General features: G+C 30.9%; 225 protein-coding genes and 2 pseudogenes (3 of these 227 only partly in view). 41 read left to right on the top strand and 186 right to left on the bottom strand.

The genetic code is table 11. The annotated features are described in order from the left end of the window. On the bottom strand, positions 1-15 hold the 5' end (the start) of the coding sequence (gene dptH, locus CLJU_RS07120; RefSeq protein ID WP_013238116.1) for a DNA phosphorothioation-dependent restriction protein DptH. It extends 5,271 nt beyond the left edge of the window; only the first 15 of its 5,286 coding nucleotides appear in the window; the start codon lies at positions 13-15; the stop codon falls past the left edge of the window. Further along, a protein-coding gene (dptG, locus tag CLJU_RS07115; protein ID WP_013238115.1) for a DNA phosphorothioation-dependent restriction protein DptG crosses the window boundary here: on the bottom strand, positions 1-1,393 show its 5' portion. The gene continues 5 nt to the left of window position 1, outside the view; only the first 1,393 of its 1,398 coding nucleotides appear in the window; it begins with the start codon at positions 1,391-1,393; its stop codon lies off the left edge, out of view. Before dptG ends, dptH begins: the two co-directional genes overlap by 20 nt. A gap of 4 nt (positions 1,394-1,397) precedes the next feature. Continuing rightward, entirely contained in the window at positions 1,398-3,794 is a 2,397-nt protein-coding gene (gene dptF, locus CLJU_RS07110; RefSeq protein ID WP_013238114.1) for a DNA phosphorothioation-dependent restriction protein DptF, read from the bottom strand. Between the two features lie 166 nt (positions 3,795-3,960). Continuing rightward, positions 3,961-4,353, bottom strand: coding sequence for an HIRAN domain-containing protein (locus CLJU_RS07105; RefSeq protein WP_013238113.1), 393 nt, complete (start codon positions 4,351-4,353; stop codon positions 3,961-3,963). A 19-nt stretch (positions 4,354-4,372) separates the two neighbouring features. Continuing rightward, on the bottom strand, positions 4,373-5,170 hold the full coding sequence (locus tag CLJU_RS07100; RefSeq protein ID WP_013238112.1) for a J domain-containing protein: 798 nt from the start codon (positions 5,168-5,170) through the stop codon (positions 4,373-4,375). A gap of 250 nt (positions 5,171-5,420) precedes the next feature. Continuing rightward, positions 5,421-6,677, bottom strand: coding sequence for a UV DNA damage repair endonuclease UvsE (gene uvsE / locus CLJU_RS07095; protein ID WP_013238111.1), 1,257 nt, complete (start codon positions 6,675-6,677; stop codon positions 5,421-5,423). An 869-nt stretch (positions 6,678-7,546) separates the two neighbouring features. Then, positions 7,547-8,617: a DUF429 domain-containing protein gene (locus tag CLJU_RS07090; protein ID WP_013238110.1), complete on the bottom strand. Its 1,071-nt coding sequence runs from the start codon at positions 8,615-8,617 to the stop codon at positions 7,547-7,549. A 140-nt stretch (positions 8,618-8,757) separates the two neighbouring features. Next, positions 8,758-9,129, bottom strand: a complete 372-nt coding sequence (locus CLJU_RS07085; RefSeq protein WP_013238109.1) for a DUF3783 domain-containing protein — start codon at positions 9,127-9,129, stop codon at positions 8,758-8,760. A gap of 253 nt (positions 9,130-9,382) precedes the next feature. Next, positions 9,383-11,269: an FtsX-like permease family protein gene (locus tag CLJU_RS07080; RefSeq protein WP_041705069.1), complete on the bottom strand. Its 1,887-nt coding sequence runs from the start codon at positions 11,267-11,269 to the stop codon at positions 9,383-9,385. After that, positions 11,256-12,020 carry an ABC transporter ATP-binding protein gene (locus CLJU_RS07075; protein WP_013238107.1) on the bottom strand — a complete coding sequence of 255 codons (765 nt, stop codon included), beginning with the start codon at positions 12,018-12,020 and terminating at the stop codon, positions 11,256-11,258. Before CLJU_RS07075 ends, CLJU_RS07080 begins: the two co-directional genes overlap by 14 nt. A gap of 1 nt (position 12,021) precedes the next feature. Continuing rightward, entirely contained in the window at positions 12,022-13,287 is a 1,266-nt protein-coding gene (locus tag CLJU_RS07070; protein ID WP_013238106.1) for a S41 family peptidase, read from the bottom strand. A 174-nt stretch (positions 13,288-13,461) separates the two neighbouring features. Continuing rightward, positions 13,462-14,490: a sensor histidine kinase gene (locus tag CLJU_RS07065; RefSeq protein ID WP_013238105.1), complete on the bottom strand. Its 1,029-nt coding sequence runs from the start codon at positions 14,488-14,490 to the stop codon at positions 13,462-13,464. Beyond that, entirely contained in the window at positions 14,487-15,161 is a 675-nt protein-coding gene (locus CLJU_RS07060) for a response regulator transcription factor (RefSeq protein ID WP_013238104.1), read from the bottom strand. Before CLJU_RS07060 ends, CLJU_RS07065 begins: the two co-directional genes overlap by 4 nt. A 495-nt stretch (positions 15,162-15,656) precedes the next feature. Between CLJU_RS07060 and vanR the strand changes: the two genes are divergently transcribed. From vanR to CLJU_RS07040, 4 genes are all read left to right on the top strand, one after another. Further along, positions 15,657-16,355, top strand: a complete 699-nt coding sequence (vanR, locus tag CLJU_RS07055) for a VanR-ABDEGLN family response regulator transcription factor (protein ID WP_013238103.1) — start codon at positions 15,657-15,659, stop codon at positions 16,353-16,355. Further along, positions 16,333-17,475, top strand: a complete 1,143-nt coding sequence (gene vanS, locus CLJU_RS07050; RefSeq protein WP_406540988.1) for a vancomycin resistance histidine kinase VanS — start codon at positions 16,333-16,335, stop codon at positions 17,473-17,475. The genes vanR and vanS overlap by 23 nt, the downstream gene beginning before the upstream one ends. A gap of 93 nt (positions 17,476-17,568) precedes the next feature. Next, positions 17,569-18,546: a D-alanyl-D-alanine carboxypeptidase family protein gene (locus CLJU_RS07045; protein ID WP_013238101.1), complete on the top strand. Its 978-nt coding sequence runs from the start codon at positions 17,569-17,571 to the stop codon at positions 18,544-18,546. A gap of 29 nt (positions 18,547-18,575) precedes the next feature. Next, complete coding sequence (locus CLJU_RS07040) at positions 18,576-19,100, top strand: VanZ family protein (RefSeq protein WP_013238100.1); 525 nt, start codon at positions 18,576-18,578, stop codon at positions 19,098-19,100. 81 nt (positions 19,101-19,181) lie between these two features. Here the strand turns inward: CLJU_RS07040 and CLJU_RS07035 are convergent, their stop codons facing one another. Together CLJU_RS07035 and CLJU_RS07030 are read right to left on the bottom strand one after the other, a co-directional pair. Beyond that, positions 19,182-21,851, bottom strand: a complete 2,670-nt coding sequence (locus tag CLJU_RS07035; protein ID WP_013238099.1) for a PEP/pyruvate-binding domain-containing protein — start codon at positions 21,849-21,851, stop codon at positions 19,182-19,184. After that, positions 21,848-22,513 (bottom strand): TetR/AcrR family transcriptional regulator, encoded by a 666-nt coding sequence (locus CLJU_RS07030; protein WP_013238098.1) that lies wholly within the window; start codon positions 22,511-22,513, stop codon positions 21,848-21,850. The genes CLJU_RS07035 and CLJU_RS07030 overlap by 4 nt, the downstream gene beginning before the upstream one ends. Positions 22,514-22,905: 392 nt before the next feature. Between CLJU_RS07030 and CLJU_RS07025 the strand changes: the two genes are divergently transcribed. The 4 genes from CLJU_RS07025 (at position 22,906) to CLJU_RS07010 (ending at position 29,111) form a co-directional block, all read left to right on the top strand. Then, positions 22,906-23,304 carry a (deoxy)nucleoside triphosphate pyrophosphohydrolase gene (locus CLJU_RS07025; protein WP_013238097.1) on the top strand — a complete coding sequence of 133 codons (399 nt, stop codon included), beginning with the start codon at positions 22,906-22,908 and terminating at the stop codon, positions 23,302-23,304. A 560-nt stretch (positions 23,305-23,864) separates the two neighbouring features. Continuing rightward, positions 23,865-26,099: an RNA polymerase recycling motor HelD gene (helD, locus tag CLJU_RS07020; protein WP_013238096.1), complete on the top strand. Its 2,235-nt coding sequence runs from the start codon at positions 23,865-23,867 to the stop codon at positions 26,097-26,099. Between the two features lie 70 nt (positions 26,100-26,169). After that, complete coding sequence (locus CLJU_RS07015; protein ID WP_013238095.1) at positions 26,170-26,868, top strand: ABC transporter ATP-binding protein; 699 nt, start codon at positions 26,170-26,172, stop codon at positions 26,866-26,868. After that, entirely contained in the window at positions 26,868-29,111 is a 2,244-nt protein-coding gene (locus tag CLJU_RS07010) for an ABC transporter permease (RefSeq protein WP_013238094.1), read from the top strand. The genes CLJU_RS07015 and CLJU_RS07010 overlap by 1 nt, the downstream gene beginning before the upstream one ends. Positions 29,112-29,223: 112 nt before the next feature. Here the strand turns inward: CLJU_RS07010 and CLJU_RS07005 are convergent, their stop codons facing one another. Next, the gene (locus CLJU_RS07005) at positions 29,224-30,438 is read right to left on the bottom strand and encodes an LL-diaminopimelate aminotransferase (protein WP_013238093.1); all 1,215 of its coding nucleotides are present in this window, start codon (positions 30,436-30,438) and stop codon (positions 29,224-29,226) included. A gap of 537 nt (positions 30,439-30,975) precedes the next feature. Between CLJU_RS07005 and CLJU_RS07000 the strand changes: the two genes are divergently transcribed. Next, complete coding sequence (locus CLJU_RS07000; protein ID WP_013238092.1) at positions 30,976-32,184, top strand: MFS transporter; 1,209 nt, start codon at positions 30,976-30,978, stop codon at positions 32,182-32,184. A 111-nt stretch (positions 32,185-32,295) separates the two neighbouring features. Beyond that, complete coding sequence (locus CLJU_RS06995; protein ID WP_013238091.1) at positions 32,296-33,498, top strand: MFS transporter; 1,203 nt, start codon at positions 32,296-32,298, stop codon at positions 33,496-33,498. 60 nt (positions 33,499-33,558) lie between these two features. On the opposite strand, the gene CLJU_RS06990 is transcribed toward CLJU_RS06995, so the two are convergent. The 4 genes from CLJU_RS06990 to CLJU_RS06975 all read right to left on the bottom strand — a co-directional run bounded on the left by CLJU_RS06990 (position 33,559) and on the right by CLJU_RS06975 (position 37,964). Beyond that, entirely contained in the window at positions 33,559-35,502 is a 1,944-nt protein-coding gene (locus tag CLJU_RS06990; RefSeq protein ID WP_013238090.1) for an ABC transporter permease, read from the bottom strand. Beyond that, positions 35,495-36,262, bottom strand: a complete 768-nt coding sequence (locus CLJU_RS06985; RefSeq protein WP_013238089.1) for an ABC transporter ATP-binding protein — start codon at positions 36,260-36,262, stop codon at positions 35,495-35,497. Before CLJU_RS06985 ends, CLJU_RS06990 begins: the two co-directional genes overlap by 8 nt. A gap of 138 nt (positions 36,263-36,400) precedes the next feature. Beyond that, positions 36,401-37,366, bottom strand: a complete 966-nt coding sequence (locus CLJU_RS06980; protein ID WP_013238088.1) for a metallophosphoesterase family protein — start codon at positions 37,364-37,366, stop codon at positions 36,401-36,403. A gap of 85 nt (positions 37,367-37,451) precedes the next feature. Continuing rightward, positions 37,452-37,964 (bottom strand): flavodoxin, encoded by a 513-nt coding sequence (locus CLJU_RS06975; RefSeq protein ID WP_013238087.1) that lies wholly within the window; start codon positions 37,962-37,964, stop codon positions 37,452-37,454. A gap of 136 nt (positions 37,965-38,100) precedes the next feature. Between CLJU_RS06975 and CLJU_RS06970 the strand changes: the two genes are divergently transcribed. After that, complete coding sequence (locus CLJU_RS06970) at positions 38,101-38,532, top strand: MerR family transcriptional regulator (RefSeq protein ID WP_013238086.1); 432 nt, start codon at positions 38,101-38,103, stop codon at positions 38,530-38,532. A gap of 25 nt (positions 38,533-38,557) precedes the next feature. On the opposite strand, the gene CLJU_RS06965 is transcribed toward CLJU_RS06970, so the two are convergent. From CLJU_RS06965 to CLJU_RS06930, 8 genes are all read right to left on the bottom strand, one after another. After that, positions 38,558-38,902, bottom strand: coding sequence for a cupin domain-containing protein (locus tag CLJU_RS06965; RefSeq protein WP_013238085.1), 345 nt, complete (start codon positions 38,900-38,902; stop codon positions 38,558-38,560). Between the two features lie 40 nt (positions 38,903-38,942). Next, the gene (locus tag CLJU_RS06960) at positions 38,943-40,322 is read right to left on the bottom strand and encodes an MATE family efflux transporter (protein WP_013238084.1); all 1,380 of its coding nucleotides are present in this window, start codon (positions 40,320-40,322) and stop codon (positions 38,943-38,945) included. 158 nt (positions 40,323-40,480) lie between these two features. Further along, entirely contained in the window at positions 40,481-41,494 is a 1,014-nt protein-coding gene (locus CLJU_RS06955) for a sensor histidine kinase (RefSeq protein WP_013238083.1), read from the bottom strand. A gap of 1 nt (position 41,495) precedes the next feature. After that, on the bottom strand, positions 41,496-42,167 hold the full coding sequence (locus CLJU_RS06950) for a response regulator transcription factor (RefSeq protein WP_013238082.1): 672 nt from the start codon (positions 42,165-42,167) through the stop codon (positions 41,496-41,498). Positions 42,168-42,299: 132 nt separating this feature from the next. Further along, complete coding sequence (locus CLJU_RS06945; RefSeq protein ID WP_013238081.1) at positions 42,300-43,100, bottom strand: SDR family oxidoreductase; 801 nt, start codon at positions 43,098-43,100, stop codon at positions 42,300-42,302. A gap of 64 nt (positions 43,101-43,164) precedes the next feature. Next, positions 43,165-43,764, bottom strand: a complete 600-nt coding sequence (locus CLJU_RS06940) for a Crp/Fnr family transcriptional regulator (RefSeq protein WP_013238080.1) — start codon at positions 43,762-43,764, stop codon at positions 43,165-43,167. A gap of 132 nt (positions 43,765-43,896) precedes the next feature. After that, positions 43,897-45,132, bottom strand: a complete 1,236-nt coding sequence (locus tag CLJU_RS06935; RefSeq protein ID WP_013238079.1) for an MFS transporter — start codon at positions 45,130-45,132, stop codon at positions 43,897-43,899. A gap of 164 nt (positions 45,133-45,296) precedes the next feature. Next, positions 45,297-45,788 (bottom strand): MarR family transcriptional regulator, encoded by a 492-nt coding sequence (locus tag CLJU_RS06930; RefSeq protein WP_013238078.1) that lies wholly within the window; start codon positions 45,786-45,788, stop codon positions 45,297-45,299. Positions 45,789-45,894: 106 nt separating this feature from the next. Here CLJU_RS06930 and CLJU_RS23325 point away from each other — a divergent pair, with 106 nt between their 5' ends. Both CLJU_RS23325 and CLJU_RS06925 read left to right on the top strand, forming a co-directional pair. After that, positions 45,895-46,041, top strand: coding sequence for a TetR/AcrR family transcriptional regulator (locus CLJU_RS23325; protein ID WP_081442043.1), 147 nt, complete (start codon positions 45,895-45,897; stop codon positions 46,039-46,041). 98 nt (positions 46,042-46,139) lie between these two features. After that, positions 46,140-47,300 carry a MerR family transcriptional regulator gene (locus tag CLJU_RS06925; RefSeq protein WP_013238077.1) on the top strand — a complete coding sequence of 387 codons (1,161 nt, stop codon included), beginning with the start codon at positions 46,140-46,142 and terminating at the stop codon, positions 47,298-47,300. A 237-nt stretch (positions 47,301-47,537) separates the two neighbouring features. Here CLJU_RS06925 and CLJU_RS06920 read toward each other — a convergent pair whose 3' ends face one another. Then, positions 47,538-49,322: a methyl-accepting chemotaxis protein gene (locus CLJU_RS06920; protein WP_013238076.1), complete on the bottom strand. Its 1,785-nt coding sequence runs from the start codon at positions 49,320-49,322 to the stop codon at positions 47,538-47,540. 305 nt (positions 49,323-49,627) lie between these two features. Between CLJU_RS06920 and CLJU_RS06915 the strand changes: the two genes are divergently transcribed. Beyond that, the gene (locus CLJU_RS06915; RefSeq protein ID WP_013238075.1) at positions 49,628-50,239 is read left to right on the top strand and encodes a TetR/AcrR family transcriptional regulator; all 612 of its coding nucleotides are present in this window, start codon (positions 49,628-49,630) and stop codon (positions 50,237-50,239) included. 16 nt (positions 50,240-50,255) lie between these two features. Beyond that, a complete protein-coding gene (locus tag CLJU_RS06910; protein WP_013238074.1) occupies positions 50,256-51,473 on the top strand; it encodes a nucleotide disphospho-sugar-binding domain-containing protein in 1,218 nt (405 codons plus the stop codon). A 159-nt stretch (positions 51,474-51,632) separates the two neighbouring features. Here CLJU_RS06910 and CLJU_RS06905 read toward each other — a convergent pair. The 4 genes and pseudogenes from CLJU_RS06905 to CLJU_RS06890 all read right to left on the bottom strand — a co-directional run. Then, positions 51,633-52,055 (bottom strand): annotated as a pseudogene (locus CLJU_RS06905) (ATP-binding cassette domain-containing protein); the annotation flags it as partial. Positions 52,056-52,084: 29 nt separating this feature from the next. Continuing rightward, a complete protein-coding gene (locus CLJU_RS06900; RefSeq protein ID WP_013238072.1) occupies positions 52,085-53,431 on the bottom strand; it encodes a B12-binding domain-containing radical SAM protein in 1,347 nt (448 codons plus the stop codon). Between the two features lie 67 nt (positions 53,432-53,498). Next, complete coding sequence (locus tag CLJU_RS06895; RefSeq protein ID WP_013238071.1) at positions 53,499-53,708, bottom strand: helix-turn-helix domain-containing protein; 210 nt, start codon at positions 53,706-53,708, stop codon at positions 53,499-53,501. Between the two features lie 8 nt (positions 53,709-53,716). After that, positions 53,717-54,169: a DUF2975 domain-containing protein gene (locus CLJU_RS06890; RefSeq protein ID WP_013238070.1), complete on the bottom strand. Its 453-nt coding sequence runs from the start codon at positions 54,167-54,169 to the stop codon at positions 53,717-53,719. Positions 54,170-54,998: 829 nt separating this feature from the next. Between CLJU_RS06890 and CLJU_RS06885 the strand changes: the two genes are divergently transcribed. Further along, positions 54,999-55,244: a hypothetical protein gene (locus tag CLJU_RS06885; RefSeq protein WP_013238067.1), complete on the top strand. Its 246-nt coding sequence runs from the start codon at positions 54,999-55,001 to the stop codon at positions 55,242-55,244. Between the two features lie 98 nt (positions 55,245-55,342). Here CLJU_RS06885 and CLJU_RS22870 read toward each other — a convergent pair whose 3' ends face one another. The 9 genes from CLJU_RS22870 to CLJU_RS06845 form a co-directional block, all read right to left on the bottom strand. Beyond that, positions 55,343-55,684, bottom strand: coding sequence for a DUF3793 family protein (locus CLJU_RS22870; protein WP_013238066.1), 342 nt, complete (start codon positions 55,682-55,684; stop codon positions 55,343-55,345). A gap of 23 nt (positions 55,685-55,707) precedes the next feature. Next, complete coding sequence (locus tag CLJU_RS22865; protein ID WP_023163174.1) at positions 55,708-55,950, bottom strand: Protein of unknown function DUF3793; 243 nt, start codon at positions 55,948-55,950, stop codon at positions 55,708-55,710. 28 nt (positions 55,951-55,978) lie between these two features. Further along, complete coding sequence (locus tag CLJU_RS06875) at positions 55,979-56,407, bottom strand: flavodoxin (RefSeq protein WP_013238065.1); 429 nt, start codon at positions 56,405-56,407, stop codon at positions 55,979-55,981. Positions 56,408-56,470: 63 nt separating this feature from the next. Continuing rightward, positions 56,471-56,749, bottom strand: coding sequence for a winged helix-turn-helix transcriptional regulator (locus CLJU_RS06870; RefSeq protein ID WP_013238064.1), 279 nt, complete (start codon positions 56,747-56,749; stop codon positions 56,471-56,473). A 63-nt stretch (positions 56,750-56,812) separates the two neighbouring features. Then, positions 56,813-58,858, bottom strand: coding sequence for a ferrous iron transport protein B (gene feoB / locus CLJU_RS06865; RefSeq protein WP_013238063.1), 2,046 nt, complete (start codon positions 58,856-58,858; stop codon positions 56,813-56,815). A 21-nt stretch (positions 58,859-58,879) separates the two neighbouring features. After that, positions 58,880-59,113 (bottom strand): FeoA family protein, encoded by a 234-nt coding sequence (locus tag CLJU_RS06860; protein WP_013238062.1) that lies wholly within the window; start codon positions 59,111-59,113, stop codon positions 58,880-58,882. A 24-nt stretch (positions 59,114-59,137) separates the two neighbouring features. Continuing rightward, the gene (locus CLJU_RS06855; RefSeq protein ID WP_013238061.1) at positions 59,138-59,374 is read right to left on the bottom strand and encodes a FeoA family protein; all 237 of its coding nucleotides are present in this window, start codon (positions 59,372-59,374) and stop codon (positions 59,138-59,140) included. 201 nt (positions 59,375-59,575) lie between these two features. Continuing rightward, on the bottom strand, positions 59,576-59,926 hold the full coding sequence (locus CLJU_RS06850) for a PqqD family protein (protein ID WP_013238060.1): 351 nt from the start codon (positions 59,924-59,926) through the stop codon (positions 59,576-59,578). After that, positions 59,916-61,838, bottom strand: a complete 1,923-nt coding sequence (locus CLJU_RS06845; protein WP_013238059.1) for an OPT family oligopeptide transporter — start codon at positions 61,836-61,838, stop codon at positions 59,916-59,918. The genes CLJU_RS06850 and CLJU_RS06845 overlap by 11 nt, the downstream gene beginning before the upstream one ends. A gap of 275 nt (positions 61,839-62,113) precedes the next feature. On the opposite strand from CLJU_RS06845, the gene CLJU_RS06840 reads away from it, so the two are divergent. The 3 genes from CLJU_RS06840 (at position 62,114) to CLJU_RS06830 (ending at position 64,151) form a co-directional block, all read left to right on the top strand. Further along, complete coding sequence (locus CLJU_RS06840) at positions 62,114-62,680, top strand: DUF6143 family protein (protein ID WP_013238058.1); 567 nt, start codon at positions 62,114-62,116, stop codon at positions 62,678-62,680. A gap of 22 nt (positions 62,681-62,702) precedes the next feature. Next, positions 62,703-63,272 carry a DUF6143 family protein gene (locus CLJU_RS06835; protein WP_013238057.1) on the top strand — a complete coding sequence of 190 codons (570 nt, stop codon included), beginning with the start codon at positions 62,703-62,705 and terminating at the stop codon, positions 63,270-63,272. A 177-nt stretch (positions 63,273-63,449) separates the two neighbouring features. Continuing rightward, positions 63,450-64,151 carry a FadR/GntR family transcriptional regulator gene (locus CLJU_RS06830; protein ID WP_013238056.1) on the top strand — a complete coding sequence of 234 codons (702 nt, stop codon included), beginning with the start codon at positions 63,450-63,452 and terminating at the stop codon, positions 64,149-64,151. 173 nt (positions 64,152-64,324) lie between these two features. On the opposite strand, the gene CLJU_RS06825 is transcribed toward CLJU_RS06830, so the two are convergent. Genes CLJU_RS06825 through CLJU_RS06815 form a run of 3 tightly spaced genes read right to left on the bottom strand, consistent with a single transcriptional unit; the run spans position 64,325 to position 67,511 of the window. Continuing rightward, on the bottom strand, positions 64,325-65,710 hold the full coding sequence (locus tag CLJU_RS06825; RefSeq protein ID WP_013238055.1) for an FAD-binding oxidoreductase: 1,386 nt from the start codon (positions 65,708-65,710) through the stop codon (positions 64,325-64,327). A 13-nt stretch (positions 65,711-65,723) separates the two neighbouring features. After that, on the bottom strand, positions 65,724-66,701 hold the full coding sequence (locus tag CLJU_RS06820) for an electron transfer flavoprotein subunit alpha/FixB family protein (RefSeq protein ID WP_013238054.1): 978 nt from the start codon (positions 66,699-66,701) through the stop codon (positions 65,724-65,726). Between the two features lie 12 nt (positions 66,702-66,713). Further along, positions 66,714-67,511 (bottom strand): electron transfer flavoprotein subunit beta/FixA family protein, encoded by a 798-nt coding sequence (locus CLJU_RS06815; protein ID WP_013238053.1) that lies wholly within the window; start codon positions 67,509-67,511, stop codon positions 66,714-66,716. A gap of 344 nt (positions 67,512-67,855) precedes the next feature. On the opposite strand from CLJU_RS06815, the gene CLJU_RS06810 reads away from it, so the two are divergent. Then, positions 67,856-69,265 carry a sodium:solute symporter family protein gene (locus CLJU_RS06810; protein ID WP_013238052.1) on the top strand — a complete coding sequence of 470 codons (1,410 nt, stop codon included), beginning with the start codon at positions 67,856-67,858 and terminating at the stop codon, positions 69,263-69,265. Between the two features lie 100 nt (positions 69,266-69,365). On the opposite strand, the gene CLJU_RS06805 is transcribed toward CLJU_RS06810, so the two are convergent. Further along, positions 69,366-70,757 (bottom strand): methyl-accepting chemotaxis protein, encoded by a 1,392-nt coding sequence (locus CLJU_RS06805; protein WP_013238051.1) that lies wholly within the window; start codon positions 70,755-70,757, stop codon positions 69,366-69,368. A gap of 277 nt (positions 70,758-71,034) precedes the next feature. Here CLJU_RS06805 and CLJU_RS06800 point away from each other — a divergent pair, with 277 nt between their 5' ends. Continuing rightward, the gene (locus tag CLJU_RS06800; protein ID WP_013238050.1) at positions 71,035-71,430 is read left to right on the top strand and encodes a pyridoxamine 5'-phosphate oxidase family protein; all 396 of its coding nucleotides are present in this window, start codon (positions 71,035-71,037) and stop codon (positions 71,428-71,430) included. Between the two features lie 42 nt (positions 71,431-71,472). Here the strand turns inward: CLJU_RS06800 and CLJU_RS06795 are convergent, their stop codons facing one another. Both CLJU_RS06795 and CLJU_RS06790 read right to left on the bottom strand, forming a co-directional pair. After that, entirely contained in the window at positions 71,473-72,207 is a 735-nt protein-coding gene (locus tag CLJU_RS06795; protein ID WP_013238049.1) for a hypothetical protein, read from the bottom strand. 64 nt (positions 72,208-72,271) lie between these two features. Next, positions 72,272-74,260, bottom strand: coding sequence for a methyl-accepting chemotaxis protein (locus CLJU_RS06790; protein WP_013238048.1), 1,989 nt, complete (start codon positions 74,258-74,260; stop codon positions 72,272-72,274). A 215-nt stretch (positions 74,261-74,475) separates the two neighbouring features. On the opposite strand from CLJU_RS06790, the gene CLJU_RS06785 reads away from it, so the two are divergent. Continuing rightward, entirely contained in the window at positions 74,476-75,216 is a 741-nt protein-coding gene (locus CLJU_RS06785; protein ID WP_013238047.1) for a LytR/AlgR family response regulator transcription factor, read from the top strand. A 242-nt stretch (positions 75,217-75,458) separates the two neighbouring features. Here the strand turns inward: CLJU_RS06785 and CLJU_RS06780 are convergent, their stop codons facing one another. Genes CLJU_RS06780 through CLJU_RS06770 form a run of 3 tightly spaced genes read right to left on the bottom strand, consistent with a single transcriptional unit; the run spans position 75,459 to position 77,871 of the window. Then, the gene (locus tag CLJU_RS06780; protein WP_013238046.1) at positions 75,459-76,190 is read right to left on the bottom strand and encodes an ABC transporter permease; all 732 of its coding nucleotides are present in this window, start codon (positions 76,188-76,190) and stop codon (positions 75,459-75,461) included. Positions 76,191-76,201: 11 nt separating this feature from the next. Next, entirely contained in the window at positions 76,202-76,963 is a 762-nt protein-coding gene (locus tag CLJU_RS06775; protein WP_013238045.1) for an ABC transporter permease, read from the bottom strand. Continuing rightward, the gene (locus CLJU_RS06770; protein WP_013238044.1) at positions 76,960-77,871 is read right to left on the bottom strand and encodes an ABC transporter ATP-binding protein; all 912 of its coding nucleotides are present in this window, start codon (positions 77,869-77,871) and stop codon (positions 76,960-76,962) included. The genes CLJU_RS06775 and CLJU_RS06770 overlap by 4 nt, the downstream gene beginning before the upstream one ends. A gap of 162 nt (positions 77,872-78,033) precedes the next feature. Here CLJU_RS06770 and CLJU_RS06765 point away from each other — a divergent pair, with 162 nt between their 5' ends. Both CLJU_RS06765 and CLJU_RS06760 read left to right on the top strand, forming a co-directional pair. Continuing rightward, complete coding sequence (locus CLJU_RS06765; protein ID WP_013238043.1) at positions 78,034-78,750, top strand: response regulator transcription factor; 717 nt, start codon at positions 78,034-78,036, stop codon at positions 78,748-78,750. A gap of 51 nt (positions 78,751-78,801) precedes the next feature. Then, entirely contained in the window at positions 78,802-80,214 is a 1,413-nt protein-coding gene (locus CLJU_RS06760; RefSeq protein ID WP_013238042.1) for a sensor histidine kinase, read from the top strand. 48 nt (positions 80,215-80,262) lie between these two features. Here CLJU_RS06760 and CLJU_RS06755 read toward each other — a convergent pair whose 3' ends face one another. From CLJU_RS06755 to CLJU_RS06715, 9 genes are all read right to left on the bottom strand, one after another. Continuing rightward, positions 80,263-82,296 (bottom strand): methyl-accepting chemotaxis protein, encoded by a 2,034-nt coding sequence (locus tag CLJU_RS06755; RefSeq protein ID WP_013238041.1) that lies wholly within the window; start codon positions 82,294-82,296, stop codon positions 80,263-80,265. Positions 82,297-82,503: 207 nt separating this feature from the next. Next, complete coding sequence (locus CLJU_RS06750; protein ID WP_023163166.1) at positions 82,504-82,689, bottom strand: hypothetical protein; 186 nt, start codon at positions 82,687-82,689, stop codon at positions 82,504-82,506. 151 nt (positions 82,690-82,840) lie between these two features. Next, on the bottom strand, positions 82,841-84,007 hold the full coding sequence (locus CLJU_RS06745) for an AI-2E family transporter (RefSeq protein ID WP_013238040.1): 1,167 nt from the start codon (positions 84,005-84,007) through the stop codon (positions 82,841-82,843). Positions 84,008-84,011: 4 nt separating this feature from the next. Further along, complete coding sequence (locus tag CLJU_RS06740) at positions 84,012-84,350, bottom strand: arsenate reductase family protein (protein WP_013238039.1); 339 nt, start codon at positions 84,348-84,350, stop codon at positions 84,012-84,014. A gap of 87 nt (positions 84,351-84,437) precedes the next feature. Beyond that, complete coding sequence (locus CLJU_RS06735) at positions 84,438-84,782, bottom strand: phenylpyruvate tautomerase MIF-related protein (protein WP_013238038.1); 345 nt, start codon at positions 84,780-84,782, stop codon at positions 84,438-84,440. A 150-nt stretch (positions 84,783-84,932) separates the two neighbouring features. Next, a complete protein-coding gene (locus CLJU_RS06730) occupies positions 84,933-85,190 on the bottom strand; it encodes a DUF2442 domain-containing protein (protein WP_013238037.1) in 258 nt (85 codons plus the stop codon). A 177-nt stretch (positions 85,191-85,367) separates the two neighbouring features. Then, positions 85,368-86,465, bottom strand: a complete 1,098-nt coding sequence (locus tag CLJU_RS06725) for a helix-turn-helix domain-containing protein (RefSeq protein WP_013238036.1) — start codon at positions 86,463-86,465, stop codon at positions 85,368-85,370. A 122-nt stretch (positions 86,466-86,587) separates the two neighbouring features. After that, on the bottom strand, positions 86,588-86,896 hold the full coding sequence (locus CLJU_RS06720) for an AzlD domain-containing protein (RefSeq protein WP_242825716.1): 309 nt from the start codon (positions 86,894-86,896) through the stop codon (positions 86,588-86,590). A gap of 10 nt (positions 86,897-86,906) precedes the next feature. Continuing rightward, complete coding sequence (locus tag CLJU_RS06715; RefSeq protein WP_013238034.1) at positions 86,907-87,608, bottom strand: AzlC family ABC transporter permease; 702 nt, start codon at positions 87,606-87,608, stop codon at positions 86,907-86,909. A 125-nt stretch (positions 87,609-87,733) separates the two neighbouring features. Here CLJU_RS06715 and CLJU_RS06710 point away from each other — a divergent pair, with 125 nt between their 5' ends. Next, a complete protein-coding gene (locus CLJU_RS06710) occupies positions 87,734-88,306 on the top strand; it encodes a helix-turn-helix domain-containing protein (RefSeq protein WP_013238033.1) in 573 nt (190 codons plus the stop codon). 41 nt (positions 88,307-88,347) lie between these two features. On the opposite strand, the gene amrS is transcribed toward CLJU_RS06710, so the two are convergent. Both amrS and amrA read right to left on the bottom strand, forming a co-directional pair. After that, positions 88,348-89,334, bottom strand: a complete 987-nt coding sequence (gene amrS / locus CLJU_RS06705; RefSeq protein ID WP_013238032.1) for an AmmeMemoRadiSam system radical SAM enzyme — start codon at positions 89,332-89,334, stop codon at positions 88,348-88,350. Positions 89,335-89,363: 29 nt separating this feature from the next. Continuing rightward, complete coding sequence (gene amrA, locus CLJU_RS06700) at positions 89,364-90,764, bottom strand: AmmeMemoRadiSam system protein A (protein WP_013238031.1); 1,401 nt, start codon at positions 90,762-90,764, stop codon at positions 89,364-89,366. Between the two features lie 235 nt (positions 90,765-90,999). Here amrA and CLJU_RS22560 point away from each other — a divergent pair, with 235 nt between their 5' ends. Continuing rightward, the gene (locus CLJU_RS22560; RefSeq protein ID WP_013238030.1) at positions 91,000-91,173 is read left to right on the top strand and encodes a hypothetical protein; all 174 of its coding nucleotides are present in this window, start codon (positions 91,000-91,002) and stop codon (positions 91,171-91,173) included. Positions 91,174-91,353: 180 nt separating this feature from the next. Here CLJU_RS22560 and def (CLJU_RS06695) read toward each other — a convergent pair whose 3' ends face one another. The 10 genes from def (CLJU_RS06695) to CLJU_RS06650 form a co-directional block, all read right to left on the bottom strand. Next, complete coding sequence (gene def, locus CLJU_RS06695; RefSeq protein WP_013238029.1) at positions 91,354-91,806, bottom strand: peptide deformylase; 453 nt, start codon at positions 91,804-91,806, stop codon at positions 91,354-91,356. A 225-nt stretch (positions 91,807-92,031) separates the two neighbouring features. Continuing rightward, positions 92,032-92,607 carry a P-loop nucleotide/nucleoside kinase family protein gene (locus CLJU_RS06690; RefSeq protein ID WP_013238028.1) on the bottom strand — a complete coding sequence of 192 codons (576 nt, stop codon included), beginning with the start codon at positions 92,605-92,607 and terminating at the stop codon, positions 92,032-92,034. Beyond that, positions 92,607-93,905, bottom strand: coding sequence for an MFS transporter (locus CLJU_RS06685; protein ID WP_013238027.1), 1,299 nt, complete (start codon positions 93,903-93,905; stop codon positions 92,607-92,609). The genes CLJU_RS06690 and CLJU_RS06685 overlap by 1 nt, the downstream gene beginning before the upstream one ends. A 159-nt stretch (positions 93,906-94,064) precedes the next feature. After that, positions 94,065-94,709: a bifunctional 2-keto-4-hydroxyglutarate aldolase/2-keto-3-deoxy-6-phosphogluconate aldolase gene (locus CLJU_RS06680; RefSeq protein ID WP_013238026.1), complete on the bottom strand. Its 645-nt coding sequence runs from the start codon at positions 94,707-94,709 to the stop codon at positions 94,065-94,067. A gap of 77 nt (positions 94,710-94,786) precedes the next feature. Beyond that, entirely contained in the window at positions 94,787-95,578 is a 792-nt protein-coding gene (locus tag CLJU_RS06675; RefSeq protein ID WP_013238025.1) for an IclR family transcriptional regulator, read from the bottom strand. 417 nt (positions 95,579-95,995) lie between these two features. Further along, on the bottom strand, positions 95,996-97,459 hold the full coding sequence (locus CLJU_RS06670; RefSeq protein ID WP_406541103.1) for a DUF4179 domain-containing protein: 1,464 nt from the start codon (positions 97,457-97,459) through the stop codon (positions 95,996-95,998). Then, positions 97,453-98,016 carry a sigma-70 family RNA polymerase sigma factor gene (locus CLJU_RS06665; RefSeq protein ID WP_013238022.1) on the bottom strand — a complete coding sequence of 188 codons (564 nt, stop codon included), beginning with the start codon at positions 98,014-98,016 and terminating at the stop codon, positions 97,453-97,455. The genes CLJU_RS06670 and CLJU_RS06665 overlap by 7 nt, the downstream gene beginning before the upstream one ends. Positions 98,017-98,168: 152 nt before the next feature. Next, positions 98,169-99,320 carry a S8 family serine peptidase gene (locus tag CLJU_RS06660; RefSeq protein ID WP_013238021.1) on the bottom strand — a complete coding sequence of 384 codons (1,152 nt, stop codon included), beginning with the start codon at positions 99,318-99,320 and terminating at the stop codon, positions 98,169-98,171. 172 nt (positions 99,321-99,492) lie between these two features. Next, entirely contained in the window at positions 99,493-99,720 is a 228-nt protein-coding gene (locus tag CLJU_RS06655) for a BlaI/MecI/CopY family transcriptional regulator (protein ID WP_013238020.1), read from the bottom strand. Between the two features lie 120 nt (positions 99,721-99,840). Next, entirely contained in the window at positions 99,841-100,827 is a 987-nt protein-coding gene (locus CLJU_RS06650; RefSeq protein ID WP_013238019.1) for an AraC family transcriptional regulator, read from the bottom strand. Between the two features lie 133 nt (positions 100,828-100,960). Between CLJU_RS06650 and CLJU_RS06645 the strand changes: the two genes are divergently transcribed. The 3 genes from CLJU_RS06645 to CLJU_RS06635 all read left to right on the top strand — a co-directional run bounded on the left by CLJU_RS06645 (position 100,961) and on the right by CLJU_RS06635 (position 104,666). Next, a complete protein-coding gene (locus tag CLJU_RS06645; RefSeq protein ID WP_013238018.1) occupies positions 100,961-102,352 on the top strand; it encodes a glycoside-pentoside-hexuronide (GPH):cation symporter in 1,392 nt (463 codons plus the stop codon). A 22-nt stretch (positions 102,353-102,374) separates the two neighbouring features. After that, positions 102,375-104,351: a glycoside hydrolase family 127 protein gene (locus CLJU_RS06640; protein WP_013238017.1), complete on the top strand. Its 1,977-nt coding sequence runs from the start codon at positions 102,375-102,377 to the stop codon at positions 104,349-104,351. A gap of 114 nt (positions 104,352-104,465) precedes the next feature. Then, complete coding sequence (locus CLJU_RS06635; protein WP_041705063.1) at positions 104,466-104,666, top strand: hypothetical protein; 201 nt, start codon at positions 104,466-104,468, stop codon at positions 104,664-104,666. Between the two features lie 115 nt (positions 104,667-104,781). Here the strand turns inward: CLJU_RS06635 and CLJU_RS06630 are convergent. From CLJU_RS06630 to CLJU_RS06615, 4 genes and pseudogenes are all read right to left on the bottom strand, one after another. Further along, positions 104,782-105,048 (bottom strand): annotated as a pseudogene (locus CLJU_RS06630) (type 1 glutamine amidotransferase family protein); the annotation flags it as partial. 210 nt (positions 105,049-105,258) lie between these two features. Then, positions 105,259-106,404, bottom strand: coding sequence for a S8 family peptidase (locus tag CLJU_RS21270; protein WP_013238014.1), 1,146 nt, complete (start codon positions 106,402-106,404; stop codon positions 105,259-105,261). 290 nt (positions 106,405-106,694) lie between these two features. After that, the gene (locus CLJU_RS06620; protein WP_013238013.1) at positions 106,695-108,182 is read right to left on the bottom strand and encodes a M56 family metallopeptidase; all 1,488 of its coding nucleotides are present in this window, start codon (positions 108,180-108,182) and stop codon (positions 106,695-106,697) included. Between the two features lie 6 nt (positions 108,183-108,188). Then, on the bottom strand, positions 108,189-108,560 hold the full coding sequence (locus CLJU_RS06615) for a BlaI/MecI/CopY family transcriptional regulator (RefSeq protein WP_013238012.1): 372 nt from the start codon (positions 108,558-108,560) through the stop codon (positions 108,189-108,191). A gap of 270 nt (positions 108,561-108,830) precedes the next feature. On the opposite strand from CLJU_RS06615, the gene CLJU_RS06610 reads away from it, so the two are divergent. Beyond that, on the top strand, positions 108,831-110,831 hold the full coding sequence (locus CLJU_RS06610; protein WP_013238011.1) for a methyl-accepting chemotaxis protein: 2,001 nt from the start codon (positions 108,831-108,833) through the stop codon (positions 110,829-110,831). Positions 110,832-110,955: 124 nt separating this feature from the next. Here the strand turns inward: CLJU_RS06610 and CLJU_RS06605 are convergent, their stop codons facing one another. Then, the gene (locus CLJU_RS06605; protein WP_013238010.1) at positions 110,956-111,333 is read right to left on the bottom strand and encodes a response regulator; all 378 of its coding nucleotides are present in this window, start codon (positions 111,331-111,333) and stop codon (positions 110,956-110,958) included. Between the two features lie 456 nt (positions 111,334-111,789). Here CLJU_RS06605 and CLJU_RS06600 point away from each other — a divergent pair, with 456 nt between their 5' ends. Both CLJU_RS06600 and CLJU_RS06595 read left to right on the top strand, forming a co-directional pair. Beyond that, a complete protein-coding gene (locus CLJU_RS06600) occupies positions 111,790-112,392 on the top strand; it encodes a thiamine phosphate synthase (protein WP_013238009.1) in 603 nt (200 codons plus the stop codon). A gap of 166 nt (positions 112,393-112,558) precedes the next feature. Then, a complete protein-coding gene (locus tag CLJU_RS06595; protein WP_013238008.1) occupies positions 112,559-114,040 on the top strand; it encodes a nicotinate phosphoribosyltransferase in 1,482 nt (493 codons plus the stop codon). Positions 114,041-114,160: 120 nt separating this feature from the next. Here the strand turns inward: CLJU_RS06595 and CLJU_RS06590 are convergent, their stop codons facing one another. After that, entirely contained in the window at positions 114,161-114,769 is a 609-nt protein-coding gene (locus CLJU_RS06590; protein ID WP_013238007.1) for an NUDIX hydrolase, read from the bottom strand. 195 nt (positions 114,770-114,964) lie between these two features. On the opposite strand from CLJU_RS06590, the gene CLJU_RS06585 reads away from it, so the two are divergent. Further along, entirely contained in the window at positions 114,965-116,206 is a 1,242-nt protein-coding gene (locus CLJU_RS06585; RefSeq protein WP_013238006.1) for a D-alanyl-D-alanine carboxypeptidase family protein, read from the top strand. A gap of 115 nt (positions 116,207-116,321) precedes the next feature. On the opposite strand, the gene gap is transcribed toward CLJU_RS06585, so the two are convergent. After that, positions 116,322-117,377, bottom strand: a complete 1,056-nt coding sequence (gene gap / locus CLJU_RS06580; RefSeq protein ID WP_013238005.1) for a type I glyceraldehyde-3-phosphate dehydrogenase — start codon at positions 117,375-117,377, stop codon at positions 116,322-116,324. A gap of 360 nt (positions 117,378-117,737) precedes the next feature. On the opposite strand from gap, the gene gltX reads away from it, so the two are divergent. Beyond that, entirely contained in the window at positions 117,738-119,180 is a 1,443-nt protein-coding gene (gltX, locus tag CLJU_RS06575; protein ID WP_013238004.1) for a glutamate--tRNA ligase, read from the top strand. A gap of 11 nt (positions 119,181-119,191) precedes the next feature. Here gltX and CLJU_RS06570 read toward each other — a convergent pair whose 3' ends face one another. Further along, a complete protein-coding gene (locus CLJU_RS06570) occupies positions 119,192-120,124 on the bottom strand; it encodes a hypothetical protein (protein WP_013238003.1) in 933 nt (310 codons plus the stop codon). Between the two features lie 135 nt (positions 120,125-120,259). Beyond that, positions 120,260-121,690, bottom strand: coding sequence for an adenylosuccinate lyase (gene purB, locus CLJU_RS06565; protein WP_013238002.1), 1,431 nt, complete (start codon positions 121,688-121,690; stop codon positions 120,260-120,262). Positions 121,691-121,937: 247 nt separating this feature from the next. Here purB and CLJU_RS06560 point away from each other — a divergent pair, with 247 nt between their 5' ends. After that, positions 121,938-122,153, top strand: a complete 216-nt coding sequence (locus tag CLJU_RS06560; protein WP_013238001.1) for a DUF378 domain-containing protein — start codon at positions 121,938-121,940, stop codon at positions 122,151-122,153. A 42-nt stretch (positions 122,154-122,195) separates the two neighbouring features. Here the strand turns inward: CLJU_RS06560 and CLJU_RS06555 are convergent, their stop codons facing one another. The 37 genes from CLJU_RS06555 to dprA all read right to left on the bottom strand — a co-directional run bounded on the left by CLJU_RS06555 (position 122,196) and on the right by dprA (position 160,674). After that, on the bottom strand, positions 122,196-122,456 hold the full coding sequence (locus CLJU_RS06555) for an HPr family phosphocarrier protein (protein ID WP_013238000.1): 261 nt from the start codon (positions 122,454-122,456) through the stop codon (positions 122,196-122,198). 124 nt (positions 122,457-122,580) lie between these two features. After that, on the bottom strand, positions 122,581-123,774 hold the full coding sequence (locus CLJU_RS06550; protein ID WP_013237999.1) for a pyridoxal phosphate-dependent aminotransferase: 1,194 nt from the start codon (positions 123,772-123,774) through the stop codon (positions 122,581-122,583). Positions 123,775-123,845: 71 nt separating this feature from the next. Continuing rightward, positions 123,846-124,202, bottom strand: a complete 357-nt coding sequence (locus tag CLJU_RS06545; protein ID WP_013237998.1) for an EamA family transporter — start codon at positions 124,200-124,202, stop codon at positions 123,846-123,848. Next, positions 124,199-125,500 carry a hypothetical protein gene (locus CLJU_RS06540; RefSeq protein ID WP_013237997.1) on the bottom strand — a complete coding sequence of 434 codons (1,302 nt, stop codon included), beginning with the start codon at positions 125,498-125,500 and terminating at the stop codon, positions 124,199-124,201. Before CLJU_RS06540 ends, CLJU_RS06545 begins: the two co-directional genes overlap by 4 nt. Before the next feature lie 18 nt (positions 125,501-125,518). Then, positions 125,519-126,379 carry a decaprenyl-phosphate phosphoribosyltransferase gene (locus tag CLJU_RS06535; RefSeq protein ID WP_013237996.1) on the bottom strand — a complete coding sequence of 287 codons (861 nt, stop codon included), beginning with the start codon at positions 126,377-126,379 and terminating at the stop codon, positions 125,519-125,521. Between the two features lie 157 nt (positions 126,380-126,536). Then, positions 126,537-126,785, bottom strand: coding sequence for a stage V sporulation protein S (locus CLJU_RS06530; RefSeq protein ID WP_013237995.1), 249 nt, complete (start codon positions 126,783-126,785; stop codon positions 126,537-126,539). Positions 126,786-126,935: 150 nt separating this feature from the next. After that, positions 126,936-128,480 carry a ribonuclease Y gene (rny, locus tag CLJU_RS06525; protein ID WP_013237994.1) on the bottom strand — a complete coding sequence of 515 codons (1,545 nt, stop codon included), beginning with the start codon at positions 128,478-128,480 and terminating at the stop codon, positions 126,936-126,938. A gap of 235 nt (positions 128,481-128,715) precedes the next feature. Further along, positions 128,716-129,804, bottom strand: coding sequence for a recombinase RecA (recA, locus tag CLJU_RS06520; protein WP_013237993.1), 1,089 nt, complete (start codon positions 129,802-129,804; stop codon positions 128,716-128,718). A gap of 145 nt (positions 129,805-129,949) precedes the next feature. After that, complete coding sequence (pgsA, locus tag CLJU_RS06515) at positions 129,950-130,537, bottom strand: CDP-diacylglycerol--glycerol-3-phosphate 3-phosphatidyltransferase (RefSeq protein ID WP_013237992.1); 588 nt, start codon at positions 130,535-130,537, stop codon at positions 129,950-129,952. Between the two features lies 1 nt (position 130,538). Next, positions 130,539-131,861 carry a 30S ribosomal protein S12 methylthiotransferase RimO gene (gene rimO / locus CLJU_RS06510; RefSeq protein WP_013237991.1) on the bottom strand — a complete coding sequence of 441 codons (1,323 nt, stop codon included), beginning with the start codon at positions 131,859-131,861 and terminating at the stop codon, positions 130,539-130,541. Positions 131,862-131,920: 59 nt separating this feature from the next. Beyond that, positions 131,921-134,179, bottom strand: coding sequence for an FtsK/SpoIIIE family DNA translocase (locus CLJU_RS06505; protein ID WP_013237990.1), 2,259 nt, complete (start codon positions 134,177-134,179; stop codon positions 131,921-131,923). A 183-nt stretch (positions 134,180-134,362) separates the two neighbouring features. Beyond that, positions 134,363-135,028, bottom strand: coding sequence for a ClpP family protease (locus tag CLJU_RS06500; RefSeq protein WP_013237989.1), 666 nt, complete (start codon positions 135,026-135,028; stop codon positions 134,363-134,365). Positions 135,029-135,134: 106 nt separating this feature from the next. Then, complete coding sequence (locus tag CLJU_RS06495; protein ID WP_013237988.1) at positions 135,135-135,407, bottom strand: YlmC/YmxH family sporulation protein; 273 nt, start codon at positions 135,405-135,407, stop codon at positions 135,135-135,137. A gap of 86 nt (positions 135,408-135,493) precedes the next feature. Then, complete coding sequence (locus CLJU_RS06490; protein ID WP_013237987.1) at positions 135,494-136,792, bottom strand: M16 family metallopeptidase; 1,299 nt, start codon at positions 136,790-136,792, stop codon at positions 135,494-135,496. A gap of 107 nt (positions 136,793-136,899) precedes the next feature. Next, on the bottom strand, positions 136,900-139,044 hold the full coding sequence (locus CLJU_RS06485; protein ID WP_041705060.1) for a polyribonucleotide nucleotidyltransferase: 2,145 nt from the start codon (positions 139,042-139,044) through the stop codon (positions 136,900-136,902). 71 nt (positions 139,045-139,115) lie between these two features. Then, entirely contained in the window at positions 139,116-139,379 is a 264-nt protein-coding gene (rpsO, locus tag CLJU_RS06480; protein WP_013237985.1) for a 30S ribosomal protein S15, read from the bottom strand. 115 nt (positions 139,380-139,494) lie between these two features. Then, positions 139,495-140,433, bottom strand: coding sequence for a bifunctional riboflavin kinase/FAD synthetase (locus CLJU_RS06475; protein ID WP_013237984.1), 939 nt, complete (start codon positions 140,431-140,433; stop codon positions 139,495-139,497). A gap of 2 nt (positions 140,434-140,435) precedes the next feature. Next, entirely contained in the window at positions 140,436-141,314 is an 879-nt protein-coding gene (gene truB, locus CLJU_RS06470) for a tRNA pseudouridine(55) synthase TruB (RefSeq protein WP_029170050.1), read from the bottom strand. Beyond that, on the bottom strand, positions 141,314-142,276 hold the full coding sequence (locus CLJU_RS06465; RefSeq protein WP_041705058.1) for a DHH family phosphoesterase: 963 nt from the start codon (positions 142,274-142,276) through the stop codon (positions 141,314-141,316). Before CLJU_RS06465 ends, truB begins: the two co-directional genes overlap by 1 nt. Continuing rightward, positions 142,263-142,628 carry a 30S ribosome-binding factor RbfA gene (gene rbfA, locus CLJU_RS06460; protein WP_013237981.1) on the bottom strand — a complete coding sequence of 122 codons (366 nt, stop codon included), beginning with the start codon at positions 142,626-142,628 and terminating at the stop codon, positions 142,263-142,265. Before rbfA ends, CLJU_RS06465 begins: the two co-directional genes overlap by 14 nt. An 18-nt stretch (positions 142,629-142,646) precedes the next feature. Continuing rightward, positions 142,647-144,749 (bottom strand): translation initiation factor IF-2, encoded by a 2,103-nt coding sequence (gene infB / locus CLJU_RS06455; RefSeq protein WP_013237980.1) that lies wholly within the window; start codon positions 144,747-144,749, stop codon positions 142,647-142,649. A gap of 17 nt (positions 144,750-144,766) precedes the next feature. Continuing rightward, the gene (locus CLJU_RS06450; protein ID WP_013237979.1) at positions 144,767-145,084 is read right to left on the bottom strand and encodes a 50S ribosomal protein L7ae-like protein; all 318 of its coding nucleotides are present in this window, start codon (positions 145,082-145,084) and stop codon (positions 144,767-144,769) included. Then, on the bottom strand, positions 145,074-145,343 hold the full coding sequence (gene rnpM / locus CLJU_RS06445; protein WP_013237978.1) for an RNase P modulator RnpM: 270 nt from the start codon (positions 145,341-145,343) through the stop codon (positions 145,074-145,076). The genes CLJU_RS06450 and rnpM overlap by 11 nt, the downstream gene beginning before the upstream one ends. Before the next feature lie 17 nt (positions 145,344-145,360). After that, the gene (gene nusA, locus CLJU_RS06440) at positions 145,361-146,425 is read right to left on the bottom strand and encodes a transcription termination factor NusA (RefSeq protein ID WP_013237977.1); all 1,065 of its coding nucleotides are present in this window, start codon (positions 146,423-146,425) and stop codon (positions 145,361-145,363) included. Between the two features lie 17 nt (positions 146,426-146,442). Further along, entirely contained in the window at positions 146,443-146,907 is a 465-nt protein-coding gene (gene rimP / locus CLJU_RS06435) for a ribosome maturation factor RimP (protein WP_013237976.1), read from the bottom strand. 264 nt (positions 146,908-147,171) lie between these two features. Continuing rightward, positions 147,172-148,221, bottom strand: coding sequence for a flavodoxin-dependent (E)-4-hydroxy-3-methylbut-2-enyl-diphosphate synthase (ispG, locus tag CLJU_RS06430; RefSeq protein WP_013237975.1), 1,050 nt, complete (start codon positions 148,219-148,221; stop codon positions 147,172-147,174). A gap of 41 nt (positions 148,222-148,262) precedes the next feature. Continuing rightward, positions 148,263-149,273: an RIP metalloprotease RseP gene (gene rseP / locus CLJU_RS06425; protein WP_013237974.1), complete on the bottom strand. Its 1,011-nt coding sequence runs from the start codon at positions 149,271-149,273 to the stop codon at positions 148,263-148,265. A 19-nt stretch (positions 149,274-149,292) separates the two neighbouring features. Then, a complete protein-coding gene (locus tag CLJU_RS06420; RefSeq protein WP_013237973.1) occupies positions 149,293-150,450 on the bottom strand; it encodes a 1-deoxy-D-xylulose-5-phosphate reductoisomerase in 1,158 nt (385 codons plus the stop codon). Between the two features lie 399 nt (positions 150,451-150,849). Beyond that, positions 150,850-151,647, bottom strand: a complete 798-nt coding sequence (locus tag CLJU_RS06415) for a phosphatidate cytidylyltransferase (RefSeq protein ID WP_013237972.1) — start codon at positions 151,645-151,647, stop codon at positions 150,850-150,852. A gap of 73 nt (positions 151,648-151,720) precedes the next feature. Beyond that, positions 151,721-152,488 carry an isoprenyl transferase gene (locus tag CLJU_RS06410; protein WP_013237971.1) on the bottom strand — a complete coding sequence of 256 codons (768 nt, stop codon included), beginning with the start codon at positions 152,486-152,488 and terminating at the stop codon, positions 151,721-151,723. 160 nt (positions 152,489-152,648) lie between these two features. Next, on the bottom strand, positions 152,649-153,206 hold the full coding sequence (gene frr, locus CLJU_RS06405) for a ribosome recycling factor (RefSeq protein WP_013237970.1): 558 nt from the start codon (positions 153,204-153,206) through the stop codon (positions 152,649-152,651). 20 nt (positions 153,207-153,226) lie between these two features. Continuing rightward, positions 153,227-153,940: a UMP kinase gene (gene pyrH / locus CLJU_RS06400; protein ID WP_013237969.1), complete on the bottom strand. Its 714-nt coding sequence runs from the start codon at positions 153,938-153,940 to the stop codon at positions 153,227-153,229. 96 nt (positions 153,941-154,036) lie between these two features. Further along, positions 154,037-154,957, bottom strand: a complete 921-nt coding sequence (tsf, locus tag CLJU_RS06395) for a translation elongation factor Ts (protein WP_013237968.1) — start codon at positions 154,955-154,957, stop codon at positions 154,037-154,039. Positions 154,958-155,207: 250 nt separating this feature from the next. After that, positions 155,208-155,915 carry a 30S ribosomal protein S2 gene (gene rpsB, locus CLJU_RS06390; RefSeq protein ID WP_013237967.1) on the bottom strand — a complete coding sequence of 236 codons (708 nt, stop codon included), beginning with the start codon at positions 155,913-155,915 and terminating at the stop codon, positions 155,208-155,210. Positions 155,916-156,259: 344 nt separating this feature from the next. Continuing rightward, positions 156,260-157,036: a GTP-sensing pleiotropic transcriptional regulator CodY gene (codY, locus tag CLJU_RS06385; protein WP_013237966.1), complete on the bottom strand. Its 777-nt coding sequence runs from the start codon at positions 157,034-157,036 to the stop codon at positions 156,260-156,262. Between the two features lie 316 nt (positions 157,037-157,352). Continuing rightward, entirely contained in the window at positions 157,353-159,461 is a 2,109-nt protein-coding gene (gene topA, locus CLJU_RS06380) for a type I DNA topoisomerase (RefSeq protein ID WP_013237965.1), read from the bottom strand. A 112-nt stretch (positions 159,462-159,573) separates the two neighbouring features. Then, entirely contained in the window at positions 159,574-160,674 is a 1,101-nt protein-coding gene (gene dprA, locus CLJU_RS06375; protein ID WP_013237964.1) for a DNA-processing protein DprA, read from the bottom strand. A 170-nt stretch (positions 160,675-160,844) separates the two neighbouring features. Between dprA and CLJU_RS06370 the strand changes: the two genes are divergently transcribed. From CLJU_RS06370 to CLJU_RS06360, 3 genes are all read left to right on the top strand, one after another. After that, positions 160,845-162,362, top strand: coding sequence for a YifB family Mg chelatase-like AAA ATPase (locus tag CLJU_RS06370; RefSeq protein ID WP_013237963.1), 1,518 nt, complete (start codon positions 160,845-160,847; stop codon positions 162,360-162,362). 103 nt (positions 162,363-162,465) lie between these two features. Beyond that, positions 162,466-162,666 carry a hypothetical protein gene (locus CLJU_RS06365; protein WP_023163122.1) on the top strand — a complete coding sequence of 67 codons (201 nt, stop codon included), beginning with the start codon at positions 162,466-162,468 and terminating at the stop codon, positions 162,664-162,666. 35 nt (positions 162,667-162,701) lie between these two features. Beyond that, complete coding sequence (locus tag CLJU_RS06360; protein ID WP_013237962.1) at positions 162,702-163,070, top strand: YraN family protein; 369 nt, start codon at positions 162,702-162,704, stop codon at positions 163,068-163,070. Positions 163,071-163,076: 6 nt separating this feature from the next. Here the strand turns inward: CLJU_RS06360 and CLJU_RS06355 are convergent, their stop codons facing one another. From CLJU_RS06355 to pta, 21 genes are all read right to left on the bottom strand, one after another. Next, positions 163,077-163,934, bottom strand: a complete 858-nt coding sequence (locus tag CLJU_RS06355; RefSeq protein ID WP_013237961.1) for a ribonuclease HII — start codon at positions 163,932-163,934, stop codon at positions 163,077-163,079. A 30-nt stretch (positions 163,935-163,964) separates the two neighbouring features. Further along, the gene (ylqF, locus tag CLJU_RS06350; RefSeq protein ID WP_013237960.1) at positions 163,965-164,819 is read right to left on the bottom strand and encodes a ribosome biogenesis GTPase YlqF; all 855 of its coding nucleotides are present in this window, start codon (positions 164,817-164,819) and stop codon (positions 163,965-163,967) included. 15 nt (positions 164,820-164,834) lie between these two features. Continuing rightward, positions 164,835-165,359, bottom strand: coding sequence for a signal peptidase I (lepB, locus tag CLJU_RS06345; protein ID WP_013237959.1), 525 nt, complete (start codon positions 165,357-165,359; stop codon positions 164,835-164,837). Between the two features lie 55 nt (positions 165,360-165,414). Then, positions 165,415-165,762, bottom strand: coding sequence for a 50S ribosomal protein L19 (gene rplS, locus CLJU_RS06340; protein WP_013237958.1), 348 nt, complete (start codon positions 165,760-165,762; stop codon positions 165,415-165,417). A gap of 132 nt (positions 165,763-165,894) precedes the next feature. Further along, entirely contained in the window at positions 165,895-166,623 is a 729-nt protein-coding gene (gene trmD, locus CLJU_RS06335) for a tRNA (guanosine(37)-N1)-methyltransferase TrmD (RefSeq protein ID WP_023163118.1), read from the bottom strand. Further along, on the bottom strand, positions 166,614-167,102 hold the full coding sequence (gene rimM / locus CLJU_RS06330) for a ribosome maturation factor RimM (protein ID WP_013237956.1): 489 nt from the start codon (positions 167,100-167,102) through the stop codon (positions 166,614-166,616). Before rimM ends, trmD begins: the two co-directional genes overlap by 10 nt. Positions 167,103-167,226: 124 nt before the next feature. Continuing rightward, a complete protein-coding gene (locus CLJU_RS06325; RefSeq protein WP_013237955.1) occupies positions 167,227-167,454 on the bottom strand; it encodes a KH domain-containing protein in 228 nt (75 codons plus the stop codon). Positions 167,455-167,472: 18 nt separating this feature from the next. Then, positions 167,473-167,730, bottom strand: a complete 258-nt coding sequence (rpsP, locus tag CLJU_RS06320; protein WP_013237954.1) for a 30S ribosomal protein S16 — start codon at positions 167,728-167,730, stop codon at positions 167,473-167,475. A 59-nt stretch (positions 167,731-167,789) separates the two neighbouring features. Then, on the bottom strand, positions 167,790-169,139 hold the full coding sequence (gene ffh / locus CLJU_RS06315) for a signal recognition particle protein (protein ID WP_013237953.1): 1,350 nt from the start codon (positions 169,137-169,139) through the stop codon (positions 167,790-167,792). Positions 169,140-169,155: 16 nt separating this feature from the next. Further along, positions 169,156-169,491 (bottom strand): putative DNA-binding protein, encoded by a 336-nt coding sequence (locus tag CLJU_RS06310; RefSeq protein WP_013237952.1) that lies wholly within the window; start codon positions 169,489-169,491, stop codon positions 169,156-169,158. Positions 169,492-169,615: 124 nt separating this feature from the next. Then, a complete protein-coding gene (ftsY, locus tag CLJU_RS06305; protein ID WP_013237951.1) occupies positions 169,616-170,527 on the bottom strand; it encodes a signal recognition particle-docking protein FtsY in 912 nt (303 codons plus the stop codon). 34 nt (positions 170,528-170,561) lie between these two features. Continuing rightward, positions 170,562-174,125, bottom strand: coding sequence for a chromosome segregation protein SMC (smc, locus tag CLJU_RS06300; protein ID WP_013237950.1), 3,564 nt, complete (start codon positions 174,123-174,125; stop codon positions 170,562-170,564). Positions 174,126-174,139: 14 nt separating this feature from the next. Beyond that, on the bottom strand, positions 174,140-174,235 hold the full coding sequence (locus tag CLJU_RS22000) for a hypothetical protein (RefSeq protein ID WP_023163115.1): 96 nt from the start codon (positions 174,233-174,235) through the stop codon (positions 174,140-174,142). 25 nt (positions 174,236-174,260) lie between these two features. Next, on the bottom strand, positions 174,261-175,328 hold the full coding sequence (locus tag CLJU_RS06295; RefSeq protein WP_013237949.1) for an elongator complex protein 3: 1,068 nt from the start codon (positions 175,326-175,328) through the stop codon (positions 174,261-174,263). Positions 175,329-175,346: 18 nt separating this feature from the next. Then, positions 175,347-176,054, bottom strand: coding sequence for a ribonuclease III (gene rnc / locus CLJU_RS06290; protein ID WP_013237948.1), 708 nt, complete (start codon positions 176,052-176,054; stop codon positions 175,347-175,349). Between the two features lie 274 nt (positions 176,055-176,328). After that, positions 176,329-176,562: an acyl carrier protein gene (acpP, locus tag CLJU_RS06285; protein ID WP_013237947.1), complete on the bottom strand. Its 234-nt coding sequence runs from the start codon at positions 176,560-176,562 to the stop codon at positions 176,329-176,331. Between the two features lie 118 nt (positions 176,563-176,680). Then, positions 176,681-177,694, bottom strand: a complete 1,014-nt coding sequence (gene plsX, locus CLJU_RS06280) for a phosphate acyltransferase PlsX (RefSeq protein WP_013237946.1) — start codon at positions 177,692-177,694, stop codon at positions 176,681-176,683. A gap of 112 nt (positions 177,695-177,806) precedes the next feature. Beyond that, complete coding sequence (gene rpmF, locus CLJU_RS06275) at positions 177,807-177,992, bottom strand: 50S ribosomal protein L32 (protein WP_013237945.1); 186 nt, start codon at positions 177,990-177,992, stop codon at positions 177,807-177,809. Positions 177,993-178,005: 13 nt separating this feature from the next. Beyond that, positions 178,006-178,509 (bottom strand): YceD family protein, encoded by a 504-nt coding sequence (locus CLJU_RS06270; RefSeq protein WP_013237944.1) that lies wholly within the window; start codon positions 178,507-178,509, stop codon positions 178,006-178,008. A 63-nt stretch (positions 178,510-178,572) separates the two neighbouring features. Then, positions 178,573-179,769, bottom strand: coding sequence for an acetate kinase (locus tag CLJU_RS06265; protein ID WP_013237943.1), 1,197 nt, complete (start codon positions 179,767-179,769; stop codon positions 178,573-178,575). A gap of 44 nt (positions 179,770-179,813) precedes the next feature. Continuing rightward, entirely contained in the window at positions 179,814-180,815 is a 1,002-nt protein-coding gene (gene pta, locus CLJU_RS06260) for a phosphate acetyltransferase (RefSeq protein ID WP_013237942.1), read from the bottom strand. Positions 180,816-181,225: 410 nt separating this feature from the next. Between pta and CLJU_RS06255 the strand changes: the two genes are divergently transcribed. Both CLJU_RS06255 and ylbJ read left to right on the top strand, forming a co-directional pair. Further along, complete coding sequence (locus CLJU_RS06255) at positions 181,226-182,455, top strand: nucleotidyltransferase (RefSeq protein ID WP_013237940.1); 1,230 nt, start codon at positions 181,226-181,228, stop codon at positions 182,453-182,455. Positions 182,456-182,535: 80 nt separating this feature from the next. Further along, entirely contained in the window at positions 182,536-183,702 is a 1,167-nt protein-coding gene (ylbJ, locus tag CLJU_RS06250) for a sporulation integral membrane protein YlbJ (protein WP_013237939.1), read from the top strand. Here the strand turns inward: ylbJ and CLJU_RS06245 are convergent. The 6 genes from CLJU_RS06245 to CLJU_RS06220 all read right to left on the bottom strand — a co-directional run bounded on the left by CLJU_RS06245 (position 183,685) and on the right by CLJU_RS06220 (position 189,807). After that, positions 183,685-184,209: a hypothetical protein gene (locus tag CLJU_RS06245; RefSeq protein WP_013237938.1), complete on the bottom strand. Its 525-nt coding sequence runs from the start codon at positions 184,207-184,209 to the stop codon at positions 183,685-183,687. The two genes, ylbJ and CLJU_RS06245, sit on opposite strands and share 18 nt — an antisense overlap. A gap of 21 nt (positions 184,210-184,230) precedes the next feature. Then, the gene (gene coaD, locus CLJU_RS06240; RefSeq protein ID WP_013237937.1) at positions 184,231-184,725 is read right to left on the bottom strand and encodes a pantetheine-phosphate adenylyltransferase; all 495 of its coding nucleotides are present in this window, start codon (positions 184,723-184,725) and stop codon (positions 184,231-184,233) included. 5 nt (positions 184,726-184,730) lie between these two features. Next, positions 184,731-185,291, bottom strand: a complete 561-nt coding sequence (gene rsmD, locus CLJU_RS06235) for a 16S rRNA (guanine(966)-N(2))-methyltransferase RsmD (RefSeq protein WP_013237936.1) — start codon at positions 185,289-185,291, stop codon at positions 184,731-184,733. A gap of 386 nt (positions 185,292-185,677) precedes the next feature. Beyond that, complete coding sequence (gene recG / locus CLJU_RS06230; protein WP_013237935.1) at positions 185,678-187,717, bottom strand: ATP-dependent DNA helicase RecG; 2,040 nt, start codon at positions 187,715-187,717, stop codon at positions 185,678-185,680. A gap of 57 nt (positions 187,718-187,774) precedes the next feature. Beyond that, entirely contained in the window at positions 187,775-189,439 is a 1,665-nt protein-coding gene (locus CLJU_RS06225; RefSeq protein ID WP_013237934.1) for a DAK2 domain-containing protein, read from the bottom strand. 17 nt (positions 189,440-189,456) lie between these two features. Next, entirely contained in the window at positions 189,457-189,807 is a 351-nt protein-coding gene (locus CLJU_RS06220; protein ID WP_013237933.1) for an Asp23/Gls24 family envelope stress response protein, read from the bottom strand. Between the two features lie 202 nt (positions 189,808-190,009). Here CLJU_RS06220 and rpmB point away from each other — a divergent pair, with 202 nt between their 5' ends. Next, complete coding sequence (gene rpmB, locus CLJU_RS06215) at positions 190,010-190,201, top strand: 50S ribosomal protein L28 (protein ID WP_013237932.1); 192 nt, start codon at positions 190,010-190,012, stop codon at positions 190,199-190,201. Between the two features lie 135 nt (positions 190,202-190,336). On the opposite strand, the gene CLJU_RS22555 is transcribed toward rpmB, so the two are convergent. The 41 genes from CLJU_RS22555 to sigK form a co-directional block, all read right to left on the bottom strand. Further along, the gene (locus tag CLJU_RS22555; protein ID WP_013237931.1) at positions 190,337-190,510 is read right to left on the bottom strand and encodes a hypothetical protein; all 174 of its coding nucleotides are present in this window, start codon (positions 190,508-190,510) and stop codon (positions 190,337-190,339) included. A 122-nt stretch (positions 190,511-190,632) separates the two neighbouring features. Next, positions 190,633-191,268, bottom strand: a complete 636-nt coding sequence (locus CLJU_RS06210) for a thiamine diphosphokinase (RefSeq protein ID WP_013237930.1) — start codon at positions 191,266-191,268, stop codon at positions 190,633-190,635. Position 191,269: 1 nt separating this feature from the next. Beyond that, the gene (gene rpe / locus CLJU_RS06205) at positions 191,270-191,920 is read right to left on the bottom strand and encodes a ribulose-phosphate 3-epimerase (protein ID WP_013237929.1); all 651 of its coding nucleotides are present in this window, start codon (positions 191,918-191,920) and stop codon (positions 191,270-191,272) included. 40 nt (positions 191,921-191,960) lie between these two features. Beyond that, complete coding sequence (gene rsgA, locus CLJU_RS06200; protein ID WP_013237928.1) at positions 191,961-192,824, bottom strand: ribosome small subunit-dependent GTPase A; 864 nt, start codon at positions 192,822-192,824, stop codon at positions 191,961-191,963. Positions 192,825-192,833: 9 nt separating this feature from the next. Further along, a complete protein-coding gene (gene pknB, locus CLJU_RS06195) occupies positions 192,834-194,741 on the bottom strand; it encodes a Stk1 family PASTA domain-containing Ser/Thr kinase (protein WP_013237927.1) in 1,908 nt (635 codons plus the stop codon). Next, positions 194,738-195,457, bottom strand: a complete 720-nt coding sequence (locus CLJU_RS06190) for a Stp1/IreP family PP2C-type Ser/Thr phosphatase (protein ID WP_013237926.1) — start codon at positions 195,455-195,457, stop codon at positions 194,738-194,740. Before CLJU_RS06190 ends, pknB begins: the two co-directional genes overlap by 4 nt. A 14-nt stretch (positions 195,458-195,471) precedes the next feature. After that, positions 195,472-196,509, bottom strand: coding sequence for a dual-specificity RNA methyltransferase RlmN (gene rlmN / locus CLJU_RS06185; protein WP_013237925.1), 1,038 nt, complete (start codon positions 196,507-196,509; stop codon positions 195,472-195,474). 9 nt (positions 196,510-196,518) lie between these two features. Further along, positions 196,519-197,850, bottom strand: a complete 1,332-nt coding sequence (gene rsmB / locus CLJU_RS06180) for a 16S rRNA (cytosine(967)-C(5))-methyltransferase RsmB (RefSeq protein ID WP_013237924.1) — start codon at positions 197,848-197,850, stop codon at positions 196,519-196,521. Positions 197,851-197,938: 88 nt separating this feature from the next. After that, positions 197,939-198,619, bottom strand: coding sequence for a zinc metallopeptidase (locus CLJU_RS06175; RefSeq protein ID WP_013237923.1), 681 nt, complete (start codon positions 198,617-198,619; stop codon positions 197,939-197,941). Between the two features lie 20 nt (positions 198,620-198,639). Continuing rightward, on the bottom strand, positions 198,640-199,572 hold the full coding sequence (fmt, locus tag CLJU_RS06170; protein WP_013237922.1) for a methionyl-tRNA formyltransferase: 933 nt from the start codon (positions 199,570-199,572) through the stop codon (positions 198,640-198,642). Further along, entirely contained in the window at positions 199,572-200,030 is a 459-nt protein-coding gene (gene def, locus CLJU_RS06165) for a peptide deformylase (RefSeq protein WP_013237921.1), read from the bottom strand. Before def (CLJU_RS06165) ends, fmt begins: the two co-directional genes overlap by 1 nt. Before the next feature lie 105 nt (positions 200,031-200,135). After that, positions 200,136-202,337, bottom strand: a complete 2,202-nt coding sequence (priA, locus tag CLJU_RS06160; protein WP_013237920.1) for a primosomal protein N' — start codon at positions 202,335-202,337, stop codon at positions 200,136-200,138. A gap of 92 nt (positions 202,338-202,429) precedes the next feature. Continuing rightward, positions 202,430-203,620 carry a bifunctional phosphopantothenoylcysteine decarboxylase/phosphopantothenate--cysteine ligase CoaBC gene (gene coaBC, locus CLJU_RS06155; RefSeq protein WP_013237919.1) on the bottom strand — a complete coding sequence of 397 codons (1,191 nt, stop codon included), beginning with the start codon at positions 203,618-203,620 and terminating at the stop codon, positions 202,430-202,432. After that, complete coding sequence (rpoZ, locus tag CLJU_RS06150) at positions 203,620-203,838, bottom strand: DNA-directed RNA polymerase subunit omega (RefSeq protein ID WP_013237918.1); 219 nt, start codon at positions 203,836-203,838, stop codon at positions 203,620-203,622. Before rpoZ ends, coaBC begins: the two co-directional genes overlap by 1 nt. Beyond that, positions 203,831-204,448, bottom strand: a complete 618-nt coding sequence (gene gmk / locus CLJU_RS06145; protein WP_013237917.1) for a guanylate kinase — start codon at positions 204,446-204,448, stop codon at positions 203,831-203,833. The genes rpoZ and gmk overlap by 8 nt, the downstream gene beginning before the upstream one ends. Next, entirely contained in the window at positions 204,448-204,723 is a 276-nt protein-coding gene (gene remA / locus CLJU_RS06140) for an extracellular matrix/biofilm regulator RemA (RefSeq protein WP_013237916.1), read from the bottom strand. Before remA ends, gmk begins: the two co-directional genes overlap by 1 nt. A gap of 15 nt (positions 204,724-204,738) precedes the next feature. Then, positions 204,739-205,617: a YicC/YloC family endoribonuclease gene (locus tag CLJU_RS06135; protein WP_013237915.1), complete on the bottom strand. Its 879-nt coding sequence runs from the start codon at positions 205,615-205,617 to the stop codon at positions 204,739-204,741. Between the two features lie 354 nt (positions 205,618-205,971). Then, positions 205,972-207,450 carry a stage IV sporulation protein A gene (gene spoIVA, locus CLJU_RS06130; protein WP_013237914.1) on the bottom strand — a complete coding sequence of 493 codons (1,479 nt, stop codon included), beginning with the start codon at positions 207,448-207,450 and terminating at the stop codon, positions 205,972-205,974. A 77-nt stretch (positions 207,451-207,527) separates the two neighbouring features. After that, positions 207,528-208,526, bottom strand: coding sequence for an NAD(P)H-dependent glycerol-3-phosphate dehydrogenase (locus CLJU_RS06125; protein WP_013237913.1), 999 nt, complete (start codon positions 208,524-208,526; stop codon positions 207,528-207,530). A gap of 2 nt (positions 208,527-208,528) precedes the next feature. Further along, positions 208,529-209,845, bottom strand: coding sequence for a ribosome biogenesis GTPase Der (der, locus tag CLJU_RS06120; RefSeq protein WP_013237912.1), 1,317 nt, complete (start codon positions 209,843-209,845; stop codon positions 208,529-208,531). A 3-nt stretch (positions 209,846-209,848) separates the two neighbouring features. Next, positions 209,849-211,183: a radical SAM protein gene (locus CLJU_RS06115; protein WP_013237911.1), complete on the bottom strand. Its 1,335-nt coding sequence runs from the start codon at positions 211,181-211,183 to the stop codon at positions 209,849-209,851. A gap of 176 nt (positions 211,184-211,359) precedes the next feature. After that, entirely contained in the window at positions 211,360-212,355 is a 996-nt protein-coding gene (locus CLJU_RS06110; RefSeq protein ID WP_013237910.1) for an inorganic phosphate transporter, read from the bottom strand. Further along, on the bottom strand, positions 212,348-212,971 hold the full coding sequence (locus CLJU_RS06105) for a DUF47 domain-containing protein (protein WP_013237909.1): 624 nt from the start codon (positions 212,969-212,971) through the stop codon (positions 212,348-212,350). Before CLJU_RS06105 ends, CLJU_RS06110 begins: the two co-directional genes overlap by 8 nt. 285 nt (positions 212,972-213,256) lie before the next feature. After that, positions 213,257-213,913: a phosphate signaling complex protein PhoU gene (phoU, locus tag CLJU_RS06100; protein ID WP_013237908.1), complete on the bottom strand. Its 657-nt coding sequence runs from the start codon at positions 213,911-213,913 to the stop codon at positions 213,257-213,259. A gap of 50 nt (positions 213,914-213,963) precedes the next feature. After that, a complete protein-coding gene (gene pstB / locus CLJU_RS06095; protein WP_013237907.1) occupies positions 213,964-214,713 on the bottom strand; it encodes a phosphate ABC transporter ATP-binding protein PstB in 750 nt (249 codons plus the stop codon). A 12-nt stretch (positions 214,714-214,725) separates the two neighbouring features. Continuing rightward, positions 214,726-215,613, bottom strand: coding sequence for a phosphate ABC transporter permease PstA (gene pstA, locus CLJU_RS06090; protein ID WP_013237906.1), 888 nt, complete (start codon positions 215,611-215,613; stop codon positions 214,726-214,728). Further along, the gene (pstC, locus tag CLJU_RS06085) at positions 215,613-216,506 is read right to left on the bottom strand and encodes a phosphate ABC transporter permease subunit PstC (protein ID WP_041705337.1); all 894 of its coding nucleotides are present in this window, start codon (positions 216,504-216,506) and stop codon (positions 215,613-215,615) included. The genes pstA and pstC overlap by 1 nt, the downstream gene beginning before the upstream one ends. A gap of 70 nt (positions 216,507-216,576) precedes the next feature. Beyond that, positions 216,577-217,479 (bottom strand): phosphate ABC transporter substrate-binding protein, encoded by a 903-nt coding sequence (locus tag CLJU_RS06080; protein WP_013237904.1) that lies wholly within the window; start codon positions 217,477-217,479, stop codon positions 216,577-216,579. 169 nt (positions 217,480-217,648) lie between these two features. Continuing rightward, complete coding sequence (gene pnpS / locus CLJU_RS06075) at positions 217,649-219,373, bottom strand: two-component system histidine kinase PnpS (protein WP_013237903.1); 1,725 nt, start codon at positions 219,371-219,373, stop codon at positions 217,649-217,651. Between the two features lie 12 nt (positions 219,374-219,385). Continuing rightward, positions 219,386-220,081, bottom strand: a complete 696-nt coding sequence (locus CLJU_RS06070; RefSeq protein ID WP_013237902.1) for a response regulator transcription factor — start codon at positions 220,079-220,081, stop codon at positions 219,386-219,388. Positions 220,082-220,096: 15 nt separating this feature from the next. After that, positions 220,097-220,807, bottom strand: a complete 711-nt coding sequence (gene pgeF / locus CLJU_RS06065; RefSeq protein WP_013237901.1) for a peptidoglycan editing factor PgeF — start codon at positions 220,805-220,807, stop codon at positions 220,097-220,099. Between the two features lie 153 nt (positions 220,808-220,960). Then, the gene (gene nrdR, locus CLJU_RS06060) at positions 220,961-221,416 is read right to left on the bottom strand and encodes a transcriptional regulator NrdR (RefSeq protein ID WP_013237900.1); all 456 of its coding nucleotides are present in this window, start codon (positions 221,414-221,416) and stop codon (positions 220,961-220,963) included. Between the two features lie 67 nt (positions 221,417-221,483). Next, a complete protein-coding gene (locus CLJU_RS06055; protein ID WP_013237899.1) occupies positions 221,484-221,750 on the bottom strand; it encodes a YlmC/YmxH family sporulation protein in 267 nt (88 codons plus the stop codon). A gap of 276 nt (positions 221,751-222,026) precedes the next feature. Further along, positions 222,027-222,800 carry an RNA polymerase sporulation sigma factor SigG gene (sigG, locus tag CLJU_RS06050; protein WP_013237898.1) on the bottom strand — a complete coding sequence of 258 codons (774 nt, stop codon included), beginning with the start codon at positions 222,798-222,800 and terminating at the stop codon, positions 222,027-222,029. A 73-nt stretch (positions 222,801-222,873) separates the two neighbouring features. Next, the gene (sigE, locus tag CLJU_RS06045; protein WP_023163094.1) at positions 222,874-223,581 is read right to left on the bottom strand and encodes an RNA polymerase sporulation sigma factor SigE; all 708 of its coding nucleotides are present in this window, start codon (positions 223,579-223,581) and stop codon (positions 222,874-222,876) included. A 195-nt stretch (positions 223,582-223,776) separates the two neighbouring features. Next, complete coding sequence (spoIIGA, locus tag CLJU_RS06040; RefSeq protein ID WP_013237896.1) at positions 223,777-224,574, bottom strand: sigma-E processing peptidase SpoIIGA; 798 nt, start codon at positions 224,572-224,574, stop codon at positions 223,777-223,779. A gap of 212 nt (positions 224,575-224,786) precedes the next feature. Beyond that, positions 224,787-225,896: a cell division protein FtsZ gene (gene ftsZ, locus CLJU_RS06035; protein WP_013237895.1), complete on the bottom strand. Its 1,110-nt coding sequence runs from the start codon at positions 225,894-225,896 to the stop codon at positions 224,787-224,789. Between the two features lie 18 nt (positions 225,897-225,914). Beyond that, complete coding sequence (gene ftsA, locus CLJU_RS06030; RefSeq protein ID WP_029170054.1) at positions 225,915-227,186, bottom strand: cell division protein FtsA; 1,272 nt, start codon at positions 227,184-227,186, stop codon at positions 225,915-225,917. Positions 227,187-227,572: 386 nt separating this feature from the next. Then, entirely contained in the window at positions 227,573-228,847 is a 1,275-nt protein-coding gene (locus CLJU_RS06025; RefSeq protein ID WP_013237893.1) for a glycosyltransferase family 2 protein, read from the bottom strand. Positions 228,848-228,982: 135 nt separating this feature from the next. Beyond that, complete coding sequence (locus tag CLJU_RS06020) at positions 228,983-230,038, bottom strand: type IV pilus twitching motility protein PilT (RefSeq protein WP_013237892.1); 1,056 nt, start codon at positions 230,036-230,038, stop codon at positions 228,983-228,985. A 273-nt stretch (positions 230,039-230,311) separates the two neighbouring features. Then, positions 230,312-230,686: the 3' portion of an RNA polymerase sporulation sigma factor SigK gene (gene sigK / locus CLJU_RS06015; RefSeq protein ID WP_013237891.1), read on the bottom strand. It continues 327 nt past the right edge of the window; the window shows 375 of its 702 coding nt (coding positions 328-702); the start codon falls outside the window, past its right edge; its stop codon occupies positions 230,312-230,314.

The raw sequence follows: 230,686 nt of genomic DNA, 5'->3' as shown, positions 1-230,686 counted from the left end.
AAATTGATCTGACATATTGCGCATCCCCACTATCTGATTTCTTTTCTAATAAGTTTAGTTTTTCATATAATTGTATTATCTTAATTTGAGAATCTCTATCAAAGGAAATGCCTCTTTTCTCAAATTCATCAAACAATACACTTAACTTCAATTTTTTATTATCATTAATACATATTTTTGTTAATAAAATTATATCTTCCTCATTTAAGTTTAAGCTGTATCCAAGAGAGCCTCTTCTCTTTCCAAAATTTTCTTGCGTAAATTTTATAAACCAATTATTATATGCAGCATTAGCTCTACTTCTAGTTGATGTCTTTCCTTGAAATTGATATTCTACAACTTCAAATAATTTATACACTTTATCAAATGCTTTATTTCCACTATTACATATTTTAATTTTAAATTCATTCCACGCTATTCCATCTTGTCTTCTTTCTATATATTGATTGCACAATTCCTCTATCTGTTTTTCAATTTCTTCTTCTCCAGATTTATTAAATATATCAAATAATTCTTTATATCCTAACTGCTCATCTAAATTATTATGATTTAAAAATTCTAGCGTTATAGCATGAGAAAATAAAGAACCAGCATAAATTTTAAGTTTTTCTAATCCATAAATATAGGCTGTCCTATTTTTAGATATACTTTCCCATCCAAGTGAAAAATATAATTTATCAGGCTTTCCTAAGTCTGCTTTTTCAAATTCCCCCAATTTCATAGATAATTGAGATACATAAAATATATAATAATATTCTAAAAACCTCTTGATAGAATTTTTATATAACTCCTCATCTTTTAAAAGAAACTTAAAGTCTTTTATAAATAATTCCTTTACAAATGGTAAATAACATTTATATTCATCTACCAAAATATTTTTTTTCTTCAATTCTGGAAGTGCTTTTAAAACTAATTTATATAAAATATTATCAACATCTCTATCATAATGTTCTTTAACTTTCTCTTTTAGATCTTCACTAAAAAATACTGAATACAAAAATTTTGCTACTTTCTCATCTGCGTTTGTTGACGATATATAATTGATTGTTTCTATATTGAAATTAACTAACTTATTATCTTTATCAATAAACATGGTCCTAACAATATCTTTAAAAGATTCCTTGCTTGCAGTTCCTTCAAATTCTCCAACAAATTCAGCAACGTTTTCAATAAACTCTGCAGCATTAAATTCACCTTTTAATTCCTTACTACAAATAATTCTTGAAAATGCCCCTATAACACCATTAAAATTTGAAACCAACGTTTTTTCATTTGCTGCATATGGCAGTAACTTAAATTCATTACATTGACTATGTATCAAGCTGTTATCCTTAAATTTAAAATCATTTGCTATTTTTTCCAAATCTAATTTATAAACTATATTTTCATCCATAATCTTATATCTCCACAAATCTATAAGTTTCAAATTCTTCATCATACTCTAATTTAAATTGCTTATTATTTTCCTTATTCTTTTCAGTAAATAACAACTCTTCATCTTGTGACCCTGTTTCTTCAAATTTATTTATAAACTCAATAAACTTAATAAAGCGATTTTTATCTTTCTTATTAGGTCTATATCCATTATTTACTTGTGTTAATAATTTATAAAGATTATAATCTACATCTACTTCGTATGATGTTTTTGAATTTTCGCTCTTATATTTTAATTTAAGAGTTTCAATGAACTTTTTAAGATCATCTTCATCATTTTTAGTCAAATTACTTGCATCAACTTTTAACTCAATTTTTTCACTTATTTTATATTTAATTTGATTTTTCCCCATAAATATATTTATATGATCTTTATCAGCTTCTCCATTCCAATTTATAATGCCATCCCTTACATTATTATAAACATTTTTAAGCCTTGCTTTATCGCCTCTATTCCAGTAAAACACTGCATTCATATAATCATCATAAACACGATCCCTTAATGAAAACAAATCTTCTTTTTTACAAATATAATAACTTCTAATAAATAACTTTAACAATTCAAACCTTACTGCATTTTTGGATTCGCTTTCATTGAAATCAATTTCATTTATTTTACCCAGGTATCCTTTTGGGAAGTCTATATATTCTTTAAAGTAATCCAATAAATTTACAGCATTATTAAAATCAATAATAAAATCATCAACTTTCTCATCTCTTACGTTTAATGGATCAATATCATTTAATGCTTCAAATATAAATGATAATTCCTTATGATCAAAAATAATATTGGGCATTAGTGATTTTATGTAATCTTTAATATTAAGCTTTGATATTTTATTTTTAAAAGTAGGCGAATTAACATCAATATATGACCTAGGCACTATTAATTCATACATAAAATTTAGAAGAGCCCTTGTTGAAATTATTATTCTATTTTTAACAATACATTGAACTAATAACTCAACGATAGAATCCTGTACATTCTCTTTTGATAGTAATTCATAATTAGCCTTAATAGGACAACAATCCTTATTTTCACATTGGCTGCAATTTTTCTTATATGAAGCATAAAAGATATTTTTTTCTTGAAAATCTATTTCTAATGAACGCGTTATTTTTTGTATTAAAGATTTAACATAATCAGAATGAACTTTTCCATCTTTTAAAGTAAATATATGATAATCACTGAAATTCACAAATTGAAAAGAATTTTTCTCATCAAAACCGCTATCTTCAATGCTAGTTTCTAATATTTTTTTATCCTGAACAAATTTTTTTAATTTTGTAAATCTTTCACCATACTTAGAATCAATAAAATTATTTAATGTTCCTAAGTTAATAGCTAATATAAATTTTTGATTACTTATATCAATTTTCTCATCACTAAATTCATCTAAAACATCATTAAGTGTATCCATTGATGTTTTTTGGGGTTCTAAACTTTCTGTAGCATCATTATGAAGAGTAAATTTCTTCATAATATCTTGATATTTATTATTGAAATATGATATTATATGCGATTTACCATCACCTACACTGCCACAAACTAAAATCAATTGGGCTTTCTTCGATTCATTAGCTTTAAAGATTAATTCTTCTAAACTGTTCTGTGCATCTCTTACTATATGCATATACTTCTTAAATGGAGTAAATTCACTTAATCCTTCTACTGCTTCTTTAGATGATTCCTTTAATTTAGTTAATTGTTGGACTAAGCATTTTTTATCTGGTTCATCATTTAAAATATCTTCAATAAGTAACCCTGTATAAGCATCATCAATATCCTTTTTATTTTCTACCAAAGTTGATGATATTTCAGAACTACTATGTTCAAGTTCATTGGAACTATTCTCATTCTGTTTGTCCATTAAATCATCCATAGTCCCTTTTACTATTTTAGTTATTGTTTCCAAATCTATTGAGGAACATTTTTCAGTAGATGGCATTGGACTTTTATATGGTAAGGCTTCAAATTTTTGATATATATAAGTTTTAACGAACCAGCATGTAATTTTGTATATATTTCTATGCATATTTAAAGCAACTTCAAGCTCTCCTTCAACATCCGAATGTGCTGCTTTATTCCCTTGTAATCTAACTGCATGAAATAATTTTTCAATATTATCGCTAAAAACGCCTTCAAATTCTAACTTTTTTAATCGTTCAACTTGGGTCATATGATTTAGTAATCCATATCCTTCTAACTTAGCTATTTCTTGAGTTAAATTTTCTACAAAAGTTCTTCCTTTAATTATTGCTGTAGTTGGTGCTACAAATAACGATTCATTTATAGCTCTTATATAATTATTTAAATATCTATATTTTTTATCTAGATAAGCAAAAACGTCTTCTTCCAATACTATCTCATCCTCTCTCGCACTTTGCTTTCTATTTAAATTTTATACTAAATTTTACAAATTACTCTTTTTACATAAAATTTCAAATTATACTGTTATTTTATAACATATTCCTCACTTTAGTAAACTTTTTTTTATAAATTATTAGCAATTTCACTTCTATTATTTAAAAATCACTCATAAAAATATCTGCACTTATCTCCAAATATTCATATTTAATTTCAGTAATTATACCATACAAGAGCTTTCCGCCATCCATAAGCCTTGATATAACCTCATTTTTCGCTCTTGGCACATACCCTAACTTTCTATTTTTAGCATCATATATTTCTATAGCCAAATTATCATATTGATTTTTGGGCTCCCTTTTTAACAACAGCTTGTCTCCTACATTTAGTTCACCCTCTATGTTATGTCCTTCATAATAGTTCAAACCCGCAATCCATATATTTAACAAAAATATCTCATTGGCATAAGGCATGGGTAAATTTCCTGCAGAAAAGGAATTTATGAGGCTTGTCCTTGAAGTATTAAATTTAGTTAAAGCCTTGTTATCCATACTTTACATCCCCTAAAGCTTATTTAAATTCGCTAAGTACAACCTTTAATTTATCTCTATATGTTTTTAATAACTGATTATTTATCTGAATTTCATCAATTTTGTCTTTCACCCACTGGTCATTTGAAATCTCTTTTTCAATTGTGAATGGGAACACTTTCTTTATTTTGTCTATCTTATCCAGGCATTTAAAGATTAAATTCTTTAATTTTTCAACTTTATCTTCTATACTTCCATCTTGTTTATATAATAAATCATCCATATTTTTGTTTTCTACTAAATACATTAAGTTCTCTAATTCTTCTAAATCTCCATTCTTATAAGCTTCACAAACCCTTTGCCACAAAAGTTTGTCCCTTTCATCACATTTATGTATATCCGGATGCAAAAGCTTTATAAGTTTTCTATATAAGCTTTTAAATCTTTTGCTTTCTTCATCAGAAAGCTTTGGTAATTTCATAAATATTTCTGCATCTTTTATCTGCTTGGAAAAAGCATTTACCTTTTCATTCCAAACTCTCAATTCTTCTTTCATAACTTGTTCGATATGTTCTTCTGAAACAACTTCTCCCCTATTTAATGCTGATTGTCTAAGGGATATTTCTTTTTTCAAAGCTCTTATTTCAAAATTTAAGTTCATTCTCTCCATTTCATACTTTCCAATAGAACACATATATTTTGTTTCTATATTTACCTTTTTCACATTTAAAAAAAAATCTTTTTCCTCTATAAGTTTAGAAAGTTGCTCTATCAATGATTTAAGAAGTTTCTTTTTTCTTTCATATTCTATATTAAAGCCTACACTATTCTCTTCCATTTCATCTACTCCTTAAGATAATAATAAAAACAACTCACTAAAATTTTTCTATAAATTATTCTTCATTGATTACTCTTTTTACATAAAATTTCAAATTATACTATTATTTTATAACATATTAATTATTTTTTACAGTAAAAAAATGGAGATAAATACATCTACTATCCCTCCTTACTTCAAAGGTTCTATTTTAAATGGCAGCCACTGTCCAGTACATACGTATAATTATTCTATAAAATTATCACTAGCTTTAAAATATAAAATAATACGAATCCTTAAGATACCTTTCATCATATTTAACTGCCATCTTCCACAACTTATTTTTAACTACATTAATAGAAACTTCCCCTTTCTTATACCTATCAATGCTCCTAAGAAAACTTTCCTTTTCTCTACTATCCACTATATTTTTAAAATATCCCCATACATGCAGTGCAGCATTTATTGAATTACCCGGTATAACTTCCTCTTTCATAGCTTCATCTATATAATTATAAAATTGAACAACAGGGTAATTCTTTTTATCCTTAAGCAAATTTCTTATTTCTAAATAAATTTTAGGTGAACTTTCTAAAACAGTATACTTATACTTGCTCCATTCATTTTCAAGCTTGCTAATTCTTTTATCCCTGGTTATGGAATTTATACATTTTACTGCTGAAAGGTTCTTATCTTTCACTTCAAGCATTATATCTATATCTTCTCTTTCCAAGCTTCCATAAAAATCAACAAATCTATCTACTGCTATAGTATTTGAATGTGAGCCCGTTTTCTTTGAAATATCCTGCTGTGAATAATGGATTTTCTGATATCCATCTTTATCCTTCCATGTATTTTTACATTCATTTATCCAGTACAATTCACTTTTATCATCATTAGATGGATTGATTTCATTATGCAAATTGTCAAAAATAACTGGTATACCTAGCTTTGTTCCTATTTCAATCGCATCATTTATATTATAGGATTTATCATCATTTTCAATAACAAGTCTTCTCTTCACCCTATCATCCAAATTTACATAATTGCTTATAAATCTATTTATTGCTTGCTTCTTGTCATTATAAACTCCACCAATATGAAGCACTATTTTATTCTCTACATTAACTCCGAGGCTATCTAAAACTTTAGAATGATAATTCAAATCTTCCACTGCTCTGCTTACTACATCTTTATTTGGAGAATTAAGCACAGTATATTGTCCAGGATGCATTGAAACCCTAATATTGTTCTCTCTGATCTTCCTACCAATTTTAGAAAATTCATTAGAGAATATATCCCACCAATGCAGCTTATTTAAAGGACTTGATCCAAAAGATATTAAATCAGAACTAATTCTAAAGAGATGTATACTATTTTTTATGTTATACGCAATCATATTTTCAAGAGATTTCAAATTATGTTCTATTACATCTAATAACTTCTCATCACATACATTTTTAGCATTACAGCTTTTTAAATTAGTATTTAAAACTCCTATAGTTAAACATGCATACCCTATACTCATCCTATCCACATCCCTCTCTCATTGAAACTATAGTACTTTATTTGTCATTTTTTCACCTACTTGCAAGATATATTTAGTTTAGTCATATTAATTACTTATATACCATAGAGTTTCAAATTATACTGCTATTTTGTGAACCCTATGACGGAGACAATGTATTTAAAATAGAAGTTATCCAGAAGTTACCACTGCAAGTGAAGAAGTTGGAAAGTTTATGTTTCCTCCTGGGGGATGATTTTTAATTTTCTTGTCAAATCCTGAAACGCCTACTCAGTCTGCCAAAGCAACTGTTGGTTACGCATGGTGGAAAGAAAAGATAATGTGTTAATAAATATAATAATATAGATGAATTATCTAGTGGCATAGCTACTGTTATGCACAGCATAAGAACTCTAAATTGCTTAAGCTCAAGAGTTCTTATATCTCCCACTTTGATAGAAAAGCAGATATCCCAAATCTTTGATTTGGTGATAGTCGCTTTCACAGAGTGCGTGGGAGTGTTACAGTAGCTGACTTACGGACAATAAATTGGATTAAGGATGACTATATTAGTTGTTCACATAGCCATCCTTATTGTAGACATCGGATAAATAGCAGCAAATCTTGTTCGTTTCACTTTCAATTTTTGAAAAGCGGCAGTTACTTTATATTTCAACTAATCAATATTTATATACTTTGCAAAATTATAAGATATCAATATTCTTTCCATAATTGCTTTTTTATCTTTAAAAAATAAGTTATCTGTATACCATAATAGTTTCATTTTCATCTCCTTTTACAGTAAAAAAATGGAGATAAACAGTAACTCTTCTACAAAAGCTTATAAAACTTCTGAAAGTTAAAACTTATCTCCATTATTATATATTCCTTTAAAATATTATTTTTATTATGTATTCTCTTCCATCTCCACTACTTCCCCAAAAATCTTTAAGTATTTTCTTATATTCATTTGAAACTTTTAAGCCATCACTTCTATTTTTCATACTTACCAAGGTGACATTTACAATTTCATTATTTTCATCTGCTATAGTTACATTAATATCTTCATTCTGCTTGGTTTTTAATAATTCTAAAACATCTGGTGCTCCGTTAATTGGTTTAAAATGCTTTAACCATAATACACTATCACAATGTTTTACTTTATACTCATATATCTTATTGAATTGAATTATTATAGAATCTTCTTTTTTATTTATATTAGACTCTGGATCTGCTGCTCTTTTATATGAATCTTTAATTTTATCTACTGGTAAGGCAATCTGTCCTTCTACAATATCACCAACAAATGTTCCGTTGCCATTATATATTTTATATACAGTATAAGCTGCAATTAATGCATCTAGGAAATCATCCTTATACTTCTTATTTATATTTTGAAGATAATCTCTAATTCCAGTAAAGCCTTGTCCCTCAACAACATTTATTCTCTCATTTATTCCTTTTTCAGTGCTTTTATTGGATAGAAGTTTTCCTGAAAGAACTGTAAAACAAGCATGAGGAAATACTTCAACCATTCCTCTATCTTTCTTTTCATTTAAATTGCTTTCATTTAGTAATTCAAGTCCTTTTTCTTTTAGAATATTGTACGCTTTAAATCCTGTTTCCATCCAAGATAAATAGTTTTTACTTCTTACTATTTCCATAGACGATGGAGTAGAAAATGGATTTATACCTCTTCTCGATAACTCGTACTCTGAAACTTTTTTATTATAATGTCCATTAATTTTTCTACCTAGCTTATTTCTATATACTTCATCATTCATCAAACCTTGATTTAGATTATATGGTGCATCTACTCCTATTAAAGTTATAGGAGTACTCATTATATATTCTTTTAATTCATTTAAAGTCATATTTTTTAATAAATTTATATTGAAATTTTCGTCTATTTCTGCAATTGATAGAATTCTTAAATGTACATCTATTCCACAAAATTTCATTTTCTCTCCTTAAAATTCTCCTATTTGCCATTTCATTTCGAACTACCTCTTAGCAACAGAGATTGTTCATTTCATTACCAATCTCTGTAAGGTGTCTGTTACCTTTCAAAAATTGGAAGCAGAGAGGACAATTTTTGTTATTATTTATTCAATGCTTCATGTTCTTTTATTAATTCTTCATATAACTGTATTGGATTCCATTTTTCATTATTTTGAGTTAAAACAGCTTTAAGCTTGATCCTTACAGATGATTTTTTCAGAGAGAGCAGTAATTGATTTAATTTCATATCTGTAAGATCTGAAATCAAAAGCATTTCATCAGCAAGTTCAGGTCCTTCATACTTTTCCACAGCAGGATCAATATCTTTCTTACCAGCTAAGTAACCAATTGGCTGAAGGTAATCCTCCCTGTCTACTTTTTTAATTTTAATCTTAAGCGGCAATATAGCCTTTATAACACTGTTATATCGAGTTTTATCTGTAAAATTAAACAATAAAATTGTTGGTTTCATATTCTCATCCCTTCTATAAAACTTTTATTGTATATATTCCATTTTTGATATAAAATCTTATCCTTATTTATAATATCATTCATGTGTAATCATCACCAAATTTACTTCTTCAGAATTCCTAAATTAATACCTAAAATAGTATCCTACATATAAAAATTGTATAGCAGTTTCACATAAATTACTATACAATTTTTACTATTTACAATTTAAATATACTTATTCACCCCGTCCACCATATGAATATTCAGCTAACTTAAATAACTTTTCTAAACTTACCTAATGTAAAAATATAAAACATCCCATAAATTACAATGAAAGTTACAACACTTATAGCTGTAGTCAATAGTAAATTGCAATCCATTAACCTGCTTAATATCACTATACCAAATGAACTGTGAATTACACCTACAAGCAAAGGCAAGATGAAATATACTGCTGTTTGTTTTGAAATGGTGCTTTTCAGTTCTCTTTCTGTCATTCCAATTTTTAATAAAATCTTATATTTTTCCTTGTCCATATAAGCTTCACTTAAAATTTTAAAGTGAATAATACTTCCTGTAGCTACTACAAAAACCAATGCTAAAAAACATCCCATAAAGAAAATAACTCCATAAGCTTCATACCCAGATCTATATTTTTGAGCATAAGAATATAAATTATTGTCTAAAACTCTTATAGTTCTTAACTTTGCAGACAAATCTAATGTATTTTTCTGATCATTTACTATAATTCCGTAAAATTTGCTTTCCTTAAAATTCCCCTTCATAGCTTCATAATCTTTATCATTTACTACTAAACAAGGATCATTTATTATTCCACCAAATAAGGGTGTTTTTAAATCCATTTTCACATTATATTTTAAATTGTTAATCTCAATGTTTTTTATTTTACTTGCTTGTACAAGGGTTTTAGGTCTTTGTACATAAATTACCTCACCGCTTTTAAGTTCTGATTTTTGTAAAATTCCTTCTGCATCTTTAACCTTTAAATCTTTTGTTATCTTTTTAAAGTCAGAAGCTTTAACTACCATAAATTCATCTTCTGAAAAATTCTCATCAGTTTTGGACTTATTTACAAAAATAAAATTTACTTTTTCCTTTAATAAAATATTGTGATTTGCTGAAGTAATATACTTATTAACTTTAGGTTCAATTTCATCTCCTGTGTTGCCATCTAATATATAAGTAAAAGAATAAGGAAGATCTAATTCTATATTGGTATTATATTTAATTGAAGCTGCTGTCCCTAAGGCTGTAATTGCTGATGCAATCAAAATAGCAATAGTTGCAAGGGTCTTGTAATTTTCTTTAATTCTAAAAACAATATTGGATATGCTTACAATGTTTGTACCATTATATAAAATTTGTTTTTTATCTAAAATATATCTCATTATCATTGAAAAAAAAGAACCAAAAAGCCAGTAAGTTGCAAAAATAATCATTATAGTTATAATAGGAACGCTGCCAATTACCGCTAATTTGGGCAAGCTTATGCACATACCATATGCTATTAAAATTATTATGATTGAAGCTGCTGCTTTAAATTTACTTAACTTAGGAAGCCCTTCCTGCTTTCTTGAAGCATTAAATAAATCTATTAATTTACTTCTTACTATATTAAAATAACCTAAAACTGAAATTATAAAAAATATAATTAAAAATGTAATAATTGTTTCAATCAACGCATGTACTGATATAAAAAAGTTTATTTTCACATCTAAAAAAGCAACTTTGCATAAAATCATTATAAATAGTTTTGAAAATAATATTCCAACAAAACTGCCAATGACTATAGATAGAAGTCCTTGCAAAAATCCTTCTAAGGCATAAATTAATCCTATTTTATAATTATCAATGCCCATAAAAGCATAAATTCCTATTTCCTTTTTCTTTTGCTTTAGAAAAAAGGAATTTGAATACCAAATGAAAAATACTAAAAATACAAGAAGTAACACTGCTGTTGAAGTTGATGCAGATCTAACAATATTCATAATTTCATTAATTTGAACAATTTGTGGATTATCATTTAAAGCTATAAAATTATAATAAACTGCCACAGAAAAAATCATTGCCATAAGGTTTAAGGCATAAGTTTTTATATTATGTTTAAAATTATTGTAGGCTATACTAAAGGAGTTCATTAACTGCACCTCCCAAAGCGGCCAGCATTTCAATTATTCTTTGGAAAAATTCCTTTCTTGATTCATTTTTATCAATTCTGGCATGAATTTTTCCATCTTTTATAAATAATATTCTCTTGCAGTAACTTGCTGCAAAAGCATCATGAGTTACCATTATCACTGTTTTATTTAATTTTTCATTCATACTGCTCAAGCATTGAAGCAGTTCTGCAGAAGATTTGGAGTCTAAAGCTCCTGTAGGCTCATCTGCAAATATTACGGAAGGCTCTGTTATCAAAGCCCTTGCTGCTGCTGTTCTCTGCTTTTGTCCTCCTGAAAGCTCATATGGATAATTTTTCAAGTGTGTATCAATTCCAAAAAACTCACTTAATTGTTTCACCTTATTTTGTATTTTCTTATGATTTACCTTGGATAATGCTAAAGGCAGTGCTATATTGTCTTCTACAGTCATAGTGTCCAGCAAATTAAAATCTTGAAAAATAAAACCTATCTTATCCCGTCTAAATAATGACAGTTCTTTATTTTTTAATTGGGTTATATCCTTACCATTAAATATAATATTTCCCGTGGTTGGCACATCTATAGTTGAAAGCAAATTTAACAAAGTAGTTTTACCTGCTCCAGAAGGGCCCATAATCCCTAAGAATTCACCTTCCTCTACCTTAAGATTAATACCATGAAGTGCTGTAAAAGCCACTGCTTTTGAACCATATATTTTTCCTAAATCCTTAGTTTCTATTACTGTACTCATTTTATCTACCCCCTTTAATTATATAATCCATTACAGGATCAACATTATTTATATAATCCTTTATAGATGCTGTTATTTCTTTATCTGGAATAAATTCAGAATCGTCATTATCATAATTATTAAAGTGCTTTGTTGAATACTTTATAGTTAATCCCGAATTTGGAAGCTTAAATTTTTTAACTTCACCATAATGGTTAGGTTTTCCTGATGTAGGTTCACCAACAAAAATTGCTTTAGTATTTTTCTTTAAATCTATAACATTTAATACTGCAGATGAAAAAGTCTTTCTACCTATAATGACATAAATCTTTCCATTTTGATTCATCTTGCTTTTTGATATTTTCTTAATGAAATCATTTAATATTGTTGAAACCCCTCCTCCATTATTTCTCAAATCTATAACAAGCTTTTGCACATCTTCTTTATTAATTACATCCATAAGTTCTTTAGAAAATTGTTTAAAGCTTTTTTGCTGCATCTCAGAGCATTGATTATAACTAAAATAAATTACTTTACTGTCTTTTAAATATTCATACCAATAAGCTTTATCTTGATTTTTCATGTACAAAGGAGTCTTCTCTCCTTCTTTTCCTTTACCAATTACAGCATTAAATACTGTATCCCCACTTAATGGTTTTAAATTCACATCTGATGCTTTCCCGTTACTGTCTTCAAAAGTAAATTTACAGCTGTCCATATTTTCTATGATATTAAGTCCATGAAGTACTGAGGGCATTGCAATATAATAACCTATCTGGCTTTTTATACCCTGTTCGTTATCATGAGAAATTACTTGTGAAACACTTTTAATTACCTCTTCTATAGGTTTATCATTAATTTTTACCAGCTTATTGTACTTGATTTGACTGTACTCATCTGTTGTATTAATAACATAAAGCCCACCATCATTAAACCAATACAAATCCAAAGGGAACATTTTTTCTGAACTTATGTTAGTACCCGTATGACCATCACCAATAGAAGTCATTATTTTGTTTATACCCATTTGAATTTGATCGTCATTCATTTTATTTAGAGACTTCTTTAAACCTTCAATTTCACTGTTGAACTGCTCCTTACTTAATTTAAAGAATAAATTCTTATGTTTTTTAGGAAGCTCCTCTTTAAGATAATCCAAATCCTTCTGCCAGGCTTCTACCCTATCACCACTTTTACAAACATACTTGCTGCTGTTATCACATCCTGAAAAAGCAAACATTATACTTATCATTAATACAGCTGCTATTTTTCTTTTTATTTTAAGCATAAGCTTATTTTCCTCCTTGTAATATACTTTAAGGGGCCTCCTTAATCCTATATATTAATTTTAATCTTTTTATTTTTTCTTCTCCATCACATTACATGACATTTTAAAGTGTTATGTGACATTTTCGTAACCTTAAGTATTTTTAAGCAAGAAAAAAAAGCATGAGCATTAAGCTCATACCTTAAAATAATCAGATAATTTATAAAAAGTTATAATAAATTCTGTATAGTTTCCAGCTTGTGAAACAGCTTTTATATCATGATTTAGCTTTTCAGCCATTTTTTTAGAAAAGTATAATCCCATTCCTGTTGATTTTCCATTTTTTCTTCCGTTACTTCCTGTATAGCCTTTATCAAATACCCTGGATATGTCTTTAGGCAATATTCCTATTCCATTATCTCTTACACATAATCTTATAGTTTTTTCATCTTCTTCACAATAAATTTCCACTATTCCATTTTCACCCACATATTTGCAAGCATTATTTAAAACTTGCTCTAATATATAAGAAAGCCACTTTTTATCTGTTAACACGTTAAATTCTAATTTCTTTAATCTTAAATCTATCTTTTTGGAAATGAAAAAAAATGCATTCTTTTTAACAGCCTCATTTACTACTTGCTTTATATTTACTTCATTTATTAGAAGATCCTGTGAGTAACTAGATGCTCTGCCTGCATAAAGTACCTGCTCAACTAAAAACTTTATTCTTGCAAGTTCACCTCTTAAACTTTCAGGAATATCACTATTTGTATCAACAGTATCTTCTAGCTTGTCCAATATTAATTCACATACTGAAATAGGGATTTTTATTTCATGAACCCATTTTGTTATATATTCATTTAACTCATCAAGTTCTTCTTTTAACTCATTTACATTTTCATAAAGTTCCTTGTTTTTTAATTTTATTGTATCTTTAATAAGCTTTGCTTCAAAAACATCATCTTTAGCAATTAATAAGTCTACACTTTTCCCCTGCATCAACCCTTCATAAAAATCTTTATAGCGTTCTTTCCACTTTTTATATCTAAATATTAAAAAGAATATAGAAACACAAAAAACTAAAATATTCATGTATATAACATCATACATAATCTTTGAAAATTCTGTGGTTCCTATTAATACTAAATTAACTATTGTGATTATAATAATGAAATGTATAATTGCCCATATAGACTTTTTCAAATATACTTTTAAACTCATAATATTACATATCCTTGTCCTTTTTTAGTTTCTATAAAATCCTTAATGCCTATGTCTTCAAGCCTTTTTCTAAGCCTATTTACATTTACAGTTAATGTATTATCATTAATAAAAGTATCATCATCCCACAAAATTCTCATAATCCTATCTCTTGATATTATCTTTCCTATATTTTTCATCAAAAGAAGCAGTATTTTTAATTCATTTTTTGTCAATTCTATTTTGTTTTCATTATAAGATAAGGTACTGTCATTTATATTTAAAATAACCCCCCTACACTCAAGTACATCTCCTAAATTTTCTCCATAAGAATATGTTCGCCTAAGCATGGCGTGAAGCTTAGTCACCAATATATCTATAGAAAATGGTTTTGTAACAAAATCATCTCCACCCATTTGTACTGCCATTATTATATCCATATTTGTGTTTCTTGAGGATAAAAATATGATTGGTACCTTTGATATTTCTCTTATTTTTTGACACCAGTAAAATCCATCAAAGCAAGGTAAGTTTATATCCATAATGACTAGTTCAGGTTTATTTTGTACAAATTCATTAAGTATATCTTCAAAGTTTTTAACTTTAACAGGATTAAAGCCCCACTTTAAAAGAGCTTCTTGTATTTCTTTGCAAAGTTTTAAATCATCCTCTACTGTCATTATTTTATACATGCTTTCACCTCAATGTTATAAATATTGTATTTTCCATTTCCTACGCCTCAGAAATCATTACTTCCTTCTTTACAAAGATGCTTTAAAACATAAAAAACAATTTCTTACTTTATTATATCCTACAACTCAGCCTATTTAAACAAATACTCACATAAAAAGAACTATAAATAGAGCACATAATAATCTAAGTTACACATTACTGCCTGATTAATAATGGAATAAGCATTGAGCCAGAAACATCAAAAGCACACAAGAGAATTTTTTCAGATGAAACCATTACAAGTTGTGATGTAGAGTAAAAGAAGTTTTAGTTCATCAGATATTTTTAACTAGTTATATGGTATAATTCTGCTATAGCGCAATTTGAATCCATATTTATGTTCAGACTAATTGTTAAAATAACTATATTTTCATAATAAAATTATTATAATATAAATTTTTCTTTTGCAGTGCTATAATACTGCTTGGCTTAATCAGAAAGAAGGGATAGAATTTATGAGTATCAATATTTTGGTTGTAGACGATGAGCAGTCCATAGCTGACCTAATTGAAGTTTATTTAAAAAATGAGGGTTTTACAATATACAAATTTTATAACGGTCAAGACGCGCTTCGGTGTGTTGAGTCGGAACAGTTAGAGCTTGCGATACTTGATGTCATGCTGCCAGATATTGATGGCTTTACTATCTGCCAGAAAATTAGGGAAAAACATAATTTTCCGGTTATCATGCTGACAGCTAAAGAAGAAGAAATTGATAAGATTACCGGACTAACATTAGGTGCGGACGACTATATCACTAAACCATTTCGCCCTTTGGAACTTGTTGCCCGTGTAAAGGCACAGCTCCGGAGATTTACCAAATATAATTCTGGAGAACCGAACCAAGAAGAACAGTTGATTGCCTTTTCCGGCTTGGTATTGGACATGAATACCCATGAATGTACTTTGAATGAGAAAAAGCTATCTCTCACTCCTACAGAGTTTTCAATTCTTTGGGTTCTTTGTTCCAATCGCGGACGAGTTATAAGCTCAGAAGAATTGTTCCATGAGGTATGGGGAGACAAGTATTTCACCAATAGCAATAATACGGTAATGGTTCATATTCGGCATTTAAGGGAAAAATTGCACGACAGTGCGGAACATCCTAAATATATAAAAACGGTATGGGGGATTGGCTATAAAATTGAAAATTAAAAGAGATAAAATAAGGAATGATTATACAAAATTAAAAAGCAAAGTATTTTTTCAAATGTTTTTGATTACAGTTGCCGCTGCTGTGGCTGTTTATCTATTGCGCCATATACTGCGTGGACATATTGGAGATCGTATCGTTGGATATTTAGTCAAAGCCTTTCAGTTTAAAAATTCGGACGCACAAGAAATCTATCAGTTGGTGATTCGCAATAATATAGAAATGATCCTTTTTGTTGTAATCCTAATATTTTTATTAGTTATCCTCTTTAGATTTTCTGTTTTTTGGTTCACAAAATATTTTGATGAAATCAGCGCTGGAATGGATAAACTTACTGAGGAATCTAATGCGAAAATTACATTATCACCGGAATTGGATTTTATGGAAAATAAGATAAATCAGATAAAAAACAACTTGGAAAAACAAAAGAAAGCTGCACTTAATGCTGAGCAGCGAAAAAATGATTTGGTAGTTTACTTAGCTCATGATATAAAGACACCTTTGACTTCCGTTATAGGGTACTTAAGTCTTCTAGATGAAGCTCCTGATATGCCTCTTAAACAGAAGGCAAAATATGTGGGTGTCACTTTGGAAAAAGCTTATCGATTAGAACAGCTTATAAATGAGTTTTTTGAGATCACAAGATTTAATCTTCAAACTATTGTTCTAAACAAAGAAAAAATCAATTTACTTTTCATGCTCCAGCAGATGGCAGATGAATTTTATCCAATGCTGACTCCACAGGAAAAGCAGGTGTCCGTCAATGTGCCTGACGATCTCACTCTGTGTGGAGATGCAGACAAACTGGCTCGTGTGTTCAACAACATTCTAAAAAATGCGATAGCCTATAGCTATGAAAACAGCATCATTAATATTTCTGCTAAACAGCAAGACAAAAATACTATAATAACTTTTACTAACCAGGGGAATCCTATTCCGAAGGAAAAACTTGAAACTATTTTTGAAAAGTTTTATAGATTAGATTCTGCACGTTCCACAAACACTGGTGGAGCAGGGCTAGGTTTGGCAATAGCACAAGAAATTGTTACAGCTCATAATGGAACAATCTCTGTGGAAAGCAACTCAGAAAATACTACATTTACAGTAAAGCTTCCGTCTTAATAAAATCTTAAGACGTTCATAAGATAAATTTCCAATATAGCTCCTTATTCTGTGTTTAAATAATATTATTACAGAATAAGGAGCTATTTTATTATGGTACGAAAAGTAAAAAAGGAAAAATCAAAAACACACATATTTGTAATACTTTTGTTGATAGCGAGCATTGTTACTTTGGGTTGCAACTACATCATTACTCCAAGAAACCAACATATATTACAAAAACAATATCATGATATAATCTCGTTATATTCTTCTGAAGATAAAACAACATCGGTTCCCTCTTTTTCTAAATCTTTTGGTAAGCTTAAAAGCCATAATGCCATTCTGATCCGTTTAAAAGATCAAACCACTTTAATGCAAAAAAATAGCGAAGAAAAAATCTATCCTGCTTCTTTGACTAAAATGATGACAGCCATTGTTGCCATAGAAAATTTGCCTAATCTCAATGAAGAAGTCAAACTGACTAATTCTGCGTTTCATGAGCTGCACGGAGAAGATGCATCAATGGCAGGTTTTCAACCGAATGAACAGGTAACGGCATTGGATCTATTATATGGGATACTGCTGCCAAGCGGTGCGGAATGCTGTATTGGCCTTGCTGAGCAAATTGCGGGGTCAGAACAGAATTTTGTAAAAATGATGAATCAAAAGGCAGCTGAGCTAGGTATGAGAAACACCCATTTTGAAAATACCACTGGACTTCAGAATGAAAACCATTATACAACAGTTAAAGATCTAGCCATCCTTTTAAGCTATGCTTTGCAAAATGATACTTTCAGGGAAATTTTTACTTCGTCCCGTCATTCAACACAACCTACAAATAAACACCCTGGCGGTATAACCTTTTACAGTACAATGTTTAAAGGACTAAACAATCAAAACATTATTGGCGGGGAAATTTTAGGAGGAAAAACTGGATATACCAATGAGGCTGGTCTATGTCTTGCGAGTCTTGCCAAAGTTGGTAAACAAGATTACATTCTAATTTCAGCTGGTGCCAAAGGTGATCACAATTCGGAACAGTATAATATTACCGATGCATTAGCTGTATACAACAGTATAGGAAAATAAGCAGAGATGAAATGAAAAATGGAGGTATTATGAATAAACGAGAAAGAATTAAAACAATCTTTTTATATGGTGTTTTCATTTGTTACATACTTTTGTTAATTAAAATATTGTTCTTATCAAGAGTTTCGCATTTGGAGCATAGGTCAATCAATCTCATTCCTTTTTATAGTATAATGGAATATATATCTAGCAGATCTGCAAATATAAAAGCATTTGCTTTTGGTAATGTGGTTGGCAATATAGTTATTTTTATTCCTCTTGGTACATATTTGTTATTATTCAAAAATAATAAAAGAGTACTAACCAATTTGCTGTTTATATTTACAGTAAGTTTATTTGTGGAAGTCATTCAGGGGCTTTTAAGTATTGGAGCATCAGACATTGATGATATAATTCTAAATTGTTTGGGTGGATTGATTGGTATTTTAGGTTATAAGTTTTTATTGTTTATATTACGAGATCAGAAAAAAGTATATACTGCAGTGACAATAATATCTGCTATCGGGTTACCTCGTATATTATATTATTTATTTGTGGTGAGAATGAAATTCTAAATATATTTATTACATATTAGGAATTTAAAGCCAATGCTTAGTTTTTAGCATTGGCTTTTATTTATTGAATAATGTTAACTTCTACTCAATACCTTCATCCACAAGAAATATTTTACCCTTGTCTCCATCCACTACTATTTTCTGTCCGTCTTTAAGCATACCCATTACTCCTGGTACATTCACCACTGCTGGAATTCCATATTCTCTGGCTACAATGGCTCCATGGGATAAAAAACCTCCTGTTTCCATAACAACAGCTCCTGCTTTTAAAAACAATGGTGTCCACCCTGGGTCAGTGGATGGTGCTACCATGACCTCTCCTGGCTGAAGTCGTCCTCCATCATTTGGATTGATTATCCTCCTAACTAATCCAGCAGCTTTTCCAGCAGCAACTGGTATTCCAGTGAGGTAATTGTTAGAACTCTCTATAACTGGTTCTGTAAACTTTGGAGTTTCTCCGTAAATTACATCTGGTGGAGCAAGCAATTCCATTTTTTTCTTCCATTCTTTCCTCGCAGCAATGAGAAACTGGAGCCCTCTGCCATCCCATTCACCGCTCAATACTGAAAAAAGTTCTGGCCATGTACAAAAAAACACATCATCTGGTTCTTTAATTATACTCCTTTCATAAAAGCGATGTCCTAATTCTCTGGCAATTATTCGGTATGCATCCATAATCAATGCCAGCACAGATTTATTCTTCTCCCTAACTGCCGCTCCATCCTGGCATTCTTTAACAAGCTTTCTTATTTCAGAATGCTTAATAGTAGGCACTTTTTCTTTGATTTCACCCCAGACTTGTTCCAATTTTTCTTTTTGTTCCTTCTTAAGCCTCCCAATGTCAGCAGTATTTATAGTACTACGTATAATTCCAAGCAAATAAGATGGATCTTCTCTCCACCTAGGATTTATAATATCCAGCTCATAAACTGCCCGATGACCATATTCTTGTATAAACTCATGAAAGGCTTTCTTAAAGAGAGAGCTTTCAGGCAGCTTTACTTCCCATTTCATAGGATCAAAGTTAGCATCATTAAAATATTTAACAGCATAAGAATCCTTACGAGCCAGTTCAGCCATTTCAACCAACCTATAGCCTTGATCAGCACTGGTTATATCTGCTGTTCCTCCAACCATTAATGCATTTATCACCACTAGAGCTTTATCTGAAAAATACTCAGTGAGGATGTTTAATAAATACATAACTGGCATGCTGCCTGCTGCACTTAAAAACATGAACTCTTTAGCCATACCTTTGACGATGCTGCCTAATTCATTATACTTGTTAATAAAATCTTGATCTGTCCACTTACTAAGTTTTTCACTGGTTATTGACTTTACTGAAGCCGTGATCTTGCTCCAAATTCGGGCAGAGTTTTCCTTGCCTTGTTTAACCAAATCCATGTTCTTAGCTACACGTTCTTTCCTCTTTAATCCAATTACTCCACCATAGGGATCAGGGTCATCTATTTTCATATCCTTCTGGTGACCACCCCAAAAGACGCCAAAACCTTGAGGCAAGGCCCCCATTGCATCATAATTCCCCCACTGCTGAACTGATATATTGCAATAAAGCCTTCCATTGAAAAACCTAGAAAATTGCAATCCTTCAGGAAAATCATAATCTACCCCAGTAAAAAATCCCTGATGCATAGTATCAATGATATTTTTCATTAAGCGCCGATTTAAAGGTGACTGAACCATGGGTACAGCATCTCTATAATTGCCATTAGACCAAATATCCGGTTGGTTCTTCAAAGCAGGAAATGTTTTTCGTGGAATAGTGGTTATTGGCCGTGCTTGAACCAAAACAAAATCATGTCCATCATAAACCCACTCCACATCCTGATGCTGATCGCCATTACCTAAGGCGTCAAATACTCTCAGCAAAAGCCTGCCAAGCTTTTCAATTTCCTTATCCTGCAGTACCTGCTGTAAAGACATTTCCTCTGACTTAATAAATTGAGTTCCACCATTTTCACTTCTGACAACCATCCCTTGCTTGTGTCCAATTTTTCTCGATATTAAATGTGGACTTGCATTTACAGCTTCAGCTTCTAAATAATATGTATCTGGCTCTACTGTACCAGATACCACTGACTCACCCAACCCAAAATTAGCGTTAATCACTATAACATCCTGGCGTCCTGATAAAAGATCACAAGTAAAACCTACTCCAGCAGCTTTAGCTTCCACCATCTCCATGATCACTACTGCTGCTTTTACATCATCATCACTTATATTCATCTTTTTGCGATATGACACAGCTCTAGGAGACCACAGGGAAGCATAACATCCTTTCACTGCTGACAGTATGTCCTCTAAACTGCAAACATTCAAAAATGAATCATGTATGCCAGCAAAAGATGCCTTTTCAGAATCTTCCGCAACCGCAGAGGATCTCACAGCCCAGAATTTTTTTAGTTTCCCACAGCTGTTAATATATGTAGATAACTCCTGAATAATAGCTGGTGGTATTGAGCCACTTATTATTTTTTTGTTTAACTGATTCAATTTATCTTTAACATGAACTTCATCTAAATTGTCCAGAGTAGTGGCTGAAACAACTTCATCAATTATTTTTTGTAATTCATTGTACTTGATGTACTCATTATAAGCCTTGGCAGTCAATACTCCTCCTTGAGGAATATTGAAACCATATTGATCTAACCTTCCTAAATTCCAACCTTTACCTCCAACCATTGATACACCTGACTCAAAAGCTTCCTTCCAATTCAAAAGATACTTCATCTTAAGCAGCCTCCCTTACTTATATCAGATTTTTTAGAACTATCTACCTTGCTGGCCGCACCATATAGAAATAAATCTACCAATTTGGATATTTCTTCATGGAGTTCAAACTTTGAGGGATCATTAAGCCATTCAAAAGTCATTGTACTTCTAAGAAGATCTATATGTCTTACCAATAGTTCAATTGAGACATCAGGCTTTATTTCACCTTCCTCTTGTCCCAATTTTATAACTTTTTTCAATATACTCTGAGTTCCTGTTTCAGCACTTTGAAATCCTGGTTCCTTACCCATGCTTCCTAGACGGTAATTAATGCATATTGCTGTAATTTCAGGATTTTTTTCAACCCAATCATAAGAATGATTAAGAGCAGCCAGCAGACGAGATTTGGTATCTGCAAGATCTTGTATAGTTTTAAAATTTTCTTTAGCTAACTCCTGTGAAACCCCTCTTACATATTCATCAACTATAGCCTCTTTTACTGGAAAGTAGTTATATAAAGTTTTTCTAGCAATATCTGTTTTTTCTGCTATCTGCTCCATTGTTGTATTGTCAAACCCCTGACTGTGGAATAAATCCATAGCAATCTTGACAATTTTCTGCCTGGTCTCCCTTTTCTTTCTCTCTATTCTGCTTTCAGCCATCATTTCTCTGGTATCCATTTTATACCTCCTTGTATACATTCTATATCAACATATATTTATTATTTTATACATAGTATAACTTTACACAATGTGTAAAAGTTGTTTTAATTGTATTCCTCATAGTTTCCTTTGTCAAGATCCAAAATAATATAAATAAGAATGGAAATTGTTTTTGTATGATAAATAGTTTTATGATATAATTACCTATTGTCGTTAAACAATGTATAAATAGAAAATGTAAGTAATAGACTTAATGCTTGGTTAAAAGAACTTAATATTGAACACAGTTGGATTAATAATGAAAAAACTGATTGGAATAAATTGATTATAACTGGATTTAGATTATATAAGCAGAATCAAATTTAAGCGTCCATATGTGCTAAACTTGTCTAGAGAAAGGTGTGACTAAAATGAAGAAAACATTAAAAGTAGTTGGGGCTGTTATAGAAAATGAAAATAATGAAATACTATGTGCCCTTCGTTCTCCAAAAATGTCCCTGCCAAACAAATGGGAATTTCCAGGTGGGAAAGTTGAGAAAGGTGAAAATTTCAAACAAGCTATAGAAAGAGAAATAAAAGAGGAGTTAAAATGCACTGTAGAATACTTGGATGTATTTAATGACAATACTCATGAATATGATGCTTTTATAGTAAATCTGATTACTATAAAGTGCAAATTAGTATCAGGTACCCCTACAGCCAATGAACATTCTAAACTGATATGGTTAAAAAGAGACAACCTCTCTTCTTTAAAATGGGCTCCAGCAGATATTCCTACAGCTAAAAAGTTAATATCAGAAAGGGTATAGTAAAAAACGCTATACCTTTTTTATAAACTCCGTATATAAATTTACTGAAATTTCTTTTACGCTATATTTTAAATTATAATATTCTATAAGCTCTTTCATTTCCTCTTCTATAAATCCAAATTTGTCGTTAAATCTAAAACTCAATGATGTTTTAAAACATAAAAAACAATTTCTTACTTTATTATATCCTACAATTCTGCCTGTTTAAACAAATATTCACATAAAAAGAACTATAAACAGATTTGTTGCAAATCCACTTATAGTTGTTCTATGAATAGAGCACATAATAATCAACGAAAGAAATACTTAATAAATTACATTGCCATTGTGTTGGAAATGAAAGTCATAATTGTTAATATGTAGATACTTAAAGTCAATAAAAAAAGGCGCATAATCATTGACACCCCAAAACAAAAATGATAATATGAATTTACTGATGTCACATATCTATGTATAATATACTTTCTCTATTATATTATACTATTTTCTTAAAGCAATGTCAATGTTTTTTTATGGTAACCTTACTGAATTATTTGTTATTGAGGAAAGGATGGGATTAATTGAACAACTTTGAATGGAAACTGGAAAATCAATGGCTGCAGGAAGTGCTCAAAGAAGCTCGAAAACAATTTAATGAAAAACATGCTTTTAAAGAAAAATTTAGAAAGGATTCTATTGAAACACAAAAGCAGCTTTGGGAGGATGTAGGGCCTTTATCCATAGCTAATGGATTGGAGCAGGTTGTAGACTTTATGGAATTCATCACAACTATGAAGATACAGAAAAAAAGACATGAATTTGTGAGAAAACTTGAAGAAAAATATAAAAAAATACTTTTATCCCCCTACTTTGGGAGGATGGATTTTCTTGAAAGAGGAGATGAGAAAACTCAAAAGTGTTATATTGGAAGCTTTAATCTTATCAATGACAATTTTGATTTTCTAGTATATGATTGGAGAGCACCCATTTCCAGCATGTACTATGATTATGAAATCGGGAAAGCTAATTATATATGCCCTGAAGGAAAAATTCATGGTGAAATTGCTTTAAAAAGACAGTACAAAATCAATAATGGCAAAATTGAGTATATGTTTGACAGCAATCTAAATATTGACGATGAAATACTTCAAGGTATCTTGAGCAAAAGCACTGATAGTAAGATGAAGAATATAGTGACAACTATTCAAAGAGAGCAAAATAAAATAATTCGTAATGAGGATTATAAAAATTTGATTGTTCAGGGGCCTGCTGGAAGTGGAAAAACTTCCATTGCTCTTCATAGAATTGCATACATCCTATATAAGCATAGAGATAAAATAGCATCAAAAAATATAATAATATTTTCTCCAAATGAAATTTTTAATGAGTATATTTCCAATGTATTACCTCAGCTTGGCGAAGACAATATATGTCAAACTACATTTAAAGAATATATGCAAAAGGTCTTAGAATCTGCTTTTAAAAAGGAAGATTACAGTGAAATGATGGAAACTATTCTTGCAGCTAAGGAAGATCCAATGTATCCAAAAAGAATAATGAGTATAAAATATAAATCTTCCATGCAATTTATAGATATATTAAAAAAATATGTAGATTATACTGAAAAAGAAGATAGAAATTTTAAAGATATTATTATAAGAGACAAGTTAATAATCTCCTCTAAGGATTTGCAGGAGCTGTTTTTTAAAGATTATATACAGCTTCCACTAAAAAGGAGACTTCAAAAGATAAGAGAAAGAATATTATTTCTTATGGAACCTTATGAAAAAGATTGGGTTAAAAAAGCAGCCAGTGAACTTAAGGAGTCAGATTCTTATATAGATAAAATAGAAATTAGGAATCGTAGTATAGCTATTGTAAAAAATGAAATGAAGGATATATATTCTAAAATCAATAAAATGACAGAGTTTGATTTAATAGATATTTATAAAAAGCTTTTTATGAAATTGGAATGTTTTTCTGCAAATTGTAATACTGGATACAGCGAGAAAGAAATTGCTGAAATAAAAAGCTATACTTTGGAAAATTTAAAGGCTGGGAAGCTTAATTATGAGGATCAACCTCCTCTTCTATATCTTAAAGGAGCACTAGAAGGAATTCCTAAAACCTCAGAAATCAAATATGTTATTATTGACGAAGCACAAGATTATACACCATTGCAATATGAAATTTTTTATCAACTTTTTAAGCATGCTAATATGACTATACTAGGCGACCTTAATCAATCCATCAATCCATTTATGAATGTAGGAGATTATAACAACATCTCTCATATATTTCCTAAAGATAATACTTGCATAATAAATTTAACCAAAAGTTACAGGTCAACCATGGAAATTACTAAGTTCTCCAGAAGGCTACTTGGCAAGGAGATTACTGATGGATGTGTAGAAAGAAGTGGAGCTGAACCTTTAATCCTTGGTTTTTCAGATGAAAAAGCTATAAAAGAAAAATTTCTTGAGGATATAAAAGTCCATAAGGAGAAAGGTTATAAATCCATTGGTATTATAACAAGGACTGTAAAAGAAGCAAATGAAATATACAATTTTTTAAAAGAAAAGGTTCATGTCAAAGCTATCTTGAAGGATGATGACGAATATGTAAGTGATACCTTGGTAATCCCAGCATATCTTGCTAAAGGGTTAGAATTTGATGTAGTGCTTATATATAATGCAGGAGATGAAAATTATTGCTGTGAGGAGGAAAGGCTTCTGCTTTATACTGCTTGTACCAGAGCTCTTCATGTTTTGCGCATATATTATTCAGGCAACTGTACTCCATTATTGCATGATTAATAAATGTAGAATAAAACTCCCTCCTATGCCCAAACTAATAACAATAAAAATAGTGAAAGGAATAAAATAGATGTTCTTAATAGTAAAAAATTTAAAGAAAAGCTATAAAACAACTGATATAACTACCACTGTTTTAAATGGTATACAAATGGATTTAGATAAGGGTGAAATTGGAGTTATACTTGGTCCTTCTGGTTCTGGCAAATCAACTCTCATCAATATTATAGGTGGAATTGATAAATGTGACTTTGGTACTGTTTTAGTAGATAACCTTGAAATTACTAAACTAAATGATACTGAACTTACTGACTATAGAAGAAAAAATATAGGTTTTATATTTCAATTTTACAACTTAATACCTAACCTAACTGCTGGGGAAAATATTGAGGTTGTTTCAAACATAAGTAGTTCTCCTCTTAATACTGATGAGGTTTTAAAAGCTGTAGGTATGCTTGATAAAAAATATAGATTTCCAAGGGAATTAAGCGGTGGTGAGCAGCAAAGAATCTCCATTGCAAGAGCAATAGTTAAAAATCCAAAGCTTTTATTATGCGATGAACCAACTGGTGCACTTGATTTTTCAACCTCCAGGGAGATATTAAAACTTCTTCAGAGAATTAACAAGGACTTTGGTTCAACCATACTTATGATAACACATAATAATGCAATCAGTTCTATGGCAAACAGGGTCTATAGGGTACGAAGTGGAGAAATTGTAGATAGTGAAGTCAATAAAGAGATTATTCCTGCAGAAAGGATTGAGTGGTAATGATTATAAATAAAAAAATTAAGAGAACCATGCTGGAAAGTAAATCTCAATACCTTGGTTCCTTGCTGCTTATTATTTTTAGCTGTCTGCTTTTTACAATGTTTAATTTGGTTTCTATAAATTTATCAAGATTATTATCTTCTTTTGAAAGAGACTATAAGCAGGAAGATGCAACCTTTATGACAAGTAAAAAACTAAATAATCCAGAGTCCTTAGAAGCAAAATTTAATATGAGCTTGGAGGAAACAAAATCCTTTGATTATTCTATATCAGGAAATAAAACTTTAAGGATCTTTAGGGAAAATACCAAGGTTAACATACCTGCAATAATTGAAGGTAAAAATTTGAGCAATGGCGATATCCTTATTGACCCCTCTTATGCAAAAGCTAATAAGTTAAATATTGGTGACAGTATAAAACTATATAATCAGAATTTTACCATTTCCGGTTTTATGTCTATGCCAAATTATATATATCCTCTAAAATCAGAATCAGATATTATAAACGATCCAAACGACTTTGGCATTGCAGTAATTAATAAAAATGATTTTAATAATATAAACAGAGGAAATAGCTTTTATGCCGTAAGATTTAATGGCGATAGAAACAATTTAGGTGAAAGAATATCCGAACTCAAGGGTTATTTAAGAAGCAAAAATATTATTATTTTGAGCTGGATGAATGTAACTGATAATCCAAGAGTAACTTATATGACTGCAAAGCTTTCTGGAATTGATAAGATGAGTTCCTCTATGCCCATGAGTATCCTAATCCTTACCTGCATTCTAACTGGTATAGTAATGCTGAGAATGTTAAGAAGAGAAGCTGCTGTTATAGGGACTCTTTATGCACTAGGTTATAGAAAAAGAGAAATTATGAAACATTATCTCATGTATCCTTTAGCTGTTTCATTATTAGGCGGTATTCTTGGAACTACGCTTGGGATAATAACCTTAAAACCTATGATTTCCTATTATGTATCCTACTTTAATATACCTGTAAGCTCTTTAAGCTTTAATATAAATTATTTGATAATGAGCATTCTGCTTCCTATAGTCTTTTTGATTGTCTGCAGCTATTTTATTGTAAATAAATCACTTAAAGCTTCACCTGTTGAACTTATGAGAGGTGGAAGGCAAAATAATAAGGTTGGCTTTATAGAAAAAAATATAAAACTTGATAAATTAAATTTTAATACTAAGTTTCAAATAAGAGAATTACTTAGAAGCATACCTAGAAGTGTATTTCTTATGCTTGGAGTTATTATGGCAACTATGCTGCTTTTAATGGGTTTTTCAGCAAAAAGTTCTTTGGATTATCTTATGAAGGATTCTTTTAGTGAAGCCTTTAAATACAACTATCAGTATGTGTTTAATTCCGTCCAAAATGGCAAACCAGAAAAAGGTGAAGCCTTCTCTGAAATACCCTTTTCACTTAAATCAGATAATAATCTAACTTTTACAGTGTATGGAGTAAGTCCTGATTCTAAGTATATTTCATTTAAAAACAAAGCAGGAAATCTGCTAAAATCAGATAAAATTATTATAACAAGACCTCTAGCTGATAAGCTTAATATAAATCCAAGTGATACTATTAAAGCTGTTAATAAGCTTGATTCAAAAGAATACAGTATAACTGTTGGGGATATTGCTGAAACCTATGTTGGCAGCTATATTTATATACCTCTTAATAAACTTAATGCCATGCTTAAGTTTCCTCCTTACAGCTACACTGGACTTTGGAGTACAGAAAGATTGTCCATTCCAGAGAGCAAACTGCTAGCTTTTGTAACAGTTGATGATATGAGAAATGCCTTTAACACAATTACAAAGCCACTTCAGGCTATTGTAGGTGGTATAGCTTTTATGTCCTTTATAATTGGACTTATAGTAATATATGTTGTTACCGCTCTTACAATAGAAGAAAATAAAGAAAATATATCTCTTATGAAAGTTCTAGGCTACAGAAATAAGGAGGTTTATTCTCTAATTTTAAACAGCTCCTCCTTTATAGTTGTGCTGGGATATATTCTTGGAGTCCCTTTGCTTCTTGCCTCCATGCGTGCTCTATTTAAGTCAATGACTAAAGACATGAATGTATCCTTTCCAGTAACTATAAATTACATTTATGTTATAGTCGGTTTTATTATCATATACTTGACCTATGAATTTTCAAAGCTATTAAGCAGGAAAAAAATAAATAAAATTTCTATGTCCGAAGCTCTAAAATCCCGAATAGAATAAGCAAAGCCTCTTAATATCAAAAACAACTTCTTATAGGCAAAACTTTTATTCCACCTATAAGAAGTTTTACTAGTTTCATTACTTATTATTACAACAGCTATCATTTAATTTATTAGATTTTCTTAATTCTCTCAACAGCCTCTAATGTATTTTGGTAAGTTCCAAAGGCTGTAAGCCTAAAATACCCTTCTCCCATCGGTCCAAAGCCACTTCCAGGCGTACCTACAATATTTGCTCTTTCTAATAAGTAATAAAAGAAATCCCATGAAGTCATATTGTTCGGTGTCTTTAGCCATACATATGGTGCATTCACTCCTCCATACACAGAGTAGCCTGCTGATTTTAATCCTTCCAAAATGATTTTGGCATTATTTTTATAATAGTCAATTTGCTTTTTTATCTGCTCTTTTCCAGTCTCAGAATAAACAGCTTCTCCTGCCCTCTGAACTATATATGGTGTACCATTGTATTTGGTTCCATAACGTCTTGCCCAAAGTCTATTCAAAGAAACTCCAGAACATTTTAGTTCCTTCGGAACAATTGTATATCCAAGCCTTAATCCTGTAAATCCAGCCTTCTTTGAAAAACTTTTAAGCTCAACAGCACAATTTTTTGCACCATCACATTCATAAATTGTATGACATACATTATCTTCTGAAATGTATGCTTCATAAGCACCATCATATACAATAACAGCTTCCACTTTATTTGCATAATCAACCAAAAGTTGAAGCTGATCTTTTGTAACCGTTGTCCCTGTTGGATTATTTGGAAAACATAGATATATAATATCTGGGTTTTCTTCTGGAATATCCGGCACAAAATTATTATCCGGAGTACAGGACATATATATAACTTCACTCCACCTTTGTGCATCCTTATCATATGTTCCTGTCCTTCCAGCCATTACATTTGAATCTACATATACAGGATATACAGGGTCACAAACTGCAATCTTATTATCTACACTAAATAGTTCTTGAATATTACCAGCATCAGCATTTATTCCATCATTTATAAACACTTCATCTATTGAAATGTCCACACCACGGGAGTTATAATCACCTTTTATAATTGCATTTTTTAAAAATTCATAACCAAATTCCGGTGCATATCCTTTAAAAGTATCCTTATGTCCCATTTCATCAACTGAACTATGCAGTGCCTCTATAATAACTGGTGCTAATGGCTGAGTTACATCACCAATACCAAGTGAAATAATTTTCTTATGCGGATTACTTTTTTTAAAATTAGTTACCTTTTTTGCTATACTTGCAAACAAATATCTTCCTTGCAATTTTAAATAATTATCATTTAATTTACACATAATATCCTCCTTGCTGTCTTTTTCTTCTCGTTCTAAAGAAATGACTTAGGGATTTGAAAGAAAATAACAAGTCAAAGATGCGACGTATATTTTTTATCCGATGACTAACCCGCTCTAATACTCACACTTTCCCAAGTGTGAGTAAAGAGCGGCTATGTCCCTGGATAACAATTTCTAAGCATCAGATGCCAAGAACTTTGTTTATCAGACAAGGAGGTAGGTTCCGCAGATAGTGAATCCTATCTAAGGGTTCTACCGACGCAGTATGATAAAAAATAGGCTAGCATACTGACTGGTTATTTCTTTGAAAATCCCTTAAATGTCTATTGTCTATAGGATTATTATACTCAGCTCCTCCATACTTTGGCACTTCATTTCTGCATCTAAAGCTTCTATTTTCACTTTTTAATTATTTCCCCTATTTTTACATAATTCATCCTTGTACTTTGCAATTTATAGTATAATAAAAGTTAGGCCGTATTCGTACGATGCTTCATCTACAACTATATTATTAAAATAACCTTGGGGGATGATTTTATGGAACAATCAAAAATAGAAAATCTATGGAACTTTTCATTTATTCTAATGCTAATAATAAATGCTCTCGTCTTTATTGGTTTCACTATGATGACACCAATACTACCTAAGTATACAATTAGTTTAGGTGCAACAATGTCCATAGCAGGTTTAGTTGCTGGTATTTTTGCAATTACATCTATTATTATTCGTCCGTTTGCTGGATTTTCAACTGACAGATTTAACAAGAAACATTTATTAGTTGTTTCAACCATATTTCTGGCGGTTTCCGCATTAGGTTTAAAAATTTCGTACAATATATATACTCTTTTTTTCTTTAGAATTGTTCAGGGCATATCATTTTCAGTAAGTGTTACAGTAATTAATGCTCTGTCTACAACATATATGCCTAAAGAAAGAATAGGTGAGGGAATAGGTTTCATGGGCCTTGGGTATATTTTGGCAACTGCAATAAGTCCAAATCTTGGACTGGAGATTTCATCACAATTTGGATTTAAATATGTATTTTATCTATCTTGTATTATTGTTATGATTGCTGCAGCTCTTATGACCATGATTCCATATAATCCAGTAAATAGAGAAAATTTAAATGTAAGTAAGCTTCATATTAAAATTAGTGATTTTTTTGCCAAGGAACTGATTGTTTTTGCTGTTCTTGCTTGTTTATTTACGTTTATGAATGGAGTTATCGGAAGCTTTTTAGCTTTGCTAGGCGATGAGAGACATATATCAAATATCGGTTATTATTTTACGGTAAATGCCATTGTAATTCTTATTATCAGGCCACTTTCAGGTAAACTTCTTGATAATAAAGGTTTGTCAATTATAGCATTTCCTGCTTTTATCATGGCTATGATGGCATCATTATTATTAGTAATTTCTTCATCTCTTTGGATGATATTAGCAGTGGCAGTTCTCTACGGAATAGGACAAAGTTCACTTTCACCAGCACTGCAAGCTACTTGTGTTAAAAAGCTAGGTCCTAGTAAAGTAGGTATTGCCACAAGTACTTATTTTATTGGATATGATGCCGGACAAGGACTGGGGCCAATTATAGGAGGAACCATAGCCGGTAAATTTGGTTTAACTTCTGTTTTTTATATTTGTGCTGCACTATTGTTTTCTGGAATAGTTATATACTATTTGCATACATTAAATGCAAAAAAAGCAAAATCCAAAATTGTTAGTGAAAATTTAAATAATAATTAAAAACTTATCCTTAGTTGACATGGGTTTTAGTAAGGTATAATATAAATGTTAGAAACCAAATTGTTAGATTTCTAACATATTTAATTATATTAGAGGTGAAAGAATTTATATATGACAGAAACAAAATCAAATTTAGAAACAAAAAAAGATATGAAACTGTGGAATTTCAATTTTATTTCCCTATTAGCGATTAATACCCTTACCTTCATGGCATTTTATCTTGTTTTTCCACTTTTAGCAAAGTACACTTCCAATTTAGGTGCCTCTCTAAGCACTGCAGGCATAATTGTAGGTTTATTTTCATTTACAGCATTGCTTATTGGACCATTTGGTGGAATACTCACAGATAGAACTAGCAAAAAATATGTAATGATAATTGGTACTTTTATAAATGGAATTGCAACACTAGGTTATGGCTTGTCACCTAATATTACATTTATAATTTTTTTCCGAATAATACATGGTGCTAGTTTCAGTATAACTAGTGCAACAAGTATCGCTTGGGCAACGGATTTCATACCAAAAAATAAAATGGGAGAAGGTATAGGTTATCTTGGAATCAGTCAAATTATTGCAACTGCCTTTGGTCCCGAAATAGGAATAGAAGCTTCTAATCGATTCGGAATGTCCAAAACCTTTATAGTATCAGCAGTACTAATTATAATAGCTGCAGTGTGTATGAATTTTTTGCCAAACAAAAATCAGATATCTATAAAAAATACAGTAGACAAAAAACATGCCATTCATTTAAAAGATATTATTGCATTTAAAATATTGCCACTATCTTTAATTGGCGGCTTATTTTTTATGGGAAATGGACTTGCCACTTCATTTTTAGTTTTACTGGGTGAAGAACGTAAGATAAATGGAATTGGAATGTATTTCACAGTAAATGCATTGTTTCTTATTTTCACAAGACCAATGTCTGGAAAACTGTATGATAAAAAGGGACTTTCAACTGTTATGTATCCGGCATTATTGTTCAGCATCACAGAAGCACTGCTAATAGCTCATGCAAGTGCACTTTGGATGATACTTCTGGCAGCTATTTTTAAAGCATTTGGACAGGGAACTGCACAACCTGCTCTACAAGCAGAGTGTTTTCATAAATTGGGAAGTCAAAAAAAGGGACTAGCTTCAAGTACTTTTTTTATTGGTGCTAACCTGGGTCAGGGCCTAGGCCCTTTGCTAGGAGGAACTATAGCTTCCTCATTGGGCTATGTATGGTTGTTTAATTTTAGTGCCTTAGCATTACTGTGTGGAATTTTTGCTTATGCAATATACAATAAAAAGACTTGCTCTTCGTATTTCTAAAGTAAAATAAAAAGCCACCAGCTGGCTCAATATATTGCCAATTGGTGGTCACACTTCATATTATTCAACAATTTTGTAATATACCCTGGCTGTCAAAGAAAATACAATTGTATAAATTGCTGCAAAAACAACTATCGTTCCTGCGGTTGAAAGTATAAATAAATTTACATTTTTTAGTCCTAAAACAGCAAGCATCTTTGTGATCATTGGAAATGCAAAGGCAATATGGATTACTGTGAAAACAAGAGGCAAGAAAAATACCATTAATACCTGACTTCTTATAGTTTTCTTTATTTCTTTTTTATCCATTCCCACTTTCTGCATGATTTCAAAACGTTCCTTATCCTCATATCCCTCTGATATCTGCTTATAGTAAATAATAAGTACCGTTGCCATTAAGAATAATATACCTAAAAATATTCCTAAGAAGAACAAACCGCCATATAAAGAAAGAAATTGTTCCCTGCCACTTGCAGCACTTTCGGCATTAGCTTTAATTTTATTCTCTGTAAATTTTTTATTTAACTTATCGGATATTGATAGTATTTCTTTATTTGTACCATTAATATTAAAGGCAGTTGTATATTCCTTAAAGCCATTTTTTCCTACAGAGTCTATATTATTTACAAGTATTATATAAGTATCTACCAAATCTATCATGGAATTATTTAAACCACCTACAGGTTTATCCAATCTTTGTTTAATTTTAAAGCTCTTATTATCAATATTAATTGTGTCATCAGTATAATTCTTTACTTTCGAGAAAAAAATTGCTTCATTATCATGAAGAGTAATATTTTTTCCTTCCAATCTATTATAATCTGAAATAGGAATAGCCTCTATTATAGAAATATTTGCCCTGCCAGGATCTTTTTTGATAGATAAAAATTTGCCATCTTTTTTTACAACTTCCAAGCTATTGTCAAAATAGTAAAGCTTACCTTTCATATCTATTTTACCGTTTTTTAATTCTGAATTTAAAGTTTCATCCAGCTTTTGTATTTGACTTTTATTAGTTTCTTTAGCAGTTACAACTATATCTCTTGGGTAACGAAGCTTTAGAATATCTTCCATACCTGCATATAAAGAAATAGTAGTTGAGAGCATCACAAGTACAGCAGTACTCAATATACAAATATTTGCAAGTCCAACTGCATTTTGTTTCATTCTGTACATCATACCAGAAACAGATATAAAATGACCTGTCTTATAGTAAAAGTTCTTCTGTTTCCTGAGAAACTTTAATACTGCAATACTTCCTGCTGTAAAGAGTGCATAAGTTCCTATCATAACTAGAATAACTGCGCCAAAGAATAGGTTAAGTGCAGCAAGAGGTGATTTGACATTTAAAGCTATTCCATATCCGCCGCAAAGAGCTGCCAATCCTATAATAGTCATAATCCATTTTGTTTTTGGCTCTTTTTCCCCCTGCTCTGACCCTTTTAAAAGTTCAATAGGCTTTAATATTTTAATCTGAAATAAATTTGATAATAATGTTACAAAAAAAATGCTGCAAAAAACAATTAAGGTTTTTATGATAGACGGCACCGAAATAGAAAATCCAAAGGATACTTTAAAATTGAGCATCTTTATGAGCAAAAGAAACATAAGCTTATTTAAAATAATTCCACCAATAAGTCCAGCCGTTAAACTGATAACGGAAGTAAAAATGCACTCAAAAAATAATATTTTTGCAATATGCTTTTTTTCAAGACCCAGCACATTATACAGTCCAATTTCTTTTTTTCGTCTTTTAATAAGAAAACTATTTGTATAAAAAAGAAATATAGCTGAAAAAATTCCTATTACTATTGTTCCCAAAAAAAGAAGCGTTTTTAGGCTCTCAGATCCACTTGCTCCATCCAATCCTTTGTTTATTGAAATTGCATGCATTATGTAAAACATCATAATTGTACATATACAAGTGAGTATAAATGGAAAATATGTTTTACTATTCTTTTTAATGTTTATTACTGCAAGTCTCGGATAAAACAGCTTATTCATTTCCCGCACCTCCAGTAGTAATCACCGTAAGTGTATTGGAGATTTTTTCAAACATCTCTTCTTTTGACATGGAACCCCTATAAAGCTGATGAAACACTTCTCCATCTTTTATAAAAAGTACCCTTCCTGCATGACTTGCTGCCTTGGTACTGTGGGTAACCATAACAATTGTCTGCCCTTCATTATTAATCTCTGAAAATAATTTTAAAAGCTGATCTGTTGATTTTGAATCAAGAGCTCCTGTGGGCTCATCTGCTAAAATAAGCTGTGGATCTGTAATTAAAGCCCTGGCAACAGCCGCTCTCTGCTTTTGACCTCCTGATACCTCATAAGGGAATTTCTCCAGTATTTGCTCTATTCCCAATTTTTCTGCAATAGGCCTCAATTTTTTTGCCATTTCTCCATAGGATTTTCTTGATAAAACAAGTGGCAAAAAAATATTATCTTTTAAAGAAAAGGTATCAAGTAAGTTAAAATCCTGAAATACAAAGCCTAAATTTTCTCTACGAAATGCAGTGATTTCACTTTCTTTAATTGCTACAATATTCTTACCCTGCAGTAAAATCTCACCGCTAGTTGGCTTATCTAAAGATGCTAGTATGTTAAGTAATGTGGTTTTTCCTGAACCTGACTCTCCCATAATTGCTACATATTCTCCTTTTTCCACTGAAAAGGTTACGTCACTTAACGCTTGAACCTGGTTTCCTCCAAATCTTGATGAATATATTTTCTTTAAATTATTTACTTCTAATAACTTCATTTTCTTCCTCCCCTGTTCACTTTGACTATACTATAATTATAAAAAAAAGAGAAATGCAGAGCCATAACTTTGGCTTACATTTCTCCTTCTAACCTTACATGTTTGTAAGATACTTTTTTACTGTATTTTTTAATATTTTCAATAGTGTACAACTTCTTTTGAAAATACCCATTCTTTTTTTACAAAATCTCTTCCTTTAATTAAGACTTTATTCCCATTTACTTGTACATATAAACCTTGACTTTCATTATAAAACCTTTTTATACCATCCTTTTCTGGCTTTATAGCATATCGAACTGCCCCTGTATGTGCTGTAGTAAAGGGTAAGTTTGTTTTTACATTATCTATATTTAATAGGATATGAGTATGGGAAGTAAACAAAATAACTTCTGGATATGATGACAGAATATCTCTAAGTTCTTTTTCTTGATCTTCTTTTAATCCTTTCCATCCTATACTACTATCCAAATTTTGATGTAAAAATACAAAAATAGGTCTATTTTTTTTATATTTTTGACCTAACTTTTCTTTGAGCCAACTAAATTGATTTTGTGATAAAAAAGCATCCACCGATCCTAACTTTTTCGTATTTCCAGTTTCTGAACCCAGAGATATAAAATGGTATCCTTTAATCCAGGTATCATGATATACAGACTTTTCACCTGCAAAATCTAAATACATTTTTATAAAATGTTGAACATCTTTTGGCTTATTTGTACCTTTAGAATAATCAAAATAATCATGGTTACCAATATTTTTAATTATTTTTTTAGGAATAATATTCTTATTTTTCCACAGCGTAAGTTCTAATGCATAGTACTGCATCTTTACTCCTTGATCCACATTATCACCATTTAATATTAAAGTATCCATATTTCCATCTATACTATGTACGTCATTAATAGCATTTTGTAATTTTTTAATATCCCCATGTACATCACCTAAAACAGCAAATTTTAAAGTATTATTCTCTGTTTTTTTCTTATCCATAGACTCTTCTTGTTTAACCCTATAATTTCCTATTAAAACCCTTCTAACATATATTATTGATAAGGAAATTGATACTAATAATATTATTAACACTATTAATTTTAATTTTTTCATATACTTTAAATCACCTACCTTTAATAACTGATAAATTTGCATACTAAAAAATTACATTTCCATACATTTGATTTTAAACAAACTCTTACAAACTAGCAATCCATTTCTCAAGATTGGATTCAGACATTACCATTTTGTCTGTGTTAAATCCAATATCAATCACATTTGTAACAGCGGCATTTTTACAAACCTTTTTAATATCCTTTAATGTATGCCCAATCCATCCTCCATTCGTTACAAATGGAATTATCGTCTTGCCTGACAAATCGTATTCAGATAAGAAAGTTGCAACTGCTGAGGCATAGGTATACCACCACACAAGAGTGCCTATAATAATCGTATCATAGTCTTCCAGATTTACTAGAAGAGGTTTTATTTCCGGTTTAAATCCACGGTCTACTTTCCGTTTTCCTTGTTCAACTACTGAATTATAATCACCTGTATAAGACTTTACTGGTTCAAATGTAACATTGCATATAACCACTTCTTTAGTATTTAAAACACTTAAATAGCTTTTTCCAGTAAAATACTTTACATAAGTAGTATTTTCTTCCCCTAATGTAAAATCAGATACCTTTTCCAATTCTTTTACATCCATATTTTTTCCCCTTCTTCTTTGATTAAAATATATTCTAGTCTTGCATAAGCTTCATTTATATCTTATGATAGGTATATAATAATACCTAAATCTAACTTTAGGTCAATACTTAATTTAATTTTATTGGAGGAAATTTATGAATTATTCAATTGGTGATATTTCAAAAATGCTAGACATATCCATATCAACTCTACGCTACTATGACAAAGAAGGACTTCTCCCACTTGTCAATAGAACTTCTGGTAATATAAGAATATTTAATGATACAGATGTTGAATGCTTGAAAATGATATCATGTTTAAAGAATACAGGGATGCCACTTAAGGACATCAAACAGTTTTTTGAATGGTGTGAAGAAGGCGATTCTACCATTGAGCAGCGATATGAGCTATTCCTTCATCAGAAGAAAAAAACGGAAAAGCAAATTGCACTCTTACAAAATGCGCTTCACCGTATCAATTATAAATGCGAATTCTACAGAATATCAAAGAAAAGGGGAACTACTGAAGTTCCCGGTTTACAGGAAGAACTGGCTATGAAATTTCTGAATAAAGATACAGAAAAGTGAGGCTATATAAGTCTCACTTTTTTACTTATTTTTTTAAAATTAGTGCAACAAACTCTATATCTTCAGTTCCTGTGTTTTTAACTCCATGACCACTGCCATCTTCACAAAAAGTAACATCTCCTGCCTTAACAGGAATTTCATCTTTATTATCCTGATACATTCCCTTTCCTGACAAAAAGTAATATGTTTCAGTCTCATCATGATGCTCATGATATCCAATTTCGCAGTCTGGTTTCAAAGTAATCTTTGAAAATAATTTACAGTGTTCTCCCAAGTATTCAAGAGTCAATAAACTTTCTTTTAAAATATATCCATTTCCTCCATTGACATTGTCTTGTCTAATAATTTCTCTTTTTTCATTATTAATCATTTTTTCATCCTCCATAAATTTTTTAGTATTAAAATATTTCTTAAGAATTTGCTTTTTTAAAATCGGTATCTTGAGGCATACAATTTTCATTTATATGTTTCATTTCTAAGAATATAAAAATTCCAGTTATAAGGGCAGATAAAATATCTGCAATAGGCGGAGTCATCCATACACCTTCAGTCCCCCAAAAGCGCGGCAATACTAGTAATAGAGGAATCAATACCAGCAGTTGTCTTGATAGTCCAAGGATTGTAGATTGAATTGGCTTTCCAACTGCTTGAAAATATTGAGAAGCAACAATTTGAAAACCCGCTACAGGAAACATAAGGAAAAACATTGACATTGCATGGGCAGTTAGTTTATTCAATTTTACATTATTGTTAGAAAACATACCAGCAATTTGAGTTGGCCATAAGTGTACCACTGCAGTACTGAATGTGGCAATTACTATACCTACAATTATGGCTTTCTTCAAAGTTTCTTTTACTCTATCAAATTGCTGGGCACCATAATTAAAACCGATAATAGGTTGAGCTCCCTGACTAACACCAAGTATGGGCATAAACATTAAAGTAGCTATACTACCAACAATGCCCATAGCTGATAGTGCTATGTCTCCACCATAAGTCATTAATGATTTATTTAAAATAACGTTTTGAAGACTGTTAGCCAATTGCATTGAAAAAGGTGCAAAACCAATACACATAATACTAATGACCAAGTTTTTCTGCAATTTGAGATTTTTTATTCGTATTTTGAGGAAACTAGCTTTCGATTGAAAATAACTTAAGACCCAAATGGCTGAGAATGTTTGGCCACAAACTGTTGCCAGTGCAGATCCTTTAATTCCAATGCCTAGCCTCATAACAAAAATATAATTAAGGACTATATTAATTGCTGTTCCAATTACTTGTGTATACATGGACATTCTAGGATTACCTTCAGCTCTAATAAAATTAACCATTCCCATACTCAGAGAACCCACCCATGATGCTAACATTATAATATGTGTAAATTCTTTGGCATAAGGCAAAACCTCGGCACTAGCTCCAAAAAAAGTCAAAATAGAATTACTAAAAAGAAAATAAATAATGCTAATACACAGAGGCAGTAAGATCAACAAAAATATAGCATTCCCCATAATCTTTTCAGCTTCCTCTGGCTTCTTTTCCCCCAAACGAATAGATATAAGTGAGGTAGCACCAACACCAATTAGTACAGATACTGCCATAAGAATAAGCATAATCGGAAAAGCTACAGTTGTAGCTGCAATTGCAATTGAACCAACTCCTCGTCCTACAAATATTCGGTCAATAATATTATACAGAGAATTTATCAGCATGGCGATTACTGCTGGCCATGAGAATTTCCACAACAAATTATTAATTTTTCCGTTTCTAAGTTCATTTATATTGTCCATTTCTAATTCACCTTCCTAATTTTTTTACATAAACAGGGTTCTTGGCATCAGATGGAGTTTTGACTCCACCTGATGCTTAGACCGCGTTATCCAGGGACGTAGCTGCTCTTTGCTCCCACTTGGAGAAGGAGCATTAGAGCAGGTAGTCATCGGATAGATTATTCAATTATAGTTTTCACAGAAGAAAGATTTATCTTTACCGTTGTTCCAACACCAACCTTCGAGGTAATGGTTATTGTGTGTGAAAGTTTATCTAATATCTTTTTACAAAGATAAAGCCCTATTCCCGTTGCCTTTTTATCAGCACGTCCATTATATCCAGTAAAACCTTTTTCAAATACCCTTGGCAAATCTTCCTCTGCAATGCCTACTCCTGTATCTTCAATTACAAGCACCTTTCTAGAAGCTTCCTCCATATATATTGATATTTTACCGCTGCTTGTATATTTTAATGCATTCCATAGTATTTGTTCAATTACAAATACCAGCCACTTTTCATCTGTCAGCACAGTACAATCCATTTCTTTTAAATCAAGGGCTATATTTTTCTTAACAAATACATGTGCATACTTTCTTATAACTTGTTTTATAATCTGAAGTAAACTATAGTTTTTAAGCACCAGATCTGATGAGGCACTATCAATCTTTAAGTATCCCAGCACCATTTCAACATACTGCTCAATTTTAAAGGCCTGCCCTAGTAATTCCTTGTTTTGTTCACTATATTCGCTTTGCAGTATTAATCTCATTGCTGCAATAGGTGTTTTAATTTGATGTGCCCATAGGGTATAATAATCTATCATTTCCGACTGCTTAATATCTGTTTTTGAAATTAGTTCCGTACTTTGTCTATAAAGTGTCTGCAAAACATTCTGATAGTCAGCTTCAATTAAATTATTAGCTGCCGGCAACTTATCTAACCCTATATTTATCTTTTTCTCAATAATACAAAGTTCATTATGCTTTTTATAGCACTTAATAAAATCGTAAATAATAAAAAGGAAAGCTACAATTGATGATAAAAAGAAGGCATACAAAACTGGCTCAAGCTGCAGTGAATATAATGAAAATACTACAGCAAAGATTCCAATAAAAATGCCGTACATTATTATTGCTTTTTTATGACCTTTAACATAACATAATAAAAGCTGTAAAAAAGATTTTTCTTTCATATTATTCCACCATATATCCAATTCCTTTTTTTGTCTTAATAAAGTCACAAATACCAGCATCTGAAAGTTTTTTTCTAAGACGGGTTATATTAACAGTTAAAGTATTATCATCTATATAGCTGTCACTTTCCCAAAGCCTTGTCATAATAACATCTCTTGGAACTACTTTTTCAACATTCTCAAGCAAAATTTGAAGTATCTTAAATTCATTTTTTGTAAGTTCAATTTTTTTATTTTCATATTCGATAGCAGCACTGCTTAAATTTAGCACTACACCATTATGCTCAATTATATCCATCTTTCCGCCAAAAGAATATGTTCTTCTTAACAATGCCTGCACCTTTGCCACAAGAATATTTAAATCAAAAGGTTTGGGAATAAAATCATCACCACCCATATTTACGGCCATAATGATATTCATATTATCGGACATAGAAGAGATAAAAATAATAGGTACCCTTGATATCCTGCGAATTTCACTGCACCAATGATATCCATTGAAGAATGGTAGGGATATATCCAAAAGTACAAGATGTGGCTCAAACTTAATGAATTCTGCAGTAATGTCTTTGAAATCAGTTATAAATTCAGTTTCATAATTCCATCCACTGAGATAATTTTTCATTGACTTTGCAATTGCCATATCGTCTTCAACAATTAAAATTTTATACATATCCTACTCCCTGTACTTTTATAAATTTCCTTTTTTATTATACAATAAATCTCTATTATTTTCATATTATTTCATCTGATTTAAATATCATATTATGAGACAATGAATATAAATAGTAAAATAATACTTTATTTATCTCTTTTTCATAAAATATTCTCTTAGGAAATCAGGAAAATATGTAACCATACTATATATGAAGGGAACAGTAACTTTATAACGAGCATTAATTCGTTTTTTCAAAATTATATTACTAATAGCTTGTGCTGCTTCTTTAGGATCAGCTTGTTTTTGCTTTTTTCTATATTTATCATCTGATTTATAAAAATGTGAATAACAAGATTGGGAATTTCCCATAAGATCCCCTGAATTATCCACTAATGTATTAAAAAAATGGGTTTTCATGGGACCTGGCTCAATGACAGTGGTCTGAATATTATAGCTGTGTAATTCTAAACGCAGTGTGTCACTTAATGCCTCAACTGCAAATTTTGATGCACAATAAACCCCATTGATGGATTGAACAAATTTTCCTGAAATGGAACCAATATTTATAATCTTACCAGATTGCTTTTTACGCATTTCTGGAATAACCTCCTGAACCATGTTAATTATACCAAATACATTTACATCAAACATACTTTTAGAACTATTTACATCAATTTCTTCTAAAGCTCCTCTAAGTGAATAACCTGCGTTATTTATAAGAATATCAATTTTATGAAATTTTGATATAACTTGATTTATTGTGCTGTGAATAGATTCTTTTTTGGTAACATCTAGCGGTAATTTTAAGAATGCAGATAAATCCTTTAAGGCTTCCACATTTCTTGCTGTTGCAACAACCGTACATCCTTTATGAGATAATATATTACAAAGCTCTCTCCCAATTCCTGTAGAGCATCCAGTAATTAAAACAACTATTTCATTTTTCATAACAATTAACCTCCAGTAATAAAACTTAGGTACATAATAAATCATCTGGAGATTTATTGCATTATCATTTGTTAATATTTAATTTTCTTCTTATTCTGCTAAGAGATACAGGAGTTATTCCTAAATAGTATGCAATATGACACTGCTTAACACGTTCTTCCAAACTAGGGTATGTATCAAGAAATTGTTTATAACGTTTTACACTGTCTAATAATTTAAAACTAATTGCATGCTCTTCTTTTATAACAAGTACCTTATCAATCATTTTCTTGTAGAATAAAAGTAATTGATAATTTCCTTCTACTATTTTTTCAAAATCAGAAATCTTGACTACAAGAATTTCACTATCTTCTAGTGCTTGTATACAGTACATAGATTCTTTTTGAGATAGATATGCTGCATAAGAAAATAATATATCCCCTTCTGAATAAAAATATTTTGTTACATCATTGCCTGATTTATCAATATAATAAGAACGAAAGACACCTTTAATAATAAAACCTATTTCAGTAGATTTTTCACCTTCCTGTAAAAAGAACATATCCTTTTTTAATGCCTTAATCCTAGAAATATTCCTCAGTAAAGCAATATTTTTCTCATCAAGAAAAATACCATTACTTTTTAAAAGATTCATCCATAAAATATCATTTACACTTTTATTCATGTGAAAAGCTCTCCTCTTTTAAATATTCATTTACTTAAAGCATAGCATAAATTATAAAATTTACATAGAATCTATAAAGCATTAAATTTCTTGAATATCTAAAATCATAATTATATAATAAAAACTTTATATTTACTTATTTACATGGATACCTTCATATAAAACTAGTATCGCTGCTGCCGTAAGCAGCATACCCATAAGAGCAGGCGCAGCATGTCCAAGTGCTACATATATTTGACCGCCAATGATAGGTCCAATCATTCTTGCTAAAGCTTGAATAGATTGGCTGCCTCCTTGAATCCTTCCTTGTTCACTAGAAGCAACAGATTTTGAAAGCATCCCATTGAACGAAGGACCAAATATGGAATCACCGAAACCAAATATAAACATTCCAGCAATAAAAATAGGATAAAATGAGAACAAAGCTGATGCTGCAATAAAACCGTAGCCTATAATCTCTGAAGCCATTCCAAGAACTGCTATCTGTTTATCACTGAGTTTTATCAAAAGCTTTGGCATTATTAAGCTTTGTGAAATGATATCTTGAAATCCCATAATTGAAAACATAAGTCCAATTATTGCAGGTTTCCAATTGAAGGTATCCATTGTAAATTGTGAAAAAACTGCCTGTAAAGACCCGTTAGGTATCCAAAGTAAAAATGCTGATACAAGCAGTCTTTTTAAGTTTTTTATAGAAAGTATGTTTACGAGCTGTGTAAATGGGTTAAGTCTTACAAAGGTAATCTCTTTCAGCCTATTATTCTTATCAAGACTCTCAGGCATAAAAAAGAATCCATAAACAACATTCAATATAGTTATTATTGCTCCAAAATACATTGGGACAGAATAACCAAACTTAGCAAGTAATCCACCTAAAGTTGGTCCAATAACAGTACCTACGCCTACAACTGCACTGGCCCATCCAAAGTATTTGGTTCTCTGATCTGGAGGAATGATATCTGCAAAGTATGCTAAAATAGTGCTTATGTCCCCACCTGTTACCCCATCTATTATACGTCCAGCAAATAGTATCCATAACGCTCCTCCTATACCAAAAACTAAGTACCCCACTGATGAACCCAAAAGGCATATTAAGAGCACTGGGCGGCGACCATATTTGTCACTGAAAGCTCCAAGTACTGGAGCTGCAAAAAATACGCAAATTGCATAAACAGAGGTAAGCAGCGTAACAACTATAGCTTGATCTCCAGGATTGCTTATATAAGGCTTAACTAAGAATGGAATCACAGGTGCTGCGATAGTGAAGCCTAACCCGCAAAGAAACATAGATATAATACCGAATATTAAAGCCTTTTTATCTATGGTCTGTTCTGTGTTCAATTCTTTGTATGATCTAAATATTGACATTTAAATTCTCCCTCCAAAAATTATATTTTTTGTTTCCTTGGCAACATAATCATTCTATCATTTTATTGTTTCCCTGTCAACAATAAAATAAAGCTATATGAAATCGCTGATATTCCAGCATTTTCATACAGCTCTGCTTTAAATTATTTTTTGATACAATCACACTATTGAAAATCATTTTGATCTTTTATGTCTAGACCTTGTTTCTTTATTTCTGCATCCAAGTGCCTACTATACTTTTCCATGAAGTTAAGCATCATATCTAATTGTTCCTCAGTTACCTGCTCAAATACAGATTTATCTCGCTCTTGAAACTCTTTGTGCAATTCCTCATGGACTTTATAAGTTTCCTGCCCCTGTTTAGTAAGCCTAAAATAAATTTCCTTCTTATTATCTGGCCTCTGATAGCTTTCAATTGCCCCTTTTTTTATGAGCTTCTTGGTTATTTTACTTATAGCACCCCTAGTCATATAAAAGGCTTCAGCAAGTTTTGTCACGTTAGAATCTTCATTTTCTCCAATATATTCGATACAATGCACTTCAGAAGACGTATATTCTTTAAGACTAGCTTCCATCTTAAACTTATTAAGTGAAACCATTTTATTATATACATCACTAAAACCCTTTATGATATGTTCCGCTTTATTCCTGTTCATGGTTTGTCCTCCCATCTGTTGACACATTAACAATATTATATTAAACTTTTGTTTCTATTTCAACAATATTCAAATCCATCTATTTTTAAGCAATTTACCATTTTAACTGTTAAAATTAGTTGCTCACGCAGATTTGGGGAAAAAAACTTTTTATCATAACTTTACTTCAAAAGAAGATGTGCTAGAATCCTATCTCAAAAATTTATTGCTTCACAATATTTTTAAAAGTATTGACCCTAACATTATGTCATAGTGTAATATATAATCAAGGGTTAAAAATACTAATAAAATTCATGCCGGCAGAGTATTAGGCAGTATTAAAGCTCTAAAATCAAAGTTTGAGGTGAAGTTATGAGAACAGTAAAACAGGTTTCTAATTTAACAGGAATAAGTGTGCGTATGCTGCACCACTACGATAAAATTGGATTATTAAAACCAACTAAATTGACAGAAGCAGGTTATAGGCTTTATGACGATGAAGCTCTTGAAACTCTGCAGCAGATTTTATTTTTTAAGGAACTTGATTTACCACTAAAGGAAATTAGAGAAATCATAACAAGTCCTCACTTCGATAAGATGGAAGCTCTAAAAAATCATAAGAAACTAATCATTTTAAAACGAGATAGATTAAATGGTTTGATAGAGCTTATAAATAAAACCTTAAAAGGAGCGAATACAATGAGTTTTAAAGAATTTGATATGAGTGAATATTATAATGTATTAGAAGAATTCAAGAAAGAAAATAAAGATAGAGTAATTAAAAACTGGGGTAGTATAGATAAATTTGATGAAATGATTGAAACAATGAAAGCTAATGAAGCTGAAATTGCTAAAAGCGCTATAAAGCAATATGGAAGTATTGAAAGATATGTTGAGGCTGCAAAGAAAAATCTCAACAATAGTGTTATGCAGAATATAGCAGAACAATATGATAAATTTAAAAAAGACTGCTTGGAAAAGAAGCACCCAAAATTAGAAGAACTATATAAAAAGCTTGTATCTGACCTAAGCAAAGCTCCTTCTTCAAAGGAAATCCAGCAAATTGCTGAAGAAATAACAAATACAGCTAAGAAAGATTATGAAATTTTTAAAGGTGATAAGGGAAACGATCGGTGGTACTATATGTCAAAGAGTTATTTACTAAATCCTGAGTGGATAGAAGACTTCGATAAAAAATATGGCAGTGGTGCGTGCAAATTCATTGGAGAAGCTCTAAAATTTTATTTAAAAGATTATCAACCTAAACTGGAGAAACTATATGAAAAGCTTGCATCTGATTTAAGCAAAGATCCTTCTTCAAACGAGATTCAAAAAATTGTTTCTGAAATTGCAGATACATACAAAAAACAGCATAAAGCTTTAAACGTAGATGTGGGAGATAACTTTTTGGGAACTATGGCTGATCTTTATTCAAAGCCTGCATATATCAAAGTCTTTGATGAGAAACACAAAAGTGGTTCCTCTAAATTTATTGGAGAGGCCCTAAAATTTTATTGTGAAAATAGTAAGTAGTGAATTTATCAAATGGGTATGGGATATACAGAAATATCCTATGCCCATTATTTTAGCCCTTTAAACAAGGTTTCATTCTAATTACACTTATTTCCATAGTTCAAAGATTATGCAGCAAGAGATGGTGAATTTACACCATCGCCAACCATTATAACTTTATTTCTATAATCTTATTTATCCTGCTTTCAGAGTTTAGCTTTTTAACTTAAAATATAATTGAACCTTTAAACAATTCAATTATATTTTAAACTTTAATATAAGATTGTTTAAATGCCCAACACTCTCTTCTAAATTATCCATTTCGTTTTTCACATTATTGGCGTTATTTTCTATTTTTGATATCTTATCTACAACTTCACTTGTTACTACTGCACCTTCATTAGTTATTTCTGCTATTTCATTTATTGACTCTGATACAGTTTTCATTGATGTTAAAAGTTGCTTTGAAGTTGAACTTAGATCTGATACTAGATTGTTAACATATACTGCATCCTTATCATAATTTTCTCCAACTATAACTGTGTCATCATAACTACTTAAGACCTTTGTCTCAATATATATCAATGTTTTTGTAGAAATATTCACAAGATTATTTACAGCTTCAGATGTTCTATCAATCGCATTCTGTATCTCATTTACAGTCATTTTTGAATTTTCTGCTAGTTTTCTTATTTCTTCAGCTACAACAGCAAAACCTTTTCCTGCTTCTCCTGCCCTTGCAGATTCTATACTCGCATTTAAAGCCAACAAATTAGTTTGAGAAGATATATCTGAAATTACACCAGTTAATGTTTTAATTTTTTCAGTCTCTTTTATTTTCTCCAATGCTTCACTCATCATGTTTCTAATTTTTAAGCATGTTTCATTTGCTTCATTTTTAAGCTTAATAGAATTTTCTTTCAAAGTAACTGCTTTAGTACTTATCTTGCCAGCTGACACAGCTCCATCCTCTGCTTTATCAGCTATATTTTCTACTGATCTTTCTATTTCTCCTGAAACAATATTTATTTCTTCCGTTGATGATGCTGTTTCTTCAACATCTGCAGATAACTCCCCAATTATTTTAGATATTTCTTGTATTTTTAAATTCAAAGAATATAAATCTTCATTTACAGCATCAGTACTACCATGAACCTTCTTAGCTTCTAAAACAACTCCTCTCACAAAACTTTTAACTTGTGACGACATTTCATTTAACGTATCCGCCAACAAACCAATTTCATCCCTGGAATTCAATTTAATTTCCTGCATATTAATTTGTCCATTTTTATCTTTTTTAAAAGCTTTTACCAATTTAACAATAGGATCAGATATTTTTTTGCTTAGAACTACGGAAATTAAGAAAACCATAAGTAATGAAACAACGATAAAAGCTACTGCAGTATTAATATTCCTATATAAATTATTTCTAAGTTCTTCATTTTTTGAATCAATAACTGAATTAATATCATCAACATAATTTCCAGTGCTTATAATCCAATTCCAAGGCTTAAACAATTTGGAATATACTCTTTTAGGAACCAATTTATTAGTTCCAGTTTTCTGCGGCTTATTCCACATAAAATTTGTATATCCGGAATTTTTATCATCTCTTGCTGCACTTATAATTTCTTTCATCAATTCAGTACCATTTGAATCTTTAACATTAATTCGATTTGTTCCTTCTTCTTTGGGCTGCATAGGATGTGCCACAAGTATTCCATTTGTATCATCAATCCAAAAATATCCATTTTTATTGTATCTCAAATTCTTAATAGCTTTTTTTGCTTCTTCTTGTGCTTCTTCTTGACTTAATTTTCCTTCTTTATATAAATCATAATATGTATTCAAAACACTCTCAGCTGTTTCTACTTCATTTTTTATCATTTTATTATAGTCATCAAACAATGTGGTGCGTAGAGTTGATATTTCACTTTTATCCACTTGGATAAGATTATTTATATTATATACTCCAGCAAGTATAATAAATAATGAAGAAGTAATCAAAAATGTTAGTAAAATTTTATGTCTTATTTTTTTCATGTCAACACCTCTTTCACATATAAATTGATATAATAACGTTATACTGATAATGAATATCATTATCAGTATAACGTTATTATATACCTCTTTTTATAATATTTCAATGATTCTTAACCAAAATTTTCTTTTACTATATGCAGTCAATATATTCTTTATATCAATTCATTTTTAAGTTCACCGCTTCATTTAATATAATAAAATCAACAAGTCAATATAACTCCCCTTACTTGACAATAAAAAATAGCTGCTCTATACTTAGTAAGTACTTACTAAGTAATAAACATTTAGATTACAGGAGGATAAAATTGAAAAGTAATTCAAAATCAAGGATGAGCCGTGAAGAAAGAGCAGAACAAATTGTAAGCATTGGAAAAGAACTTATGTTAAAAAAGGGCTATAGTTTTACCGCCAAAGATATTGCAAATGCTATTGGAATTAGTGAAACTATGATATACTGCATTTTCCCTAATAAGAAGAAAATAATTGAAGCTATATATTCTAAAATTTTCACTTCAGTAGAAATTTTAGGAATTCCCAAAGAAGCAAGTGAAAATTATCGAAATGAACTCATAGATTATTTTATATTCTTCTATAAAAATGTTACCGAAAGAAACATGTTAGAGTTTCATTATCTCTATGCTATGGATAAATCCGGAAACAGACCAGATCTTTCTCTACTTGAAAAATCAGCTCCAAATTTAAATGGTCCTCTAGAAAACTATATAATTTCAGGTATAAATAAAGGTTACTTCAGAAAAGTTAATACAGAATCTGCAGCAGAATTCATATATAGTGCTTTTTTCAATTTTGTTTTTTTTCATGAACTCTTTTTAAGAGAAAAACTTTCTGATGAGGAACTAAAGTGTAAAATTAGTACGTTTATAGACCTTTTCATAAATGGAATAAATAAAATTTAATTAGGAGATGTTTAATTTGAAAAAAATATTGTTTACACCAGGAATAGCCTCTATTGAAGCTTTGGGTAGTATAACCAGATTAATTGCTATAGCAGACGAAATTAAAAAAAAGCAGCAAGACTGCAGCATACTATTTAGAGCTGCAGGAAGAGAAGCGGACTATGCCGCAGCCTGCGGATATAAGGTTATACAAGGATATAAGCCACCTATACCAAAATTATGGCAGCAAAAAAATTATAATACTGTTAAAGAAAGTTCACACGCACATAAATTTTCTATTAGCAGCTTATGTGATGTAATAAGATTTAAAGGCCTTATTTCCAAGGAATATGTACAAAATACCTTTAAAGAAGAAATGACACTAGTGCAAAATTTTAAGCCAGATCTAATATTCGGAGAATTTGAAACTGTGATGCCTATAGTTGCAAAGAAAATGGACATACCATATTTTTGTACTGGCGGTACTCCAGGTAAAACAGATTTCTGTTATTTTGGATTTTCTAATAAAGCTGATGAAATATATGCTGAATATTATAATGAGCTTCTAAAAACTTTAAATTTAAAAACTATCAAAAATATATGTGAGCTTAATCAAGATTATAATTCCAATAAAATTTTTGTTCCAAGCATACCTGAGCTTGAGGATTTAAAAGACAGTTCAAAATATATATTTTTAGGCTCAATAATACCTAAAAATTTTATAAAATCCAACTTCAATTTTGAAAAAAAGCGTCCATTAATATATGTGTATTTAAGTGCAGGAGCAATAACTCCAGATATGTACCAAAAAATAATTTTAGATACTTTCCTAGGTTCAGAATTCGATGTTATAGTTACAGCAGGAGGAAACCCTAGATTTAAGGATAGTATAAACTCTAATACTGGAAATGTACACTTTATGAATATGGTTCCATCAGACAAAGTCCTAAAAATAGCAAATATTGCTATTCATCATGGTGGTCAAAATACAACAGTACAATGCATTGAAAATGAAGTACCTGCAATTATTTTTCCTGGGAAACATTTTGAACGCTACTTTAATGCTGAGAAGGCTTCTGAAATAGGTTGTGCATTAAATCCTGGTATATATAATTTCAATAAAGAATTTCTTTTAAAAATGTGTACAAAAATTATTAAAGATAATACATTTAAACAAAATCTTAAAATATATTCAGATAAAATAAAAAGCTTGGGAGGTGCAGCTAAAGCTGCAGATTTTATATTAAATTATTAAATTCATATTATCAAACGAGGCTGCTTTTTCAAAAATCACATCTTATAAGACGTATAATTGCGCTGCAATTTTGCTATAAAAATCATTTTTTCAGCAGCCTTCATAAAACTGAGTCAAAACATCACATAAATTTTAAAATTGCCAGGAAGCAGATCTTAATTACACTTCAGCCATATGCTTATATATCTTACCTTTTTTAACTAATTTACTAGGTTTCCCCTGTTCAGCAACAATGCCATCCTTCAATACTACAATTTTGTGGGCACCTGCTACTGTTCTCATTCTATGTGCAATAATAAGTACTGTCTTATTTTGAATAAGCCTTGACAGTGCTTCCTGTATCATAGTTTCATTTTCAACATCCAGTGAAGCTGTTGCTTCATCTAACAATATAATTGGTGCATCCTTTAGAAATGCTCTAGCAATAAATATCCTTTGTCGTTCACCACCAGAAAGTTCAGAACCATTTTCACCAATCATTGTATTCCAGCCTTCTGTCAGCTTTCCTACGAATTCATCACAATGTGCAAATTTTGCAGCCTGTATAACTTCTTCATCTGTTGCATTTTTTCGTCCAATGCGATAGCCAATTGGAGAAAAACAATTATCACCTACTTTGTACAATAAGCCACCCATCTGAAAAATTCTCCTATATTTTTAAAAGAAACTATATTACACAATAATTCTGTCAGCTTACCAAACTTCCTATAAAACAAATTAAATGCTAGAAATGGAATCCACTGCTTTTTAGACTTTGGTAATCTTTTCACTATATTTTTAAACGTATACACCTCTTTATATATCCATAAATAGCCCTTGTATAATTCTTCTGCTGTCATATTCTTAGGTTTATATACCACATGTGCAGTATTATAATTTGACAAATTAAAATCTACAATTCTATTTTCCTCCATTAATGATGAATATAACTTTGTACCAGGATATGGGGTAAGTATATGTGAAGTCACAGTTTCTATCTTATTTTTAACTATCCATTCCAATGTATTCTTAAATACAGAAACATCATCTTCATCTAATCCGAAAACAAAACTTGCATTTATCATTATTCCCCTTTTATGGATTTCCTCTACGAGCTTCTCATATCGCTTTACACTATTTTGTACCTTGTGAACACTATCTATTGACTTACTATTTATGCTTTCAAAACCTATAAATAGACTTTGACAACCAGCTGCCTTCATTTCATCTAATAATTCAGTCATGTCTACTATATTGGAAGTAACCGCTGCGTTCCACTTTAGCTTAAGTGGTTTTATTTCCTTCAATAATTTTTTTGTCCATTTAGGATTTCCAATAAAATTATCATCAATAAACATTATATGCCTTGTTTTTAATGCATTTATATCTCTAATTACATCATCTATAGGTCTATTAATATAAGTTTTAAGTACACTTTTGCAACTATTATAGCAGAAATCACATTCAAAAGGACATCCTCTGCTTGTACTAATTATATTAGTATATAAATACTTTTTATTATCAATACTGGAATAGTCAGGTGATACTATTTCTTTCCCAGCAATGTTTTCCATATCATAATATATCTTCTTAAGTGAATTATTTTCTTTATCTTCAAGGATTTTTACCCAAACTCTCTCAGCCATTCCTACAGATATTGCATCAAAACTATTAATAACACTCTCTGGATCTGCTGTAATATGTATGCCACCTGCAATTACTGTAACATTGCGATTTTGAAACTTCTTTGAAATTTCCACTGCCCTATTCATAACATCTACAGTAACAGTTATTGCTACTAAATCTACAGGTTCATCAAAATCTATCTTTTCAACATTTTCATTCTCAATAATAACTTCATGCTCTTTTGGAGTGAGATTTGCTATTGTAAGTAATGCTAATGAAGGAGCCATCCTAGTTTTTAACTTTGTATCCATAGGCCTTGGCAGCATTTTCGGTTGAATTAATTTAATCTTCATACATTATCTCCTTAAACAAATTTTATTCAATATTTAACTAATCTACTTGCAGTACAGAGCATTCCATTTATCCATCATTTCTGTATTCTAAAATATCACCTGGTTGGCATCCCAAAGCTTTACATATTCCTTCTAAAGTTGAAAATCGAATAGCTTTTGCCTTTCCATTCTTTAGTATAGAGAGATTTGCCATAGTTATTCCAACTTTCTCTGAAAGTTCAGTTACGCTCATTTTTCTTTTAGCTAACATCACATCTACATTAATTATAATGGCCATATATCACCTCAAACTGTTAAGTCATTTTCTGATTTTATATTTATAGCTTCTTTTAAAAGCTTTTGAAGAACGGCAGCAAAAACTGCAATCACAATGGATGCAAAAGTAAAAATAATTGGAAATGCTACAAGACCTGGTGCATCATCTGCATCTGCTATGGGAAATAAGAGTGGTATTAGTGCTGCATACAAAATACTAATTGTAATTGCACAATATTTTATATACTTTAAAGCATTTACAGATAACTCTGAGAAAGCTTTGTTCTTGTCAATATAGCTTAAAAGTTTTAATGCCTGATACAGAGCAAAGAAAAACGATATTGCTGTGGTATACACACCTGCTAAAATGGGATAAGACAAATAATTTACAAATCCAGGTAACCAAAATATGCACAAAGCAAGAACTGGACTTCCAATAAAAATAACAGCTATCTTTAAAAAAATTGTTGATTCTAGTTTCATAAAAAGCACCTCACTTTTAATTCTTGTGTATAAGATAACATGCTTTTTATTGTTTTTCAATAAAAACTTATTGATTTCCGCTATGTATTTATTGTTGTATTTGAGATAACTAAACTACACATCAATTATTTTACAGTAAATAGGAGCAGTTCTGATTTATACAAAAATGTTTTATATAAATTTAGATTTAGAGGTACAATTCCTACATTCTATTTTACTTCTGAAACTACAATTAAATTCATAAAGACCATGTTTAAAACTATAGGAAAAATTTCTATACCACAAAATGCAAAATATATTTTTAAAATTTGGACTTTCAATTGTAAAGACTCCATTTGTGCAAAGGTATATTCCCGAAAAGATAAAAAATATGTAAATGCAGATATGCTTAAAAATCTTTCAAGTTGCATTGATATTTTAAATGAGTACAAAGATTTAAAGATTGTAGGCGTTCAGTCAAAGGACGTCAATCATATTAGTAACCGATACAGGCATGGCAATTTTAATAATTTGTTTAGGGATTTTAGCCTTATCTAACAATTTAAATATATATATACTATTCCTTCTTCAAATATTTATTTCTATTATGGACAGCATTTTCCTAGCATCATCTACAGCAATCCTTCCAGAACTGGCGGGTGAAGAAAAACTTATGAGAGCCTACATCCATCAGAGGTGGAAGTGATACAATTTCAATGATTATAGGACCTTCTATCGGAGGTATAATATGCCGAACTCTTTGGAATTCAAACAGTATTTTATTTAAATGGACTGTCACTTATAATATCTGCAATTTGTTCATTTCTCATAACTTATAAGAATATAACCTATGAATGTCAACCTTCAAAGGATGGTTCCAATTGAAATGAGGACACGGTTCTTTTCCATAATAGGGGTTTTCTGCCTGGGAGCTGTTCCATTTGGATCATTAATTTGCAGATTTGTTTTAAGCAAATTTGCTTACCAATATGTACTTTTTATTGTAGTTACAATATTTTTGATTGCAACTTTAATTTTTATGGCAAGAGCAGTGCCCAAAGTATATGAACCAAATGCATTAAAAGTTCAAATATAGGGTTTCTAGAGGAATGGGTATAGATTTGTGAAAGAACCAAATCTATACCCATTATTTTTCTATAACATATTTTGCAATCATCATCTTAGACAATAAATTTATACATTTAGTATCAATTGAGTAGGTTTATATCCTTTAAGAATTAGCCGCCTTATTTTTTTCTTTATTAAATCATATCTATTAAAAATCACTTTAGCATTTTCTACATCATGGTAAACCTTCCAATAGCCTATCATTTTACATTTTATACTAGGACAATCTACAAACGTTATTACATCTTCTATAGGATATCCTAGAAATACGCCTATCTCGTGTGGACATATTTTCTGAAACCTTTTACTTAAATGGCATAAACATTGGTTAAGATCCATTTCATTTGTATATCCAAATCTATTTAGAAAATCTATATTTTTTTGACACTTTATACTTGTCTCCAACATTTTATCGTTATAGAATAATACTGTTATATTTTTTTATTCCTTCTCAATTCAAAAAAACTAATCCTTAAATTTTCTTTTATTCTATCCTTATATTTTTCCCATATTAAATTTAGCTTTCTTCCATTATCACTAAATATAATAAGGGAGGCTATTTTTTGTCTTTTTAAAGTTGGAGCACAATGGCATATTATCACATACAATAAGTATTCAAAATCATTATACTCATTAATTATATTAAAAAATTTATTTACCTGTTCTCTACTCATAAATAACCTCCCCTATATTTAAAAATTTTTATTTTTCTGCTAATGCCTCGCCTAGTTTTTCACATTTTTCTAGTCCATCATCATCCGGTTCTTCATTTATTATAAGGCTTTCTTCTACGAGATTTGCTCCGTACTCCTTCATCTGATCTTCCCAGTTAGTCATCCAATCTCCGCTACCCCAACCATATGAACCAAATAGAACAATATCTTTATCTTTAATATCATGTAAAATAGATTTTATAAATGGTTCCATTTCATTTTCTTCAAGCTGTTCATCACCCATTGCAGGGCATCCAAAGGCAACAATATCTGCACCTGACACATCTTCTACACTTGCTTCGCCTACACCAACAAGTTTAACATCTACATTTTCACTTTTGGCTCCTTCTCGTATTGCTTTTGCCATAGTCTCAGTATTTCCTGTACCACTCCAATAAATAATTGATATTTTTTTCATAACTTAATCCTCCTTATAATCAGTTTTATTTGTTGACTATCATTATCAATATAAAAGCAATTTTTATCCAGCAACTACTGCTTTTCCCTTCTCCGTAAGCTTCCACAAATCTATGCTTATATTGTCTTTACCACTGCAGCAACTTTTTTTCTTTTTTGAATCGCAGCATCCACAATCACAACCTGATGAAGCATTCATATTATCTCGCTTTATATATCCAAGTCTTTCAAGCTGCGATATCATTTGCTCAACCAGGCCTTCATCTATTCCAAGTTCTTTAGCCATAATTTTATTTGAATACAGTCCTCCTTTTGAAAGTCTCTTCAAAATTTTCATAATCATAAAAATCATCCTTTCGTATTTCTTTTTAATGATATTAATATTCATTCTCATTAAAAGTGTAATTTAAACAAATCCCATCAATCTTCCTACCTGGTATACTATTACTGCACATATCCATCCAATTGCACAAGTATACCCTACTGCTGCCCATGTCCATTTACTTGAATTTGTTTCACTTTTTACTGCTCCTATAGTTGCAACACATGGTACATATAAAAGGCACATTACCATAAATGACATTGCTGTAAGCGGTGTAAAAGTATTTTGTATTGCATGGAAGAGATGTACTCCTTCCTCTACTCCATAAATTGTTCCAAAAGTACCAACAACGGCTTCTTTAGCTGCAAATCCTGTAATAAGTGCAACTCCTGCCTGCCATGTTCCAAAACCTGCCGGTTTAAATATAGGAGCTATTAATGATCCTAATCTTGCTAATATAGTTTTGTCTTGTGGTGCACCTGCTGGTAAATTAGTAAGAATCCAAACAACTATACATACAACTAAAATAACGGTTCCTGCCTTCTTTAAAAAGTGACTTGATTTTTCCCACATATGAATTAAAATTCCTTTAAGAGTTGGTATACGATATGGAGGTAATTCCATAACAAAATATGAATTTTCACCTTTAAATACTTTTGAACTAAAAAATTTCCCCATCAATATTGCAACTGCAATACCTAAAGCATAGAGTATAAATACAATAAGTCCGCCTTCACTAAATATACCTACTGTTTTGTTTGCAAAGAATGCTCCAATAAATAATCCATAAATTTCAAGCCTTGCCGGACATGAAATGAAAGGACTTATTAAAATAGCTATCATTCTATCCTTCTTGTTTTCAAGAGTTCTTGCCGACATTATTCCTGCAACATTACAACCTGATCCAATTATAAGTGATACTGCTGTTTTACCATGGAGCCCAACTGCATGCATGAGCCTGTCCATTACATAAGCAGCTCTTGCCATATATCCGCTGTCTTCCAGAAGGGATATTAAGAAAAACATTATCAAAATCATAGGCATAAATCCAAGTACTGAACCAACACCACCAAAAATACCATCTCTAACAAAATCGCCCAAAAGTCCAGGTGCCCCTATATGTTGAAGTCCAAAATCCACGCTAGCTCCAAGCTTACCTATCCAGTCATTTACTAAATCAGCAAGTGGGCCATTACCAAGACCTATTGAAATCTGATAAACACCAAACATTATAAGTGCAAATATAGGTATTCCAAGCCATTTATTGGTAATTACTTTATCTATTTTATCCGAAACAGTTTCTTTAACAACTGTATTTTTCTTTACACTATCTTTAACAACACTGCTTATCTTTTCATACCTTTTGTCAATTATAAAAGCATCCGGCTCATAGCCAATAGACTTAGTAATTTTTTCTATACTATTTTGAACCTGTTTCTTTATTGCATTTGTTTTTACTTTCTCACCCACATATTTATTTATATATTCATCATTTTCTATAAGCTTTAATGCCGTCCAGAAAGATGGATATTCAAGAGCTGCAGCTGCTTCTGAAAAAGCAAGTTCTATTTTTCCTGTTTCTCTTTCTACTTCAGCACCATAATCAATTTTATATAAATTATACTCTTTTAAATCTCCAAGCTTAACAGCTTCACTTATTAACCCATTTATTCCCTGACCTTTAGTTGCTACTGTTGGAACTGCTGGTATTCCAATAGCACTGGATAATTTTTTCGCATCGATTTTTATATCTTTATTTTTAGCTTCATCCATCATATTAAGTGCTAAAACTACTTTAGCTCCAGTTTCAAGAATCTGCATCGTAAGATATAAATTTCTTTCAAGATTACAGGAATCTACTACATTAATAACCACATCAGGTTTTTCTTTAAGTATAAAATCACGAGCTACAACTTCATCCTCTGAATATGCCCCTAAACTATACGTTCCTGGCAAATCAACTACTGTTATATCTCTACCTTGAAATTTTAATTTTCCCTCTTTTTTCTCAACTGTAACACCCGGCCAATTCCCTACATGCTGTCTTGAGCCTGTAAGTTCATTAAATAAACTAGTTTTACCGCAGTTAGGATTGCCCGCTAAAGCAATAACCAAATTTTTATTCATCATCAAGCCTCCAATATATTAACTTTAAACTTCTCTAACCATAACTTTTTGTGCCATTGAACGCCCAAGTACAAGCCTGGTTTCACCAAGTTTTACTACCAAATGTCCTATGTCATTATTCATTATTTTAATTATAGTTCCTTTACTAAGTCCCATTTCCATAAGCTTCTTGCACATAATTTCACTGCCAACTACATCTTTTATTTCGGCGCTTCTCCCCATTGAAACAGCATTTAACGGCATATTGCTTTCAATCATATGAATCACCTCCTAACAAATTTTTTATACTAGCTCTACTAAAATATCTTTTGCTTCATTTTTTCTTAAACTTAAGCTGTATCCTCTAACCTGAAGTTCTATTGGATCACCCATGGGTGCTTTTCCTGCTACAACAATTTCAGTCCCTCTTACAATACCCATGTCCATAATTTTTTTTCTTACTTTACTTTCAGGTAATATTTGAACTACCTTAACTCTTGATTTAATTTTGACTTCATTAAGTCCTATACTATTGGCCATAATATCACTCTCCTAAAAATAGTACAATTTTTATGTACAATATTTGCAATTGATATTGATAATCATAATCAATTATATTATATATATTAGTACTTACTTCTAAATATGTCAATAGCATATTTGCTTTATATATTCTATTTGAAGTTTGTAAAAATTCATAAAAATAAAGATGGCAGCTACCACATAGCGCCATCTTTATTTTTATGAATTTGTTTTTTCTATATAGTGACAATTAACATCTATATGGTTTAAGAATAACAACAATCTTTCATAAAGCGGATTAACTTTATCACCATACTTTGCTTCTAAATTTTCTCCAATAGCTTTTACAGTTTTCTTTCCATCTATCTGTAAAAACACATAACTTGAATATTCGTCCAGAGTAATTTTTTTGTATTCTGGAATTCTAAATTTAATTTTTCTAAAGAACTTTTGAATCTTATGATCTTGTTTTTCAAGTATAGTCACAATGCTGTCTTCATCTACCTCATATTCTAAATTATCAGAGATTTTAAATATTATATTTAATACCTCTTCGTTGTTATTCGGCATTTTTTTCCTTACTCTTCATTATAGGTATTATGGAAGCTATTATTAACGCTGCTAATACTACATATCCCATTCCATTAGAAGCAGCAAATCCACTCGGTTCACCTACTTTTACAACTTTTAATACATTTATAAGTATTATGCCTACAAGTCCTATTATGGAACCACCAGCAACGAGTCCAGAAGATAAACTTATACCATTAGAAACTCTGGCTTCTTTTTGTTTTTCACTTTTAGAAGTCTTTTCTACAAATAGACGAACAAATGCGCCTATTAATATTATGGCATTTGTAGATATTGGCAAATAGAATCCTATTGCAATTGTCATTACAGGAAGTTTTAATAAGAATAAAGTAACTCCCATAACAATACCAACAATTATCATAACCCAAGGCAAACTACCTGACATTATACCACCCGTTAATGTTGACATTAGATTAGCTTGAGGTAATGCAAATGGTACGTTATCACCAGTCATTGCAAGTTGACTTGAAAGTAATAGTATAACACCAGTAACTACTGCAGCACCAACTATACCAGCTATAGTAAAGTATTTTTGCATTTCATTTTTGTCACCACCAATTAGGAAAGTAACTTTTTGTGATTGACAGTAACCACCAGCTGCAGATATAGCGGTAACTATAAATGTACCAAATAAAAGTAAAGATCTGTTATTTACAGAACTTTTCCATCCCATTGTAACAAATAATAATGTTACAATAACTATAGAAGCTATAGTCATACCGGATACAGGAAGATTTGAAGTTCCTATAGTACCAGTTAAACGACCAGAAACTATAACAAATAGCATTGACAACAACAGTGATAAAATAGAAGCTATTATTGCCATTAGTATATTACCACCAGATATCATGAAGCCACCTACGAATCCTATTATTATACCACCAAATAATATTAAATTTTCAGCAGATGAACTACCAGAACCCTTTGAAGACTTGGCACCAAGAGTTTCCTTTACAGAAGATACTATAGTTGGTATAAGTTTTATAGCACCTATAAAACCGCCAGAAAGCATCATACCTGCTCCGATATATTTTACATAACTGCCTGTTATATCCTTAACTTGCATGGCACTTAAAGCAACATGTGAATTATTCCATACAGTTGCACCGCCTTTTCCAAGAGAAACGAAATAACCTATTAAAGGTGTAACAGCAAAGTTAGATAATATAGAACCAGCAAACATAGTTAAGGAAACATCTATGCCAACTATAAATCCTATACCTAATAATAGAGGGTTAGCTTCAACTTCAAATTTCCACTTATAAAAAGACTCGTTTACATAGCTTATAACATCATTAGCTACATTTAAGAATGAACTAGTAAAAACAGTTATAATACCACCTATTCCAAAGCCTATTCCCATATACTTTACTGATTCTTTAGCACCTTCTGAAGCAACAAGTGTTTCAGATATGGCCATTGACTCAGGGTACATTAATTTACCATGTTCTTCAATTATTAAATAATTGTAAACAAGAGAAGCTATTCCTATTCCAAATAAAACTCCTCCTACACCAACAACAAAGCCTTCCAAGAAAGAAAATTTTGAACCTATTAAAATTATTGCAGGTAAAACAAATATCATACCACTAGCAATTGATTCTCCACCACTTGACATACCTTGGACCAAATTTTTGCCAAGGATACCTTTCTTTTTAGCAAATATAGCTATAAATACAGATCCTATTATAGATCCAGGTATACCAGCAGCAACTGTAAGCCCTGATTTCATACCTGAATAGGCAGTAGATGCTGCAAATAGTACAGCTAGAATAATACCGATTGTTAATACAGCAACATTTCCACCAGATTTAGAGCCATCGGATATGTAAGGAACATAGTCTTTACCAGCTACGCCGCCATATGCATCTTTAGATAACTTTTTATTCATTATATGTACCTCCTTTTATATTTTACAATCATAATTATAGCATAATTGATGTCAAAAATGCACTTTTAAATTTTTATAAATAAAAAGATTTGTTTATTAAATAAATTAAAATGGCTTTTAACTTGCAATAGTGATGCTATTTATGATCAACGATAACAAATTATTTATAATGTTTTTATTGGACGTGCTCTCACAAAACTTATATAGTACAAATATTATATGACTAAGAAGTGTATTTTTCATAAGAAAATACCTTAATAGGAGACGTGATAAAAGTGGAAAATTATAAAAATTCAATTCTTTTGCCCAATCCAATAACTCAAGTGGCTGATATGCCTTATGCCTTATATTTATCACTTCAAGGAAAGTACTTTGTAGGATATGCAGATGATATGAAATTTCAAGATAAAAATATAGCCTGGGCAGGATTAGTAAATCCAGTTAATTCTAGAGTAAATCTTCATATATATGTTTGGACTGTTACAAATGTGGGAAAGTCGCCATTAACAGCGCGGATATGGTTTAATGCAGAACCATCTGGTGAGCCTGTTAAATCAGAATTGGTGACACCTTCCAACACTGCTTTTAAGACATTACCAATACCAAGAGTAAATTTACTTCAAGCAAATAATGCACTTAATGAGCCCTATGATGGAGACAATGTATTTACAAGGAAAGTTACTCCGGAAGTTACAATTGCAAGTGAAGAAGTTGGTAAATTTATATTTCCACCAGGAGGATCATTTATTATTTCCTTGTCAAATTTAGAAGAATCAAATGAAATTGGAGAAGGTCGAGTCGCTTTTGGATGGTCGGAAGAAAAAATTCAAGAAATCAAATAGAGAATAGGAGGCATTATCTCAAATGGGAAGCTGCAATAACAACAAAAAATCAGTTCTTTTAGCAAATCCAATAACTCAAGTAGCCAGTATGCCATATGCTTTGTATCTATCACTTCAAGGAAAATATTTTGTTGGGGCTACAGATGAACTAGAATTTGGGAATGGTAAAAGTGCATGGGCAGGTTTATTCAATCCTAATAATTCAGGTGTTAACTTACATGTTTATTCTTGGCAGGTTTCAAATACAGGAAAATCAGCAATAAGAGCCCAAATATGGTTTAATAGTCAGCCATCAGGAAATGCAATAAGAGTTACAACAGTAATTCCTGGCAATACAGCTCTTTGTCCACCGCCTAAACCCAAAATAGGATTATTTGAGGCAATTAATGTAATTAATGAGCCCCTTGGAGGTAAAAAAGCTTTCGTTAGAAGAGCTCTTCCAGACGTTACAGTTGGTGATGAGGAAGTGGGAAAGTTTATATTTCCTCCTGGAGGATCATTTCTAATTTTCTTATCAAACCCTGAAACTCCTAATCAGTCTGCTGCAGCAACTGTAGATTATACATGGTGGGAAGAAAAAATAATATGTTAGTAAACATCAGGCGGAGTTTTAAACTCCACCTGATGTTTATTAACAGGATTCTTATTCAATTTCATTTGAAATTGCCCTAACTTTAAACTTCTCATCACATACATCTTCAGCATACACTTCAATTTCTGACCCAGTTATGATAACATTATATAGACTTAAATATGCAAAGGAGTTACTATGTCTGAAAGCACTGAAAATAAAAATGTAGTTCAATCTATTATTGAAAAAATACAAAATATGATATTACATGATGAATTGAAAATTGGCGATAAATTACCGCCTGAAAGACAACTAACAGAAATATGGAAGGTTGGACGTCCAGCTTTAAGAGAAGCTTTAAAAGCTCTCGAGATAATTGGCTTAATCGAAAGGAAGCATGGTCAGGGAAACTTTATATCTAACAATATTAATGACAGTTACTATAAGCCGCTGTCCATATCCTTTAAATTGAGCAATGGGAGTATTCAAGACTTATTTGATCTTAGAGAAGTCCTGGAATCTTCCTCTGTAAAAGCTACTGCCAAAAATGCCTCAAAACAAGACATAAAAAAATTGTATAAAATATATAAAAACATGATAAATGAAAATGATGAAAGTAAAAAAGCAGAATTTGATAAAGAATTCCACTATGAAATCATTAAATTGTCAGGTAATGAATTATTTATCACTACATGGAACAGTCTTTCCTACTTAATGGATATTTTTATTGACAAAACCGTGAATATTTCAATATACGAAGAAAAATCTATACATAATATATACGAAGAACACTTATGCATCCTTAAAGCTATAGAAAGCCACAACCCCAATGGTGCCGAAGAGGCTTTAAAGAATCATCTTAAAAAAATAGATATGGAATTGCTTAAGAAAATGAATTAAGAATTAATAGTTATGAATTAATAGTTAATATAGATTTTTTGCGACGGCTAAAAATCATCCTTCACTATTAATTTTTCATTATTAATTCTTAACTTAAACATAATTTTCAATTACTAATAATCTATTAATGTATATAAATCTAACTTTAAATTAGAAACTCTATAATTTTACAGTTACATTTCCAGCACTGTACCTGGATTGAGAATATTATTCGGGTCAAATACCCTTTTTATGCTTTTCATAAGCTCAATTTCTGCTTTCGACTTCTGAAAAGTTAAATCCCTTATTCTTAACTTTCCTATGCCGTGCTCGCCGGTTAAAGTACCGCCATATTTAAAGCAGAGTTTGTACATTTTCATTTTAAGTTCTTCTAGATATTCAGGATTTTTACCATCCACCATATAAATATCATTATGTACATTTCCATCAGCCAAATGTGCTGTTATATAAGACTTTGTACCGTAGGAATCCACAAGCTTCCACAAATCATTTAAAAAATCAGGCATATATCCTGCCGGAACTGCCATATCAAAGGAATAGGCAATATTCTCCTTTATTACTTCATAACTGCCGCTTCTTATGGCAAGCATTTCAGCCTGCTCCTTTTTAGTACCTGCAAATACAGCTTTACTTGCATTATATTTCTTGCATACATTATTAATTATTTGGCAGGAAGCGTATAGTGCTTCCTCACTTTTCTCTGATAAAATAATAAGAAGATCAGCCATGCCCTTATCAAGAGGCCAGTGAAGTCCAAGTATTTCGGCAGATTTTACATTTAAATATCTGTCCTGATATTCTACTGCAAGTGGAGCAACTCCATTTTTCATAATTTCGAGAACTGCATTTGAGGCATCACTTATATTTTCGAAAGCTAGCACTATGGAAGCCGTGAACTTATCTTCAGGATACAATCTAAAAGTAATCTTTGTTATAATGGCAAGAGTTCCTTCACTTCCCATAATCAATTGTAAAAGGTTATATCCTGTATTATCCTTAAGTAATTTCCCTCCAAGGTTTAGTATTTCACCATTTGGGAGAACTACTTCAATACCTTTTATATGATTTCTCATAATACCGTGCTTTACAGCTCTTGCTCCGCCTGCATTGGTTGCAACCATACCTCCCATTTGTGCTCCCTCGTCTCCAGGGTGCACAGGAAAACATATTCCGCTGTGCTTTTCCAATTCTTCAATCAGCTGAGCCAGTGTAACACCTGCTTCAACTACTGCCATCATATTTTTCTCATCTATTTCAACGATTTTATTCATTCTTTCCATTGAAATTACAATACTTTCTTTTATTGGACTAGCACCTCCACAGAGTCCTGTCCCACCACCGTGTACTACAATAGGAATTTTGTTTTCACCTGCATATTTTACAATTTCAGATATTTCCTTTGAATTAAGCGGCTTTACAACTATCGAGTCCATATTTACCTTAGGTCTTACATTATGTTCTATTTCATCATACATATAAGATAACTTTTGCTCAGGATTTGTTATTACAAAGTCGCTGCCAACAGTATTTATTAAATAATCAATTGTTCCTTGTTCCATCACCAAGCCTCCTTTATTTACTTGAGTTTATTTTTTCAATCATTTTCGGAATAACTTCATATAAATCTCCTACATATCCGTAGTCTGCAATATTAAATATGGGTGCAGAAGGATCACTGTTAATGGCAACAATAACTTCTGATTCCTTCATACCTGCTATATGCTGTGGAGCACCGGATATACCACAGGCTATGTAAAGCTTTGGTTTTACCCTGTTTCCACTGTAACCTATTTGATGGGTACTTCCAATCATTCCTGTATCTACAAGAGCCCTTGATGCTCCAATTTCGCCGCCAAGTAATGAAGCAAGTTTATGAAGCATATGTAAATCTTCTGCTTTTTTAATTCCCCTGCCAGCAGCAACTACAACTTCTGCTTCTGTAATATCAAAATTTTCTTCCTTAAACTTCTGTATCCAGCTTACTTTGTCATATGACCTAACATAAGGTTCTATTACTGAAACATTTATGTCCTTTTTTTCATTTCTCTCTGCCTCATTAAATTCTTTGTACCTCACTGTAGCCATTTGGGGAAAACCTTTGGATTTTATATGAGCAAAGATATTATTACTAAAGGCTGGCCTAACTTGTATAACTTTTCCATCTTCATCCATTTTTAAATCCGTACAATCTGCCGTAAGCCCTATTTTCAAAGCTGCTGCAATTCTAGGTGCAAGAGAACGTCCAAAATTAGTAGCGCCTATTAATATTGTTTCTGGTTTGTATTCTTTCACAAATTTAACTATGTTCTCCTTAAACAGATATTCTTCCGGATTTTCAAAACATCCATCTTTCATGTAAAATACTTTATCTGCTCCGCAGTAATTCAGCTCTTTAACATCTATGCCTTCATCTCCAAGAACCAGACAGTATAGAGGTGAATTACTCTGTTTGCAGAGTTCCTTTGCTTTATTAATGAGTTCGTAACTTACTTTGTGTATAATGCCTTCATTTTGTTCCACATAAATGAGAATACCCTTATAATCTTTCATGTTGTCACCACCTCATATTATATTTTTGTCTTTCATCATATGAATTACATCTTTCATATAACAATTTAAATTGCCTTTATAAATTTTACTTTCGCGCTTTACTTCCTTTGGTACCGCTATTTTAACAACTTTAGTCTTAGAACCGTTAAAACCTGCTTCTTCCTCTTTTATATAACCATAAAGGTTTTCTAAAGAACATTTTTCTATTTCAATTTTTAATGATTCAAGTTTCCTTTCTAATAAAGGTAACTCAGGATAATTGATATTCTTAGTTACACTTATTAGTGCTGGTATTTTCATTTTTCTATTTTGTTTTTTTCCACAAATATTTTCAATGGTTACTTCAATTTCACTTCTTGAAACAGCATTAACTTTTTCAACATAATAAGCATGGGGTATATTTAAAAATTCAGCTACTTCTGCCCCAACTTGAGCTGTATCCCCATCAACAGATTTCTCACCGCAAATAATAAGATCATAATCTTTTATTTTTCTAATTTCAGCGGCAATGGTATTGGCTGTTGCCCATGTATCAGCTCCACCAAATTTTCTATCCGTTAAAAGAATTCCCCTGTCTGCACCTCTAGCATAGGCATCTCTTAGTGATTTTTCTGATCTTGGAAGCCCCATAGTAATAACAGTTATCTCTCCTCCAAATTTGTTTTTTAAATTAACTGCCTCCTGCAGGGCATTTAGATCAAAGGGGTTGATTTCAGCTTCAGCAGACGACCTGTCCACAACACCTTTTTCACTGTCAAATCTTACTTTTTCCATATCTGGAACTTCTTTTATAAGTACAATTATCTTCATAAATACTCCTCCTAGTGGTCTTACCACGTAGATTATCATTAAGAGATCACTAAGTCAATATTAAGTATGAATTATTATGCAAAAAAAATAATAAAAATTTGTATATTTATATTGATTTTAATTTTATAAGTGATAATATTATATCAAGAAACGTCGTTTCAAATAATGTTATTTTATATTTCAAATAGCGACATATTCTCAAGATCACTAAATTTGATATTAATATTAAATGATTATGTACATGAAAAATTTAATACTAACAGATTATAAACTTTTTTAATAAATATTCAAAAATTATATTTAAAAATCTGTTAAGTATAGATAAACTTAAAGGAGGTTATTAAATGTTAACTACATTTGATTACGGTATTATTATTTTATACTTTATTGTAATGATAAGTATTGGTATCATTTCAACAAAATTTACAAAAACAAAGGAAGATTATCTAGTAGCTGGTAGAAGACTAGGATTTCCAATGTTTTTTGGATGCATGGCTGCCCTTGCAATAGGCGGTGCAGCAACAGTAGGAGGTGCAAAATTAGGATATACGTTTGGTGTATCTGGTATTTGGTTAGCAGGAAGTTTAGGCTTAGGCTTAATAGCCCTTGGATTTTTAGTTTCCTCCAAGCTTTCAAAAATGAAAGCACTTAGTATTAATGAAGTTATAGAAAATAACTATGGTAAATCTGCAAGAATATTTAGTTCATTACTTACATTCGTATATACAATGATGATGAGTGTTGTACAAGTTGTATCTGTTGGAGCAATAATAAGCGGTATAATGGGCTGGAATACACAAATTTCTATGCTAGTTGGCGGTGGAATTGTAATATTTTATACCTTTATAGGAGGAATGTGGTCTGTTTCCATGACAGATATCATCCAATTTGTCATAAAAACTCTTGGTATTGTTATATTAATCCCTATATTTGCTATAGTAAAAATGGGCGGTATTCACCACATCTTAACATCAGTGCCTCAATCACACCTTAGTATAACAGGTATAGGATATGATAGTATTGTAATGTATCTTCTAATGTATATCCCTGGTTTAATAATTGGACAGGATATATGGCAGCGTATTTTTACAGCAAGAAATGGAAAAATTGCTAAAAGAGGAACTATTTTAGCTGGATTTTACAGTATGATATATGGAGCTGCTGCTATTTTACTAGGTATGTGTGTATACATAGCTTTACCATCATTAAAAGATCCTCAAAACGCCTTTGTTTCAGGAGTTTCTTTATTCCTGCCAATTGGACTTAAAGGTTTTGTTATAGCTGCTGCTATGGCTGCTACAATGTCAGTTGCCAGTGGTTCTATCCTTGCATCTTCTACTATACTTTACAATGATGTGTATACTCGTTTTATTAATAAAAATCCTGATGAAAAGAAATCAATTGTAATTAATAGACTTTTTGCTTGTTTAATTGGAATTGGAGTTATGATAATAGCATTTTTGATTCAAGATGTACTTACAGCACTGGATATGGCCTATGCTTATCTGTCAGGATGTGTATTCGTACCTGTACTTGCTGCATTTGTGCTTAAAAAGTTCAGTCCAAAAGCAGGCCTTGTATCATTATTTTTAAGTACTATAGTAGTTTCTGGAACCTTTTTTAAATATGGAGTTGACTCTAATTATCCAATAATCTTTGGTATAATTGTAGGATTACTTGCATATATAATTGTTAATTCAATAGATAAAAATAAAGTTGAATCTGCTATCGACAAAGAAGAAAACATTGCTTAATAAATATTGATTTTTTATCTATAGTGATTCTAAACGAAAAATCAACTTATACTCCGTATAAGTTGATTTTTTAGTTAGAAACCCTATAAATGTAATGTCACTAGTTTAGTTTGATGTTTTTTATCTCATCCATTAGAGCAAATACCTTTTTTGAACACATATCCATTCTTTCAAGACATTCTTCTGCCATCTTTATATCATTTCTCTCATATGCAATAGCAGCTTCTTTTGCAACTTCATGTAATTCTATATGTGATTTTTCCAACTCTACAAAGGCCTTGCTATTTTTAAACTTATCACTATCTATATTATAATACCATTTTCCAAGTCTGCATCCCTTATAATCCCCTACCTCATTAGTATTTACTTTTTCGTTACCAAGAAGCATATTATATATTCTCCATCTCCAAATTAAATGGTCAGTTTTATATATTTCGATCATATCACAATCTGTGAGACATGATTTATTTTTAAGCATATCAATTCTCATAGAGTCTATTCTTTTACTTAAATCATATATAAATTTTCCAATACCTTTACAATTACTGTCTATATGATCAGCATGCTGCGATAGCTCCATAATACTACTAGCAAAAGACTGGGTTGCTGCAGTTTGTTCCTCTGTATCTGCTGCAACTTGATTAATCGTCTCGTTAACACTGTCTATTGAATTACCAATTATATTGATTGAATCCATCGAACTGTTAACTAGATCTTTACCTGACTCTAATTGCTTAGCTGTCTGGTTGATTTTATCAACTGATGAGTCAATATCTTTTTGCAAATTCGAAACATTTTTTTGTATGTCTAAAACTGAACTTGTAGTATTTTCAGCAAGTTTTCTTACTTCATCTGCAACAACAGCAAATCCTTTACCTTGTTCCCCTGCTCTTGCTGCCTCAATTGAAGCATTTAATGACAGTAAACTTGTTTGATCTGCAATACCTTTTACAATATCAACTATTTCATTTATCTTATGAGTTTTTTCCTTAACACCTTTCATCTGCTTATCTATTATGTCAATATCATCAAATGATTTTTTTACAAATTCAACTGAATCATACACATTTTTTATTCCTGTTTCAGATACTTTTTTTGCATCACTTGAACTCTTTGACATTTTTTGCGATATATTAGAAACATCCTCAATAGATGCCTCTAGCTCTTCACTATTTTGAGACATTGAATGTAAATGTTCTGTTTGTGTATCCACACTTTTGATAATATTTCTAATTGAATCCATTTTAATTACCATTTGCAATACATCATTTGTTTCAAGAATTCTTTTTTTTCTGGATTCACACATCACGTCTATAACTTCATTCCATTTTTCTACCACATCACTGCACTTTACATCTCTTAAACTTAGTTTTGTCATTTTACCTTGTGCTACATCAGAAAAAAGTTTTACAAGTACGTCCTTATGTATATAATCTGAACTTACATATTGATCTTCTCTTGTATCTGCTTTTTTTAATAACCTATCAAACAAAATGATTCCCCCTAATTATCATATACTAATTATTTCAATTGAATGATTTTATTCATTTGTTCCATGGCAATTATAACATTGTGGTCTAATTAATGCCACATATTTATCATAATTCTTCATAAAAAAACATGTTTTGCAAATAAAATTTTTGATTTTTTAAATAGATTTCAACCATCTATAGAAAAGTTGACCATACAATTTATCTATTCTAATTTTTGTGTTAAAATGTAATTAGTTACATTTTAAAAATATTTTATAGTAAAAGGAGATACTAATTATGGATGAAGTTTTAAAGTTCTTAACTGACAACAAAGTTTTCTATCTTGCTACTGTAAATGGAGATGCACCTGCATTACGTCCTTTTGGATTTGCAATGAAATACGACAACAAGTTATATTTTTGCACTGCCAATACCAAAAATGTATATAAGCAATTAAAAGCTAATCCTAAAATGCAAATCAGTGCAACTTCTCCAGAAGGAAAATGGCTTAGGTTAAATGGAAAGGCAGTTTTTAATACCTCTAAAGAGTCACAAGAAGCTGTTTTGAATACTATGCCTATGCTTAAAAATATGTATAAAGTAGGCGATCCTACTTTCGAGACATTTTACATAGACCAGGCTGATGCAACCTTCTATGATATGCAGGGTAATTCTCACAACGTTAAATTTTAAAAACTATAAAAGCTAAAGTAGATACACTTTAGCTTTTATAATTTACATTGATACTACCAGCCTAACTGCTATAGTCATAAACTTATCTTTGTCCCATCTTAAAATAGATTCTACATATCCCAAAGTATCTGAATTATAAAGTCCTATTATTCTCTGACCTGCTAAAAGGTCAAAAATTCCAAACCCATTTATACTTAAGGGTGAAAGATTGGAAAGGGACAGCACTCCTGCTGCCTCAGGTTCTTTAAGGGTTCCATCTTTATTGTAAATCTTTGATAAGTATTCTTTATCTCTTATAGATTTGAGGTCTATTACACCCTTCAAATTTTTATTTTGTGATTTTACACCTACCTTATAGAAATTTTCATATTCAACATCATACACATTTTCATCATTAAATTTATCATAATCAAAAACAAGGTTTGTCACATTGTTTTTAAAAGAATAAATATAATCAAAATAATATCTACCACTGCCACCTGAATCTATAGATAAAAATACAAAAGGTATACTGCTCTTTTCATCAAATTTTCCTATAAATAACTTAGGATCATAACCTGAATTTTCTTTTGGTTTTACTTTTATATTTAACCCTGTCTTTTTATTTCTTACAACAAGAGCCATGTTCTCTATAAAACCATTTTCTCCATAAGGTTTCTTCCCCGTAATCATTAAAGTTTCAACACGTCCGTCCCCATTTACGTCTGCGAATTTTTTGTCTATAATGTATACCTTATCTTCATTTTTCATAGACTCATCAGGAAATCTAAAAAACATATATATCCTCTCCCAATTATTAATATATTATCATTTTATTAATAATTGAAAGAAGTGCTCTTTCCTAATTTACCTTAAATTTAAAAATCTCCCCTGATAATGCTGCTGAAAGTTCATCCAAATGTTCTGATGCCCCTTTAAGATTTAAAAATATATCTTCCTGCTTACTTACCATATCTTGAAAAGACAATGCACTTGCAACTGCTTCTTCACTCATTGCAGATGTATTTGAAACTGACTCAAGTATTTTTCTATTATTCTGTAATACTATTTTTGCTATTTCAGATACATTGAAACTCATAGTCTTAATTCTATCGATTTCCTTTTCAATCTCTGAGAATATAACTAATATATTATCTGTAGATTTAATACCTAGTCCTACATAATTAATGCTTTCATCCATTGATACTACAGCATTTGTTATTTTACCTTGAATTTCTTGTATTTCCTTTGAAATTTCTTGTGCAGCCACTTCAGACTGTTCAGCTAACTTTCTAACTTCTTCTGCAACAACCTCAAATCCTTTACCCTGATCCCCTGCTCTAGCTGCTTCAATACTAGCATTCAAAGCTAATAGATTTGTCTGTTCAGCTATATCCGTTATAGTAGTTGTTACATTTGCTATAGTCTTGGACTTTTCTGAAAGTTCTGTTACAACATCTGATGAAATATTTACTTTTTGTTCCATTTTGTTTAATAATTCTACTGTCGTATGTAAATTTTTAGAACCGTCTGAAGTTTTATCTTTTGCTTCAGCTATCATTTCATCAATTTTAGCACTTATTTCTGCAAGTTTCCTGGATTTATCTTCAACATCATTTACCGATACAGTAATGTTTTGTATTTCCTCTGCTATATTTTTTGATCCTGAAGTTAAATTATCTATTGATTGCTTAATGTTTTTTCCTTCTTGTACCACTTCTAAACTAACCTCTTTGTAACTATTTGAAGATTCAGCAACAACTTCTGAAACATTTCTTATTTTGATTATTATATTCTTTAAGTTATTTATCATCTTATTAAAAGTGGTATTAATTCTACCAAGTTCATCTGAAGATTCCGGCAAAGAATTCATTAAATTTCCTTCTGCTACCTCATCTGCAATCAAAGATATCTTTAAAAGTCTATCAAAAAACTTTTTCAGTAAAATAATCAATATTACTATTAAAAATATTATTGCAAGAACACTAACTGCTAATATTAAATACAATAATGAATTTAAACTAGAAGTATACTCTTTTGTAGGGACCTGAAGAAGCATATACCAATCTGTTCCGTCTACACGAGCAGAAAACAGCATCTTTGTTCCATCCTTGTCTTTAAACTGTCCTAAAAAACTATCTTTAGAGAGTGCCTCTTTAACTAACCCATTAAGCTCGCTATTAGAGCTCTTCAATAAATTAGTTTCATTAAGTGGATCATTACTTTGCTTATATAAAACATCACCTTTATTACTTAGTATATACACTTTATCAGTTTGTCCTATATGAAAATTGGTATTTTCCTTGAAAACTGTAGAAACAAGACAAGCACCACTCACAAGTCCAATTGCTTTTCCACTTTTTATATCTTTTACAGGACATTCCATAGAGATTATTAAATTTGAAGGATTTTGCTTATCTTTAAATGGATCTGATATAATTTCTTTTCCTTGAATAACCTTTGGAAATGTATCTTCGGAGCTTATATCAATCGTAACATCATTTTGCATAATCAACTTTCCAGATGTATCAGATATTCCAATAGTATTAAAAACTCCGTTATAATTTTTTTGTTCTCTTTTAAAATAAGGTATTATTTCACTATAATTCATACTCGATACCAATTGAGTATTTGCAATTACCTCCACCTGTGATAACCTAGCTTTAATCCATGAAGATAAATTTTGAGCATGAATTGTAACCGTTTGCTTTCCAGATTTCTCCATAGAAGATAGTATCAACTTTTTTGAATTCATGTACTCTATAGATGTGACTAAACTAATAAGTGCAATAAAAATAACTGAAATTCCAACAACAGCTATAACTTGTAATGATTTTCCCTTCTTCAACACAATCCCCCCTATAATGACACACTTCTATTTTTATATATATATTATATATAAATCCTTATAGGAAATCAAGCAGCATTTCGCAAAATAGCATTTTATTTCGTAAGTTCTTCCTAAAATCAAAATTTGATGATAAAATTATATTTGAGAATTTAGTGTTTTTCATTGGAATCAATAAATTTTATTCATAACATTATATAAATTGGGGGAATTAAGTTTTGAATATTGCAATATGTGATAGCTTAGAATCTGATATGCAAGTACTAATTGATATGATTAAAAAATATTGTAATAATTACAGTTTTGAAATTGAAATTTTCACTTATAAAAATGGAGATAAATTACTCTCAGATTTTACACTAGTAAATTTTCAACTGATATTTTTAGATATTTATATAGATGATAAAATTTACTCTAATGGTATTGAAATTGCAAAACAAATTAGAATTCATGATGAAAAGTGCATAATAGTTTTTGTTACCAGCAGTAAAAATCACGCTCTTGATGCCTTCGAGGTAGACGCAATGCAATATCTTATAAAACCAGTTAGTTACGATAAGATTAAACGTTTACTGGACAAATGTCAAAATGAGTTTTCAAATAGCATGCGATTTATTGAAGTTTATAGTAAAGGTATTTCTATGAAAATCCTCCTAAAGGATATATATTATATCGAAGTATATGATAAAACTTGTCTTATTCACACAAGTACTCACATTACAAAAACCTGTTCTTCTTTAAAAAAATTATGGGATCTCCTAAGTGGGTCATCCTTTTTAAGATGTCATAGAAGCTATATCATAAATATGTTTTATATAGCTTCTATGCTAAAAATTGACTTTCTTTTGAAAAATGGTGATAAAGTTCCTATTCGTAAGGACAAAGCTAGTATTATTAAACAAATTTATTCTGATTATTGCTTTGAACAAATAAAAATCGGGAAAGTTGATGTTGATTAACTTTCGCAGTTTAAAAAAATTGCGTCGCAATATTTTTAAAGAACAAAGTGCAAAGTTCAAATATCAAATAAGGATAATTTTCTTCCTAACGTCAGAAAATATTAAAATTATAGATTTCCTGAGGTACGAGGGAAATCCTCTTTATCTGTTCTTTGTTATTTGAACTTTATTATTTTCAAAAGTTTTGCTTCGCATTATTTTTATATCAAGTCAAAATTTTATATATGCAAAAGTTGAGTAAGTTAGATATCTCTATTGTTAAATTCATTCACTCCAACTAATGTAACTACTATAAATAAAATAGCAGATACTACATACATATATGGTGGAAAATTAAAACTTACATTTGAACCACCTAGTAATACCCTTCCTGGATAATCCCAGGGAAAGAGCATCCAATACTTAGTGTTGTCAATGAGAACTGAGGGAAAAGAAAAGACTAGTCCTACTCCTAGTGGTACTGCAATATTTTTAAATTTCATGCTCAGATAATATTGAACTGCTATAACAGGCAGTGAAGCTATAATTGCAAGCAGCGGAGCATATATCATTTCTCTTGGCATACTTTGACTATGTGGTGCTATAACTGCACCTGCTAAGATCGTAAGAAGCATAAATAATATAAGATTTAAAAATACTATACCGCAGCCTATAACAAGCTTTGCTATATATAATTCACTTCTTTTTACAGGCAGCGTCAGAATCCTTTTAAAATTATCTTCACTATTTTCTATTCTAACCAAAACAGCAATTGCAATTGTGATAAACAACCCTATAATAAATAATCCATAAAATATTGAACTCTGAGTATATACCTGGCTCCATACGTTTTGACCTTTCTCTGTAAAAAGCTTTCTATATCTTAAGAAATTTGTAAAACCAAGTATTACAAAAAACAGTGGAAGAAACATCACTATGTTAAGTATTCTTGAATGTCTTAACTTTAGTAATTCTACTTTATATATATTTTTCACGCTATTCACCCCTACTTAATATCCCTTTTATTAAATTCTATAATTCCAACTGCAAGCCATAAAATACCAGACACTATTCCAAAGAAAGCTGCAGTATATGCATCTTTACTGTCTCCTGAAGGTAAGGCTAGTAGAACATTAGCATATGGAACTACATATGAAAGTAATTTGCTCTGTGCAAACATATATGCTCCTATACTTCCTGCAAATCCTACGGCTGCTGATGCTAGAGAATTTTTCATATAACAACTTATAAATTGCTGAAAACTCACTACCCCTAATGTAGTACACAATTCCATTCCAATGTATTTAAAAATCACTGCACAGCCGCCATCTATATGAAACAAACTTTTTATAATTATTAAAAATACTCCATTTAATATCACTAATATAACTGCAGCTATAAGTACTACAATCCACTTGGATAAATAAACCTTTTTTCTTTCAACAGGCCTTGCTATTATTTGCTTCCAGGTATTTTCGCTGTATTCCATATAATTTACAATAACTGCTACCACGACAATGGACAAATTTAAAAGTATGCACCATAACGTAGCAAGATGATTTTCATAGAGCAGAGCACCTATCTTACCGTAAATTCCAATTTGAGCTAAATACTTTATATGATTATCTGCCATTAAAAAATTGCATCTAAAATGTAAATCCATAAATAAAAGTATAAATGAGAGAACAGGAATAAAAAATACACCTTTCCACAGTACTGACCTTTTATATTTCATTAGTTCAGATTTTAAAATTGACATAAAGCTCATATATTTTCTCCTCCCTCAGTAAGGTCAAGAAATATTTCTTCAAGAGATTTTTGTACTTCTACAAATTTAAATATTCTATTGCCGTTTAATATGAGTTGTTTTAAAATCTCATCAAGTTCTCTCCCCTCAGGTTCTAAGAAAATATCCTTATCCCTTACTTTATACTTATATCCACTATTATTTAGCGTACCTTCTAGCTTCTTTAAATCCTTAGATTCTATACAAATTTGTCCTTTACTCTTTGAATGAAGTTCTTCAAGTGTTCCTTGAAACAACATCTTTCCTCTATTTATAATTCCAATATCATCTGCTATGAGTTCAATTTCACTCAAATTATGACTTGATATAATAACTGTCATGTTATAGAGTTTGGGAAGTTCTTTGATAAGTCCTCTTATTTCATGAATTCCAGATGGATCAAGTCCATTAGTAGGTTCATCCAGTATTAAAAGTTCTGGTTTCGATATAAGTGCCTGGGCAATACCAAGTCTTTGTTTCATACCAAGTGAAAACTTACTGGCCTGTCTATCTTTCCATTCAGTGAGTTTTACAACTTTCAAAACTTCATCAATATACTTATGGTCAAGTTCTAGGAGTTCTGCTGTTACCTGTAAATTTTCATATGCTGTTAAATTTCCATAATAAGATGGTGCTTCAACCATAGATCCTATTTTTTTTAAAATGCTCATTCTATTTTTTCTTAAGTCTTTACCAAATATTTTAACTTCCCCCTTCGTTGGCTTTATAAGTCCCAAGAGCATTCTTATAGTTGTGGATTTCCCTGCACCGTTGGGACCTAAAAATCCATATACCCTACCCTTTTTTATTGATAAATCTATTCCTTTTACTGCCTTAAAGTCCTTAAAATTTTTTGTTAAATTTTTTGTTTGTAAAATTTCTTGTGACATATAATTTCCTCCCTCAATTAACTTATGACCCTATAATAAAGGTGCAAACTTAAATTTCATTTACCTAAACCTTAACGGAACCTTAAAATTCTTCTACCTAATTAAACAATATATAAATAATGTTATAATAAAATTGACAATTGATAGTTAAAGGAGATAACCATGTACGATAACATTCTAGATAGGAAAATACTTTTAATAGACGATGAAGTGGAGCTATTAAAGCTTCTAGAAACAGTGCTAAAAAAAGAAGGCTTTAGGCGAATATTTAAGGCTAAAAATGGCACAGAGGGTATAAAATTATGCAAAACCGAAAAACCTGATATAGTAGTTTTGGACATAATGATGCCAGATATGGATGGCTTTGAGGTATGCAAAAATATAAGAAACTTTTCTTTTGTTCCAGTCATATTCTTATCTGCAAAATCTGATGATGTAGATAAAATACTTGCCCTTGGGCTAGGTGCAGATGACTATGTAACTAAGCCCTTTAGCCCTAAAGAAGTTGCCTTTAGAATTAAAGCTCATTTGAGAAGAAACATATATATTAAAAATGAAATATCCATGAAAAAGGAAAAGATAAGTTTCGGAGATATAATAATTGACCTGGAAAAAGGTGAAGTATCAAAATCCGATAAAAATGTAGTGCTTACTCCAAAGGAATACCACCTTTTATGTTACATGGCTCAAAACGCCAATCAAATACTAACCAAGCAGATGATATGTGATGAAGTTTGGAATGACAACTATGAGGGATATGACAACACAATAATGGTTCATATTAGAAAGCTAAGACAAAAATTAGAAGATAACCCTTCGAGTCCAAAATACATAGTCACTGCTAAGGGACTGGGATATAAATTAAAAATTTCTAAATAACAAATACTTGTTATTTAGACTTTTATAATCTTAATTTTGAGGTAACTACAAATGAAATTTATAAGTAAAATTAAAACTAACTGGACCCTGACTACAAAATTTCTAGTAACACTAATATTTATAGTCATAATTGAATTATTCATAAATTTAATTGTTTGGAATGAGGTAATTGTATATACTCATGAAAATTTAACTAGTTTATCCCCCGAAAGGATTACCTTAAACTTTTCTGAATACATAGACTTTAAAAATGGAGTGCCATTTGTAAAAGAAGATGGTAAAAACAAAATTTTAAAAAATAACGCGTGGATTCAAATAATAGATGAAAATTTTAAGGAAGTGTATTCTTTTAATAAACCAAAATCAGTCCCTACTAAATACACACCAATAGAATATACCCATATTTACAAATATGACATAGCAAACTCCTCTGTGTTTGTAAGCGAAAAAAAATACAATAACAAAAGTTTTGCCTATATAGTAGGTTTTCCACTTAATCGTGTGGCAAAACATACTCTTACATTTAATCCTTCTGCCTTAAAAAGTTTCTTTTGGAATGGTGTTATTTTATTACTGTGCATAAATATACTAGCAGCTATAATTATAGCTTATTTTCTATTTGGAAAGAGAATGGCTAAACCGCTTCAAAACATAATAAGTGGCATAAATAATCTTGCAAAAGGCAATTACGAAATAAATTATCCAGAAAAAGGTGTTTATAAAAGTGTCTTTTCTAACTTAAATAATTTAAGCAAAACACTTAAGGAAAATAAGACAAAAAGAGATGAACTTGAAAAAATGAGAAACACCTGGATTTCATCCATATCCCATGATGTTAAGACGCCCCTATCTTCTATAAAAGGATATGCTGAAATAATGAAGGACCCGGATTATACTTTTTCTGAAAATGAAATTCACGAGTATTCAGAAATAATCTACAATAAATCCTCCTATATTCAATCATTAGTAGAAGATTTAAATTTGACCTACAAGTTAAAAAATAAAGCTGTTCCTCTAAAAAAGGAAGAGGTAAATATAACCTCTCTTTTGCAAAATATAATTGTAGGAATTTTAAATCATCCGATGTATTCAAATAGGAATGTAAAATTTTATCCCGAAAATGAAAAAATAAAAGCCCTTATTGATAAAAAATTTTTTAAAAGAGCCCTGAGTAATTTAATTTTTAATGCTATAACTCACAATAATGAGGACGTCCAAGTTGATATTTCAATTTATGAAAAGGATAAGATCTACATTATAATAAATGATAACGGAAAAGGCATACCTAAAAAAGATTTAAACTACATTTTCGAGAGATATTATAGGGGGACAAATACCAGTGTTTCAACAGAAGGTTCAGGCCTTGGTATGGCAATATCCAAGCAGATAATAGATGCCCACGGAGGAAGTATACATATAGAAAGCACTTTAGGGGAAGGTACAATCATAACCATAATCTTTTAGTTTAATATCAAAAAAGCTGAACTTTTAAGTCCAGCTTTTTTGACAAATTCAAAATTTAAATTGAGATATAATTTCTTGTAGTTTATCAGCACTTTGTTTATTGTTTTCAGTAGTTGTTTTTACAGTGCCTAACTTTTCATCTATATTAGTCATTTTGCTAGCAATTTCAGTAACACCTTTTGCACCGTCAGTCACGGTATTTGCCACTTCACCCATAGCATTGTTTATTTCACTAATTGATGAACTTAATTTTTCTGCTAAACTGCTAAAATCGTTCATAAAATTATTCACCGTTTCAGCATCTTGACTATACTCTTTACCTGTCTCAACTAACTTATTGTAGTCTTTTAAAACAATTTGATTTATAAACTCAAGAAGCTTTGCTGAATTACTTGATAAATTCTTTACTGTTTCTGTAACCTCATTGACTACATTTTGAATATTGCCAGCTGTCTTTGCAGATTCCTCTGACAATTGTCTGACTTCATCAGCTACAACAGAAAATCCTTTTCCTGCTTCACCAGCTCTAGCTGCTTCTATTGAAGCATTGAGAGCAAGCAAACCTGTTTGATCAGTAATAGAAATTATATCTGTAGACAACAACTTTATTTTTTCAATAGCCTTAGAATCTTCAATAGCTTTTTCAAGGTTATCTTTCACAGAGGAATATATTTCATTGGCCTTTTCATTTGACTCAACTGCATCTCTTTTTAATTCTTCTGCTCTCTTTTCAATGTCGTTAGCTTTATTTAGACCTTCTACAGATTTTTGGGTCATGGAATTTACAGCATTTCCAATTTCATCAGATGAAGCTGAAACTTCTTCTACTGAAGCTGCATTTTGTTCCATACCAGCTGAAAGATTTTGACTTTCTGCTGATGCACCTTCTAAATTGACCTTTAACTCACCAGTTAACTTTTCCACTAACACAGCATTTGAATTTATTGTATCAGAAGACATCTTCATGTCTTTAACCATTGTTTTTAATGCTTTTCTCATATTTTCTATAGAATTAGCCATTGTCCCTATTTCATCATTATATCCACACAGTTTGTCAAAGTCTTTTACATGGTTTAAATCTAAATTTGCTGTTTTATTTATAAGATTAACTATTTTAGTAATAGGATTAGTAATCCTTGTTGAAAACATATATCCTGCTGCTATAGCCAAAATTGATGCTATTATTGCTATAAGTATTATAGTATTTCTCATAGATTTAACATCTTTTAGCACTTCTAATTTATCAGAAGTTACTACTATAATCCAATTTGTTTCAGGGATAACCTTATATCCTGCTATTTTATCTACATTTTTAAAATTATATTTAAGAATATCCTCTTTTACATTTCCAACCTTATTTAATTTATCAGCTACATCTTTTATTTGAGGAGTTTCAACAGGTTTACCTATTTTGCTCTTAATTGGATGGTAAATAGTATTGCCTTTATAATCTAATAAAAATCCGTAACTAGATGAAAAATTACTTACTTTAGAACCAGCTAGATACTTTGAAAAGCTGCTCCCATATACTGCTGTACCCACATATCCTAAAATTTCACCATTTCCTACTACAGGATTCGTAAACACTATTATTGGATTTTTAGTTACTTTCGACATCATAACTTCACTTACTGAAGCTTTACCTTCCAAACTAGATTTATTATAGGATCTATCATTTACGTTTTTGCCAAGAGAGTTCTTATCACTGTCTGCAATTATATTTCCATTTGTGTCAACCAAAAATATGTGCTCAAGATTTTTGTTCTCTTTAACATAGTTTTGTAAAGTTAAATTCATATCTTGTTTTTGCTTATTTAAATCCTCAATATTACTAGAATCCTTATTTGTCTTAAGTAAATTTACAACTACATTTTTTTCTGAAAATATTCTAGCCCCCAACTTTTCTTTTTCAATTATTGCACTTATAGTTTGAGCTGAATGATTACATATTTCTTCTATTTCCTTTTCCGTCTTAGTTTCTATTAAGTTGCTAGACCTATTATCAATAAATATAGTAGTTACAGTCATTAAAATGGTAATAATTATTGCTATTAAAAGTGGAATTTTTCTTTTTATTGACATATAAGCATCTCCTCCATATATTTCATAAAGTACATTCTTTTGGTTAACTTTATTTTCGTATACTCTGTCAAAATATTTAATAAAATATTAACTTACAAAATATTTTGTTATCTTTAAGCACATCTACATCCCATCATTTTCTGCCTTTCTAACTAAATAGGATTCATTGATGCTTTTACAATCAATCGTGGTTTTAAAATATATAAATTATTGCCAATTAAATTCCACCTCATAATAATATTTTTTTATAAATGACATTTTATTCTTATGTTTAGCATATTTTAATGCCCCATCATATGCTTTACCTTTAGACTCTTTATCAAACTCAAATGACTTTATTGTACTAATGTACATACCAGTTTTAGTTTGTCTTTTTACTACCTCCCATTTCATTTATATACCTCCGCTTTAACTTTTTTACACATGAAGAATTGTATCAACTAAAAAAATTCTCCATACAACTATAATTGTATAGAGAAAAACTTTTTTTAAAATACTCCATATGGAGTATTTTTTATGAACTTTTAAAAAATAATACTATTTTTTAAGATGCAGACTTCTCCATGTGAGAAGCATACCATTTACCCAATAGTACTTTTAGTGAAGCAGCAGTAGGTACAGCTACAAGCATTCCTATAAGCCCCCCCAAATTTCCACCTATAAGTATTGCAATCATAGTAAATACGGGATGCAATCCTACGCTATTTCCTACAATTTTAGGTGCCAATAAGCTATCATCAACCTGCCGAACTGCTAGCATTCCAATAATTGCCCATACTGCTGTAATAGGTTGTCCACCTAACAGTGCCATAATTACTGCCAAAACAGTTCCAACAACAGCTCCTATATATGGTATCATATTACAAATACCTGCAATAATTCCTATAACCAAAGCATAATCTATTCCAATAAAATACAGTACAATAGCTGATAGAACTCCCACTATAGATGCCTCTAGCAATTGTCCTCTTATATATTTATAAAATGTAACATCCATAACATGTAATACTTCTTTTAATTTGCTCCCTGTTTTACTTTTTCCAAATGCAAGGTTAAATATTTTATTCCATAACCCTACAAAATACTCAGAATCTTGTATTAAATAAATACTTAATATTATTGCTATAAAAAATAGAGCTATATTGCTTACTATAGCTACAATAGAATTTGTCATTGCTCCTATACTTGCTGAAAAGTAAGATTGTACATAACTTACTATTTGGGCAATCTTGTCATTTAAACTTGTAGGTATTGAAATATTTAAACTTTTTAATTTTTCACTAACAGAACTAACTGACAATGTTGGGTTATTTAAATATTCATTTAAATACGATGCCATATTTGCTATACTTGTATTGTGAGAGAGTTTTCCACCAATCATAATATATATTCCACTTACAACGGCTGCAAAAATAGCTGCTACTAATGTATACACCCCTATAATTCCTATTACTCTTCTGTGGGATGCTTTTTTTAGTATCTTTTTCTTTTCTAAGAACTTTTCAATATTTTCTACCCCTGGTTTCAATAAGTACACAATTATTAGTGCCATAACAAAAGGTTTTGCAAGGTTAATGATTTTTTTTAACAGATTCCACAGTAGAGCAAATATATTACCTATATTATTTAAAAATGCTATACCAATATAAATTAGAATCACTGTTGCTCCTGCATATATACAATATTTTAGTAATTTTTTATCTATTTCCATTGGATCACTCCCATTTACTCCAAATTGAAGGCTCATATCCAACTGTAGCCTGTTTCCCATTTCTAACAATTGGAGTTTTATAAAGCTTTGGGTTCTTTAAAAGTATCTCTTCTTTTATATCACCGCTCCTTATTAATCCAATATTTAATTTATCATATTCTTTTACCCTATTATTTATCAAATTATCAATACCTACTGCTGCCTTTAAGCTCTGTAATTCCCTTTTACTTATTTCTTTAATATTTAAATCTATAAATTGATATTTAATTCTTCTTTCCTTAAAGTAGCGTTCAGCTTTCTTTGTATCAAAACACTTTTTCACTCCAAATATTTGAATATTCATTTCTAACTCTCCTTAAAATTATTGCTTAATATACACAGATTTCTTGTAAAAAATAGACCTGCCTGGCGCAAGCCCATAATTGAATGTCTAGAATAAGTTTCCATTGAATCCCCAATCGCTAATTTCACTAAAGATTACATATATACTATCCTTTGGTATATCGAACTCTGATTGATAAAAAGAACATATTAAATCAGTAACCTTATTTTTGTAAGTCCTTTCAGTAGTTCCACATATTTTTACTTCAACAAGGGCAGCCTTTTCCATTTTATTTCCTCTAAAATAAATTGTTTTATCATCATCAAAACTTACCATAAGCCATTCTTCGGATTTTCCAGGAATCTCTGAAATTATTTTTCCCATTTCATCCTTTATACGCTTTTTTTGCTCATATGAAAGTTTTACTGTTAATCTTGAATTTATGTATGGCATAAACATTCTTCCTTTCTTTTGTTTACAATGGATTAATATTATTATACAGTAACTTTTTATTTTTTCATAATACTTTATCATCAGATTTTTTACCAAAATCTTTTTATGTCTTCCAACATTATTCACAACTAGACACAACAAATTAACATATTAGTCTCTCAGCATAAGCAAAATATTGTCAAGTGTAATAGCTAACGGCAGCATTTGAGGTTTTAAATTATCAAAATCATCCCAGGAAATTACTTTGTCCTTAATTCTTACATTTTTGAAACGCTCAATATCAGTTAAACTTAAGTAACGCATTGTCTTTATTAGCCTTTTCATATTAAATAAAATTTTACTGCCATCTTCAAATTCTATTAGAAGTGTATAATCATCGTTTGGTATAACATTTATTATCTTACTCATTTAGCTTATCTCCTTTTATCTTATTTTGGATCTAAATGTACTATAATTGAAAACAAAAAAATTTCTCCATACAACTACAATTGTATAGAGAAAAAAATTTTTTAATATACTCCATATGGCGTATTTTTTTATACAGTTTTAAAAAACAATATTTACAATTATGGAACTAAGCGTAATCTATCTGAGTTTTCTAATTTCCTTCAAATCTTTTAAAATAGCCTTAAAATCATTACTTTTCCTAATAGGATCAAATACTGGATCTTCTAACACCTTCATCATATTTTCATACAAATCCAAAGTAAAGGCACGTTCTCCTTCTGAAAGTTCATTGAAACACCAGGTAGATGAAAAATCTTTAGGTGCATTTATATCATTATTTTTAATGCATTGTATCCACTTATACAACATTTCTATTGCCTTTTTATTTTCGTCAAGCCTAAGATAAATTTGTGCAAAATTCATATATTCTACATGCATACCAATAACTTTATCACATTCTGGAGAAAATAACTTTTTAACACTTACAGCCAAATTGCAATATTTATCTATAACATCTGAGTTTTTATCTTTAATATAAGATTTAGCCAATGCTAAACAGGTAAAACTAATTCCAAATATATTTTTCCACAGCTGACTTTGAAGTATCTTTCTCGCTTCTTTCATCTCATTTTTACTTAAATATATATTTGCAAGCATAAAATCAACATTAAATTGATTTTTATGAATTTTATTTAAAGCTTCTATTCCCTTATCATTTTCTCCAATGGAAGAATAAATACCACCAAGCTGAAATAGTGCTTGTTCAACTAATTTTGTATCATTACAATTTTCCACTACATTTTCAAGCAATTCAACAGAATTTTTAAGCATTATATTTTCTATCTTTTCTTCTCCCTTTTTCCATGAATACATGTTAAACAGGCCTCCAATCATATATTTCAAATAATAACTTGATTTATATTTTGATATGTATTCCATGGATTTATCAATTCCTTCATCAACTTTATCACTACTAAACAATACTTCACATTTTTTAAATATCTCCATAACTTCTTTTTCAGAGAGTTCAATTTTATAATTCAAAAGTTTATCTATAGAAACATTAAAATATGATGCAAGTACAGGAAGAAGAGTTATATCTGGATAGGAATTACCACTTTCCCACTTTGACACTGCTGCTGTAGACACTCCAATAAATCCTCCTAATTGATCCTGTGTAATTCCTTTCTCTTTTCTAAGTTTAAATATTATTTCACCTATCTGCAACTTATCCATATCATATTCACTCCATAATTTGATTATAAGGCCTTACAACACTTAGTATACCTTATCAGAGCTCTTATACCAATGGACACATAGTTGAATTTATATAAAAAACTTAACCGCCAGTTAAAAAATCAAAATATCATTCTTAACACTGCTATGGATATTACCCCTACTATTACAGTTAAAAGCAAATTATTCTTTTTAACAGCTACTACTGCAGTTATAATTGATGCAAGTACAGTAGCTATATCTATAGAAAATTTATTATTTAAAATAAACAGTGATGACACTACAAGGGCTGTCAAAATAGAAATGGGAATATATTTTAAAAATTCCGCTGTTCTATCATTTATATTAATTCTTGAAATCAACATTACAGGAAGTATCCTAGGAATTATTGTTACTATACAGCCGCCTATAATTATGTACCAGATATACATATTCACTTTCTTATTCCCCCCCTATAATTACTCCAAGTATGGCTGCAATCATAATTCCCGTATTTGCAGATAAAAATTTAATAGAAATAATCAATATTACAGCAGAGGAAATTATAATTACACAGGATCTTCTTAAATTAGAATTTTCCTTCACACTTGAAATCAATAAACCTATGAACATAGCTGGAAGTGCAAAATCAAGTCCAAACTTTTTATAGTCATATATCAAGCTGCTAAAGCATGCCCCGATAAAAGTTGCAAAGATCCAATTTATATAGGCTGTCAGGTTTATTCCCATCATCCACTTGTAGTCTATTTTGTCTTCACTATTTGCCTTTGATGAAGCAAGTGCAAAAGTTTCATCTGTTAAAAGTGCCCCTACTGTAAAATTTTTAAAAAGTGAATTTTTACTAAAATAAGGTACTATAGATGCACTCATCAAAAGATGTCTTAAATTTACTAAAAACACAGTCAAGACTACACCTGGAACTGATGCTGATGACAGTATCATTCCTGCAGCAGCAAATTGAGACGAACCTGCATATATGAAAGTACTCATCGCCACTGTTTCTAAGATAGTCATCCCACAGGATTTACTCACTACCCCACAGGCAAATCCTATGCTTAAATATCCAAACAAAGTTGGAATACAATCTATTGCCCCACTTATAAAAGAATTTTTGTTTGAGTAAGTTGTATCTTGTTCAGCCATTTTTGCCCCCTAATATTTAATAGTTCTATTTTGTATGTTATAATGTAACTACCGTACGTTATAATTTAATTTAATATACTATATTTATACAACCGTACGTTATATTTGTCAAGAGGTGAAATAAAATGAATTTAAATAATATAATTGCTTCAAATCTCAAGAAACTCAGAAGTGATAAAAAGCTCAGCTTAAGCAATCTTTCTGAACTCTCAGGTGTTAGCAAGGTTATGATAGGACAAATAGAAAGAGGTCAATCAAACCCAACTATAAATACAATATGGAAACTGGCAAATGGGCTTAAAGTTCCCTATACAGTACTTATAGACGAGCCTAAAAGTAAAACTACTTTAGTAAAAAAAGAAAACACTATAAATCAATGCAGTGAAGATGGAAAGTACAGAGTTTACTGCCACTTTTCTACTCAAAATGAAAGAAATTTTGAATTGTTTAGAGTTGAATTAGATACAGAAAGTTCCTATACTTCAAATTCTCACGGTGAGGATGAGTATGAGTACATTCTGGTTTTTGATGGAGAGCTTACTCTTGAAACAGATAATAAGACCTATGTTTTAAGTCCAGGAGATTCCATTTCATTTGATGCCTCTAAAACCCATACATATATAAATAATTCAAATGAAATGATTAAAATGACCATCTTAAATTATTATCCAATGAATCTTAAATACTATTTGCCATAAATTAAAGCAGGTAACCTTAGCAAAGTCACCTGCTTTAATTTTTAAAATACTATATTTATAGGAAATCCACACTTAGGACATTTATTGCTATCCATACGAACCTCAGTGAAATACCTGGTTCTCTCTACTAAAAGCTCGCCACACTTAGGACAGTATGTAGAACTGTCAACTCCTTGAACATTTCCAAGGTAGATGTAATTTAAATATTTTTTTGCAATTTTTCTTGATTCTACCATTACATCTATATCTGTAGCTGGTCTATCCATCTTATAAGTTGGAAAATATCTTGACAGATGAAGCGGAATGTCTCTATTTAAATTTCCAAGATAGGAAGCAATACTTTCCACTTCCGAAGCAGAATCATTTAGGTCATTTACAAGCAGCGTGGTTACCTCTACATGAGTCTTCTTGGCTGATTCACTTATAATTTTAAGTACGGATTCAACATCTCCTCCACATACTTTTTTATAGTATTTTGGATTAAATGCCTTTAAATCTATATTCATGGCATCTACATAAGGTAAAAGCTTTTGAAGTGGTTCTACCTCAATATATCCATTTGTAACAAGTACTACATTAAATTCCGGATGGTTTTCTTTCAGCTTTTTCGAGGTTTCATATACATATTCATACCATATACTGGGCTCATTATAAGTAAAAGCTATACCTATATTATCTTTTATATCCAAGCATGCTTCTATTAATTTTTCAGGAGACACATACTCACTTTTAGGTCTATACTGGGCTATGGTATAATTTTGACAAAAGCTGCAGGAAAAATTACATCCAAAACTTCCTACGGACAGAATGTTTCTACCAGGTTTAAAATGATAAAGAGGTTTTTTTTCTACTGGATCAACTGCCATAGATGTTATTTCACCATAATTTGTAGCTTGGAGCACACCATTTTCATTAGTTCTAACAGAACATCTTCCCTGCTTTTTATCACCTATAATGCAGTTATGGGGACATAACATACATTTTACTCTATCATTCTGTTTTTCATAAAACAGTCCTTCGTGTAACAAAAGTTATCTTCCTCCAATACTCAAAAACTTTACTTATGCCTTATAACCTCAAACTTTTCAATAGTATAGTCTTCATTAGGAGATATGTTTCCCTTTTCAAGTGCAATTTGAAGCTGTTTATCTACAGTATCCACTCCTTCCAAGTCTGGAAGTAAAAGACCGCATCTAGAACCTTTTTGAACTATTACACCATATCTTTCAGGGTCAAGTTCCCCTTTCGAAGCTTCTTCTGGCTTTGTAAGCACATCTACGGAAAAATCTATATCTTCAAGCTCATCTTTTCTAACTGGCATAAATCTAGGATCATTTATTCCTGATGAAACGGAATTTTTGATAATTTCTTCAGCTATATTCTCTGTTGTTGGAAAAATAGTCCCAATACATCCCCTCAGCTGACCTTCCTTCTTCATGGATACAAAAACTCCCCTTTTGCTATTTTTCATTTCGTCAGTTACATAATCAGGATTTTCTAAATATTTATGATAAACCAAATAAGAAGTTAAACTTTCACGAGCAAGCTTTACATAAGGATCTTCAGTTTTTCTTTTTGCCGCAATTATTTTTTGTCTTTCTTCTATTAATTTACTATAAGTGTCTCTACCATTATCTTTAAGTGAAAAACTCATTACACCATATCCAACACCAAAGGGACCTTCATAAGATAGGATTTTACCTTTAATGTCGCATCCATCCATGGCTCCCAACATTATATAGTAAGATCTCAGTCCACATTCTCCTGCTTCACTTACAGTTTCTTTATCCATATCAAATATTTTCAAAACATCGCCCTTCTCAAGAAGTGAAGTTATTTCCCTATCAAACTTTTCCCCATAAGGGCTGTATTCATAAGGTCCATCTTTTGTAAGTCTATGAGATAAATCTCCACTGGCAATGAATACTGCCTTGGTATTGACCTCATTTACAGCTTTTTTAATACACATTCCAAATTTATAGAGTTCCATTTTAGAAAGCATTCCATAAGTTATATGAACCAACTTATAATTTGGATACTTTTTATTTACAAAGTACAATGGCACTAAGGCACCATGATCTAATTCATATTCCATCCCATATTCCTGGGCAGACCTTGTTGTTATCTTTCCTATTAAAATATTTTGTTCTTTTGAATACTCTATTATCTTTTCTGTTAAAGGCAGATTTATATTTGAACTCTGACTTACCTCAGGAACCCCAAATTTTCCTAAATCACCATGGATACTATTCTCATAAGACACTGCAATTGCATCACTAAACATTGGTCCATGGGGTGTAATTATTATTATCGTATCCGGTTTTATAGATGCTATATCTTCACCCACTTTATAACAGGCATCCAATGTATTTTTTATTTTTATCTCCTGACCGCGTCCTATTTCAGGAACTGCAATAGGAGGATGAGGCATTGTATAAAAGCCATGTATTTTTCCCATAATATCACCTTACTTTAATAATTTAATATTTTACGTTTATTATCTGCTATTTTTATCTAAAATATGATTTAGTAACTCTCTTTTATTTTAGGTTATCTTTACCATTTAGTTAATTATAACATTTTCTATTAATTATTTATAATTATTTAATAATATAATCTTATGGAAATAGAACCTTAAGATACATATCATAAAAAAACATCTTGGAGTAAAACTATAAAAGGAGGTGCTTTCTATGACAAAAAAACTAGGAGATAAAATTGATAATAAAAAGGTAGAAAAATCAAAAAATGATGAAGAGCCTATAAATATAAATAACAATGACTTTGGTGCAAGAACTCAGTGGAAGGTTTACAGCAGTGAAAAAGGCTACCAAGTTTGTGGAAAAGACACCCACAGTAGATATTAGCTTGTACACTTAAAAATAACAAAAGTGGCTTCTCTAAATAAAGTTGGAGAAACCACTTTCATGTCTTTTCAAATCTATCCGATAATTACTTGTTGTCCAAAAAATATAATATAAAAAATCAAACATTATTTAATATGTCATATTATTTTAAAACAAATACAATACATTTTAGTATTATCTTTATTCTATAAATTCTGTTACTTTATCTATAAAGAGTATTCCATCTAAATGTTCTATTTCATGACATAAACACTTAGCTAAATCTCCTTCTCCTGTTATTGTAAATTCCTCACCTTTTTCATTTAATGCTTTTACTTTTACCTTCGCAGGTCTAATTAACTTTCCCCACTTATTAGGAATACTTAAACATCCTTCTATAACTTCCTGGCTTCCTTCTTCTTCAATTATTTCTGGATTTACTAGGCATATTATACCTTCACCCATGTCTATAACAACTGCTCTTCTTAAGACACCAACTTGTGGTGCTGCTATTGCCGCGCCATTTTCTGTGTTATGCAGCGTATCTGCCATATCCTTAAGTAAAGTTAAAATTCTATCGTCAACTTTTTCTACAGCCCGGCACTTCTTCCTCAATATTTCATCACCTAAAGTACGTATATTTCTTAATGCCATTTCAAAAACCTCCGTCACAAAATATTCTTTCACTATATATTATGCAATTTTTTTTGTCAATAAACAATACTTGACCATTTCTAATTAAATATGGTAACTTCTTACATATACCATAAAAATTTTAAAATTGATACATTTTAGGATAACTAGATAATAAAATAATTGGTATAGATTTGTTTTTCAAAAAACTCTATACCCATTTCTAACTTTGTTAATAAAACACTATTAACAGTTTTCTTCTATTATTTTAAATAAATTATTTGTGTCAATCTCTTCGTTACTATTATCAAATTCCTTTATCTTAACATTTTTCCATAGACACTGTTTGGATTTTAAACTATCTATAAAAATATCCCAGTTTTTAAGTTTCCACTCATCCCTTTTAAAATTACGCTCTCTAATTCTCTTAAGTAATACTTTAGCTGATACTGATACTCTTAAAACCAAGGGAACATAGTTTTCAAGGCTATATTTTTCTTTTAACTTATTTATATAGTTTTCATCTGTAAAATATCCTACAAATGGCGCATCCAATACTACTGATATACCACTTTTTATATTGTCTGCGGCTATTTGAAGCAAAGTCTCGTATTCCATCGGCATAATCCGCTTTTGATAAAATTCACAACCATCACGAGCATCAGGAGAAATTCCTTGAGTTTCTAGCAATTTACCCGTAAATTTATTACACACTACATCTTTATCTAAATATGCAAATTGAAAATGTGATGCAATAAGTTTTCCAACTGTTGATTTTCCAGAACCAGCAGGTCCAACTAAAAATACAGCTCTCGGAGTCATTAATTTGCGCCTCCCATATTTACCGGCTTTAAAAATATTCCATATGAAATAGCTCCAAGGATAAGGAGTCCTGCCCCTATTAGGAATACACCGCCTATAGTTCCTGTTTTGTCAAGTATAATTCCTGTTGCTATTGGTGCTATTGCTGCTCCTAAAAATCCACCAAAATTTTGGATTGCTCCTAGTGATGCAACTTGATCACTTGGTGCAACATCAGCTGCAAGAGTCCATATAACTCCTGAAGGCAATTGTGATGCAAAGTATCCAACACAAAGAAGTACAATAATTACACTAGTACTCTTTATAAATGGAAGTGGAGCTGTAGATATTGCTGCAAGAAGGGCTCCTCCAACTATAGGAAATTTACGTGAAGTTATAGCCTGGACACCCTTTTTAATTAAGTAATCTGATATAGTTCCACCTAAAAGTACCCCTACAATACCACATATATATGGAAGAGAAGCTATAAAACCGCTTTGAGTTAAACTAAAACCACGCTCCTTTTGTAAGTAAGATGGAAGCCATGTTAAGTATACCCATATAGTAAACATTATTCCGAAGTTTCCTATTATCATAAACCATGTGTTTCTATGTTTAAATAATTCTCCCCATGAAGCTTGTTTGCCTGATTTTCTAACTTCTTGGGCAGCTTCTAGGGAACCTTTTATTGCAATTGTTTCTTCAGATGTAGGATCTCTATATAGTTTTTGCCATACTAATAAAACCAAAATACCAAGTACACCTATTATAACAAACATACTCCTCCATCCAAAAGCAACTAGCAAAAGTGTTAAAATTGGTGGAGCAACTGCATTAGAAATTTGTGAGCCTGTATTTATAATTGCAACCGGTAATCCTCTTTCTTCATCTGAAAACCACCTCTGATTTACTTTAAGGCCAGCTGTAAAAAATGGTGACTCAGCTACTCCCAAAATCATACGCATTAAATAAAATAGTGGATATGAACTTATAAAAGAACATATAATAGTTGCCGTAGACCAAAATCCTGATGCAAATGAAAACATCTTTTTGGGTCCAAATTTATCTACTAACCATCCAGATGGCAAATTTGCAATTGCATAGGGCCACAAAAATGCAGATAACAAAAGCCCCATTTGAGTTGATGATAAATGAAATTCCCTTGCAATAGTCGTATTGGCAACACTAAGATTTGCCCTATCTAAATAATTGACAATTGCCCCAATTAGTAGTAAAATGACAAAAGCCCAGCGAATGTTTAATTTACTTTTAGAATTATCCATAGATTGTGTATTAGACATGTTTTCTTCTTGTTTCATTATTAATCCTCCAATCATACGTAATTAACCGTTTTCACAATTTGCAATCGTTCTTTATGTGTGATTTCAGGTACTGCACTTACTTTTGCAAAGTTACACCGTCAAATGCCTTTGCAAAGGTGTCCATGCAATACGAGACAATTTGAATTTTTAATTATTTTAGCGGCTTTCTTTAACTACTTTTAAAAATAGTTCAGCTGCTTTAGTTACTTTTGTGTAATCGCCATCTTTTTGAGCTGCTTTAGTTATACCACTGCCAACTCCAAGGCATGTTGCCCCTGCTTGAAGCCATTCTCCGGCATTTTCTAGGGTTACTCCGCCGCTTGGCATAATAGCTGCTTGATCTAATGGACCTTTAACTGTTTTGACATAAGCTGGGCCAATGAACTCAGTTGGAAATAATTTTACAATATCTGCACCTTCTTCTAGGGTATTTACAATTTCTGTTGGTGTAAATGCACCACTAATAATAACTGTTTGATAGCGTTTTCCCATCTTAATCATTTCAGGATTTAAATTAGGGCTTACAAGCATATTTGCACCTGCAAGGATAGCTGCTCGTGCGGTTTCTGGATCAAGAACAGTTCCTACTCCAATAACAAGTCCTTTTTCTTTATATTTTTCAGATAGCTTTTTAACAATTCCAAGTGCATTTGGTACACTCATAGTAATTTCTAGTGCCAAAATTCCACCCTTTATAGCTGCTTCAGCTACCTTCATAGCTTCATCTTCACTATCTAAACGAATCATCAGAAGAATTCCAGTTTCTTCAATCTTTTTTAGGTTTTCTAGTTTTTTCCACATTCAAAAAACTCCTCCTTTTAATAAATTAAGTACTCCATAACATTTTATTAAAATAAATTTATACACATGGCATAATCTTATCTGTCCATGTATAATTTATTGCCCATATAACCTAATCTTCTAGAAATTTGCATGGCAGTATCTGTTACTGCATTAGAAACAAATAGCTTTTTTTCATCATTCATTGAATTGTATAAGCTTGCAACACTTATAGAAGCAACTGGTTTGCCAAACTGATCGTAAATTGCAGCACCCATACAATACATCTCTATGTTGTCTTCACGGTCATCTATTGAATATCCACGTTTTTTTATTTCATGCATATCTCTTAGTATATCATCTACTGACGTATGTGAAAATTTGGTTTTGCCTAACAAAGGTTTCTTCTGAAGTATTTCTACAATTTTATCATCAGTATATGCAGCAAGTAATGCTTTACCAACCCCCGTTGTATATATAATACGCCTTGAGCCCAATTTTGCTGTAGGTTTCATAATAGAGTGATTCTCAGCTTTATCAAGATATACAATATCTCCATTATCTTCTATTCCTAGAAATACTGTACTACCTGTCTTTTTATTAAGTTCCTGGATATATGCTCTTGCTACATCAGTAACACCTAAATTTGAAAGATATGCACTTCCTATTTCAAATGCTAGTAAACTTAATCTATAGGTTTTAAGTCTCTTGTCATCCATTTCAAGAATACCTTTACCTACTAGAGTTTGAACCAATTCAAAGGTACTGCTTTTAGGCCAATCCTTACTACTACAAATTTCATTTAATGTTAAAGCCTTCCCACTATGAGCCAATAGTACCAATATATCTACTACTCGTGCTGCTGATTTATTTTCTTTATAATTAGACATACTATCACCTTAGTTAATTATTGTTCGCATGTGTGAACTGCGTTCACAAACACTACAATTGTACTATAAACACTTTTCCCTGACTTGTCAATATCTTTTTCAAAGTCTCTTTTTTTCAAAAATAGTCATATTTTTTTATAAATTATAGGTTTAACTTAACTGAACCAACAAACAATAGCCTTTGGATAAACTACTTGGTTAAAGAAAAACTTTATGACTTATAAATATAAAAATTCCAGGTAATTTAATTGAATCACCTGGAATTTTTATCCGATTGCTACCATTGCTAACACCCCCATCTTCTTCAAAGTGGGGTATAAGCACTGCTACGCACCTGGATAAGTTCTTCTAAGGTTCAGATGGAGAAAATGTATTCCTTATAAGCAAACTCCACCTGAACCTAAGAATCACTTGATATTATTTACTTAAATTAATTGTAAATTTCAAGTCCTCTCTGAACTCCACGTTGCTAAAATCATTAGTAAATATAGTATATTTCTTATTTGGATCAAGTTTCTTAAATTGCCTTACAAATTCATTTGGCTTGCTGTCATCTTTTCTTATATCATAGCTTTTGTAATCCACTTCTTTTCCACTAGAATCTTTTATCCAAAGATCTTGTGCCTGAAAATATGGTGCTTTACCATCTACTCTGTATTTAACTGTAGTACTATCCTTATCCGTTTCTATACTTTCTATTGTAATCTTTCCCATTTTACCTTGAGAAAGTTCTATAGGATACACTCCATCAATTGTCTTACTTATTTCTACCGGCTTTTTACTTTTAACAGTGTAATGTACTTCTTTACCATTCTTATCAATACTCTCACTGCCTCCAGCTGAAGGAGTAATTTTGCATGGAACAATCGTTAAATATTTTGGAATCTTATTAAGTTTATTGTATTGCATTTCAATATTGAATATTCCTGTATTAGAATCACCCCTTCCACCGCCTAACCCTTTAGGTATAAGTTCAACTCCCTTGTCATCATAAGCGACCCAATAATCATAATCCATTAAGCTATCATCATGATTTACCTCCATATTCTTTTTAACCTTTTCCTTATCTTTATAATTTCCACTTACAAAGATAGAAGTATCTATAGGAGAAAAAACAATCTTATCTACCTTTGCAATGCTATTTGGAAAATCCAGCTTAATATTTGGCTTAAATACAACACTATTTTTAACTAACTGATCCTTTGATGCACTAAAAGCAAAGTTCCACTTTCCTTTTATATTTGATATCTCATCCACATTTAAAGCTATGTTAATCTTCTTTGAAGCATTCTTTATTAAATCAGTATGAATTTCTTCACTTTTAACATATGTGTGATCATCAATATAATTTCCTGCAGAACTTCCAGTAGAACCAGACATTTTTCCATCAACTTTCAAAAACATGCTCAAACTAAATGTCTCTAAATTTTGAATTTTTTTATTACTTTTTATCGTATAGCCTATCACAAGCTTTGAATCATCTGCTATTACTTCATTTATAGTAAGAGTTATCCCATTGCTCGTAACAGGTTTATTTACAATTTGAGAATACTCGGCATAAGATCCATGAGAACCAAATTCATCATTTAGTTTTTGTGTTATAGAATTTAAAATTGGAATATTTTCTGCAAAGGCTGGAGAAATAGTACCTATACCTATAGTACATATCAAACCTAATGCTGCTGCTATAGAAAAATATTTTAATGCTTTAAATTTTCTCTGACCTTTTATTCTTTTCTTTAAATTTTTCTTTATCTTCTGTTTTTCTATATCAGTAACTTCTTCATCCATAGGATCAAACTCGCTTTCTTCAATCTTTACATCGTTAAACAATTTATATATATCTTTTTCTTCCATATTAAAATCATTCATATTCATAATATTTCTCCCTTCAAGACTATAAGTTTTTCTTTCAAAAATTTACGTCCCCTTGAAAGTCTCTTGTCAATTAAGCTCCTATCAACTCCAAAGCTCTTTGCTATGTTTTCTATTCCTTCATATAGAAAATACCTTCTCACAAATATCTCCTTGTCCTGAGGTTTCATAATATCTAAAGCCTTTAAAAGTTCCTCCTTATTTTCCCTTGATATCAATTCATTTTCTACATTAAGTTCATCCTCAAGTCTGTAATCATCTATACTTTTATCTGTACCTTTGCTAAAAAGTTTTCTTTTACAATCTATAGATTTATACTTTGCTATAGCTGTAATCCAATATTTAAAGTTTCCCTTTTCGTTGTCAAAGCTTTCAATATTGTTCCACACAGCCCAAAACACATCATTTACACATTCTTCCGAATGCTGTGATTCAAACTTAGAATTCAACACTGTGAGCACTATCTTAAATACCAAATTACTATATTTATCCACTACAAATTCAATAGCTTTGGGATTTTTCTTTTTTATCTGTTCTATAAAATTATTTTCATCTATCTTCACATTTTTCCTCCTTAAGAAGCTTCTCACATATTAATACGAAGATACAATATATTTTCTGACATCAATTTTTATTAAATTTAGGGTTAATTTAAGAACTATTATAACTTAAAAAAATGATTTCTATAAATATAGAAATCATTTTTTAATATAATTTATTTAGCTATAGAATTTATAAATTTTTCTGGATCAATTATATATCTGCCTTCTGATGTAGTAGTTTTTGTTTCTATAAGCTTATCTAATATTTGATCAAACGTTAGATTTGGTTTTACCTGCCATGCCAAAGCTGCAAGTCCTGTAACATAAGGAATCGCCCAGCTAACTCCTCCTTCGCCCCAATAAACATAGGCAGCATCAGAACGATTATCAGCAGTAGTTTTAAAATCCAATGGAACCATTATGTTAGACTTATCTATCTTCTTTTCATCCCAATAAAATTTACTTAGCTTATAATTTAGCGGATTATTTCTATCCTTTGAAGCATCACATCCACCCAAGCTAAACTTTTCCTTGTTAAATAAATCTGCATGTACTACTGTAAGTCCTTCAGAATTGGCTTTCTTTAAAGTTTTCTGCCATTTGCTATAGTTTTTATTATCCTTATCTACATCATCTGATACAGATACAATTCTTATTTTTTCATTCTTAGGAAGTGATTTATTGATTTCAATGATTTTATTCACAGCCTTAATATAATCTGCTGATTTAATCCATAAATCAGGTGTTGCAAAATAATACAATTTTGATTCACTTGCTACTCCACAAGTTTTACCTGCTAGAATAGAAGCACAAGCTAATCCGTGAAAATGAGGCTTTGTTTGAGGTATTCCTATTTTATAGTAATTCATCCTGCCCTTAAATTCATCATGAGTTGACCTTATCGGCTTATCTATCACTGCCACACTTATTCCTTTTCCCGTAATTCCCTTTTCATGAATTTTGCTTAAATTAAGTCCTGGGTCTTTACCCATATCAAACCACTTGTTTGGATCATATCCAGCTGGAAGGTTGCTTTTTTGAGGCCACTTTGTAGACTTATCAAAGCTTATATTTGAAATAACATCTAAGGAAACCTGTGACAAATCCTTTTTAGACATATCTTTTCCCTGAAATCCATATACACCCTCAAGGTCTGAATTATGTTTTTGCAAAACTTTATCTGTAACTACATCAGGAAGTTTCAAAGGATTAACTCCCCAGTTTTTTGGATTATTTCTTTCTATAACATTCTTGACAAAAATACCTCCACCAATTGCGAATAAAATTACAATTGTAATCGTAATAATTAAAATTTTTTTCCTCATTTTCTAAATCTCCTTTATATAAAATTTTAAACTTATTCACATATTAAAAAACTAGCTAGAAGTGATAAATATAAAACCCATTTATATAAAATAACAAATTTAAACATAAGCTTCTAATTCCTATCATTTAATATTTTTTTCAAATCGTCTAAATCCTCTCCTGTCTCACACATTACTTTTCATCAACTAAAGGATAATAATAATAAGTTCTAACCTCTTCATTAAATCCAATTACATTTTTCTTTAAAAGTCTGCTTATAAGTGACTTAACTGTCTTAGGCTTCCAACTTGTACTATCTTCCAACTGCTTTATTATTTCATTTGCAGAACAAGGATTTTTAATCCATATAACTTTCATTACTTCCCACTCTGATTCAGATATTTTTGGGATATTTGTCATGGTAACTCTTCCTAAAAATATAATTACAATTGTAATCTATAATATTATATTATTTCTTTCTCAAATTATTTTCAATACTTTTTATTAAAAACAATATAGTTCCTAAATATTCTTCTAATTTTACTTACTAGTATCCGTAAATCCTTCATTTACATTATCAATTATATTATCAATTTTATCTTCTATTCGTTTAGGCACAGGTATTTTGGGATCAATATGAGGATTGTTTAGATGTGTGTGTGTATAAGCATTCCTATACTCAGTTGGAGTAAGTCCAGTTTGTGCCTTAAAACGTCTCATAAAAAGCTTTTCATCTGTAAAATAAGCATAAATTGAAATCTGTTTAACCGTTAAATTAGTACGCAATAAAAGCAATTGAGCAACTTCTATTTTTAATCTAGTGAGGTACTGTAACGTTGTCATTCCTGTATAACGTTTAAATAATCGAGTTAAATAATCAGCGTTAAGTTGTGTTGCATCAGCTATTTGTTTTACATTTAAATCAGAAGACATATTTGCACGAATCCATTCTTTTAATCGAGCAATTTTATTTATATACCCTTTTTGTTCTAAACATTGATTAAGAAAATGATTACTTAATTCAATTAGAAATGCAGTCATCAAATAATCACTTTCTTGTTGACCATATCGATTTCTACTAGAAACATCTAATATTTGGTGAACTAGAATAATAAACTTTCCCATATCTTGAAGATGAAATTGTGAAGGAAGAATTACCGGATCATCTAAATTTGAATTTCTTGAGTAATCTGAAGACATACCAAAGACCTTACTGGCTAATCCAGTTTCATAAATTAAAGTAGGCTTTTTCTTGATAAAGAAATGCAGCCAGTAAAAGTCAACAGGTGAAGCTGACTTACGATAGCCAAACATCTTGGAAAACGGAGGAACTAGAAGAACATCATGCTGTCTAATGACATATCGAGTAGACTTTACTTGAATATAAAATGTTCCTTTCATACAAACTATAATTTCATAATCTCCTCTGTGATACATCGGATTATGCTGCCAAGGAATATCTGCTGAAAATTCTCCACCTTTATAATATAAAACCGGATCTAATAAAGAAAATGAATAGTAAAACATAAATCATACACCCTTTCTTTTTGTAAAGTCGGAAATGTCCACCATAATTACTATTATAGTCATTGAGAATAAATTTGGAAAGGGTTACAATTCAAATTGTAACAAATTACTTTTAAAGGAGGATATTAAAAAAATGACTACTATTCAAAACAGTCAAGGTACAGTGGCTCAGGATGATAAATTACCACTGCACCGTAAAATCACATACTCATTTACAGATATGTCCGGTAACCTGTTGTACTGCATTATCAGTAGTTATCTACTTTATTTCTTTACTGAAGTATTTGGTTTATCAGTTGGTGTAGCAGGTATATTATTACTTATTGCTAGATTCTTTGATGCTTTAGATGCTCCCATATGGGGAATTATCATTGACCACACTCATAGTAAATATGGACAAAGTCGTCCTTGGTTCTTGTGGATGAGCTTTCCATTTGCTATTTTTGTATGGCTACTATTTACTACTCCTAATCTTTCAGGAACAGCTAAGGTAGTCTATGCAGGTGTTATGTATATCTTGGCAGGTATCTCTTATACGGGAATGTCTACTCCTATAACCTCAGTCTTGCCAAATTTAACGTCTAATTCAGAAGATCGAACTATAGCAAATTCCTTCAGGATGGTTGGTGGAAATATCGGAAACTTTTTTGCAATTACCTTTATTTTACCTTTAGCAAACTATTTAGGGGGAAGTAATAAGCAAAGAGGCTGGTCTTTAGCTGTTCTGATATATGCAATTGTCGCAATTATACTACTATTAATTGCTTTTGCTGACATGCGTGAAAAAAATATTGAGCACGAGAAAGTAATTCCTCTTAAGCAAAGCTTTAAGGCTGCTAAATGTAACTGGCCTTGGGTACTAATCGTGCTTGCCAATGTAATTTATTGGACAGGTTTTATGTCTCGTAATTCTACACTAGCCTACTATTTCCAATACAATATGAATAATCAATCTCTAATTTCAGTCTTTAATGGATTTACAATTATTCAAGTTATTGGCATGGCTTCTGTACCAATAATTGTTAAACTATTTAAAAAATGGGGAACTACGGTATTAGGATTAATCTTAGCTTGTATAGGTCAGCTTCTAATGGCATTAGTCGGAAAAAATGTTGATGCAATGCTAGTTGGCTGGTGTATAGCATGTATTGGCAGTGGAATAGCATGCACAATGTTCTTTGCAATGGTAGGTGATACGGTTGATTATGGTGAATGGAAAAATGGTATCCGAGCTAGTGGATTTTTGACCGCAATTGGAAGCTCTTTTTGTATTAAAATGGGTTCTGGCTTTGGATCATTTATTCCATCAATTATTATGAAAATGTTTAATTATGTTCCAGATCATGCTCAAACAGCTGGTTCGTTAGCAGCAATTAAATTCTCATTTATATGGTTACCAATTATTATTTTCATTATCAACATAATACCTTTACTTATGTATAAAAAATATGAAGAACATGAACCTATTGTTCAAGCAGACTTAACTAAAAGGCGCACTAGCCAAAAGTTCTCAGTAAATGAGTGATTCAAAAAGGAGTGTAGAAAAAATGCAAACTTGTACTAATTTAGAATTAAATAATGTTAAAATCACCTCTGAGTTTTGGAATCGTTATCGAGAACTAATTGTCAAAGAAGTTTTGCCTTATCAATGGTCGGTAATGAATGATGAAGCAAATATTCATATTGCTGATGACCCTCAAAAAAATGGAACAACTAAAAACAGCCATGCTATTGCTAATTTAAAAATTGTCGCTAGCAAAATAAAGGGGCATCATAGCGGCTTTCCTTTCCAAGATACCGACGTGTACAAGTGGCTCGAAGCTGTGGCATACTCCCTTCGCTATCATCCAAATGACGATTTGAAACAAATAGCTGATAAATTAATTGATTTAATTGCCGAAGCACAGGAATACGACGGTTATCTGTCTACGTATTTCCAGATTGAAGCTCCAGAGCGAAAATTCAAAAGATTAAAGCAGTCACACGAATTATATACAATGGGACATTATATCGAGGCTGCAGTAGCTTACTACCAAGTTACTGGTAATGAGAAAGCTCTAAATATTGCTCGTAAGATGGCAGATTGCATTGATAACAATTTTGGCTTAGAAAAAGGAAAAATTCCTGGATATGATGGTCACCCTGAAATTGAACTGGCTTTATCGCGTTTATACGAATTAACACATGAAAAAAAATACCTGAATTTAGCATACTATTTCTTGAAGCAACGAGGACAAGATCCTAAGTTTTTTGATCATCAGATTGAACAAGATGGATTTGATCACGACTTGATCGAAGGCATGAGAAATTTTCCGTTGAGCTATTATCAAGCTGCAGAACCAATTGTAGATCAGGAAACAGCTGAAGGTCATGCAGTTCGTGTAGTATATCTATGTACTGGTATTGCATATGTTGCTCGATTAACAGGCGATCAAGATTTATTAACTGTATGCAAACGATTTTGGAATAACATTGTTAAAAAGCGTATGTATGTCACTGGTAATATAGGATCTACTACTACCGGAGAATCATTTACATATGATTATGACTTACCAAATGACACTATGTATGGTGAAACATGTGCATCTGTAGGTATGACTTTCTTTGCTAAGCAGATGCTTCAAATTGAGCCCGAAGGTGAATATGGAGATATTTTGGAAAAGGAACTCTTTAATGGATCACTTAGTGGTATATCATTGGATGGCAAACATTTTTTCTATGTCAATCCATTGGAAGCAGATCCAACAGCAAGTAAAGGCAATCCAGGGAAATCACACATTTTAACTCGACGTGCCGATTGGTTCGGCTGTGCTTGCTGTCCAAGTAATGTTGCCCGTTTAATAGCTTCCGTTGATCAATACATTTATACTGTTCATGGTTCCACTATTCTTTCTCACCAATTTATATCTAATGAAGCTAACTTTGATAACAATATTTCTATTATACAGAGTAACAACTTCCCATGGGATGGAAATATTAGCTATAAAATAAAAAACCCTGGTGAAAATAAATTTAAGTTTGGTATTCGTATTCCTAGTTGGTCACAATGTAACTACAAACTTCAAGTTAATAAGAAGGATGTTAACTTGCCTGTGAAAAGCGGCTTTGTATACATTTTTGTAGAATCATCACAAATGCAAATTGATTTAAGCCTTGACATGTGCATCCAGTTCATACGAGCAAATAACCGAGTTAAGAACGACTTAGGCAAGGTTGCAGTTCAGCGTGGCCCAATAGTGTATTGTGCTGAAGAAATGGATAATTCTGCTCCATTGTGGTTATATCGCATAAAAGAACAAGCACAAGCACGTTATCATTATAATGATCATTTATTAAATGGAATAGGAACTATTAAAGTTGATGCTGAGGTTCTAAATGAGGATAGTAAAGATGATTTACTCTATACAACAGTATCAAATAAGCCATATGATTGGCATGAATCCAAATTGAGTTTAATTCCATACTACGCATGGGGAAACCGTGATGATGGACAAATGTCAGTTTGGCTTAATAAAGAGTATTAACTATGTATATCAGACAATATTCATAAAATTATTATCTTCTTCTAAAAAATTTTTTATAATTCTCTCAAATCCAGTTTGTACAAATATCATAATACAATATAGGAGGGAAAAGTATTGAAATTTTTAATGAAAGTTTGGGGAGGTCAGCCGATTCTCTCCTGGTTGTTTCAGATTGCACTTGGTTACTTAGCATTCTTGGTAAGTCGCAATAAGATTGCTAATAACACTAATACTATAATCATTGCAGGAACATTAGTTATTCTAATTTTTCTAAGCCTATCCATTGGCTCTAAACATAAAAAAGACTATAAATAGCTCACTTAAATAGATAAAAAGGTAACTTTCAAAGGACTTGCTGTAGCTGTATGCAAGTCCTCTTTTTTAATTATAGCATCACATAAAAGTCTAATTAGCATATTGGTTACACATATTCTATATTCTTATCAAGAAGTATCATTCTTGCACAAGTTCCCCATACTGGAAGACCATTTATTATTTTTTCTTTCAGTTTTTGGAACCCCCCCATTTTTTTGAGTGACTTACCAATAGTTGTACTTTCACCTCCTGGAAGTATGATACCACTAATATCATCTAGTTCTTCACACTTTTTTACTTCAACATCTTCACAATTCAAGGATTTTAAATGTTTTATATGTTCTACTACTCCTCCTTGAAATGCAAGTACACCTATTTTCATCTTACCAGCCTCTTTCTTCAAATCTATTGATTAATTCATTCCAACCATTAGCTCGCCAAGATCTTCTGAAACTTCTGCTATAATCTTAGGATCATTACTGTGCGCTTTTCTGACATCAATTTTTATTAAATTTAGGGTTAATTTAAGAACTATCATAACTCAAAAAGATGATTTCTATAAATATAGAAATCATCTTTTAATATATTTTATTTAAGATATTGAATTTATAAATTTTTCTGGATTAATTATATATCTACCTTCTGCTGTAGTAGCCTTTGTTTCTATAAGCTTATCTAATATTTGATCAAACGTTAAATTTGGATTTACCTGCCATGCCAAAGCTGCAAGTCCTGTAACATAAGGAATAGCCCAGCTAAATCCTCCTTCACCCCAGTAAACATAAGTACTATCAGAACTATTGCCAGCAGTAGTTCTAAAATCTCCTGGGACAATTATATTGGATTTATCTATATTTCTTCCATTTAAGTATTTACTAAGTTCATAATTTAGGGGATTATTTCTATCCTTTGAAGGATTACATCCGCCCCATGTAAATTTTCTATCATAAAGTAAGTTAGAATACACTACCGTAAGACCACTAGAATTTGCCCTCTTTATAGTTTGCTGCCATTTATCAAAGTATTTGCCCCGTTTACTTACACCATCAGATATAGATACAATTCGTATTTTTTCATTTTTAGAAAGTGATTTATTGACATCAATAATCTTATCTATAGCCTCCATATAATATTCCTGTCTGTCTTTTGAATCTGGAGTTGCAAAGTAATACAATTTTGATCCACTTGCTACTCCACAAGTTTTACCTGCTAAAATAGAAGCACAAGCTAGTCCATGAAAATGAGCACTTGTTTGATGATCACCAACTTTATAATAATTCATCTTACCCTTAAATTCGTTATGAGTAGATCTTATTGGCTTATCTATAACCGCTACACTGATTCCTTTACCTGTAACTCCCTTTTCATGAATTTTGCTTAAATTCAGTCCTGGATTCTTACCAGCATCGAACCACTTATTTGGATCATATCCCTGTGGAAGTTTACTTTTTTCAGGCCACTTTGTAGACTTATCAAAGCTTATATTTGAAATAACATCTAAAGAGACCTGTGACAAATCCTTTTTAGACATATCTTTATCTTGAAATCCATATATTCTCTCAAGATCTGAGTTACATTTTTGCAAAACCCTGTTTGTTACTATATCTGAAATTTTTGAAGGATTTATTCCCCAATTCTTAGGGTCACCTTCTTCCATAGCATTTTTTACAAAAATGCCCCCTCCAATTGCAAGTAAAATTACAATTGTAATCGTAATGATTAAAATTTTTTTCTTCATCTTTAATTCTCCTTTTATCCATAATTAATTTTTACAGAGTTTCTAATTGAAATTTAAACTTATACAATATCATATAATGACAAATTTCATGTATAAACTTAAATTTCAAGCTACAAACTCTATATAGCCATTCTAACTTAAGAATAAATTTATATGCAGCCATATTTTTACAATAATGAAGCTCATTTAAATATTTTGCATATAAGTCTTAGTAAAATATTTAACCGAGCTGAGGGTTGTAAAAATATCTGGAGTATAAATTTATTCTTTGCTTAGAAACTATAATGCATTTAAACCTTTTTCAAAACGTAGTAAACTGGTTTTCTGCATCCAAATGCATAGTCGCCATTTTTCCACCTAAAAAACATATAAATTTTTCCATCTATATTTTTTATTACATATTCACTAGAAAGTTTATCACTTTTATCAATTACAATTCCTTTTGTCCACGTTAACCAGCTTTTATCTGTAGCACCTCCATTAAAAAATTTAATTTCTTTTATATACATGTTATCTTTCCACTGTCTCTTATCTTTTTTGAAATCAGATATATTATCAACAATATCTACAGATTTCCAGTTTCCCAAAACCTCAAGATCACATTCATAAGGATAACTTGTATTATCCTCTATTCTATTTATTCCAAGTTCATCTACTACATATTTGGACGTTATCTGTTTATTTAACGCATCTTGTGAAAACACATTGTTTATTTTTGCTTCAGTAAGCATAATTAATATACAAAAGCAGAATACAATTATGGAGCTTACAATAGCCTTAGGGGAAATTCTTTCAAATTTCTTTATCATGCTAATTCTTTTGGCCATATATTTAGCATCTACAGATATGCCAACTGCCATACTTACTCTAGATTTTTTAACAAACTTTGAGTATTTTATGAGGTCTATCATAGTATATCCATATTCCTTGGTCTTCTCAGATTCTATATAATTAAGAGCTATAGAATCACAGGACAATTCCATATCCTTTTTCATTTCATTTGTGAAATACCATATAATAGGATTAAACCAATAAATTACTCTAGTTATTCCGATAACATAATTTACAAAAATATCTTTTTTCTTATAGTGCGAAAGTTCGTGTAAAAATATATTTTTAATATCATTGTCATTCATACATTTAATCACAGTTAAGGGCATCAATATCTTAGGTGCGATCATACCAAAAATTGCTGGGCTTTTTATATCTATTCCTTGTACAACATTTATATTCTTCTTTATATTCATATTGTTTTTGCACTTTTTCAAAATATCAATAATTCTTTTATCCCTTATTGATTCATACTTACTTACTTTTTTCAAACATGTCACATATGACATAAGCATATAAATCATGCCTAAAATAAAACCTACATACCATATTTCAAATGTGACTTGCATATATGATTCGGGTATGTTAAATGTATCCCTAATAATACTTGGATTTAAGTAAGCATAATCAGTCTCACCTTTAGCACTACCTACACTTTCCTCACTTACACTCTCAGTAAGATACTGATCATAGTCAAATTTATCTATTGCCGAGGTAACAGGAGGTCTATTAAAGTAAAACGGCATTATGTTAAATATGCTAAGTGAACTCTTAGGTAAAGCCGGTACAATAAGTCTTACCAAAATCAGAATTCCAATAATATATTGAACTTCTATTCTCAATCTCTGTTTTAAAACTTTTTTAGCAGCTAGAAAAAATATTATTAAAAAACTAGCTAGAAGTGATAAATATAATACCCATTTATATAAAATAATAAACTTAAACATAAGATCCTAATCCCTATCATTTAATATTTTTTTTAAATCGTCTAAATCCTCTTCTGTCAATTTATTGTCTTCTATAAAATTCAATAACATATTCTTAGCAGCACCGTTGTATACTCTTTTAATAAAAGAACTGCTCTCCTGTCTTGCACATTCTTTTTCATCAAATAGAGGATAATAATAATAAGTTCTGCCCTCCTCATTAAATCCAATTACATTTTTCTTTAAAAGTCTGCTTATAAGTGATTTAACTGTCTTAGGTTTCCAACTTGTACTATCTTCCAATTGCTTTATTATTTCATTTGCCGAACATGGATTTTTATTCCATATGACTTTCATTACTTCCCACTCTGATTCAGATATTTTGGGTATATTTGCCATAATAACTCCTCCTAAAATCATAATTACGATTGTAATCTATAGTATATATATTATTCGCTTTCTCAATAATTATCAATAGTATTTTATATATTATCCATTTTAAAGTTGTATCATTTTGGTATATTTTTTAAATTATTTTTATTTAAAAAATTTATTGAATTATGTTGATTTTTGTTAATATGTACTTTATTATTTTATTATATTACATATTAATTAAAGTTAGCACTAAATTTTTAAGTGATCGGTATAAAATAACAAAGGGGGATTAACATGACTTTTAAGGATTTCAAACTAAACAGTATTAGAACTAAATTAATTACTAGCTTAATAGCAATTTGTGTAATTCCACTAACCATAGGAGGCTTTGGTTCCTATATGCAATCAAAGTCAATTCTCACCAATAAGTTAACACTTACAAGTACTCAAACTCTCTCAGAGATAGACAGTGGATTAACTAATTACTTTAATGGATTTTCAGATATAATAAATCTTACTGCAAATAATCCCGGTATTATAAATATTGATACAGACAATAATACTCCAATGATATCAGATATGCTAAAAGGTATAAAAGAAAGTGATAATGACATATTTGATGTATATTACGGAACTGCCTCCAAAAAGTTTACTATATATCCTATTTCAACAATGCCTGAAGGATATGATCCAACTACAAGGCCTTGGTATAAACAAGCTTTAGCTAATAAAGGTAAAGTTGTAATAACTCCTCCTTACAAAGACATTGTAACTGGTAAAACTCTTGTTGGAGTTGTACAAACAGTAGAAAAAAATGGACAAGTAGTTGGCGTTATTGGATTGGATTGTTCTCTAACTACACTTACAGAAAGAATATCTACAAAGAAGGTAGGTACTACAGGATATGTATTTGTCTCTGATTCATCAGGTACTACCTTAGCCCATCCCCAAAAAGAACTTATCAATACAAATCTAATCTCTAAGCTGTCTTTTTGGGATAAAGCAAAATCGGGAAACAGTGGATTTGTTAATTATACCTATAATGGTACTAGTAAATTTGGTGTATACCAGACAAATAAATTAACAGGTTGGAAGCTAGTGGCTGCTTTAGATAAAAGCGAACTCACCAGAGATACAAACTCTATATTAGTCAAAACTTTCTTAATAATAATAGTAATGGGAATAATTGCGATATTTCTTTCATTGTTTTTAAGTAAAGGAATATCTAATAATATTAAAAAATTAAAGGGAGTATTTTCCAAAGCCTCAAATGGAGATTTAACGGTGTCCATAACTGCTTCCACAAAGGATGAATTTAAAGATTTGGCTGAATCATTTAACTTAATGATGAAAAATATATCCAAGCTCATGAATAATGTTTTAAAATCATCTGAAACAGTGCTAGAAACGTCAACAAGTCTTGCAAGTATGTCTGAAGAAGTAACAGCTTCTGTAGGCGAAGTAGCAAAATCTGTTGAAGAAGTTTCCTTAGGTGCAACTGAACAAGCTAAAGGTGCTCAAAATGGCGCTTCTGAAATGGAGGATTTATCAAACAGGCTGAAAGAAGTTAGTATTAGTTCTGATGAAATGGATAAAATCTCAAATGCCACTAAAAGGTTAGGTACAAAAGGACTATCTGTAGTAGATACTTTAACTGAAAAATCAAATAAGGCTAAAACGGTTACTACCTCCGTCAATGATATAGTTCGTGACATGAACGAAAGTGCTAAACAGATAAATAGTATATCTGAAACAATATCTGAAATAACAGAACAAACTAATCTTTTAGCATTAAATGCAAGTATAGAATCTGCACGTGCAGGCGAAGCTGGTAAAGGATTTGCCGTAGTAGCAGAAGAGATACGGATACTTGCTGAAGAATCTCAAAATTCAACCAATGAGATAAAGAAAATTATAGAAAGTATACAAAATAAATCAGAGACAGCAGTAAGTGCTATCAAATCCGCTGAAAGCGCAGTAGATGAGCAATATTTAGCCGTAGATCAAACTCATAAAATATTTAAAGTAATTCTAAAATCAATTGAATCAATGATTGCTAAAGTTGATGAAGTAAAAACATCAATTTCAGATATAAATGAGAAAAAGCAATCTACAATATCTGAAATTGATAATATCTCATCTATATCACAGGAAACAGCTGCAGCTTCACAAGAAACTACAGCTTCAACAGAAGAGATATCAGCCACTATGGAGGAACTTACAAAACATTCAAGTAATCTTCAAATATTAGCAGAACAATTAGCAGCTGAAATAAATAAATTTAAAATTAACTAATAGGCAAAATTAAGCTGCTATATCTTATATAGCAGCTTAATCTTAAATTAATTACTCAACTCTCACAAATTAAGAATTAATTCTTCACTCTTAACTATTAACTAAAAAAGTTGCTTCATAAAAATCACTTGATAAATATCCTATTTACTAATTCTATAAGTTCGTCCTTTACCCAATTCTTTTTAAAAAAATAAGTGGCCCCAAGGTCTTCACATATTCCATTTTCATCTGAAAAGTCTTTTTCCCCTCCATCGGAAAGAATAATTATTTTTAAATCTTCATACTCTTTTTTTAATTCTATAAGAACTTCTATTCCGCTTTTTTTAGGCATATATATATCCGTAATTACTAGATCAATATTACCACTTTCTTTAAATACTTTGATTCCTTCTTCACCATCCCCTGCTTCATATACTTTATAATTTGCTTTCTCTAAAATCTTTCTTATAAATTGTCTCACACTTAAGGAATCATCAATTATTAATATATTTTTTTTACCCATAATTCTTTAAAACTCCCCTCATAAAGTTTATCTATATAATATTTAGTACTTTTTATTCGATCTACCATCAATAACTCTTCCATCAATTTCGTAAATCAACCATAAAGTTACCTAAGCATACAAATAATCACAAATTTATATTTTAATTATACAAAATATTAGAATAATTTTCTATAGTTTGTACCATTTTATTACAAATTATATTTCAAATCATTTACATATATAAAACTAAGTAGTATTATATACCTATAAATTAATAAATTGTTGCGGGTGGACCATTTTGATTGGGAAGATGAAACCTGGCCATTTGAACTTGATGTAGTTAACACTACCGTAGGGAGACAAATTAATAAAGATATATTTCAAGGAGTGTTTAAAACATAAACACTCCTTTTTATTTTTATTAATTAAGTATAAATTTATCCATAAAATAAAAGATTGGGAGTCCATAATACTATGAACAAAAAATTATATATAGTAACAAACAGAAGGCTTGTAAAAAATAAGAATATGATTGATATACTAAAAGCTTCCATATTAGGTGGTGCAGATGCCATAATCTTACGTGAAAAAGATCTTACTTATAGGCAACTAGTTCCAATTGCTGAAGAAATAAAAAAAATTACAGATTCTAGTAATATACCCTTAATAATAAACAACAGTATAGAAACAGCCTTAAAAGTAAATGCCAAAGGATTTCACACAAGTTATCAAAATTATATGAATAGCAATTTAAAATTAAAATGCACTGTAGGTGTATCTGTACACAATACTTTGGAAGCTATAAACGCACAAAAAAAAGGCGCAGATTATCTCCTTACAGGACACATTTTTGAAACAGACTGTAAAAAAGGACTAAAAGGTAGGGGTATTTCATTTTTAAAAGAAGTCCTAAGTAACATTTCAATTCCAGTTATTGCAATAGGTGGAATAACTGAGACCAATATAGACACAGTACTAGAAACCAAAGTTCGTGGTGCAGCTGTAATGTCTCTTGTAATGACTTCAGATGACCCTTTTACTACAACTTATAATCTAAAAAAACATTTTAAAAGATGAAGGTATGATAAAAAATTTAGAGATCAAACCATGACTTACATTCTTCAATAAAGTTCAGAATTCCATAAATGTACAACCTTGTAATATGTTAATTTAAGTATTACAATGTATACATATGTATATTTTTTTATCATAATCAAAACGTAGATAAGAGGAGATTTTCATTATGGAAAGCACAAAGAACTTTAATGTGAGAAACGAAAGAAACCTCACAATGCTAGTAGATTTCTATGAATTTACTATGGGTAACGGGTATTTGAAAACCAATATGGGTAATAGAATAGCCTATTTTGATATGTTTTTCAGAAAGATTCCAGATGAAGGTGGTTATTGCATAATGGCAGGTGTTCAACAAGTTATAGAATACCTGTCAAATTTAAGTTTTACAGATGAAGACATAGAGTATCTCAGGAGTAAGGAACAATTTTCAGAAGACTTCTTAAATTACCTAAAAGATTTTAGATTTTGCTGTGATGTATGGGCCGTACCCGAAGGAACTCCTATATTTCCAAATGAACCGCTAATAACTGTAAGAGGTCCCGCTATTCAAGCTCAGTTTGTTGAAACCATGATACTTCTAACTATAAATCACCAAACTCTAATTGCAACAAAAGCAAGTAGAATTTGTAGAGCAGCAGGCACTAGACCTGTAATGGAATTTGGTTCTAGGCGTGCTCAAGCTCCTGATGCAGCTATATATGGTGCCAGAGCTGCAGTTATAGGCGGATGTAGTTCCACTGCTTGCACTATATCTGAGCAAATGTTTGGTATGCCTGCAGTTGGCACAATGGCCCACAGTTGGATACAACTTTTTCCATCAGAATATGAATCTTTTAAGGCCTGGGCTGAAGTATATCCTGATAATTGTGTGCTACTTATTGATACATACAATGTACTGAGATCCGGTCTCCCCAATGCTATAAAGGTTTTCAAAGAAATTTTAATTCCAAACGGTCATAAACCTAAAGGAGTAAGAATTGATAGTGGAGACATAACTTACTTAACAAAAGAATGCAGAAAAATACTTGATAGAGCCGATCTTGAAGATGTTAACATAGTTATTTCAAACTCATTAGATGAATTTATCATAACTGATGTACTTAGAGAAGGTGCCTGCATTGATTCTTTTGGTGTAGGAGAGAGACTCATAACTGCAAGATCAGAACCAGTATTTGGCGGAGTATATAAGCTATCTGCCATAGAAGATAGGGAAGGTAGAATTATACCTAAAATAAAAATAAGTGAAAATGAAGAGAAAATAACTAACCCTGGATTTAAAAAAGTATATAGAATTTATAGTAAAAAGGAAAATAAAGCAATTGCAGATTTAATAACTTTAGAAGATGAAGAAATAAATAAGGATGAGACTATAGAAATATTTGATCCAGTTTTTACGTGGAAAAGGAAAAAAATAAGAGATTATTATATAAAAGATTTAAGAGTAAAAATATTTGATAAGGGAAAACTTGTATACACCTGCCCTGATGTGCTAGACATAAAAGATAGAGCAAAAGAAGAATTGTCCAAATTATGGCCTGAAGTGCTGAGATTTGAAAATCCTCATCACTACTATGTAGATTTATCTGAAAAACTCTGGGATTTAAAACATGAACTTCTCAGTAAATATTCTTCAACTTATGTAGAATAATATCAATGCAATTTGTAGAGGAACAGGTAATAAGCTTATTACCTGTTCCTCTGTTCTATGTCTGAAGCCTCTAGACAATGCTTTCTAAATGCTAAAAACATTAGGAATACTGTTAATAAGTTATATTTCATTTTTAATTATATCCGTAAATTTCTTTATTATTAGTGCCGTAAACCCCCATATAATATAATCTTTATATGTATAAAAATATGATGGCATTTTCCCCCTCCTAAATTTGTAGTTTTCTCCACCTATTATCAGATTATAGGGAAAATCCTCTTTTGGATGTGGAACTATCTCAATTTCATGTAATACAGGTTCTTTATCTATAAAAAAATTTAGAGGTACCGTAAATACATGATCTACTTCCTCCTTACTTGGACTTATATCTTCCCTATTTAACTTGCATACAAAAGGATACATTATAAAATTATAGGGAGTGACAATATAATCCATATCCCCTATAAATTCTATATCCTCCCTATTTAAATTTAGTTCTTCCATAGTTTCTCTAATAGCTGTATCTTTTGGAATTTCCCCCTTTTCCATTTTTCCTCCAGGGAAACATACGTCCCCAGGCTGATGTTTTAAATTTAAAGACCTTACTTCGAATAACAAATTTAATTCTCCGTCCATACTGCATAAGGGAATCATCACTGAATTTTTATTATAATGTCCAATCATATTTGCTTTTCTAGATTTAAATATATCATTTATTTTATCTATCATTGTTTACCTCCTAAAATCAAATAATCCTCAATTGTAAAATGAATTTTATAATGTTATACTTTAAAATGTCATGATTAATTATATAATGTTTTTAGGCATTTTCAAAGAAATAACTAGTCAGTATGCTAGGATATTTTCTTTCAAATGCCTTAACAAAACATATACATAAATATTAAATAAGTGGAGTGATGTACTTTGAAATGTAAAAATACTAGTTTATTACTTACATTTATTTTCATATTTTGTTTATCTTTTAATGTACTTGCTGATAATTCAACTGCTCTACCTGAAATATATGGTAAAGCAGCAATAACAGTGGACATGCAGACAAATGAAATAATATATGAAAAAAATGCAGATATTAAAATGTACCCTGCTAGCACTACAAAACTTTTAACAGCTATTCTTCTTGAAAAAAATAAAAAACCAGGGGATATGCTAACATACACAGCTGATGCTAAATCTCAGCCACCGTCCTCTTTAAATAGAGATCTACATGCAATAGAGGTAGGTGATACTATGTCTGCTGAAGATGTAATGGATGGGCTTTTAATGTATTCTGCCAATGACTTAGCATACGTCGTAGCAGAAAATGTATCTAAGGATGCACCTACATTTTCTGACAAAATGAATGAAGAAGTAAAAAACCTAAATTTAAAGAATACTCACTTTGTAACACCAAATGGTCTCCATAATCCAAATCACTATACTACACCCTACGATATGAGTGTTATAGCGAGACAAGCCTTTAAAATTCCACGTATACAAAAGGCTATGGAAAGACCTGCAAATACTATAAAAACTACAAAAGGACTTGCTTTTCCAATCAAAAACACAAATAAGCTTTTAGGCAAAGATGGCTGCATTGCAGGTAAAACTGGATATACTGATCCAGCTGGAAGATGCCTAGTTGCAATTTATAACAGGAATGGTAGGGAAATGGTAGGAGTCGTAATGGGCTCAGTTTACGATCCTGCAGACAGTTATGTATTTAATGATATGGAAAAAATAATAAATTGGAGTTATTCAAAACAACCTGTTGTTTTGAATAAAAAGGATTCTATAATAGGAAGAAAAGAAGTTAGCTACAATCCTATTTCTTTTATAGGTATTAAAAAAAGCTTAGAAGTACCTATTAAGATTAAAGATGATGTAACATATTATGATAATGATTTGAATAAAAAAGACTTGAAAGAAATTATAAGCATTAAAAATACTTCTGTGGAAGCTCTAAAAGGTGAAGTTCCCCTGGGAACACTTACTGTAAGCCAACGTGAGTTCTCCAAGGATTATAATATTTATTCGGATCTGCCAAAACAGACCTTAGATAAAAATGTTATTTCCTTTTACGCTGCAATTTTTATATTAGCATTGATATTTATTTTTATCCTGGCACGTATAATGAAAAGACGTAAAAGAAGACATCGCTATTTATAACAGTTTATACGAAAAACTGACCAAGATAATTTAAGATAAAAAAATTGTTCCCATGAAGTTTCATAGGAACAATTTTTTTATTGGATTTCATCTGAATGAAAACTTGATTGATATTTTAAACTCCTTCTGCAACCATATCAATAGGTTTTTCACTAGCCTTCTCCATCTCACCTGCAATATAATTAGCCAAATCTACAGTTCTACAGGAATAAGCCCATTCATTATCATACCAGGATACTACTTTAATCATATTATCCTTTAATACCATAGTTGAAAGACCATCTACTATAGAAGACCTATCGTCTCCCTTATAATCTATAGATACCAGTGGTTCTTCAGAATATCCCAGTATTCCTTTCATAGATCCCTCAGAAGCTCTTTTAAAAGCTTCATTTACTTCTTCTACCGTAACAGATTTTGAAAGTTCACAGACCAAGTCTGTAATAGAAACTGTAGGTGTAGGTATTCTAAGTGCAAAACCGCTTAATTTTCCCTCTAAATTAGGCAATACTTTTGCCACTGCCTTAGCTGCTCCAGTAGTAGTCGGAATTATAGATTCTCCTGCAGCTCTAGCTCTTCTCAAATCCTTGTGAGTTTTATCAAGCAATTGTTGGTCATTTGTATAAGAGTGAACTGTAGTCATAAGGCCTCTTATAATTCCAAAATTCTTATCTAATACTTTAGCAAAAGGTGCCAAACAATTAGTTGTACAGGATGCATTTGAGATAATATTATGAGACTCAACATCAAATTTTTCTTGATTTACTCCCATAACTATAGTTATATCTTCGTCCTTTGCAGGAGCTGTAATTATAACTTTTTTTGCTCCAGCTTTTATATGCTTGTATAAGCTTTCTCTATCTTTAAACTTTCCCGTGGATTCTATAACTATATCTACATCCAATTTACCCCAAGGTAAATCTTCAGGATCATTTTCTCTAAACACTTTTATTTTAGAACCATTTACAATAATTGAATCTTCTGCTGCCTTTACATTTCCATTAAATCTTCCGTAGCAGGAGTCGTATTTTAGAAGATGTGCCAGAGTTTCGTTATCTGCTCTTGCGTTAATTGCTACAATCTCAATATTGTCCTTCAGTCTTTCTTGAGCAATTCTCAAAACCAACCTTCCTATTCTTCCAAAACCATTAATTCCAACTTTTATGGACATTATCTTTTCCCCCTATAAAAAATTTATGTACTTTTACTTTATTATTACATAACATTTATCTTTATATTTTAAAATATATGCTGTATAAATAACATATGTGCTATATTATTTATATCAATAGACAGCATATATGTCAAATTTATTTTCCTGCCCATTTATTATGATATACTTATTTTCCTTTCATATATTAATATTATCTACATTTAATATCCATTTTCTCCATTTTACAAATAAGTTCATAATAAACCTGCTTGACACAAAATCTCTATTATTATATTATTTAAGGGTAGTAGAAAACTTACAACCTTTCATCTGAAATAGATGAAAGGTTTTTACTTTAAAATAATGGGAGTGAAAAAAATGGCTAAAGTTAGAACGAGGTTTGCGCCAAGTCCAACAGGATATATGCACGTTGGAAACTTAAGAACTGCGCTGTATACATATTTAATTGCAAAACATGCAGGTGGGGATTTCATACTCCGAATTGAAGATACAGATCAGGAAAGATTTGTAGAAGGAGCCCTAAATGTAATTTACGATACTCTAAAAGCTACAGGTCTTAAACATGATGAAGGACCTGATATAGGAGGCCCTGTTGGTCCTTACGTACAGAGTCAGAGAACTGATATTTACCTAAAATACGCAAAAGAACTTATAGAAAAAGGAGAAGCATACTATTGTTTCTGCACAAAAGAAAGACTAGATTCACTGAGAAATAATTCAGATACTTATAAATATGATAAACACTGCTTACACCTCTCAAAGGAAGAAATAGAAAAAAATTTATCATCAGGAATTCCTTATGTTATAAGACAAAACAATCCTGAAGTAGGTGTCACTTCATTTAATGATGAAATTTATGGTAACATATCTGTTGACAATTCTGAATTAGATGACATGATACTTATAAAATCAGATGGATATCCTACTTATAACTTTGCAAACGTAATAGATGATCATCTTATGGGAATAACTCATGTAGTAAGAGGAAGCGAGTATCTATCTTCTGCTCCTAAATACAATAGATTATATGAAGCTTTCGGATGGGAAATTCCAATATACGTTCACTGTCCCCCAATAATGAAAGATGAACATAATAAACTGAGCAAAAGAAACGGTGATGCGTCTTTTGAGGACTTGATAGAAAAGGGTTATTTGAAAGAAGCTGTACTTAATTATATAGCACTTTTAGGATGGAACCCAAGAAGTGAACAGGAAATCTTTAATTTAGAGGAGCTTGTAAAAGAATTTGACTATAGAAATATCAATAAATCACCTGCTATATTTGATAATGTAAAACTGAAGTGGATGAACGGGGAATATATAAAGAAGCTGTCTTTAGAAGAATTCAACTCTCTTGCCCTTCCTTATTATAAAAAAGTAATTTCAAAGGACTTAGATTTTTTAAAGATAAGTAGTTTACTTCAAACAAGAGTTGAAGTATTAAGCGAGATACCTGACTTCCTAGATTTCTTTGAGGAACTCCCAGAATACACTGAAGACATATATGTGCACAAAAGAATGAAATCAAATTTGGAAAGCTCACTTACAGTACTTGAAAAAATTCTTCCAAAGTTTAAAGAACTATCACCTTGGACTTTTGAAAATATAGAAAAATGCTGTATGGACTTAATATCAGAAATGGGCGTTAAAAATGGAGTAGTACTGTGGCCTGTACGAATTGGCCTTTCTGGCAAAAAATCCACCCCTGGTGGAGCTTTTGAAATAGCTGATATTATAGGCAAAGAAGAATCTATAAAGAGAACAGAAATTGGTATTGAGAAACTTAAAAATGCTCAATAATAAAAACGTACCTATATTTTAGGTACGTTTTTATTATCAGTTTTTTGCTCTGGTGTTCCCTGTTCTTTCTTTAGTTCTTTCACAAATAGTATATTGTAAAATGTCACCATTGTATTATTATCTACTATTACAAATCCTTTACCTACATTTGTAACAGTTTTATTTTTTAAATGCTTAAAGCTTTCTTCACCCTTTGTACAAATCTCTATAGCCTTTCCCTTTAAAGAACTAAAATACTCTCTCATAGTTTTTTCAAGGGGACAGCTAATTTTATAGTTATCTTCCTCTAATAGCTTTTCCATAGATGAGAGTTTAGTAGAATATAATCCTACTATATTTTTTATAGGTACTACAATATCCGAATCTCCATCATTAAATCTAACAAGTTCCCCATCTGAATGCACTACATTTACATGTTTAAAAATATCACTTGTATCATTTTTAACATACAAGTCTAATTTTTCACTGCCAAATTTATTTAATAAATCCATTACTCCTGAATTACAGTTTAAAAGACACTTATTTTTAAACATTATAGTACCATCTTTTTTTATTTCTCCATTCAACTTCTTCAAATTTTTTTCTTTTCTATGGGAACTATGTTTTTTTGATGCTTCCTTTTTATTATCCTCCTTCTTTTCCTCTGATTTATCTTTTTCCTCTTTCTTCTCTTTTTCATCTTTGTCTTTCGTATCAGTTTTCTCAGCAATTTTTTTAGTCTTATCTTCTGATTCACTTTTTAATAGATCTTTATTTTTTTCTATAATATTTTTCTGTATGAAATCAAATATTTCTTTATTGTCAGCATATTCCTGCTCATAGTACTCTTTTTCATTATCAGAATTAGCAAACATCTTATTATATTTTTGTATTCTTTTCATATACTTTGGTACCATATATAAAGCTAATTGCATTAAATCATCTGCATTATTTCTTTTGGACAATTAAAAACACCTCCATAACTAAGGCTATAGGGTAATCCTATAATACTAGAATATGAAGGCTTTAATTTAAGTTGCAAATTTAATTTTTATTTTTACATATTTATTCTATAGCTTAAGGTATTTGAAAGAAAATCTCTAAACATCTATTTCAGCTTCTTCTCCTAAAATATCCTTACTTTTATCAAGAAGAGGTTTTATTTGCTGCTGAATAAAGTCAACTACCTGACCAGGTGCCCTACCTATAAACTTCTTAGAATCCACTAGTGAAAGTATCTCTTCTTCACTCATCTTAAAGAAAGGATCTCCTATTATTCTTTCCAATAAGTCGTTCTTCTTTCCCTCAACTTTTACCATTTTAGCTGCTTCCATAGAATGAACCCTAATTCTCTCATGAAGTTCCTGTCTGTCTCCACCTTTTTTAACAGCTTCCATTATTATGTTTTCTGTAGCCATAAAAGGAAGTTCAGAAGACACATGAGATTCAATTACCTTAGGATACACTACCATATTTTCCGATACATTCATATATAAATTTAGCACTCCATCAAGAGCTAGAAAGGCTTCTGGTATAGATATTCTCTTATTTGCTGAATCATCAAGGGTTCTTTCAAACCATTGAGTTGAAGCTGTTATAGCAGGATTTAAAGCTGTTACTACTATGTATCTTGCAAGAGAGCCTATTCTCTCACATCTCATAGGATTTCGCTTATATGCCATAGCAGAAGATCCTATTTGATTTTTTTCAAAAGGTTCCTCCATCTCTTTCATATTCTGCAATATTCTTAAATCATTGCTAAACTTATATGCACTTTGAGCAATTTCTGATAAGGTATTTAATATTATGGAATCAAGTTTTCTAGTATAAGTCTGTCCTGTAACCATAAACTCCTTTTCAAATCCCATTTTCTTAGTTACCATTGTATCTAATCTTTTTACTTTTTCTTCATCTCCATTGAAAAGTTCCATAAAGCTAGCTTGAGTTCCAGTAGTTCCCTTTACACCTCTAAATCTCATATTTTGTATGACAAATTCTACATTTTCAATGTCTAAATAAAGGTCTTGAAGCCATAAAGTTGCCCTTTTTCCTACTGTAGTAAGCTGTGCAGGTTGAAGATGAGTAAATCCCAAAGTTGGCATATCTTTATATTTTAAAGCAAACTTAGTAAGATAGCTTATTACATTTATAACTTTTCTCTTTATTATATGAAGGGCTTCTCTCATAATTATAAGGTCGGTATTATCCCCCACATAACAGCTAGTTGCACCTAAATGTATTATTCCCTTAGCTTTAGGGCATTGTAGTCCATAAGCATATACATGGCTCATTACGTCATGTCTTACTTCCTTTTCTCTTTTTTTTGCGTCTTCGTAATTTATATTTTCCATATTAGCCTTCAGTTCATCTATTTGCTCAGAAGTTATATTAAGTCCAAGCTCCTTTTCACACTCTGCAAGAGCTACCCAAAGTTTTCTCCAAGTTTTAAATTTCTTTTCATCAGAAAATATATAGCTCATCTCTTTAGATGCATATCTTGTGTTTAAAGGAGTTGTGTATGTGTCTCTCATTTTAAAAATACCTCCGTACGTATGTAATATAATTGTTTTTATTATTCATATTATAACATATATTTTTGCTATATTACACGTTTATATTCACTAAAATAATAGATTGAACAAATTTTATCCAATAAATAAGGTGTACAAACTGTTCTATTTTATTATATATCTAATATACTTTAATTAAGAACTAATAAAAAAGAAAGAGGTGAACTTTATTGGGTTTGGATAAGTTTTCTAGCCCAGTAAGCAAAATATGTATAAACTTAGTATCATAGATAAAGTTTCTTTAATTTTAGTAGTTATCGGGGCTATAAATTGGGGACTAATAGGTTTATTAGATTTTAACATAGTGGAGATTTTATTTGGTGACCCTGCTAATTTGATTGGAAGAATACTATATATACTTATAGGAACTGCAGGAATAGATATGATTATACTATTTTTTAAAGCCAAAAAAAGCTATAAATAAATATAAGACCTATACTTTTACATAGGTCTTATATTTATTATCTTACTCTTCTAGTGAGTTTATTAATTTAATAATCTCTTCTACTGCTAGTGATTCATCATTACCTGATGCAGTAATTTTAACTTTAGAATCCTTTGTTACTCCTAATGAAAGAACTCCAATTAAACTCTTTATGTTAGCTTTTTTTCCATCAAATTCTATAGATAAATCTGACTTAAATGAAGAAGCTTTTTTTACTAATAGAGTTGCAGGTCTTGCATGTAATCCTGTAGAGCTTTTAACTATAACTTCTTTAGAAATCATTTAATTCACCTCTATGCTTTAATATTATATACCACAATGTGACAAATCTTTCTCTACTTATTATACCATTTTTTGTTTACGTTTCAATACAATTTTTTTGTTCTATGACAAAAACTGCCATCGGCTATTTTAATTGAGATATAAACTTATCTATCCTATCCATTCCATTTTGTATATTTTCCATAGATGTAGCATAAGATAATCTTATGTATCCATCTAATCCAAAACCCAGACCTGGAATTACTGCTACTTTTTCTTTCTCCAATAATTTCTGTGAAAATTCTAAAGAATTATTTATTACTACTCCATCTATAGTTTTACCAAAAAGATTTGATATATTTAACATTACATAAAAAGCACCTTCTGGATTCAAGCAAGAAACATTTTTCATTTTATCTATCTTACTTACCATACAATCTCTTCTATCTTTAAACTCACTTACCATACTTTTAATCTGAGTATCTTTTCCATTTAAAGCAGCCACAGCTGCATATTGTGCTATAGAATTAGGGTTTCCAGTAGTATGACTCTGTACATTAGACATTACCTTAATTATATCTTTATTTGCTGCAGCATAGCCTATTCTCCATCCTGTCATGGCATAGGTTTTTGAAACTCCATTTATAACTATTGTTCTATTGTAAGCATCTTCTGATAAACTTGCTATACTTATGTGTGCATTAGTGCCATATATTAATTTTTCATATATTTCATCAGATAAAATGAGCAAATCCTTTTCCTTTGCAAAATTAGCTATTACTTCAAGTTCTTCTTTTGAATAAATAGTTCCTGTTGGATTATTAGGACTATTTAATAAAATCATTTTGGTATTTTTAGTATATGCTTTTTCTAAAGTTTCTAAAGTATATTTAAATCCGTCTTCTTCTTTTGTATCTGCAAATACAGGTACACCATCTGCAAGTTTAACTAGTTCAGGATAGCTTACCCAATATGGTGTAGGTATTATAACTTCATCTCCAGGGTTCAATGTAGCTAAAAACGTATTTGAAAGGCACTGTTTTGCCCCTGTAGATATTATAATCTGATTTGTATTATAGCTTAGTCCATTATCTTTTTTAAATTTCTTAACAATAGCCTCTTTCAGCTCTGAAATACCAGACGCTGGAGTATATTTTGTGCACCCCTTTTTCATAGACTCTATTGCAGCTTCCTGAATATTTTCTGGTGTATTAAAATCAGGTTCTCCTGCTCCAAAACCTATTACATCAATTCCCTCTGATTTCATTCTCTTGGCTTCAGCTGTTATAGCTAAAGTTATAGACGGTTGAATTTTTTCAGCTTTTTTTGACAATATCATTTTCATTCCTCCATTACAATTTAATTTACAACATTCTTTATTTATAATAAGATAAGTCAGAGTTTTTTATTCTAACTTCTTGAAACAAGTATTACCCCAAGCATTATAAAAGCTACTCCTAATATTCTTATAAAAGATATGTTTTCCTTAAACATAAAATAAGAAAACACCATAGTTATTATATATCCTAAACTAACCATAGGATAAGCATAACTTAATTCTACCTTACTCAAAACTTTTATCCATAGTAAAAAACTTAATCCATAGGATATAATTCCTAACATAACAGGTAAATTTTTTAATATGCTTAAAATACTTGGAATTAAATATTTTATAGTAAAGTTTAAATTAAGATTTACTGCTCCATACTTTACAAGTACCTGTCCAATGGCTCCCAAAAAAACCGATATTAATATCAATACAATCATGCCCTTATCACCTTAACTTTCAATAATAAATGCAATAAATATTTTAAAGAAAAATAACAGCAATAAACAGCTATAAATATTTCTGGAAAGGAATACCTCCCTTGTCCTTCTGTTACAAAATAAACAGAAGTAAACATAAAAAATAACATTATTAAATAAAGTTTAAACTTATCTAATTCATCACTTCTACCTTTAAAGATACTATAAAGTGTTCTTAATGAATATAACAAAACATATATAATAGTGGATAAAAACACAATTACCCTTATAATGTTGTCAATTGCAAACAGAGTGTGAACATAACTCCTATTAACTCCACTGCCATAAGTACTATACGTTACATCATCACTCCAAAAATATGTATTAAGCAATCTTTTAAATCCCAATTTTATAAAATCAACAGGATGGCTTTTTATCCATTTCTTTGCAGCAGCACTTAACATCTTATTTTGTTCTGTTCTATTTGCCTTTTTATATTCGGGTTTATTTACAATAGAATCTTCCACATCTGCTGCAGGCATCCATCTTCCCAAATGATTTTGTGAGTTATTATTTATATAAAGCACTATTCCACCATTATTAGATACAAACGTACGTTGTCCCATTAATTTTGTGTTTCTATATATCCAGGGAGAAATAACAATCACACTCATTATAAGAACAATAAGAGAATTTCTCAAAGCCCAAATCAACTTTTTATGCTTTATTACATCTACTAAAAAGATAGCAAAGAAAAATACTATAAAAAAAGGCTTCACTATTGTATTAAGTCCTGTAAGTATTCCTATAAAAAAATACTTGAGTTTCAAATCACTAAAATAAAGACAAGTGACTGCAAGCATTATACTTGTAAAAATAAGTTCTGTACCTAAAATACTGTTAAAAAGTATGTTATTAGGGAACAATACAAATAATCCAAATATTATTTTCCTATCTATTTCCTTTAAGTTCACCTTAGATAAGATAAACTTAAAACACAAGTAATTTATAAAAGTAATACACAAATTAAATATTTTAGCCGTTAATACACTAGCTCCAAATAACTTAAATATTCCTCCTAAAACTATGGAATAGCCCACAGAAGTATATGTATCTCCCCAAGGAAGGCCTCTTGATATTTCCTTTGCCAAATTATAATAATAATCAAAATCTGAAAATGGCTTGGCATTCACAAAAATTACCCACAGTATGGATAAAAACATACCTAAAGTCATCATAATATAATAATACCCTTTGCTATTATTGTAGGTATCATTTCCTAATTGGTAGTAATTGTATTCAAAAACATTATATTTCATTTAAAACTGGTTTCCCTTCTATAATTTAAAGTATATTATAACTATAACAACTATAATCCATATTAATATATCCACAAGAAAAGGTATGTCTTTTTGAAATACATCCTCTGGTTTTCCACCTATGTTCTCCTTATCCATTAGATATTCGTATCTAAGTATGCCATACAACACAAAGGGTATGGTAAACATCATAGTTCTACTTTGTGTGGAACTAAAAGTATACAGGCAATAAGCCATAAGTACAGATGGGTTTACTATAGTTAACATTTTATCAATATTCTCAATTGAATATTTTTCTAATATCTTTCTAGAAGAACTTCTCTTGTCCTTTAAAGTTACAATCTCACTTTTTCTTTTGTTTAAACCTAAAAACAGTGCTAGAAGTATCGTACATAAAAACAACCAGGGTGAAACCTGAACCCCTGTAGCTATACTTCCACTTTCAACCCTTAATACAAATCCAAAAGCAATAGTCATAACATCTATTATAACTAAATTTTTAAGTTTAAAAGAATAGAATATATTTACTATAATATACACCGAAAAAATAAGCAAAATTTTTATATCTAGAAATATATATGCAAGACATAATACCAAAATAAATAATAGTATATCTAAGATGATCGCTTTATTTTTAGATACACGGCCACTTGCAATAGGTCTATTCTTCTTATCAGGATGACACTTGTCCTTTTCAACATCTACAATATCATTTAATACATAAATAGTAGAAGATGTCATACAAAATAAAATAAAAGTTAATATATTATTCTCTAATACACTGGTGTGTAAAAAATTTCCTGAAAAAATAATTGCAGCGAAAACAAAAAAATTTTTACTCCACTGCTTAGGTCTCATTAGTTCAATTATTGCTCCCATAACTTTCCTCCCTAGCTGTATATATGTTAAAGTTGAATTATGCGTCTTTTTACATTTTAACATAGTCTATATTATAGTCAATATGTCATTTTAATCGTAATCTAATAAAGGGCTTGAGATAAATCACAAGTCCTTTAATAAAAATTAATTTTTATTGTTATCTTGGCTGTATTATTAATTTAATTGCAGTTCTTTCTTCTCCATCTATTTCAATGTCCGTAAATGCCGGAATACATATTAAATCGATTCCACTAGGTGCTACAAACCCTCTAGCAATAGCTACAGCTTTAACAGCTTGATTTAACGCTCCTGCTCCTATAGCTTGTATCTCTGCTGCTCCTCTTTCCCTTAAAACTCCTGCCACCGAATTTGGACTTGATTTTGTTGAAACTTTTAATACTTCCATAATTAAACCTCCTATATATTATAATAACTCTTTACATTAACTTTAATTATTACTACTACATATATATAGTATTCTACAAAAAATCAAAAATTCCTTTTAGGTTACAAAACCTAAAAGGAATATTTTTCTATGTTATAACAATACTATTTATTATTTTGCATATTCAATTGCACGAGTCTCTCTAATGACATTTACTTTAATCTGACCAGGATACTCTAGCTCTTCTTCAATTCTCTTTACTATGTTCCTTGCCATTTCAATAGCACCTGCATCATCAATATTTTCTGGTTTAACCATTATTCTAAGTTCTCTTCCCGCTTGAATGGCATATGACTTTTCTACACCTTCACATGTATTTGCTATTTCTTCAAGTTTTTCTAGACGCTTAATATAAGCTTCCAGTGTTTCTCTTCTAGCACCAGGCCTTGCAGCAGAAATAGCATCCGCTGCTTGAACGAGTACAGCTTCTAAGGATTGAAATTCTACATCTCCATGATGAGCTGCAATAGCATTTACAATTATTGGTGATTCTCTGTATTTTTTAGCAACCTCTGAACCTATAACGGCATGAGGACCTTCAACTTCATGATCCACTGCTTTACCTATATCATGAAGCAATCCTGCTCTTTTAGCTATAGTTGGATCTATGCCAATTTCTGATGCCATAAGTCCAGCTAAATAGGCAACTTCCACAGAATGTTTTAAAACATTTTGACCATAGCTGGTTCTATACTTCAATCTTCCTAACAATTTTACTAATTCCATATGAAGGCCGTGCACGCCAGTTTCAAAAGTGGCCTGTTCTCCTTCTTCTTTAACATTATTTTCAACTTCTTTTTCAGCTTTTTGAACCATTTCTTCGATTCTTGCTGGGTGTATTCTTCCATCAATTATAAGTTTCTCCAGTGCTATTCTTGCAACCTCTCTCCTTATAGGATCAAAGCCCGACAATATTACAGCTTCAGGTGTATCATCTATTATTAGATCCACACCAGTTAATGTTTCAAGAGTCCTTATATTTCTACCCTCTCTACCTATTATTCTGCCTTTCATTTCGTCATTAGGTAAAGGTACAACATGTACTGTAGTTTCTGCTACATGATCAGCAGCACACCTCTGGATAGCACAAGTTATAATTTCTCTTGCTTTTTTATCAGCTTCTTCTTTAGCCTTTGTTTCAATTTCTTTAATCATCATCGCAGATTCATGTTTTATTTCCTTATTAACTTGTTCTAGTAAAATATTCTTAGCCTCTTCAGAACTTAGTCCTGATAACTTTTCTAATTTTTCTCTTTGTTTCTTATATAATTCCTCTACACTTATCTGTAATTTATCTATGTCCTGCTGCTTTTTATCTAGGCCACTATCTCTCTTTTCAAGAGCATCACTTTTCTTATCTAATAACTCTTCTCTCTGGATTAACCTTCTTTCAAGTCTTTGATTTTCATTTCTTCTATCTCTAGACTCTTTATCAAAATCATTTCTTAATTTATGAATTTCCTCTTTAGCTTCTAGTATAGCCTCTTTTTTTTGGGTTTCAGCCTGTTTTTTTGCCTCTTCCTTTAATCTATTAGACTCTTCTAAAGCCTGTGATTTTATAACAACTGCCTTCTTTTTGATCATATTGAATTGAACTATCAAGGCAGCTGCTACTAGTATACCAGCAATAACCTCATATATTATTATGGAATTCACATGAACACCTCCTTTGCTCTTATTATGTAAATCTATAATTCAGTTAAATATGCAAGCATAGAAAAGGTGCCATATTTATTCAATTGGTAATTCCTAAATACATGATAAACCAGAATTTGTCTTAATTTTATATTATATTTTAATTATTGTCAAGTTATATGCATTTTATTCTCTCAAACAAAATTTGGTACTTATTTTTCATTATAAAAGGGAGTAATTTACTCCCCTTTATAAACTATTTATCAGAATGTTTTAAATTATCTTTTTTATCAATTTTACTATCAACATTATTTTTATCTTTGTCTTCAAGAGAATTCTTTTTTAAAGAAGGTAATTTATATTTTTCCCTTATCTTGCTTTCTATCTCAACTAATATATCATTATTTTCTTTCAAAAATTGTTTTGCATTTTCCCTGCCTTGTCCAAGCCGTGTTTCTTTATAAGAAAACCACGCACCACTTTTCTGTACCAGTTCTTCTCTAACACCTACATCCAACACATTTCCTTCTCTTGAAATACCTTGATTGTACATTATGTCAAACTCTGCCTGTTTAAAAGGTGGAGCTACTTTGTTTTTAATAACTTTTACTCTTGTTCTATTACCTACTATGGTATCTCCTTGCTTTATAGAATCTATTCTTCTTACATCCATTCTAACTGAAGAATAAAACTTTAAAGCTCTTCCACCAGGCGTAACCTCAGGATTGCCGAACATAACTCCTACTTTTTCTCTTAATTGATTTATAAATACTGTTACACACTTTGATTTATTTATAGAAGATGTAAGTTTTCTAAGGGCTTGAGACATAAGCCTAGCTTGAAGTCCTACATGTGAGTCTCCCATTTCTCCCTCTATTTCAGCTTTCGGCACAAGTGCTGCTACTGAATCCACTACCAAAACATCTATGGCATTAGATCTTACAAGTGCTTCTGTTATCTCCATAGCCTGTTCTCCAGTATCTGGTTGGGATACAATAAGATTATTTATATCTACTCCTAAATTTTGAGCATAAGAAGGATCTAGTGCATGCTCTGCATCTATAAAAGCTGCAGCCCCTCCATTTTTCTGAGCTTCCGCAATTATATGAAGTGCCACCGTAGTCTTACCTGAAGATTCAGGACCAAATATTTCTATTACCCTTCCTCTTGGAACACCACCTATACCTAATGCTATATCTAAGTCAAGGCAGCCTGTTGAAATGGCATCCACATTTAATACACTGTGTTCTCCTAGTTTCATTATGGCACCTTTTCCAAATTGTTTTTCTATCTGTCCCATAGCTGATTCTATAGCCTGTAATTTCTCATTACTTAAATTTGCCAAGAAGTTCACTTCCTCTCTAATACGAACGCATGTTCTGTATAAATTATATACTATCTACACTATACAGTCAACAGTTTTTTTCATAATTCTGTATTTAGCTTTAATTATGAACACTTAAAAACATTTTAATCAACTATACTTATAATTATCTGTCTGTCCTTATAACTTCTTTATTTTTCAGAAAATAATCTATACCTGAAATTAAAGTCATTATTATAGCTATACCCATAGCAACATCTGTAACTAAATTTAAAACTTTGTGAGGACGGTTCAAAAATCCCCTAAGTAAACTTAAGGATACATGATTATAAGTTAAATTTAAAAGAGCAAGAATTATAGCAATTATTTGTGTTGCAGTTTTAGCTTTTCCCCAAGGACTTGCAGCTATTACCATTCCTTCTGCTGCTGCAATTGTCCTAAGCCCTGTAACTGCAAATTCTCTAGCTACTATTATCACTGCAACCCAAGATGGTATTATATGGTACTCTACAAGACATATAAGTGCAGTAGTAACCAAAAGTTTATCTGCTAGGGGATCCATAAATTTCCCAAAATTTGTTATTTGATTTCTGCTTCTAGCTATATACCCATCTAATTTATCTGTAATAGATGCTAATATAAAAATAGCTATTGCAATAAGCTTACCATAGGGCATCCCCTTTACCGTTATAAATATTAAAAAAAACGGAATCAATATCATTCTAAGCATTGTAAGTTTGTTTGCTAGATTCATTTCATACAACTCCTACTAAATCATATTCAAGGATATGAGTAATTTTTACGTTAACCATAGTACCTATTTTTAAAGTTTTTTTACACTTTATATATATAACTCCGTCTATATCTGGAGCCATTTCATAACTTCTTCCGTACCACAGTTCTCCCTTTTTTCCCTCCACAATTACTTTGTAAGTGCTGCCAATTTTACTTTTATTTATGGAAGTCATTACCTGCTTTTGAAGTACCATAAGTTCTCCTTCCCTTGCAGACTTAATCTCCTCGGGAACCTGATTTTTCATTTCTGCAGCTGCAGTTCCTTCCTCTCTGGAATACTTAAATACACCTAAGTTATCAAATTTCATAGTACTTACAAAGTCCTTTAGTTCTTCAAAATTTTCTTCTGTCTCTCCAGGAAAGCCAACTATTATTGTAGTCCTAATTGCAATACCTTTTGCTCTAGCTCTAAGCTTATCTATATTTTCTATTATGTCTAATTTTCTTCCTCTTCTTCCCATAAGCTTCAGTATGGAATCACTTATGTGCTGAATAGGTATATCTATATACTTACATACTTTATCATTCATTGAAATTTCATTTATGATTTCATCTGTTAACTCTTCAGGATAGCAATACAAAAGCCTTATCCACTCTATTTCATTAATTTTAGATATTTTTTGAATGAGTTCAGGAAGCATTTTTTTACCATATATGTCTATTCCATATCTTGTAGTATCCTGTGCAATAAGTATTATCTCCTTAACACCTTGATTAGCTAAATCATTACATTCATTTATTATGTTTTCAATGGTTCTACTTCTATACTTTCCCCTAATTTTAGGAATTATACAGTAGGTACAGTGATTGTCACATCCCTCTGCAATTCTCAAATAAGCAGTATATGTTGAAGTAGTAAGTATTCTTTTTCCTTCATTTATATTAGAATCACTGTAATCACAATTATAAATCCTACTGTTGTCAGTTTCAATACATTTCCTTATAGTTTCATTTAACTTATCATAATCATTTACTCCAAGCATTATATCTATTTCTGGCAATAACTCCATAAGTTCCTTACCATACCTCTGAGCCAGGCATCCTGTTACTACAATTAATTTGCAATTAAATTTTTCTTTATACTGTGACATTTCAAGTATTGTATCTATGGATTCCTGTTTAGCTGATTCTATAAATCCACATGTATTTATAATTATTACATCCGCTAATTTAGGATCATGAACTAAACTGTATTCTTGATTTAAATTACTTAACATTACTTCAGAATCCAATCTATTTTTGTCACAGCCTAAACTTATTAGTCCAACTCTTAGTTTATCCACCAAACTTCCTCCTACTTAGTTATTTTTAATCTTACGTAAAATACTACCATTGCATTAATTTACGTATTTTCATAATGATTTCTGTCAATTAAAATTTGTCTTGGCTTTGTTCCATCCTTTTTTGATATTATTTCCCTGTCTTCCATTTCTTCTATTATTCTAGCCGCTCTATTATATCCTATTCTAAGCCTTCTTTGAAGTAAAGATGTAGATGCTTGTCCTGCATCTACTACAACTCTAATTGCCTCATCTAAAAGTTCATCACTATCACTACTAGTTTTCACTACATTTGTATCTATTTGCTCAATTATTTTATCTTCATAATTAGGCCCACCTTGTTCATCTTTTATATAATTTACTACCCTTTCAACTTCACTTTCGGATATAAAGGCTCCCTGTATTCTTATAGGTTTTGCTTCACCTACAGGATAAAATAGCATATCTCCTTTTCCAAGTAATTTCTCAGCTCCAGCACTATCCAGTATAGTTCTAGAATCAATTTGACTGGATACTGCAAAAGATATTCTTGAAGGTATATTTGCTTTAATTACTCCAGTAATTACATCTACAGAAGGTCTCTGAGTAGCTATAACCAAATGCATTCCAGCTGCCCTTGCCATTTGAGCGAGACGTCCTATATAATCTTCAATTTCATTTGGACATACCATCATCAAATCAGAAAGTTCATCAATTATTATGACTACAAAAGGGAGCTTACTATCTGTTTTTCCTTCTTGAAACAATTGATTATATCCCTCTATATTTCTTACATTATTTTCTGCAAATAGCTTATATCTCCTTGTCATTTCTTGTACAGCCCAATTTAACGCACCTGATGCCTTTTTAGGGTCTACAACTACGGGTATAAGAAGATGTGGGATGCCATTATATACATTTAATTCTACCACTTTAGGATCTACCATCAAAAGTTTAACGTCATCAGGAGAATACTTATAAATCAAGCTTATTATAAGAGTATTTATACACACACTTTTACCAGACCCCGTTGCACCTGCAATAAGCATATGTGGCATTTTAGTAAGATCTGATACTATACAATTTCCTCCTATGTCTTTTCCAAGACAGCAAGCCAGTTTACACTTTGAATTTATAAATTCCTCCGATTCTACAACTTCCCTTAAATAAACTGGTGTCAAATCTTTATTTGGTACTTCTATACCTATGGCAGATTTTCCTGGTATGGGAGCTTCTATTCTCACTCCTGAAGCTGCAAGTCCAAGGGCTATGTCATCCGATAAATTTACAATTTTACTTACCTTGACTCCAGGACTTGGCTGAAGTTCAAATCTAGTTACAGATGGTCCCTTGCTTACTTGAAGCACTTTTGCATCTACCCCAAAATTTGCAAGAGTTTCTTCTAGCTTATTGGCACTGCTTATTAATTCTTTTTTATCATGCTTGTTTAACTTTGATTGTATATTCTGCTTTAATAAATCCACAGGCGGAAAATTATATACTGAAACTAAGTTTTTTTCACTCTCTGTCATATTTTTTTCAAGTTCTTCATTTATTAATTCACAATTTTTTTTGTAAGTATCATTTTCAAGTTCAGCAGGATACGTTAAATTTTCACTGTTTTCCTTAGGCTTTTCTGATCTATAATTATCTTTTATATCTGATGATTTCATAAAATCTAATATCTTTATTCTATTGTTTATATTTTTAATGAAGTCATCTTTGTTTGCCTCTTCATTTTCAATTTTACCCTGATTTAAAATTTTGTCTTCAATCTTAGTATCCTTATTTGTACCTTTTTCAAAGAAAAAATTCTTTATATTATGTAATATATCATATATAGTAACCTTACTCATTATTATAAAAGATATTATGTAAATTGATATAAATATAACATAGCAGCCTGTTTTTCCAAACAATTTAAAAAGTGGAACATCTATTAGGAAACTTATTATTCCTCCATGAAATACAGTATTTGATTCATACAATCGTTGTATGCCTGAAATCAAGCTATCTTCTACATAATAGTCAGACATAACTATTAGTTGTATAAATAACAGTGTATTTATAATAAATAGTAAAATTCCATAAAATTTTTTGTTGAAATTTATCTTATTTTTCTTCACTATACAGCAGCATCCTATAAATATTATAAGGAATGGTAATATATAAGATCCTATTCCGAATACTGCTATTAAAATTTTTTTTATAAATCTACCAATGATACCAGAGGAAGACGGTGAAAATACACTTATTATCATAAGCACGCCTACTGTAAATAGCACTATTCCCTTTATTTCTTTGTCAAGTACATGAGTTTCTTTTTTTCTGCTTTTAGCCATATCTATATCGCCTCCAGTAAATTACAGACACACTTTAATTTAAAAATAGATATTTCTAAATTAAATATTCTACACAGCTTTCCTTTTTCCTTTAATGTTTTTAATAGATAAGACTTTACATATTTATATTAAAACATAAATTACCATAGGATAAATCCTATGGCTAATTTAATAAAAGTAAATTTATTTTGCCATCATTTCATTTAGTTTGTTAATAGCCTGACTTATTCCACCCACTTCATCAATTAAGCCTTGCTCCACTGCCTGTTTTCCAATCAATATAGTACCCATATCATTTAGAAGCTCATCTGTCTGAAGCATCAACTCAGTTAACTTTTCTCCTGTTATTTTAGATGTTCGAACTATAAATTCATTTATTCTCTCCTGCATTTTATTAAAATATTCAAAAGTCTGAGGTACTCCAATAACCATACCACTCATCCTTATTGGATGTATAATCATGGTTGCACTAGGCGATATAAAGGAATAATCAGAGGCTGTAGCAAGTGGCACCCCTATAGAATGTCCTCCTCCTATAACAAGAGATACCGTAGGTTTACTTAAGCTTCTTATCATCTCTGCTATAGCAAGGCCTGCTTCTACATCTCCTCCTACAGTATTTAAAACTACAAGCAATCCTTCTACTCTTTTATCATTTTCAATTGCTATTAAATTTGGTATCACATGTTCATATTTAGTAGTTTTAGTTTCAGATGAAAGATTTACATGACCTTCTATTTGACCTATTATTGGAAGTATCTGAATATTATCTCTTCCTTCAGCTACATTTACAGACCCTAGTTCTTTAATATTTTCCAATTTTCTATTCTTAGCTTCATCTTCTGGCATTTTAATCTCCTCCTTGAACAAGTTTAGCTTATGCATTTTAGGAGATTCATATACCTTTCTGAATGAAGCTCATAAATTGATCTTTTATATTAAAATCATATTTATTTTAATGAACTCTTTTTAAAGATTTTTCTTCTACATCTATTATAATAGTCTTAGCCCCTATTTTTTTTACGTATTCCCAAGGAACTTCTATAAATTCACTTTTACCAAAAATTGAAAATTTTGATTTGTTTTCGCTTAAAATAAGTATTTTTAAGTTTCCAGAAGAATCCACTATTATATCATTATTTCCCAGACAATTGTATTTATTTCCGTCATTTACATTTATAATCTCATATCTTTCCATTTCACTATAAAACTTTATATTTTCATCCATATTATATCCCCCTATCAATTGTATATTAAATACTATGAGGGATATTTTCTCTTTATTACCAACTAATTTTTTAATAATTAAACGCTTTACAATAAAGTGTCTTCCGATTTTGGAAATAAGTCTGTATCTTTCTCTAATAAATTTTCCATAAGATGTATATCTACTTTTTCTCCTACAAAAGCAGAATTTACTATTCCCTTACAAAAAGTATTTTTCATAACCCTTTTAATAGTGTCTTGATCTATTTTATTTATTTTATCTATTATATCTGATGGAGTACTCAACTTATTTAAAAGCAAGACTGACTTTCCATTATTAAACATTTTGCTGCTCATACTTTCAAGCCCTAATACATAATTTCCTTTTAATTGTTCCTTTGCTTTTTTCAATCTGTTAGAGTCTATGCCTTCTTTTACAAATTTTTGGAGTTCGTCTTTTATCCTGCATATTACATCATAAGAATATTTTACATTTAATCCAGTATAAATATTAACTACTCCTATGTTATTAAAAGAAGCTGGATAAGAATAAATTGAATAACAAATTCCCATTTCCTCTCTTATTTTTTGAAATAGTATGGAAGAAGTCCCTCCTCCATACACATTATTTAAAAGCAAAAGTGCATAAATATCATCATTACCGCTTTCAACTCCAGGTACACCAAGACTTATGTGTAGCTGTTCTATACTTTTTCTTTTAAAAAGATGATTTTTTAAAAATTGGGGGCTAGAATAATTAATTAAACTCTTTCCATTGGAATTCCATTTCCCAAAATACTTTTCCATCAGTTTTTCAACTGTATTCATGTCAATTTTGCCTGCTATGGACACTACAGAATTTTCAGGTGTATAATGAGATCTTATATATTCTAGCAGCTCTTCTCTTGTAAAAGATTTTACAGTATCAGCATTTCCGAGTATTGGTAATGATATCGAATCATCTCCCCACATAGCTTTGCTATGTAGGTCCGACAGTACATCTTCTGGAGAATCATCATTCATGTTTATCTCTTCAATTATAACTCCTTTTTCCTTTTCTATATCTTCATTGGAAAATTTGCTGTTAAATAACATATCTGATATAACATCTATTGCCAGTTCGAAATGTGAATCCAATGCTTTTACATAAAAGCATGTAGCTTCCTTACCCGTAAAAGCGTTTATCTGTCCTCCTACATCTTCTATGCATTCAGCTATTTCAAGAGATGTTCTATTTGATGTTCCTTTAAAAAACATATGTTCTATAAAGTGGGAGATGCCATTATTTTTTTCATTTTCATTTCTAGATCCATTTTTCACCCATAGACCTACACTTATAGAATTTACATAATCTATATTCTCTACAATTACTTTAAGTCCATTATCCAATTGAAACAGATTATACATTGGCTTTTACTGCCCTATAGTGATATTAACCCTACACACTATACTGCAAGAGTTTTTCACCCCTTTCATCTTTAAAAAATAAAAAGGCATATAAGCCCTTCTATTTATTACTTATTTTGCTTTAAGTTGCTTTCTTTGGAATTATTTTCTTTAGTGCTATTTTCCTCAGAATCTTTTATTGCATCTTTTCTGGAGAGATTTATTCTACCCTGATTATCTATATCTGTTACCTTTACTAATATCTTATCTCCTACTGAAACTATATCTTCTACCTTATTAACTCTTGTAAAGTCTAACTTCGATATGTGTACTAATCCTTCTTTTCCTGGAAGTATTTCTACAAAAGCACCAAAATTAGTTGTTTTAGTAACTTTACCTAAGTATATTTCTCCTGCTTTTACTTCTCTAGTAAGATCCTCTATAATCTTTAATGCTTTCTTAGCACTACTACTGTCCTCTGACATTACAAATATTTTTCCATCTTCCTTTATGTCTATCTTTACACCAGTTTCTGCTATTATCTTATTGATAACTTTTCCGCCAGCTCCTATTACATCTCTTATTTTATCTGGAGGTATGGACATTGTATATGTCTTTGGGGCATACTCTGATAATTCTTCTCTAGCTTCTGGAATACACTTGTGAATTTTATCCAATATAAATAACCTAGCTGTCCTTGCTCTATTAAGAGTTTCTCTTATACAGTTTTCAGATAATCCATGAATCTTTGTATCAAATTGAATGGCAGTAATACCTTTTTCTGTTCCACCAACTTTAAAATCCATGTCTCCAAAGAAATCCTCAATTCCTTGTATGTCAGTAACTATTTCTTCCTTAGACAAATCTTCACTAGTTATAAGTCCCATGGCTATTCCAGCTGCTGGTCTCTTTATAGGAACTCCTGCATCTAAAAGTGCTAGTGTACTTCCACATATACTTGCCTGGGAAGTAGATCCATTAGAACTCAATACCTCTGATACAAGTCTTATAGTATATGGGAATTGATCTTCACTTGGTATAAGTGGTTCTAAAGCTTTCTCAGCTAACGCACCGTGTCCTATTTCTCTTCTTCCAGGTCCTCTTAAAGGTCTAGTCTCGCCTGTACTGTACGATGGGAAATTATAATGATGTATATATCTCTTTGATTCTTCAGAACCTACTCCATCAAGTATTTGTACATCACCTAAAGAACCAAGGGTGGCAACAGTCATTACCTGGGTCAATCCTCTTGTAAACAATCCAGTTCCATGAGTTCTTGGAAGAATACCAACCTCACAACTTATTGGCCTTATTTCATCAAAAGCCCTTCCATCAACTCTCCTGTGTTCGTTTAACATCATATTTCTTACTATTTCTTTCTTAATCTTATATACTACCTCTGCTATATCTGGTCCATTATCTGGATACTTCTCTGAAAATTGCTCATTTAATTCTTTATCCACATCTTCTAAAGCTGCATTTCTCTCGTCTCTATCCATTATGTACATGGCATCTTTTATTTTTTGAAATGCAAATTTTCTAACTTCTTCTTCTATGGATTCCTCTACTTTATAGAGTTCTGGTTCTTCCTTTTGCTTTCCATATTTATTCATAGTTTCTTTTTGAAATGCAACTATCTTCTTACATTCTTCAAATCCAAACATTATAGCATCATACATGGTATCTTCTGGTATTTCATCTCCACCAGCCTCTACCATCATAACTCTTTCATCCGTAGCACATACTGTGAGATTTAAACTGCTTTTACTTCTTTCCTCTAAGCCAGGATTTATTACGAACTTACCATCTACAAGTCCTACAGATACTGCTCCTACTGGAGTAGTAAAAGGAATGCTTGACATACAAAGAGCCAGTGATGCTCCATTTATAGCTAATATATCTGGCGCATTATCTTGATCTACAGATACTACCGTACAAACGACTTGAACATCATTTCTGTATCCTTTCGGAAACAGTGGTCTAAGAGGTCTATCTATTGCCCTGGCATGTAATATAGCCTTTTCAGAAGGCTTTCCTTCCCTCTTTATAAAACCTCCAGGTATTTTTCCAACAGAATACAACCTTTCCTCATATTCTATGCTTAAAGGAAAAAAGTCCACTCCTTCTCTAGGTTTATCTGAAGCATTAGCATTGATTAAAACTACCGTATCGCCATAACTTATAAAAAAAGCACAATTAGAAAGTTTTCCTATTTTACCATAATCAACTTTCAAAGTTCTTCCAGCAACAGTAGTTTGAATTATTTCACTCATAAAAAACATACCTCCTCTCAATAGGTTACAATTTTGTTAAAATAATAGAGCGGTTACAGCCGCTCTAAAGATTATTTCCTTAAATTCAACGCTTTAATAATAGCACGGTATCTTTCAATATCTTGCTTAATTAAATAGTTAAGAAGACCTCTTCTCTTACCAACCATCATTAAAAGACCTCTTCTTGAGTGATGATCTTTCTTATGGATCTTTAAATGATCATTTAAATGATTAATTCTCTCAGTAAGTAATGCTATCTGAACTTCTGGTGAGCCTGTGTCTCCTTCATGTCTTGCATATTTCTTCATTATTTCTTCTTTTAATGCCTTTTCCATTTTGTTACACCTCCAATTGTTAATCCCCTATATTCCAAGAATGTCGTCGGCAATTCGGAATTCTTAGCATACGGATCACGATTGTAATTATAGCAAATAAAGTCGTTATTGTAAATTAATTTTTTAAATTAATTTCTATTCTTTTCTTACTTGCATACATCTTATCTTTTTTTAACTGATCTGCCAGTTCTGTTAAACTGCCAAATTTTGATTCATCCCTAATTCTCTCAATAAAATATATCTTTATATTCTTATCATACATGTTTTCATTAAAATTAAGTATATGTGTTTCAATGCTCAGCTTATTGTCACAGGTAGTCGGATTATAACCTACATTTGTTATACCTTTAAACAAATCATTATTGCATTCAACTATAGTGTAATATACACCACCTTTAGGTATAACAAACCTCTTATCATAGTCAAGGTTTACAGTTGGAAATCCCAATTTTCTTCCTAGTTGTTTACCGTGTATTACCTCGCCCTGCAGCATAAAAGGTCTTGTCAAAAGTTTATTCGCTTTTTTTATATCCCCTTCATCGGATATAATAGTTCTTATTATCGAACTACTAACTACCTGTCCTTTATATTTTACTGAATCTATAACATTTAAAGAAAACTTATGTATCTTGCTCATTTTTTTGAGTAAACTTACATCCCCCAAGTTCTTATACCCAAATCTATAGTTAAAACCAACTATGAGTCCTTTAGCTCTATAATTGTTTAAAAGATGAATAACAAAATCCTCAGGACATATTTTCATAAATTCTTCATTAAAGTTAGCCATATTTATTATGTCTAAACCAGCATCTTTCAATACATTTATTTTCGATTCATTATTCATTAAAATTTTAGGAGATACCTCAGGGTTTATTATAGAAAGTGGATGATTTTTAAAGGTAAACACCATGCTGTTTGCCTTGTTATTTCTTGCAAGTTTAACAGTTTTATTTATAAGGTTTATATGTCCTAAATGAAGTCCGTCAAAGCTTCCTAAAGCAATATATGTACTTTTCGTAAAATGTTTTTTAAAATTATCTTCCATTATTATCATAACTAGTTACCTCTAACGAATAATTTTACCATCTTAAATCCAAAAGTTCCCCTACTTCCAATACCTATAAATTTATTTTCATGTATATATACCCTATAGATTTTACCTTCTTGAATTTTATCTATAAACTCTTTGTCTTTTATTGTGATACCATTTAAAACGTGTTTTAAATATTTATCCTGAACTATAACCTTAGGATATTCTTCTAGTGCTTTATCTACTGGAATAATGTATTTTGATATGATATCTTTCTGCAGGTCCTCTAGTAAAATAGAATTTGAAATATTAAAATTTCCCGTAGCCATTCTCTTTAGGTTCCACATTATGCCACCACAATTTAATTTTTCGCCAATATCATGGCATAAACTTCTTATATAAGTTCCTTTAGAACACTTAACTTGAAACACTACATAAGGTAATTCTATATTAATAATTTCTATAGAATATATGTTGATTTTTCTTTTATTTCTCTCTATTTCTATACCTTGTCTTGCTAAATCATAAAGCTTTTTTCCATTAATCTTAATTGCTGAATACATAGGTGGAAGTTGTTCTATTTCCCCCTGAAAACTTAAAATTGTATCTCTTACACTTTTTTCATCAAGCTTAACTTCTGAAGTACCTACTATAGTTCCTTCCCTATCATAGGTATCCGTATTAACTCCAAGCTTCAACTCAGCTAGATAAATTTTATGGCTTTTCATTATATAATCTGCAAATTTTGTGGCACCACCTATACAAATAGGAAGTACTCCTGATGCAATAGGGTCAAGAGTACCTGTGTGGCCAACTTTTTTATTACCTGATATTGATCTAATTTTCTTAACTACATCAAAGGAAGTCATTCCAACAGGTTTATTTATGTTTAAAATTCCATCAATCATATCAGTTCTTTCTCAACCTCTTTTAATATCATATCTTTTACTTCATCTATAGATTTATCACTAACTGCAAGACCACTTGCTCTTACATGTCCTCCGCCATTGAATTTTTCTGCTATCTTTCTTACATCTACCTTTGATTTAGACCTCAAACTTACTTTTATCTTATCTTCTACTTCCTTTAACAAAATTCCAACTTCTACAGTATTCACCTTCATGCCTATATTTACAATATCTGAAGTGTCTGTATCTCTTTCTATGCCAACCCCAGATAGCATATCTTTAGTGATACTTATTACACAGATACTGTCTCCTATAAGCTCCATACTCTCAATTGCTTTTCCATAAAGTTTTATTCTATTAAACTTCTTGTTTTCGAAAATTATCCTGTGAATTTCACTAAAATCAATACCTGTATTTATCAAATCTCCTGCTATAGTATGGGTTACACAAGTAGTTGAGGGATATCTAAAGGATCCGCTGTCTGTTATTATTGAAGTGTAAAGACACTGAGCTATATTTTTATCCAGTTCAACATCCATAAGTTTTAATAACTGATATACTATTTCAGATACAGCAGCTGCATTAGTATCCACATAATTTAAATTTCCATATAACTCATTTGTTAGATGGTGGTCTATATTTATTACAGTATAGCTTCCTTGCTCAAATTTCAAATCTGCATTTATTCTTTTTACATCTCCGCAATCAAGCACTATAACACATTCTACTTCAGGGTCCACCTCAAACTTTTTGCCATTTATATTTTCACTACAGGGTAAAAAGCTGAAACTCTCCGGAATTTTTTCCTTTGAGAGTATTTCAACTTCCTTTCCCAATTTTCTCATGCCTTGAAATAGGGCTAAAGAACTTCCTATAGAATCACCATCTGGAGAAGAATGAAAAGTAATTGCAATTTTATTACTTCTTCTTATCTCACTTATAATATCATTCATTATCATTTTTCTTATTCTCCTTTATCTCTTGGAGAATTTTATCTATATGCATGCCATATTCTATAGTATTGTCCTGTTCTATAATTATTTCTGGAGTATTTCTAAGTTTTACTCTATGCCCAACTTCTCTCCTTATAAAACCTGCTGAATTTCTAAGTGCCTCAAAAGTATCTTCCTTTGATTTGCCTTCACCATAAACGCTCACATATACTTTTGCATATTTTTGATCTTTTGTAACATCAACCTTAGTAACACTTACCATAGCAGTAACTCTAGGATCCTTGATATCACTTCTAATTATATTGCTTATTTCCTTTTTCATTTCTTCATTTATTCTTCCACTTCTGTAGTTAGTCATAAACTACCACCTCACTATTTATAACTCTTTTTTCTTAATTTCCTCCATGGTATAGGCCTCAACTATGTCTCCATCTTTTATGTCATTGAACTTATCAATAGAAAGTCCGCATTCATATCCTTCTGCTACTTCCTTTACATCATCTTTAAATCTCTTTAGGGAAGCAAGCTCAGATTCAAATATAACTATACCATCTCTTATTATCCTTACCTGGGAGTTTCTAACTATTTTTCCTTCCTGTACATAACATCCTGCAATTGTTCCTACATTAGATATTTTATAAGTCTGCCTGATTTGAGCTTTTCCGAGCACAACTTCTTTATAATCAGGTTCAAGCATACCAACCATAGCAGCCTTTATATCTTCTATTGCATTATATATAACTCTATAAGTTTTTATATCAACTGATTCTTTTTCTGCTGCTGCCTGAGCATTACTATCAGGTCTAACATTAAATCCTATTATTATAGCATTTGATGCAGATGCTAATGTGACATCTGTTTCTGTTATAGCACCAACTGCTCCATGAAGTACCCTTACCTTAACTTCTTCATTTGATAATTTTTGAAGAGATTGTTTTAATGCTTCTATAGATCCCTGTACGTCTGCCTTAACTATTATGTTAAGTTCCTTTACTTTTCCCTCTTTTATTTGATTATAAAGATCTTCCAGAGAAACTTTATGAGCGGACTGTAGATATTCCTCTCTTACCTTTTGTTTTCTCTTTGCTGCTATATCCCTTGCAGTCTTTTCATCTTTAACTTGATGGAATCTATCTCCTGCTGCAGGCACTTCTGACAATCCAAGTATCTCTACTGGTATTGATGGTCCTGCAACTTTAATTTTCTTTCCCTTATCATCAAACATAGCTCTAATTCTACCATAAGTACTTCCGACTATTATAGAATCCCCAACATGAAGAGTTCCATTTTGGACAAGAAGTGTAGCAACTGCTCCTCTTCCTTTATCCAATTTTGCTTCTATTACTGTTCCCTTTGCATTTCTATGAGGATTTGCCTTAATTTCCTGCATTTCAGCAGTTAAAAGTACCATTTCAAGTAAACTATCAATACCTTCTTTAGTATGAGCAGACACTGGTACACATATAGTATCTCCACCCCAGTCCTCTGATATTAATCCATAATCTGACAGTTCCTGTTTAACTTTATCTACATTGGCTCCTGGTCTATCTATTTTATTTATAGCTACTACTATAGGTACATTTGCAGCTTTACAGTGATTTATTGCTTCTGCAGTTTGCGGCATTATTCCATCATCCGCAGCTACAACTAAAATAACTATATCTGTAATTTGAGCTCCTCTTGCTCTCATGGCAGTAAAAGCTTCATGTCCAGGGGTATCTAAGAAGGTTATCTTTTCTCCATTTATATTAACAGTATAAGCACCTATGTGCTGGGTTATACCTCCAGCTTCCGTCTCAGTTACCTTTGATTTCCTTATGGCATCTAAAAGAGAAGTCTTACCATGGTCAACGTGTCCCATAACAGTTATAACTGGCGGTCTTTTTTCTGAATTAGGATCATCATCCTCAGCATCTTCCTGTTCTACTTCTTGTTCTACCGCTTCCTTATTAATGTCTTCTTCTTTTCGAAGTACAGTTACATCAAACTTTTCTCCTAGTTTTTCAGCTGTATTAAAGTCTATTTCTTGATTTATAGCTGCCATTACTCCCATAAATATAAGTTGTTTAATAACTTCTGTAGATGGCTTACCTATTTTTTCAGAAAACTCTTTTACAGTTATAGTATCTTCCATTTCTATTTCAGCTCTTTCAGTTTCTTGTAACTCTCCGTCCTTTGATTCTTTCTTTCCTTGAGTGCTTTTACTCTTAGTATTATTTTTAACACTTATGGTTTTCTTTTTAACTTTTGGAGAATTCTCCTGCACTAAATTTTTGTATTTATCCTCTATGCTCTCTTCTCCGTCTTCGCTGCTTTCATTTTCTTCTATGAACTCTTTAATTAGTTCTGCATCTTCCTCTTCTATTACACTCATATGGTTTTTCACTTTTACTCCAAACTCATCTAGAAGTATGGATATTAATGTTTTACTGGATATATTCAATTCTTTGGCTAATTCATATATTCTTATTTTTGACAAATTATACACCCCCGAAACTAAAGTTTCTCATTTTTCTTCAATAAATTCATTAGTGCCTTACCCATGTTTTTATCTGTAACCCCTACAACTTTTATTTCACTTGATCCAATTGCATTTCCAATTTCTTCTCCAGTATATATTGTCTTTACAACTGGTACTTTATATTTATTATTGTAGTTTAAAAATTTTTCCCATGTATTTTTAGAAACATCTTGAGACATTATCACAAAATGCACTCTATTCCTCCTGATTGCTTCTTCACATTTATTATATCCCTCTAAAAGTTTTCCTGCACGCTTTATTAATCCCATAAACTGAAGAAATTTATCTACCATTTTCTATCTGTTCCTTTAAACTTTGGTATAAGGTTTCGTCTATCTGAATTTCAAGATTTTTCTGGAGCCTTTTGTTCTTAAAAGCTTTCTCCAAACATTCCACATTTTTGCATACATAAGCTCCCCTACCATTTTTCTTTCCTGTAGGGTCTACAGAAACTTCTCCCTCTTTGCTTTTTACTATTCGTATGAGTTCTTTTTTTGGTTTCATTTCCATGCATCCTGTACACATTCTCTGTGGTACTTTTTTTTGCTTCATTCTAAACACCACCTTAATTAATTTTCTTCATTTTGCGTCTCAACCTGTGATTTGCTCTTTATGTCTATTTTCCATCCTGTAAGCTTTGCTGCCAATCTTACATTTTGACCTTCTTTACCTATAGCCAGAGATAACTGATTGTCATCTACTACAATTTGTGCAAATTTAATGTCTTCATTTAAATCCACATCCAATACCTTGGCAGGACTTAGTGAATTAGCTATATACTCTTCTGGAAGTTTGCTCCACTTTATTATATCTATCTTTTCATTTTTTAGCTCGTTTACTATATTTTGAACCCTTACTCCTTTAGGTCCTACACAAGCTCCCATAGGATCTACATTTTCATCGTTAGAGTGTACTGCAATTTTTGTTCTAGAACCAGCTTCCCTTGCTATGGACTTTATATCAACCGTTCCATCAAATATCTCAGGTACTTCTAGTTCAAACAATCTCTTTATAAGTCCAGGATGAGTCCTCGATATTACAATTTGAGCTCCCTTTGTAGTATTCTTTACTTCAATAATATATAATTTGAGTTTGTCATTGAAGTTATACTTTTCTCCCGGTATCTGCTCATTTGGTCCAAGTACTGCTTCTGTCTTTCCTAAATCTATAAGTACATTATTTTTATCTTTTCTTATGACTGTACCTGTTATTATATCGTCTTCCTTTTCCGCAAAATCACTGTATATAATTCTTCTTTCTTCTTCTTTTATCCTCTGTATAACTACTTGTTTTGCAGCCTGTGCAGCTACCCTTCCAAATTTTCTAGGTGTAACTTCTATGTTTGCTATATCACCTACCTCATAACTTGAATCCATGCTTTTAGCATCTTCTACACTTATCTCACCAAATTTATCACAAACTTCCTCTACTACATTTTTTTGTGAATACACATGAATTTCTCCATTTTCTCTATTCATAGTAACCTTAACATTTTGGCTACCTGCTCCATGCCCCATATAATTCTTTTTATACGCAGCTACTAATGCATCCTCTATGGTAGTAAATAGTAAATCCTCACTTATTCCCTTTTCCTTAACTATTTCTTTTAAGGCCTCTATAAACTCCTGATTCATTTTAAAATATACCTCCCCTAAAAATCACCTTTTAAATTTACGTTTAAAATTTTGTCCCTTGGAATAGCGATATCTTCTTCTTCACATTTTATCTTCAATTCATTTGAATTAAAATCTAGAAGTTCCCCCTCATATTTTTTCTTTCCTTTTAAAAGTCCTGATATATTAACCTGTACGCTATATCCAATGTATCTTTTTAAGTGTTCTTCCGTATATAGCTTTCTCTCTACACCTGGTGATGAAACTTCTAGGTAATAAGGATCTTTTATAGGATCTTCTTTATCCAACATATCACTGACTGCTCTACTTACACTTTCACAATCTTCTAATGATATGTTTCCTTCTTTTTTATCTATGTATATTCTTAAATAATTATTGTTACCTTCTTTTTTAAACTCTAAATAGTATAATTCATAATTTAAATTATTAACTATAGGTTGTATTAATGCTGACATTCTTTCCATAAAAGTATTTTTTGTCATTTAAATCCTCCTCCATTTACAGGTTATACGTTTATGTTATACAATCTTGCTAAAAAAAATGTTAAATAGCTAATTAAATTTAAAAACGCAACTTTCGCTGCGTTTTTCACAAATAGAAAGAGCGGGTTAAAACCCACTCCTACATTCTAAATAAACTTCTGTAGATTTACCATTTATATTTTAACACACTGTAATTTTTATTTCAAGAAAAATTATTCACAAGGTTACCCTAAATGTAAATAATTTGAATTAATCATGTAAAAATCAAATGTTTTTTATCTCTTCTATAAGTGATTTTACTAAATTTTCCTCACTTACTTTTTTTACTATTTTTCCTTTTTTAAATATAATGCCTTCACCTTTGCCACCTGCTATACCAATATCTGCTTCCCGAGCCTCACCTGGTCCATTTACTACACATCCCATAACAGCAACCTTTATGTTTTTATGCATATTTAAAAGTCTTTTTTCCACTTGCTCAGCTATTTTAATTAAATCAATTTCAGTTCTACCACAGGTGGGACATGATATAAATTCCACACCTTCTTTTATAATTCCACAGGATTTTAATATTTCTTTTCCCACTCTTACTTCTTCCACTGGATTTCCTGTAAGGGATACTCTTATAGTGTCTCCTATACCTTCCATCAAAAGAGTACCTATGCCTATGCTTGATTTTATAGTTCCTCGCCAAATAGTTCCTGCTTCTGTTACTCCAAGGTGAAGTGGATAATTTACAATTTGAGATATTTTTCTATAACTTTCTATCATTTGATTTACATTTGAAGATTTTATGGATATGACTATATCATAAAATCCTACGTTTTCGAAAATTTTTACATGTTCTAGAGCACTATCTACTAGTGCATCCGAACAAACTCTACCATATTTATTTAAAATATCCTTTTTTAATGATCCAGAGTTTACCCCTATTCTAATTGGAATATTAGCTTCTTTTGCTGCTCTTGCCACTTCTCGTACTCTTTCTATGCTTCCAATATTTCCAGGATTTATTCTAAGTGCAGATATCCCATTTTCTATAGATTTAAGCGCCAACTTATAATCAAAATGTATATCTGCTACAAGTGGAATATCTACTCTTTCTATGATTTTTTTCATGGAATTGCAAGCTATATCATCAGGCACCGCACATCTGACGATATCACAACCTGCTTCTTTTAGCTGAAATATCTGAGCTGTAGTGGCTTCTACATCCCTAGTATCCGTATTTGTCATAGATTGTACGGCTACTGGAAAATCTCCACCTAAAAATATATTGCCTACCTTTACTGTTTTCTTTTTTACTCTATTCAAAATTTCACCACCAATTTATTCAATTCACAATTAAGCATTTCTTAAAATTTTATAGGATAGAATATATCCTTTACGGTAACTAGTACCATAAGTGCCATAAGTATTGCAAATCCAACATAATTTATCGTTCCAACCTTATTTTCATCTACTTTTTTACCTGTTATTATTTCAAACAAAAATAAAAATATATATCCTCCATCCAAAGCTGGAAAAGGTATTATGTTAAATATAGCAAGCTGTATACTTATATAAGCTGAAAATGCCATCAAACTCAATATTCCTGCTTTTGCTGCTGCACCTGATATTTTTATTATAGTAACAGGTCCCCCTACATCATTCATAGATGCTTTTCCTCTAAATAGTGTTTTAAAAAAACTAAATGTCTGCTTGATTAGGGATTTAGTTTCTATAAACCCATAGGATACTGACTGCCCCAAAGTAGGCTTAGTGACTTGAGTTGATTCAATACCTACAACATACCTATTTTCTTTTTTATCTTTTATTGGAATAACTCTTACCTGATTTGTGTTTCCATTACGTTCATAAGTTATATTAATTGGATTTCCTCCTGCAGTATAAACTTCTGTTACAAAGTCTTCCCAGGTAGATATCTTTGAATTATTTACCCTAGTTATTTTATCTCCTAGCTTTATACCCGCTAAAGCTGCAGGTTGATTTGGCATTACTTTACTCACTATAGGAGACAGATACCCCCTCGCAGAAGCTATTATTGCAAATAGTATAACTCCAAGTACAAAATTCATTATGGGTCCAGCTGTTACTACACTAAGTTTTCTAAGAGGACTTTTATTATTAAATGCCCTAGGGTCATCACTTTCACCCTCATCACCCAGCATCTTTACATAACCACCAATAGGAAGAAGCCTTATATGATATTCCGTTTCCTTGCCCTTTATTCCAAAGAGCTTAGGACCCATTCCTATAGAAAATTCTTCTACTTTTACTCCATTTAATTTCGCCATAGTAAAATGTCCCAGTTCATGAATTATAATCAATACGCCAAAGGCTATTATCGCTGCTATTATATACAAATGGTATTCCTCCCAATTCTTATTTGATAAATTTATCTTTTACATATTTCTTAACTTTTATTTCTAGGTCAAGTAAATCATCCAGAGTATACGTACTTTGTGAAGTAAATTTATTCATACACTCTTCTAATATGTTGCCTATATCCAAAAAATTTATTTTATTAGCAAGGAATAAACTTACTGCTTCCTCATTTGCACAATTTAGTATAGCTGGCATTGTGCCTCCTATCCTCCCTGCTTCATAAGCTAATTTAAGTGGTCTGAATGTATCTGTATCAGGCTTTTCAAAACTTAAATTTCCTACGCTATAGAAGTCCAATTTATCTATTACAGCTTCCTTTCTTTTCGGATAATTCAGTGCATATTGTATAGGTAACCTCATATCTGCAGTGGCAAGCTGTGCCATAACACTTCCATCCCTATATTCCACCATAGAATGTACTATACTTTGTGGATGAACTACAACCTTTATATTTTCATAAGGTAAGTTAAATAAGAAGTGAGCTTCTATAACTTCAAGTCCCTTATTCATAAGAGTAGCAGAATCTATTGTGAGCTTTTTTCCCATACTCCAATTTGGATGATTCAACGCCTCTTTTACAGTTACTTTTGAGAGTTGATCTTTTGTTTTTCCCCTAAATGGTCCACCTGAAGCGGTTAAAATCAAATTAGCAACTTCGTCAAAATTATTTCCCTGAAGGCATTGAAAAACAGCACTATGCTCTGAATCTACAGGAAATATTTTTATATTATTTTCTTTCGATAATTTTGTAACCAGTTCTCCTCCTACAACTAATGTCTCCTTATTAGCTAAAGCTATGTCTTTCTTCGCTTTAATTGCTTTTATAGTTGGTACAAGACCTATCATTCCAACTACAGATGTTACAACCATATCAACTTCAGGAAGACTAGCTATAGTATTTAATCCATCTACTCCAAATAATATTTTTGTATTTGATTTTTTATTACTAAAAATATCTTTTATCTTTAAATATGATTCTTTTTCGGTTAGCACCGCATATTTGGGGTTAAATTCATCTATTATATGTAAAAGTTTATCTACACTACTATTTGCAGATACACCTATAAGCTGAAAATCTCCTTTTTGTTTTCTAAGTACATCAAGAGTTTGGGTTCCTATAGAACCTGTGGCTCCAATTATTGAAATTCTCTTCATTCATAACAACTCCTCATTTTCCTCTAGTCCTTATAACACATTAAATAAGATTTTTAAGATTTTTAACATGATTAACTATACCATATTTATGCTATAAAATAAATACGCACATGATCTATATTAAACTCACAGCTAATACATGAAATAAAATAATAGAGAAACATATCCTTTTTATAGAATATATTTCTCTATTATTAACTCAACTTTCGCACATGTAAAATTTTTTTAATTAATAGTTAATGTAGATTTTTTGCGATAGCTAAAAATCATCCTTCACTATTAACTTTTCATTATTAATTCTTAACTTGTTAGGATTTGGGTTCTAATTTATGTAACTCCTTCTCCCTTGGGTCGAATGAGTAAGTGACTCACACCAAATCAGAGATTTGGGTTCGCTACTTAAATTACAGCTACAAAGGTTAGATAATAATAAACTATAACTCCTGAAAAAAGTATGCTGTCAAATCTATCTAAGATCCCACCATGACCTGGTATAAGGTTGCTATAGTCCTTTACTCCAACATATCTCTTTATAGAAGAAGCTGCTAAATCCCCGAACTGACAAAATGCTCCACAAATTACTCCCATTACTATATAATGATAAAATGATATAGGAACACCCCTTTGAATTGAAAAAAATCCAAAGATTCCACAAGCCACTGCACTACCAATTATTCCACCTATAGAACCTTCCACAGTCTTTTTAGGACTCACCTTAGGACATAATTTTTTCTTACCTAAAAACTTACCCGTATAATAAGCTGCTGTATCACAGCACCAGGAAGATATAACTATAATCCACACTAAATAGTTACCATAACTACTGCTATTTACTAAAACTATAGTGCTAAAAAATACTGCCACATATAGAAAACCAAACAAGGTAGTTGCTACATCTAAAAAATTATATTCCACATCTAAAACTGGAATACAAAGCGCCATAAAAATTGACACTATAATAGCAAAAAATACAAATTTATAATTTGCCTCTACTCTTAAGGTTATATAGTAGGATATGCAAAGTAGATAACCTACTATATTTATAGAATTTATATTTTTTTGTTTTATTACTTTATAAAATTCATACATTCCCATAAGAGAAATGATCATAATTCCATATTTTAAATAAATTCCCCCTAAGAATAATATTAAAATAAATGGTATGAGTGCAAATGCTCCTAAATATCTATTATTCAAAGCTCCACCTCCATAGAATAAAGTATCAATGGGGATTTTAAGTAAAATTATAACTTATATCCCCAATATACAGTTATTTTAATCCTCCAAATCTTCTATCTCTATTTTGATAATCAGAAATAGCTTTATACAGATGTTCCTTTTTAAAATCTGGCCATTTTATATCAGAATACCAAAACTCAGAGTATGCACACTGCCACAATAGAAAATTGCTTAAACGCTGTTCTCCACTTGGTCTTATTATAATATCAGGGTCTGGCATACCTTTAGTATACAGATACTTTGACACAGTTTCCTCATTTATATCTTCTTCATTTATTTTTTTAGATTTTATATCTTCATACATGAGCTTAAAAGCTCTCACGATTTCATATCTTCCACCATAATTTAATGCTAAATTTAAAGTAAGTCCAGTATTTGTTTTAGTTTTCTCACAAGATATGATCAATTGTTCTTGACAGGCCAAAGGCAGCTTACTTATATCTCCAATACAATTTATGATAACATTATTTTTATCTAATTCATTCAATTCCTTTTTTAAATATTCAACTAAAAGCCTCATAAGTGCACTTACTTCATCTTTAGGTCTTTTCCAATTTTCTGTAGAAAAAGCGTATAATGTTAAATAGTTCACATTTAACTTACTGCACTCTTTCACAATGTCTCTTATAGCTTCTACTGCTGCCCTATGTCCCATAGTTCTAGGTAAATTTCTTTCTTTTGCCCATCTTCCATTTCCATCCATTATAATAGCTATATGTTTGGGAATATTGTTTAAATCAATATGTACTTCTCTATCGTCCTGGTCTTCGTTTTTATTTAAATTAAAAAATTTTACCATAGTATACCTCATTTCAATACAAAGTTTTAGTTTTAATAAACAGAGTGCGTATGAGTATTAGAGGGGATAGTCATTAGATAAAAGCATATTTAGCAAAAACCTGCGGATTTGCGCAGGTTTTAAAAATCTAAATATATTTTTTATACAATAACCGCTTGCTTTATAGTGACATAATTTCATTTTCTTTCTTTTTAATTATTTCATCTATCTTTTTTATAAAGTCATCAGTTTTTTTCTGAACATCTGCCTCAGCCTTTTTTATTTCATCTTCAGAAATATCATTTTCTTTTTTAAGAGCTTTAATATTATCATTGCACTCTCTTCTTATTGCTCTTACAGCAACCTTTGAATCTTCTCCTGCTTTCTTTACATTCTTTACTATATCTTTCCTAGTTTCTTCTGTAAGTTCAGGTATAACCAATCTGATAACTTCTCCATCATTGGATGGATTTATACCTAGGTCAGATTTCAATATTGCCTTTTCTATTGCCTTTAAGGCCGTTTTATCCCAAGGTTGTATACAAAGTACTCTTGGTTCTGGAATAGATATGTTTCCCAATTGATTTATAGGAGTCATTGAACCATAGTATTCTGCCTCTATTCTATCAAGTAGTGCTGCACTAGCCCTCCCTGCTTTCATAGAAGCTAATTCACTTTTTAAAGCATCTATGGTCTTACCCATTTTTCCATCTGCTTTATTTAAAGTATCCTTGATCATAAGAAAATACCTCCTCATTTTTATTCTTTACAAACAAGTGTACCAATTCTTTCTCCAAGAACAATCTTTTTTATATTTTCTGGATTATCTAATCCAAATACTAATATAGGTATATCATTATCCATACAAAGTGATGTAGCTGTAGAATCCATAACTTGAAGTCCTTTATCCAACACTTCAATATAAGTTAACTTATCAAATTTTTGAGCGTCTTTATACTTATGAGGATCTTTGTCATATACACCGTCTACTTTTTTAGCCAAAAGTATAACATCTGCCTCTATTTCTGCTGCCCTAAGAGCTGCAGTCGTATCTGTTGAAAAATACGGATTTCCAGTGCCCGCAGCAAATATAACTACTCTATTTTTTTCTAAATGCCTCATTGCCCTTCTTCTTATAAATGGTTCTGCTACTTCTCTCATCTCGATAGCTGTCTGAACTCTAGTATTTACACCTAAGTTTTCCAATGAATCCTGAAGTGCCAGAGCATTTATACATGTAGCAAGCATTCCCATATAATCTGCAGTGGTTCTGTCCATACCCTCTCCGCTTCTTCCTCTCCAGATATTACCGCCACCTACAACAACTCCTACTGATATTCCCATAGATGTGAGTTCTTTTATTTCAATTGCTATACTTTTTGCTACATCAAAATCCAGTCCATATCCTTTTTCTCCTGCCAAAGCTTCCCCTGAAAGTTTAAGCATTACCCTTTTGTATTTAAGATTACCCATCTATATTATACCTCCAAATTATGATAAAATGAAATATAAAACTTAAAAAGTTCATACCCCAAAAAAAGAGAACACGGCGTGTTCTCTTTTCAGTTACTATTTACCTTCCATCTGCTTACGAACCTCTTCGGCAAAGTTTTCTTCTTTCTTCTCTATTCCTTCACCTTTTTCAAATCTAACAAAATCAGAAATCTTTATTTCAGCTCCAACTTCCTTTGATTTATCTTTAAGGTATTTATCTATAGTAAAATCTGAATCCTTAACCCATACTTGATTTACTAAGCAGTTTTCTTTATAATATTTTTGAACTTTTCCCATAACTATCTTATCAACAATTTTTTCTGGTTTTCCTTCATTTAAAGCTTGAACCTTATATATTTCTTTTTCCTTTTCTAAAGCATCAGTATCAACTGTATTCTTATCTAAGAATAGTGGATTAGCAGCAGCTACCTGCATAGCTACATCTTTTGCAACTTCCTTTAGAACAGGACTTTCATTTTCACATTCAAGTTTAACCAAAACTCCTATTCTTCCGCCGCCGTGAATATAGCTTTCGATTAAGCCCTTTGAAACAGAAAATTTCTTAAATCTTCTAAGTGTCATATTTTCACCTAATTTTGCAATTAAGTCTACTAATGCATCTTTTACAGTCTTAGTATCATCTGCTATATATTTTTCTTTTTCTAATTCTTCTACAGTAGTTGCACTTGTTAAAGCTGCCTGTTTTGCTATATTATCTGCAAAACCTACAAAATCTTCATTTACAGATACAAAGTCTGTTTCGCAGTTTACTTCTACTATTGAAGCAATTTTTCCATCCTCTGAAATGTATGTTTTAACTAGTCCTTCAGAAGCTACTCTGCCAGATTTTTTAGCTGCAGCTGATAGACCCTTTTCTCTTAATATTTCAATGGCTTTTTCAGTATCACCATTTGCTTCATTTAAAGCTTTTTTGCAGTTCATCATTCCTGCTCCGGTTCTTTCTCTAAGTTCTTTTACCATCTGTGCAGTTATCATAATTATATTCCGTCATCTAAAAGCTATAAATTATCCAAAAACGCAATAAAACCTTATAGCTTACTTCTCTGCTCACAGTGTCTGAAGTTTTGTCTTCTCTTGGTCTGACACTCCCAGAGCGTAAATTCGGATGCATTACACCCTACTTATATGGCAATCATAATTTTTAAGCAATTGCCAATCAACGGTTTTTCAGCTCCTCTCCTACTTGTATTCGACCTATATATAAACATTCTCTAATTTTCATATATTATTCTTCTTCAGCTAATTGTTCTCCCTGTCTTCCTTCCATTACTGCATCTGCAACTTTAGATGTAATTAATTTTACAGCTCTTATTGCATCGTCATTTCCAGGTATAACATAATCTATTTCGTCAGGATCACAATTTGTATCAACTATAGCTACTACTGGAATGCCTAAAATTTTAGCTTCAGATATAGCATTCTTTTCTTTTCTTGGATCAACAATGAAAAGTGCTCCTACATTTTCAGCATTCATTGTCTTTATTCCACCTAAATTTTTCTCTAACTTTTCTTTTTCATTATTTAACTTTATAACTTCTTTTTTAGGAAGAACTTCAAATGTTCCGTCTTCTTCCATTTTCTCTAACTCTTCTAATTTAGCTATTCTTGTCTTTATAGTTGCAAAGTTTGTAAGCATACCTCCAAGCCATCTGTTGTTTACATAATGCATATTGCTTCTTTTTGCTTCTTCTTTAATAGCTTCTTGGGCTTGCTTTTTAGTTCCAATAAATAATATATCTTTTCCTTCTGATGCAATTTCCCTTATAAAATTATAAGCTTCTTCTACCTTTTTTACTGTTTTCTGCAAATCTATTATATAGATTCCATTTCTCTCTGTAAAAATATAAGGAGCCATTTTAGGGTTCCATCTTCTTGTTTGATGTCCGAAATGAACACCTGCTTCTAATAATTGTTTCATTGAAATAACTGACATTAATTTTTCCCTCCTAGGTTTTTCCTCCATCATCTTCATATTCACAAAATACCTTTTGGCACCTTTTTGTGAATTAGATAATGTGTGTATTAATTACCTTATGTAGTATACCACAAGGCTTAAATGTATTCAACAAAAAATTAGTATTTTTTATTTTATCCGATCGCTACCATTGCTAACCACCATTTTCTTCAAAGTGGGCGATAAGCACTGTTACGTGCCTGGATAAGTTCTTCCCCTAAAGGATAACGTATTCTAAGTGCTAAAGACACTAAGAATATTGTTAATAAGGTTCAGTAGAGAAAAAGTATTCCTTATAAGCAAACTCCACCTGAACCTAAGAATCACTTTATCTTCTTCAACTCATCCATTAATTTTTCATTTAATATCTTAATATGAGTCCCCTTCATTCCAAGTGACCTAGATTCTATAACTCCTGCACTTTCAAATTTTCTAAGTGCATTTACAATAACAGACCTGGTTATTCCAACCTTATCAGCTATTTTTGATGCTACAAGTAATCCTTCATTTCCATCCAACTCACTGAATATATGTTCCACTGCTTCCAATTCTGAGTACGACAAAGTCCCAATAGCTAATTGAACTACTGCTTTCTTTCTAGCTTCCTCTTCTATTTCTTCATTTTTAGATCTTAATATCTCAAGTCCAATTATAGTTGCACTATATTCCCCTAATACTAGATCTTCATCAGTAAATTTTTCTCCAAAACTTGCTAATAATAAGGTTCCTAATCTTTCTCTATTACCTACTATAGGAACTATAGTTGTAAGCTTATTATCTATATCACAGGGAGTTCCATCTTCAAAAACACAAATTCCATTATTACTTAAATTGGCCAAAGTCTCATGTACATTTAAAAGCTTATTATTATACTGCTCAGGGAATTTCATTTCATTTATTACTTTCTCCTTAAGCATATAACATTCAAAACCATCTGGAAAATTATATCCTAATATTTTCCCTCTTCTACTTATAATATAAACGTTACATTCCAAAACTTCACTTAACAATTTACATATATCTTCAAAAGCTACTGGTTCTGTTCCTGACTTCTGTAATATCTTGTTCAATTTTCTTGTTTTGTCTAATAGTGTTGACATTTATAACCCTCCTTGTTACCACTGCATTATCTCTTACACATAAACATTGCATATACATTTCTACCTATTAATAAAAAAGATATATCTTTTGCAAATATCCGCATAAAAAATTTTCTTTAATTACATTATTAATAATTTAGACTTTTTGAAATATTTAGAATTATTCTTTATTCATTAATTATGATAACATAATAATGATTTTAATTCAATATAATCATTTTAATTCGACTAGATTTTACCTTTATTTACACTCGAAAATTATACTTTTAACTAGTTTTTATTTTAAATGTTTATTAAAATGTAAAATATATAACTTTTACTTAGCTGTTTTTTCATCTCCATCTTCCACAGCTTTATATTCCCTGTGTTTACATTCTGAATTAGAACATTCCAAATAATTTCCTTTGGATTTATTATATTTTTTCACCATATAATTTCCACATTCCTTACACTTTTCATTTGTAGGTTCAAACCAACTTACAAAATCACAGTCAGGGTAATTACTGCACCCATAAAACTTTCTGCCTTTTCTACTTCTTTTTATCAAAACTTTTCCCTGACATTTAGGACATTTTACATCCAACTCTTCCACTATTGGTTTTGTATTCTTACATTCCGGATATCCTGGGCATGCTAGAAAATCTCCAAATCTTCCATGCTTTATAACCATATTTCTACCACATTTATCGCACTTTATATCTGTAACCTTATCTTCTATAGTAATTCTAGCAACTTCCTTTTCTGCTATTTCAATGGATTTTTTTAAAGGCTCATAAAATTCACCTACTACTTTTCTCCAATCATCTTTTCCATCTTCAACACTATCTAACTTGGACTCCATTGCAGCAGTAAATTCCACATCTACTACCTGCTTAAAATACTGACTTACTATATTATTAACTATATCTCCTAGTTCAGTTGGAATTAAAGTTTTCTTTTCCCTCTGTATATATTTTCTATCCAAAAGAGTTGATAAAATTGGAGCATAAGTGCTAGGCCTACCTATTCCATTTTCTTCTAAGGTTTTTACAAGAGATGCCTCAGAAAATCTAGCTGGAGGTTGTGTAAAATGCTGCTTTCCATCTATAGACTTTCTTAATAATTTCTCTCCTTCTTCAAGCTTAGGGAGGGATATATCGGATTTTTCTTCTTCTGTGGCATATTTGTATACTTTCATAAATCCGTCAAATTTTATTCGTGATCCACTGACTTTTAATCCATAATTGCTATTCACTATATCTATGGATTTAACATCGATCTGGCAGGATGACATTTGACTTGCTACAAATCTATTCCATATTAAATTATAAAGTTTATACTGTTCTGGTTTTAAATTTTCCTTTGCTATTTCAGGTGTTATTTCTACATTAGTAGGTCTTATAGCTTCATGCGCATCCTGTATATTTTTTTTACTTTTAAAGTTTCTAGGCTTTTCTTCAATATACTCCTTTCCAAATTTATTTGCTACAAAATCTCTACAAGCTTCCTGAGCCTCTTGTGCTATTCTAACTGAATCAGTTCTCATATATGTGATAAGACCTATAGTTCCATACCCTTTTATGTCCACTCCTTCATATATCTGTTGGGCTATGGACATAGTTCGTTTAGTAGAAAAATTTAATTTTTTGTAGGCATCTTGCTGTAATGTACTTGTAGTAAATGGAGGAAGAGGAGTCCTATTTTTATTAGTATTTTTTATTGATTTTACAATAAATTGTCCTTGTTTTAACTCTTCTATAATTTTATCTACTTCATCTTTACTACCAATTTCAATTTTTTTCTTATTAAATGTAGTAAGCTTTACATTAAAACATTTACTCTCATTTTCTTTATGAAGTTCACATTCTATAGTCCAGTATTCCTGTGGCACAAAATCTACTATTTTCTTTTCTCTCTCACATATCATTTTGAGAGCTACTGATTGTACTCTTCCTGCACTTAGACCCCATTTAATTTTTCTCCAAAGTATAGGGCTTATCTTGTATCCAACTAGCCTGTCAAGTACTCTCCTAGCCTGCTGTGCATTAACTAAATTTATATTTATTAATCTAGCAGATTTTATTGAACTTTTTACAGCATTTTTTGTAATTTCGTGAAATTCTATTCTACACTTTTCATTTTCATCTAATTTTAACGCATGAGATAGATGCCAGGAAATAGCTTCCCCTTCTCTATCAGGGTCAGTAGCCAAATAGACTTTTTCACTTTTCTTTGCTTCTTTTCTCAGCTTATCTAAAAGCTCACCTTTTCCTCTTATAGTTATATATTTAGGAGTATATTCATTATCTATATCAACTCCCAGTTGACTTTTGGGAAGATCCCTAACATGGCCCATTGAAGCCTTGACTACATAATTTTTACCTAAATATTTTCCTATGGTTTTAGCCTTTGCTGGTGATTCAACTATAACTAATTTTTGTCCCATTTATATATACTCTGGCATATTTAAGCTCACTCCAGAGTGTACACCCCCCTTAGATTTTAGCCATCATATTTAAACCCTTGACTAAATATTATTTTTAATTAAATTATATGTACTATCTTGTAATACTCTCGCTGCCTTCAGCTTTTACATAATAATTACCTGCAAGACACATTATTTCACCTTTTAACTGCAATTCAAATAATAACTCATATAATCGTTTTATGTCAACATTAGTTATTCTACTTATTTCATCTATATGCATGGGAATATGTCCTATTACATTACATATTTTTTCTTCTTTACAGCTTAATTTATGCTTTTTTTCACAAGTCTTATTCATATACTCTACAGGTAATATATCAAATAAGTCCTCTAAACATGTAAATACATAGGCTCCATCTTTTATAAGTTTATTCGTTCCCCTACTCTTAGAAGAAAATATAGATCCTGGTACTGCCATAACATCTTTACCCTGTTCCAAAGCACAGCTTGCTGTTATTAGTGCTCCACTTTTATCCCCTGCTTCAATTACAATTACCACATCACTCAATCCACTTATAATTCTATTTCTAAGTGGAAAATTATAATAATAAGGTTTTGTCTTAGGAACAAACTCTGACAGCACACATCCTCCCTTCAAGATATTTTCATATAACTTTCTATTTTGTCTGGGATATATAACATCTACCCCTGATCCAAGCACAGCACAGGTATATCCATTTTTTTCAACGGCTGCATTCTGTGCATAGCTATCAACTCCTCTTGCCATACCACTTATTATATTTATATTATTTACAGCAACTTCCCTACTTATTAATGTAGCTAAATTTTTACCATACAAACTACAATCCCTAGCACCTACAATAGATACACTAAAATTATCATTGAGTTTTTTTATATTTCCTTTATAAAATAAAACTGCTGGAGAATCCTCATAATTTTTTAATCTCTCAGGATATACTTTATCACAAAAGTTTATAGCATTAATTCCATTTGTACTGCAGTATTGCAGCATATTCTCCAATTCATAACTATTCCAAGCCTTTTTAAGTTCATCGTATATTTTAGGATAACTTTTACGTAAAAGTGTAAAATCATCATTGTAAATACTGTGAATATATATTTCCCTTGTACTTTTAAATTTTTTTAAGATAGAAATTTTCAACTTATTTGATATTTTAACACAAGCAAACCACAAATCATATATATTCATATATTATTCACATCCCATATCTATAATTATGTAAAAATTATGCTCATAATCCATACATTTTATTCAAATCAAAATTAGTATTAGCTTCATAATTTGATTTATTCCCACCTATATTTAAAAGTTTAAAATGCAAATTTATTGTCAAGAATTAAGTAGAGGTGATAATAATTATGGCAGTTAAACTAAATACAGCTTCATTTTTAGGTGTAGAAGGAAATATAGTATCCGTAGAAGTAGATATAGAAAGAGGGCTTCCCTGCTTTAATATAGTAGGTCTTGCGGATACTTCTGTAAAAGAATCTAAAGAGAGAGTTAAAGCTTCTATCATAAATTCAGGTTTTGAATTTCCTGTAAAAAAAATAATAGTAAACTTAGCTCCTGCTGATATGCGAAAAGTTGGATCTTTATTTGACTTACCTATAGCCCTTGGTATATTAATGGCTACAAATCAAATAAACTTTGCTGATTGTAGAAACTTTTTAATCATGGGTGAATTGTCTTTATCTGGAGAACTTAACAAGGTAAGAGGTGTTCTTCCTATAACAATAGAAGGTATGAAAAACAATATTAAGAATTTTATAGTTCCTATAGGAAATGCAGAAGAATGCTCTGCCATAAATAAAATTAATTGCTATGCATTCAATAATTTAAAGGAAGTTGTGTATTTTATAAAATATAGAGATTTGGTACCATTTAATCATAAAACAATAAATGTTGAAAGTAAAAATGCATTAGATTTTTCAGATATATTAGGACAAGAAAGCTGTAAAAGGGCTTTAGAAGTTGCTGCTGCAGGAAATCATAATATACTTATGATAGGTCCTCCCGGATCTGGTAAGACTATGATGGCAAAGAGGATTCCAACTATCCTACCAAATTTGAGTTATGAGGATGCTCTAGAAGTAACTAAAATATACAGTGTAACTGGAAGTTTAAACAAAAATGAAGGTCTAATAACAAGACCTCCCTTTAGAAATCCACACCATACAAGTACAACTGCTTCTCTAATAGGAGGTGGAAAAAATTTAATGCCTGGTGAAATATCCCTAGCTCATAATGGAGTACTTTTTTTAGATGAAATTTTAGAATTTAAGAAAAATGTCCTTGAAACTTTAAGGCAACCTTTAGAAGAAAAAAAGATAACTATAAATAGAGCATATGGTAGGGTAACCTTTCCCTGTAATTTTATGACTGTATTAGCCACTAATCCATGTCCCTGTGGAAATTTTGCCTCTAAAAAGGAGTGTAATTGTACTGATTTTCAAAGGAAAAGATATATATCAAAACTATCCGGACCTATTCTAGATAGGATAGATTTATTTACTTTCGTAAATTCTCTAGACTTCAAAGATATTGAAAATTGCTCCAGAGGTGAACCTTCTAAAAATATAAAAAGCCGAGTAGAAAAGGCAAGAAGAATTCAAAAACAAAGATTTAAAAATGAAGGAATACACTACAATTCAGAAATGAGCAGCAAATTAATAAGAAAATACTGCAATCTAGATGAAAGATGTCTGTTACTTATAAAATCAATTTATATTAAGTACAACTTAACAACCAGAGCTTATAGCAGAATATTAAAAGTAGCTAGAACTATAGCTGATTTAAACAATAGCAAAAAAATACAAGAATCCCACCTAGCAGAAGCTCTTCACTATAGAAAATTTTTAGATGAAAAATTTTTGTAATTTCCATAAAACTCCTCAAAGAGCTTTATTTTAAGTTATAAAAATTGTATAATAAAATTAAGTTATTTTTTTACATAAAATCAATTTAATAGGAGTGATGTGTATGTATTTTTTACTTGTTATACTTGGTATGTTTTTCAGTTTCATATTATTTTTTACTGGAATACAAAACAAAAATTCTGATATCATAAGTATTGGAAGCGTACTTTCTATATTCTTTTTATTGATTTTCATAAATATATATATACCTGATGTTGTACATAGTTTAAAAACAGGCTTAATAAGTATATCTAGTCTATGGTAATCGTATTCATAATTTAAAAATAAAAGGAGATTTTTATGCATTCTTTTAATAAAGATATAGGTTCTCTAGGGGAGGATATAGCTGAAATTTATCTCAAGCAAATTGGATATACTCTGCTAGAAAGAAATTTTCATTGTAAACTTGGGGAAATCGATATAATAGGAAAAGACGGAAATTATATTTGCTTTATAGAAGTGAAAACACGATGTAATACTCAATATGGCAGTCCTGGTGAAGCCGTAAATTACACCAAACGTATAAGAATATGTAATACTGCTAAAATGTATATAGCTAAAAAAAAGCTATTTAAATTCAATTTTAGGTTTGATGTAATAGAAGTTATGGTTAAGCCTCATGACGGCATTTCATCTATAAAGCTAATTAAAGATGCCTTTGAAATATAAACTTATCTACAATATATTTTTTAAAAAACTTACTCTATGTATTTTACAAATTCCATATTTTTTTATAGATTCTATATGATCTTTAGTTCCATATCCAGAATTTTGTTCAAACTTATAATTTGTATACAGATGAGAGTATTCTTCCATGAGACTATCCCTGTATACTTTCGCAATAATTGAAGCTGCAGCTATACTAGCACTCTTCGTATCACCTTTTATTACAAACTCATTATTAGTGGACAAGTTTTTTACTGCATACCCATCAGATAATGCCATGGTTACAGGTAATTTGAGACCTTCTACTGCTCTCTTTAGTACTTCATTATTACACCAGGATATTCCCCTCTTATCTATTTCAATATTGTTTATAACCGCAATATTATAAGCAAGCGCCCTTTCTTTTATAACCTTTGCAAGCTCACATCTACGTTTTGGCGTAAGCTTTTTAGAATCCTTTATACCTAAAATTAATTCTCTATCTTCATTATAATTCAAATTAAGTATCACTGCCCCAGCAGCTATTGGACCTGCCAAAGGCCCCCTTCCAACTTCATCTACACCAGCTGTATATATATGATTTCCAAAAGACTTATCAAATTCATACATTTTTCTTACTCTGGAAATCTCTGAATTTTTATTTAAAATGAATTTGTAAAAACTTGAAGACAACGACCTTACATTTTTTCTTTTGTCTAACTTTAAATTTCCTATAACTTTTTTGATTTCATCCTCATTTAAGTCAAAATAGCCTTCTTCTAAATTTTTTATTGCATACTTTATTTTATCGAATTTAAAATTTTCTAGTTCATTCCACGAAAAATTTTCTTTATTTATATCAAAATCTACACTTTCGCTATCTTCCATTATTTAAAATACACCTTTCAGAAGTTTAATTCAATTAAAATCTAATGGATCTTCAAGAGAAATAGGTCCTAGCTTTCCTCCTCTAAATTCATCCAAAATTATAACAGAAACTCTATTGTAATCTATCTTTCCTCCAGATACTATAGCTCCTCTCTTTCTTGCTATATTATCCATATTTACTAAAGGATCTTCACTTAATTCAGATAACTTATATCTGTCCATTAGCCTTTTAGGATATCTTTCACATAAGTCCTTCAAAAGACTTAATGCAAGCTCTTCAATATCCATGATTTCATCCTTTATAGCTCCCGTAAAGGCTAAATGTAGCTGAGTTTCCTGGCTTTCCAGCTTAGGCCATAATATTCCAGGTGTGTCCATTAGTTCTATTCCAAGCTTAGTTTTAATCCACTGCTTGCTCCTTGTGACTCCCGGCTTATCTCCTGTTTTTGCTATGCTGTTTTTAGCCATTTTGTTTATAAATGAAGATTTACCTACATTAGGTATACCTACTACCATTACCCTATCAGTTATACCTAAAATGCCCTTATTGTTCATTCTATCATGCTTTTCTTTTAAGAGCTCATCTAATAATGGTTTTATACTTTTAATACCCTGTCCTGTATTTGAATTTACAGCAAGAGCCTTGATGTTTTTATTTGATAAATATTTAATCCATTTTTTGGTTACACTATCCTCACTTAGATCATTCTTATTTAGAAGTATTATTCTAGGTTTTGATCCACAAATATCATCTACCTCTGGATTTTTGCTGGACCTTATTATCCTAGCATCCCTTATCTCTATAACTGCATCTACCAACTTAAGATTTTGTTTCATCTCTCTTTTTGTCTTGGCCATATGCCCTGGAAACCAATTTATATCCATATAATTTCTTCCTTTCTACTTATGGGCCGACTTCAACGTTCCAAATCTGCTAAATGGATATATCCTAAAAGCAGCTCTTCCCACTACCAGTTTATAATTTACAAATCCTACATCAGAAAATCTACTATCCCTGCTGTTATTTCTATTATCTCCAAGTACGAATACCGTATTATTAGGTACAGTAACTTCATTAAAGTCTCCTGTAACCATAGGTTCTAATATATAAGGTTCATTTTTAGCCACATCATTTACATAAAGTTTTCCATTTTCAATCTTAACTTTGTCTCCACCTACTGCAACTACTCTTTTAATAAACTTTTCTTTAGGATTTGCAGGGTACTTTATTACAACTATATCACCAGGCTTTGGAGCCCTAAAATAATAGCTAACTTTTTCTACAATTAATCTATCCTTATTATTTAAAGTTGGATCCATAGAATGCCCATCTACACTTACAGTTTCAAATACAAAAGTTATAATTAAAAATGCTGCTATTATAGCTACCAGTATGGATTTACCTAAATCTAGCAATTCCTTCATAAAAACTTTACACCACCTTAAATATAAAAAAAGGACTTTATAAAGCCCCCTTTTCTTATTTTAATATTTCTTTAACTTTAGCTGCTTTACCTACTCTATCTCTTAAATAGTATAATTTAGCTCTTCTAACTTTACCTCTTCTAATTACATCTATTTTATCTATTATAGGAGCATTTACTGGAAAAGTTCTTTCAACACCAACACCATAAGCAACTCTTCTAACAGTAAAGGTTTCTCTTATTCCACCGTTTTGTCTTTTTAAAACTACACCTTCGAAAACCTGTATTCTTTCTCTATTTCCTTCTTTAATCTTTACATGAACTTTTACTGTATCACCTACATTGAATTTTGGAAGATCTGTTCTTATCTGTTCATTTTCTATTTGTTTTATTATTTCTAACACTGTGCATTACCTCCTAATAATTATTCAACGTTCTTACCCAGCTTATAGCAGATAGAGGAACGTCTGTATAGCACACAAAATACATTCTAGCATATTTACATATCAAATTCAATATATAATTAAAAATTTACATTATATGTTCTTTTTATATAAGTCAATGAGTTTTTTGTCTTCTGTGGATAATTTAAGTTTTTCAAATAAATCTGGTCTCTTACTTTTAGTTATTACAAGCGATTTCATTCGTCTCCATTTTTTTATATTTTCATGGTGACCAGATAAAAGAACCTCTGGTACGTTATCTCCCTCAAAACATTCCGGTCTAGTATACTGTGGATATTCTAGTGATCCATTATAAAAAGATTCTTCCATATAGCTTTCGCTTTTGGCAAGTACACCAGGAATCATTCTACATATACTATCTACAACTGGAATACATGCCATTTCTCCCCCAGTTATTACGAAATCTCCTATAGATATTTCAGTGTCTATATATTTATAAACTCTTTCATCTATTCCCTCATAATGTCCACATAAAAATATCATTTCCCTCTCTTTTGAAAATTCTTTAGCCATAGACTGGTTAAAAGTTTTTCCTCGAGGGCCTAGATAAATCACTTTTCCATTATTTTGACATTTAACTTTTCTTATACAGTCTACAATTGGCTGGGCGGCCATCACCATTCCTGCTCCTCCACCATAGGGATAATCATCTACTTTTCTATGCTTATCTATGGTAAATTCTCTTATATCAAAAGTATTTATTTGCAAAATACCTTTGTTAATTGCTCTTCCAATTATACTATAATTAAATATGTCAAACATTTCAGGAAAAAGTGTCAATATATCTATTTTTACATCCATGTTTTCACCGGCTTTATAACTATCTCTTCTTTTTCTACGTCTATGCTGACTACAACATTTTCTATAGCAGGAATTAAAAGCTCATTTTCTCCCTTTATCCAGTAAACATCATTATTATGGGTATGAATTACATCCCCAACCTTGCCATAAAAAGTTCCATCCTCATCCACTACACTGCATCCTATTATATCTGTAATAAAATATGTTCCTTCTTCTAATTTAACTGCATCATTTCGTGGAATTTCTATATATTTTTGTTTATAAGCCATAGCTTCTTCTATAGAATCTATACCCTCAATTTTAAGTATAACCTTCTTTGACTGGAGTTTACATTCTATTATATTTTTTAGTGTACCATCTATATATGCAGATTTTAATTTTTTAAATCTTTCAATATCATCAGTTAAAGGATACACCTTTAATTCTCCTTTTATTCCATGAGTATTTATTATCTGTCCTACAGTTATAAAATCTTTCATAGAACAATATCCCGCATATCAAAAATTAAGGTTTCAAGCTTAATTTCTAAAAGAGGATAATTTCACTCCCTTCGCTTAATTTTAAAATTATATATATAAATATAAGAGTTAGAATATCTAACTCTTATATTATCTCTACAACAACTCTTTTATTCTCTTTTATAGCCGCTGCTTTTACAACAGTTCTTATAGCCTTGGCTATTCTTCCCTGTTTTCCTATTACCTTTCCCATATCATCTGGTGCAACTTTTAATTCAAGAATTATAGATTGCTCACCTGCAATTTCATTTACTTGAACCATATCTGGGTTATCCACTAATGACTTAGCAATAATTTCCACTAACTCTTTCACTCAATACACCCCCAGTTATTACTTATCAAGCTTATCTTTTAGCCCAGCTTTATCAAAAAGCTTTTTTATAACATCAGTTGGTTGAGCACCATCTTTTATCCATTTGACAGCTTTTTCTTCGTCAAATTTAACAGTGGTTGGATCAGTTGTAGGATTATAGTATCCTATTTCTTCTATAAATCTTCCATCTCTTGGACATCTAGAATCTGCCACAACTATTCTATAAAATGGAGCTTTTTTAGCACCCATTCTTCTCAATCTTATCTTTACAGCCATTAATAATCACCTCCTTAAAATATTAAAGCATATGGCTTTCATATCAATAAATCTCTATTTTAAAAAGGCATTTTTCCAAATAATCCCTTCTTAAATCCTTTTTTCATTCCATTTAACTGTTTCATAGTCTTCTTAATCTTTTCAAAATCCTTTAGAAGTTTATTTACCATCTGTATAGTAGTACCAGAACCCAATGCTATTCTCTTTTTTCTTGAAGACGAACCACTTATAATAGAAGGATTTCTTCTTTCCTTTACTGTCATGGAATTAATTATACATTCGATTTTTGCAAGTTCCTGTTCTCCCTTGGAAAAATCTACTCCCTTCAATTCCTTCATATTAACTCCTGGTACCATCTCCATAAGCTTACTTATAGGTCCCATTTTTTTAGTCTGCTGCATTATAGCCAAAAAATCTTCAAAGTTAAACTCCTTATTCAGCATTCTATTTCCTAACTTCTCAGCTTCTTCTTTATCTATAGACTGCTGTGCTTTTTCTATAAGCGAAAGCACATCCCCCATGCCAAGTATTCTCGAGGCCATTCTATCTGGATAGAATACTTGAAGGTCATTCATTTTTTCTCCCATACCTACAAATTTTATAGGTTTATCAGTCATAGCTCTTATGGATAGTGCTGCTCCACCCCTTGTATCTCCGTCTAATTTTGTAAGTATGACTCCACTTATATTTAACTGCTCGTTAAAGCTGGAAGCCACATTAACTGCATCTTGACCTGTCATTGCATCTACTACAAGCATAATTTCATCAGGGTTTATATTTTCCTTAATTTGCTTCAATTCACCCATAAGTTCTTCATCTATTTGAAGTCTACCTGCTGTATCTATTATAACTACATTTAAATTGTTGTTTTTTGCATATTCTAAAGCCCCTTTACATATATCTACTGCTGTTACCTTATCTCCCATTGAAAATACTGGAACATCTATTTCTTTTCCAACTACTTGAAGTTGTTTTATTGCAGCAGGTCTATATATATCACAAGCTGCTAGAAGGGGTTTCTTATTCTTTTTCCTAAGTTGAAGCGCCAATTTACCACACATGGTAGTTTTTCCTGCACCTTGAAGTCCGACAAGCATTATTACAGTCAATCCATTGGAATTATACTCAATTCCACTCTCATTTTTACCCATTAATAACGTAAGTTCTTCATTTACTATTTTTATAACTTGCTGTGCTGGAGTCAAACTTTTTAGTACTTCTTCTCCCATACATTTTTCACTGACACTTTTAATAAAATTTTTCACAACTTTGTAATTAACATCTGCCTCTAAAAGTGCCAATTTCACTTCTCTCATAGCATCTTTTATATCTTTTTCAGAAAGTTTGCCTTTGCCTCTAAGCTTTTTTAAAGTTTCCTGAAGTTTAGATGCCAATCCTTCAAAAGCCATGATAATCCTCCTAAATTCAAATATTATCTATTATGTAATTCTTTATTTTACTAAGTATTTCTTTATTTTCATTGCAGCAAAGTGAATCTATAAATTTTAAAAGAGATTGCTTACTTTTTTTCAGCTTTTCATTCTTTTCTAACAAATGAAGCTTTTCTTCATACTGCAATAAAAGTTTGTGGCATCTCCTTATTATGTCATATACTGCCTGCCTACTAGTACTAGTGTGTTCAGATATTTCTGCTAAAGAAAGATCTTCATTATAGTACAAGTCCATCACATCTTGCTGTTTCTCAGTTAAAAGCTTACCATATATATCAAGTAATATGGAAAGCTGTACTCTCTCTTCCATAATACCATCTCAACTTAAATTAATTTATTAGAAGCTAGACTGCCTAAATTAAAAGCTCTTCATCCAACGAAATATATGATATCAAAATTTTCGAATAGTGTCAAGTACTTTTACTTAACAGATTTTAAAATAATGCCTCTACAAAATCTCTGCTACAAAATTCCTGAAGATCATCTATACCTTCTCCAACTCCTATTAATTTTACAGGTATATCTAAACTGTGTTTAATAGATATTACAATTCCACCCTTAGCAGTACCATCTAGCTTAGTAAGTATTATACCATCTATAGGACATACTTCAGTAAATTGTTTTGCCTGCTGTACTGCATTTTGCCCCGTAGTTGCATCTAATACAAGTAAAGTTTGTTTAAATGCCTCTTTGTATTCCCTCTCTATTACTCTATTTATCTTACTCAATTCGTCCATTAAGTTTTTCTTGTTATGCAATCTACCTGCAGTATCACATATGAGCACTTCAGCTTTTCGTGCTTTTGCTGCCTGAATGGCATCAAATATGACTGCTGCAGGATCAGAACCTTCCTGATGTTTTATTATATCAACGCCGGCTCTCCTGCTCCACACCTCTAATTGATCTATAGCTGCTGCCCTAAAAGTATCTGCAGCTGCCATAATTACTTTATTACCACTATCTTTAAGTTTTGAAGACATTTTCCCTATTGAAGTAGTTTTTCCCACGCCATTTACTCCTATTACAAGGATTATTTCAGGAGTTTTTTCAGGTTCAATGCTATTTTTTTCATCCCCTAATATGTCTATAATAACTTCCTTTAAGCACTGGTTTATAAGAGAAGGGTCCTTTATTTTTTGTTCTTTTATCTTTTCTTTTAATTTATCTATAATATAAGTAGTTGTTTCAACACCTATATCTGCTGTTATAAGTATCTCTTCCAATTCTTCATACAAGTCATCATCTATACTAACAGCACTAGTTAACATGTCGCTTATTTTTCCAGTTAAATTACTTTTGGTTTTTTCAAGTCCATTTTTTAATTTATCAAAAAATCCTTTTAGCATGTTTGGCACATCCTTTCATCTTTTTTAGGTATATTTAATATTCATCTTTTAAACTTACAGAAACAATTTTTGAAACACCTTTTTCCTGCATAGTAACTCCATAAAGCACATCACTTGCCTCCATAGTTCCTCTTCTATGAGTTATAACAATAAACTGAGTCTCATTTGAAAACTTCTTTAGGAAGCTTGCATATCGTGCTACATTTGCATCGTCAAGGGCAGCTTCTATTTCATCCAATATACAAAAAGGAGTAGGTTTTATCTTAAGTATTGCAAATAAAAGTGCTATAGCAGATAACCCCTTTTCCCCTCCAGACATTAGATTTATGTTTTGAAGCCTTTTTCCTGGGGGCTGAACTGTTATATCTATATTCCCACTAAGTTCATCTCCACCTGTAATTATTAAATCTGCACTTCCACCTTTAAACAACTCTTTAAACGTTTCATTAAAACTTTCTTTTAATCTATCAAAATTTTTTTTGAATACGGTTCTCATTTTTTCAGTCATAGCATCTATTACATTATTTAACTCTTCTTTTGATTTTACCAAATCTTCTCTTTGAGTACTTAAGAATGTTACCTTTTCTCTCAAATCGCTATACTCCTGTATAGCACCCAAATTTACTATTCCTAATTTAGAAATACTATTTTTCAAATTTACTACATCTGAATTATATTTATCTAAATTTTCTATGTCTTTTTTATATTTTAGGGCTTCTTCGTAAGTAATTTTAATTTCATTTTTTAGTTTTAAACACATATTTTCTTTTTCTGAATTAAGCCTAGCTAAAACTACCTGCACTTTATGAAGCTTTTCTTCTTTCTTATTTATTAAAAGAGTTAAACTTTCTAACTTTTCATTACATTTTTTTACGCTATCCTTTAATTTTATAAGTTCTTTATCATTTTCCTCTATATTATTTTTTAAAATTTCTATACTTTTCTTTAAGACTTGTATTTTTTCTTTATTCTCATTTACCTTCAACTCTTGATTATGTATATTATTTTCACAATCTTTATTTTGCTCAATTATCCTGGATTTTTTCACACTTAATTCTTGTATTTCATCTGTCAATCTCTTAAGTTCTCTGTTTTTATTTAAGATACTTTCATCTAATTGAGCCTTTTTTACTTTGAAATCTAAAAGTTTTTCCTTCATTTTTTCTATATTACTTTTATTTTCTTCCAATTCCTTTTCTATTTTTAAAATAGAGCTGTCATTTTTGTTTTGTTGTCCCAAGGAATTTTCTAATTTTTTCTTTTTATCCTCCAGATTTTTTTCCTTCAGCTCTTTATTTTTAGTCAAAATATCTATCTCTCTATTTGATATTTTCATATTTTCTATTAATTTAGAGCTTTCATTATCTATATTATTTATTTTCCCCTGAATCTTAGTCAATTCTATATTTTCAGAATAACCTTTTTCCTTTAAATCTAAAATTTCTTCATCCAATTCTTTTATACATTTTTTATATTCTTGTACTTTTCCATTTAAATCTTTTAGAGATTCACTTGTTTTATTTATTTTAATTGCACTTTCTTCTATTTCACGTTTTCGCCCTATTATATTGCTGCTCTTTTTTTGAAAACTTCCACCAGTAAGGGATCCTCCTGAATTTACTACATCTCCAGCTAAAGTAACTATTCTAAAACTATATCCACTTAATTTAGCTATTTTAAGCGCACTATCCATGTCTTCACATATAACTGTTCTTCCAAGTACATATTCAAGTGCATTTTTAAACTTATCTTTATAATTTATGACCTCACTAGCGATCCCTATATATCCACTTATACCCTTAAACCTTTCACTATTAGAAATCTTTTTTCCCTTTATTATATTAAGGGGCAAAAAAGTAGCTCTTCCCATATTTTTATTCTTCAAATGCTTTATGAGAGCTTTGGCCGTAATTTCGTCTTCAGTTATTATATTGGATATAGCACTGCCAAGGGCAACCTCTATACAAGTTTCATACTCTTTAGGTAACTCTATAACCTCTCCAAGCAAAAAACAGCTGTTTTCAGGTACTCTTACTGCCTTATCTTTTATATCCTTCATAAGTGATTTTACGGACCTATTATATCCTTCATAGTGCTGCTGTAAATTCAAAAGCACAGCATAATTTGCCTCTAATTTGTTATAAGTTTTGTTTAATTCTTTAAGATTTTTTTCTTCTAAAACAAGATTAGTATTAAATTTTGAAATTTTCCTTTTATTTTCTTTAACCTTGTCTTGATATTCCGATATTAGTTTTTTTATACTAGATACTTTTGAAACCAGCATATCTTTGGTACTAGCATTTATTTTTATAGAATGAACATAGCTTTCACAGGAGCTTTTCATATTATTAATTTTATCCAGCGTATCTTCTATTTCCTTTTGTGCAGAAGATATGTCATTTTTTAAGTTAGATATATTACTTAAATATTCTATCTGATCATCCTTTAATTTCTTATATAAATCTTCTCTTTCTACTGCATTTCTTTGTACATTTCCTATATTATCGTTATACTCAGATATATCATTCTCTAATTTATCCTTATCCGCTTTTAACTTGGAAATGCCATCTTTTTGAAGTTCCACCTGCTGCAGCTTTTTTCTGTTAGATTTTTCAACTTGTTTTAACTCTAAAAAATTTTTTTCTATAGTTTCCTTTAAATTTTCTATTCTTTGTTTTAAAAGCTTTATTTCACCCTCTGTTTGTTGAACACGTTCTCGGTCTCCATAGTAATTTGTTTTACAGTCAGAATTTTTATTGTTAAAATCCTCAATTTGCTCATTTCCATTTGTTATCTTACATTTTAAATCCACAAATTCCAAATTCAATTCTTTAACTTCTTTATCCATAAAATCTGTAGATTTTTGATTTTCTCCAATTTTACTTTCTATTTTTTCCATAGAATGAACTAATAAATTTATTTCCTTTTCCTTCAGATTCTTTGATAGTTTCAAAAATTCATTAGCCTTGTCATTTTCCTCTTTAAGTGATTCTAACCTTTCAGTATGAGTTTCTAAAATATCTTCTATTCTTACCAAATTGGCATCAGTATTTGATAGTTTTTTTTCTGCTTCTTCTTTTCTCCACTTAAATTTAACAATGCCTGCAGCCTCTTCCAGTACACTCCTTCTATCCTCAGGTTTTCCACTCAATAAAGCATCTATTTTACCTTGTCCTATTATTGAATAACCTTCTCTTCCAATACCTGTATCCATAAATAGTTCATTTACATCTTTTAATCTACACTGAGTATTATTTATATAGTATTCACTTTCTCCAGACCTATAAAGTCTTCTTGAAACAGTTACATCAGAATAATCAATAGGGAGTTTCTTATCCTCATTATTTAAGGTAAGAGAAACCTGACATAATCCAACTGGTTTTCTATATTGAGTACCAGCAAAAATTACATCTTCCATCTTTCCGCCTCTAAGGCTTTTGACACTTTGTTCCCCTAACACCCACTTAATTGCATCAGAAATATTGCTCTTTCCACTTCCATTTGGCCCTACTATAGAGGTAACTCCTCCTTTAAATATAAGTTCCGTCTTGTCTGCAAAGGATTTGAATCCTCTTATCTCTATATTCTTTAAAAACATCGAAAAGCAGCCCCTTATCTAAAAAGCATTGGAAGAAGCGTAACTAAAAACATAAGCACTACAAAAACTATCATTACCTTCATCATCTTATCTCTAGTATTCTTTTTCATAATACACACACTCCTTTAAAAAACTCTACCTTTCCTTACATTTATCTGCTATATATTCATCTATAGATACAAATTTAGTTACTCCCTCTTCAATTATAACTACGTTTTCCCTACTAATTGAAGGATCTTGAATAACTTTTACAAAACATTTACCAAATTTCTTTTTCATATCATTGAAATATTTTCTTTTATTTGCATACAACTTTGAAATATCCCTATTGTTTATCTTTATAACTACATTTCCCTCATAAGACTCTGATATACTGTCCTCTATCATATTATTGTAAATATTTCCTTCTACCAGTTCCCTAAAGGCAGGATGGAAAGGACCTGCTATTACATCTTTACCTACATTTATTTCTTCTGTAGGTTGGAGTCCCATTCTTATTACGTTTATTTTATTTTTTCGCAAAATGTAATATAAATTTCTGCATATATCCACTGCTTCATCTAATGTATAAGGTTTATATACACCTTTTTTGTACATGGTCTCCATGAAAGTTCCCTTTATTACAAGAGCAGGGTATAATCTGTATATATCCGGATTCATAAGTACGGATCTTTTTACAGTTTCCATATCTTTTTCGAAAGTATCTGAAGGTAACCCCAGCATAATCTGGTGTCCCAATGTGAATCCATACTCCTTTATAAGAGAAGATGCTTTAACAACATCTTCCGCGGAATGTCCTCTTCCTGATTTTATAAGTACTTCTTCATTTAATGACTGTACACCAAGTTCTATAACGTCTACAGAATAGCTTTTTAAGTTATCCAGTATACTTTTGTCTATATAGTCTGGTCTTGTTGACATATGTATAAGATCTATATCTCCTCTATCCTTATACTCTTTAGCCACACTTAAAAGTTCATTTTGCCTTTCCATCGGAATTGCAGTAAAAGTACCTCCAAAAAAAGATACTTCTACTACGGAATTTTCTCGTTTTATAGTTTTTAAATACTGATTTATAGTATTTCTAGTAAAACAGGCATCAACTTTTTCCTCATTTCCTGTAATTGCAGTCTGATCACAAAATACACAGTTATGGGGGCATCCTTCATTAGGTACAAATATAGGTATTATATAATGTTTCATTTTGACTTATCCTCATTCCTAAAGCATACTTACTTTTACATTTAATTTCATCAAAGCATCCTGAGCTGCATTCTGCTCTGACTCCTTTTTGCTGTATCCTACGCCGCTGCCCAAAACATTTTTTTCTGTACACACTTCAGTATAAAACTTTCTTCTATGAGGAGGTCCTTCATATTTTACGAGGTTATATTCTATAGATACATCTCCGTCTTTTTGTAAAGTTTCTTGAAGCTTAGTTTTATAATCCATTATTATTCTATTTTTAATAGCATTTTCTATAATATCTTGAAAATTTTCAATTATAAATTTTCCTGTATTCTCATATCCAAAATTTAAATAAATTGCAGCAATAATCGCTTCAACACAATCTGCCAATATGGAAGTTCTTTCTCTTCCTCCTGTAATTTCTTCTCCCTTACTCATTTTTATGTATTTACCAAGATTCCATTTTTTAGCTACATGATAAAGGGAATTTTCACAAACTATAAGAGACCTTTTTTTTGTAAGCTCTCCTTCAGGTTTACTTTTATATTTTAAAAATAAGTATTCTGATATACAAAGCTGCAATACAGAATCTCCTAAAAATTCTAATCTTTCATTGAATTTTATATTTTTTCTACCATTAGCATATGAACTATGAGTTAAAGCTACTTCTATGATTTCCTTGTTACTAAAACTCATATTGAACTTCTTTTCTAGTAATTCAATAAAGCCTATCTCTTCCATTTTCTAATTCTCCTTTTGAAGTTTATTCTTCAGTTTGCCATAGACCAACTATATAAAAAACAAACTCAAGAATAAATTCATTACTGTAATCAAAGATTTAAATTAAAAGTCCCGATTTAACGGGACTTTTAAGCATATACTCTGTTTATCCGGTAACTACCTGCTCTAATACTCCCACTTATCCAAGTGTGAGTAAAGAGCAGCTATGTCCCTGGATAACGATTTCTAAGCATCAGGTGGAGTTAAAAACTCCACCTGATGCCAAGAACTCTGTTTATTCTTCAGTATGAGCTTTTATGTACTCAACTACATCTCCCACTGTTTTTACCTTTTCAGCTTCTTCGTCTGGTATTTCAATATCAAACTCTGTTTCAAGAGCCATTATTAACTCAACGATATCAAGGGAATCTGCACCTAAATCGTCAATAAAAGATGATTCCATTTTTATTTCATCAGAGCCAATTCCAAGTTGTTCAGATATTATTTTTTGTATTTTTTCAAAAATCATAATTTCGCCTCCAAAAATTTTTCATACATAAATAATATTACATAAGTTATATACCGTCAATAATAAATATATTTATTATACTAACTTATATTATATCAATACATTTATATTATATACTTTATATATTATTACTTTCTACATTATGTATTTTTTCTATTTCAGATTTTATTTTACCAACAACATTATTTTCATAACAGCTTATAGCTTGCATTACTGCATTTTTAAAAGCTTTTCCATTAGAACTTCCATGAGCCTTTACACATATACCCTTACATCCTAAAAAAGGAGAGCCACCATATTCTGTATAATCTAATTTACCTTTTAAACTTTTAAAAGCAGGTTTTAAAATAAAAGCTGCTAGCTTACTGCTAAAGGATTTCATAACCTCTTCTCTTAACATGGAAAATAAATTTAACGCTACACCTTCATACATCTTTAAAACTGTGTTTCCTACTACTCCATCACAAACTAATACGTTCACATCTCCATTAGTAACATCTCTTGGTTCTACATTTCCTACAAAGTTAAAATCCATGCTTTTCAAAAGTTTATATGCACTTTTAGCCAGTTCATTTCCCTTTTCTTCTTCTTCACCTATATTTATAAGGCCTATAGATGGGTTATTTACCTTTAGTATGCTCTCAAAATATATCTTGCCCATAAGAGAAAATTGCTGCAAATACTGAGGCTTACAGTCAACATTTGCTCCTGCATCTATTACCATAAAATTTCCGTTTTTTCCCGGCATTATAGGAGCTAATGCTACTCTGTCTACCCCTCTAATTCGCCCTACGATTAAAGTGGAACCTGCCATAAACGCCCCTGTGCTTCCTGCTGATATAACAGCATCTGCTTTACCTTCTTTTACAAGATTAAGTGCTTTAACTAAGCTAGAGTCCTTTTTTTTTCTTAAAGCCATAACTGGGGATTCACCTGTAGTTATAACCTCTTTAGTGCTTAAAATATCTATTTTGTCCTTAGGATAATTATATTTAGCTAATTCATTTTCAATTTGCTCTTTTTGGCCGGTTATTATTATATTTACGTTTTGCTTTTTAACTGCTTCTACCACACCTTCCACTACAGCACAAGGTGCAAAATCTCCTCCCATACCATCCACAGCAATTATCATATTTTCACATCCTATCCTATAATCTGGACCTTTGTTACCTAATTTTGTTACTTAATATGATCTAACTTTTATAGACCCCATGAACAAAAAAAGAAAGTCAAATGACTTTCTTTTATTTATTTTCAGTTGAAATGATTTCCTTACCTTTATAATATCCACAATTCTTACAAACTCTATGTGCAAGTTTCATTTCATGGCACTGAGGACACTCAACTAAACCTGGTAAACCTAATTTAAAAGTCTGTGCTCTTCTTGAGTCTCTTTTTGCTTTTGATATTCTGCTGGCTGGATTTCCCACAGTAAACACCTCCTTAATCAGTGAAAAACATATCTTTTAGCTTTGCCAATCTCGGATCAATATCATCGCTTTTGCACTGACATTTAGAATTATTTAAGTTAGTGCCGCACTGTTGGCATAACCCCTTACAATTCTCGCTGCAAAGCCTCTTAATTGGTAAAATTAATATAATGTTATTTTCTATTATTTCCGTAATATCAATGATATTACTATCTATAAAGATGGCTTCATCATCCTTATTTTCCTTGTTATTATTTGTAAATTTTTCAGTAATAGCAACATTCACAGCATAAGAGAATTTACCTAGACATCGTGAACAAGTGAGCTCTAGTAAAGTATTAATTCTTCCTTCCAACAGAAGAATATCTCCTTCTTTACTTAAAGTTCCGCTAAACTTTAGAGGCTCTAATAACTTTATGTATTCACTTCCATCATAGAATCCCTTTTCTTCTACTGTAACATTTATGTCCTTTGTAACAACTTCTTCACTTAGTAAATCTGATACATTTAATTTCATATCACTCACCTCTATATATTAGCCACAACCTATTATATAGAGATGAGCATTAAAAGTCAAGTCTTATTTATTTTCAACTATTTCTTTTGTATCCCTAGCTATCATAAGTTCTTCATTTGTAGGAATTACTAATACTTTTATCTTTGAATCAGGTGTGCTTATTTCTAGTGCCTCTCCCCTTTTCTTATTCTTTTCTTCATCTATTTTAATTCCAAAATAGCTTAATCCATTACATATAGCAGATCTGCTAGTTGCTGAATTTTCTCCAAGTCCTGCTGTAAATATTATAGCATCTGCTCCATTTAAAACTGCAACATAAGCTCCTATGAAAGATTTAACTTTGTGATAATACATATTTAATGCAAGTTTTGCTCTATCATTTCCTGAATTTGCAGCTTCTTCTACATCTCTAAAATCACTGCTTACTCCTGATACTCCAAGTATTCCTGACTTTTTATTCATTAAGGTATCCACTTCATCTACAGACATGCCTGTTCTTTTCATTACAAATGGTACTATAGCTGGATCTATATCACCGCATCTAGTTCCCATTACAAGTCCTGCAAGAGGAGTAAGTCCCATCGTTGTATCTACTGCTTTTCCTTGGTTTACTGCACATATGCTAGCTCCATTTCCTAAATGACAAGTTATTAACTTAAGATCTTTTGGATCTTTCTTTAATAATTTAGCTGCTTCAATTGAAACGAATCTATGAGAAGTTCCATGAAAACCATATTTTCTGATATCATACTTTTCAGATATATCATAAGGTATTGCATAAGTATAAGCATAATCTGGCATTGTCTGATGAAATGCTGTATCAAATACTGCTACCATTGGAGTATTTGGCATTAATTTTTTACAAGCATCTATTCCCATTATATTAGCTGGATTATGTAGTGGTCCTAGTGGGATACATTCTTCTATTGCTTTCATTACATTTTCGTCAATAAGAATGGATGCTGCATATTTCTTTCCACCGTGCAAGACTCTATGTCCTACAGCGGATATTTCTGACATGTCTTTTATTACACCATGTTTTTTATCTACAAGAGCATTTAATACTAATTGTATAGCAACTTTGTGGTCTTCCATTGTTTGCTCTGTAACAAACTTTTCTCCATTAACTTTGTGTGTTAAAATTGAACCGTCCATTCCTATTCTTTCTACAAGACCCTTTGCTACAACACTTTCATCTTGCATATCAATAAGTTGATATTTTAAAGATGAACTTCCACAGTTTACTACTAATATTTTCATGTTTAATATTCCTCCTAAAAATGAATCATTTATGCTTTTTGTTATTACTTTTGAGCTTGTGCTTGAACTGCTGTTACAGCTACTACATTTACTATATCATCAGAATTACATCCTCTTGACAAATCATTTATAGGTTTTGCAAATCCTTGGCATACAGGTCCTATAGCATCTGCTTTTGCAAATCTTTGAACGAGTTTATAGCCTATATTTCCTGCTTGGAGATCTGGAAATACAAGTACATTTGCTTTTCCTGCTACTTCACTTCCAGGAGCCTTTAAACTTGCAACCTTTTCTACGATAGAGGCATCTAATTGTAATTCTCCGTCTAAACTTAAATCTGGTTTAGCTTTTTTTGCAATCTCTACAGCATTTCTAACTTTGTCTACTAATTCGTGTTTTGCACTTCCCTTAGTAGAAAATGAAAGCATTGCTACTTTTGGATCCATTCCACATAAGTTCTTTGCAGTTTCTGCTGTACTTATTGCAATTGAAGCCAATTGATCACTATCTGGGCATGGATTTACAGCACAATCAGCAAATAGAAGTACACCATTGTCACCATACTCACAATTTGGTACTTCCATTATAAATGTACTGGAAACTACTGATGTACCTGGAGCTGTCTTTACTATTTGAAGTCCTGGTCTCAAAAGATCACCTGTAGTATGAACCGCACCTGAAACCAATCCATCTGCATCTCCAAGTTTAACCATCATTGTAGCAAAGTATATTGGATCTCTTACTATTTTATCCGCTTTTTCTGGCGTTATTCCCTTCTTCTTTCTCAATTCATAAAAAGCATCTGCATATGCCTTTAGTTTATCTGAAGTCTCTGGATCTACTATTTCTGCTCCATTTAAACTTACACCTAATTTTGACGCTTTTTCTTTTATTACCTTTTCATTCCCTACAAGGATTAAATTTGCAATACCCTCTTTAATTATTTTTTCACAAGCTTGAAGAGTTCTTTCTTCTTCTCCTTCAGCTAAGACAATCTTTTTTTTGTCTTCCTTTGCCTTACTCCAAATTTTTTCCATCAATTTCATGTTCATTTCCTCCCTTTAAATTTAACACAAAATTACACACACTTATACTATAATCCTTTTTAGTTGTATTTTTCAATAAAAATCATTCAAAAATATAACTTTTGATAAGAAATTTCACAAATTAAAGTATCAAAAAATTTTGCTAGTCAATACTTTACTCAATATTATATAATGTAAATCAAATAAGCAAAAATTTAATCTGAAAATAGATACTCTATTTAAAAATCCTACACTAATACTTATTTTATTGTTATAATATGTATATATTTCACTTAGGCATTTTAAAATAAATAATCAATCAATATACTAGCCTATTTTTTCAAATGCCCTATACTTTGTACTTATAGTTCTTTAATGAAATAAACAGAGTTCTTGACATGGAATAAAATATTTTAGAAAGGAAAATTTCTATGAACGTAACTGGAATAATAGTTGAATATAATCCCTTTCACAATGGACATAAATATCATATTGAAAGTGCTCGTTCTGCTACAAAATGTGATGCTGTAATAGCAGTTATGAGTGGTAACTTCGTGCAAAGAGGTTCACCATCTATAGTTGACAAATGGACTAAAACCAAAATGGCACTTCTAAATGGAGTAGACCTGGTATTTGAACTTCCTGTTATCTACAGTCTATCTTCTGCTGAATTTTTTGCCTATGGTGCTGTAAGTCTCTTAGAAAACTTGGGTGTAGTAAAAAATCTTTGTTTTGGAAGCGAATATAGTAATATAAACTTGCTGAAATCTATTGCAAAAATTCTTGCAGAAGAGCCTACCCAATTTAAATTATTTTTAAAGGAAAAAATGTCACAGGGTATGTCCTATCCTTCTGCACGAAATAGTGCTTTAAATAATTTTCTATTAAATACTAAAAGTTCTCTTACAAAGTACAATATAGATGAAATACTTCAATCTCCAAACAATATTTTAGGTATAGAATATTTAAAAAACCTAATAAGAATAAAAAGCAATATTACTCCCATATCAATAAAAAGAATTGGAAGTTCATATAATAGCTTAAACATAGAGCAATCTTTTTCCAGTGCATCATCTATACGTAATTTCTTAAAATTAAATGGGAACATAAATGACTTAAGTTCTAATATTCCAGAAAATGTACTTTCTATTTTAAAGAAAGTTCAATCTACTGGATGTGGCTTTATTTTCGAAGATTGTATGGTGCCCTATTTAAGATATAAATCCTTTCTATATGAAAATAAAATTAAAAATTTACCTGACATATCCGAAGGAATTGAAAATAGAATACTCAAATCTCTACAGAATAATTGTTCCTACAGCGATATAATAATTAAATCTAAAACCAAAAGATATACTTACAGCAGAATAAGTAGAATATTATGCCAGTTTTTTTTAGGATTTGAAAATTTAAATTCTGAAATATTGAGAAGAAATATATGTCCCTATGGAAGAGTCTTAGGATTTAATTCTACCGGTATAAAAGTACTTAAGGAAATGAAAAATAACTCTTCTATTCCAATTTACGTAAAAATGCCAAAAAAAATAAGTGAAATGCTTGAATTAGACATACAGTGCACAAAAGCCTATAGTCTATTAAACAAAAATATACCTTTTAACAATGATTACCTTCAAAGTCCCATCATGGCAGATCAAATTTAGAATAAGTTTCCTACTTTTTAAATATAATTTAATAAACTGTGTTTATATTCAATAAATTTTTTAAAAAGTAGGTGACATTCTTGGAAGTTTTATTTTATCTATTAATATTTGCAATATTAATACTTCTTTTTATTTTACTAAAAGATAAAAATTTACTTATAACTATAGTATGTTCAATTTTTATAATTGAAATTATACTTGCACCAAAGCTATGTATAGATGGGGTAATTTCAGGTAGTCTATTATTTTTTTACAAGGTATTTCCATCTTTATTTTCATTTTTAGTTGTATCCAACATAATACTCTCTTGTGATGGAGTGTACATATATTCAAAATTAATAGGCAAAGCCCTGTGCAAACCCTTAAGACTCCCAACTAACTGCAGCTTCGTATTAATTATAAGCACACTTTGTGGGTATCCCCTTGGAGCAAAATATGCTTGTCAACTTTATGAAAAAAAAATAATAGACCTTTTCACCTGCGAGAGGCTTTTAAATATAGCTTCTAATGCAAGTCCTCTCTTTATGCTAGGTTCTGTTGGAGTTTCCATGCTAAAGAGCTCTTTTATAGGGTATATACTATTACTTTCTAATTTGCTATCTTGTATAGTTATGAGTTTTTTGATACCTTCTAAAAAAACATATTACAAACCTATTGCTTATAGAAATCACTCTCATGAAAGTGAAAATATCGGAAAGGTATTTAAAAACAGTATTGAAGATTCTTTAAAAAACTGCATATCAATAGGTGGATTTGTCATATTATTTTCTGTTGTAAATAGTATTTTAAAAAATAATATTCTATTTAATTTACTAATTAGTAGCATTTCACGTATAACTCATATTTCGGGTAACATAATGGAAGGAATCTTCCTTGGAATGATAGAAATGACTAATGGATGCAGCTTAATATCATCTTCTACTGCCTCCCTTAATTTAAAAATTATACTAGTAAGTTTTTTATTCACCTTCAGCGGACTATCAATTATATCTCAAGTGTACTCTTTTACTTATAAATTTAAAATATCTTTAAAAAAATATTCTCTTAGAAAAATACTACAGGGAATAATATGTTCCATATTTAGCTTATCACTTTATAACCTATTCTCTTTAAAATTATCGCAAGAAACTTTTCTACCTTATTATAAAATAACTACATACTTTAATAACTTGTTTATACTTACTATAATTTTGCTTATTACTCCCTGGATTTTATATAAATTAAAGCAATTATTTCATGTCTCTTAGTTCTTTTATATTTGCTCTTATATCTTCAGTCTTTAGATCCATGCTGTTTACTAAATTATTTAACATCTTTTGAAGTTCTACTTTCAGCGTTGCTAGCATCTCATCATTTTTCCTTGATAATTCATTGTCCAACTGGCTTAATAGTTCATCTGCATAGTCTCGAGCGCCTAGTCTTATTGCCTTGGCGTTTTTCTTCGCAGATGATATAATTTCTTCTGCCCTCATATTAGCTTCTTTGGTAATATCATGGTTTTCTATTTGACGTCTTAACAAACTCAAATTTTCTTTTTTCATAGTTTCAGATTCTTGTACAGCTTCACTTAAAATTCTCTCTTTTTCGTTTACTATCCACTGTGCCTTTTTAAGCTCGCTAGGAAGATAATCCACTATTTTTTGAAGCACATCTAAAATTTCCTTTTTATTCACCATAACCTTCCCTGTCATAGGAACTTTTGCAGATGTATTTATAATTTCTTCAAGATATTCTATTAATTTAATAGCATCCATAATTTTTCCCCCTAAGATACCTTAGCACTTTTTATAAACTCTATTAATCTTGTTTATAATATCAAACCTTATTTCTTCAGGTACTAAACCTTTAATACATCCCCCAAACATAGCAACTTGCTTTACCGAGGATGAGCTCAAATAGGAATTCATGGCACTAGTCATCATAAATACTGTCTCTTTATCAGAATCTAGCTTTTTATTCATAAGAGACATCTGAAATTCATATTCAAAATCTGATACTGCTCTCAGTCCTTTTACTATAACTTGAATGTCATTTTTTTTCATAAAATCTATTAACAGACCGCTAAAGCTTTCAACTTTTACATTAGGTATATCTTTCACTACCTTTTGAATTAATTTTACTCTTTCTTCAATATTAAATAGGCCCTGTTTTTCAGGATTAATTAGTACTCCAACTATCAAATGATCAAATACTTTAGATGCCCTATTTATTATGTCTAAATGCCCATTGGTTATTGGATCAAAACTTCCGGGATATACCGCAGTCTTCATAATAATTAATCCTCCTTATATTTATAAAAGCATACCGTAGTTTTTCCATATTTTCTATGATCCATTAAAACTATATTAATATTTCCTTGATATATTTCTTCACTGGTATCAATTTTAGTAACTATAATTCCATCTTTTTGCAGTAGGTTTTTACTTTCAATTATCTCTACAGCTGGTGGAATCATATCCTTTTTATAAGGTGGATCAATAAATATTATGTCGAACATCAAATTTTTTCTTGAAAGTTCCTGTAAGGCTTCATAAGAATCCTTATTAATAGTTTTACATATATTAGAAAATCCTAAATTCTCCACATTTTTGTCTAAAAAGTAAAAAGTGTCACTACTTCTGTCAACTAAATAACATTTTTCTGCGCCACGGCTTGCAGCTTCAAGTCCTAAGCTCCCTGTACCTGCAAATACGTCTAATACTTTCGAACCATAGACTCTATTCTGAATTATATTAAACATGGCTTCCTTAACTCTATCTAAAGTAGGTCTCGTAATATTATACCCATTAGGAGACATTAATTTTCTTCCTCTGGCAAGACCTGCAATTATTCTCATAAATTTTCCTCCTACTTTATGTTTTTTACATACTATAGTCATTTTATAATATTTTAGCATATATTTTTATATTATTCAAAAATTATTTAAAATTCATAATGCATCCTACACAATTATTATGAATTGTACATTAATTCAGTTTTCATTATTCTCATATTAATTTAATTTATCCGATCGCTACCATTGCTAACACCCCCATCGCACACAGTGAAATCGACTATCACCAAATCAAAGATTTGGGATATCTGCTTTTCTTCAAAGTGTGGGATAAGCACTGCTACGCGCCTGGATAAGTTCTTCTAAGGTTCAGATGGAGAAAAGGTATTCCTTATAAGCAAACTCCACCTGAACCTAAGAATCACTTGATTATGTGGTCAAATTAACAATTAATTAAAACTTATAAATTTTGAAGTTCTTTCTAAATTATTTAATATTTCTTCTTTTATTCTTATATCTTCCTCATCTCTACTTGCTAAAAGTCTTTTAGCTTCCCTATTAGCTTCTTTAAGTATATTTATATCCTCTACTAGATTAGAGAAAACAAGTTCATCTTCCCCGTGCTGCCTAAATCCAAAAATTTCTCCTGAACCCCTTATCTTCAGATCTTGCTCTGCAATAAAAAATCCATCATTACTGCTTCTCATTATCTCCATTCTTTTTCTTATTATGTCATTTTTAATATCTGCAATCAAAATGCAATATGATTTATAAGAGCCTCTTCCTACTCTTCCCCTCAACTGATGCAGCTGTGCAAGCCCAAATCTCTCTGCATTTTCTATTATCATAACCGTAGCATTTGGCACATTTATGCCTACTTCTATAACCGTAGTTGAAATTATAACTTTTATCTCGCCATTTTTAAATTTATTCATCTTTTCTTCTTTAAGTTTCGGCTGCATTTTTCCATACAGTATATCTATCTGTATGTTTTTAAAATATTTCTCTTTTAATTCCTCATATATATCTTCTACAGAACTTAAATCTAACTCCTCGTTTTCCTCTACAAGAGGACATACTACATATACTTGTCTTCCCCTCTTTATTTCCTCCAAAGCAAATTTATAAACTTTGTCTCTTGAATTTTTATCTCTGTAATAAGTATCTATCTTCTGCCTTCCTGGAGGAAGTTCATCTATAGTTGATACATTTAAATCACCATATAAATACAAACTCAAAGTTCTTGGAATAGGCGTAGCTGTCATAATAAGAGTATCTACATGATCTCCCTTATTTACAAGTTTACTTCTCTGTATCACTCCAAATCTATGCTGCTCATCTGTAACTACTATTCCTATATTTTTAAACTCCACATTATCTTCAATTAAAGCATGGGTTCCTATTATAATATCTATTTCACCCATTTTTAATTTTTCTTTTATTTCATCTTTATTTTTTGGGGTAACACTTCCACACAATAGTTCTATTTCTACGTCAAAACCCTCTAAAAGCTTCATAGCTTCTTCATAGTGCTGCTGTGCCAATATTTCGGTGGGGGCCATTAGAACTGCTTGATAACCGTTCTTTACTACATTAAAAATAGATATTAACGCCACTACAGTCTTCCCACTTCCTACATCTCCTTGCAGCAGCCTATTCATAGGAACCTCTCTTTTTTCATCTATAAGTATTTCTCTTATAACTTTATTTTGAGCTTTTGTAAGTTTATATGGTAATTTATTCTTTAGTTCTATTAACTCTGGAGCTATTTTAAAGGCTACCCCTTTTTTATTTTTCCCAAAATACTCTTTTAACATCAAAATTTTTAGAGAGTAAGTAAAAAGTTCCTGAAATTTAAGTCTCTTTTTCCCTTCTCTCAATTCTCTAAAATTAACTGGATTATGTATTATCCTTATAGCTTTATCCAAACTACAGAGCTTATATTTTGTAATTATCCACTTAGGTAAATTTTCATCTATACTCACTTTAGTAAGTACATAAGATATAAGTTTTATAAATGTATTGTTAGTTATTCCTGACTTTAAAGGGTATATAGGAAGTATTTTTTCTTCAATTTTGCTATTTGAATTAATATTTACCACTTTAGGATTTGTTATAACACTGTTTCCTCTGTAATGTTGGATTTTACCTGCTATTCTATATTCAGCATCTATCTTAAACTTCTTTTTCACATAAGGTTGATTAAACCATTTTGCCTTAAAAAGTCCATTTCTATTTTCAAAAACAATTGTAGAGATTATTTTACCAGTCCTAGTCCTTATATCTCTTTCTATCGAATTAACCTTACAATCTATCATGACCTTTCCTTCTGTGTTCCCTTTTAAATCACTGCAACTAGAAATAATATCATAATCTCTTGGAAAATATAAGAGCAAGTCAAGTATGTTGAATATACAACATCTGTTTAAGTTTTTACAAGTTACCTTACCTACTCCTTTTAAAGATCCGATATCCTCACTTAGCTTCACAAACTCTCACCTGCCTTCTTATTAAATACCAAAAATAAAAAAAGCTTTACGCTTTTTTTATTCAACAGAAACTATAAAATAGTATAAAGGCTGTTTTCCACTATAACATTGTACGTCCATTTCAGTATACTTCTTCTCAATTTCTTCTACAAAATGCTTTACTTTTTCTTCTTCACAATCTATACCATAATATATACTTATAAGTTCACTATCTTCTTTTATCATATGGTTTAAAAGCTCGCCACAAACTTCAAAAATGTCCTTTCCAACTTGCTCTATCTTTCCATCAATAAGTCCTAATATATCTCCCTTTTTTATGCTTATATCATCTATTTCTGTATCTCTAACCGCATAGGTCACAGAACCAGTAGTCACTGTAGTTAGTGCCCTTTCCATAGTACTTATATTTTCATCTATATCCATATCTGAATTAAATGATGTTATTGCCGTAATACCTTGTGGTATTGTCTTACTAGGCACAATCTTTACATTTTTATTGGATATTTCTTTTGCCTGATTAGCAGACATAATTATATTTTTATTATTAGGCAATATAATTATATTTTTAGCATTTACTTTATTTATACAATTCAATATATCTTCAGTACTGGGATTCATGGTCTGTCCGCCTTCTATTACGTAATCTACTCCCAAGTCCTCAAATATACTCTTAATTCCATCTCCCATAGCTACTGAAATAAGTGCATACTTTTGTGACTCAGTTTTTTCTTCATAACTAAGTTTCTCACTATCATAAGCCTTATCTTCATCAGAATTTTCCTCAAAATTTTCTATACTTAAAAGATGTCTGTGCTGTTCTCTCATATTATCTACTTTTATTTTTGACAGTTCCCCTAGCTTAATTGCCTCTGAAAGAATCCATCCTGGATCATTTGTGTGAATGTGCACCTTAATTATATCTTCATCATCCACCACTACCATAGAATCTCCTATGGTCTCTAACTTTTTCTTAAATTCATTTATACAAGTTCCTTTAGAATGGATAAAGAATTCTGTGCAATATCCATATTTTATATCCTGCTGTCCTAAATCTTTAACTGCAGATTTAACTTCTTTATCGTGAGCCTCTTCTACAACTACATTTTCCTTACCATCCCTTAAAACTTCCTGCATTCCTTGAAGTATTATTAGAAGGCCCATTCCACCTGCATCTACTACTTTTGCTTTTTTTAGAACAGGAAGCATGTCAGGCGTTTTATTCAATATAGTTCTACTATAACTACATACATCTTGAAGTAACTCAGTTATATCCTCTTTACTGGACTTAACAGCACTTTCGCCAGCAGCTCTTATAACAGTTAATATGGTCCCTTCTGTAGGACGCATAACAGCTTTATAAGCAGATTTTGCTCCCTCTTGTAAGCTATTTGCAAATTCTTCTGAATTTACCTGCTTTTTTCCCTGAAGACCTTTTGCTATTCCTCTAAATATCTGAGACAGTATTACCCCTGAATTTCCTCTTGCCCCCATAAGCGCACCTCTTGCTAATTGTTTAGAGATACTTTCTATAGAGCTATCTTTAGAATTACTTACCTCAAGTACTGCACTTTTAAAGGTCATAGACATATTAGTTCCCGTATCACCATCGGGAACAGGAAACACATTTAATGAGTTAACAAAATCTTTTTGATTCTCGAGTTTATTGCTAGCATTTACAACCATGTTGTAAAAGTGATGTCCATCTATATTTAAGTATTCCATTTTTACGAATTACCTCCCTAGACTCTAACACCTTGAACATTTACTGTAATAGTTGATACTTTGAGTCCTGTGTAGTTTTCTACATTATACTTTATCCTCTGTATTATACTATTTGAAATCACTGATATTTTTGTTCCATATTCCACTATTATATATAGCTCTATTATAAGTTCATTATTTTGAGAACGAACCCTTACTCCTTTATTAAAACTTCCACCTTTTATTAATTCCCAAAAGCCATCTTTTGCGTTTTTGGAAGCCATACCCACTACTCCATAGCATTCCATAGTTGATAACCCAACTATGTTTGCAACTACTTCTTCCGAATAGTCAATATACCCATTTTCTCCAGCAATACTAGCTATCATACAAAAACCTCCTTACTAAAGTATTATATTCTATAATACCATAAACATATTTTATATTAAATAAAACATTTATTCAAGGAAATATTAGCTCTATGAAAAAGGACATTTACTTAAATTTTACTATTTACTTGCACTTATTATGCTTTCTGTGATAAAATAAGTGGTGTTTGAATTTTAGAGGACTCATAAGGAGGTGTTTTTAATGTCAAAGAAGTGTGAAATATGTGGAAAAGGTGTAGTATTTGGAGTACAATACAGCCACTCCCACCGTCAATCTAAAAGGACTTGGACTCCAAACGTAAGAAAAGTTAAAGCTATAGTTAATGGAACACCAAAAACTATACATGTTTGTTCAAGATGCCTTCGTTCAGGAAAGGTTCAGCGTGCTATATAAAAAATAAAAATGCAGTTGTTTATATACAATTGCATTTTTGTTTTTAAGTACTTATTTTTTTTTAGTGAAAAATTTTATAATTGCAGATAGAACTCCTGGAAGCTTAAATGCAATAATTTTCATTAAACTACCCCCTTATCTATGATAACTTATTAAATACCATCCACAATAAATTAGTCCCATACCTGCAGCTATTATCCAGCCCCATATTGGGATAATAACTGTCATTAAAAATCCAACACCTATAGATAAAGCTATTAATCCTATTTTTTTCTTTGTCCTTCTTCTAATACAGCTTTTCTTTTTCACGTTATTATCCCTTAAAAATTGCTTTATACTATTATATGCATAATACCTTCATATCGTTACTACTTTTTATAATTACAAACTTTTAACCATCTATACTATTAAAAGTTTGTCTTATTGTCTGTTCAATCCTTACTGTGCATACACAAAAGCATACCGCTATCAAACACTATACGGGCTTCCTCTTCAATAAATTCATTAGATACTGTCCTTGCATCACCTAAAGCCAAATCATAATTACTTAACTTATATCTAGCACCTATTATATTTAAATTTTTGACTACATTGCAGTAGGCATGGAGGGAAAAGGTCTCTCCAGGATATCCTTTTATTGTCGTTGTCTTGCATAATAATTCAATAATATTATGTTCATCCTTTATATATGCCTTCACTCCACTGCGGTTACATTTTAAAAGCATACCTAAGTTGGCTAAAACATGGTCTATCCTGCTTCCAGTACATGCAAGCATTACTATCTGGTCTACTTCTAATTCCAGGGACTTTTCTACTGCAATTTCAGTATCCGTAAAATCCTTAGCCCTAGGATATGTATCTATAGAACATTTTTTACTTTTAAAAAACGTTAAAACATTCTTGTCTATAGAGTCAAAATCTCCAATTAAATAATCCGGTATAATTTTATACTCATAGAGACAATTTGCCCCTCCATCTGCACAAATCAAAATAGAATCTTCATCAATTTCCTCTTCAATTAATTTTCTAGATGGAGCACTGCCCCCAGATACTATGATTGCTTTCATTTTAAATTTCCCCTCTTAATAATCTTATGTTCTCTTCTATATTTCCACCCTTAAATACAGCAGAACCCGCTACTATTACATTAGCACCGCTATCTACTATTTTTGCTATATTGCCCTTTGAAACACCGCCGTCTACCTCTATCATTAAATTTTTGTTACATTTACTGCTTAATTCTTTTATGTACTTAAGTTTATCAGAACAATACTCTATATATTTTTGTCCTCCAAATCCTGGATTTACAGACATTATGAGAACCATGTCTAAATAAGGTATTAAGTACTTTATATTATCTACTAAGGTAGCTGGGTTCAGTGCAACTGCAGCTTTTACCCCAAAACTTTTTATATAATTTATAGTTCTATCTATATGCCTATCCGCCTCGAAATGAACTGTTATAATATCTGCTCCTGCTTTTACAAAATCCTCCACATATCTTGAAGGTTCTTCTATCATTAAATGTACGTCAAAAGGCAACTTTGTAAGAGGCCTTATGCTTTTAATAATAGGTACTCCAAAAGATATATTCGGTACAAAATTTCCATCCATTACGTCTATATGAATTAAATCGGCCCCATATTTGTCCAGACTTTTTATATCTTCCCCTAATTTTGAAAAATCTGCAGATAATATTGAAGGTGCTATTCTTATCATATGTTTCTCTCTCCTTAATTTATACTGCTATATGAGCAGCTCAATACTTTTTTTTACTTATAATTTCATTTAAAACCTTAATGTAAAACTCATATCTTTTTCTATCTATTTTGCCATCTTCAACAGAAGCTTTAATAGCACAATTCGGTTCTTTATAATGAAAACAACCTGTAAATTTACATTTCCCTATAAGGTCAGTAAACTCTGGAAAACAATACTGAAGTTTTTCCTCTGATATATCAGATATATCCAGAGAGGAAAATCCCGGAGTATCCACTATAAGCCCTTCTTCCAATTCTATTAGCTCACTATGTCTTGTAGTGTGTTTTCCTCTCTTCAATTTTTGACTTATCTCACCCGTTTCCATAATCTCTTTTCCTGAAATGGCATTTAAAATAGTAGATTTTCCAACTCCCGATGGACCACACAATACCGTAATATTTCCTTTAAGCTTTTCTTTAATTTTATCAATTCCACAATTCTCTTTTGCCGTTAAAAATATTACGTCATAGCCTATTTTTTTCATAGTATTGGCTATATCGGATTTTTCCTTTTCTTCTGCTAAATCCAGCTTATTAAAGCAAACTACTATTTTCAAATTATTCAATTCACAGCTTATAAGAAATCTATTTAATAGATCTTCATTTATTTCAGGACGGTTAAATGCAAAAACTACCAGTGCCTGGGTTACATTAGCTACAGCAGGTCTCTTCAATTTAGTTTTTCTAGAATAGATTCTATTAATAACTCCCTGCTCTTTTTCTAGTGCAATATCAACTTTATCTCCTACCATAGGGGAAAGTGAATTATGCCTAAACTTTCCCCTTGCCTTACATTCAATTACCCCATTATCTGTTTTTATATAATAAAATCCTCCTATACCCTTAACTATAGTTCCCTGCATAAATTCCTCCTAATTTGTTTTATCTGAATTTCCTGTACCACCCGTATTTGTATTTCCATTGTTTCCTGTACCTCCATCAGAAGAAGAACTGCCTGTGCCGCTTCCATTATCAGATTTACTTCCGCTAGACCCGCTTCCGCTTCCTGTATCGCTTCCATCCTTACTTTGTCCGCTGCTTCCAGTGCTTTTTCCTCCAGTTGGGGTTCCTAAATTACTACTTTGATCATTTTGAGTTTCTTTATATTCATAATAAGTTAAGCTTACCGTAGTACCTTCTTTAACTTGCTGTGATCCTCCTATGCTTTGGCTTGTTACAACTCCACTCTGAGATTTATCTGAAGTAGCTACTGGATTTCTAGAAACCTTAAGTCCTGAACCTGCCATTATAGAAGCTGCTTCTTCTATGTTTTTGCCTGAAACATCTGGTACTGTTACATATTTTGCATCTGCTCCCTTACTTACCACAAGATTTACTTTTGTACCATTTTGAGCTTTACTATCTGCTGTAGGATCTTGGCTTATAACATCTCCTTCTGCTACATCGTCACTGTGTCTGTAAGATACATTTCCCAAAGTAAGCCCACTGTTTGATATAATATCCTTTGCAGTAGCAAAATCTACCCCAACCAAATTTGGAACAGTCAGTGAATCAGATCCACTGCTTATAATTACCCTTACATCTGAGTTTGATTTTACCTTTGTTCCTGATTTAGGAAAACAATCTATTACTGTTCCTTCTGGTTTGTCACTTTTTTCTTTGCCACCTATTACAAAATTAAGCTTTTTGCTTTCTACTAACTGTTTGGCATCATCCTGTTTCATGCCTACAATACTCGGCACAGTTATGTCTCCGCTGCTATATACCTTGTTATACCAAATATATCCTGAAATTATACCTATTACAACTACAAGAACACCTATTGCGGTGGTCAATATTCTCTTTTTCTTTTTAGGGTCTAAGTTTAATTTAACTGGTTTTCTTGCTGGCTCTACTTCATCATCATAATCGTCCTCATTTTTATAAGCATTGTTTACATCTACAGGATCCATTATCCTAGTCATATCACCACTTAAGTCATCATCTGACAAATTGATTTTTTGATTATTTTCTATCTTTTTCAAATCCACTAACATATCTTCCATTGTCTGATATCTTCTTATAGGCTCTTTTTCCACAGCTTTCAGAATAAGTCTATTTAAACTATCTGGTATATTTTCATTTAACTGATTTGGTGGAACTACAGGTTCTTGTATATGTTTTAGTGCTATTGATACAGGACTTTCTGCATCATAGGGAACACGTCCTGTAACCATTTCATACATAACTATGCCAAGGGAGTAAATATCTGTTCTAAAGTCTACAAAGCTTCCTTTTGCTTGTTCTGGGGAAAAGTAGTGTGCAGAACCCATTATCTTATTAGAATTAGTTATTGTAACTGAATCCGAGGCTTTGGCTATACCAAAGTCCGTTACTTTTACTATACCATCTTCTGTCACAAGAATATTATGAGGTTTTATATCTCTATGTATAATATTATTCTTATGGGCACATTTCAAAGCTTTAGCTATTTGAATAGCTACTTCTACTGCCCTTGCAGGAGGTATTTTCTTTTCTTCTTTTATTACTTGTTTTAAAGTCTTTCCAATAACACATTCCATTACTATGTAGTTTATATCCTTCTGTGTACCTACATCATATATGTTCACTATATTATTATCTGAAAGACTTGCTGCTGCTGCTGCTTCCCTTTTAAATTTCTCTACAAATTCTCCATCACTTGAAAATTCTTCTTTGAGAATTTTAACAGCTACGTTTCTGCTCAAGAGGTGGTCTTTGGCCCTATAAACAATAGCCATACCTCCCTCTCCTATTTTTTCAAGCAACTCATATCTATTCCCTAGCATAGTCCCTATCATTTTTTACACTCTCCTTCAAATACAATAACTGATATATTATCCTTTCCACCTCTAAGCTTACTTAGTTCTATTAGCTGCTTGCAAGCATCTTCGTTATTGTTATTCATTATTATATCATACATTTCGTTCATATTTACTCCATTAGATAGCCCGTCAGTACACATTATTACTCTATTTACATCTTCTAAATTTACTTTAAATATATCTACTTTTACAGACTTATTAGTTCCAAGCGCTCTTGTTATTATATTTTTGTTAGGATGAATTGCAGCTTCTTCTTCAGTTATACTACCTTCATCCACCAGTTGTTGTACTAAAGAGTGATCTTTAGTCACTTTTGTTATACCATCATATTTTACAACATAGCAACTACTATCCCCTACATTTGCTACTATCATATCTTTATCTTTTACAAGGCAGACTGTTATAGTTGTCCCCATTCCACCAAATTGACTGTTGCTAATAGAAAGTTCATAAATTTTATCATTTGCTACACTTACAGCTTTTAATAAATCTTCCTCCATATTTGATGTTTCATTTGATTTCATGTAAGAAATGGTTGTTTCCACAGCAATCTTGCTGGCTACCTCTCCTGCATTGTGTCCACCCATTCCATCTGCTATTACATATAAGTTAAAATTTTTACCATTATAGAAATCTACAAAATCTTCATTTAGCTTTCTTACCTTACCTACATCTGATAAGATCCCCACCATTTTCTACACCCTCTCTATAACTTTTTCGATTTTAAATAACTTCTCCTCAATTGTCCGCAAGCAGCGTCTATGTCTGAACCCATTTCTCTTCTTATAGTAGTCTCTATTTTATTCTTAATCAACCTATGGTAAAATTTCTTTACATCATCAGAAGAAGATTTTTTTAAGTTATTTTCCTTAACTTCATTGACTGGTATTAAATTAACATGGCACAATAATCCACTTATAAGTTCAGTTAATTCATCACAACATTTTAAACTGTCATTTACTCCACTTACCAAAGCGTATTCAAAAGATACCCTTTTACCCGTCTTATCTATATAATACTTACATGCATCTATTACATCTTTTATGGAATATTTATTTGCAATAGGCATTATTTTTTTTCTCATAACGTCATTTGGAGCATGTAGTGATATGGCCAAAGTTATCTGAAGATCCCTATCTGCTAAATCCTTTATCTTAGGTACTATACCACAAGTTGACAAGGTTATATGTCTTTGGCCTATGTTGAAACTGTACTCAGAATTTACTATTTTTAAAAACTTCAAAACATTTTCATAATTATCTAGGGGTTCCCCACTTCCCATAAGGACTATATTAGATATCCTCTCTCCTATTTCATTCTGGGATTTTAAAATTTGGCCTAACATTTCTCCTGCTGTCAAGTTTCTAACCATTCCATCTATTGTAGATGCACAAAACTTACATCCCATCCTACATCCTACTTGAGTTGAAATACATATGGAATTACCATGTTTATATTTCATAACTACAGTTTCCACCATATTTCCATCTTTATATTCATATAAAAATTTAAAAGTATCTCTAAATTTTGACTCACATTTTTTAACTAATTCAGTAGTACCTATGTAAAAATTTGTTTTTAACTTTTCTAGTAACTTCTTAGGTATATTGGTCATATTATCAAAATCGCATTGACCATTTTTATATATCCAGTCCATTATCTGTTTTGCTCTGAATTCACTTTCACAATTGTCTCTCATCCAACTTTTCAATTCTTCCATATCAAAGTCAAGAATATTATCCATATATTGCACCTACCTATGTTTTATCATTTTTGCAATAAAAAATCCATCCATATTATCATCGGGCAATATAGTTATATATCCCTCTTTATGATAAATTATGTTGTCAAAATCACCACAATAAATTTTTTCTAATTTATACTGAGGATTTTCTCTAATAAACCAATTTATGTTATCTTCATTTTCACTTTTATTTAAGGTACAAGTAGAATATATAAGTTTTCCACCATCTTTTACATATCTTGAAGCATTTAACATGATTTTTCTCTGCACATTTATAAGGCTATTTAAAGACTTCATACTTTTGTTCCATTTAATTTCAGGTTTCTTTCTTACTATTCCTAGTCCTGAGCATGGCACATCTATTAGCACTCTATCTGCTGTAGCTTCAAACTGTTCTACATATTTTTCCGCATCTAACTTATTACATTTTATGTTTTTAATATCCATTCTATTTGCGTTTTCTTCTACAAATCTTAATTTATTCTCATGTAAATCATAGGCATATATTACTCCTGTATTTTTCATAAGTTCTGCCATATGGCAGGACTTTCCTCCAGGTGCACTGCACATATCAAGTACGGTCATATTTTCTTCCGGGTCTACAATATGTGCTACAAGCATGGCACTTTCATCCTGTACTGTTATATATCCTTTTTTAAAAAGTGGATTTTCCTCTATATTGCTGCCTCTATTTATTACTACAGCTTCCTTGCATATTTTACCTTTTTGTATGTCATATCCATTTTTTAAAAGTTCATCCCAAACACTTTTATAATCAATTTTTAATCCATTAACTCTAACTGTAACTTTGGGTATGTAATTAAGTGATTGTAATATACTCTCACCTACAGCTTCTCCATATTGATGAATAAAAAGCAAAGTCATCCACCTTGGAAATGAATATTTAAAACACAAGTTATCTATTTTATTGTCCTTATGTTCACAGTGCAAATTATCTTTATTTCTCAAGTAATTTCTTAAGACTCCATTGACTAATTTTGAGAGCCCCTTTGACTTTTTTTTCGAAAGTTCTACGGCTTCATTTACTACTGCAAACTCAGGTATTTTATCTAGGTACCTGAGTTGATATATAGAAATTCTCAGTATATTTACTATATCTATATTCATCTTCTTTAAACTACTTTTTATGAAATCATCTAGTATAGTGTCAATAGTATACATATATTTTAAAGTACCATATACTATTTCAGTAACTAAAGCCTTATCCTTTTTGTTTAAATTATTCTTATTTAAATACGTATTTAAAACTTTATTAGAATATGCATTACTTCCCAATACCTCATTAAGTATTTCTACAGCTGTACTTCTTGCTCCATTCATCTTTTTACCTCTAACTTAAGATATTTTCAAAGAAATAACCAGTCAGTACGCTAGCCTATTTTCTTTAAAATGTCTAAAATATATATTTTTAATCTCTGTCCCTACTTATATATATAAGTCTTAATAAATTAGCTATAGCCGTTAACGCTGCAGCTACATAAGTCATTGCAGCAGCACTTAAAACAGATCTAGCTCCAACTAACTCATCGGAATATAATATATTTCTTCTTTCTAATATTTTTAATGCTCTACTTGACGCATTGAATTCTACTGGAAGAGTTATTATCTGAAACAAAACTACTAAAGTAAATAAAATTATACCTATATTCACAAGTCCCTTAATTCCTAAAATAATTCCTGCTAAAAATAGTATCCAGGACGCACTAGAACCAAAGTTAACTGCAGGTACAATGGAATTTCTTATAATAAGTGGTACATACCCGTTTTTGTGCTGAATTGCGTGCCCTGTTTCATGAGCTGCAACCCCAATTGACGCCACAGAATTTCCATAATAAACTTCTTCTGAAAGTCTCATAACTCTTTTTGAAGGATCATAGTGATCACTGAGTTTTCCTGGTATCAGCTCTACTGGTACATCATATAAACCACTGCCATCTAAAAGCATCCTAGCTACCTGAGCACCTGTATATCCATTTTGACTTCTATATCTTGAATATTTATTAAAAGTGGACGATACTTTATACTGTGCCCAAGCTGCTACTAAAATCGCAGGAATGAGTATAATAAAACTGCTGTCAAAGAAAAACATAGGTTAACCACCTCCACAAATTACTTTTTTAATACAATGTTTTTTTCTATAGAATGTCCTTTTATATATTCACTTACATTCATGGGTTTTCTTCCAGGAAATTGTATTTTTTTTATGAGTACAGTGCCATTTCCACAGGCAACTTTAATTCCATTTTTGGATACATCTATTATACAGCCTGGTTCCTCACCACAACTTTCATCCAAGCACTCCACCTCATATATTTTCATATTATCATTCTTATATTGAGTATATGCAATAGGCCATGGATTTAAACCTCTTACAAAATTTTTTATGTCTTTACAATTTAAATTCCAATTTATCTTTGCCATACTCTTATTCAACATTCCAGCATACTCAGTTGTAGTTTCTCCCTGTTTTTTTCTTACAATATCACCTTTTTCCAGTCCTTTTAATGTTTTGACCAATAGTTCTGCTCCATCTTCCATAAGCACATCGTGGAGTTCACCAGCTGTCATAATATCTGTAATTTTAACATTGCTGCTTAAAAGCATATCTCCTGTATCAAGCCCTGTATCCATAAACATAGTAGTATTTCCACTTTCACTTTCTCCATTTATAATACACCAGTTTATAGGTGCTGCTCCCCTATATTTAGGTAAAAGTGAAGCATGAAGATTTATGCATCCATACTTAGGTATATCCAGAACTTGTTTTGTAAGTATCTGTCCATAGGCAACTACCACTATGAAATCTGGTCTTATCTTTGTTAAAGCAGAAATTGCCTCTGCATCATTTTTTAACTTAAGGGGTTGATATATTGGAATATCGTGTTTAAGAGCCTCTTCTTTAACTTCGGAAAAACATAACTTTTTACCTCTCCCCTTTGGTTTATCTGGTTGAGTAAATACAGCTTCAACATTAAATTCCTCTATTAATCTTTTTAAAGATGGCACCGAAAATTCAGGTGTTCCCATAAAAACTATATTCATTACTTAGTTACCTCACCTTTTTTTATGATTTTATCTATGAAGAGTATGCCATTTAAATGGTCTATTTCATGGCAAAGTGCTCTGGCAAGCAAATCCTCACCTTCTATTACAATCTCTTCACCTTTCTCATTTAATGCTTTTACCTTTACTTTCTTTGGCCTTTCAACCTCCCCTTCACTTCCGGGTATACTCAAACATCCTTCTATATCTACGGCTTTACCCTCAGAATATGTAATTTCTGGATTCACTAGTTTTAAAATCCCTTCTCCAACATCTATAACTATAACTCTCTTTAAAACACCCACTTGAGGTGCTGCAAGTCCTACACCATCTTCTTCATAAAGGGTTTCCTCCATGTCATCTAACAGTACATGGATTCTTTCATTTATTTCCTCTACTTTCCTACTTTTTTTTCTTAATATACTATCTCCATATTTTCTGACAGTTCTCAAAGCCATATTATTTGCCGTTTCAATGAAATCTAATATATATTGATAGATTTTTTACGGCTTATTCAACTCCTTCCTGTTTCATATTGATAATTGCGTCTAAATTAATATATCTTACAACATACTGTTAGGATTCCTATCTATACTAACTCTTATATCATTATAAACATCTTTCAATAAATCATAAACTACTTCTTTAACATTTTGTGCAATATTTATGGTTATCTTTCCTTTTAATATTATCTGCCACCTGTACAATTCCTTTATTTTTGATATTTGACAGGGACATGGTCCTAATATTATAATTTTATCATCTTTTTCAAGAAGTTTTTTTAAGAATATACCAACATTTTGTATATTTTTTATTAATACATTTTCATTTTTACTATTCATATTTATAAGAAGTATATCTGCAAATGGGGGATAACTCATATTTTCCCTTATTCCAATTTCTTCCCTATAAAAACTATCGTAATCATTTTTAGCTGCATATCTTATGCTGTAATTTTCAGGATTATAAGTTTGAATAATTACTTTTCCAGGCTTTTCTCCTCTACCTGCCCTTCCTGAAACTTGGGTTATAAGTTCATATGTCCTCTCTGTAGATTTAAAATCCGGCAAATTAAGGGACAAATCTGCAGCCACTACACCTACTAAAGTTACATTTTTAAAATCCAAACCTTTTGCTACCATTTGAGTTCCTATAAGTATATCTGCTTTTCCCTGTTTGAATGTATTATAGATATTTTCATAAGAATTTTTACTTCTTGTAGTATCAAAATCCATTCTAAGTGTTCTTGCTTTAGGGAAATAAGCTTTTATCTGGTTTTCCACCTTTTCTGTTCCCACACCAAAATATTTAACATATTTACTGCCACATTTAGGGCAAACTTTAGGTACTTCTATCCTGCTTCCACAATAATGACAAACAAGTTTTCTTTGATTCTGGTGATAGGTATAGGATATATCACAATTATTGCATTTAAATACATAACCACATTTTCTGCAAGAAACAAAGGTGGAATAGCCTCTCCTATTTAAAAACAATATTATCTGTTCACCCTTTGAAAGTCTGTTACAAATACATTGATAAAGTTCCCTACTGAATATAGATTTATTGTTATTTATAAGTTCCTGCCTCATATCTACAATTTCAACTTCTGGCATAAGTGCCCCATCTGCTCTGTTTTTTATATCTATAAGTTCAATTTCACCAGTCTTACATTTATAATACGTTTCTATAGAAGGTGTGGCTGAGCCAAGTATCATTTTACAATTGTATTGTTTACATTTCATCTGTCCAATTTCTCTAGCATTATACTTTGGATTACTGTCTGATTTGTAGCTCCACTCATGTTCTTCATCTATTATTATAAGTCCTAAGTTATTAAATGGAAGAAATACCGCAGATCTTGCACCAATTGCAACTTTCACCTGGCCAAGCTTTACCCTCATCCATTCATCATATCTTTCCCCATCTGATAATTTGCTATGAAATACACTTATATTTTTTCCGAATCTTCCTTTAAATCTTTCAACCATTTGTGGAGTAAGTGCAATTTCCGGCACCAGTATTATGGATTCCTTACCTTTATCCATAGCCTTTTCAACAAGATGCATGTAAATTTCAGTTTTACCACTACCTGTGACTCCATGAATCAAAAATATGTTTTTATCTGAGTTTATTATATTGTCTACTGCATACTGCTGCTCACTATTCAGTACCTTTTTAGAATACGCTCTATACTGTCTTACATCATACCTATCTACAGTTTTCTCATTAACCACAAGAAATCCATGTTTTATCATAGTATTTATAGATGATAGGGATAATTTATAATTTTTGCTTATAAAGTTCTTAGTGTATACTCCATTGTTTTCTTTTACTACTTTATATATATCTATGTATGGTTCTTTATTAAAGTTTCCTTCTAAATCTTTACCAATATAAATTAGGCTTTCCTTTTTCTTTTTCATTCCTTTAAGTGTTCCCCTCGGAATAAACACTCTTATACATTCTAGATATGTACACAAGTATATTTCTCTCATTTTTTCTATAAGAGTTAAATCTTCTTTTGTAAAAAGCGGGAATTTTTCACATATATCACTTATTTCTTTAATTTTCCTGCTTTCTATATCATCTTCATATAACCTAACTACAAATCCATCTAATTTATTGTTTCCCATACCAAAAGGTATTTTTACTCTAGAACCTATACTAATTTTTCCACTTAACTTATCTGGTATTTTATAGGTAAAAATTTTATCTAATTTTACAGAACTATTGTTTACAATTATACCTGCATATGTATACACTAAATCACCCTTTATATAAACATTAAATAAGAGAGGTATTTTAAATTTAAACCCCTCTCAAACATTTAAACCGATATTTTAGATAAATCAAATTACCTTTGGGATAGTATATTGAATAAATTTCGAGCAACTTCTCTCTTACTCATCTTATTTAAATCTACCTTTTTTCCATCCCTTGATAGTATTGTTACCCTGTTGTCATCTGAAGCAAATCCTGAATCAGATGCCGTTATATTATTGGCAACTATATAGTCAAGATTCTTTTTCTCGAGCTTCTTTGAAGCATTCTCCAAAAGATCGTTGCTTTCAGCAGCAAATCCAACTAGAATTTGATTTTTCTTTAATTTCCCAAGTTCCTTCAATATGTCCACATCACTAATAAAAGCTAATGAAAATTCATCTTCACTTTTCTTTATCTTCCTTTTGGAATAATCTTTTGTTTTATAATCAGATACTGCAGCAGCTTTTATTACTATATCTTGTCCTTGAAAATTATCAAGCACAGCCTTTAGCATCTGTGCATTTGTCCTTACATTTATAAAATTAATTCCAAATGGAATATTTAGCTTTGTAGGCCCAGATATCAAAGTTACATCTGCACCTCTGTCCCTAGCCTCTTCGGCTATGGAATAACCCATCTTTCCTGAAGACCTATTTGTTATATATCTTACTGGATCTATATCTGCTATAGTCGGTCCTGCAGTTACAAGAACCTTTTTTCCCCGTAAGTCCTTAATACCATAAAGCATACTTTCAATTACCTGAGCTATAAAATCAGCATCTGGAAGTTTTCCTTCTCCACTATCGCCACATGCCAATCTTCCTACAGCTGGTTTTATGAATTCATATCCAAACTTCATAAGTTTATTTATATTATCCTGCAGGATTGGATTGGAATACATATTTGTATTCATAGCAGGTGCAAAAATTACAGGAGCCTTAGTTGCCATGATAGTTGTAGTTAAAAGATCATCTGCTACTCCACTTGAAACCTTTCCTATTATGTTAGCCGTAGCAGGAACTATTGCTACCAAATCCGCTTTTTTTGCAAGAGAAATGTGTTGTATTTCAAAAGCTCGTGGTTCTTCAAACATATCAGTGTGTACTATATTTTGACTTAAAGTCTGGAAAGTAAGGGGAGTAACAAATTTTGCAGCAGACTTTGTCATTATTACATTTATATCAAAGTCCTTTTTTTTCAACCTACTTATAACATCTAGTGATTTATAAGCTGCTATTCCACCAGTTACCCCTATGACAACTGTTTTCTTGCCATTTACCATTATTTAATTCCCTCTTTTACAGTTTCATAGGTAATCAAATCTTGATCTATTTCATTAATAGCTATAGTAACTGGTTTAGTTGAATCCACATCTACAAGTGGTTCCGAATCCTGAATTAGTTGTCTTGCCCTTTTAGCTGTTATAGTAACTAAAGTATACCTATTATCTACCTTTTTAAGTAAATCCACAATAGATGGATTTATCATTGAATTATTCATATAAAATACCCTCCTTAGAATTTAATATTTCATCTTTAATCCTATCTACTCTACATTTTTCAGCTGTAATAATGCTCTCTATATTTTCCACTGCATTGTCTACAGTATCGTTTATAACCGCATAATTATATTTTGAAACATAATTTATTTCCTTATAAGCTGACTTAAATCTTAGATTCAAGGACTCAGGTGTTTCACTTCCCCTACCTATAATCCTGTTTTTAAGTTCTTTCATTGAAGGCGGAAGTATAAATATAAACACCCCTTCTGGATAGCTTTCTTTTACCTTTAAGGCTCCCTGAATATCAATTTCAAGCACTACATCTTTTCCTTCATCTATAGCTTTCAAAACTTGAGACTTAGGTGTACCATAATAGTTTTCATAAACTTTAGCATACTCTAAAAAATCCTTATTTTTTATTTTGTCCTTAAAAGTCTCCTCGGTCAAAAAATAATAATTTACTCCATCTACCTCCCCTTTTCTTGGAGACCTAGTAGTAGCTGAAGTAGAAATCCAAAAATCATTTTTTTTCAGCAATGCCTTGCAAACTGTACCTTTTCCAGTTCCAGAAGGTCCTGATATGACAATTAGCAATCCTTTTCTTGACATTATTCCTCAACCTCACCAATATCATCTTCACCATCTTTGGAAGACAATCTATGTGCTACAGTTTCAGGTTGAACTGCTGAAAGTATTACATGATCACTATCTGTTATTATAACAGCTCTTGTTCTTCTTCCATAAGTAGCGTCTATAAGCATTCCTCTATCTCTTGCTTCCTGAATTATTCTCTTTATGGGAGCGGATTCTGGACTTACTATAGCCACCAATCTATTTGCTGAAACAATATTTCCAAATCCTATGTTTATTAATTTTATACCCATACATTTCCTCCTATCTTACTCCACGTTTTGTATTTGCTCTCTTATTTTTTCTATTTCGTTTTTTATATTTAATGTAACTTTAGTTATATCCAGATTTGTTGATTTGGAAGCAATTGTATTTGCCTCTCTATTCATTTCCTGTAGTATAAAATCAAGTTTTCTTCCTACAGGTTCCTTCAATGTTAATGTCTCTTTAAATTGTACTATATGGCTATTTAGCCTTACAATTTCTTCATCAATACAAGATTTATCTGCAAATAGTGCTATTTCCATTGCAACTCTATTCTCATCTACCGGATATTTATCAAGCAAATCCTTCAACCTTTCTGAAAGCTTTTCTTTATATTCCTTTACTACTTGAAAAGATTTATTTTCTATAGTATTTAGTAAAGTTTGAATAGAACTGCATTTTTCAAGTATATTTTTTTCTAGTTTCTCCCCTTCTTTTTCTCTCATACCCACTAGCATTTCTAATGCATCATTAAAAGCAGTTAATAAATACTTCCATATATTTCCAAGATCAGCATCGTCTTTTTTTACAGTTATAATTTCTGGAAATTTAGCAATAAGTGAAAGAGATATATTGTCTTTTATATTGTATTTTTCCTTAATAACATTTAAACATTCTACATAGCTATTAGCTAAACCTTCATTTAATACAGCCTTTGTAGCCTGATCTTCAAAGTTCATTTGAGTTATAAAAACATCTACCTTACCTCTATTTATTTTTTGCTGAACAATTTTTCTTATTCTGTCTTCCAGAGGCATAAGACTTTTTGGCATTTTAATATTTAAATCACAATATCTATGATTTACACTTTTTATTTCCACTATAAAACTTTGTTTTTCACTTTCTATAGTGCCTCTTCCAAAACCAGTCATACTTTTAATCATTATAATTTCATCCTTCCATGAAGCCTCATCAATCCACATTTTATTATACATACATATTAATAATAATTTCAAGAAAAACTTATGAGTACTTTAATTTCAATTGATCTATCGTAAACCTAAGTTTAAAAGCAAGATTTAAAATGATTATACCATAAAATATCTCCAACAAACAAACCTGCAAGAATGTTCAATAAAATTTATTTTGAGCTATATAGGTAACTCTAAATTATACTCAAAAATTTAGAACCCTAGACAATATCAAAATCATCTAAAGTCCTAAATTTTAAAAGCACAGATGTTAAAATTTACGCCATTATAGATACTTTTAAGTAAAATAAAATACATGATGAAACATTAAAGTAAAATGCATATTAACCCACCGTTACCTTCATTTATGATTTTCTGAAGTGTTTTTTGTATTTTAATTTGAATATCTTCTGGCATTTTATAAAGCTTATTTTGTAATCCCTCTTTCACTAATATTTCTAGGGATTTTCCAAACATATTGCTCTGCCATATTTTAGATGGATCGCTTTCAAATTGCTCCAAAAGAGATTTAACCATCTCTTCGCTTTCTCTTTCTGTACCCATAATAGGAGAAATCTCGGTTTCAATATCTGCTCTAATAAAGTGAAGTGAAGGTGCACTTGCCTTTAATTTTACTCCAAATCTATTTCCCTGTTTTACAATTTCAGGCTCTTCTAATTTCATTTCAGAAAGTTGCGGAGCAACTAGTCCATAACCTGTTTCCTTTACTTCCTTTAATGCACCTGCTATTTTATCATATTCTACTTTTGCACTGTGCATTTCTTTTACTATGTTTAATAAGTCACTTTCACCTTCGATTTTTTTCTCACAGACCTCACTCAATATTTTATAATAAAGATCCTTTCTAGGTGTTAGATCAATTCTGGCAGTACCTTCTCCCATATTTATTTCTTTTACCATAGATTCTCCAATAAATTCTACATCTTTAAAACTTTCTAGTGACTTTGTTATATCTCTAACCTTGTATATATTACTACACATATCTTTTACTAGGCCTATAAAATCTAGCTTTAACCAATGTGATGGATCCATTTTTTCTATCCATTCCGGCATATCAATATTTATCTCTTTAACAGGGAATTCTTTAAGTACTCTTTGAAATACATTTGTTATGTCGTCTTCTTTCATATTAAGTACATCCATAGTTTGGACAGGCACATCATATTTACCTTCTAACTCTTTTTTCAAGGCTACCGTATCAGGATCAAAGGGATGCTGAGAATTTAGTACCATTATAAATGGTTTATTGATTGATTTTAGTTCATTAACCACTCTTTCCTCTGCTTCAACGTAATCTGCTCTTTCTATATCCGTTATAGACCCATCTGTAGTAACCAAAAGTCCTATAGTTGAATGTTCATTTATTACTTTTTTTGTTCCTATTTCAGCTGCTTCTTCAAAAGGAATTTCATAGTCATACCATGGAGTAGTAACCATTTTAGCTTCTTCGCCTTCCATATATCCAGCTGCACTTTTAACTATATAGCCAACACAATCTACCATTCTAACTTTAAATTTAGTACCTTCATTTAAATTTATCTCTATGGCTTCATTTGGTACAAATTTAGGTTCTGTAGTATGAATGGATTTCCCTGAGGAGCTTTGTGGAAGCTCATCTTTAGCTCTCTGTTTTTTATAGGAATTATCTATGTTAGGAAGAACCATTATTTCCATAAATCTCTTTATAAAAGTTGATTTTCCAGTTCTTACAGGTCCCACAACACCTACATATATATCCCCCTGAGTTCTGTCTGCAATATCTTTGTATATATCAAAATTTTCCAAAATATACCCTCCAATAATCTAATATTATCAGTATATATATATTTTTATGGGGCATATTTTATTACTAATATTATTGATTAATACACTTCATCCTTTTTTGCTCTGGTCATAAGCTCATATACGGTATATTTAGGCTCTTTTCCTTGAAACAGTATGCTGTAAAGTGCCTCTGTTATAGGCATCTGCACATTTAATTTTTCTTTTAATTCATAAAAAGCCCTGCAAGCTTTTATACCTTCTACTACCATTCCTACTTCATCTACTGCTCTATTTACAGGAACTCCCTGTCCTATAAGTATACCTGCCCTTCGATTTCTACTATGAACACTTGTACATGTAACTATAAGGTCACCTATACCTGTAAGTCCCGAGAAAGTTTCCCTTCTGCCTCCTAATTTTTCACCAATTCTTACTATCTCAGCAATTCCTCTAGTCATGAGAGCTGCCTTTGAATTATCTCCATAACCTATACCATCTGAAATTCCACAGGCAAGTGCAATTACATTTTTAACTGCTCCTCCAATTTCTACTCCTATAATATCTTCATTTGTATATATTCTAAACTTATTCGTCATAAATAAATCTTGAATTTTTTTAGCGTATTCCATGTTTTCTGAAGATACAGCTACTGTAGTTGGTATATCCCTAGCAACTTCTTCCGCATGGCTTGGTCCTGAAAGTACCACTACCTTATTTAAAGGTAGTTCTTCCTGTATAACTTTAGAAAGTCTCTTTCCACTTTTTTCTTCTATACCTTTAGCTATGTTTACAATTATTTGATCTTCCCTTATAAAGTTTTTAAAATTTATTAAAACCTCTCTTACTGCCTGGGATGGCACTGACAACACTAGGACTTCTCCTTTTTCAATTACATCCTCTGCATCATTAGAGGCCTTTACATCTTGTGGAATAACTACGCCGTGTAAATACTTTATATTTTCTCTTTTTACATTTATATCCTCAACTATGCTTTCATTTCTATCCCACAAGTTTACCTTTACACCTTTTTTTGCAAGTATAACTGAGAGGGCCGTTCCAAAACTTCCCCCTCCCAAAAAAGATACAGATGAATACACAATTATTCCTTCCTTTCCCTAAACTCTAACTTTATTCCTGTTCCCGTAAAATCAAAGTTATCTCTCAATTGATTTTCGATATACCTTCTATAAGAAAAATGAACACAGCTAGGGTCATTTACAAAAAATACAAAAGTAGGAGGTTTATTTCCTATTTGAGTTACATAATAAATTTTTAATCTCTTACCCAATATAACAGGAGGTTCTTTCATCATAACTGCTTTGCTTATTATGTCATTTAACACTCCTGTTTTTATCCTCTTACAGTAATTGTCATAGCATTCTTTTATAAGTTGTAAAACCTTATTTACTCTCTGTCCTGTTTTTGCAGATATAAATAAATAAGGAGCATATGGCATAAAAGAAAGACTTGTTCCTATTTCCGTCTTATATTTGTCAACTGTTTTTGTATCCTTATCTATTAAGTCCCATTTGTTAATTATAACCATAATGGATTTACTTAATTCATGAGCATAGCCTATTATCTTTTCATCCTGCTCACTTATATTGTGAACTGCATCCAATATAAGCACACATACATCTGCCCTCTCTATTGCAGTGTAAGTTCTTATTACACTATATCTCTCTATTTCCTCTTTAACCTTACTCTTTTTTCTAAGACCTGCAGTATCTATAAGTAAAAGCTTCCCATAGTCCGTTTCCAGATAACTGTCCACAGCATCCCTTGTGGTTCCAGGAATATCACTTACAATAACTCTTTCTTCCCCCAACAACTTATTTATAAGAGATGATTTTCCTACATTTGGCTTTCCTATAAAAGCTACTTTTATATACTCACTGTCTATATCATCATCTTCATCATCTTTAAAGTTTTCCACTACTTTATCCAGCATATCCCCAAGTCCTAATGCCTGTGATGCAGATATAGCCATAGGTTCTCCTATACCTAAGTTATAAAATTCGTAAACATAAGCATTTTGATTTATATTATCTATTTTATTCACAACAAGTACAACTGGTTTTTTACTTTTTCTAAGCATTTGAGCTACTTCCCTATCTGCTGCAGTAACTCCTTCTTTTCCATCTACTATAAATATTATTGTATCTGCAGTTTCTACTGCCACCTGAGCCTGCCTTCTCATTTGAGAAATTATTACATCAGTGCTTTCAGGTTCAATTCCACCTGTATCAATTATGGTAAAATTATATTTTAACCATTCTGCTTCAGCATACACCCTGTCTCTTGTAACTCCAGGTGTATCTTCCACTATAGATATTCTCTTTCCTGCTAATTTGTTAAATAACGTAGACTTACCTACATTAGGCCTTCCTACTATAGCAACTATTGGCTTTCCCATTAGTTATTCCACCTCACTGTTTTCATTTATAATCTGTATTAAATCATTTCCAGTATAATCACATACCAGTATGTTTCTACTTAAAGCTTTTTCTAATTCATCTAAAGTTATATCATCTAAAAATACCCTTTTATCTGAATTTGAAAGTTCATATCCTTTTCTAAGCATACATTCCGGTATTACTATGTTTTTTCCTAATGTCTTATATTTTAATTGTTCCATTATATCTCTTGCCGTAATAAGCCCAGACACAGTTATAGTATGGCCAAAAAAATTATTTATTATTTTTTTTACATCAATTATTATATCTGGGCTGTTTTCCATTATTTTTTCTGCTGCATCTTTTATTTCACTATAGGCTAATTCTCCAGTTAAAAATGTAAACGACCCTCGTGCACCTTTATTTAAGCTTTTAAGATGACTTGATATATTATCCCTAAAGAGTCTTACCATACCCACACCATCTTCCAACTGGCTGTAATTTTCATAAAAATTAGAGTTTGGGATCTCAGTTTCAGAGACAAGATAAAATTCATCAGATAATCTTACAAAAGGAACTCCTATTTCTTCTATATATTTACACTGCAATTCTTCTGCAATCTTTAATTGGTTAGATGCAGAATTTTTATCGTATCTAGATAATTTAAAAAGGTTCTGTCTGTACTTTGTAATTCCCACAGGAACTACTGCCACATTTGTGACTCCAGGATATAATCTATACAAATCCTCTACAGTTCTTTTAAATTCTGCTCCATCATTTATACCCGGACATAATACTATCTGACAATTTATTTTTATACCATTTTGGGTAAGTCTTTTTAATAGTGTATATATATTGCCAGCAAATTTGTTATTTATCATTTTAATTCTAAGGTCTGGATTAGTAGTATGTACAGATACATTTATAGGACTTATCCTATATTTAATTATTCTATCTATCTCCTCATCATTCATATTAGTAAGTGTCACAAAGTTTCCTTGAAGAAATGCCAATCTTGAGTCATCATCTTTAAAATAAAGGGTATCTCTCATTCCTTTTGGCATCTGATCTATAAAACAAAATATGCATTTATTATGGCAACTTTTAGGTTTATCAATAATAGGTTCCTCAAATTCCAATCCCAGTTCTTCATCATATTCCTTTTCTATCTCTAAATCCCACACTTCTCCACTTTGCTTTTCTATTTCTACTTTAATATACTCATCGCTTGTCAAAAATTTATAATCTATAATATCCTTGACTTTCTCTCCATTAATGGATAAAAGACAATCTCCCTTTTCTATTCCCATTTCCTCAGCAATGCTTTCACATTTAATTGCTTTTATTCTATTTTCCATTTATACAACTCCCGGCTAAAATCTATGATATGACCATCTTAATCTATTAGGTTACAATATTGAACCTAGATACTTTAACATACATTTAGAATATAACCTAATATGTATATTTAGTCAATTATTAAACTTTTTAAATAAAAAATCTCCCTAAATTAATAGAAGAGATTTTGTTAAAATTATAGTAAATTTATTAAAAACAATATAATTCCTGAAATAACAGCGCAACTTGGTATAGTAAATACCCAGGTTATAACTATATCTTTAACTACAGACCACCTAACTGCTGAAAGTCTTTTAGCTGAACCAACTCCCATTATAGCTGAATTTATTATATGAGTTGTGCTAACAGGTGCCTGAAACATAGTAGCTGTTAATATTACCGCAGAAGATCCCATTTCTGCTGCAAAACCATTTACAGGCACTATTTTAGCCATTTTAGAACCCATGGTTTTGATTATCCTTTTTCCTCCCATTGCAGTTCCACATGCCATAGCAAGTGCACAGGTTATTTTTACCCATGTAGGTACTGAAAATTCTTTTATAAACCCAGCACTTACAAGAGTCATAGTTATAACTCCCATAGTTTTTTGAGCATCATTTTCACCATGATTTAAAGCTAAAAACATGGTAGAAAAGATTTCAGCTTTTGAAAATACTTTTGTTACAGTAGAAGGCCTCGTATTTACTAGAAATGCTTTTATTATATTCATAATAATAAATCCCACTATAAATCCTATTACTGGCGACAATATAAGCCATAAAATAACTTTCCAAAAAAGAGTTGACCAATTGACAATTAGAAATGTACCCTTATATATAATTGCTGATCCTACTATTCCTCCTACAAGGGCATGGGAAGAACTACTAGGTATTCCAAAATACCAAGTTATTAAGTTCCATATTATAGCTCCAATAAGGGCTGCTATAATTACTTCCTGAGTTATGTTATTAGGATCAACTATACCCTTTCCCACAGTTTCCGCGACTGAAACGCTTAAAAAAGCACCTGCAAAATTTAAAACTGCAGAAATTACAACGGCCTGTCTTAAAGATAAAGACCTCGTAGATACAGCACAGGCTATAGCATTAGCACTATCATGAAAACCATTAATAACATCAAATATAACTGCAATTACAACTATTAAAATAGTTATTACTAAAGTACTAGGCATTTTTCATTACTACTCCTTCAATAACATTAGCTAAATCCTCACAGGCATCTAAAGTATCCTCAAGATATTGATATATTTCTCTCCATTTTATGACATCTATAACTTCTATGTCTTTTCTAAATATATCACCAATAGCTTTTCTTGAAACTATATCTCCATCTTCTTCTATCCTATTTACCTCTATTATTTTCTTTGATAACTGTTTGCTTGTTTTCATATTTTTTAATTCTTCCATTATAATGATAAGTTCCTTGCAGCACTGAACTATCATTTTGCTTAATGAAATAGCGTCTTCCGTACATTCACTTACATTAAACATAACAAATCTACTAGCTGTAGATTCCATATAATCAATAATATTATCCATGTCGTTTGCTATTGCATATATATCTTCCCTATCAATTGGGGTAATAAATGTCTTATTTAGCTGTTCCAATATCTCATGCTGTTTTTTATCTCCTTCATGTTCCACCTCTTTTAATTTTTTCAAATTTTCTTCTGAATTTTCCAGGTTATTTAAAAAATCTAACAACAATTTTGCTTCTGTATAGGCAATATTTGCAGTTTGCACAAAGAACTCATAGAATTTGTCTTCTTTTGGAGTAAAAGCAAACATTATATCCCTCCCTATTATTGAAAATATATATTTTCGACCTTATAAAGTATAACATATAATTAACTAAAATTAAATACAAAATTAACCTCTATATTATATGCGAATATACAATTAATATGATAACTAAATGCATGAACTATACCATTTTAACATATTACATGACATTAAAAATTAAAAATAATTAAAAATTCTACAAAAATTTACTAATAATTTAATTTACACCAAAGACTAATATTTTGCAAAATAAAAGCACCTAGTTTCCTAAGTGCATTGTTAAACATATATTTATTCATTTAAATCTTTTTGTTCCCCTGTAACTAAATATATAGCCTCTTCACATATATTAGTTACATGATCAGCTATTCTTTCCAAATACTTGCATACAAATAACAATTGGGCAAATTGATTTATCTTGCTTTTATCTTTATTCATCAATTCCAGCATTTCTTTAAATACACTTTTATATAATTTATCTACCTCATCATCCATTTTGCAAACTTCATACGCTTCTTCCACGTTTCTGTCCACATAAGCATCTAATGCCCTCTTTATCATCTTATTTATTATCTCAGCCATTTGAGGTATATATATAAGTTTTCTTTCATACTTTTCATTTTCCAATCTCAATGTAACTTTCGCTATATCTACAGCATGATCAGCTATTCTTTCTAGGTCAGTTACCAATTTAGATGTGGTAAATATTATCCTTAAATCCGTAGCAATAGGTTGTTCTCTTGCTGTCAATCTTATGCACTTATTTTCTATTTCTTTTTGCAAATTATCCACTAAATCGTCATTTTTTATAGTTTCCTTTGCAATTTTTATATCCTGATTAATTAAAGCTTCTATACATTGATGAATTTGCTTTTCAACTACACTTCCCATCCTAAGTACATCATTGTGCATTTCGGATAATTCATAATCAAATTTACTTCTCAGCACAGTATCACCTCTCTTAAATATAATATATACTTTTATTTTAAAATTATAGTTTAGCCAAATCTTCCTGTAATATAATCCTCTGTTCTTTTATCTTTAGGTTTATAAAAAATATTTTCTGTTTTTTGCGCTTCTATAACTTCTCCATTTAGGAAAAAAGCAGTATAATCTGATATTCTACCAGCCTGCTGCATATTATGCGTAACTATTATTATAGTATATTTTTTCTTTAATACATCCATTAATTCTTCTATTTTTAATGTAGATATAGGATCTAATGCAGAAGTAGGTTCATCCATAAGCAGCACCTCTGGTTCTACTGCAAGAGTTCTTGCTATACACAATCTTTGCTGCTGGCCACCAGAAAGCCCTAGTGCACTTCTATTCAATCTATCTTTAATTTCATCCCATATGGCTGCCCCTTTTAAACTATTTTCAACTAATTCATCTAATTTACTTTTGTCCTTTATACCATGTATCCTAGGTCCGTATGCTACATTGTCATATATTGACATAGGAAATGGATTAGGGCTTTGAAACACCATTCCAATTCTTTTCCTCAAATCTATCACATCGTAATCTTGATATATATCCTTGCCTTCAAAAAACACTTTTCCTTCTATTCTAACTGACTCTATCAAATCATTCATTCTATTTAAAGTTCTCAAAAATGTAGATTTTCCACACCCAGAAGGTCCTATTAATGCTGTAACTGAATTTTTTTCTACATTCAAACTTACTTTTTTAAGAGCCTGGGTAGATCCATAATATAGATTAAGATCTTTAGTATATATTATATCCATCAACTTTCCTCCTCATTTTTTACCAGTATAGGCTTCATATATTTTTTTTCCGAGAATTCTGGCTAAAAAATTAAACAATAATACCATAATTACCAAAACCGCAGAAGCTTTATTAGCTATTTGTGTAGCATCTGGTACCATTCCCTCAGAATTTAACTTCCATATATATACTGCTATCGTTTCCGCAGGTCTCATTAAGCTGAAAGCAGATCCATTATTAGTCAAACTTACATAGGAGAAATTTAATTTTGGTGCACTCATTCCTGCCGTATATAAAAGTGCTGCTGCTTCTCCAAATATTCTCCCTGCCGCAAGTATTATGCCTGTCAGTATCTGTGGTATTGCCGATGGAAGAACTACCTTCGATATAGTTTGCCACCTTGTTGCACCAAGTCCAAGGCTAGCCTCTTTTACAGGAATTGACGCTACCCTTATAGCATTTTCACTTACCCTAGTTAAAGCTGGCAAATTCAATATAGATATGGCTAGCGCCCCTGATAATAGTGTAAACCCCCAACCGGTCATATTTACAAATATGAGAAGTCCAAACAATCCTACTACAATAGAAGGCAAAGAAGACATAGTCTCTATACACAATCTTATCATATTTAAAAGCTTTCCTTCTCTAGCATACTCTGCTAAGTATATTCCCCCTCCTATGCCAAAGGGAACACTTATAATAAGTGCAACTATTAACATGTAAAAGGAATTAAAAAGCTGAGGTCCTATGCCTCCCCCTGCTTCTCCAAATTTTGCATTTCCAAATAAAAACGATGGTTTAAAAAAGCCTATGCCCTTAAACAATATATATCCTATCAAAGCTACCAGAAGAGCTACTACAAAAACAGTTACTGCATAAAAGACTCCAGTCCAAATTCTATCTTTAACTTTAGCATCCATTATTTTATTTCACTCCTTTTTTCAATAGCTCGTATTATTATAATAAATATAAAAGAAATTATTAAAAGAAATAGCGCTAAAGACCATAATGCGTCATTCCATGCAGTTCCTGATACCGTATTTCCCATATCCATAGTTAAAACGCTAGTAAGTGTGGATGTAGGACTCAATAAATTTTTAGGGAATTTCACTGTATTTCCTATTACCATTTGCACTGCAAGAGCTTCTCCAAAAGCCCTAGCAAGACCTAATACTACTCCCGTCAATATACCACTTTTAGCAGATGGAATTATGACTCTTCTTATAGTTTGCCATCTAGTTGCACCAATTCCATAGGATGCCTCCATATAACTTTTAGGAATAGTTTTTACAGCATCTGCAGATATGCTTGCTATAGTAGGTAAAATCATTATACTCAAAACCAATATACCTGCAATTAGGCTAAAACCAATACCTCCAAAACCTCTCTTTAAAAATGGAAGAAGTACACTAAATCCTACCCAACCATATACAACTGAAGGTATACCTACAAATAATTCTAGAGAAGGTTGTAATATCTTAGAACCTACCTTAGGAGATATATAATGCATAAATACAGCAAGTGCTATGCCTATAGGTGCACTTATTATAACTGCTCCTACAGAAACAAGTATAGATCCTACGAAAAATATAGCTGCCCCAAGTTTTGGATTGCTGCTGTCAGGAACCCAATTAGAAGTAAATAAAAATTCAGTTATAGGATATCTCCATTTTACAAATGTATTTATTCCTTTTGAAAATATAAAAACTATTATACTCAATGTAAGAACTATAATAATTACTCCACAAAGCGTTGCAAATCCTCTTCCCATATACTCATTTTTTAGTTTATTCCAAAATGACTTCTTCTCCATATTCACCGACCTCAAATTTATATTTTTAATGGCCAACTGTTTTTCCAGCCAGCCATTAAAACCTTCCAAATTATTTTTCATTCATATCACTCATTGGTATATATCCAAGTTTCTTTATAGTATCTTTATTTTCATCGCTGAGTACATAATCTATATAAGTTTTTGCCAGTCCTTTTGCTTCCCCATTTGTATACATATGTTCAAAAGACCAGAAAGGATATTTTTTAGAAACTATATTTTCCGTTGAAGCTTCAACATTTTCTATTTTTAAAGCTTTAACATTACTTTTTACTGATCCTGTTAAATAAGAAAGAGCTAGATAACTTATAGAACCTTGAGTAGTTTTGATTGCACTTTCTACATTTCCATTAGAATCCTGGGTTGTTCCAAGTCCTTCCTTTTCATCCTTTCCACCCATTACCGTATCTTTAAATGTAGATCTTGTACCAGATGACTTTGTTCTGTTTATTACATTTATCTTCATGTCATCTCCCCCTACATCCTTCCAATTAGTAATTTGTCCTGTAAATATTTTTTGTATTTGATCTTTTGTTAAAGAATCAACCTTAACATTAGGATTTACTACTACTGCAAATCCTATTGCACATACCTTATGGTCTACTAACTGCTTTGCCTTACTTGCGTCTAATTTTGATTCTGCTGTTACGTCAGAATTTCCTATATCTGCGGTATGCTGCAATGCTAAATTCAAACCAGTACCGCTTCCTCCACCTTGAACATTTATAGTTGCCTTCGGATTTTTTCCAGAAAACGTCTTTCCGATCTGTTCTGCTAAAGGCTGAAGTGCAGTAGATCCTGCTAATGTTATAGCTCCTGTTACTTCCTGTTTAGATCCTTCTGATGTACCTCCAGAACTACTTTGATTTTTGCTTCCACCGCATCCAACAAATGCTCCCGCAACTACAGTAATAGTCATAGCTGCTATAAGAGCTCTTAAGCCTTTTTTCTTCATAATATTAGACCTCCTTAAAATTTGATTCCTAACAATAATATTGCATCAAACACCTACTACTTACATTGTTTATAATATTCCTCAAAGATTAATCCTTTATTACATGTATGTTAATTAAAATTAACATCCGCACTTATTTCTTTAAGTACAGATGTTAATTTTACATTTATTATATATTTTCATTTTTACTATTAGCATCCAACGGAATTTTAACTGTAAATTTACTTCCCTTTCCAACTTCACTTTGAAGATCTATAGTTCCACTGAGGCCTAAAACTATATGTTTTACTATAGCAAGTCCGAGTCCTGTTCCACCCTGATTTCTTGATCTAGCTTTATCAACTCTATAAAATCTTTCAAAAAGTCTACTTTGATGTTCTTTTGAAATTCCTACCCCATTATCCTCTACCCATAAAACACAATTATTATCTTGAAGCATTGTTCCAATTTTTACTGTGCCACCATTGTTAGTATATTTTATTGAATTGTCCATGAGATTTATTGCCATCTGCTTAAATCTGTCTGCATCAGCCCATATGCTAGGTACCTTATCCCCTATTTTCTCTATCTTAATATTCTTTTTATATGCTGCGGTTTTCATCATACAGCAAACATCTTTTACTATGTCGTCTATTTTTACTTCTTCTACCTTATCTATACTATTACTTTCTATATGAGAAAGAGTTAATATATCATTTATCAACCTGGTAAGTCTATCTGCCTCATCATTTATTATGTTTAAAAATTTATTTTTATTTTCAACATCATCTACATACTTTAAAGTTTCTGCAAATCCTTTTATGGAAGTAAGAGGAGTTTTTAATTCATGCGAAACATTGGCCACAAATTGAGATCTCATATTTTCCAACTTTTTTATATCCGTTATATCTTGAATTACTGCCACTTTACCTATTTTTTTACTGCTATTTATGATATAGGCTGTTTTTATCCTTAATTCTCTCTCTCTTGGCCATAGTATTTTGATTTCTCTGTAGTCATCCTCCATACTTTTAAATACATCCTCTAGTTCAAAATCCCTTATATTATCTATCAAACTTTCACCTATTATATCTTTTTTTATACCAAATATCTTTTTTGCATAGGGATTTATCATTATAATATTGTACTTAGTATCAACAGCTATTACACCACTGTCCATACTTTTAAGTATTGCCTCTAGTTTATTTTGCTTATCTAGAGAATCCTTTAGGGTAATTTGAAGAGCATCTGCCATATAATTAAATGTATTTGCCAATTCCCCTATTTCATCTTTAGAATTAATTCTTACTCTTTTATCCAATTCTCCACTTGCTATACTAGCTGTAGTATACTGAAGCTTTTTTATAGGGCCTACTATGGACTTTGAAAGCTTTAAGGCAAATACTATAGAAACAAGTATAGAGAAAAGAGTTATAATTATATAATATTTAAAATAATCATCCTCAAATCCCTTAATTGTCTGCATGGTAAATGCACTTCTTACTACATATCCATCTTTAAATATAGTAGCAAAATAAAGTGTTTTTTTACCCGTGGTATCACTAACTCTTATATCATAACCAGTCCCACTTTTTCTTGCTTCTTGAATTTCCTTTCTGTGATTGTGATTATTCATATCTTTTTCTACTGCCACAGAATCGCTTATTACTTTACCATTCCTGTCTATTAAAGTTTCTCTTATAAGGTTATTTTCAAATTGTTTTTTAAAAAAACTTCCCTGGTTATCTATATTTTCATTTTTCAGTACATTTATTATAATCTGGTTATTCACTTTTAAAGTTTGTTTCATATTCTCAATATATTCATGATTTTCAATTACTATAAATAATATAGTTGTTATAAGCATACTAAATATAAGAGTGCAAAGCATAGAAAGCGTTAATCTTTTTTTCATTTTTTTCACCAACTACTCTTCTGAGTTAAATCTGTAACCAATGCCACGAATAGTTTCAATATACTTAGGTTTTTTATCGAAATCCTCTATTTTTTGTCTTAAATGCCTTATGTGTACATCCACTGTTCTAGTTTCTCCAACATATTCATATCCCCATATTTTATCTAATAAAAAATCTCTAGTCATTACTCTTCCCCTATTTTTTATAAGCATTTTTAGGAGTTCAAATTCTTTTAAGGTTAATTCTACCTTTTCTCCATTTTTAATGACTTCATGTTTATCAAAATCTATGCTTACCTGTCCAAATACGTAGCATTTGTCTACAGGTTTTAATGCAGTTCTCCTGAGTACAGCTTTAACCCTAGCAACCAATTCCCTTATAGAAAAAGGCTTTGTCATATAATCATCCGCTCCAAGTTCTAATCCTAGCACTTTATCAAATTCCTCTCCTCTTGCAGTTATCATTATTACAGGAATAAAAGATATAGCATTGTCCCTTCTTATTTCTTTGCACACATCATATCCATCCATTCCAGGCAGCATTACATCCAGTAAAATTAACTGAGGCATCTCTTCCTTTACAATTTTCAATGCATCTATCCCATTTCCTGCTACAATAGTCTTATATCCATTTTTCTCAAGATTAAATTTAATAAGTTCACAAATATGTTCTTCATCATCTACTATCAATATCTTTTCTTGTAACATAATAATCCCCCATTTTTATTTTAGATAAATAAATGAAAACATTCTTCCATAGTCTTTATCTTTTCTATAAGAATGCATTTCATATTCAGTATTACAATAGGTACATATATCTAAATATTTTATATTTTCACTTTCTATTTCTCTGTCCTGAAGTTGATATAATATACATTTTTTTAGATCAAGATTTCTATTTCTAAATACATCCTTAAATCTATAAAAATCAGAGTTCTTAAATTTATCCATTACTTCTTCCCCAACTTCATAACAACAGCTGTGAATATGTGGTCCTACACATACTATTATATCTTTAGATTCACTATTGAAATTCCTTTCAAGTTTTTCAATAGTTTTAGAAAGAATACAAGCTAAAGTACCTTTCCATCCACTATGGACTGCCGCTATAACCTTATTTTTTTTATCATATAAAAGTATTGGAATACAATCAGCATTAAAAACTCCTACAGCTGTGTTACTCTCATTTGTAATTATTCCATCTGCATTCTCTTCATCTTTACCTGTATAAATTATGCTCCGACACCCATGAACTTGATTCAAATATCCCACAGTTTTCAAATTAAACCATCTTTTTAAACTTTTAATATTTTCCTTTCCAGAATCTGTGGACTTATTAAAACTCAAATCATTTTTGGCTGTTGAAAATATTGCCTCTGCACCTGGCAAATCTATTTTTATAAATTCATAACCTTCTACTGCAATTTTCTCCATATTAATCCTCCATCTAGAATTTATTTCAGAATTAAAAACATATTTAAAATTATCTTAAATATATTTTAACATTGTTTTTTTAATTGATGGGATTATAAATATCTTTTAACTTTAATTTAACATAAAATAAATGGTATGCTTAAAGCATACCATTTATTTATTTGAAATAAGATTTTTTATTTCCTGCATAAAAGTATTTATATCCTTAAATTGTCTGTAAACAGACGCAAACCTGACATAAGATACTTCATCCACCTTTTTTAAATTCTCCATAATAATTTCCCCTATCTCCGAGGAACTTATTTCTGTAATCATATTATTATTTATCTTTTTCTCTACTTCATCGGTTATATTTTCAATTTGTTTTCTTGAAACAGGACGTTTTTCACAAGCTTTTATTAATCCATTTAATATTTTAGTCCTGTCAAAATATTCTCTATTCATATTTTTCTTTACAACTAAAATGGGTACATTTTCAATTTTTTCATAAGTGGTATATCTTTTATTACACCTTAAACATTCTCTTCTTCTTCGTATAGCCATATTGTCATCTGTAGATCTAGAATCCACTACTTTAGTTTCATTGTATCCACAATAAGGGCATTTCACTTTAATTCACGTCCTTCATATAAGATAGTATACATATTATAATTATATACTTATTTTGTGGAAACTTCTACTCCTCTACAAGATTTTTCCCATCGACTAAAATTACATCTACACCTATTTTTTTTACATTATCCCAGGGTATTTCTATATCTTCATTTTTCCCAAATAATGATATTTTAAAAGTTTGAGATGGTAAAATAATTGATATTATCTTATGCTCTTCACAATTTATCTTTAGATCTTTTATAAAACCTAATTTTGCACCCGTATTTATATCTATAATTTCCATATTTCTTAGATTAGTCAAAGAAAATAAATCTCCTTCTAACTCCATTTATGTACATCCCCCATTTTTATTATTTTCTAACTTAACTTTCACAGTTTAAAAACTTTGCTAAGCAAAGCTTCGCAAGTTAAGAATTAATAATGAAGAATTAATAGTGAAGGATGGTTTTTTGTAGTGTAACGGAAAAAATCCACATTAACTATTAATTTTTAATTCTTAACTATCAACTAAAAAAATTATGCCGCAATTTTTTTATATTAAGTCAAAATTTCATATGTGTGAAAGTTGAGTTTCTAATTATTATAAATTAAACATTATACCTATTTATATATATTTTCGCATATGCCTTAAGGCAGTTTTCTCTAACCTAGATACCTGCGCTTGTGATATACCTATTTCATCTGCTACTTCCATCTGAGTCCGTCCATCAAAAAATCTTAAATTAAGTATCAATTTCTCCCTGTCATTTAATTTTTTCATGGCTTCTTTTATCGATATGTTTTCCAACCAGTTTTCATCCAAATTTTTAGTATCACTTATTTGATCCATTACATAAATTGCATCACCCCCATCATGATATATGGGTTCAAACAGGGAAACTGGATCCTGAATGGCATCCAATGCAAATACCACTTCCTCTCTTGGTATATTTAATTCTTCCGCTATTTGTGATATAGTTGGTTCTTTATTATTTTCCCTTATTAATTTATCTCTAACTTGAAGTGCTTTATAAGCAATATCTCTAAGAGATCTGCTTACCCTTATGGAATTGTTATCCCTTAAGTATCTTCTTATTTCTCCTATAATCATAGGTACAGCATAAGTTGAAAATTTAACATTTTGACTTAAATCAAAGTTGTCAATGGCTTTTATAAGCCCTATACATCCTACTTGAAATAGATCATCTACATTTTCTCCCCTGTTATTAAACCTCTGTATTACACTTAACACCAATCGTAAATTACCCTTTATAAACTTTTCTCTAGATTCATTATCTCCCTGCTGCATCTTTATTAAAAGTTCTTTCATTTCTTTTCCCTTGAGAACTGGCAATTTTGATGTATTTACGCCACAAATTTCTACTTTATTAATTATCATGTAATCAGCCCCTTTAGAATATATAGCATTTTAAGTATTTACTAAGAAGCTGAGTTTTATACTAAAGACAACCCTATAACATTTTATTTATTTCTTTTCTAAGTCTCTTTATTATTCTCTTTTCTAACCTTGATATATAAGACTGTGATATTCCAAGTAAGTCTGCAACCTCTTTCTGAGTTTTTTCACTTTTGCCATTTAATCCAAACCTTAGATTAACTATCTCCTTTTCCCTGTCACTCAATTTTTTCATAGCTAGCATTAGAAGCTGCTTATCCACTTCATCTTCTATAAAATTGTATACTACGTCATTGTCCGTTCCTAAAATATCAGAAAGTAATAATTCATTTCCATCCCAATCTATGTTGAGTGGTTCATAAAAAGAAATTTCTGCCTTTGTTTTACTATTTCTTCTCAGATACATGAGTATTTCATTTTCTATGCATCTAGAAGCATAAGTAGCTAATTTTATTTTTTTTTCAGGATTAAATGTATTTACTGCTTTTATAAGTCCTATGGTACCTACTGATACTAAATCTTCCACATTTACACCTGTATTTTCAAACTTTCTAGCTATATAAACTACCAATCGCAAATTTCTTTCTATAAGAGTAGATCTTACCTTCTCATCTCCAGAAACTAACTTCAAAACCAAATCCTCTTCTTCTTTTTTGCTAAGTGGAGGTGGTAGTACATCATTTCCCCCTATATAATATATGTTTTTTATTGCAAATTTAAATTTTGTAAGTATTCTGTTCAACAATATTTTTAACCTAAGCATAATCATAGCCTCCATCATTTAATTTCCTTTTACATCAAGTGATTTTTAGACTCAAATAGGGGTTACTTGTGAGAAATATTCTTTCTCCATCTGAGTCTTATTAACAGTGTTCTTAGTGTCTTTAGCACTTATAATGCGTTATCCTTTAGTAGAAAATCTTATCCATGGGCGTATCAGCCGTTATACACCTACCGTCTATATCACTCCCCTAGAAAGAAGTGCATGATAATCGTCAAATTTACTCAATTTATCCTTGCAAATAGCAATTATAACTTCTCTATTTTTAGTTTCTTGTCCAAAGTCTATTTTTACTACATCTGGCTTAAAGCCCTGAAGCTTGCCACACTTGCCATTTATAACTCTATAAGGTATATAAAACTTATCCATTTCTTCTAGATTTATATTTTGAAATACAGACTTCTCAACTATCACTACTGGCAAATTGGTAGCTGGCTCCCTAAGCTCGTTCCCGGTATCTAAAAAAGCCCTTACACTCTTACTTTTGTCTTTAAATACAATATCCACATTATAAATCAATTTAAACATCTTGTTCCTATCTTTAACATAAATTACCAATCTATCAATTATTATGTACAACACCATGATAGAAATAAAAAGCCATTCATAAGGGAAATTAATTATCATATAATCTCCTGTATAGGAGCAATTACTATATTCCACAAACATACAAATACCTGCCAGCAGCATAGAATACAAAATAAATACAGCTGAAATTTTAAAATTACATATAAATCCCCTATTACCGAAAGAAATATAAATTAGCATAGCTGCTACTAAAATTTTAAAATAGAAAGCAGAAAATATATTTAAGACTGGATAAATTAATGTAACCGTATAACCGCTTCCTATGGCCGCAGCTAAAATCATAAATTTAAGTTTTATCTTTAACTTAAGAGTTCTTCCTGTAATATATAATAAAAAAAAGTTTACTATAAAGTTTATTAAAATTAGCAAGTCTGCATATACTACCAATTGTAAGCTCACCTCCAGCTTTATTTCCTGTATTTACCTTTATTATATACTTATATATTTCAAAATTTTGTCATTTCTTAATCATATATAATATTTTTATTTTCTATATTATGCCATAAAATCTTTTTTTAGTACTATTTAAAGTCATTTGTATTGCATAAAGTTAGACAATAAAAAATCCGTGTATAGTTTAAACTATACACGGATTTTTTCTACTTTCTCTGTCTTCTTAGGAAAGCTGGTACTTCCAAATTATTTTCATCAATTTTCTCATATTCTACAGAAGCTGCTGCTTCATCCTCATTATTCATCATACTTCGTCTTGAAGATTTGATATCGGATTTTGTTTCCCTCTTAACTTCATCCTTTCCCGTTTCAAAACCTGTAGCTATTACAGTAATTCTTATTTCATCTTTTATTTCCTCATCTATAACAGCTCCAAATATTATGTTTGCATCAGGATCTGCTGCATCTTGAACTATCTCCGCAGCTTCATTTATTTCTAAAAGCCCTAGGTCCTGTCCACCTGTTATATTCAAAAGTACTCCAGTAGCCCCTACTATGGAAGTTTCAAGAAGTGGACTTGATATTGCCTGTTTTGCTGCATCCTGTGCCCTATTATCACCATTTCCCTTACCTACACCCATATGTGCAAGACCCTTGTCTATCATAATTGTTCTAACATCTGCAAAGTCTAAATTTACAAGTCCAGGTATAGTAATTAAATCTGATATACCTTGAACGCCTTGTCTTAATACATCATCTGCAAGTCTAAAGGATTCCATTAAAGTTGTCTTTTTATCCACCACAGAAAGTAACCTTTCATTTGGTATTGTAACCAAAGTATCAACTTTATCCTTCAAATCCTTTATTCCCATTTCTGCATGAAGCATTCTCTTTCTTCCTTCAAAAGGAAAAGGTTTAGTAACCACACCCACAGTAAGTATACCCATTGATTTTGCAATTTCTGCGATTATAGGAGCTGCCCCTGTACCAGTTCCACCACCCATACCTGCTGTAATAAACACCATGTCCGCACCTTTTATAGCTTGAGATATTTCATCCTTATTTTCCTCTGCGGCCTTTTTCCCTATTTCAGGATTTGCCCCTGCACCAAGTCCTTTGGTAAGCTTATCACCTATTTGTATTTTTTGCGATGCTTGTGAAAGCATTAATGCTTGCTTATCTGTATTTATGGCTATAAATTCAACATTTTTTAATCCTTCTTTTATCATTCTATTTACAGCATTGTTTCCTCCGCCGCCGCATCCTATTACTTTTATCTGAGCAAATTGTTGAACATCAACATCAAAATCTAACACAATACCCTGCCTCCTTTATTAAAAAAAATCTGTAAAGAATTGTTTTATTCTTGATACAAAACTACTATCTTTATTTTTTTTACTTGTTTTTTGTTTTTTATCTGTTTCCTCATAATCACATATATCTTTATTTTTAATCGGATCCGTAAATGCTGCATTTTTAACTTTTATTGAATTTGAAACATCTTTTACTACTCCAACTGCTGTAGCATACATAGGACTAGCTGCTCCTATGTATTTTGGAATTCCAATTCTTACAAGCTTCTTCAACACATTTTCACCAAATTTTTCTATTCCATTTATAGCAGCCATTCCGCCTCCTACCATAACTACGCCCGAAAGTTTATCATAATACTCAGAATTTCTTATTTCCTTATCTATTATAGAAAATAATTCTTCTACTCTAGCTTGTATAATTTGAACTAAAATATTATAATCAACTTTTACTTTGTTATTATAATCAGCATCGACTTCTATCTTAAAGTTTTCTTCATCATGGTTTATTTCAAGACTTCCATATTTTATTTTGAGTTTTTCTGCCTCTGAAGCAGAAAGTTTTAAACAAACTCCAATATCATTTGTTATTATATTTCCACCTAAGCCTATAGTACTTATACTCCTCAAATTTCCACCCTCATAAATATAAATATTTATAGACTCTGCTCCTGCATCAACAAGAGCTACTCCCCGTTGAATTTCATCTTCTTTTAATACTACTTCAGATATAGCTATGGGTTGAAATACTACTCCTAAAACTTTTATTCCTGCTTTATTTACACTTTTAAAAATATTATTTACTATTGCTGACTGAGCCATTATTATTTGTGAGTCTACTTCCAATCTTAATCCGCTCATACCTATGGGATCCTTTATTTTGTCGTAACCATCAATTATGTATTGCTCAGGTATTACCCCTATTATTTCTTTATCATTTGGAACCGTAATAATCTTAGATGCTTTTAAAACTCTTTTTACATCATTTTGTTTTATTTCACGATCTTCTGAAGATACAGCAACTACACCTTTATTCCAAATAATCTCACTTATTCCTCCTGGTAAAGATATATACGCTTCTGATATTTTAGTATCAAGCATTCTTTCTAAAGAACTTATACATTTTTTTATAGATTCTGAAGTATTATCTATATCTACAACTATTCCTCTTTTCACTCCCGTACAATTTGAAGAAGTTATACCCATTATCTGTACTCCAGCATGTTTGTCCACTTTTCCAGCAGCAGCACATATATTGGACGAACCTATATCTATGCCAATTATATACTCATTCATTAAAGTATTTTTTCCCTCCTTTGCATAAACATAATTCCTAGATTCAACTTTTTGAATCTTAGAAGACGTTATCCATGTACGCAACCGCTCCTCAATTTCATAAAGTAAGGATCTTATTTACATTCATACAATTTTTATTATAAATATAAAATATTATCACATATTAGAGCATGAGCAGATAGTCATCGGATAAAGAAAACTATAGGAAATACACATCCAAAATATATATTCAACAAAAAATCTAATTTTCCTCTTATATTTTATCACATTTTAATAAAAACTCAAATTAAGTTAAACAATATTAAATTAATTTGGGAATAAATCCTGTTCAAATATACCTTAATAAGGGGAAAAGACTTACAGCCCTTTCCCCTATAAAAATTTATTTAATTAGCTTTTTCTAAATCTTTTATCTTTACACTTCTACTGTGAATAGTATGGTTCCATTCTTTATCGTTTTTGTATATAATTCCTTGAAGAGAAATTGGAAACCATGTTATAACATATAGAGGATAAATTATGTAATACCCAAATATCCTAAGATCTAATTTTTTTTCTAAAATAAGCACAAAAGGAGTATATACAAATTGTAATATAGAAAATAGTACCGCTATAATCGTAAACAAATCAAAATTTATAGAGTATACAACTGTATTGAAATTAGATATTAAATTATATGTCTTCATAAAATATTGAATTACACCACTTATAGCAGAAATTCCTATAAGAACAGTTACTATAGGTTGAATACTATAAAATGCACAATCAAGAAGTACAAAATTGCAACTTTTTATTGATTTTATTAAAAGTTTAAAAAAATATCTGCTGGATACATCTGCAAATCCCTGCATCCACCTTTTTCTCTGTTTCCAAGACTGGAAAAGTGTAAGTGGCTTTTCATCATATATTATGGCATCATGAGCCCATCCTACCTTATAACCATGCAATACCAATTTACATGTAAACTCCAAATCTTCCGTAAGACACGTGGCACCCCAACCTAACTTTTTTAAAACAGTTATATCTATGCAAAAACCAGTTCCACCAAGTTGAGTCGACAGACCTAAATTACTTCTGGCTAGTTGAAACATCCTGTTACAGGTCCAAAATGCTATAGAATAACTTCCTGTAATCCACGTATCACAAGGGTTCTTACTATCCAAATAACCTTGAACAACTTTATAGCCTTTGCAAAGCTGCTTATTCATCTCCTTCAAGAAATTTCTATTAACCAAATTATCAGCATCAAATATAGCAACAGCATCATATTTCTTTTTCATCTTAAAGATCTTATCAAACATCCACTCCAGTGCATAACCTTTACCTCTTTTTCCTTCGGTAAATCTTTCATACACAATGGCTCCCTTTTTTCTAGCCTTTAATGCAGTTTTATCTGTACAGTTATCTGCAATTACAAAAATGTCGTATAATGCCTTAGGATAATCAAGTTTTTTTAAACTTTCTATAATATCATCAATTACAACTTCTTCATTGTGAGCTGCAACAACTAATGCAAAACTTTTTTCTGGTTTTACCTCTCCAGTATCTTTTTTTCTCCGTATGCCAAAAATTGATATAAACAAATAATAAATAGATATTATATAAACTGTATAAGTTAAAACACGAGAGGCATTATGAATTAATTCCTTAAAAATGCTCAATTTAATCCCCCCTAATTCAAAGTTATTTTAGCACAAATAAAAATTAATTACTATAGTAATTATAATAATTAATTAAAATATTTTATTTATGTAAAAAAGCAGCACTTAAAAGTTCTACCTTTTTACATAAATTTTCTATAATGAAATTATTTTAGTTATTATATTTGCATCACAAGCATAGGCAATAGCAGACTCATAAGATATTAATCCTTTTTTATAAAGTTCCGCCAGTGCTATATCCATTGTCTTCATACCATACTTTGACCCGGTTTGCATTGAAGATTCTATTTGATAGGTTTTTCCTTCTCTTATCATATTTTTAATGGCTGGAGTAGCAATCATAGTCTCAACTGCTGCTACTCTTCCCTTACCATCTTCTCTATGTATAAGCTGCTGAGATACTATTCCCCTTAAAACTGCTGCTAATTGTATTTTTATCTGCTGTTGTTGATACGGTGGAAATACATCTACAATTCTATCTATAGTTTTAGCTGCTCCTATAGTATGTAACGTCGAAAATACAAGATGTCCGGTTTCAGAAGCCGTAAGCACAACAGATATAGTTTCAAGGTCTCTCATTTCTCCCACTAAAATTACATCTGGATCTTCTCTAAGTACTGACTTTAAAGCATTAGCATAGCTTAAGGAATCTTTCCCTATTTCCCTCTGATTTATTATAGACTTGTTGTGCTTATGTAAATATTCTATAGGATCTTCTAAAGTTATTATATGTGCAGCTCTTGTACAATTTATTTCATTTATCATAGCTGCTAAAGTCGTACTTTTTCCACAACCTGTAGGACCTGTTACCAAAATCAGTCCTTTTTTATAAGATAAAAGATTTTTTATTACCTGTGGAAATTTAAGTTCATTTAAAGTTGGTATTTTCAATCCTACAACTCTCACTGCAATGGCATTACTTCCCCTTTGCTTGAAAATATTTACTCTAAATCTGCCAAGTCCAGCTACAGAAAATGATATGTCGATTTCTCCAATTTTCATATATTTATCATAATCTTTATCTAATATTTCTTTACTAAATCTTTCTGTATCTGATGGCTGCAGTTTTTCTTTTCCAAGTACTTCAAGTTCTCCATTTACCCTTATTACAGGAGGTATACCTACAGTAAGGTGCAAATCTGATGCCTCTTCTTTAATAGTTATTTCTAATAAATCTTTTAATGATAGCAATTTAAGTTCCCCTCTCTGATCCGTCTATATTTTCAATAATTATTTTATAGAATAAAACTTTAATTCAAAAATTTAAAAGTTATTTATAAAATTATATTATACCTTATTATATTCGTCATTTATGTCTACTTTTTTATAAACAATTTTACTTTTGACCAAAGTTATTTACGATTGTCAAAAAATGAAATAAATTCCATTTGTATTTACATAAAATTGTATAAAAATACATAATGGAATTTATTAAAACCTTTACTCTATAAGTTTCATCCAAAATTATCCTGTCCCATAATTTAATTCTTTGTATAACTTTTTTAAAGCTTTTTTTTCAATTCTTGATACATAAGATCTTGATATTCCTAATAGCTTAGCTATCTCTCTTTGGGTCCTTGGTTTTCCTTCCAAGAGGCCATATCGCATTTCCACAACGCTTTTTTCCCTTTCAGATAAACAAGTGTTTATTTTAGAATATAATTTTTTTACCTGTAATTTTTGTTCTACAATCTCAATTATAGAACCTTCATCACTACTGAGAACATCCATAAGAGATATTTCATTTCCTTCTTTATCAACACCAATAGGATCTTCTAAGTATACTTCATTTCTAATTTTTTTATTATTTCTTATAAGCATCAATATCTCATTTTCTAT

This window comes from Clostridium ljungdahlii DSM 13528, from assembly GCF_000143685.1.
GTDB lineage: Bacteria > Bacillota > Clostridia > Clostridiales > Clostridiaceae > Clostridium_B > Clostridium_B ljungdahlii.
Note: the sequence above shows the minus strand (reverse complement) of the source record. Positions and strands in the feature narration are given on the sequence as shown.

Bases quoted from the DNA above. Each gene is read 5' to 3' on its own strand.
- CLJU_RS06245 (WP_013237938.1), bottom strand. From the start codon at position 184,209: ATGGATGCTATTAAATTAATAGAATATCTTGAAGAAATTATAAATACA.
- CLJU_RS06875 (WP_013238065.1), bottom strand. From the start codon at position 56,407: ATGAAAAAAATATCAATTATTTATTGGAGTGGTACAGGAAATACTGAG.
- CLJU_RS06225 (WP_013237934.1), bottom strand. From the start codon at position 189,439: ATGGAATACTTAAATATAGATGGACATCACTTTTACAACATGGTTGTA.
- CLJU_RS06295 (WP_013237949.1), bottom strand. From the start codon at position 175,328: ATGAAACATTATATAATACCTATATTTGTACCTAATGAAGGATGCCCC.
- rnpM (WP_013237978.1), bottom strand. From the start codon at position 145,343: ATGAAGCAAAAAAAAGTACCACAGAGAATGTGTACAGGATGCATGGAA.
- rnc (WP_013237948.1), bottom strand. From the start codon at position 176,054: ATGGAAGAGATAGGCTTTATTGAATTACTAGAAAAGAAGTTCAATATG.
- rpsO (WP_013237985.1), bottom strand. From the start codon at position 139,379: ATGGAAAAGGCATTAAAAGAAGAAATAATGAAGAAATATGCAAGACAT.
- CLJU_RS06175 (WP_013237923.1), bottom strand. From the start codon at position 198,619: ATGTTTTTCTTTGACAGCAGTTTTATTATACTCATTCCTGCGATTTTA.
- CLJU_RS07025 (WP_013238097.1), top strand. From the start codon at position 22,906: ATGAAGAAAACATTAAAAGTAGTTGGGGCTGTTATAGAAAATGAAAAT.
- CLJU_RS06725 (WP_013238036.1), bottom strand. From the start codon at position 86,465: ATGGATAAGTTGCAGATAGGTGAAATAATATTTAAACTTAGAAAAGAG.
- CLJU_RS06360 (WP_013237962.1), top strand. From the start codon at position 162,702: ATGCATTCTTTTAATAAAGATATAGGTTCTCTAGGGGAGGATATAGCT.
- CLJU_RS06855 (WP_013238061.1), bottom strand. From the start codon at position 59,374: ATGGCCAATAGTATAGGACTTAATGAAGTCAAAATTAAATCAAGAGTT.
- CLJU_RS06535 (WP_013237996.1), bottom strand. From the start codon at position 126,379: ATGGGAGCAATAATTGAACTAATGAGACCTAAGCAGTGGAGTAAAAAT.
- CLJU_RS06500 (WP_013237989.1), bottom strand. From the start codon at position 135,028: ATGCCAGAAGATGAAGCTAAGAATAGAAAATTGGAAAATATTAAAGAA.
- CLJU_RS06080 (WP_013237904.1), bottom strand. From the start codon at position 217,479: ATGAAGAAAAAAGGCTTAAGAGCTCTTATAGCAGCTATGACTATTACT.
- CLJU_RS06370 (WP_013237963.1), top strand. From the start codon at position 160,845: ATGGCAGTTAAACTAAATACAGCTTCATTTTTAGGTGTAGAAGGAAAT.
- CLJU_RS06595 (WP_013238008.1), top strand. From the start codon at position 112,559: ATGGAAAGCACAAAGAACTTTAATGTGAGAAACGAAAGAAACCTCACA.
- CLJU_RS06560 (WP_013238001.1), top strand. From the start codon at position 121,938: ATGTATAAACTTAGTATCATAGATAAAGTTTCTTTAATTTTAGTAGTT.
- CLJU_RS06735 (WP_013238038.1), bottom strand. From the start codon at position 84,782: ATGCCATACATAAATTCAAGATTAACAGTAAAACTTTCATATGAGCAA.
- ftsA (WP_029170054.1), bottom strand. From the start codon at position 227,186: ATGAATGAGTATATAATTGGCATAGATATAGGTTCGTCCAATATATGT.
- coaBC (WP_013237919.1), bottom strand. From the start codon at position 203,620: ATGGTAAATGGCAAGAAAACAGTTGTCATAGGGGTAACTGGTGGAATA.
- rpmB (WP_013237932.1), top strand. From the start codon at position 190,010: ATGTCAAAGAAGTGTGAAATATGTGGAAAAGGTGTAGTATTTGGAGTA.
- CLJU_RS06770 (WP_013238044.1), bottom strand. From the start codon at position 77,871: ATGTCACAAGAAATTTTACAAACAAAAAATTTAACAAAAAATTTTAAG.
- tsf (WP_013237968.1), bottom strand. From the start codon at position 154,957: ATGATAACTGCACAGATGGTAAAAGAACTTAGAGAAAGAACCGGAGCA.
- CLJU_RS06620 (WP_013238013.1), bottom strand. From the start codon at position 108,182: ATGTTTAAGTTTATTATTTTATATAAATGGGTATTATATTTATCACTT.
- CLJU_RS06610 (WP_013238011.1), top strand. From the start codon at position 108,831: ATGACTTTTAAGGATTTCAAACTAAACAGTATTAGAACTAAATTAATT.
- purB (WP_013238002.1), bottom strand. From the start codon at position 121,690: ATGAGAGACACATACACAACTCCTTTAAACACAAGATATGCATCTAAA.
- CLJU_RS06810 (WP_013238052.1), top strand. From the start codon at position 67,856: ATGTTAACTACATTTGATTACGGTATTATTATTTTATACTTTATTGTA.
- CLJU_RS06485 (WP_041705060.1), bottom strand. From the start codon at position 139,044: ATGAGTGAAATAATTCAAACTACTGTTGCTGGAAGAACTTTGAAAGTT.
- ftsY (WP_013237951.1), bottom strand. From the start codon at position 170,527: ATGCTAAAAGGATTTTTTGATAAATTAAAAAATGGACTTGAAAAAACC.
- CLJU_RS06925 (WP_013238077.1), top strand. From the start codon at position 46,140: ATGAGAACAGTAAAACAGGTTTCTAATTTAACAGGAATAAGTGTGCGT.
- CLJU_RS06740 (WP_013238039.1), bottom strand. From the start codon at position 84,350: ATGAATATTCAAATATTTGGAGTGAAAAAGTGTTTTGATACAAAGAAA.
- CLJU_RS06135 (WP_013237915.1), bottom strand. From the start codon at position 205,617: ATGATTAAAAGTATGACTGGTTTTGGAAGAGGCACTATAGAAAGTGAA.
- CLJU_RS06995 (WP_013238091.1), top strand. From the start codon at position 32,296: ATGACAGAAACAAAATCAAATTTAGAAACAAAAAAAGATATGAAACTG.
- CLJU_RS06815 (WP_013238053.1), bottom strand. From the start codon at position 67,511: ATGAAGATAATTGTACTTATAAAAGAAGTTCCAGATATGGAAAAAGTA.
- CLJU_RS07045 (WP_013238101.1), top strand. From the start codon at position 17,569: ATGGTACGAAAAGTAAAAAAGGAAAAATCAAAAACACACATATTTGTA.
- CLJU_RS06495 (WP_013237988.1), bottom strand. From the start codon at position 135,407: ATGGATGAAAATATAAAGTTTTATAGTGAAATGGAAAGATATGAGATT.
- smc (WP_013237950.1), bottom strand. From the start codon at position 174,125: ATGTTTTTAAAGAATATAGAGATAAGAGGATTCAAATCCTTTGCAGAC.
- CLJU_RS06410 (WP_013237971.1), bottom strand. From the start codon at position 152,488: ATGGTAAAATTTTTTAATTTAAATAAAAACGAAGACCAGGACGATAGA.
- CLJU_RS21270 (WP_013238014.1), bottom strand. From the start codon at position 106,404: ATGAAGAAAAAAATTTTAATCATTACGATTACAATTGTAATTTTACTT.
- CLJU_RS06675 (WP_013238025.1), bottom strand. From the start codon at position 95,578: ATGTCTAATTATAAAGAAAATAAATCAGCAGCACGAGTAGTAGATATA.
- CLJU_RS07015 (WP_013238095.1), top strand. From the start codon at position 26,170: ATGTTCTTAATAGTAAAAAATTTAAAGAAAAGCTATAAAACAACTGAT.
- def (WP_013237921.1), bottom strand. From the start codon at position 200,030: ATGGCTTTGAGAACTGTCAGAAAATATGGAGATAGTATATTAAGAAAA.
- CLJU_RS06615 (WP_013238012.1), bottom strand. From the start codon at position 108,560: ATGGCAAATATACCCAAAATATCTGAATCAGAGTGGGAAGTAATGAAA.
- CLJU_RS06755 (WP_013238041.1), bottom strand. From the start codon at position 82,296: ATGTCAATAAAAAGAAAAATTCCACTTTTAATAGCAATAATTATTACC.
- amrA (WP_013238031.1), bottom strand. From the start codon at position 90,764: ATGGGAAAAATACATGGCTTTTATACAATGCCTCATCCTCCTATTGCA.
- topA (WP_013237965.1), bottom strand. From the start codon at position 159,461: ATGGGACAAAAATTAGTTATAGTTGAATCACCAGCAAAGGCTAAAACC.
- CLJU_RS22865 (WP_023163174.1), bottom strand. From the start codon at position 55,950: ATGAGTAGAGAACAGGTAAATAAATTTTTTAATATAATTAATGAGTAT.
- CLJU_RS07080 (WP_041705069.1), bottom strand. From the start codon at position 11,269: ATGAACTCCTTTAGTATAGCCTACAATAATTTTAAACATAATATAAAA.
- CLJU_RS06845 (WP_013238059.1), bottom strand. From the start codon at position 61,838: ATGAATAAAAAGTTATCTAAAGATGCATATGGCGGCGTAGCTGGTAAA.
- CLJU_RS07000 (WP_013238092.1), top strand. From the start codon at position 30,976: ATGGAACAATCAAAAATAGAAAATCTATGGAACTTTTCATTTATTCTA.
- CLJU_RS06605 (WP_013238010.1), bottom strand. From the start codon at position 111,333: ATGGGTAAAAAAAATATATTAATAATTGATGATTCCTTAAGTGTGAGA.
- vanR (WP_013238103.1), top strand. From the start codon at position 15,657: ATGAGTATCAATATTTTGGTTGTAGACGATGAGCAGTCCATAGCTGAC.
- CLJU_RS06680 (WP_013238026.1), bottom strand. From the start codon at position 94,709: ATGTGGAAAAAACTAGAAAACCTAAAAAAGATTGAAGAAACTGGAATT.
- CLJU_RS06710 (WP_013238033.1), top strand. From the start codon at position 87,734: ATGAATTTAAATAATATAATTGCTTCAAATCTCAAGAAACTCAGAAGT.
- def (WP_013238029.1), bottom strand. From the start codon at position 91,806: ATGGCATTAAGAAATATACGTACTTTAGGTGATGAAATATTGAGGAAG.
- CLJU_RS06745 (WP_013238040.1), bottom strand. From the start codon at position 84,007: ATGGAAATAGATAAAAAATTACTAAAATATTGTATATATGCAGGAGCA.
- CLJU_RS06720 (WP_242825716.1), bottom strand. From the start codon at position 86,896: ATGTATATCTGGTACATAATTATAGGCGGCTGTATAGTAACAATAATT.
- CLJU_RS06975 (WP_013238087.1), bottom strand. From the start codon at position 37,964: ATGGATGTAAAAGAATTGGAAAAGGTATCTGATTTTACATTAGGGGAA.
- CLJU_RS07040 (WP_013238100.1), top strand. From the start codon at position 18,576: ATGAATAAACGAGAAAGAATTAAAACAATCTTTTTATATGGTGTTTTC.
- der (WP_013237912.1), bottom strand. From the start codon at position 209,845: ATGGGAAAGCCAATAGTTGCTATAGTAGGAAGGCCTAATGTAGGTAAG.
- codY (WP_013237966.1), bottom strand. From the start codon at position 157,036: ATGTCAACACTATTAGACAAAACAAGAAAATTGAACAAGATATTACAG.
- CLJU_RS07005 (WP_013238093.1), bottom strand. From the start codon at position 30,438: ATGTGTAAATTAAATGATAATTATTTAAAATTGCAAGGAAGATATTTG.
- CLJU_RS06730 (WP_013238037.1), bottom strand. From the start codon at position 85,190: ATGAGTAAGATAATAAATGTTATACCAAACGATGATTATACACTTCTA.
- pyrH (WP_013237969.1), bottom strand. From the start codon at position 153,940: ATGGGTAATCTTAAATACAAAAGGGTAATGCTTAAACTTTCAGGGGAA.
- plsX (WP_013237946.1), bottom strand. From the start codon at position 177,694: ATGATAATTGCTGTGGATGGTATGGGAGGAGATTTTGCACCTTGTGCT.
- CLJU_RS07030 (WP_013238098.1), bottom strand. From the start codon at position 22,513: ATGGATACCAGAGAAATGATGGCTGAAAGCAGAATAGAGAGAAAGAAA.
- pstC (WP_041705337.1), bottom strand. From the start codon at position 216,506: ATGGAGAAGAAGTCATTTTGGAATAAACTAAAAAATGAGTATATGGGA.
- CLJU_RS06590 (WP_013238007.1), bottom strand. From the start codon at position 114,769: ATGATAGATAAAATAAATGATATATTTAAATCTAGAAAAGCAAATATG.
- remA (WP_013237916.1), bottom strand. From the start codon at position 204,723: ATGGGTATAAAATTAATAAACATAGGATTTGGAAATATTGTTTCAGCA.
- CLJU_RS06825 (WP_013238055.1), bottom strand. From the start codon at position 65,710: ATGGAACAAGGAACAATTGATTATTTAATAAATACTGTTGGCAGCGAC.
- feoB (WP_013238063.1), bottom strand. From the start codon at position 58,858: ATGATGAATAAAAATTTGGTTATTGCTTTAGCGGGCAATCCTAACTGC.
- rsmD (WP_013237936.1), bottom strand. From the start codon at position 185,291: ATGAGAATAATTGCAGGTCTTGCCAGAGGAAGAAAATTAATGTCTCCT.
- CLJU_RS06760 (WP_013238042.1), top strand. From the start codon at position 78,802: ATGAAATTTATAAGTAAAATTAAAACTAACTGGACCCTGACTACAAAA.
- ylqF (WP_013237960.1), bottom strand. From the start codon at position 164,819: ATGGATATAAATTGGTTTCCAGGGCATATGGCCAAGACAAAAAGAGAG.
- CLJU_RS06505 (WP_013237990.1), bottom strand. From the start codon at position 134,179: ATGGCTAAAAGCAGAAAAAAAGAAACTCATGTACTTGACAAAGAAATA.
- trmD (WP_023163118.1), bottom strand. From the start codon at position 166,623: ATGGATGTAAAAATAGATATATTGACACTTTTTCCTGAAATGTTTGAC.
- CLJU_RS06190 (WP_013237926.1), bottom strand. From the start codon at position 195,457: ATGGTGGGGATCTTATCAGATGTAGGTAAGGTAAGAAAGCTAAATGAA.
- CLJU_RS06920 (WP_013238076.1), bottom strand. From the start codon at position 49,322: ATGAAAAAAATAAGACATAAAATTTTACTAACATTTTTGATTACTTCT.
- CLJU_RS06800 (WP_013238050.1), top strand. From the start codon at position 71,035: ATGGATGAAGTTTTAAAGTTCTTAACTGACAACAAAGTTTTCTATCTT.
- CLJU_RS06310 (WP_013237952.1), bottom strand. From the start codon at position 169,491: ATGGAAGAGAGAGTACAGCTTTCCATATTACTTGATATATATGGTAAG.
- rimP (WP_013237976.1), bottom strand. From the start codon at position 146,907: ATGACAAAAAATACTTTTATGGAAAGAATGTCAGCATTAATACAACCT.
- CLJU_RS06775 (WP_013238045.1), bottom strand. From the start codon at position 76,963: ATGAGCTTTATGTCAATTTTAAAATCTGAACTAATGAAATATAAAAGG.
- CLJU_RS06530 (WP_013237995.1), bottom strand. From the start codon at position 126,785: ATGGAAGTATTAAAAGTTTCAACAAAATCAAGTCCAAATTCGGTGGCA.
- pstB (WP_013237907.1), bottom strand. From the start codon at position 214,713: ATGGATATAATATATACTAAAGATCTTAATCTATATTATGGATCTACC.
- CLJU_RS06055 (WP_013237899.1), bottom strand. From the start codon at position 221,750: ATGGAGTTAGAAGGAGATTTATTTTCTTTGACTAATCTAAGAAATATG.
- CLJU_RS06930 (WP_013238078.1), bottom strand. From the start codon at position 45,788: ATGAACAGGAATAAAGCGGAACATATCATAAAGGGTTTTAGTGATGTA.
- rimM (WP_013237956.1), bottom strand. From the start codon at position 167,102: ATGAAAGATTTTATAACTGTAGGACAGATAATAAATACTCATGGAATA.
- CLJU_RS07035 (WP_013238099.1), bottom strand. From the start codon at position 21,851: ATGAAGTATCTTTTGAATTGGAAGGAAGCTTTTGAGTCAGGTGTATCA.
- CLJU_RS06960 (WP_013238084.1), bottom strand. From the start codon at position 40,322: ATGGACAATATAAATGAACTTAGAAACGGAAAAATTAATAATTTGTTG.
- CLJU_RS06900 (WP_013238072.1), bottom strand. From the start codon at position 53,431: ATGAAGATTAAATTAATTCAACCGAAAATGCTGCCAAGGCCTATGGAT.
- CLJU_RS07010 (WP_013238094.1), top strand. From the start codon at position 26,868: ATGATTATAAATAAAAAAATTAAGAGAACCATGCTGGAAAGTAAATCT.
- CLJU_RS06465 (WP_041705058.1), bottom strand. From the start codon at position 142,276: ATGATAATGAATGATATTATAAGTGAGATAAGAAGAAGTAATAAAATT.
- CLJU_RS06985 (WP_013238089.1), bottom strand. From the start codon at position 36,262: ATGAAGTTATTAGAAGTAAATAATTTAAAGAAAATATATTCATCAAGA.
- CLJU_RS06715 (WP_013238034.1), bottom strand. From the start codon at position 87,608: ATGGCTGAACAAGATACAACTTACTCAAACAAAAATTCTTTTATAAGT.
- CLJU_RS06355 (WP_013237961.1), bottom strand. From the start codon at position 163,934: ATGGAAGATAGCGAAAGTGTAGATTTTGATATAAATAAAGAAAATTTT.
- CLJU_RS07085 (WP_013238109.1), bottom strand. From the start codon at position 9,129: ATGAAACCAACAATTTTATTGTTTAATTTTACAGATAAAACTCGATAT.
- CLJU_RS06365 (WP_023163122.1), top strand. From the start codon at position 162,466: ATGTATTTTTTACTTGTTATACTTGGTATGTTTTTCAGTTTCATATTA.
- CLJU_RS06070 (WP_013237902.1), bottom strand. From the start codon at position 220,081: ATGTTACAAGAAAAGATATTGATAGTAGATGATGAAGAACATATTTGT.
- pta (WP_013237942.1), bottom strand. From the start codon at position 180,815: ATGAAATTGATGGAAAAAATTTGGAGTAAGGCAAAGGAAGACAAAAAA.
- CLJU_RS06965 (WP_013238085.1), bottom strand. From the start codon at position 38,902: ATGATTAATAATGAAAAAAGAGAAATTATTAGACAAGACAATGTCAAT.
- CLJU_RS07060 (WP_013238104.1), bottom strand. From the start codon at position 15,161: ATGTATAAAATAATGACAGTAGAGGATGATTTAAAACTTTGCAAAGAA.
- CLJU_RS06655 (WP_013238020.1), bottom strand. From the start codon at position 99,720: ATGACAAATATCCCAAAAATATCTGAATCAGAGTGGGAAGTAATGAAA.
- CLJU_RS06650 (WP_013238019.1), bottom strand. From the start codon at position 100,827: ATGTTTTACTATTCATTTTCTTTATTAGATCCGGTTTTATATTATAAA.
- fmt (WP_013237922.1), bottom strand. From the start codon at position 199,572: ATGAATATAGTTTTTATGGGAACACCTGAATTTTCGGTGCCATCTTTA.
- gap (WP_013238005.1), bottom strand. From the start codon at position 117,377: ATGTCCATAAAAGTTGGAATTAATGGTTTTGGAAGAATAGGAAGGTTG.
- sigG (WP_013237898.1), bottom strand. From the start codon at position 222,800: ATGATAATTAATAAAGTAGAAATTTGTGGCGTAAATACATCAAAATTG.
- gmk (WP_013237917.1), bottom strand. From the start codon at position 204,448: ATGTCAAGAAAAGGATTGCTAATTGTCATATCAGGACCTTCTGGAACT.
- acpP (WP_013237947.1), bottom strand. From the start codon at position 176,562: ATGATTTTTGAAAAAATACAAAAAATAATATCTGAACAACTTGGAATT.
- CLJU_RS06980 (WP_013238088.1), bottom strand. From the start codon at position 37,366: ATGAAAAAATTAAAATTAATAGTGTTAATAATATTATTAGTATCAATT.
- CLJU_RS06475 (WP_013237984.1), bottom strand. From the start codon at position 140,433: ATGATAATAATGGAAGATAATTTTAAAAAACATTTTACGAAAAGTACA.
- CLJU_RS06895 (WP_013238071.1), bottom strand. From the start codon at position 53,708: ATGGCCATTATAATTAATGTAGATGTGATGTTAGCTAAAAGAAAAATG.
- CLJU_RS06220 (WP_013237933.1), bottom strand. From the start codon at position 189,807: ATGATAGCTAGTATTGCTGGAGAAAATGGGTATATTGACTATTCGGAA.
- CLJU_RS06555 (WP_013238000.1), bottom strand. From the start codon at position 122,456: ATGATTTCTAAAGAAGTTATAGTTAAAAGCTCTACAGGATTACATGCA.
- nusA (WP_013237977.1), bottom strand. From the start codon at position 146,425: ATGAATCAGGAGTTTATAGAGGCCTTAAAAGAAATAGTTAAGGAAAAG.
- CLJU_RS07075 (WP_013238107.1), bottom strand. From the start codon at position 12,020: ATGAGTACAGTAATAGAAACTAAGGATTTAGGAAAAATATATGGTTCA.
- CLJU_RS07070 (WP_013238106.1), bottom strand. From the start codon at position 13,287: ATGCTTAAAATAAAAAGAAAAATAGCAGCTGTATTAATGATAAGTATA.
- CLJU_RS06970 (WP_013238086.1), top strand. From the start codon at position 38,101: ATGAATTATTCAATTGGTGATATTTCAAAAATGCTAGACATATCCATA.
- CLJU_RS22870 (WP_013238066.1), bottom strand. From the start codon at position 55,684: ATGTTGGAGACAAGTATAAAGTGTCAAAAAAATATAGATTTTCTAAAT.
- rlmN (WP_013237925.1), bottom strand. From the start codon at position 196,509: ATGGATAATATTCTTGACTTTGATATGGAAGAATTGAAAAGTTGGATG.
- CLJU_RS06885 (WP_013238067.1), top strand. From the start codon at position 54,999: ATGAATGTCAACCTTCAAAGGATGGTTCCAATTGAAATGAGGACACGG.
- rpoZ (WP_013237918.1), bottom strand. From the start codon at position 203,838: ATGAATAATTCAATGATAAATCCATCTATTGTGGATTTACTTAAAAAG.
- CLJU_RS07105 (WP_013238113.1), bottom strand. From the start codon at position 4,353: ATGGATAACAAGGCTTTAACTAAATTTAATACTTCAAGGACAAGCCTC.
- CLJU_RS06950 (WP_013238082.1), bottom strand. From the start codon at position 42,167: ATGTATAAAATTTTAATTGTTGAAGACGATATGGCAATTGCAAAGTCA.
- CLJU_RS06820 (WP_013238054.1), bottom strand. From the start codon at position 66,701: ATGAAAGATTATAAGGGTATTCTCATTTATGTGGAACAAAATGAAGGC.
- CLJU_RS06935 (WP_013238079.1), bottom strand. From the start codon at position 45,132: ATGTCAATATTTAGATCATACAAAGAATTGAACACAGAACAGACCATA.
- CLJU_RS06890 (WP_013238070.1), bottom strand. From the start codon at position 54,169: ATGAAACTAGAATCAACAATTTTTTTAAAGATAGCTGTTATTTTTATT.
- CLJU_RS06550 (WP_013237999.1), bottom strand. From the start codon at position 123,774: ATGATATTGTCAAAAAAAGCTGAAAAAATTCAACCGTCTATAACTTTA.
- CLJU_RS06830 (WP_013238056.1), top strand. From the start codon at position 63,450: ATGTCTGAAAGCACTGAAAATAAAAATGTAGTTCAATCTATTATTGAA.
- CLJU_RS06545 (WP_013237998.1), bottom strand. From the start codon at position 124,202: ATGATTGTATTGATATTAATATCGGTTTTTTTGGGAGCCATTGGACAG.
- coaD (WP_013237937.1), bottom strand. From the start codon at position 184,725: ATGAAGACTGCGGTATATCCCGGAAGTTTTGATCCAATAACCAATGGG.
- CLJU_RS06870 (WP_013238064.1), bottom strand. From the start codon at position 56,749: ATGATTATGAAAATTTTGAAGAGACTTTCAAAAGGAGGACTGTATTCA.
- CLJU_RS06795 (WP_013238049.1), bottom strand. From the start codon at position 72,207: ATGTTTTTTAGATTTCCTGATGAGTCTATGAAAAATGAAGATAAGGTA.
- CLJU_RS06540 (WP_013237997.1), bottom strand. From the start codon at position 125,500: ATGAAATATAATGTTTTTGAATACAATTACTACCAATTAGGAAATGAT.
- dprA (WP_013237964.1), bottom strand. From the start codon at position 160,674: ATGAATATATATGATTTGTGGTTTGCTTGTGTTAAAATATCAAATAAG.
- CLJU_RS06860 (WP_013238062.1), bottom strand. From the start codon at position 59,113: ATGATTGAAAGCAATATGCCGTTAAATGCTGTTTCAATGGGGAGAAGC.
- uvsE (WP_013238111.1), bottom strand. From the start codon at position 6,677: ATGAGTATAGGGTATGCATGTTTAACTATAGGAGTTTTAAATACTAAT.
- rsmB (WP_013237924.1), bottom strand. From the start codon at position 197,850: ATGAATGGAGCAAGAAGTACAGCTGTAGAAATACTTAATGAGGTATTG.
- CLJU_RS06270 (WP_013237944.1), bottom strand. From the start codon at position 178,509: ATGAAATTAAATGTATCAGATTTACTAAGTGAAGAAGTTGTTACAAAG.
- lepB (WP_013237959.1), bottom strand. From the start codon at position 165,359: ATGAAGGAATTGCTAGATTTAGGTAAATCCATACTGGTAGCTATAATA.
- frr (WP_013237970.1), bottom strand. From the start codon at position 153,206: ATGATCAAGGATACTTTAAATAAAGCAGATGGAAAAATGGGTAAGACC.
- CLJU_RS06640 (WP_013238017.1), top strand. From the start codon at position 102,375: ATGCAAACTTGTACTAATTTAGAATTAAATAATGTTAAAATCACCTCT.
- CLJU_RS06600 (WP_013238009.1), top strand. From the start codon at position 111,790: ATGAACAAAAAATTATATATAGTAACAAACAGAAGGCTTGTAAAAAAT.
- rbfA (WP_013237981.1), bottom strand. From the start codon at position 142,628: ATGACTAACTACAGAAGTGGAAGAATAAATGAAGAAATGAAAAAGGAA.
- pgeF (WP_013237901.1), bottom strand. From the start codon at position 220,807: ATGGAGAAAATTGCAGTAGAAGGTTATGAATTTATAAAAATAGATTTG.
- CLJU_RS06990 (WP_013238090.1), bottom strand. From the start codon at position 35,502: ATGAATAAGCTGTTTTATCCGAGACTTGCAGTAATAAACATTAAAAAG.
- CLJU_RS06255 (WP_013237940.1), top strand. From the start codon at position 181,226: ATGAACGTAACTGGAATAATAGTTGAATATAATCCCTTTCACAATGGA.
- rpe (WP_013237929.1), bottom strand. From the start codon at position 191,920: ATGATAAGAATAGCACCTTCAATATTATCTGCAGATTTTTCAAAATTA.
- CLJU_RS07100 (WP_013238112.1), bottom strand. From the start codon at position 5,170: ATGGAAGAGAATAGTGTAGGCTTTAATATAGAATATGAAAGAAAAAAG.
- CLJU_RS06105 (WP_013237909.1), bottom strand. From the start codon at position 212,971: ATGTTTGCTTTTACTCCAAAAGAAGACAAATTCTATGAGTTCTTTGTG.
- gltX (WP_013238004.1), top strand. From the start codon at position 117,738: ATGGCTAAAGTTAGAACGAGGTTTGCGCCAAGTCCAACAGGATATATG.
- CLJU_RS07065 (WP_013238105.1), bottom strand. From the start codon at position 14,490: ATGAGTTTAAAAGTATATTTGAAAAAGTCTATATGGGCAATTATACAT.
- CLJU_RS06850 (WP_013238060.1), bottom strand. From the start codon at position 59,926: ATGCCGAATAACAACGAAGAGGTATTAAATATAATATTTAAAATCTCT.
- CLJU_RS06265 (WP_013237943.1), bottom strand. From the start codon at position 179,769: ATGAAAATATTAGTAGTAAACTGTGGAAGTTCATCTTTAAAATATCAA.
- CLJU_RS22560 (WP_013238030.1), top strand. From the start codon at position 91,000: ATGACAAAAAAACTAGGAGATAAAATTGATAATAAAAAGGTAGAAAAA.
- CLJU_RS06945 (WP_013238081.1), bottom strand. From the start codon at position 43,100: ATGAAAAATGAAATAGTTGTTTTAATTACTGGATGCTCTACAGGAATT.
- ffh (WP_013237953.1), bottom strand. From the start codon at position 169,139: ATGGCTTTTGAAGGATTGGCATCTAAACTTCAGGAAACTTTAAAAAAG.
- pnpS (WP_013237903.1), bottom strand. From the start codon at position 219,373: ATGAAAAAAAGATTAACGCTTTCTATGCTTTGCACTCTTATATTTAGT.
- CLJU_RS06110 (WP_013237910.1), bottom strand. From the start codon at position 212,355: ATGCCTAGTACTTTAGTAATAACTATTTTAATAGTTGTAATTGCAGTT.
- pstA (WP_013237906.1), bottom strand. From the start codon at position 215,613: ATGGATGCTAAAGTTAAAGATAGAATTTGGACTGGAGTCTTTTATGCA.
- rpsP (WP_013237954.1), bottom strand. From the start codon at position 167,730: ATGGCTGTAAAGATAAGATTGAGAAGAATGGGTGCTAAAAAAGCTCCA.
- CLJU_RS06645 (WP_013238018.1), top strand. From the start codon at position 100,961: ATGACTACTATTCAAAACAGTCAAGGTACAGTGGCTCAGGATGATAAA.
- CLJU_RS06750 (WP_023163166.1), bottom strand. From the start codon at position 82,689: ATGAAATGGGAGGTAGTAAAAAGACAAACTAAAACTGGTATGTACATT.
- CLJU_RS07090 (WP_013238110.1), bottom strand. From the start codon at position 8,617: ATGAAATTTTGTGGAATAGATGTACATTTAAGAATTCTATCAATTGCA.
- CLJU_RS06210 (WP_013237930.1), bottom strand. From the start codon at position 191,268: ATGAAAGCAATCATAGTATCTGGGGGCAGTGCTCCATCTAGAAAATTA.
- CLJU_RS06835 (WP_013238057.1), top strand. From the start codon at position 62,703: ATGGGAAGCTGCAATAACAACAAAAAATCAGTTCTTTTAGCAAATCCA.
- CLJU_RS06690 (WP_013238028.1), bottom strand. From the start codon at position 92,607: ATGACTCCGAGAGCTGTATTTTTAGTTGGACCTGCTGGTTCTGGAAAA.
- CLJU_RS06955 (WP_013238083.1), bottom strand. From the start codon at position 41,494: ATGAAAGAAAAATCTTTTTTACAGCTTTTATTATGTTATGTTAAAGGT.
- rpsB (WP_013237967.1), bottom strand. From the start codon at position 155,915: ATGTCAGTTATTTCAATGAAACAATTATTAGAAGCAGGTGTTCATTTC.
- rsgA (WP_013237928.1), bottom strand. From the start codon at position 192,824: ATGCAGGGAACTATAGTTAAGGGTATAGGAGGATTTTATTATATAAAA.
- CLJU_RS06490 (WP_013237987.1), bottom strand. From the start codon at position 136,792: ATGTATAATCTGTTTCAATTGGATAATGGACTTAAAGTAATTGTAGAG.
- CLJU_RS06450 (WP_013237979.1), bottom strand. From the start codon at position 145,084: ATGGTAGATAAATTTCTTCAGTTTATGGGATTAATAAAGCGTGCAGGA.
- sigE (WP_023163094.1), bottom strand. From the start codon at position 223,581: ATGCTTAGGTTAAAAATATTGTTGAACAGAATACTTACAAAATTTAAA.
- CLJU_RS22000 (WP_023163115.1), bottom strand. From the start codon at position 174,235: ATGAAAAAGAATACTAGAGATAAGATGATGAAGGTAATGATAGTTTTT.
- pgsA (WP_013237992.1), bottom strand. From the start codon at position 130,537: ATGAATCTAGCAAACAAACTTACAATGCTTAGAATGATATTGATTCCG.
- CLJU_RS06940 (WP_013238080.1), bottom strand. From the start codon at position 43,764: ATGAATAAAAGTGTAAATGATATTTTATGGATGAATCTTTTAAAAAGT.
- CLJU_RS06115 (WP_013237911.1), bottom strand. From the start codon at position 211,183: ATGGAAAATAGAATAAAAGCAATTAAATGTGAAAGCATTGCTGAGGAA.
- CLJU_RS06660 (WP_013238021.1), bottom strand. From the start codon at position 99,320: ATGAGGAAAAAAATTTTAATTATTACGATTACAATTGTAATTTTATTC.
- CLJU_RS06420 (WP_013237973.1), bottom strand. From the start codon at position 150,450: ATGAAGAGAATTTCAATAATTGGAGCCACAGGTTCTATAGGAACCCAA.
- pknB (WP_013237927.1), bottom strand. From the start codon at position 194,741: ATGATAGGGACTATGCTAGGGAATAGATATGAGTTGCTTGAAAAAATA.
- CLJU_RS06765 (WP_013238043.1), top strand. From the start codon at position 78,034: ATGTACGATAACATTCTAGATAGGAAAATACTTTTAATAGACGATGAA.
- CLJU_RS06685 (WP_013238027.1), bottom strand. From the start codon at position 93,905: ATGAAACAAGAAGAAAACATGTCTAATACACAATCTATGGATAATTCT.